Raw genomic sequence first — 193649 nt, 5'->3', positions numbered from 1 at the left:
GCGCCGACGCCGCAGGACTAGACGATGACTTCCGCGCCTCCCTTCGGTCGGCGCGGTGTCGGAACATTTTCGAAGGCGCCCAGCCGATCGCTCTCGTATGTCGGTCGCCGAGCGAACGCGGGAGGCGGTTCGTGCAGATCCAGCACTCTACGACGCGCTCCGGGCCGGCGTCGTCAACTACAGTGCGGCTGCGAGGTCGTTGGCGGTCGACGGCGACGTGGAGTCGATCGCGACGGCACTCAGACGGTACGCCGAGGAGCTCCCAACGGGTGAGCAGTCGGATCGCCGCGTCAGCGTCCGGCTCCATCGTGGGGTCGCACTCGACGAGGATGCGTTCGGCGGCGTCGATCTCGAGGCCGATGGAGACGCGACCGCGATTCAGGTCACTGGCGACGTGGATGCCCGGGCCTTCGAACGAGTCCTCGGTTCACTTCGAACCGCCGGCGTCGCCGTCACCGCCGGGGGTTTCAACGATGACGCGCTCGTGGTCGGCGTCGAACCGCGCACGGGGCCAGAGGCCCTTCGCGTCGTCGAACGAGCCCTGGAGTCCAGATAGTCGACCGAACGGCCCGTTTCAGAGATCGGAGCGTTGAAACGCCGGCCCGCTGAACGAAGTTCCATGACGCTGCGGCTTCACGACACGCTCTCGGGTGAGACGACCGATTTCGAGCCGATCGGCGACGCCGTCACCCTCTATCTCTGTGGTCTGACGACCTCTGATCCCGCCCACCTCGGCCACGCCCGCGTCTGGCTCCACACGGACGTCCTCCACCGCTGGCTCGAGTACTCCGGGTATGAGGTCCGCCACGTCGAGAACTTCACCGACGTCAACGAGAAGGTCCTCGCGCGGGTCGGGGAGGTCGGCGACAGCGAGGCCGATGTCGGTCGCCACTACGTCGCCGAATTCCTCGACGATATGCGCTCGCTCCGATTGAAGCGGGCGACCGTCTACCCCCGCGTCACCGAGCACGTCGAGGAGGTAGTCGCGATGGTCGAAACCCTCCTCGAGAAAGGGTACGCATACGAATCCAACGGCTCGGTGTACTTCGACGTCACCAGTTTCGAGGACTACGGCAAGCTATCGGGGCAGCAGATCGACGAACTCGAGGCCCAGGGGCCCGAAGATGAGCGATCCGAGAAGCGACATCCGGCCGACTTCGCGCTCTGGAAGGCCGACGGCGTCGGGCCCGAGGAGATCGTCGAGCACCAGCACGAGGAAGCAGCCGATCCCGAGGACGCATGCGAGACGGCGCTCACCTGGGACTCTCCGTGGGGCGAAGGCCGCCCCGGCTGGCACATCGAGTGCTCGGCGATGTCCACCACGCACCTCGCCAATACCTTCGATATCCACGTCGCTGGCGAGGACCTGGTCTTCCCCCACAACGAAAACGAGATCGCCCAGGCCGAAGCGGCGACGGGGCAGCCGCTCACGAACCACTGGCTCCACGTGGGACTCCTCGAGACTGGCGACGAGAAGATGTCCTCCAGTCTCGGGAACTTCTACACCGTCGAGGAAGGAATCGAGAAGTTCGGTGCGGACGTCGTCAGGACCTTCCTCCTCTCGGCGACGTATTCGGAGAAACAGGCCTACTCCGAAGCTGCGATCGAGGAGGCCCAGGAGCGCTTCGAGCGCCTCGAACGCGGATACGAACGGGCCGTCGCAGTCGCTGACTCACCGGATTCGAAGACGAAGGTCAGGGACGACTCGCTCCGAAGCGCCGTCGCCACCGCACGTGAGGAGTTCGGACGGGCGATGGACGACGACCTGAACACCAGGGAGGCGTTCGCGGCGCTCCTCGAACTCACGAGCGCCGTTCACGAGCACCTCGATTCGTACGACGACGCAGATTACCAGGGCCTCCGTTCCGCCATCGAAGCGTACGACAAACTTGGGGGTGGTGTGCTGGGGCTCCGGTTCGGAGCCACGGAGGCTGGCGACGTCACGATTGCCGAGGAGCTAGTCGAACTCGTGCTCGAAGTCCGCGAACAACAACGTGCTGCGGGCAACTACGAGCAGGCAGACGAACTACGGGCCGACCTCGAGTCGATCGGTGTCGAAGTACAGGACACGGACGAGGGGCCGGAGTTTCGATTGTAATCGGCCGCCAGCCCTTCGTCGCGGAATCCCACGAGCTCAGGAGGTTCGTGCGGGAGTTGCTGTCCTGCATTCGAGGCGCCACGATCGGCGTTCAGTCTCGCTCGACGTGAATCTCGGTTTCGGAGATATGGAGGTAGTAGAACGGAGCGTCACCGAGTTGCTCGTAGATGGAGATGTTCATTAGCTGGGGCACGACATCGAACTTGGTTCCGAAGTCGTAATCTTCGGCGACGAGGGCGCCGCTCAGGCTATGGTCGTTCCCCCTTCCGAGTAACACCTCTGCGTTCGGGGCGTAGATCAACGCGTGGACGTCCGTGTTCTGACCTTTGTGGCCGATCTGATCCACATCGGAGTGGAAGAAAATCCGCAGTTGGTCTTCCTTCCCGGGCTCACCCAGTTGTCCGCCTCCACCGCCGTTGCCGACGAGGTCGCCCGTCGAGTACACCGTGACGTTATTATTACCGATGATATCGTAATCCGCGCCTTCGTCAAACGAGGGACTCTGCTCGGTGGCGATGATGATATCGCCCCCTGTCGTATTGAAGTCCAAGTTGCCGTTCGAAAGGTTGCCGTCGTCGTAATAGAGGCCAGCATCGATCTCGGTGTCGGCAGGAAGTATCTCGCCGTTGTTTCTCGCGTCTTCCAAGTACGCCTCTACCAGTGGCGTCGCACTCGGTGCCTCGTCAGAGTTACCGAAATCGCTCGAATTGTCGATCCCGTCGAAATCGTTGGTCCTACCATTTCCACCGCCGATCATGACGCCGTTCTCGAGGCTGCCGAGGTCGAACGGCACGCTGAACTGGATCACGAGTTCACCCTCCTCGCCGTCGTCACAGTCCTCGGCTGCAGAGCCGTCGGTCCGTTCTTCGAAGTACTGCTCCCATCCCTGGCAGTACTCACTGTCGATTGTGATCAGAACGCTCCCATCCTGGAGGGGATTGTAGTGGCTCGGTCGGTCGGGATAGTGCCGTTCGGAGGTGTGGGCGACCATCTCGCCGACAGTGCTTCCCGACGTAGAGAAGTCGTCCCTCACCAGCACGACGGGGAAAGTAATCGTCGGATCTGGATCTTCGCGGTAGTGGAACTCTGGAGACCGTACCAGCGACGACCCACCGTCTGGGTCTTGCCGCCAGACGCCACCACCCTGGTAGGCGATTTCAGTCCCGTCTGATGCCTCGTAAATGACGGCCCCGAACGACCGCTCCATCGACAGAAGCTGCGTATTCGTGGAGCGATTCGTGACGGTGATGTTGATGGTGCCGAGGCTGCTATCTGCGCGCAGCTGTCCTTCCGTGGAGCCCTCGATGCTGAACGACGAACGGCGACTCTCACCGGCAGCGATACCGTTCCCGGATTCGGCGAGCTGGGCCATCGACTGTTCGGCCTGTTCGTGCTCTGCGGACGATTGCGTGGTGTCGGCCAGCGAGACGCCGACGACGAAGAGCCCCATCGACGCAATAGCCGTGATGCCGAGGAGCAGCACGAGACCGATAATGGGGGTCAGTCCCCGGCTGTTCATAGGTGATTGTAACGAGGTTCCTTATCATATATTTATCATATGCTATCGAATACAACCTCGGATAGTTCATCTCTTTCATGGATTAATAGCCGGATATTACTTAATAATACATCTCGGCACCCAATAATTTCCAGATAAAGACGTCTGTTTAGCCATAATGGATAAATCGTTTGGGGCCAACCTGACGTAAGTCCAAGGACGGAATAGTGAAATATCGATGCAGGTGACCCCGAGGGTCAATTTTCCACCTCGATCGTGGTCTCGGAGATGTGAAGGTAGTAGAACGGTGCGTCGCCGAGTTCTTCGTAGAAGCTCATATTCGCGAGTTCGGGGTCGAGATCGAAGACGGTGCTTCCGAAATCGACGTCCTCCGCGACCAGCGCCCCGCTGGCGTTGTTGTTTCCTCGGAAGAGGAGCACTTCGGAGTTCGGAGCGTACAGGAGTCCGTGGAAGTCGGAGTTCTGGCCCTTGTGGCCGACCTGGTCGACCTCGGAATGCACGAACACGCGGAGCTGGGAAGTATTCTCCGGATCACCGATTTGCTCGTTGCCGCCACCTTTATCGACGAGATTGCGGCTGATGTAGAGCGTGACGTTCCCATCTCCCTCGATCGAAACGTTGCCGTCGACGACCGGGTACTGGTCCGACGCGACCTCGATGTCACCGTCTGTGGTATCGAAGGTGACGTCGCCACTGGATAGATTGCCGTCGGCGTAGTATAGCCCGGCATCGTCGATCACCGCGTCGTCGGGGAGCACCTGCCCGCTCGAGCGCGCCTCTTCGAGCTTCGACTCGACCATCGGCGTCGCACTCGGTGCGTCGTCAGAATCACCGAACTCACTCGAGTCGTTGATCCCGCCGAAGTTGGAGGGATCCCCGGATCCTCCGTCAAGCATCGCACCGCTTCCGAGTCCATCTAACTGGAAGGGTACGCTGAACTGGATCACGAGCTGGTCCTCGGTACCGTCGTCACACCCTTCGGCTGGCGAGCCATCGGTGTAGTGATCGAAGTAGTTCTCCCACCCGCTACAGTACCTGCTATCGATCGTGATGAGGACGCTCCCGTCCTGGAGCGGATTGAAGTGGTTCGGCTGGTCGGGGTACCGGCGAATCGATTCCCGTGCTCGCAACTGGCCGTCGACGTCCCCCGACTGGGAGAACTCGCTGCGCATCAGCGTGATCGGGAAGGTGATCGTCGGGTCGGGACGCTCACGGTAGTGGAATTCTGGAGCGCGGACCAGCTGTGAGTACCCGTTGGGTGAACGTCGCCACACGCCGCCACCCTGGTACGCGATTTCTGTCCCGTCCCGGGTCTCGTAGACGACCGCACCGAGCGGTTCTTCGATCGTGAAAATCTGCTTGCCCGTCGACCGATTGGTCACAGTGACGTTGATCTGGCCCGCGTCGGGGATCCCACGAACCTGTGCCGTGTCTGCACCTCGAATCGCAAACGCCGAGCTCTCGGCCTCGCCGGACGCAATGTCGTCGGCGGACGCCGCGAGCTGTGCCATCGACTGCTCGGCTTGCTGATCCACCGCGCTCGATTGCGTGCTCTCGGCGAGCGTCATCCCAGCGAGAAACAGTGCCATCGACGCGATCGCTACGATACCCAGTAGTAACACGAGTCCGATCACTGGGGTAACGGCCCGCCGAGTCATAGACAATTTGTACACGCCTACCCATCATATAATTACTATATATCGACCGACAGCATCTTCATTAGTTTATCTAGCTAGCGTATTAACCTCCAAAGTGTGCTCAATATTCTCGTGATATCCTGCATAATATTCAGAGAACTGCCACTGTGTGGCCAAAAGAATTATATTTAATGTGCCTTCACTTTGAGTAAATTTTGGAACTCCTAACTCAACTAACCACATAATCGTTCTGGCCCCGTCGACCGCAGACTCTGGCGACGTCTCGAACCAGCCCCGATCCCCGCGGCCTCTCTGCAAAAGCTCCGGTGGCTTTACTGGACAGGCGACGTACGACCGAGTGCATGTCGGATCCGCTCGCTTCGTTGTCCGCTCTCGCCGATCGCGTGGATCGTGCGAGGGGGGACGGGTCGCTGGAATCGGAGCGAGCGGTCCAACTTCGAGCCGTCGAACCCCTGCTCGAAACGCTCGGATGGGATGTCCGTGGCAGAGAGGTCGTCCCCGACGCTTCCGTCGACGCGGTCTCGGTCGACTACCTCCTGGCGATCGACTCGACGCCCGCGTTGGTTGTAGAGACCGTCCCCCCGGGGACGGACGTGCGCGAATCCACGACGGCCCTCGCTCGTGTCATCGACGACGACACCGTCGATCGGGGGATCGTCACCGACGGCGAGTCGATCGTGCTTCTCGTCGATGGCGACGACGGCGTCCACCGCCGATCCCTTCCGTTCGATGCGCTTCAGGAACACGCCGACGCGCTGGGGCAGTATCATCGAAGCGTCGTGGAGCGCTCGATTTCGGCCGCGCAATCCGGCGAACGTGAAGCAGCGCGACGGCTCGCAGCAGAACGGGACGCCGTCGTCACGTCCGTGACCCAGTCGATCCTCGACGTGACCGGTGACGCCGTCGAACCCACCGTCGCAGCGGCGGCCGAATCGTTCGTCGATTCGCTCGCCGAGTCGCTCGAGTCGCCTGGGAGCGCCGATGGAACCACCGACGGGCCATCGCGGGAATCCGACGCGACCTCCTCGGTAACGACACCGCCACCGGAGCATTCGACTCCGGATACTCGAACTGAACACCCCGACGCAAACACAGAACGTGATGAGGTGACTGCCGTCGAGTCTGGCGCGTCGCCCGAATCCGAACCCGAGATCGACTCGCAGGACGCTGGCGGCGACGGTGAGTACGTCGTCCGCTTTTTCGGCGGGACGAGTTCGGTCGGTGCGGTCGGAACCGAGACGCCACGTGGGACGACGGTGGGTACGGTTCGGTACCTGCTCGAAAATCACGGCCTCCTGGGCTCGACGACGCTCCCCTGGCGGACAGACGACGGGACGGTCGTCCTCGCGGAGTCGCCCGGTGGTCCCAACTGGATCGCACTGGATAACGACGCGGGCAACGCTGTGTACGTTCGGCCGATACGGGAACCAGCGATGGCCCGGTCCTGCATCGAGGAACTCGCGACCGCGGCGGGGCTTCGCGTCATGTTTCAGGGCGACTGGTAGCACTCGGCGGCCAAGAGGAAGGTATCGGAACGAAAGCCGTCAGTTCAATCCGTCTGCGGGATAGCGACTGCAGCGACCGCGAACGCGAGGACGGCAAAGCCCGATAGCACCGCGAGATCGAACCAGGGAGACCCGCCACCGTACATCGCGCTCCGAGCGCCCCGGGCGAAGTACGTCAGTGGAGAGAGGTTCACGATCGGACCGAACCACCCCGGGAGCTGTGACGGCGGGACGAAGGTGTTCGACAGAAAGAGGAGCGGAAGACCGATCGTGTTGCTCGCTGCGACGGCACCGTCCCTGGAGTCGGTCACGCGACCGAGGATCGTCCCGATGCCACAGAATCCGACGATTCCGGGGACGAGAAACAGGGGAAGGAGCCAGACGTCGCCCAGCGGGGCTCCGGTCAACGCGACGACGAGTCCGAGGATCAACGCCGCTGCGAGCCCGACGATGGCGACGTTGACCGCGACGTGTGCGGCGAGCCACTCCGAGCGCTGGAGCGGCGTCGTCGCGAGCTTCTCGAAGCGGTTGCCCTCCCGGTGGCGAGCGACCTCGCTGGACATCCGGGACAACGGCGTGAAGAGGACCACGACCGCGACGTAACCAGGGACGTAGTAGGCGGGAGATTCTGCGAAGAGGCCACCGCTGCCCGGATCCGTCTGGACGAGCGCTCCGAAGATCACGACGAGAATCGTCGGGAACAGGAACGTGAAGAACACGGCCGTCCGACGACGCAGGAAAGAGCGCAGGGCGACGCCGAACTCCGCGTCGAGGCGTCCGAATCGGGTCATCTGCGATCACCTCCGACGGTCGGGCTGGATTGCTGGCCCGCAGTTGCAGTGGCTGCAATGCGTGACGCCTCGCCAGCAACTGCCAGATACGCGTCCTCGAGGGCGGGCCGGCGCCACTCGAGTCCTTCGTAGTCGACGCCGGCCGATCCGAGGACCTCGACAACCGACTCGATCGACTCGGGACGAACGTCGCGGACGACGACGCGGTCCCGCTCTCGCTCGACGTCGAGTCCGTCCCGTTCGAGCGCAGCAACCGCCGCGTCGATCGACGCTTCGTCGGCGAATTCGACGATCACGCGAGGCGCTCCGCCGTGTTCCTCGATCAGTTCCGACGGAGAGCCAGTCGCGCTAACGCGACCATCGGCCAGGAGGACGACCCGGTCCGCGATCCGCTCGGCTTCGTCCATGTCGTGGGTGGTCACGAGGATGGTCGCACCACCGTCGGCCAGTGATGCGATCTGGTCGCGAACGGTGCGACGGCCTTCCGGGTCGATACCGGTCGTTGGCTCGTCGAGTATCAGCACTGCGGGATCGTTGACGAGCGCCGCTCCGAGACAGACGCGGCGCTGCTGGCCACCGGAGAGGTTCTCGTAGCGCGTGTTCGCGGCGTCGGCCACCCCGACCGTCTCGAGGACCTCGTGCGGGTCCCGAGCGTCGTCGTAGAGGCCAGCGTAGTACCGGAGGAGTTCGATCGCACTGAGTCGACCCGGAGGTTCGAACGACTGGGGAAGGACGCCGAGGGGGTTACGATCGACGTCCTCCGGCACCGTCCCCAGCACGCGGATCGTGCCGCTGTCGGGCGTAATCGTGCCGGTGAGCGATCGCACGAGCGTCGTCTTGCCGGCCCCGTTCGGGCCGACGAGCGCGACGACCGCTCCCTCCTCGGCAGCCAGCGAGACCCCGTCGAGTGCGATGGTTTCGCCGTAGGTCTTCCGCACGTCCTCGGCGGCGAGCACCGGACACATATCCGTCCGTCGGCGCGGGATCGGGAAGGGCGTTCCGGGTTCGATTCGGCAGCACGGCGCCGCTGAACCACACGAGCGGCGTCGCAACTGGGAGGTCCAATCCTGCGATACGGTCGAAACGAGGGACGGTTCGACGCTACGAGTGAGGACCGTCCCCCATCACCGGACGGTAGTACAACAGCGCGACGGTCACGACGTAGAGCACCATTCCGCCCTCGTAGGCGATCGGCGCCACGGCAGAGAGCAAGGCCCCGCTCGACGCACCGATCGCGCCCGTAACGACTGCAGCGACGAGCGGCATCGTACAGCTAATACACGAGAAGAGGCCGACGATGCCGACGCCAGCGAGGCTGGCAGCGTCGAGCACCGTCGCGTAGACGAGGTAGGTCAGCGCGGCGAACCCGATCACGTACGGCGGGATCAGCGAGACGTGGAGGAACTCGCTGTTGAAGAGGAGGTACGGCGTCCACCCTGGAGGCTGGATGCCGTACATCACGAAGTCGAATCCCGTTGCTGGCGTGTCGCTGCCGAAGGCCGGCCCGAGCGCGAGCATGTTCCCCATGAAACCCAGCGCGAGGAAGTACAGCACTGAGAGGCCCGCAGCGACGCGTCTCCGCGAGGTCGACGCCGACGGTGGCTCGGTCCGTACCAGTGCCCAGAGGCCGACGTTGATCCACACGAACGGGAAGAGCAAGAACGCGAGGTCGTAGGACCGCTGGGTGATCGCGAGGTACGTGAGGACGAACAGCGCCTCGACGTTCACGAGGACGACGCCCCAGACGATCGTGCTCTTTCGAGGCCGCGGTACCCGCGCGTCGAGCGTCGACACGGCTTCGTGCATGACGGGATTACAGGGCGACGGTGTCCACGATGATGGCGAGCAGCACCAGGCCGAGATACGCGTTCGAGGCGTGGAAGGATCGAAGCGCGGCGGACTCGGTCTGCTCCCTGTGGAGGCGGATGGCGGCCCAGAGGAACGCACCGCCCGCGAGGACGCTCGTCAGCGCGAACAGCGGTCCGAGCGACGAGACGGTGCTCAGGACCGCCGCCGCGGCGAGCGTCGCTCCGAGGTACCAGATCACGTGACGACGAGCGGTCGCCTCGCCACGGACGACCGGTAGCATGGGGAATCCACCACGGGCGTAGTCCTCCTTGTACGCCAGCGCGAGGTTGTAGAAGTGTGCGGGCGTCCACAGGAAGATCACGCCGGCCAGCGCGAGCGCCGGAAGTCCGATCTCGTTGGTCACAGCTGCCCAGCCGATGAGCGCCGGGAGGGCCCCGGCGCCACCGCCGATCACGGTGTTCTGGACGGTGTTGGGCTTCAGTACGACGGTGTAGATCACGCTGTAGTACGCGATCGCGGTGAGCCCCAGGATCGCCGCGAGACGATTGATCGCGAGGAAGGCGGCCAGCGAACCTGCGGCGAGCATGAGGCCGAAGAGGATCGCGTTCCTGACCGGAACGAGATCCACCGCGAGCGGCCGGTCGGAAGTCCGGTTCATCCGTCGGTCGACGTCCCGTTCGAGGACGTTGTTGAACGTGCCACTCGCACCGATGGCGAGGACGCCGCCGAGCATCGTCAGCGCGAAGACCCGCGGGGAGACGCCAGCGCCCGCAGCGAGGGCCATCCCGGCTGCCGCCACGAGACAGAGCAGCCACATCAGCCGTGGCTTCGTCATACGGAAGTAGGCGAGTGCGACGAGTTTTGCACGGCCGAGGCCACTGGCGGGAATATCTCGTGGCTGGGCGTCAGCGTCGGCGGTCACCGGTTCGGGGGCCTCCAGGGGCTCGCGATCTGCCGCGCTCGCGGTCTGTGCGTCGAGCGACCAGGCGAGTGCAGCGAGGATACCGCCGAAGATCGCGAGGCCGAATCCGAGGTGGAGCACGCCGAGGAACCCGGCGGCCCCGCCAGATGTCGCAGCGACTGCACCGAGACCGACCTGGACTGGATAGAGACCGAGTGCGAGGAGCAAGGACGCCCGAACGCGGCGACTGGTGGGCCGTCGGAGGGCGAGCGCTGTGGCGGCGAGGACGAGACCGCCGACGAGGAGCGCTGCGGTCCGATGGCCGAGGGCGATCGCCACTTCGGGCTCCTCGAGTGCGCCCAGCGCGCCGTCGCAGACCGGCCACGTGGAGCAGGTCGTGGCTGCCTCGGAGACGGCGTTGGTCGCGCCGAGAATCACGAGGAGGTACGCGCCGATCGCCGTCACGGCAAGTAACGTCGCGAAGGAGTCGTCCTCTGGGGTGGTCTCGGCAGTCACGGCTGTTGAGAGAACCTTTGCCTGTTCGTATTTAGTCTCGGCGCTTCACCACGATTCCGATTGTTGATTCCTCGCGGGATTCGCACCGAACCCCCAGCATCGAGGGCCTGTGATCGGGGTCGCATCTCGTGTAATCAGGTCGCACCTCGAAGCGATCACATTCCCATGTCCGCAGCCTGCTCCGGGACCGGGAGCTCCGCGGGGGCGACGCCGAGCAACTCCGCGGCGTGATCCAGCGCCATGTCGAACCCGTAGTACCGTTCGAGTTCGTCGCCGTCGGCACTTGGGCGCACTTTGAGCATGGCGTAGCCCTCGACGTTCTGTGCGATTGCGGCAGTGCGCCCGTCCCGCTCGAACTCGAGAAGTCGCTCGGCCGGCGTCTCGCGGTACGTTGCGGTGATCGACCCCTCGGTCACGGAGGCCTCTGTCATTGTCCGTTCTGGGGGTCGGGATCCCACGTAGCTTCCGGTTCGTGCCGACCGTTCAGGACTCTCCAGCGGCGGATGCAGGATCGCAAGTATCCAGTGGGTCCGATACGGAGGGCCGCCCGTGACCAAGTGGCTCCAGAGCGGGCTTCGCCGAGACGTCTGCATCGTCCTCGCTGGGGAGGGCGAACTCCACGGCCAGCAACTCAAAGCGCGGATCGCAGCGCACTACGACGAGCGAATCGACCCGTCGACGTTCTACGGCGCCCTCGAGGCCCTCGTCGAGACGGGTCACCTCGAGGTTCACGAGGACGGCCTCCACGACGCCTACGCGCTGACCGATGCTGGACGATCGATGGTCGAGGAGCAGTTCGCGTGGATGCGATCGCACGTCGAATCCTGAGGCTCGCTGGAAGGCACCGACGCTCTCCGAACGTGGCGAGAATCGCCGCTCGCCTCCTCCCGGTTCGCCGGAGCAGAAACCGAACCTCAGTCGGAAAGCGCGAGCGGATTCCCGTACCGTCCGTGGGAGACGATTTCGTCCAGTGGTTCCCTGTCTTTCCGTCCGCGAAGGCTTTCCACGTCGAACGTGGGGTGGCCGAATCCGATGACTGCGGTTACCTCGAGATCCTCGGGGACGTCGAGACACTCGCGAGTGCCGGCCTCGTGAAACCCCGTGTAGATGCAGGAGCCGATGCCACGGTCCCAGGCGGCGAACTGCATGTGCGTGATCGTTCGCCCCGCGTCGATCTCGTGGTAGTGTCGCTCCGGATTCGTGACGATCACCACGGCAAAATCGGCGTCGGCGACCCACGAACCAGAGGTACTGAGTTCGGCTAGCCGAGCCAGATCGTCGGCGTCGTCGACGAGGATCGGTCGCCAGTGCTGACTGTTGTGGCCACTCTGGGAGAGGTGGCCGGCGTCGAGAATCGCTCGTTTGGTCTCCGTATCGACTGGTTCGTCCGTGAACTCGCGGACGGAAATCGCCGTCTGGATGACGTCCGTGACGTCCATGCCTCGGCCGACGCACGGAATCGGATTAAATGTGAGCGACGGATCGGGCGGTCGCCAGTGGCCGCCACCTCACTCCAGCAGCCCGTACTCCGTTCGAAGCGCGTTCCGTATCGATTCCCACGATCCATCGACGGTCGGGGCATCGAGCGTCTCCCCGTCCTTGAACCCACTCGAGGTCGCGAGACAGACGATCGGACCGTCGAGTGACCCGTCGAAGTCGGCGGCGGCCTCGCGGAGTCCTGCGACGCCGGCCGCTCCGGAGAATTCCTGCCAGCAGCCCCGGGCTGCGAGTAGCGCCTGTGCTTCAGCGATCGCGTCGTCGGTCACGCCGGTCGCGTCGCCGTCGCTCTCATCGATTGCAGTGACGCCGTGGTAGGTCGCCTGTGTCGCCTGGATCGAGTGGGCGTCGGTGTCGCCTGGCGCGACGCTCGGGAGCGCGGCTTCCGACTCGAGCGCTGCGACGTGCGGCGCACGAGCGGCGGGTTCGCACGCTATCATTCGTGGCGTCTCGGCGGTGACGCCGAGTGATTCGAGTTCCCGGAACCCCTTCCAGACGCCGTAGAGCACCTCGGCGTGGGCCGTCGGAACGAAGACCGTCCCCGGGACTCGACGATCGAGCTGGAGAAACAACTCGTAGGCGATCGTCTTGTACCCTTCCGGCCCCCAGGGGTGGCCCGTCGGTACCGCTGTGCGGCTACTCACCGGGTGGTATCCGGCCGTCGCTGCGAGCCGATCGACTGCCTCCTGTCGCGCGTGCCAGTCTGGAATCTGGAGGATCGCCGTGTCGTAGGCACCGACGAACTGCTGGACCGCGGCAGGCGTATCGGGCGACGTGAAGACGACGACCGACAGTCCCGCCCGAGCGCCGTAGGCTGCCGTCGCAGCGCCGTGATTCCCCGACGAGGAGACGACGATTCCGGGCGCGTCGACGCCGACGGACGCGCTGACGGTGAGCCTGGCGAGACGGTCCTTCTGGCTCCACGTCGGATTCCGGCTCTCGTCCTTGACGTACACCTCGGTTCCAGCACCTGCGCCGGCCCAGTCCGCGACGTCGGGGGCGGCCAGCAGCGGCGTGTTCCCTTCCCCAAGCGACGTACCCTCGGCGAGTGGCGGGAGCAGTGGCTGCCACTGGTCGATCCCGTGCTCGATCGGCCCCTCGAACAGTCCGTCGGGCACGGCCTCGTACTCGTAGGTGACCTCGACGGGATACTGGACTGCCTCGTCACTGGTCTCGGGACAGCCGCCCGTCTGTGGTGGCCACAGCGGGTACTCGATGGATCGATCCTTCAGCGAACGCTGGCCGGTCGCGAGCGACTCGTCGTCCGTGCCAGCGGAAGTGGCTGACCCGTCCATCGATCTGGCGTTCTTCGAGCAGTCACGTCAACGATTCGGCGCCGTGGTACGCAGTAGCAGGGTTCGGCGATCTTGCGCCGCGGGCCCGTCACTCCATCACGCGATCACCGATCGTGTTGCGGAGGATCTCGCTGGTCCCCTCGTAGATCTCGTTGAGCTTCGCGTCACGGTAGAACCGCTCGGCGGGAAAGTCCTTGACGTAGCCGTATCCGCCGTGGATCTGAATGCCCTCGTTGGCGACTTCCCGGGAGATCTCGGACGCGTAGAGTTTCGCCTGGGCAGCCTCCTTGACGTAGCTCTCGCCCCGGATCTTCCGGTCGGCAGCCTTGTGCATCAGGAGCTTCGCCGCCTGGACCTTCGTATCCATGTCCGCGAGTTTGTGCTTGATCGACTGGAACTCGCCGATCGGCTGGTCGAACTGCTCGCGCTCCGTCGCGTACTCGCTCGCTGCGTCGAGTGCCGCTCGAGCGATGCCGACCCCACGCGCGGCGATCGTGATCCGGCCCCCGTTGAGCGTCTTGAGCGCCTGGACGAACCCATCGCCTTCCTCGCCGAGTCTGCGGTCCTCCGGAATCCGGAGGTCGTCGAAGCGAAGTTCAGCTGTCGGGCAGCCCTTGTCACCGAGTTTGTCCTCGGTCCCCTCGACGTGGAACCCGTCGTCTTCGTCGGGACGGACGACGAACGACGAGATGCCGTTCCGCCCGGCGTCGGCGTCCGTCTTCGCGAAGACGGTCACGGTGTCGGCGACCGAGCCGTTCGAGATCCAGAGTTTTCCGCCGTCGACGACGTACTCTCCAGCGGCCTCGTCGTACGTTGCGGTCGTCTCCATGGCTGGAACGTCGCTCCCCGCACCCGGCTCCGAGAGGGCGAAAGCACCGACGTCGCCCCCTTCCGCGAGCGGGACGAGGTACTCCTGTTTCTGTTCCTCGTCGCCGAACTCGTAGAGCATGTTGCCGGCCAGCGACACGTGCGCGGCGACGACCGTTCCGAGGCCGCCACTTCCCCGAGAGATCTCTTCGAGTGCGATCGCATACGAGTGATAGTCGAGTCCTGCGCCGCCGTACTCCTCGGGGAACGGCGCGCCCATGATGCCCAGGTCGCCGATCTGGTCGACGAGATCGGCCGGGAACTCGTCCTCGGAATCGATCTCGCTCGCTCGCGGAACGACTTCCTCGTCGACGAACTCCGCGACGGCGTCACGGATCTGGCGTTGCTCCTGATTCAAACGAAAGTCCATACAGGTTCATAGGATGGGGGTCCCTTCAGTGTCTTCCTCTCCGAGCGGACCCAACGGACCAGCCGTTCACTCGCCCCCGACCAGCCGCTCCTTCTCCCGCTTCGACAGCGATTTGATCTCGTGCTCGCGGGAGAGCGCCGCCGATCGAGAGGCGTGTTCCTCGACGTAGACGAGTTCCACGGGCGTGCGGGACTGCGTGTACTTCGCGCCGTCGCCAGCGTCGTGTTCCGCGACGCGTCGCTCCGGATCCGTGGTGTAGCCGGTGTAGAGACTGTCGTCGGAACACCGCAGTACGTAGACGTAGTGGTCGGCCACGGCGGAGACGTGTCTCCCGGGGCGAGGAAGCTTACGGTTCGATCCGTTCACCGCGAAGATCGGGGCATGGCCGGGAGTTACTCTGTCGCGTGTCGCCGTCGCGACTGTTCGGCGATCCCGGCGTTCGCCGAACAGTTCGGGCACGCTTCGATCGATCCGTCGTCGGTCTCGAAGACGCGGGCGAAGCGTTCGGACACGTGGCCGTTGCAGTGGTCACACGATGGCATCGGTTGGTGGGCCGCTCGCGTGAGCGGTAGCCCCTCTAGACGTTCGAAGCCAATACTGTTGTCTACAAAGGGTCGAATAACCGGAAGCGCAAGACAGATGTTGGGAACGTGTGACAATCGGCAAATGGTGCCTGTACTGGTTCCCGGTTGCTCTCGGCTGCTACCGAACTACTCCCACGCTCCAGCCACGGCCCTGGCGATCAGCCCCGCCTGCGCACCGGCGACGAAGCCGGCGTCCACGTTCACGGCCGAGATGACGGTGCAGGACTGGAGCATCCCCGCGAGCGCCGCTTCACCCTCGCCGCCGAATCCGTAGCCACTCGAGACAGGCAACCCGATGACGGGAACGTGGACGAGTCCAGCGACGACCGTCGGCAGCGCGCCCTCGCGCCCCGCTGCCACGACCAGCACGTCCGATTCGCGGAGGCGTTCGAGTCGATCGAGGACCCGCGCGATCCCAGCTACGCCGACGTCCTCGATCAGATCGACGCGCGCCCCCATCTCGCCCGCGATCATCGCAGCCTCGCCCGCAGGCTCGGCGTCGGAAGTGCCACCAGTCACGATGCCGACGGTCGCGTCGAAGCGAGGTGGTTCGTACGACGGGGCGTGGGCGACCAGCATCTTGGCACGATCGTTCCAGCGGACAGTCGCCTCGGGTGCCTCTTCCGAGAGGATCGCCGCGACTGCGTTGGCTGCAGGGTCGTCGATACGCGTCACGATCGCCCTGCCTGCAGTGGCGACGGCGGTCGTTGCCAGTTCGGCAATCTCGGCGGCCGTCTTGCCGTCGGCGAGGATCGCCTCCGGGACGCCGCGGCGTTGCTCGCGTGCGGCGTCGAACCGACCGGCGTCGACGGAAGCGTAGCCAGTCAGTTCGGCCTCCGCCTCGGCGGGCGAGAGGTCGCCCGAAGCGACTGCGTCGAGAATGTCGCGCATGCTCGCTCCTCGAACCCCGGAACCAAGTGCCGTTCGTTCGGGACCGCTCGAGCGTCACGCCGACCGCCGGTCTCGGCGCTGGTCGCTCTCACTGCTGGATCAGAGGCGTTCCTGGAGGGTGCTCGCCGTCGTCGGTCCGACGCCCTCGACGTCGAGCAACTCGGATTCGGAGGCGTCGCGAACCGACTCGATGCTCCCGAATCGTCCGAGCAGCGCCTCGCGCGTCGTCGGGCCGACGCCGTCGATGGCGTCCAGTGCCGTCGTAACGTCGTCGCGGACGGTCTGGTGGTACTGCACCGCGAATCTGTGGGCCTCGTCGCGGACGCGCTGGCAGAGGCGCATCGCTTCGTCGGGCACGTCGATCGGACCGTCGGCTCCGAGGATGCGGTCGCCGTCGGCGTCGCGGTCGCCGCGTTCTCCCTTGGCGATTGCGACGAGGGGAACGTCCCAGCCCGCCTCCCCGATCGCTCGCGTCGCTGCGTCGAGTTGATCGTCGCCGCCGTCGATCAGCAGCAGGTCCGGATCGGGTCGGTCGTCTCGCCCCGCGACGGCGCGCTCTGCACGCCACCGCAACAGTTCGTACATGCTTCCGGGATCGTCGTTGCCTTCGGGGAGTTTCTTGCGGCGGTAGCCGTCCGTGTGCTCCGCGCCGTCGACGGCCAGGACGTTGCTCCCGACGGTCGCCTTGCCGCCGGCGTGGCTCACGTCGAACCCCTCGACGCGGTTCGCGGAATCGATCCCGAGCGCGTCGGCCAGCGCGACGCACGGGTCCCGTCCCGGGCCTGCCCGACGGGCGTTCTTCAGGGCGAGGTCGACGAGGCGCGCCTCGCGTCCAGCCCCGGGGACCCGGACGTCGACGTCTCTGTCTTCGAGCCACGCCCTGACCTCGGCGTCGGCGGGATCCTCCGGGAGCAAGAGCACGTCCGGAAGCCGCCGATCGGCGTAGTACTGTGGCACGAACGCGGCCAGCAGCGACGCGGGATCATCACGTGCGGATTCCGGCACGGCGAGCGGTGGCCGGTGTCTATCGACGAGTTTGCCGCCTTCGCTCTCGAGAACGGCGACGGTCGGTTCCCGTCCCTCGACTGCAGCGCCGAGGACGTGAGTCCGGACGCCGTGATCGCCGGATTGCTGGCCGGCGTGGGACACGACGTCCTCGCCCGCGCCGTGGAATCCTTCGACGGTTTCGAGCCGATCGCGGAGCGAGGCGGCGCGCTCGAAGGCTCGTTCCTGTGCCGCCGCACCCATTCGCTGGCGGAGCGGGTCGGCGAGCGCGCCGGTCTCGCCTTCGAAGAACCGTCTCGCCGCAAGGACGTCTTCCCCGTAGGCCTCGGGGGATATCTCGCCCGTGCACGGAGCCGTACACAATCCGATCTCGTAGTCGAGACAGGGGCGATCCCGTCCGCTGTACTTGTGATCCGAGCAGCCGCGCAGCCCGTAGAGTTCGCGGATCGCCTTGACGATCGTCTCGAGTTCGCCCCGGTCGGTGAACGGACCGTACACCGTCGCTCCCTCGTCGGGATCGCGAGTGATCTCGATCCGCGGCATCTCGTGCTCCGTGAACTGCACCAGCGGGTAGGACTTGTCGTCCGTCAGGCGAACGTTGTACCGCGGCTGGTGGCGCTTGATCAGGTTCGCCTCGAGCAGGAGTGCCTGCGTCTCCGTGTCCGTGACCGCAATCTCGACGTCGTCGGCCGCCGCGACCATGTTCGCGATGCGCTGGCCACGCGGGTCGGCGTATGACCGGACTCGATCGCGCAGGTCGACGGCCTTGCCGACGTAGAGGACTCGCTCGGGTCCGGTGCCGCCGTTTCCAGCCACTTCATCGGCTGTGGGCTCGCGAGAGCCGGTCGCACGGAACTGGTAGACGCCGGGCTGTCGGGGCAGGTCGGCAGCGAGTTCGCGGACCCCGGCAGCGTCCATCGGGAATGGCTACGCCGTCGGGCGTTGATGTGGGTTTCCCTGTCGACTCGGAACCGGGTCCTCGGAAGCAGTCGGTATGTGGACGTAATCCATCAGAACCTTGCAGACTACTGGGGCGCAGGGGCGTCGATTGCCTGCCGAAGATCGGCGAGTCTCGCGTCGTCCGCTCCCAGGGAGAGGAGCACGTCGTCTTCGCCGGCCACTTCGATCGCGAGCCGATCTTGTCGCGTTGCTACCTGGACGCCGACGAGCGCCGTTCCGAGAATCGCGAGTAGCGCGCCCAGCGCAATCGCGACCGTGTCGATCGCGTAGAACAGATCGAGCATCGAGTTCACCGGGCCGAGGATTCCGCCGGCAGCCTGGGCCGACGAGAGGTCGGGTCTGGGGAAGAGGGCCGCGGGATCGAGAACGACGCCGACCAGAACCAGCAACCCGCCCGCGACGCCGAGTTTCCCGGCCGTCGGCACGAGTTCGAGCGGTGAGACGCCGCGGCGCTCGACGCCGAGGACGTTCGGCCGATCGATCGCCCGGAACTGCTTCCCGTCACCCTCCGGCGTAAAGACTAGCACGCGCTGTCCAGTCACGACGACCGTTCCCGCACCGACCTGGACCGTCGTTTCGACGTGCTCGCCCTCGAACAGGAGCTGCTCGACCCGCTCGCTCCAGTCGACCATCGGGCGAAGATTCAGCGGCCCCCACAATAGCGTCTTTGGGCAGTCCGATCGGTCGGACGGTCGCGCCACCTTCTTTGCGACGGTCGTCCTGGCTCGACCATGAGCGAGGAGTCGGTTCGGTGCTGGCTGGTCGAGCGCGATTACTGGGACGAGGACGTCGTGACGCTCGTCTACGCCACACCGGACGGCGAACTGTTCCACCAGCGGCAGCTCGCCGCCAATCTCGTGTTCGGGCTCGACGTCACGGCGGCGAAGGAGTTCGACCGAGAAGACCTCGAGCCCACGCCCGAAGCGGACCGAGAGCGATACGCGGAGGAGGCTTCGAAGGTGCGCGAGCGGCACGACCCCGACGAAACGTTGTAACTGGCGGTCGGTGCCAATCGGCAGCCGTAACGGCGCTCAGTCACCGCTCGTGAGCCGTTCTTCGAAGGCCTCGCCGTCGAGTTCTGCCACGTCGTTCGCGTCCGCGTCCGCTCGTTTCGTCGTCCCGGGGTTCTCCCCGACGACCAGGAAGTCAGTGTTCGAGGAGACGCTCGACGTGACGTTACCGCCCTGGCGTTCGACCTGCTCGGTCGCTTCCTGGCGGGTCATCGACGGCAGCGACCCCGTGAAGACGATCGTCTCGCCCTCGAAGGGGCCACCACCGATCTCCACGTCCGGGGCCTGTGGATCAACGTGTTCGAGCAGGTCGTCGAGCACCCGCTGGTTGGCATCCGCCTCGAAGAAGTCCCGGATACGTTCTGCGACGATCGGACCGACGTCGTCGACGGCCTCCAGTTCGTCAGTCGTCGCGTTTCGGAGCGCGTCGAGACTCCCGAAGGTTCGAGCGAGGGTCCGTGCGGTCGTCCCACCGACCTCCGGAATGCCGAGCGCAGTGACGAAGTCCGAGAGGTCCGGCTCGCGGGCGTCCTGGATCGCGTCGACGAGCCTGGTCGCCGCACGCTCCCCGAACCCTTCGAGGTCGGCGAGGTCCTCCACGGTGAGTTCGTAGAGGTCGGCCGGCGTCTCGACAAGTCCTTCGTCGACGAGCAGGTCCACGGTCTCCTCACCGAGTCCCTCGATGTCGAGTGCGCCACGGCTCGCGTAATGCTGGATGGATCGACGGCGCTGGGCGGGACACTCGAGTCCGGCTGGACAGCGCGCGATCGGCCCGTCACGTTCGAGTTCGGTCCCGCAGGCTGGGCACTCGTCCGGGTACTTGAAGTGAACGTCCTCGTTCGCGCCGTCGAGCACCTCGACGACCTGGGGGATCACGTCGCCCGCTCGTTCGACGCGGACCCGGTCGCCGATGCTCACGCCGAGTTCTGCGATCTGTTCGGGGTTGTGTAGGCTCGCGCGGGAGACGGTGACGCCGCCGACGTCGACGGGATCCATGAGCGCGACGGGCGTCGCTCGGCCCGTTCGGCCCACCTGGAGCACGACGTCCCGAACCGTCGTCTCCTCCGAGCGCGGCGGGAACTTGTACGCGAACGCCCAGCGGGGGTGCCGACTCGTCGTGCCGAGGGTCTCCTGTTGCTCCCGATCGTTCACCTTGACGACCGCGCCGTCGACCTCGAAGTCGAGGTCGTCGCGCGTTGCGACCAGTTCGTCTCGATACGCGATGACCCCGTCGATTGAGTCGTGTCGCTCGACGCGATCGCTCACTGGCAACCCCAGTTCTGGAAGGGCGGTGTGTTCCGCCCACCGGCTCGGCCAGGGATCGGACGTGTCCAGAACCCCGAACGCGACGAACGCGAGCGGCCGTTCGGCGACGACGGAGGGGTCTTGCTGGCGGATCGTCCCGGCGGTCGCGTTCCTGGGGTTGGCGAAGGGCTCCTCACCGCGCTCGACCAGTTCCCGGTTGTAGGCCTGGAAGTCGTCACGGGGCATGTAGAGTTCCCCGCGAACGGTGAGATCGGACGGCGGGTCGCCGGAGAGGCGCTGCGGAATCGAGGGGACGGTCCGGGCGTTGTTCGTCACGCCGTCCCCTTCCACGCCGTCGCCGCGCGTGACGACCCGCTGGAGGTGCCCGTCCTGGTAGACGACCTCCAGGGACACGCCGTCGAACTTCGGCTCGCAGACGTAGGTGACCTCGCCGACTTCGCGCCGGACCCGATCGTCGAAGGCTCGAACCTCGGATTCCTCGCCGCTCTGATCGATCGAGAGCATCGGCGCGACGTGCTCGACCGTCGGGAACTCGTCGACGGGTTCGCCGCCGACGCGGTTCGTCGGGCTATCCGCCGTCTCGAGGTCGAAGGCTTCCTCGAGGTCGACGAGGCGATCGAAGAGCGCGTCGTAGGTCCGATCCGCGATCACAGGGTCGTGCTCGACGTAGTATCGTCGATCGTGTTCACGAATCGCCTCGCGGAGCAGTGCAGCCTGCTCGCTGGCCCGATCTTCGGAGAGGTCATCGGTGGGTTCGAAGTCGGTCGGCGGGTCCTCGAGATACGGATTGTCCGCGTCGGCCATTATCCGTCCTTGCCCCCCGATCGTGGATAAAGCTCACCTTCCCGACGGCACGGGGAGGCAGCCAGTTGGACAGGTTGGTGGTACGCCGCGAGAGTGAGATACGGAGTGTGGTCGCGCAACGGTGCACAGACGCTTTTTCAGTCACAATCGAAGCGAGACCAAAACCTGCATATCCCTCGGCCGTGACCCTTCTGGCAACAGGGATTCCCGTGACGAAGAAACAGGAGTACACCGGCGACTACGACGACAAGACGCTGTACATTCCGGGCCCGACGGAGGTCCGCGAGGACGTCATCGAGGAAATGGCTCAGCCGATGTTCGGCCACCGGATGGACCGGATGACTGATCTCTACACAACGATCGTCGAGGACACGAAGGAGTTCCTCGGCACGGACAACGAGGTCATCATTCTGACCGCCTCCGGCACCGAGTTCTGGGAGGCCTCGACGCTCAACCTCGTCGACGAGAACATCCTCGTCCCGACCTGCGGGAGTTTCAGTGAACGCCACGCCAACGTCGCCGAACGGCTCGGAAAGAACGTCGACCGTCTCGAGTACGACTGGGGCCAGGCGATCAAGCCCGAGGACATCCGCGCAGAACTCGAATCCAGCGAGAAGCACTACGACGTCGTCGCGACCGTGATGAACGAGTCCTCGACCGGCGTCCGGAACCCCATCGAGGAGATCGGCGACGTGGTCGCTGAGTACCCGGACACGTACTTCGTCGTCGACGCCGTCTCAGCGCTCGGCGGCGATTACGTCGACATCGACGAGCACGGGATCGACGTCATCTTCGCCTCGACCCAGAAGGCGTTCGCGATGCCGCCGGGGCTCGCGGTCTGCGTCGTCAGCGACGAGGCCTACGACCGCGAACTCGAGAAGGACTCCGCCTCCTGGTACGGCGGCTTCCAGCGCTGTCTCGACTACTACGATCGGAAGGGCCAGACCCACTCCACGCCAGCGATTCCGGTCATGCTGGCCTACCGGAAGCAGATGAAGTACATGCTCGAAGAGGGCCACCAGGAGCGCTCCGAGCGTCACGCGGAAATGACCGAGTACACCCACGAGTGGGCCAGGGAGCACTTCGACCTCTTCGCCGAGGAAGGCTACCGCTCCCAGACCGTCTCTTGCATCGAGAACACCCAGGGGATCGACGTCGCGGCGACGATCGACGCCGTCTCCGAGGAGTACGACATGGCCTTCTCGAACGGCTACGGCTCCGCGCTCGGCGAGAAGACGTTCCGCATCGGCCACATGGGCGAGCACGACGTCGAGAGCATCAGAGCGCTCACCGACGCCATTGAGGACGTCGCCGGCCTGTAACCAGCGGTGATCCTGCGGGACGCTACCGTATCGCCGTCAGTTCTAAGCAGCGCGTCGCCCGAGCATCGACTATGGACCAGTCGTCGTTCGAGGAGGCCGTCGATCCCGACGAAGCCTTCGCCGTGCTCTCCGACGACAACCGCATCGCGATCCTCCGAGCGCTCTGGGAACTCGACGAGTACAGCGCGTCCTTCTCCGACCTCCACGACTCCGTCGACGTCGCGGACTCTGGCCAGTTCAACTACCACCTCGGCAAGCTCACCGACCAGTTCGTCCGGAAGACCGAGGACGGCTACAAGCTGACAGCCGCTGGTATCCGCGTCGTCGGCGCGATCCTCGGTGGCGCCTACACGATGGCTGGCTCGATGGATCCCGTCGAACTCGACGAACCCTGTCCGAGCTGTGACGGTCGCTGGCAGTTCCGCTACGAGGACGAGTTCGCCCGCATGGAGTGTGAGTCCTGTTCGATGGCCATCCAGTATCCCGTACCGCCAGGGACCTTCGTCGGCGTCGCGCATGCGGAGATGCCCGCCCGAACCGAGCGCTATCTTCGAACGCTCCTCGAACAGCTTCGCAACGACGTCTGCCCGTACTGCGAGGGAGAAACCGAATCGCGGATCGTCGTCGTCGAAGAACCATCAGATGGCATTGAGGAGCTACAGTCAATTCCCCTCGTGCGCTACGACTGTACGCGGTGTGCGGGCGAACTGACGACCGACGTCGGTACGCCGCTGCTGGCGGATCCCACGATCGTCTCGTTTTTCCACGACAGAGGCGTCGACGTCCGCGAACGGTCGCTCTGGCAGTTCGCCGCGTTCGACGACGAGGACACGTCGATCGAGGCTTCGGATCCGTATCGCGTGACGGTCACCTTCGAGGCCGATGGAGAGGAACTCGTGGTCACGGTCGACGAATCGATGAACGTGCTCGACGTCGAGGGCCCCGGGCGGTCGACGGAAGGCGCGGAGTGACGCCGGATTATTCCGAGATCCCGTAGACGTCGCCCTCCCAGCCCCGCACCCGGTCGTCGTAGACTGCCTCGCCGCGATCGAGCGCGTCGATCCGTTCGAGATCCGCCTCGTCGATCGACCACTCGAAGAGGTCGAGGTTCGCCCGGACGTGCTCGGGACTGGTCGACTTCGGGAGCACCGTAACGCCGCGCTCGACGGCCCACCTGAGCGCGATCTGTGGGACGGATCGGCCGTAGTCGTCCGCGAGTTCCTGGAGGACCTCGTCCGCGAACAGCTCAGTTCGACCCAGCGGCGCGGCAGCCTCGACGGCCACGTCGTGTTCACGACAGAAATCGACGAGGTCCGGTCGCTGCAGCCACGGATGGAACTCGATCTGGTTGACCGAGATGTCCACCGGGGAGACGTGCAGCGCCGCGGAGAGCTGGTAGGTGTCGAAGTTCGAGACGCCGACGTTGCGCACGAGTCCTTCCCGTTTCAGGTGCGCCATCGCCGAGAGGGTCTCGCGGACGGAAATCGCGGGGTTCGGCCAGTGGATCAGGTAGAGGTCGAGGTAGTCGGTTCCGAGCTTCTCGAGGCTCTCCTTGCAAGACTGGATCACGGACTCGTAGCCGAGATTCTTCGGGAGCACCTTCGAAGTCAGAAAGAGGTCCTCCCGGTCGACGGATTCCTCCGCGAGCACCTCCCCGATCGTGGCTTCGTTGCGGTACCCTTCCGCGGTGTCGACGTGGGTGTACCCCGCGTCGAGGCCCGCTCGAAGCGAGTTCCGGAGGTCCTCGCCCTCGATGTTCCAGGTGCCGAGCCCGACCATCGGTAACTCGTCGCCGCCTCGTAGCGTCGTCGTTGGCGTCGTCATCGTTTGCTACCACGAACGAGGGGTTCCTAACGACTGGGGCTGCGGCACTTCGGGCCGGGGAGCGTTCCTCCCCGGCTGTGCCAACCGTTCACGACCCCGGATCGCCTTTATTGGCTCCTGTCCCGAATTCGATCGCATGCGGATTCGCGAAGCAGCGGCAGGCGACGGGGACGTCATCGGGTCGGTGCACGAGCGATCGGTTCGTCAGCTCGCTGCCGACGCCTACGACGATGCCGTCGTCGAGGCCTGGGTCACCCTGCCGGACGACGATTCCGGAGATACTGACGATCAAGCCGACGATGTTGACGACGAAGGCGAAGATACCGACGAAACTGACGGTGCTGACGACGCAGCCGACGAAAGTGACACCCACGCCGACGATTCGGTCGGCGTGCAGCCCGACGATGGGCGGTTATTCGTGGCGGAAGTGCCAGCGGACGACGGAGCAGGCGCGCGGATGATCGCCGGTTTCGGGGACGTTCGATTCGAACCGCCGGAGTATCTGGACGAACCGGCCGATGGCGGGATCCGGGCAGTGTACGTCGATCCAGACCACGCGGGCGAGGGCGTGGGATCGGCCCTCCTGCGGCGGCTCGAAGTCGAGGCCCGTGACGAGGGGCTGGACTCGCTGGGGTTCCTCGCCTCGGTCAACGCCCGCGGATTCTACGAACGACACGGCTACGAGGCCATCAGTGAGCGACGCTTCGACTTCGGCGACGGCGTCGAGGGCCCAGCAGTGGAGATGCGCCGCGAACTCGACGCGAACCGTGAGTGAGAGGACCGTCGGTGAGACCGGCGGTAGCTTCGCGAGACACCAAACTACACCATGACCGAGTGAGAACAAAGCTAGCGAGAGCCATGCAGGACCGATCACCCACTGTCCACGATCGGCTCCGCCAACGCGTTCTACGTAGCGGGGGTGGACCGTGAGACCGACGCCAGCGACCGGCCGCCACGTCGTGCTGGGCACCGGGCAGGTCGGGCAGCACGTCGCGGCGCAACTCGTCGACGCAGACGCCGACGTCCAGGTCGTCAACCGGTCCGGCGCCGCACCGGATGCGATCGCGGACGAGGTCTCGGTGCAGGCTGCTGATCTCTCCGTCCCCGACCAGGCTCGCGAGGCCTGTGCAGACGCCGCGGTGGTCTACTTCTGCGTGCAGCCACCCTATCACAGATGGCCAGAGCTGTTTCCGCCACTCGTGCGCGCAACACTCGACGCCGCGGACGCTGCGGATGCGACGTTCGTCATGGCTGACGATCTCTACATGTACGGTCCCGTCGAGGGACCGATCCACGAGGACCTGCCCTACGCTGCAGCGGGCTCGAAGGGCGAGGTCCGTGCCGAGATGGCCGAAACCGTCCTCGACGCCCACGAGAGCGGCCGCGTCCGCGCCACGATCGGGCGTGCGAGCGACTTCTACGGCCCAGGAGTCACCGGATCGATCGTCGGCGATCGGGTGTTCCCGAACGTACTCGATGGATCGACGGTCTGGTTCCCCGGCGATCCCGACGTTCCACACAGCTACACGTACATCGAGGACTTCGCGAGGGCCCTCGTGACGCTCGGTGCCAGCGACGCTGCGCTCGGCGAGGCCTGGCACGTTCCGAGCGACGAACCGATCACGACCCGTGAGTTCGTCGAGGTCGCCGGCGAGATTGTGGGAACCGAGCCGACCGTACGCGAACTGCCCGGCTGGATACTGCGCCTTGCCGGCCTCGCGATTCGGCCACTCGCCGAACTCGAGGAGACTCGGTATCAGATCACAGAACCGTTCGAGGTCTCCCACGAGAAGTTCGCCGCGAAGTTCGACGTCGAACCGACGGCATACCGCGAAGGGATCGAGCGCACGCTGGACTGGTACGAGTCGGAGTACTGAGCGTGAGTCGGCAGCCACGATACCGCATTCTGCAGGAAATGGCCGGTACGGCTCGGCGCACTGGGTGCGAATAGCCGGTTGGAGAGATAGCCCGACGATCGTTCACTCGTAGGCTTCGAACTCCTCGCCGAAGACGAGGAAGTACCCGGTGCCGAGCAGGCCGATCACCGCGGCGACCGTGAACGCGACCTCCGGGCTCACGAAGTCCCAGAGCGCGCCGCCGATGGCGGCGCTCGGAATCACGATGGTGTTCCTGAGGAGGTAGTAGGCGCCGGTCACTCGTCCGCCAGCGTCTGCCTGAGCGGGCCCGACGATCAGTGCCTTGTGTGAGGGAAGTCCGGCGAACCGGAGCCCCGAGAAGGCAAAGACCGCGACGAGCGCCTCCGGGTTCGCTGGGGCGAAGATCAGGACGATCGGGAAGATTGCGTAGACGGCGAACCCGGTCGCCACGACGGGTTTCAAGCCGACGCATTCTGCGAGTTTCGCCGCCGGTGCCATCACGAGCAGCGCGACCAGCATCTCGACGCCGAGCAGGTAACCGAAGAAGGCCGCGGGGGAGAGGTCGACGTTCAGCGTCGCGCCGCCGATCGAGATGGCGTCGACGCCGACGGCGAGGAAGTCCGTGACGACGAGCACGAAGAAGACGTACACCATCCCGTTGGCGAAGCGAACCAGCGTATCGCCGACGAGGAGCGGGCGGAGGGGCGCCGGCATGTTCGCGAGATCCTCGCGGATTTGCTGGATCCCCTCGAAGGAGTCGCCTATCGTGTCCTCGCTCGCATCGTAGAGGACGTGCTGGGCGATCGTACCGATCGCGCCGAAGGCGACGGCGACAGCGAGGACGTACTGGAAACTGACGGTGAAGGTGTCGTCGAGTCCGATGAGCACCGCCGCCAACACGGGCCCGATCAGAAACGCCGTCCGCCGGAAAGTCTCGGTACTCGCGAACCCGGCGGCGAGTCGCTCTGGATCGGTAGCCTGCTTGACGACAGCGAACGTCGCCCCGAGTCCGAACGACTTCCAGGCCTGTGCGAGGAGCAGCCCCACGAAGATCCAGAGCCACGGTTCGATCGCGACGCCGTCGATGGTGATCGGTTCGAGTCCCGGTGCGATCAGCCAGACGGCGAACCCGAACGTCGAGAGCAAGCCGAAGAGCGTCAGCGAGTAGCGGGAACCGATCCGATCCGAGAGTGCGCCGCCTGGATAGGGATAGACGGCGGAGATGACGTTCCCGACGGTGCCGAAGAGGCCGACCACGAAGCCGCTCGCTCCGAGCGCAACCAGATACTCGGGGAGGAACCGGCTGGTCATCTGGAAGCCGAGGCTGAAGGCGAACATCGCCAGCGAGAGCACGAGGACGTCCCGTTCGAGTGCGAAGAACGATCGGAAAGCGTCGATCGGTCCTGCTGCCTCGGCCGTGTCGGAGGCCATGGTGGTGCTTGCTCGGGGTCGGGACTAAGGTGTTGCCCCGACGGCGAATTCGTGGCAACCCCAAACGGCGCGCACCGCTTGAACCGAATCGCTCAAGGGGGTAGCGGTGTCCACCTTGGACAATGACGTCCCTCGGGTCGGCGACGGCCGCCCCCGGAGAGCTGGATACCGGGCGCCTCGTCGTCGGTGAGACGCGTGACGGTAGCGAGTTCGGCCTCCCGGTGGCAGTGATCAACGGTGCCGAGGACGGGGACACGCTCTACCTGCAGGCGGCCAGTGACGGCGACGAACTCAACGGCGTCGGCGTCCTCCAGCGCGTCGTCCCGCGGATCGATCCGGCGGAGCTACGGGGAACGATCCTGATCGTCGGAATCGTCAACTACCACGCCTTCCAGGTCGCCGAACACCGGAACCCCATCGACGACACGAAGATGAACCGGACGTATCCGGGCGACGCAGAAGGCACCTCCAGCGAGCGCATCGCGGCCGCCACCTTCGACGTCGCCAGTTCGGCCGACCTCGTCCTCGACCTCCACCAGGGCTCGACGAGTCGGATGATCGACGAGGTCCGGGTCAGGTGTGGTACTCGCCACCGGCTCCACGACCAGTGTCTGGAACTCGCCAAGGCCTTTGGCTGTGGTTACGTGCTCGATCAGAAAGGCCCGGACGGACAACTCGCACGAGAAGGGCCTGACGCCGGGGTTCCGACGGTCGATCCCGAACTCGGCGGCTGCGTCGGCTGGGACGAGCAGTCGATCCAGGCCGGCGTCGACGGCGTCTTCAACGTCCTGCGATACTACGACTTCCTCGAGGGATCCGTCCAGCCAGCACAGCAAACGCGTGCGAACAGCTTCGAGCAGTACGGAGCCCCATGCGGCGGCCTCGTCTCGATGGCGGTCGACCTCGGCGATCACGTCTCACAGGGCGACACCCTGTTCACGATCACCGACGTGTTCGGACAGACGAAAGAGACCGTGACCGCGAACGAGGACGGGATCTGCTGGCGAACCCGTCGGCTCCCGCAGGTCGCGACCGGCGAGTACGTCTGCTCCATCGGAACGGAGGTCGACACGTACTGATGGCGGTCGACGACCCGACCCCCACTGATCTCCAGTGTTCAGCGTGTGGGGCGACGTACGAGGCCGGCCCGGACGAGCCATGGCGGTGTTCGTGTGGCTCCCCGCTCGATTTCGCGGAGAACCCGGTTCCACAGGGTTCGCCGCCGCCGTTTTCCCGGCTCGACACCCGCCGTGGCCTCTGGGCCTTCTTCGAGTTCCTCCCGGTCACGCAGCAGGTGACGCTCGGCGAAGGGTTCACGCCGCTCGTCGGCGCGCCCGAGTGGAACGCGCAGTTCAAACTCGAGTACGTCTTCCCCACGGGGAGCTTCAAAGACCGGGGCGCGACGACGACGCTCTCCCGGGCGGCGGAACTCGGCGTCGACACGATCGTCGAGGACTCCTCCGGCAACGCCGGCGCCTCGATCGCGACCTACGCTGCCCGAGCAAACGTCGACGCCGAGATATACGTTCCCGGCGAACTCCCGCAGTCGAAGCTCATGGCGATTCAGCGTGCCGGAGCTCGGCCCGTTCGGATCGACGGCTCGCGGGAAGACGTGAGCGAGGCCTGCATCGAGGCAGTCGAAGACGGCGACGCGTGGTACGCGAGCCACGCGTGGAACCCGGCATTCCTCGCGGGAACGATGACGTTCGCGCTGGAGGTCGCTGCCCAGCGCGACTGGTCGATCCCCGACGCCGTCGTGCTACCGACCGGGAACGGCACGCTCTCGCTCGGGGCGTACCGCGGTTTCAAAGCGCTCGAGGACGCCGGGATGATCGACGACGTCCCGCGAATCATGGTTGCACAGGCTAGCGGCTACGCACCGATCGTCGACGCTCTCGACGGCGTCGAACCCGATCCAATCACCGAGGAACCGGACGACGTCCCCGACGTTCCGACGACGAGCGGTGGACTCGGCGTCTCCATCGGCGACGACGGTGACGACGACCGGCTCCCGGACAACGAGTTGGCCGACGGCATCCAGATCCGCGACCCACCCCGCAAGGACCAGATCGTCGCGGCCGTCCAGGAAACAGACGGCGCCGCGATCGAAATCGGCGAAAACCAGCTCGAGATCGCACTCGATCGATTACACCGGTCCGGTTTCTACGTCGAACCGACGTGCGCCGTCGGACCCGCTGCGCTCCGTGCGTTCAGAGACGAAGGCATCCTCGCCGACGACGCCGACGTCGTCGTGGCGCTCACTGGCAGCGGTCTCAAGACGCTCTGAAACGGGAACTCGGCGTAGCGGATCGCGACGTTGCCGACCGTCGCCTGGCCGTCACTGCCGTGCTCCATCGCCAGCTTGCGTCGCTTCGAGTGCCTCGTCGTGGATCTCCCCACTCGAAGCCACGATTCCTCGTGCGTCGTGGCGCCACCGCTCCCCCTCGACGTCGGTTACCCGTCCCCCGGCCTGTCGAACGACGTGCGCACCGGCGATCGTGTCCCACGGCGACGCGAAGACGTTCGCGATCGTCGCGTCGAGCGCCCCGTCCGCCACGAGCGCGAGTTCGTACTGCGCGGAGCCGATTCGACGGCAGTCGCCGAAGGACCGGACGACCGCGTCTGCGACCGCCCCGAACTCCTCGCGGCGGTCGCGCGACCACCAGAGCGTCGGGCAGACTGCAGCCTCCTGTGGGTCCGACCGGCTGGCGACCGAGATCCGATCACCGTTCCGCGTCGCGCCGTCTTCACCAGCGGCATAGAGGTCACCCAGTGCGGGGGCTGCAATGACGGCCGCGACGGGTTCGCCGTCCTCGACTGCGGCAACCGCCGTCGTCCAGCAGTGCATTCCCCGGACGTAGTTTGCCGTGCCGTCGATGGGGTCGATCACCCAGGCAGGTCCGGACTCGGGGACGCTGTTCGGCGTCTCGTCTTCCTCGCCCACGATCGGATCGTCGGGGAAGGAGTCGCGGATCGTCTCGACGACCGTTCGCTGTGCGGCCCTGTCGGCCTCGGTCACGTAGTCGGTCGGCCCCGACTTCGTCTCGACGGCGACGTCTCCCCGAAAGTCCTGTAGCGCACGCTCGCCACCGGCAGTCGCAGCCTCGCGAGCGACGGCGAGGCGCTCGGCGGGATCGGATGTCACGTCCACAACTCGCGGAGCCGTCCCTATCGTGGTTGCGATCCAGGCGGGGAGCGGGGTTCTGGGAGGCCGGTAGCGAGGATACTGACCCGACGGCCGGACGACCAGAGTGCAGTCCAGACTGGCAGGAGGGGTTCTGTCAGTGCTCGGGATGCGTGGGAGCGTCGAACCCACCGCGAATCAGCGGTTTGGCCACGTGCCGTCGGGCAACCGGCGGCACCTCGTACCAGCCCAGGTCCAGGTCGCGGTCGATCGGTCGCTCGACCGGGCCGGGTGCATCCGTGCCACAGTCTCGGCACCGATAGCCCTGGTTCGCACCGGCGCTCTCCATCGTCCGCTCGCAGTCGGGACAGACGGGCGTCGCCGTCTCCGTCTCGACGAGGTCGCGAACCGCGAACTTCTCCAGTTTGAGCGTTCCGTCGCTCACCTCGCCACAGACCGTGAGTTCGTCACCGGGCCGCAGGTTGCGGACGTGCTCCCGGAATCGCTTGGTCGGTTCGAACGCGACGCAGGGCAGTTCGATGCCCTCGTCGGGTGTCGGCGATCCGTTCCTACTGGTTCGGACGCTCACGAACACGTGGCCGCCCTCACGAGTCTCTGGCGACGACGTCACGGTTGCAGGCACGCGATAGGCCCGATCGTCTTCGAGCGTTCCGTCTGGATCGTTCTGCAAGTGTGCGTCGGTTCCCTGGTTCGTGACGAACGTGACCGCTCGATCGATCGGTTCACTGTCGATGGATTTGGCGACGGCCTCGACGGCGGCCGGATCGTCGCCCCGAATTCCAAACAGCACGGGACAGGGCGTTCGGGGGACGCAAACGGCCGTGTTCGTGCCCCGATCGACCGTGTCCCAGACGTCGGTACGGCCGCTCGCCGCGGCCTCGAAGACCGATTCCCGGTCCACCTCGCGTTCGGACCCCCAGCGAGCGGATTCCCGGTACGCGATTCGTTCGTAGGTCCAGTCCTCGTTCGCACGCCAGGCGCCGACGGCAGCGAGGGCACCGATTCGTCCACGACCATCGCCCCAGCCCGCGTGGCGATACTCGAACCGATCGGCGAGAGCGACGGCGTCCTCGATCGCGTGGTGGCCCTGGACGGCGGTCTCTGCGAACGCGGCGACCTCGTCTGGTACGGCCTCCGGGGAAGTGTCTGCGACGATCAGTCCGGGATTGGCGTCGGTATCTGCCGTCGCGGCGAGTTCGGAAATCGTCTCCCTCGCGACGTCGAAACAGCGCTGTCGGGCAGCCGAATCCGGAGTTTCCTCGGCGCCCCGGACGTGCAGCGCGAGGGCAGCGTTTCCCCGAGTCTTGTGCTCGACCGCGGGGTTACACCGAACCAGAAGATGGCGCTGGACGTCGAAGCCCGCCGCTGCGAGTCGCTCGCCGATCCGGACGGCGACGTACGTCGTGCACATCCCGCGTTCCCGCGAGTCCGTGTCGTCGAGGCCGACGACTGGCATCGATCGGTGGTAGCCGTCGCTGGGCATAAGCCGTTGGGATCGCACCATCCACGAGGACGAGGTCCCAGGGCCGAGCGCAAGTTCAACCAGTATAAAAGCGTTCCCCAGGGACAATCCTGCCATTCGCCCGACGTGGTCCCGTTCCCCTGCCACAACACTCTTAAGCCGCGAATCCCGTATAGTCCCCTATGTCACGGTCCGCACTGGTCGGAAACGTGATCGCGATGCTCGAGGACGCGGGCTTCGCGGTGAGCGACCGGTGTGCGATTCGGCCGCGGAGCTTCGATCTCGCGGCCCGCCGGGGAGAGGAACTGCTGCTCGTGAAGGTGCTCCGGAACGTCGATGCTTTCGACGCCGCGACCGGCGAAGAGATGCGCCGGATCGGCTCGTGGCTCGACGCGACCTCGCTCGTCATCGGCCTCCGAACGCGCGACGAGCCGCTCAAACCCGAGGTCGTCTACCTTCGCCACGGCGTCCCGGTACTCTCGCCCGACACCGCTCTCGACCTGTTCGTCGAGGGCGTGCCGCCGCTGATCTACGCCGCACCCGGTGGTCTCTACGTTAGCATCGACAGCGACGTGCTGGCCGACGAGCGCGAAGAGCGCGGCTGGTCGCTCGGTCGCCTCGCGAACGAACTCGGCGTCTCCCGACGCACGGTGTCCAAGTACGAGGACGGAATGGACGCGTCCATCGAGGTCGCGGCCCAGCTCGAGGAGCTCTTCGGCGGCGGGCTCACCAGCGCCGTCGACGTCATGGGCGGTGCCGAGCAGATCCGCGACGCCGAGCCCACGCCAGACGCCCCCGATGCAGATCCCGACGACCAGCCGATGGTCGCCGTCATGCACCGCACGGGGTACCGCGTCCACCCGACGATTCGCGCACCGTTCAAGGCCGTGAACGAGGACGACGACGGTGAGACCGAAATCATCCTCACTGGCCACTCCGAGTTCACGCAATCCGCAGAGAAGCGCGCCCGTATTATGGCCTCCGTCGGCGAGGTCGCGGAGACGCAGTCGGTCTACTTCGTCGACTCGACGAAGCGCGAGTCCGTCGGCGCGACCGCGCTCATCGAGCGCGAGGAAGCCGAGGACATCGAGGACGCCGACCGGCTTCGGGACCTGATTCGCGAGCGGTCGGACGCGGAGGCGGCCTGATCTTCGTCCCGGCGGTCAGATATCGGCTCGATAGTATTGCGAATCGGCTCGACGGCATAGCAATTCGGCTCGACAGGCTAGCGAGCAGCGGCGAGCGTCTCAGGCCGCCTCGCCGTAGGTCTTCTCCAGATAGGCTACGATGTCGTCGCTCTCGGGCATTCCCTCGACGCCGTGCTCGGGGTCGACGAGCACCGGGACGCCCGTCTGACCACTGATCTCCTGGACCTCCGTTCGCTGGCCGTGCGATCGAGGCACCTGTCGCGACTCGTAGTCCAGCCCGAGTTCGTCGAGTTTGGTCGTGACTTTCGCACAAAACGGGCAGCCCTCCAGTTCGTAGAGGACGAGTCCTGAGTCTGCCATCGCTGGCGAGTTGGGCGAGGGAACTCTTCAGGCCGGCGGTCGCGGGTACCAGCGACGCACGAGCGGCGAACTCACCAGCTTTCTACGAGCGGTCGGTTTCGCGATCCGACGTCTCAGGGTTCCTCCAGGTCGACGGAAGGCATGTCGAAGAAAGCAGTCTCGTAACCGTCGTGGCGGGCGAGCTGTGGCGGAGTTGCGACCTCGATCGTCGGCGCACTCTGCAGGGAGTCCGAGAGCACGACGCCGTAGTGGTGACCGAGCCCATCGTCGATGGTCTCGACGAGGTCGACGCTGGAACCATCGATCCGTGCGGCGAGCGAGCTACTCGCGAGCGCGATGCGGTTGTATGGCGTCCGCATCGAGACGGCGAGGTACTCCCCAGTTCCTTCGATTCCGGCCGGCGGCTCGTCGAGCAACCGGCCGACGATCGACGCGTCGGCGGACGACCCGGTCCCAAGGGGCGTCCCGGGAAGGTCACTGGCGGGCGGGACCTGGCCCGGCGGCGGTCCCATTCCGGTCATGGGCTCGGTTGCGGCTCTCGTGCCGCGCCGGTCCGCTGGGATCTCGTCGATGGACAGGTCGAGCACGTCGCTGCTGTCGAAGTCGATCTGGAAGGACGCGGATTCGGCCTGCTGATAGCGTCCCGCGAAGGCTCCAGCGGTTCGAACGCCGATCGGATCGAAATCGACGCGCACCTCGTACTCGCCCTCGCCCGGGAGCGAGACGTTGTTCCCGAAGTGATAGCCCATCCGCTGAGCGAGCATCGACCAGAGCTGGTAGCTCTCGACGGGGTCGCCGTCCGAGAGGAGCGTCCCAGCGGGCTGGCGCGGCAGAACGACGCCGGTAACGGGATCCCAGACGGAGACCATCAGGTGCATCGAGTCACTCTCAGCAACTTCCACGCGAGTCTTCGTCGAACCCGTGACCGTCCAGAAGCGGTGTGGGAAGGTGAAGTGGAGCGAACACCGCGAACCGTCGGCGAGGTCCCGCGTTCCGTAGCTGGCCATCTCCTCGACGGAGGCCGGGAGGTAGACGGCGTCGGGACGGTCCTCGACGAGCGGCGCGCCGCTCCAGACCGACTCCGTCTCGAAGTATCCGAAGCAGCCGGCGACGGCTGCGCTCAGGCCGGCGCCCACACCGCGGAGCACGCTCCGACGATTCATCGTCGTCGCTAGCCACCGGAGCGTGATTAGGGATTGCGTTTTCTGGATCCCCGCTCCCCTCATGTTACGGCGGTCGAAGCGGTCGAGGTCCGCTGCCGAATCACGAAACTCAGACCGGCGAAATCGTCGGGAGCGAGATGATCCAGAGACTCGCGATGGTGAACGCGACCATGACGAGGATGAACGGGTACTGGCTCCGGATCGCCTGCACGCGACCGGGGAACGTGTCGATCGCCGTGCCGTGAGCGAGCCAGACGGCGAGGACGTGCCCGACCAGGATGGCCAGGGCTTCGACGTGGCCGAACCACGACGGCAGGACGATCTGGGACGGATTCAGCGTCGAGAACGGTGCCTGCGCGACGGTGGTGAGCGTCGGGAAGAGGGAGAGCAAGAAGCCGCCGTAGTGTGCGAAGTGATACCCAGCGGCGATCGCGAGCAACGGTCCGGCGAAGCGGTAGCCGAGGTATCGGGTCGAGAGGAAGGTCTGGGCGCGCTCGCGCGAGTCACGGGCCGCGAGCAGGTACGCGCCGAAGAACAGCCCGAAGAGGCCTGGAAGGAAAAGTGCGTAGACGATCGCAGAGGGGATCCCGGCGTCGACGATCGACTGGACGACGTCGGAACCAGGTTCGGTCGCGATGACGCCGCTGAAGGTCAGTTCCGCGACGAGGAGGATCGCGAAGCCGACGCCGGAACGGTCCTCGAAGACGTCACCGTCGCGAAGGCGGGCACCGTACGGACGGAGCGCGACGCCGTCGGCCGTTCGCTGGAGCGGTGCGACGGCACCGTAGTATCGGTACCAGACGGAAATCGGGTCAGCGTGGCGGAACCAGTCGGTCTCTCCGAACGCGACAGCACCGGCGAGCGTGAACGCCGTGTATCCGAGCACGAGCGACGCGAGGAGTGCCGGTTCGCTCGTCACGGGAAGCACGACCTCGAGCCAGATGAGGACGAGCAGGACGCCGACGGCTGGCCAGGTACCGAAGCGCTCCGGGTACTCGCGATACCCGGTCGGCAGGACGCTCGCGATGTGTCGCCACGGGTCGATCGCGGGCCACGGGTTCCCGACGAGATACGCGACGATCGTCAGCCCAGCGCGACCGCCCACGAAGACGAGGAGCACCCCGGCGTTGACCTGGCCGATCTGTGGGCCCTGGAAACCGACGACGACGATGCCGATCAGGGCCAGCACGCCGATCACACCTCCCGCAAGGGAGACGAGGGCACCGAGTCCGTTCGGAACGCCGAACTCCACGCGCTTGCCGTGGAGCGAGTCCAGGAGTTCGCGATCCGTGACGAGCATCGACATGAGGCCCGACGCACCAATCACGCCACCGCCGGTGATCGCGTAGAGCCACGTCGGCACGGACACGTCGCCGCGACTCCCGAGCCCCGCGGAGACGTTGCTTGCCGCGACGACGTCGATCGACGCGAGCAACGCGACCGCCACCCCAGCCGAAAGGAGCGCACGGCGCAGGTGCCGTTTCATCGTCAGTGCGTACCCATGGTGGGCCCTACTACCTGTCGTTCTCCGATCTTTTCGTTCTCTCCCCAACCCCAGTATGATGGGGGCGGGGAGCCTCCACAGCCACGGCGAGGGCGCTGGCGCCACGCGATCTGGCGGCGTCGAAGTAAAGGGTTAAGTGCAGCCGGACGGGACACCTGGGTAGATGACGAGCGTCCGCTTCTATGCCGGGATCTACGTCCTGCTGGTCGCACTCGTGTCGATGAAGATCGTCTTCTTCGAGACGCTTTCCTACGACGTGGCGCTCGCGCTGACGATGCTATCGGCCGTCGCCGAGGCACTCGTGATCGCGGGCTACTACCAGCACCTCAGGTTCGAGCCTCGATCCCTGTCCTACCTCATGACGATGGGCGTGGCAGGCGTCCTCCTCGTGACGTTCGCTGCCGCGTTCTCGATCCTCTGATCGGAAGTTCGACTGGATCGACGATCGTTCCTCGCTCCGACCGTTCCTCGCTTCGGACCTTCTCGATAGCCGGTCGGCTGCCCGTTCCTCTCACTCGGCACTGCTCGGACGCTCCTGCACGCACGACAACGTCCGGAGGTCGGCGAACGTACCGGGATCGGATTCACGAGAGGGAAATCGAGCCCCCCGGCGAGCCTGCTCCCTGGAGTAGCTAGGAATCGCGTGCACGAACGACGCCATCGACAGTCCACGGATCGCCCGTGCCGAGTCACAACAGTCACGTCGCCGTTCGACTCGATACACGCGTTCCGAACACGAGGAAATACTCGATTCACGCGTCCCAACTGGCGGTGAATACTTGCTACACGCCTTCCGAACCGGACGCTACTGTTCGAATCGTGTTGATCGCAGACGAGCTGCCGGTACGGACCGCCGGAAAGTATCGTAGCCTCGGTGGATCAGCACGGGTTCCAGCAATCGACTCTCGATGGCTTCCCGTTTCGCGTTTCGTCGACTTCGAGTAGTCGTGGCTCAGTGAACTCCGAACCGAACGACGGTAAGGAATGGCGTCGACGAGAAGCTGCGATCAGGCGCCGGTGATGAGGTTCATCGCGACGACCGCGACGAGGATGACGGCGATCACGAGTGCAGTGACGAACGTCGCACCGGCGCTACCGATGCCAGCGTTCTCCCCCAGTGAGTAGCTCCCGAGCAGGACGCCGATTCCCAGAGCGACCACGGAGAGCAGCATGTACGGATCTTCGAACCCGTTGCCGTTGACGTAGAAGATCACGGTGCCGAACGCCCCGATCGTGAGCAACGCGAACGCTGCGAACAGCGCATCGGTGCTCGCCGCCCAGCTCTTGGTCTGCTGTCGTTGCGAGATGAACCCACTCCCGGCTGCCTCCTGCCCGAGCATCGATGGGTGACGGCGTCGCGTCAGCGTCAGCACCGCGAGGATCCCGAGGACGGCAAGTCCAGTCAGGACCGCGCTCGCGGCGAGTGAAGCCTCGACCATGTGCGAGGCGAGTGGACGACCGCTATTAAACCCTGATGGATCGCCGGCGTGCCGTCGGCAGAGGCCCGGACCGTCCCCCAGGGCTGGGGACGACTTCTACCGGACGATCGATCGTGCTCGACCGTGTGGGTTCCCACCACTGGACCGACAGAATGTTCCCGCTTCGGTGCCTCCCTCTGAACAATGGAAGCGCAGGAATCGCAGCCCCTCGACGTCGCCGCGATTCGGGAAGATTTCCCGATCCTCGAGCGACGCGTCGGCAGCGAGGTCACGCCCGGCACGATCGGCAAGGACGATCCCGACGGCCAGCAGATCGTCTACCTCGACAACGCGGCGACGACCCAGAAACCCCAGTCGGTCGTCGACGCCATCAGCGAGTACTACACGCGGTACAACGCAAACGTCCACCGGGGCCTCCACCACCTGAGTCAGGAAGCCTCGATCGCGTACGAACTCGCCCACGACCGCGTCGCGGAGTTCATTGGCGCCTCCGGCGAGCGAGAAGAGATCGTCTTCACGAGCAACACTACGGAGGCGGAGAACCTCGTCGCGTACGCCTGGGGACTCGACGAACTGGGGCCGGGTGACGAGATCGTGCTCTCGGAGATGGAGCACCACTCCTCGCTGGTCACCTGGCAGCAGATCGCGAAGAAGACCGGCGCGACCGTCCGGTACATTCGCGTCGGCGGCGACGGCCGGCTCGACATGGAGCACGCGAAGGAACTCATCGGCCCCGACACCGCGATGGTCTCGATCGTCCACGTCTCGAACACGCTCGGGACGATCAACCCAGTCTCGACGCTCGCGGACCTGGCCCACGAGCAGGACGCGCTGATCTTCGTGGACGGCGCTCAGGCGGTGCCGACGCGCCCGGTCGACGTGGAGGCCATCGACGCCGACTTCTACGCCTTCTCCGGGCACAAACTCCTGGGCCCGACCGGGATCGGCGTCCTCTACGGCAAGAAGCACCTCCTCGAGGAGATGGATCCGTTCCTGTTCGGTGGCGAGATGATCACGAAGGTCACGTTCGAGGACGCGACCTGGAACGACCTCCCGTGGAAGTTCGAGGCGGGGACGCCCCGGATCGCCCAGGGCATCGGCCTCGACGCAGCGATCGACTACCTCGACGACCTGGGGATGGAGAACGTACGCGAGCACGAGGAGTTGATCGCCGAGTACGCCTACGATCGCCTCGACGAGTTCGACGACGTTACGCTGTTCGGACCGGATCCAGGCCCCGACCGGGCGGGCCTCGTCGCCTTCGCGCTCGACGACGTCCACGCCCACGACGTCGCCTCGATCATGAACGACCACGCTGTGGCGATCCGTGCCGGCCACCACTGCACGCAGCCGCTCCACCAGAAGCTCGGCGTTCCGGCGACCGCCCGGGCGTCGTTCTACGTCTACAACACCCGCGAGGAGGTCGACGCGCTCGTCGACGCCATCGACGACGCTCGTCAGCTATTCGCCTGATTCCGTCCGCAGACCCTTTTTGACCCCGATTCGACCGCCCGAACCGTCAGCCGGGCACCGTGTGTACCTCGCTCGACAGGAACCACGCGACGACCTGGCGCTCCGCCCGCCGGAGTACGCCGCTGGCAGTCGAGGGATCGACGTCGAGGGTCGCCGCGAGGTCGGTCAGCGTCTGTTCCCGGGGAACGTCGTAGTAGCCGTTCTCGAACGCCGCCCGCAGCAGCTCCCGCTGTCGGTCGGTCAGGAGCCGTTCGGAGTCCGGTTCGGCGACGAGCGATCGTAGTTCGTACGAGACGGGAGCCGCCGTCAGCGTTCGATCGAGTTCGTCGATCCGGTCGCGCGACGCCGTGATCGAGCACTCGAGCCAGCCGTCTTCGACGACGAGGGGGAACTCCGGGGGCACCGAGATGCTGCGAAGAAAGTCGTAGAGCGTCAGATCCCCCGTCCGGTACCGGGAGAGCACGCGCTCGTCGCTGGCGTACAACGTCTCGTACTCGCCGATCGCAACGTGATCGCCGACGGCGGCAGCGGCTTCGACTGCGAGTTCGCCGTTGACCTCCCCGAGTTCGACCGCCTCGCCGCCGTCGACCTCGACGCCGGCCAGGAGTCGAAATCGAACATTGGGATAGCGCGTCGATAGCTCCTCCATCCAGGTCCCCGGTGGAATCTCGACGCGGATCTGGGCAGTCACCACGGATCGAGGGCACCTCGCGTTCGCGCTCGGGCAGACGCCAACATGTTGGGATAATCGTTACGTCGGTCCCACGATCACGTAAAGTCGATGCCCATGGACGCGGCGAGCGACCACAGATCGAATCGGCGGAGAGTGACCTGGTGGACCGAACGCGCGGTTCAAACGTCGACGGTGGGAACCGACGAGCGATGAGCGGAGCGACCGCACCCGTCATCGAGGTCGAGGACCTGCAGAAACGCTACGGGGACCTCACGGCCGTCGACGACGTGAGCTTCGCGATCCAGGCCGACGAAGTGTTCGCACTGGTGGGGCCGAACGGCGCCGGCAAGACGACGATCGTGGAGATCCTCGAGTGTCTCCGGACGCCCACCGCCGGCACCGCGACCGTTCTCGGACACGACGTGCGCAGCGACACGCAGGCGATCAAGGACGCGATCGGCGTCGTCCCGCAGTCCTTCCACACGTTCGATCGCCTCTCCGTCCGAGAGAACGTCGCGCTGACGCGACGCATGTACGACGACGGCCGCGACGTCGACGACGTACTCGACGAACTCGACCTGGACGACTACGCCGACACGCGCTTCGAATCGCTCTCCGGTGGGTACCAGCGCCGCACCGGAATCGCGATGGCGCTCGTGAGCGACCCGGAGGTGCTCTTCCTCGACGAACCCACGACGGGACTCGATCCCGCCGCGCGCCGCTCGACGTGGCGACAGATCGAATCCCTTGCAGCGGCCGGGACGACGGTCGTTCTCACGACGCACTACATGGAAGAGGTCGAGGAACTCGCCGATCGCGCGGCGCTGCTACTGGACGGCACCATCGAGGCTGTCGACACCGTCCAGAACCTGATCGCGACCTACGGTGGCGACGTCAAACTGGTCGTCGGCGCCGGCGCCGGCGAGGACGCAGCGATCGAATCGATCCTCGAGTCTACTGCGACCGAAGTCTATCGAAACGAGACCGACGACTTCGTCGCGCTCTACGAGGATCGCGCGGTCGCCCAGACTGCGTTCGGGGACGTGCTGGACGTCAACGGGGAGCGATCGATCGATCTGACGACGGCGGGCATGGACGACGTGTTCCTGCGGCTGGCCGGAGCGCCGGTCGAGGTCGTCGGTGACGGCACCGCGACCGGAGGTGACGACCGATGAGACGGGTCGGTGCGATCGTCGTCGCCCTCGGGAAGAACTGGCTTCGGAGTCGCGAGGCCGTCTTCTTCTCGCTGGTGTTCCCGATCGTCCTCCTGCTCATCTTCAGTTCCGTCTTCGCTGGCGGCGGGTCGGCGGAGTTCACCGTCTACCTCCAGAACAACGACGTCGAGGACGGCACGGCCACGAACCTCTCCGCGGCGTTCGTGGAGTCGCTCGAGGAATCGGACGCCCTGCGGGTGCGAACCATCGACGCCGACCGCGACCTGGACGAGTGGAGCGAGAGTAGTGACGCCGACGGGCCATCGAGAGTGCTGGTGATACACGACGGCTTCGCTGAGCGGGTCAGAGCCAGTGCCGGCCGGGCACAGGCCGACGTGACGATGGCGACGCTCGAACGCCTTGGACCCGGCCTCCCCGACGGGACCCAGCAGTCGGTCACCGAGGCGCTCCGGAACGGGTCGACGGCGGGCGCCGGAACGCCACCCGCGAACCTGACCCTACTGACCGCGCCCGACGACAACACTGCCGCGGCTATTCGCGGGATCGTCGGGAGTTACGTCGCCGCGTTCAACGAGCGCGCCGTCGGCGTCGAACAATCGCCGACGACGATCCGGTCCGGGGAGATCGGGGACGAGTCGCTCGGGGCGGTCGACTACTTCCTCCCGGCGCTGATCGCCGCCGTCATGCTGATCAATGGCGTCATCACGCTGACGGGATCGGTCGCCCGGTACAACACCGACGGAACCCTGAAACGACTGGCCTCGACGCCGCTCCGTCGGTGGGAGTGGATCGTCGGCCACCTCCTGCTCCAGGCGTTGCTGGCGATCGTCATTACGGCATTGATGGTCGGGGTCGCGCACCTGGTCTTCGACGTGACGGTGATCCCCGGCGTGGCGTCCATGGCGCTGATCCTGCTGGCCGCTATGGCCTTCTCGGCGATCGGGCTCACGCTCGGCGGGCTGGTGAGCGACCAGGACGCGGCGACGAGTCTGGGGAACGCGATCGCCTTCCCGGTACTCTTCCTCTCCGGCGTCTTCTGGGACGTCGAATTGATGCCTGAGTACCTCCAGCAGGTTGCGGAGCTACTGCCGCTGTATCACCTCCACCGTGCGCTTCGACAGCTGATGGTCGTCGGCGCAACGGAGGGCGTCCCGCTGGCCGTCGGCAGCCTCGGCCTCCTGACCGTCGTCTTCCTGGGGGCCGCGATCCGGATCACGCGCTGGCGTGACTTCCGGTAATCGGGTCGTACTTTTCTGCAGATCGACCGTTGGAACGCTTCGAGCGCTTCTCTCAATGAGCGAGCCCGATCCACGCGAGCGAGGCGTACCCTGGAACACGCGAACTGTTCGGGCAGTGCTCGCGAGCACCGCGCTCGCTCCGCTCGGGGTGCCGTTGATCGCGCCTGGCATCGCACCGATCCGAGACGAGTTCGCGATCAGTAACGCTCGTGCGAGCCTGCTGATCAGCGCCTACTTCGTCGTCGGGATCGTGCTCTCGCCGTTCATCGGTCTGCTCATCGATCGGATCGGTCGCCGGCGGATGCTCGCGGCAGGCCTCACCACGTTCGGCGCGTTCGGAACTGCGATGGCGTTCGCACCGTCCTTCGACGTCGTGCTCGCGTTGCGCGTCCTCCAGGGAACTGGCGCGGCGACGATCTTCATCTCGACGGTCACGATCATCACAGACACGTTCGAAGATGCCCAGCGGAACACAGTGCTGGGCGTCAACGTCGCCGTGCTCTCCGCCGCTGCTGCGATCTTTCCGGTGATCGGTGGACTGCTGGTCGAACTGGCCTGGAACGCCCCATTCCTGGCCTACGCCGCGGCGTTTCCAGTTGCAGCGTTCGTCCTGATCGGCGTCGACGAACCGGTCCGATCGGCCCCGGACCGGGGACTCGAGTACGTACGATCCGCGATCGACGTCGTCGTAGAGCCAGTCGTGCTTTCCCTGTTCGGGGCGACGATCCTCACCGAGTTTCTCGCCTTCGGCGTCGTGTTCACGACGGTGCCCATCGTCCTCGCTCGCTCGATCTCTCCGGTCTGGATCGGCGTGACGCTCTTCGGCGCGGAAACGGTCGCGACGCTCGTCGCCGCTGGGAGCGGTCGTCTCGCGCGCGGCCTCGCGAACCTGCACATCATCGCTCTCGGCTTCGCGTGCTACGCGCTCGGATTCTTCGGGATCTGGGCCGCACCGGCGCCGCTCTTCGTCGCCATGGCCCTCCTCGTCGTCGGCGCTGGACTCGGCCTACTGCTGCCGACCGTCGACGCGGCGATCGGTGCCAGAATCGACAGCGCGCATCGTGCTGGGGCGTTCAGCGTCCGCAACAGTGCGACCTTCTTCGGACGAGCCGCCGGGCCGATCACGTTCGTGGGACTGGCGGAGACGGATCTCGTCGGATTCGATCCGTTGCTCCTTGCAGCGGGAATCGTCGCGCTCGCCGCTGCAGTCCTGGCCTGGAGGGCGGCTGAATGACGGACAGCCTTCGGCACCGGCTCACGACGTGGACGGCGCCAATCCTCCCGAACGGGTGACAATCGTCCCGAACGGTTGGCTTTTTCATCGACTGCGCCGATTCCAGTCACGTGGCGAGCGGACGAATATTCGCAGCGTCGACCGTCCTTCTCGGCGGGGCTGCACTCGGACACGCCCTCTTCACCTGGCCCTGGGAAGTTACGGCGGCGCTCTTCCTCGGCGGTGCCCTAATCGCGTTCGTCGCCGAGGCCCTCGTCGTCTCCCTCGGCTGGTTAGACCACCACGTTTGGCCACAGTTTGCGGGAGTGCCGCTCTACGTTCTGGCCGGTTGGACGGCGGTGATTTACGTCGCGCTCAGGATTGCGCTCCTCGCGACGAGTGGAGTCGGTGCCATCGTGCTCACAGCCGCAATCGCGACGAGCTACGACGTGCTAACAGACAACGTCGGCGTCGAGAACGGCCACTGGACGTACACAGACGACGTCCCCGGCCCCCGACACGGCGAAGTGCCGTGGTGGAACTACGTGGGCTGGTTCGCGATCAGCGGCGTTACGGCGGCGCTCGCCGTGTCATTCCTCTGAGGGCAGGTGGTGGCGAGAGCTGGAGCTTGCATGACCCGATGCACCCGTGCCGAGCGAGCGGAGTCCTCGTGAGCGAAGCGAACGAGGGCTCGAGAGAGGAGCAGTGCGAGTCTCTCGGTGCAGGCGAGGCGCGGTCTTTTTTGGTCCAGATTTTTCGAGGAGCGGTGCCCGCAGGCCGCTCTCCGAGCGGCCGAGGACACCCGACGAGAAAAAAGGTGGTTTAGAGCCCCTTGCCCAGCAGTTCTCGGGCGATGATGTTCTTCTGGATCTCGGTCGTGCCCTCGTAGATCTGGGTGATCTTCGCATCGCGGTAGAGTCGCTCGACGTCGAAGTCGTTGACGTAGCCGGCGCCACCGTGGATCTGGACGGCCTCGTCGGCGACTTCGACTGCGGTTGCGGAGGCGAACTCTTTCGCCATGGAGGCGAGCGCGGTCAGCTGCTGGCCCTCGTTCTCGACACTCCAGGCAGACTTGTAGGTGAGCTGACGGGCGGCTTCAGTCCGGGTGTGCATCTCGGAGAGCTTGTGCTGGATCGCCTGGAACTCGCTGATGGGACGGTCGAACTGCTCGCGCTCCTGAGCGTACTCCAGGGCACGCTCGCAGGCACCTTTGGCGATGCCGACACCCTGAGCGGCGACCATCGTCCGCGTCTCGTCGAAGAACTGCATCAGCTGGAGGAAGCCAGCACCCTCGGTGCCGATGAGATTCTCCTCGGGGACCCGCACGTCGTCGAAGATGAGTTCGGCCGTGTCGGAGGCCCGGATGCCCAGTTTGCCGGTGATCTTCTCCGCGGTGAACCCGTCGCGGTCCGACTCGACGACGATCTGGGAGAAGCCGGAGTAGCGATCGTCCGTCTCGTCGGTCTTGCACATCACGACGAAGTAATCGCCAACGCTCCCGTTGGTGATCCACATCTTGTTGCCGTTGATCACCCACTCGTCGCCGTCCTTCTCGGCGGTCGTCGAAACGGACGAGACGTCGGAGCCGACGTCGGGCTCGCTGATCGCGGCGCCCATGACCGCGTCGCCCGCTGCGATCGGTTCGAGGTAGCGCTCTTTCTGGTCTTCCGTCCCGTTCGCCATGATCGAGTCGGCACCGAATGCGGCGCTCGTGATCGACAGGCCGGTGCCGGGGTCGACCGCGAATAGCTCCTCGGTGATGAGGGCCATCTCGAAGGGTGTGTAGCCTGCACCACCGTATTCGACGGGGATATGGGCGCCCGTGAGGCCCATCTTCGCGGCCTCGTCCATCACGTCGTGGGGGTACTTCTCGGCCTCGTCGAGTTCGGTCGCGACAGGTTCGATCTCGTTCTCTGCGAACTTGCGAACCTCGTCGCGGATCGCCTTCTGCTCCTCAGACAGTGCGAAGTCCATGGTCGTTCATGGGGCTGGATACCCAAGACGTTTTTACTCGGTAATGAACTCCTCAAGAGTTTTGAAACTTGGACAGGGGCAACGTTGAAGCGACCGGGTGCAGAACGATTGGATATGGAGTTCGAGGAAATCAACAGTATCGCCGTTCTCGGAGCAGGGAACATGGGCCACGGCATCGCCGAGGTCGCCGCGATGGCTGGCTACGAGGTCACCATGCGTGACATCGAGGAGGACCTCGTCCAGGACGGCTACGACAGCATCGAGTGGTCGCTGAACAAGCTCGCCGAGAAGGACCAGCTCACACAGGAAGAGGCCGACGCCGCCCTCGACCGCGTGACGCCGGTCGTCGACCTCGGTGAGGCCGTCGGCGACGTGGACGTCGTCATCGAGGCGGTGCCCGAGGTCATGGACATCAAGAAGGAGGTCTACGACGAGGTCGAGGCGCACGCGCCCGCCGACGCCATCTTCGCGACGAATACCTCATCGCTGTCGATCACGGAGCTTTCAGAAGTAACCGACCGCCCCGAGCAGTTCTGCGGGATGCACTTCTTCAATCCGCCGGTGCGGATGCAGCTCGTCGAGGTCATCTCCGGCGCGCACACGAGCGGCGAGACGCTCGATACGATCGAGGAACTCGCCGAAGACTTCGGCAAGACGCCGGTCCGCGTCCGCAAGGACTCGCCAGGGTTCATCGTCAACCGGATCGCCGTGCCGCAGATGAACGAGGCGGCCTGGCTCGTCCACGAGGGCGAGGCGACCATCGCCGAGGTCGACTCGACGACGAAGCACGACGTCGGGCTTCCGATGGGTGCGTTCGAACTATCGGACATGGTCGGGCTCGACGTGTCCTTCGACGTCCTCGAGTACGTCAACGGGGAGCTCGGGAAAGCGTACGAACCGTGCCCGATCCTCGAGGAGAAGGTCGAGGCGGGCGAACTCGGCCAGAAGACCGGGAAGGGGTTCTACGACTACGAGGACGGGGACGGCGTGCAGATCCCCCGCGACGAGGGCCGCGAGGACCTCGAAGCAATCCTCCTCGCCGTGGCCGCCAACGAGGCCGCGAAGCTGGTCGGCGAGGACGTCGCCGACCCCGCCGAAATCGACGAGGCCGTGATGCTCGGGCTCGGGTGGCCGAACGGGCCCGCGAAGCTCGCAGACGAGTACGGTGTCGACGAACTGGTCGATGCACTCGACGAGTGGCACGATCGCTACGACCACCCGCGATACGAGGCAGCAGATCCACTCCGTGAGATCGCCGAAGACGGTGGGTTCTACGGCGGGGACGACAGTAACGACGACGCGATGGAGTACGAGACGATCGCCGTGTCGGTCGAGGACGCCGTTGGCCACATCGAGATCGACCGTCCGCACCGCATGAACACGATCACCGTCGACATGCTCGACGAGATCGACGCGGCGATGAGCGAGCTGGAGACCCACGAAGACGTGCGAGCAGTACTCATCACCGGTGCCGGTGACCGCGCGTTCTCCGCCGGATTCGACGCCTCGACCGCTGCAGCAGGCAGTGGAATCCAGGCCCAGGAAATGTCCAGAAAGGGCCAGCAGGCCTTCGGCCGCTTCGAGGAGTCGCCGATGCCCGTCCTCGCCGCGATCGACGGCTACTGTCTCGGCGGCGGCATGGAACTCGCGACCGGTGCGGACCTGCGAATCGCCAGCGAGGGCGCACAGTTCGGCCAGCCAGAGCATAACCTCGGCCTGCTTCCTGGCTGGGGCGGCACGCAACGGCTTCGCGAGATCGTCGGCGAGGGGCGTGCGAAGGAGATCATCTTCACCGCCAGGGACGATTACTCGCCGGATACGATGTACGACTACGACTTCGTCAACGAGGTCGTCGCACCCGACGAGTTCGAGGACCGGGCGTGGGAGCTCGCCCGCGATCTCGCGAGCGGCCCGCCGATCGCCCAGAAGTTCACGAAGTTCGCGATGCACGCTGGCCGAGACGACACCGACGCCGGCCTCGAGGTCGAGAACTTCGCCTTCGGCCACCTCTTCACGACCGACGACATGTGGGAGGGCCTCGCGGCGTTCCAGGAGGATCGCGAACCGGAGTTCACTGGCGAATAAGCTGTCGCCCGCTGTACCCGATTTTTACTTACCTATCGCGGGAGCGGAGCGTGGTCGAGTGGCACACGTTCTACGCGAGCACTCGTGGGCGATGTGAGATCTCCGAGCGTCGTCCCCAGAATCGAGCGAGCGCCCCTCGATCGCGCTGAGGTGGAGCGGTGCCTGCTCACCTACGTTTTTGAACGAGCGGCCCCAATACAGCCCAGATGTCGCTCGACGACGTGATCGCGTCGGTCGAACGGAGTGAGCGGACGCTCACCGTGTTCAATCCGAGGGAGGAGGTCCGGGACGGCGACACCGAGGCCGGTGGATCGGGCGCCACCACCCGGGCGGATTCCGGATTCGTCGACGAACTCTCCGAACTCCTCGTGGATCGTAACGTGACGGTCCAGAGCACGACGACGACCTCGGGACGCCCCGTCAATTTCAGCGTCCTCGAGATGGACGGCGTCGTGCTCGCGACGTTCGACGTCGACGAACTCCACGAACGTCTCGCGGAACCGTCGTCGTCGGTGACCGGACTCGGCGTGGGGACCGACGATTCCGCGGACGTGCTGCGGCACCTGCAGGAAGCGACGTTCACGTCCTTCGATCGAGAGCGAATGCTCCAGGCGACCCGCGAAATCGAGGATCGGGCGTTCCGGATCGGAGAGGGTGATCTAAGAGCGGGGTTCCAGACAGTCGATCGGCTGCTGATCGAGCAGGAACGGTACGTCGAGCTCGGGAAGCGCGGCCTCGACGTGACGGTGTACGCGACACCAGACCGGGACGTGGACGGACTATCCCCGGTGACAGTTCGTGCAACGGATTCGGCGGAAATCGCCACCCACTGGTTCGTCGCATTCGACGGCGGCGGTGAACCGAGCCAGGAGTGCGCACTGCTAGCCGAGGAGCGCTCTGACGGATTTTACGGGTTCTGGACGTACGATCCGGACGTCGTGGACTGGATTCTCACCCATCTCGTCGACGCGTATCATTGATCGAACGCGACCGTCCCGGGGTCGCGATAGCCTCGAGATCGATCCACCCGTCAATGGCCGATGTCAGCATCGACGATCAGATCCGTGCCCCGACGCCAGCGTATTTCGTACCGCCCCACGTGATGATCCCGATCCCTACCAACGTGCCTCCGATGGCGCCGATGAACCGCTGCCACCCCGCTTCGTGCGCGAAACTCCCCTCTACAACCCCGGCGTGCGAAACGAGGACCACCGACGTCCCGAGCAGCACGGCGAACAGACCGAGCGTACGTCCCATCGAATGTTCACCCATTCGAGATGGCGGAGTACCATCCCGATACGGCATTAGTTATGAACGACATTAAATTATTATGTGATTATGACACATATATTGTGGTGGTTTTCTGCATCACTAGATTTCCACCACGAGACGAGTCAGCGTGAACGCGGATAGGCCACCGGCTTTATGAGACCGTACGACGAACACTGGGTAGGGACTTCCCGGGATCACATGTCTGAAGACGCACCCGAGATTCTGGTCGTGGACGACGAGGCGCGGCTAGCAGATCTCTTCGCCGCGTGGCTGCAAGCAGACTGGAGCGTGGACACGGCCTACGACGGCGAGGAGGCCCTCGAGAAAATGGGCGACTCCGTCGAGATCGTCCTCCTCGACCGCAGGATGCCGGGCCTCTCCGGCGACGAAGTGCTACAGCGTATTCGCGAGGATGGCTACGATAGCCGGGTGGTGATGGTCACCGCAGTCGATCCCGACTTCGACATCATCGAGATGGGCTTCGACGACTACCTGGTCAAGCCGGTCTCCAAGGACGACCTCGTCGACATCGTCGAGCGGATTCAGACCCGCTCGACCTACGAGGCCGACATTCAGGAGTACTACTCGCTGGTATCGAAGAAGTCGTTGCTCGAATCCGAGAAGTCCGAGCGCGAACTCGAAGACAACGCCGAGTATCAGGAGCTCGTCGAGCGCGTGGAGCAACTCGAGGACAAGGTCGACCACTCGGTCGGCCAGCTCAGCGATCACGACGACTTCGTCGGCGCCTTCCAGGATCTCCCGGGCAGCAACGACGCCTGAGGCTCGCTGCGTCTCGTTTCCCGCTCTCCGACGGTCTTTCAATCATCGGCCAGCCGTAGCCCCGTCCCGGCCCCGCGTGGAATCGTCATCGTCCCGTCCTCGACCGGTGCGGGATCGGGACCGAGATCGTTGGCGAGTCGATCCCCAGTCGCGAGGCCACAGGCGTCGATCGGCGCGAGTGCGCCAGCCACGTGCAGCGCGCCGAGTCTCGCGACGACGCCATCGATCGTCGTCGAGACGACCGGTCGTACGCCCGCTCGACGCCCCCGCCGTGCCAGCCCGATCGTCCTGTCCGGTCCGCCGAGGACCATCGGTTTGCAGACGATGACGTCGGCAGCGTCCACGTCGAGGACCCGATCGTGATTTGCGACCGCGAGCGTCTCGTCCAGCGCGACGTCGACGGACCCACCGCGAAGCTTCGCGTGCCCGATCAGGTCGTCCGCGTTCAGCGGTTGTTCGACGTAGGAGACGGACGCGTCCGCGAAGCGCTCGAAGGCGGCTTCGGCGGTCGCCCGATCCCAGGCCTCGTTCGCGTCGGCGCGCAGCGTCACGTCCGCTCCCACGGCCGATCGCACCGCTTCGAGACGCTCGGCGTCCTCGTCGAGCGATCGGGCACCGACCTTGAGCTTCAGGCAGTCGAAGCCGTCCGCGACCGCATGCTCGGCCGCTTCGACGGTGTCCGAGACGGACGCGTCGCCGATCGTCGCGTTGACCCGCAGGTGGCGGGATCGGGAGCCCCCACCGAGCTCCCGGAGGAGAGGAACGTCGATGCGCCGTGCTCTGAGATCGGCGATCGCGAGTGAGAGCCCGTGACGAGCGGCAGGAGCGTCGGCGAGTTCGTCCAGCGTGGCGTCGGGACCGCGGACCGAGAGGCGGTCCGCTGCCCGTTCGAGCGCATCCTCACAGGCGTCGTAGGATTCGGTCCACCCGGGGAGCGGCGTCGCCTCCCCCAGTCCTCGACGGTCCTCGGTCCGGACGCGAACGAGGAAGCCCCGTCGCGACTCGATCGTGCGATCCGCCGTTCGCAACGGCTCGACGAGGTCCAGTTCGAAGGGCTGTAGATCGAGATCCATCAGTCGCCCTCCACTCCGGATGCGGCCCCAGAATCGCGGCCCGTGCGCGTCGGTATCGGTGTCACGTAATCACCCTCACGCGATCACCCCGATCGCGAACGCGACGGCGTACGCGAAGAGCAGCTGACCGGTCCGCTCGAGAGCAGGGTTGAGCGCCTCACCGTCCGTGTGCGTCCAGACGGTTCGGGTGACGGCGATCCCGAGCGGGAGGGTTAGCAGGGGGAGGAGAACGCCGACGGAGTAGTCGAATCCGACGAAGAGGGCGATCGGCACGAAGTAGGCGAGTGCGAGCAGGCCAGCGAACTCGACCCGGCTCCACCGATAGCCGATCAGCACGGCGAGGGTTCGCTTTCCAGCCGCACGATCGGTCTCCAGATCCCGGACGTTGTTGACCACCAGGATCGCAGTCGAGAGGCCGGCCATCGCGAGACTCGCGACGACGGCAGCCGGGACGATCGCACCTGACGGCGGTGCGACGATCGGTGGCTCCGCGAGTTCGGCAGCCGCTTGTACGTACGTCGTGCCGGTAACGGCGACGAGCCCGAAGAAGACGAAGACGAACAGGTCGCCGAGCCCCTTCGAGCCGAGGGCTGGGCCACCGGCGTACGCGTACCCGCTGGCGACGCTGGCGAGGCCGACGATCACGATGGGGAGTCCGCCGACGTAGACGAGGTAGACGCCGAGCACGATCGCGAGGCTGAATGTTCCGAACGCCGCTAGCTTGACCTGTCGTGGCGGGATCAGGCCGGCGTTCGTCGCGCGGGTGAATCCCTCGCGGTCCTCGGAATCGACCCCGGAGACGGCGTCGTAGTAATCGTTCGCGAAGTTCGTCCCGATCTGGATCAGGAGCGCGCCGACGAGCGCCGCGAGCGCGGGCAGTGGAGCGAAGAGCTCCGCCTGGATCGCGACCGCTGTTCCGACGATCACTGGTGCGGCACCCGCAGGCAGCGTCTGTGGACGCGTCGCCAGTAGCCACGCTTTCGCACGCGACGGCTCGCCGCTCATTGGCGGTTGTGGGGTGCGGGATGGCCTTAAGCTTGGCATCTCGTCGGTGGATATACATCGTCTGGGGGAGGATATCCGAGTATGATCCGGTCCCTGCTCTCGACGTTCCGTGGTGACGATTCCAGCGGTTCCGAGCAGACGACCGACGGCGATCGTGATCGCGTCCCCGATTCGACGGGCTCGAACTCCGTCTGAGAACTCATCCCAGGCTGGCAGTACGATGGGCGCCACGTCGAATCGGGCGGCGTGACGCGTGGTGAACAGGAAGAAGCGCTCGGGGACGTCCAGCGACAGGCGGCAGAAATCGAGCGCGCCGACGCCGATTCCATCGAACGCGATCCCTGAACCGACCGATCAGTACCGCCAGGGATACTCGTCGAAGTCCGGCTCTCGCCCCTCGACGAACGCGTCCCGACCTTCCTGCGCCTCGTCGGTCATGTAGCCGAGTCGCGTCGCCTCGCCCGCGAAGACCTGCTGGCCGACGAGGCCGTCGGAGTCGAGATTGAACGCGTACTTGAGCATCCGCATCGCCGTCGGACTCTTCGAGGTCATTTCCTCGGCCCACTCGAGGGCGCGGGCTTCGAGTTCCTCGTGCGGGACCACCTCGTTCACCATCCCCATCTCGGCCGCTTCGGCCGCGTCGTACGTCTTGCCGAGGAAGAAAATCTCGCGCGCCTTCTTCTGTCCGACCTGCCGTGCGAGATACGCCGAGCCGAAGCCGCCGTCGAAGCTCGCGACGTCGGGATCGGTTTGCTTGAATTTCGCATGCTCGTCGCTGGCGATCGTCAGATCGCAGACGACGTGCAGGGAGTGGCCGCCGCCGACTGCCCACCCGGGAACCACTGCGACGACTGGCTTCGGGATGTGGCGGATCTGACGCTGGACCTCCAGGATGTGAAGCCGGCCGACATCTGCGCCCTCGGGAGGCTCGGCCGACGTATCGGACGGCGATTCCGCTCCGTTGGCCGCGTCGTCTTCGTCCTCCCGATATTCGTACCCGTCCGCACCCCGAATCCGCTGGTCGCCGCCGGAGGAGAATGCCCAGCCGCCGTCTTTCGACGACGGGCCGTTGCCGGTCAGGAGCACGCACCCGACGTCCGTCTGGCGTTTCGCGTGATCGAGCGCCGCGGACAGTTCGTCCACCGTCCGTGGCCGGAACGCGTTTCGAACGTCCGGGCGATCGAACGCGATCCGAACCGCGCCGACGTCCGTCGCTCGATGGTAGGTCACGTCCTGCAGATCGAGTTCCTCGATCGCTTCCCAGCGCGAGTCGTCCATGATCGCCGAGGGCATGCTCCCGGGTGGGGCCGGGCGGGTGAAAGCACTTTCCCGACGGGATGCCACGTCGTAGGGCGACCACCCGAACACGCCCGCTCCGGCGGTGTGATTTTTGGTACTGCGGGTCCACACTCAGCACAGTCCGCTGCCCTCCATGCCTACGACGTACTACGACGTGCTCGGGATCGAGTCCGACGCCACACAGGACGAGATTCGGGACGCGTACCGGGAGAAGGTCAAGGAGTACCACCCGGACGTGTCCGACCACCCCGACGCCGAGGAACGGTTCAAGCGGGTCAAACGAGCCGAAATCGTCCTAGCCGATCCCGAGGAACGCTCGACGTACGATCGCCTCGGTCACGACGCCTACGTCGACGGCGACGACCCTGCGCCGAACCAGCCGACCGAGAACGAGGTTCACTGGGCAGCAGCGAAGGCAGCCCAGGGCGAACACGACGCTGGCGGTGGTCGCAGTGCCGGCTGGCGCGATCGGGAATCTCGGGCCCATGCCTCGGGGCGTGCCGAGTGGTTCTGGAACGACGATTCGGATCGCGAATCGAACGACAATCCGTTCGACGGCCGTTCATCGCGCCGTGAATCGTCCGCAAACAGTGCCGGCCCATCCGGAGACCCTGGGTCGGCACCTGGCGGATCGAGTACTGCCACTGCACACGCCTCGGCGCACGTGGCTTCGCACACGGCTCCGGATGGGTGGGGAGACACGGACCCAGACGCTGGCGCTCACGCCGTCCACGAGTGGGGACCAGCGGAACGGACGATCGGAAACCCACGCCCGAGCTGGACTCAGGACGACGTCGTCCTCCTCCTCTCGTCGCTCCTCCTCTATCCGATTCTGCTCTTTCTCACCGTGACGCCAGCGTTCCCCATGGTCGCGCGGGTTGCGATCGGCATCTGTACGATCGCACTGGTGGCATTTCTCCTGCCGCGCCCGTCGTTCGGGCTGCCGGTGTTTGGCTCCTGGAGTATCCTCGTGCCCGCACTGCTCCTCGGATTCGGTATCTCGCCGCTGTCGGCGGCCGGCCTGGTCACGCTCGGCGGCGTCTGGCTGCCGCTCGTCTACTCGATAGCAGTCGCGATGGTACTCGTGCGCTGAGCCAGTGCAGATTCAAAACTGACGGCGCCAGGCTCGTCAGTCCGCTGCCCGTTCCGAGAGCCGCTGCGCGAGGCGCTCCTGGAGGGACTCTCGCGTGCGGTGACTCGTCTCGGCATCGAATCGACACTCGACGACGTCCACGCCGTCGGTCCCGACTGACCGGGCACATGCCGCAGCGAGCGCGTCGACCGACGCCACGCGGTCGTACTGCAGGTCGTAGAGGTCGCCAGTCGGCTCGAAGTCCAGCCCGTGTGGCGTCTTGAAGGCCTCCGTGAACGGCGGGTCGAACGACTCGATCGGCAGCGCGTGAAAGATGCCGCCGCCGTCGTTGTTGACGACGACGATCGTGGCGTCGACGCCACAGCGCTGGGCGGCGAGCAGTCCGTTCATGTCGTGGTAGAAGGCGAGGTCGCCGACGATAGCGACCAGTGGCTCCTCCCCGGCGCTCGCGACGCCGAGGGCCGTGGACAGGATGCCGTCGATACCACTCGCACCGCGGTTCGCGAAGGCCGAAATGGAGCGATCGTCCGGCTCTGCGAACCGATCGAGGTCCCGCACGGGCATGCTGTTCGACGCGAAGACGCTCGTTCGCTCCGGGAGCGCACCCAGGACGCTCGGCACGACTGCACCCTCGAAGGGTGTCTCGTCCCGGGCGTCGTCCACTAGCGACCAGTGCTCGGATTCGGCACTTGCGAACCGCTCGCGATAGGCAACTCGCTCGGGAGCCAGGGGATCGACCCCTCGTTCGCGGAGCGCACTCGTCAACGCCTCGAGCGCGCGTGGGGGGTCGGCACGAATCGTTGCCGCTGCCGTGAACTCCGCTTCCCGCCAGTCCGTCGTCGGGTCGATCAGGACCTGCCAGGCGTCCGTCCCGGCGAGATACTTTCGAAGCGGCTTCGAGGTGGGCGAGGCCCCAAACCGAACGACGACCTCCGGCTCGGGCCACGACGCCACCGGTTCGGTACCGACGTACGCGTCGTACCCGCCGCATATCAACACCGAATCTCCGGTTTCCGACCGCGACGATCCGAATCGAGCGTCCGAGAGCGGATCGGCGAGCAGGGGTGCGCCTGTTGTACTCGCGAGCGAACGGGCTTCGGCACCGGCGCCGAGCCCAGGATCGGCCGGTCCGGCGACGAGCAGCACGCGATCCACGTCGGCGACGCGTTCGGCCAGTTCGTCGATGGCGTCGGGCGAGGGCGCGAGCACGGCATCAGTTGCGTCGACGAACGACCCGTCCCGACCGGTGACGCCGAGGCCGTCTGGATTCGTTGGCTGGTCCTCGGGCACTTCGACCGGCTCGAGGGGTTTCCGAAACGGCACGTTGAGGTGGACCGGACCGGCGGGCGCGTCGGTCGCACTGGCGACCGCTCTCGCCGCGTCGACCCGCAGGCGTCGGAGCGTTCGATCGCTCGTATCCGGTTCCGGGAGGTCGCGGTACCAGCGAACGGCGTCGCCGTAGAGCTTCTCCTGGTCGATCGTCTGGTTAGCACCGCTGTCCCGGAGTTCCGGCGGTCGATCCGCAGTGAGCACCACGAGGGGCACCCTGGCCTGGTTCGCTTCGACGACGGCGGGGTGGAAGTTCGCCGCGGCAGTCCCGGAAGTGCAGATCAGGCCGACGGGTTCGGCGGTTCGCCGCGCCCGACCGAGCGCGAAGTAGCTCCCCGAACGTTCGTCGAGGTGGGAGAAGACGGTGAGGTCGTCGTGCTCGTACGCGGCGACGGTCAGGGGCGTTGAGCGACTCCCGGGGGAGATGCAGACCGACTCGAGTCCGCCCTCGTACAGTTCGTCGATCAGGATCTCGGCCCAGCGGGTGTTCCGGTTCGGCGCAGTCATTCCGACAGCGCCTCCAGCATCGGTCCGTACTTGAGCTGCACCTCGTCCCACTCGCGATCCGGCTCGCTGTCCGCCACGATGCCGGCGCCGGCGAAGAGGGATGCGGAGGAACCGTTCGCGACGGCCGACCGGATGGCGACCTCGAAGGTCCCGTCGCCGGCCGCGTCGAACCAGCCGACGGGTGCGGCGTACCACCCACGGTCGAAGGTCTCCGTCGAGCGAATCGTCTCCAGAGCGGCCTCCGGCGGCAATCCACCGACCGCAGGCGTGGGATGGAGCGCCTCGACGATCGAGAGGACGTGTTCCGCGTCGGCGAGTTCGGCAGCGATCGGCGTTTCGAGGTGCTGCACGGTCGAGAGCGTTCGAATGCGACGCTGCCCGGTCGTGACCGACGCGGCCACGGGATCCAGCTGGTCACGGATCGCATCGACGACGAGAGCGTGTTCGTGCTGGTCCTTCTGGCTCTTCTGGAGCTCTCGGGCGAGCCACTCGTCTTCCTCCTCGGTGTCGCCACGACCTGTCGAACCCGCCAGCGCCCAGGTCTCGACGGACCGTCCGGACAGCGAGACGAGTCGTTCTGGCGTCGCACCGAACAGCGTCGCTTCGGCAGTCGGACTGAGGGCGAACCTGGTGCAGTCCGGATACGGCTCCGCGAGGCGCGTCAGCGCGTCCGAAGGCGACAACGGCCCGCTGAGGGAGAGTTCCGTGGACTGTGCGAGGACGACCTTCCGGAGCGATCCGTCTTCGATCCGGTCGATCGCTGCCAGTACCTGCTCGTTCCACTGTTCGCGTGACGGATCGCGACGTCGATGCTCGAAGCCTGGGGGCGACGCTGGCGGTCCGGGATCCGGGAGCCGTTCGAGTTGCTCGGCGACCTCGTCGGCGCGTTCGCTGGCTGCGCCTTCGTCGACGTCGGTGAGCGTGACGGTCAGCCGCGTCTCCTCGCCGTCGCGCACGACGAGAATCTCGGGAAGCACGAAGTACGCACCGGGGAAGCCCGTCCACGGGTGGCCGGGTTCGTGGTCGCCGTGAAACGCGAACCCGCCGAACAGTCGCGGACGAGCGGCGCGTGGCGTGCTCTCCTCGAACGATCCGAAGAGGTCGTCGGCCTGGGAACGGATCTCGGCGAACCGATCGGCACCAGTGGCCGTCAGCGTCGCAGCCGATCCGCAGCCGACCAGCGACGGCTCGTCCGGCGTGCGCCAGCAGACCGTCGGCGGTCCGAACGCCTCGAGTACGGCCCGGAGTGCCACGTCCGGAATCGTCCGCGTGTGGGAAACGAGGGCGCCATCCCCTGCAACGACCGACACGGCTCCGCTCCCGTCCATTGACGTGGTCTCAGTGCCGTGGTCCCTTCAGGCTATCCCATTCGATGAATCGGCCCGTCACGAGACCCAGGCCGACGAATCGACGGGAATCGCGGGGTCAGGGGTCGCTTTGAACGCGGCTCCAGCAGGGTCAGAGAGCGGACGGGGCACGACGACGCTTCCATCTGTCGGTTTTGCTGTCGCACCGGTTGCACACCTCCCCGTCAAACTTAAATGGCCCTCTGCCGAACCGCCGCACGTCCGATGCCGAAAGTCGAGATAACGGTCCCGGAGCACCTCGAGATGCAGATCGCCCAGCTCGTCGAGAAAGGAGAGTTCGTCAACCGGGAGGAGGCCATCGAGGAACTCCTCTCGACCGGACTCAAGGCCTACAAGACGAGCGGTCCCATGGACGACGAGAACGAACCCGGTGGCCTGGAGGACGACGGCATGATGGGCCACGACGACGAGTACGTCTTCTGATCGGCGTCGTGGCGTCCACACGCATCGTTCGCCTCACCGCCCATCGATCCCCGCAGTTCCTGCGGTCCGTTGCTGTCTCTCGTTCGTGCAGCAGTTGGCAAGACGACCCATGACGGAGCCGCTGCACCGATTCGGTCCTGGCCCGCTCGTCGCGAGCGGTGGCTTCGCCGGCGCCATCGTCCGCTACGGCGTCGACGTTCTCGTCGGCGCCTCGCTCGAGTCGACGCTCCTCGTGAACGCTATCGGGAGCGTCGCTCTCGCGCTGGTCCTCGCCGGCTGGCTCGATCACGGGGGCAGCGATCGGCTCCGGCGATTCGCTGCGACCGGGTTCCTCTCGTCGTTTACGACCTACAGCGCGTTCGTCGTCGGAACGATCCAGAGTGACCCGCCGGTTGCAATCGGCTACGTGGTTGCCACGTACGCCGTCGGCTTTACGTGCGCCGGCCTCGGCCTCGCGATAGCCGAGCGTGGAGGTGGACGGTGGTGATCGAGGCCGCGTACTCGCACTCAGTGCTGTCGGGCGGCCTCTCGCCAGCGCTGCTCGTTGGCGTCGGTGGGGCAGCGGGTGCGCTGACGCGATTCGGAATCGGGGAACTCGTCGGCCTCGACCACTTTCCGATCTCGGTGATGGTGGTCAACGCCATCGGCACGTTTCTCGCGACGCTCCTCGTCCTGCTCGCACCTGGTCGTGACGCGGTTCTCGTCGCGAGCGTCGGGTTCTGTGGGTCGCTGACGACGTTCTCGACCTTCTCGGTTCGTACGGTGACGCTCTGGCGCGAGGACCGGCCACTGGCAGCGGGGACGTTCGCTCTCGGAACCCTGCTCGCGTCGCTGTTCGGGGTCGGTCTCGCGGTCGTTCTCGTCAAATTGGTCTAACGACAGTACAGTTCGAGTGCGACAGTGGATCGTTCGAGGAGAGAGTCCACGTGATTATCCGAGGAGTCCGGGAACGGCGTAGGCGACGACGATGCCGACGGCCGTCACCAGCGCGCCGATCATCGCTTGCCGCGTCGTGAACTCGCTCTGGGGCGCGGTCGATCGACCGGTCGTCGCGTCGTCGTGGTCGTGCGTGTCCGGCCCGTGACTGTGCTCCTCGTCGCTCCCGTGGTGACCGGTGTCAGCGTCGCCAGCGGCGGCGTCGCCGTGCGAGCCGTCGCCGTCCGCTGCGATCTTCTCGAGGTCGATGTCCGGACCCACGGAGTCGGACTCCTTCTCGTCGTCGCTCATGGACGCATCTCGCGTCGCTCTCTCCTTAAACGCAGCTATCCCGCGCGGTCGGGGACGGTCCGGTTCACGTCCCCGGTGGCGCCGCGGCGAATACTGCGATCGAACGCACGGTTTTTGCCCCGTCCGCGGCAACCACTACACGAATGGGACTCACGAAGCGGATCATCCCCTGTATCGACGTCGACGTCGACGACGAGGGGAACGCCGCGGTCTACACGGGCGTCAACTTCGAGGACCTCGAGTACACCGGCGACCCCGTCGAGATGGCGAAACGGTACAACGAGTCGGGCGCCGACGAGTTCGTCTTCCTCGACATCACCGCCTCTGCCGATGGCCGGGAGACGATGCTCGAGACCGTCTCCGCCGTCGCCGACGAGGTGTTCATCCCGCTGACCGTCGGCGGCGGGATCCGGACCAAGGCGGACGTCAAGGAGACGCTCCGGGCAGGTGCGGACAAGTGCTCGATCAACACCGGCGCGCTGGAGCGGCCCGAACTCATCGAGGAGGGCGCCGCCGCCTTCGGCTCCCAGTGCATCGTCATCTCCGTCGACGCCCGCCGGCGCTTCGACGAACAGGGCGAGTACTACGCCGAGGTCGACGGCGAGTCCTGCTGGTTCGAGTGCACCGTCAAAGGTGGTCGCGAAGGGACCGGCCAGGACGTCGTCGAGTGGTCGAAGGAGGCGGAATCGCGTGGCGCGGGCGAGCTATTCGTCAACTCCATCGACGCCGACGGAACGAAGGACGGCTACGACATTCCGCTGATGAACGCAGTCTGCGACGCTGTCAGTACACCCGTCATCGCCTCCTCCGGCTGTGGCGGTCCCGAGGACGCCTACGAAGTCTTCACGGAGGCAGACGCGGACGCCGCGCTCGCCGCGTCCATCTTCCACTTCGACGAGTACTCGATTCGCGAGGTGAAGGAGTACCTCGACGAGCGGGGCGTTCCAGTTCGATTGTAACCGGCTCCGATCGCTGTGCAACGAGTTCTGTCGGAGCGAACGCCTACTATCGAGAAATTACGCCGCCTTCACCGCGTCGCTCAGCGCCGTCGTCTTCTCCTTCACCTGACCAGCAGCGTCCTCCAGGGCCTCCAGCGGATCGACGCCGTCTGTCTTGACGGTGAGGATCGGGTCGGTCTGGCCGCCGGACTGCTCGGGGTTCATGTCGTAGGTCGCTGCCTCGACGCCGTCGGTCTCCAGCAGCGTGCCCTTGAGCACGTTCATGAACGTGTGATCCTCCCCGGCGATCTCGATAGAGAGCTCCTCGTCCGATAGGTCGATGACCCGCAGGTCCATGCGATGTGATACTTGCGAGGCGCGTTTGTAGCTTTCGAAGCGTTGCGCGGCCAGCAGGCGACCGAATAGCTCACAAGGCCGGTGGTCGTGGCTTTCCCCAATGGAACCCTCCCCGACGCAGATCGTCGTCGCACTCGCGTTACTGGTGGTCACCGCGGGCATCTGGTTCTACGAAGGACGTGGCCGGTGGCGGGCCAGACTCGAGGACAGGTTCGTCCTCGGCGTCCCGTGGGGAACCGTGCTCGTCGTCGGGTCCGTCGTCGCGTTCTACCTCTTCGCCCAGAGCGGCCTCACCCACTGGAGCGATCCGGTGGTCTACGCGTTCGTCTCCTGGTCGTACTTCTACCCACTGGGGCTCGTCACCGCCGGGTTCTCTCACGGCTCTCCGGCGCACCTGATCGGGAACATGACTGGCACGCTGGCCCTCGCGCCAATCGCCGAGTACGCCTGGAGTCACTATCCCCGATCCACGTACGATTCCGATGGCGACCCACAGTCTGGCGGGGCAGACGCCGAAACCGACGGGGGTGACGACGAGCCCTGGGATACCGACGACGAACTGCTCCCGGATCAACCAACCGGGAGCGCTGCCAGATCCTTCGTCGAACGACCGCTCGTCCGAGCACTGGTGCTCTTCCCTGGGGCGCTGTTCGCGATTGCACTCCTGACCTCCGTCTACTCGCTCGGCCCGGGTCTCGGATTTTCCGGTGCAGTCTACGGCATCATCGGATTCGCAGTCGTCTACTACCCCCTCAGGACTGTGGTCGGCGTGGTCGCTGCGAGCGCACTGGGCGTCGTCTGGAACGCGCTCGCGAATCCGATCGTCCGGGGCACCGTCTCGTCCGGGCCGCCGTCGCCGCCGTCCTGGGCCGGGATCGGGTTCCAGGCCCACGCGCTGGGCTTCCTCCTGGGCGCCTTCGCCGCACTCGCACTGTTGACGAAGCGAAACCGGATTCCCTCGACGCAGCGCGTGTTCTTCGGCCTCGTCGGTATCGGCCTCGCGATGTCGCTCTGGCTCGTCGTGTGGCCGGGCGGCGACGACGTCTTCTACCTCTATCGCGGGGCAGGCGTCGTTGCCCTTCTTGTCGTCACTGGACTCGTCACCGTCGCGGCGACGAGCACGCGGTCCTCCTCGTGGCTCACGAAGCGGAAGGGAGCGATCGGTGCGCTGGTCCTGCTAACCGTCCTCCTCGCCTTGCCCACCGTCCTGTTCGGGATCGTCGCCGTAGACGACGCTGGCATCGAGCAGTCCCAGGCGATCGAGATCCAGGACTACACGGTCGCGTACGCCAACAACACCACCAGCGGGCACGTCCCCGGCGTCGACCTCGGCGAAGGGACGGAAGAGATCTTCGCGAACGAAGTCTCCGGCGTGGTGCTCATTAGCGAGGATCGGGAGATCTGGACGAGGGTCGTTCGACCGGACGCCCTCGCGCACTCGGGGAACGAGACGGTCGTCGTCGGTGGGCCCGGTTGGCGGGAGACCGTTCGGGCCCAGCGCACCGGGTGGAACGTCGCGGGGAACGAGACGGCGTTCGTCGTGGACCTTCACCACGACGACGAGACCGTTCGGTCGTTCACCTCCGATCCCCTGACTGCCGGTGCGCGAATCGACGGCCACGCAGTCACCGTCGTTCCCACCCGAGACGCCTTCGAACTGCGCGTCTCGAACGCCGACGGCACGGCCGAAACCGTCGCGATCCCCGACGGGAACGGATCCACCACGCTCGGCGGGATCACGATCACCTCTGAAACGGAGGACGGCGTCCAGCACGTCTACATGGAGACCGACGATAGCCGGGCGCTCGTCGCGACCGAAGAGACGTACGCGTAGGACGGAGCGTCGTAAGTGAAGACCTGGCGTCAAACGTGAAGACGTAGCGTCGAGCGCGTAGGTACGTGCTACTGCGGTCGATCGAGAGCGGTCGATCGAGAGCGATCGATCGAGGCTACGCTGCGAGTGCCAGAGACCACACGACCTATACGAAGTGAGTGCTACGGATCCACTGATGCTCCCGTCGCCGTACGCCGTACTCATCGTCGCCACCTACGCCGTCGCACTCGCGATCGCGTGGTATCTCGGCGACGGAGATCGGTGGCGGAAGCGGCTCACCGATCGGTTCTGGTACGGCGTCCCCTGGGGGACGCTCGTCTCTATCGCGTTCGTCCTCGCCGTCTACCTCTTCGTGCAGGGCGGTATCGAACACTGGCACGATCCGACGGTGATCCCCTTCCGTGCCTGGTCCTACCTGTACCCAGTCGGACTCCTCACCGCGGGGTTCGCCCACAGTTCGTCGGGACACCTCGTCGGCAATCTGATGGGAACGATCGCGCTCGCACCGATCGCGGAGTACGCCTGGGGTCACTACCCGGGCGGTAGCCGATCCACGACGAGCGATCGATCGACGGACCAGGCTACTGATCGACTTGACGGCACGCCACGGCTCCGCGAACGACTGCAGACCTGGACCACGATCCCCTGGGTACGTGCCTTCGTTTGCTTCCCAGGCGCGGTCCTCGCACTCGGTCTCCTCACGGCCCTCTTCGCGGTCGGGCCCGTGATCGGCTTCTCGGGCGTCGTGTTCGCGTTCGCCGCCTTCGCCCTCGTCCGGTACCCGATCGCGACGCTGGTCGCGATCCTGCTCTCCGGCGTGCTCTCGACGACATACTACGCCATCCAGTATCCGGTGGTGTACGCCGAAATCTCCGGCAGCGCGCCGAGCGTTCCCTGGTGGGCGACGATCGCTGTGCAGGGCCACGCGCTCGGGATCCTCCTCGGCGTCGTTCTCGGTCTCGCGCTGATGCACCACCGAAGCGTCGCCCCGAACGTGAACCGCGTCTTCCTCGCGATGCTCGTCTACGGGATGAGCGAGGGACTCTGGGCGGTCTACTGGTTCGAGGGGAACGGCGTGTACGTCCTCTATCGAGGCCTCGGCGTCAGTCTCGTCGTCGGACTCGCCGTCCTCGTGGCACTCGCCGTAACGTCTAGCGATCGGCCCGTTACGGCCACACTTGCGAGGCTGCCGAGGTCACCGACGCCGAGCCAGGTCGCTATCGGGTTCCTCGCCCTCCTCGCCCTGGCGGTCACAGCTACCGGCGGGTACTCGATCGTCGCGGGCAAATCCTTCGTCGTGCTGGTGGTCGTCGGTTTGTTCGCACTGGTCCTCGCAGTCCCTGCGGTCGCCGTGCTCGCACCGGTCACGTTCGACGCAGCACCGACCGGCTTCCAGTCGACGTTCACCGTACTCGTCGTCGTATTGGTCCTCGTCGCGATTCCGGCAACGATCCCGAATCTCGTGACCGTCGGTGACGACCCCGTTCCCAGCGACCAGTCGATCGAGGTCGACGGGTACTCGATCACCTACGCCGAGGACGTACGAAATCAGATGATCCCCGCGATCGAGCTACCGGCCGTCGCGAACGAAACCGCCGTCCCCACGAGTGGCGTCATCGTCGTCAACGAGGAGCGCCACATCTGGACGACGGCGCTCTCCAAGCAGTACCTCGCCAGTGAAGGAGACGGATCGGTCACCGTCGGGGGTGTGGGCTGGCGGGAGACGGTCCACGCAGACCGGATCGGCTGGACCGTCACCGGGAACGACACTGCGTACGCGATCGACCTCAGCCACGGCAACGAATCGATCCGCGCGTACTCGAGTCCGGAGCAACGCGCACAGCCGGTGATCGAGAACCACACGGTCGGCCTCGTCCCGGCGCGCGATCGCTTCGAACTCCGCGTCTACCAGAACAACTCGACCGTCGGTCGGTCCCCGATTCCAGCGATCGGCAACGACACGCAGGTCGGGCCCATCACGTTCAGCACCGGCCAGTCCAACGACCTCGTGACAATCTTCGCGATTGCAGACGGAACGCGCGTGCAGATCGCCCAGCGGGAGACCTATCGACAGATCTGAACGGGCACGGAAGCGCCTACTCCCACTCGATGCGGAACACTTCGGCGTCGAGGATTCGCTGCTCGTCCTCGTGAAAGACGAACTGATTGTCGAGTTCGAACTCGGCCTCATATGCGTGGGTCACCTCGCCCCCGACGTCCGCTGCAAACGCCTCCACGAACTCCTGACTCCCTTCGTTGTGCACGGAATAGGAAACCGAAGCGATCGAGCGAGCCGTCTCGAGAAACGCCTTGTCGGCCCCACGGTTCCCGTGCTGTGCGCCGAATGGCGGATTCATCAGCACGGTCGTCCGGGACCGATCCGTAGCGAGCGGGGAACGGGTCGCGTCACCCTGCACCCAATCGATATCGGTCGTGGTCGCGACTTTTCGTTCGTTCTGGACGGCCGTCTCCAGCGGATCGCGGTCTAGCTCGACGCCGACGACGAGCCCTGCACCACGGAGGGCCGCCGCGAGGGCGAGCATCCCGGTGCCTGCACCGAGGTCGACGACGGTCCGATCAGCGAGGTCACCCTGCAGGTCTGCGACGTGAACGAGGTAGGCCGCCAGCTCCGGTGGCGTCGGATACTGCTCGAGGTCGACCCGCGGGTCGTCGAAGCCCGCGACCACGCCCAGCCGCTGCGCGAGCGATCGGCGCGTGCTCATCAGTCGTCGATCGTAACCGGTCCCTCGATCTCGAATCCGACGCCCTCCCTCCTCGCTCGCTCGGCACAGGCCCGCAGTGCAGTGTCCGCAGCGTCTGGCACGGACGCCGCGTCGATCCTGACGACGACCCGATTCGCACCGAGGAACGTCGCGGCTCGAATCAGGCCGCGAATTCGATCGGCTTCGGCTTCCGTATCGAGCGAAGAGTCGGCGTCGAAACGCGCCTCGACGGCGAGTTCGACGGGAGCGAGGCCCTCGCCGACGAGTCCCGCTCGACAGTCACGGAGGTACTCCGGCGACGTCGACTCCAGCGATTCGGCATCGAGGCGGACTGCAGTGACGTCCTGGACTGGTTCGTGGTCGACGGCCTGCCGCTGTGTGGTGCTCATGCTGTTCGGGGATACACTTGGCTAATACAAAAGCCTTGTTGAATGCCCCATAGTAATATCTCGATCGATCCAGACGCGTTCTTTTCTCACGTGACCGTCGGTGATTCTGGCCGGAGTGACCGTCAACGAGGCACTTGGACCGATTTGGGCGTGGGCAATCATTAAGGTCCAGCCGCGTGAGGATTCGTACATGGAGTGTCCACGTTGTGGCGGCGAGATCGAGACGTACTCGCTGGCCGGTCACGACGCCGATATCTGCGAAAGCTGTGGCTACGTCGGCGTCGCCGTCGAACACCAGAGCGAGCCGGAAGAGTTCGAATCCTGGACTGACGCCCTCGAGCGGTTCTACGAGGAGCAATCGGCCTGAAGACTGTCCGGCGTTTCCTGCTGTGCGTTCGATAGCCGTTGCTGTCGGCGATCGATAGTCTCCGATTCGATGGTGCGGCGGCTGGGAGGTCTCAAAAACGGAAGAATCGGGGAAGGGTTACTCGTCTGCAGCCGCGGCTTCGCCCTCTGCCTCTGCGTCCGCACTGCCTTCGGTTTCCTGCTCGTCGGAGCGGGCTGCGACGAGTGCACCCCGTGCGACGGAGTACAGCGGCTCGTCGGCGTGGGAGACGCCGCTGATCGAGAACGGAATGTTCGCGTCCTCGAGGTGGTCACGGAACAGGGCCTCGAAGCCGTCGGGGCTCGAGGTGCCGCCGGTGACGACAACGGGCACGTCGAGGCCTTCCTCGACGTCCTCCTCGTCGACTTCCTCCACGATGAGGTCGATCACGTAGTCGAGGAGGTTCTCGTAGTAGATCGAGAGCGCTCCTTCGACGCCGCCGACGTCCGTCTCGAAGTCGAGTTCGAAGTCCTCCTCCTTGATGGAAGTGACCTTGTCGACGGGCGTACCGGTCGCCTGTGCGGCCTGCTCGTCGATCCAGTCGCCACCACGGGCGACGGAGAACTTCATGACGGGCACTGCGTAGTAGGACAGGCAGACGTTCGTCATGCCGGCCCCGAAGCTGATCCCTAGACCGGTGAAGGAATTGTCCGCGAGTTCGCTGTAGATGACGGACATCCCCTCGTTGATCGGCTCGGCGTCGTACCCCATGTCGCCGAGGAACGACTCGATCGTCTTCTGGTGATACAGCGTCGAGAGGTCCGTGTCGATCGGGTCGGCCGGTGTCGAGAAGTACAGTTTCTCGCCGGGGCGGTCGGGTTCGCCGATGACCTGCTCGATGATGAGCTTCATCATCGGAATCGCGGACTTCTCGTCCGAGGAGAGGATGCCCGCCTGCATCGGGCGGCGCGTCTCTCGGTTGAAGATGTTCGCGAAGTTCAGGGCGTCGTCGCCGACGACGTACACCTTGTCGTCCTTGCGGATGTGGAGCACTTCGCTTCGCGAGAGCATCTGCTCGGCCATGTCCGAGTAGTCGATCTCCACGAAGGAGTTGCGCTGCTGAACGAATACCGTGTCGTTACCATCCTGCTGTGCCGACAGGATGTTCATGGTGCCGACGTCTAGGCCTTTCGCCATATCGTGACACACCGTACCCGGCGGTAATAAAACTATGTGAAATAATTTCGGACATTGCGATAGACAATTAATAAGACGGCGACGGGGTGTAAGTACCCCTTTAACTTAGCCCAAGTCGGTCCAGCAAACGGCCTAAGAAACTGCTACTTGCGGTCGGTGCGTTCGTCGGGACCTGATCTTCCTTCTTCTGCTGCTTCAGCTCGTTGAGGGCAGCTGTCTGGTTGTCGACCGTAGATTCGGAGGTAGCGGTCTTCGTCTCACCGCCCTTGAGGTTCCGGAGTCCCTGCACCTGGTCGTCGACGCCGCCGGACTCGACCGTCTTGTTCCCCTCGAGGCCGAGGCCGCCAGCCTGCAGTTCTGCGTCGGCGAAGTCAGTGTTTAGCTTGAGGCGTCGGTTCTCGGACTTCTCGACGCCGCCCCACGTCATCTCGACGTCGGCCATTGCCTCTTCGATGTCACGCTCGATCTCTTCGGTGGTGTACGTCTCTTCGTCTTCCTCTTCTTCCTGGGCTTTGATCTCGGACGGCGCAGGTGCCTTGGTGCGCTGGAGGTGATGGGCGACGAGCGCTGCACCGGTCGCCGCCGTCACGACCATCAGGCCCACCGCGTAGCCGCTGACGATGTAGAGCGTCTGCGTTCCCCCGTAGTCGAACCAGTTGTCGGGATAGACGACAGCGAAGCCGACGACGGCCGCGACCGTCACGGCGACGCCAGCCCCGGCGGCCATCGTCGCGCGCTGTTTCACTGGCAGCAAGACGACGATGGAGAACATCGCGAGGGGAACCGAGAGCATCCCGCTGGCGTAGGCCACGCGAGCGACCGCGAAGTAGCCGTCTTCACGAATGCCGTACGCCGCAACGCCCACGACGAAGAGGACGAGTGCGAGCAGCGCCAGGCCGATCGCAGTGAAGAAGAGACCAAAGCCGAGGTAGACGTCCGTCTCCGCCTCCGGTTCGCCGATGAATCGCTCGTACCACTCAAAGAGGACGTTGTCAGGTGAGTCGTCTGTCATTGCCAACGAGTTTCACCCCCATCCCCATCATTGTTCTGTTACTGATCATTTTCCCGAGGTTTGTCTTGCATTACCCGTTTTGCTGACAACCCCACCTCGCCCGTGAAGGGCTAGTGTTCGGTAGTTATCGGACGATCGGTCGGATGAGAAAACGCCACCACCGGACCTCGCGTATAGTCAAATCCCAGATAGTAACCACCGCAATCCGGGTGATTTCAGTATCGAAAGTCGAGGATCATTGGAGATCATATCCATTACCCGAAGCGCGTCGCGCATCGCGTGTTGACAAGAAAAGTGCCGGTCCGACGTGGCGGGCCGACGAGACGCCGGTGACTGAAACTGCGGGCGCTGCACGTCCGCTCGGTCCCGGCGTTGCCTTCACTGACACTGCAAGGGGTGAAGTGTTCGGGAGCCCCAGCAACGGGTATGCGCGTCGGCGTCATCTCGGACGTACACGCTAACCTCCCGGCACTGGAGGCGGTCCTCCGCGACATCGGACACGTCGACGCGATCCTCAACGCCGGCGACGTCGTCGGGTACAACCCCTGGCCGGCAGCGTGCGTCGAGGAAATGCGCACACGGGAGGTTCCGACAGTTCGAGGAAATCACGATCGGGCCGTCGTCGAGCAGACGACGTTCCGGTTCAACGAGATGGCTGCCGCCGGCGTGGACTACGCCAGCAGGCAGCTAGACGAGGCGCAGTTCGAGTGGCTCGCGTCGCTCCCCGAAGCGCTGTCCCGTTTCGACGGACGCGTTCGCGTCGTCCACGGGCATCCCGACGACCCCGATCGGTACACCTATCCCGAGGATTTCGCCGCGTCGATGCTGGGAGAGGAGGACGTACTCGTCCTGGGCCACACCCACGTCCAGCACGTCGAACAGTTCGACGACGGCATCGTCCTCAACCCCGGGAGCGTCGGGCAGCCACGCGACCGCGATCCGGCCGCTGCGTACGCGATTCTCGACCTCGACGCGATGGCCGTCGAACTGCGCCGCGTCGAGTACGACGTGGAGCGCGTGATTGAAGCAGTGAACGACGCGGGCCTCCCCGAGCGGATCGGCGAACGTCTCCGGGTCGGACGCTGAAACCGGTTCGATGCGCCTGCGCAGCCGCACCCGCGCCCCTTTTGTCGACGCGACGGGTACGACGGTGCAATGAGTGAACCAAGCCCGGAGGTCTACGAGGAGGGCCGCGGGATGGACGCACACAACCAGGTGATGCGTTCGATCCGCGCGGAGAAGGAGGCCGAGTACGACCCTCGGGAGCCCACGCGCGTCTGGATCGACGAGGACAACACCCCGAACGGCGTCCGCGAATCCCTCACGATCGTCCTCAACACCGGCGGCTGTCGCTGGGCGCGCGCCGGCGGCTGCACGATGTGTGGGTACGTCGCCGAATCAGTCGAGGGCGGCGAGGTCAGCCACGACGCCCTCATGGCCCAGGTCGACAGCGTGCTCGAGCACGAGGAGGCCAACGCCGACGGCCTCTGCGATCTCGTCAAGATCTACACCTCCGGATCCTTTCTCGACGAGCGCGAGGTCTCGGCCGAGTCGCGTCGGGCCATCGCCGACACCTTCGCCGACCGCGAACGGATCGTCGTCGAGTCGCTCCCGGACTTCGTCGACCGCGAGACGCTCGCGGATTTCACCGATCGCGGTCTCGACACCGACGTCGCGATCGGCCTCGAGACGACGAGCGATCGGATCCGTCGCGATTGCGTGAACAAGTACTTCGCGTTCTCGGACTTCGAGGAGGCGTGCGCGGAAGCGAGGGCCGCTGACGAAGCAGCCGGGACCGATGACTCGGATCCGGACGTCGGCGTGAAAGCCTACCTCCTCATGAAGCCCCCGTTCCTCTCCGAGCAGGAGGCCATCGACGACATGATTTCCTCGGTCTACGACTGCGCCGAGACCGAGGGCTGTCACACCGTCTCGATGAACCCCTGCAACGTCCAGCGCTACACGATGGTCGACGAACTGTACTTCCAGGGCGGGTATCGACCCCCGTGGCTCTGGAGCGTCGCGGACGTCCTCGAATCGACGGCCGACGCTGACGCCATCGTCATCTCCGATCCAGTTGGCCACGGCTCGGATCGGGGCCCGCACAATTGCAAGGAGTGCGACGATCGCGTCCAGCGCGCGATAAAGGACTTCGACCTGCGCCAGGATCCGTCCGTCTTCGACCAGATCGAGTGCGAGTGCGAAGCCACCTGGGAGGCCGTCTGCGAGCGCGAAGCGGGCTACAACCTCCCACTGGTACAGTAGCAGCCGCCGCCCACCGCCAACCGCGAGCTTTCACAGTCTGCAGGGGTCTCTCGCGACTTCGTTTACCGCCACTGGGTGGGAATGGAAGGGGCCGATCGCTCGTCGATCGTAACGACGTAAGCACTGGACCGAGCGACCGAAGGGAGCGAGGGAAGGGCGCAGCGAGTTTGGGTCGACGAGCGGGAGGGGGCTTCCGGGGCGTTTTCGTTGACGCAACAACGACATGCGGAAACGCCAACATTCAGCCGACCCCCACAATTAAGGACTCGTCAACCGACACCGAGAACGTGGTTTACAGCACCGGCAACACGACGGTCGACGAGGCGACCGAGCGCGTGCTCGCCGGGGAGCAACTCTCCCGGCGCGACGGCCTCGCGTTGATCGCCCAGCCCGTCGAGGACCTCGCGCCGGCGGCGGACTACGTCCGCTCGGAGTTCGGCGACGACACCGTCGACGCCTGCTCCATCGTCAACGCGAAAGCGGGCAACTGCGCGGAGGACTGTGGCTTCTGCGCCCAGTCGGTCCACTTCGACACGGGCATCGACACCTACGGCCTCCTCGACCCGGAGGAGATCCTCGCTGCAGCGAAACGCGCCGAGCGCGACGGCGCACAGCGGTTCGGTATCGTCGTCGCGGAGAAAGGCATCGACAGGGAGGCACGGCCCGAGGAGTGGGATCGTGTCCTCGAGGCCATCCGCCTCGTGCGCGACGAGACCGACGTCGAGGTCGACGGCTCGCTCGGCATCCTCACCGAGGAGGAGGCCGAGATACTCGTCGAGGAGGGGCTCAATCACTACAATCACAACATCGAGACGTCCCCGAACTTCTTCCCGGAGATCGTGGACACCCACAGCTTCGAGGATCGCGTTCGGACGCTCGAGATCGCCAAGGAGGCTGGCATGGACCTCTGTGCCGGCGTCATCCTCGGCATGGGCGAGTCGCCGACCGATCGCGTCGACGCCGCGATCGCGCTCCATGACGTCGGCGTCTCGTCGGTCCCGGTCAACGTACTGAATCCAGTCGCGGGCACCGAGCTGGGCGAGAAACTCGGTGACACCGCCGACATCTCGACGGAGGAAATCGTCAAGACCATCGCCGTCTATCGGTTCCTCCACCCAGACGCGCGGGTCCGCCTCACTGGCGGGCGCGAAGTCAATCTGGACGTAGACGAGCAACACCTCCCGTTCGAGGCAGGAGCGGACGGCATCCTCACCGGCGACTACCTGACGACGCACGGCAACGACGCCGCTGACGATCTCGACGTGATCGAGCGAGCCGGGATGGAGCCCAACATGGACGCGAACGAGTTCGACCCGGACGAAGTTCGTACGCGTGCGCGTTCGGACGAGCGCAGCGACGAAACCGACGGCGACGACGAGGCACTCGAGCCCGACACTGCCGTCGGCACGGCGACGAGCAAGGCCGGGGACCCTCGAAACGACCGCGGTGAAGCGACCAACGCGAGCGACTGATCCCAGATCGACGACACACTACGACTCATGGAATCCATCGACTTCGCGGTACTCGGCACGGGCGGTATCGGACGACGAACCCTGGAAGTGAGCCAGCACAAGGATGGACTCGACGCCGTCGCGGCGTGCGATCGCCACGGCGTCGCGATCGACCACGACGGCCTCGACGTCGAGGAGTTGCTCGACGCCACCGAGGGGAACATCGCGGGCGACGGCCGCGGCGATACGGATAGCGAGCCGCTGACCGATGGAGGCGTTCGGCACGACGACGAAACGGCTGCGAGCGCATCCGACGTCAAACAGCACGGCGAGGACGCGGGCGTCGTTGCGTCCAAGCAGGCCGAGCCGACCGACGCGCCGATCGACGACGTCGTCGCAGCCTCCGACGCGTTCGACGCCGTCCTCATCGCGCTCCCCAACCTCGAACACGACTTCATTCCGCGCATCGCGGATCGCTTCGCCGACGCGAACTACGAGGGCGTCCTCATCGACGTGCTCAAACGCTCTCGCGTGATCGACATGCTCGACGTCCGAGCGGATCGCTTCGAGGATTCCGGCATTACGTTCGTCTGTGGGGCCGGTGCGACGCCCGGCTTCCTGACCGGCGCGGCAGCCCTCGCTGCACAGTCCTTCGTCGAGGTCGAGAGCGTCGACATCTGGTGGGGCGTCGGTCTCAAGTCCGGCTACGAGGACAACCGTGGCACCGTCCGCGAGGACATCGCCCACCTCGACGGGTACGACGTGGAGACGGCGCGAGACCTCTCCGAGGAGGAAATCGAGGAGATCGTCGACGACCACAACGGCGTCCTCGAATTCCACGACATGGAGCACGCCGACGACGTGCTTTTAGAGCGTGCAGGGATCTGTGACGCCGAGGACGTCAGCGTCGGCGGCGTTCTCGACCTCCGGAACGACGAGAAGCCCACGACCACGACGGTCGAGGTGACCGGCACGACGTTCGACGGCGAGACCGGGACGAACACCTTCGAACTCGACGACGACACCTCGATGGCTGCGAACGTCAACGGGCCGGCGCTGGGCTACCTCCAGCGCGCAGTCGAGCGCAACCGCGCCGGCGATTACGGCGTCTACGGACCTGCAGAGCTGATGCCCGGCTTCTGAACGAGGAGGTCGTTTCCGATTCACCGACTGTGAGAGGATCGATTGACAGCAATGGAAACCGCGGTTCCTAAATCCCCCGCCGGCGAGCGCGAATACAATGTGTGAGCGAGGGTTCGATCTCGACGACCGTCTCCGGGAGCGACGATCTCGCACGCTCTACCGTGACCTCCAGCCTGCAGACGCCGTGGGGCACAGTGCTCGTTTCGCACCCGATCCGGGTGCGGACCTGCCGGTCATCGAGCCGGACCACCAGCTCGTCTTCGCGGCGAACAACTACCTCGGACTCGCCGGCGACGAACGCGTCGTCGAAGCCGCTCAGAACGCTGCGGACGTCGTCGGCACCGGCGCCGGTGCGAGCCGTCTCGTCACTGGGGACACCCTGGTTCACCGCGACCTCGAGTCCCGCATCGCGGATGCGAAGGGCACCGAGCGGGCGCTCGCCTTCTCCTCGGGCTATGCTGCAAACGTCGGGACGATCGCGGCACTCGATCCGGACGTCGTCTTCTCCGACGAACTGAATCACGCGAGCATCGTGGACGGCTGTCGGCTGGCCGACGCCGACGTGGTCGTCTACGATCACTGCGACCCGTCCGACCTCCGTGAGCGGATGAGCGAACGCCGGGCCGAGCCGGTCGCTGCCGGCGACGTGGCAGTTCCCAACGGCGGTGCCGACGAGTCCTGGCTCGTCGTGACCGACTCCGTCTTCAGCATGGACGGAACCATCGCACCGTTCGAAGCCCTCGCAGACCTGGCCGAGGAGTTCGGAGCGTGGTTGCTCGCCGACGAGGCGCACGCGACCGGCTGCTTCGTCGACGGTGGCGGGATCGTCCAGCGGGCGGGGCTCGAGGATCGCGTCCAGATTCAACTCGGTACGCTCTCAAAGGCCCTCGGGAGTCAGGGTGGGTACGTCGCCGGGTCCAGTGACTTGATCGAGTTCCTCGTCAACGAGGCGAGGTCCTTCGTCTACTCGACTGGGCTAGCACCGCCGGCTGCGGCAGCGGCGGGCGAAGCGCTCCACCTCGCCAGGACGACCGATCGGCGCGCCCGCCTCTGGCGAAACGTCGACAAGCTACGCGACGGCCTCGAGGACGTCGGCCTCGACGTGGGCGGCGAGACGCAGATTCTTCCGGTCCACGTCGGTGATCGCGAGGACGCACTCGCACTCGCCGCGGCGCTCCGCGACCGCGACGTCATCGCACCCGCGATCCGCCCCCCGACCGTTCCGGAGGGGACGAGTCGGATCCGCGTCGCGCCGATGGCGACGCACTCCGCCGCCGAACTGGAAACCTGCATCGACGCGTTCGCGGTCGCAGCGGACGAAGTCGGGGTGATCTGAGTGCCGTCGACGGACGAACCTGGGGCTGACAGCATCGAGAACGAACGCCCCGATATCCTGGGCGGCCGTCTCGAAGAGTTGCTCGATGGCCCAGGGATCTTCGTGGCAGGAACCGACACGGGCGTCGGGAAGACGATCGTTACCGCGGGACTCACCGGCGTGCTTCGCGAGCGGGGCGTCGAAGCAACCGCGATCAAACCGGCCCAGACCGGAGCCCCGGCGGATGACGACGCTGCACTCGTCGCGAACGCCTGCGACGATCCTGCCGCGAGTACCTGTCTCGAGCGACTCGACCCGGCACTCGCCCCACGCGTGGCTGCCGAGCGCGAGAACGTCGACCTCTCCTACGACGTCATCCGCGACGACTGCGAGGCCGCCGTCGACGCCTCGGGATTCCCCGTCGTCGAGGGGATCGGTGGCCTCCGAGTCCCACTCACGGACGACCGCGAGGTGATCGACCTGATCGTCGACCTTGGTCTCCCGACACTCGTCGTCGCTCGTTCCGGTCTCGGGACGCTCAATCACACCGCGCTGACCGTCGACGCACTCCGGGATCGCGGCGTGGCAGTTCCGTTCGTCGTGCTCAACGAGTACGATGGGGCGACCGTCGCCGAACGGACGAATCCAGCAGAACTTCGGCGGATGCTCGACGTGCCGATCGCCACGGTTCCGACCTTCGAGGCGAGCGATCCCGCGGCGATCGTACCCGCAGTTCGATCGGCCCTCGCTGGATCGGGAGGACAGGACGGCGACGCTGGAGAGTGAGTTTGGCCGGCGTCAGCAGGGAATCTCACTGCTTGGTACCTCGTACAGGCGATCGTACCCATCGGAAGTGCGCTCTGGGAGGGTCCGTCGCCAGCCGCGCCCGGGGAATCACTCGCGATAGTGACCGGTCAGGCGGAGTGGCGGTCCTCCCGAGCGCCGTCGCTGGAATCGACGAGGAGGTCCCTGAGGTCCCCTCTCGCGATGCCCGGGTGTCAGGTGGTCTCGTAGGTCTGAATCGGTCGCCGGGGCCCTGCAGACGGGACACGGGTAGTCTGCTGGCAGTACGATCGGGCGTTGGAGCTGAGATATATGAAAGATCGTGTTGTCGGAATGATATCACTATGGAGTTGAGTTTTCCATGGCTGCGCACGTATTGGGGACAGGGGTCCGAAATCGAAAAAGATGCGACGGACCGCGACCGCCGAGCATAGCTACGTCAGGGTCGGAGGGGTTGCTCGGGTTCCTGTTCGTTGTCGACGCCGTGGAGGACGTACGTCGCGAGGTCGCTCTTGCGATGCTGGACCATCAGATGGGTCCGAAAGCCGTCGGCTTCGTCTGTCTCGTGCTCACACCATGGGCACTGGAGGGAAGTTGAGGGGACCATCCTGTGTCGCCGATAGATACTCCACGAACGGTATTCAATCGTTCGTCCCTCGTCGTAGTGATACGACGACTATCAGAAGAATTCGTCGAGGCCGGATTGATCCTCTTGATCGTCCGCTCCGTTAGCGTCCGCGTCAGGTTCTGACGAGTTCCCTGCCGAATCCTCCTCAGCCGAATCGGTCCCGTCGTCGTTCGTCCCGGAGTCTGCCAGGGTGGACTGGCCGTCCGACTGGGCAGCCGTATTGCTCTCCGCCTGTCCGGATACCCCGTCCTCGTCGGAGCCGTCGGTCGTTCCGTCGTCGCGAGTCGCTCCCTCGAACGCGCCCTGTGACGCGTCGACGGCAGCGGACTCTTTGAGCGATGCCGCGTCCTCGACGATCGACTGGACCTTGTTGGTATCCTCGCCGCTCCCGGTGAGGAAGGACAGTTCGCCGGCGTCGAGGTCGTATGCGGCTGCGACGCTGACGGTGAGATCCCGGGGTTTGCAGTGGTGGGTCATCGCGGCGAGATACGGGACGACGCGTCGACGCGCCGTGCCGAGCGAACAGCCTTCGCGTTCGGCGATGCGCTGGGCGATGCCGTCTCGCGTGTTCCGCGTTCCTTTCGATCGGCCGAGTTTGGACCGGAAACTCGGTGGTCCGTAGCGAGTCCACCCGCCTTTCGGCTCCCGACGGGATGCGGCGACGCCGGCGACCATCGCGTCGCTCGCGTAGCGCCAGTACGTGTAGTTCTGGGTGGCTCGAACGCGCCCGAGCCAGCGGTCCGCGTTGGAGAGGTGGTCGTAGGCGTCGGCGAGTTCGGCGCCCTCGTAGTCTTTCGGGACGTTGTCCTCGATCCACTGGATCAGGTCGTCGGGCGTCTCCTCGACGTCGTAGGAACTCTTCAGCGCGTCCTCGGCACCCTGCTCTTTGATGACCAGGTCGAGAAAGTCGAAGATGCCGACGGATCCGTCGCGTTCGCCAGTGGACACGTCGGCTTCGGTGAGTCTGTCGCGGCCCTCCGCGATCGCCTGGAGGTCGTTGATCGCGGATCGGAGGTCGCCGCTCGTCCGTTCGGCGACCGCCTCGAGCGCAGCGTCCTCGAATTCGACCCCTTCCTTGCGGCAGATGTCGCGGAGCACCGGCACGATCGACCGTGCCGAAACGTCGCGGAACTCGATCTCCTGGCAGGCGTTCCGCAAGCCGCGAGACATGTCGTAGAACTCGTTGGCGACGAGGACGATCGGCTGGTTGGCGTCCTTGACGACGTCCGTCACCGCGCGAGAGCCGCCGTAGTCGGCGTTGCCGTGGAAGTTGTCGGCCTCGTCGAGGACGACCAGGCGCCGCGTTCCGCCGGTCAGCGTCGCCGACTTCGAGGCCTCGCCGGCGATCCGCTCGACCACGTCGCGAGTGCGATCGTCGCTGGCGTTGAGTTCCATCACGTCCCAGCCGAGGTCGTTCGCCAGCGCGTGGGCTGCGGACGTCTTCCCGACGCCGGGGCGACCGTGGACGATCGCCGCTTCGCGATGGTCCTCCCAGGACTCCGCCCACTCGCGTAGCTCATCCCGGGCAGCGTCGTTACCTCGCACCTCGGTGAGCGTACTCGGGCGGTACTTCTCCGTCCATTCCATCGAAATTCAGTTGGCAGGGTCGGGGGTTAGGACTTGCGGAGCGGCGGTGCGATGGCAACGGACGCAGCCGAAGCCGCTCACTCCAGCGGGCCGCCGAGATCCAGACTGTACTCCAGTGCGCGGTCGACGTCTAACAGCACGTCCTCGGGAAGCCGACCGAGCGTCTCCACGACGTCCCGCTTCACGTCGACGGTGTTCGGCTGGCTACACAGCGCGACCGCGTGTTCGGACAGTCCCGCGTCTCCAGCACGAACGAGGACCTCGTGCGGATAGCGTTCGTTCCCGAACGCGGTCGTCAGGGGGACGACGACCGTCGTCGAGGCGTGTTCGTTCCCCACGTCGTTCTGGACGACGACGCAGGGTCGAGTCGGCCGCGAGTCGCCCGTTTCGCTACGCCCGAACGCAACCAGCACCACGTCACCGCGATTGACGTCCATCCGGGATCACCACTCGGGAACGTCGTCCGGGTCGTCGCGGTCGGTCGCGTCGGCCGACGTTGTGCGTGCGACGGTCCGGTCGCGATCGTTCCACTCGCGGTAGCCCTCGGCTAGCCTGTCGTCGACGGTCCGCTGTGCGATGACGATCTTGTCCTCTTCGGCGCGGACGACGACCTCGTCGCCGCCGCGGATCCCGAACTGCTCGCGTAGATCTTTCGGAATCGTGATCTGTCCTCGTTCGCCGACGATCCGCGTGTCCCGGCCCATGCTATGCGTTCATACAGGGAATACTCGCAAAAGGATTGTGCGTGTAGGAGTGGCACACAGCAACGAGGCGCATGTGCTTCGCGCATGGGGCGCTCTTGCCCGATCTCACGTTGTGCGTCCCACCATCTTTCCTCCACGCATTTGAGGCGGTCGGAACTTTTCTCCTCGCGGTAGAGCCATCCAGTGATTTCCGATTCCCGATGGAGGCACCCGAATCTGCCGTAAGCGCTAACTATCGGCCACGTAACATCGGGGCTATGGGAGAGGGGCCGCGCGGCGAGCTTGCCGAGAAGATCGCCGGCGAAGTCGCGCTCAGCGACGATCCTGGTGCGACCTTACGAAAGTGGCGTACAGACTTCGACGTGACACAGACCGAACTCGCGGAGATACTCGACATCTCGTCGTCGGTCATCAGCGACTACGAGAGCGGTCGCCGGGACAGTCCCGGCATCGCGGTCGTCCGCCGCATCGTGACCGGGCTACTCGACATCGACGAGCGTCGGGGCGGTGACCGTATTCGACAGTACGGCCGCGTGCTCTCAGCAGGCTTCGAGAGCGACGTCGTGCTGGATCTCAGAGAGTACTCGGCCGCGATCTCGATCGACTCGGTGTTCGACGAGATCGGCGCCGAGGGGCTCGTCGACGGCGAACGCGATCGCATCACGGGACACACCGTCATCGACAGCGTCGAAGCGATCCAGCGGCTCTCCAGCGAGGAGATATTCAATCTCTACGGGCAGTCCACGAGCCGAGTGCTGATCTTCACTGGCCTCACGCGGGGCGAATCGCCGCTGGTCGCCCAGCGCGTCGTGTCACCGACGCCCAACGCCGTCGTGCTGCACGGCATCGACGAAGACGAGCTCTGGGAGCACGCACCCGATCTGGCACGCGTCGACGGGTTCGCCCTCGCTACCTGCACGACGCCGCTGGAGACGGTGCTCGACGGGCTCGAGTCGCTTCCCTGAACGAAGGCGCGCCACGTCCCCCGCCCGTCAGGGAAAAACAAGAACGTCGCCGGCTGTTACTCGACGTAGCTGTACTGCCGTTCACCCATCCGGCCCCAGCCGTCGAAGACGAACTCGTTCTCCGGCGTGGTGAGGGCCTCGATGTCGGTGTCGAGGTCGTGGTTGTGGGCGTCGTGGATCGTCTCGTACTCCTCGAAGGTGAGGTCGTAGCGCGAGTCGAGTTGTTCCTCGACGTTCATCGCCTCGATTTCCTCTCTCCAGCCCGACTGGACGTATTCGGCGTGAACCTCCGCCTGCGCGCCGCTGCCATACGATCCGACGCCGAGGGTCTTGCCCTCGAGGTCGACGTCGTTCTGGTAGGCGTGTCGAAGCGCACTCGCTCGTGCGATGTGGACGGAGCCGGTGTACCAGTTGCCGACCTCCCGAGAGATCGATAGCGTGGGTTCGACGACGGCCTCGTACCACGACTGGTAGGTCTCCGTTTCCGCAAGGGCGTCGGTGTACTCCCGAACGGCGTCTTCGTAGCTCTCGCGGTCCTCGAACTCGGACTCGCGGGGCTGCCGACCGATTTCCTCCGCGAGCGAGTCTTCGACGTCGGTGTCACGCGAGGTGTGTCGATAGGCGAGCAGTGCGGCCTTGCGCACCATCCCCGGGAACGGGGTGTGGAAGGGGATGTACGCGAAGGAGTCGGGGTGAATGTCCTCGGCGATCGCCTCGTAGTCCTCCAGGGCCTCCCGCATCCGGGCGAGATACACCTGCATCGAGCGCTTTCCGTCGACGCTCGGGAACTGCTGCTGGGGTTTGAGGAAGTCCGTCTCGTCGGCGCTCCCGAACCCCTGCTCGGTGGAGAGTTCGACGAGTGACGGATCCTCCGAGATCAACATCGCTACTGCCCCAGCGCCCTGCGTCGCCTCGCCGGGATCGTCGCGAGCGTAGAGTGCAGTGTCCGTCGCGATAACGAGTGCTGAGCGGCCGCGGCTCCGCCCCGACTTGATCCAGTTGAACGCGTCGTTGACGCTCTGGGTACCCGAGATGCACGCGAACTTCCGCTCGCCCTTGTTCGCGTGGTGGAAGTCCCCCTCGTAGACTTGCTCCAGGCAGCCCGCGATGTACGTCGAGACTGGCTTGGAGTTGTCGAAGGCACTCTCCGTCGCCACGTCGATGCGGCCGATGTCCTCGGGTTCGAGTCCCTTGCGGTCCATCAGCCGATGAGCCGCGTTCGCGCCCATCGTCACGATGTCTTCGTAGCTGTCCGGGAAGGAACTCGAGTGGAGCCCCAGACCCTTGGTGTACTTGCCCGGGTCCTCTCCCTGCGCCGGCGCGAACGTGCCCGGCAGGTCGAGTTCGAGGTTCCCCACCCAGATCTCCATGGCGTCGATCCCGACGGCTGTCATACTATCTGGTAGGCAGTCGGCGCGGGATAAGGGCTTGTCGATCGTCGGGTTCGACGATCGTCGATGTTCAGGCGTCGATTTCGATGATATTCAGGCGACTGTGACCGTTTGTGTACTCGTATAGGTTAATCCGTTGACCCTGTAAGTAAGGGTGATGGTGATCGATTCGCCCTGCATGTTTCTGGGGTTGCCGCCATTGTTCTGGAATTCCGTGAGGTAGAGAGTGAGTGAGCTGCTACTCGGGAATGGCGCGGTTGAACCATCCGCGGCGAGGCTCATATCCGCAGGAAGCGTGTATCCACTCGGTGCATCGGCGAAACCGACCTGGCCGTTATTGTCGTACAACTCGACTTCGGGATAGCCGAGCCGGGTCCCGTCAAGTTGGCTAACACGATTTGGCGTATCGTTGACTTTTACAGATACGATCGTCACCTCATCGTTGCGAATACTGGAAAGATCCTGTTGGACGACCGATTCGTACGTCGACCACGTGCTGGTTTGGCCAAATGAGATTCCACCACCTGAGGATATGGTCTTGTTCACCGTGTCCGTCGCCCCATCATCGTCAGTGACGGTCAAAGACACGTTGTATGTCCCTGGTGGACTGTAGGAATGACTCGTCGACGAGCCAGTACCGGTCGAACTGTCCCCAAAGTTCCAATCATACGAGACGATGGAACCGTCGGGGTCGTTCGACGAACTCCCATCGAACGAGCAGCTGCTGCCAGTGCAACTCCACGTAAAGTCGGCGCTGGGGCCAGTGTTCGCCGGCGTGTTACTACCGGCATAGCGAATGCTGATGTTAATCAGATCGCTTCCATCTCCAGATATCGCATAGACTCCGACGGTCCCATTCATCCCTTGTGCAGACAACGTAGCAGTATTGGTGCCGCTGGTGGTTTCCCCGTCTCCAGACACGTTCGCAATAGCCGATTCGTTGACAGCGAAATCCACGTCCACACCGTCGAGGGACGGAACCGTCTCCGCCGTGATGTTTAATTGAGAATCAGTGTCGGCAGAAACGTTCCACGTGCAGGCGTCCGCGTCACATGGTTCCTGCGTTCCAGTCTGTCCGGATGGGTCCCTCCAGTTTAACGAATAGCGCGAATCTCTAGAATCGGAACCATTGGAGGATGGAGAGTGTATAGCGTACCGGTCAGTTCCATTAACGCCACTGCCGACCCCTACGAGCGCCATCCGTAGCTGGTACTCCTTTCGGTCAAGCTGCACCGTAATTCGCTGCCCGTCGTAACCCGCGACGCGTGCATCGTCGTCACCGAACGTCGTCCCGAGCGTCTCATTCCAGACGCCCGGCGTTCGCGTCGGGAGGTACAGTTCGATCGGCCCGGAGGAAGCGTTCGTGATCGTGATGGGATCGGTGGGGCCACTCACAGTCGTCGGATCGAGTGATACGGACCCAGTTCCCTGTTCTGCGTAGTTCCCCTGGAGGACTGTCAGCGTCAACCGATCACCACTGACGATCCCCTGGCCCGTCATCGCGTTCGTCGCGTTGTTCTGGAAGACATTGAACGCGAGCGAGTGCTCAAGGATCGTCGTTCCGCCGTCGTCCAGTTCGAAGTACCTGGGAACATAGACGATACGGCTTGTAGAGTGGTTCCCGTTCACGAGGCCTGCCGCATTCCCGTCGTAGCTGCCCTCGACCTGCGCGTTACCGAAGGAAAGGTTCCCCACCGGCCTCGTCACGATTTGACCGTGGACTGGCGGCGGATTCACGAAAATCGTCCGGGGCGGATACTGTGTTCCGAGCTTCACAGACACGGATTCGGAGACTCCCTGTGAGCCCGCGTTCGATATCGCATTTCGAAGCTCCGTCAGGTCCTGTCGGACCTCCTCATTGTGATTGAACTCGACCTCGGCGTTCTGGTCCGCGACCACTTCTACTTGGTAGATCGTAATCGCAATGACGACGAACCCCAGCAGAATGGCTGCCCCGACCTGCACGGACTGGCCACGTTCGTCGTCGAGGAGCCGCATTTTACGGGAGATAGTCGTGATCGACGTAAAACCCTTGTTGCCCCACCAGGCTCCGGGGTAGGCCAATCATACTGGTACGGAAAGCGCAGTAGTTTGGGCCCCGCACCACTCTGGCAGGACCGTGGTAGATGCGTCGCTCACGGGTCGATTCTACCGACAGGCTGGCTGCGTGCGACGGAAAATTAGCGACTGGTCGTCCTCAGTCCTCGTCGTCTTCCTCGACGACCTCGGGATCGCTCATCGCGCTCTGGAGGCTGTCGAGGCCGTTGATCCACTCGGTGACGAGGCCGTACTCGAGGTCCTCCGCGACGCTCATGTCGAGTTCCTCGCCGTCGATGACGAGCGTACCAGCCTGGGCCGCGAAGCCGAGCGCGGCGTCGAGGTCTTCCTCGGCTTCGGCGTCGGCCGCGGCGCGGAGGTACTCTGCGACGTCTGCGTCCTCGGCGGGGCCGCCGACGATGTACTCCTCGGACGCGTAGAAGACGCACATCAGACTGGTCTGGACGCCGTCGACGAGAATCGCGGTCTCCTCGTCGTCGAGACCGGGATCGTCGAGCACGACGTCGCGGATGTCGGCGATCTCCTCCATGGCCTCGTCCTCGCCGAGCTGTTCGTCCTCGTACGCGGTGACTATCTTCGCGACCGCGAGCGCAGCGTCGTCCTGGAGATTCAGAAGGAGGCGTGCGGAGTCCTCGTCCTCGGGGTCGATGTCCTCGTTCGAGAGACGGTCGATCCAGTTCTGCCAACGATCCTCGGAGTAGAACTCCTGTGGCGGCTCGCTCATACCCGAGCAAACGGGTGTGCAGTGAAATGCCTTTCTCTGCGGCCCGGCGAGGGTTTTCGATTCGTAATCCCCTCCCAGCCCGGGGAATCACCTCCCTGAACGGCCTTTCCATCGGTGGAGTGCGCCGGGAAGAACGGCAACCTTTACACAGACTGCACGCCCGCGTTCAGCCATGAGCGAAACCGTGCTGCTGGTGGGCGGCGGCGGGCGCGAACACGCGATCGCGCGGGCAGTCGCCGACAGCGACGAGGACGTGGAACTGTACGCAGCAGCTTCGAACAAGAACCCCGGCATCGCCGAGCTTTCGTCGGGATTCGTCACGGTCGACGAGACCGACGCCGACGCGATCGTCGACTACGCGACGTCCGTCGGCGCGACGCTCGCGGTGATCGGTCCGGAGAGCGCTCTAGAGGCTGGCGTCGTGGACGCACTCGACGACGCCGGGATATACGCGTTCGGCCCCCGCGAGGCGGAGGCCCGCATCGAGACGGACAAGGCCTACCAGCGGGAGTTCATGCGCGAGAACGACATCCCGGGTACGCCGGACTTCCAGGTCTTCGACGACGCGGAGGAAGCAGCCGAAACGCTCCGCCGGTACGAGGGCGACATGGCGATCAAACCGCGTGGGCTCACCGGCGGGAAGGGCGTTCGCGTCACCGGCGACCAGCTCACCACGGAGGAGGGCGTCGAGTACATCCTCGAAAGCGACTACGAGGAGTTCGTCCTCGAAGAGCGCCTCGTCGGCGAGGAGTTGACAGTCCAGGCGTTCGTCGCGAACGGATCGGTGCTCATCACGCCAGCAGTCCAGGACCACAAGCGCGCCTACGAGGGCGACGAGGGACCGAACACCGGCGGAATGGGCTCCTACACCGACGCCTCGTTCCAGCTACCCTTCATGACCGAGGTCGACTCCGCGGAAGCGCTCACGATCCTCAAGGCCGTGATCGACGAGCTCCCGGCCTACAAGGGGATCCTCTACGGGCAGTTCATGCTCACCGAGGACGGCCTGAAGGTCGTCGAGTTCAACGCCCGCTTCGGCGATCCCGAGGCGATGAACACTCTGCCCGCACTCGAGACGGACTTCGTCGAGATCCTCCAGGCAGCGCGGGATCGCCAGCCGATGCCGGAAATCTCCTTCGCGGAGAAGGCAACCGTCGTCAAGTACGCCGTTCCCGAAGGCTATCCGACCGACCCCGAGGACGGCGCGACCGTCACGATCGACGACGAGGTCGTCGCCGACGTCAGCGACGCGTACGACGGCGAGGCGCTCCTCTTCTACGCGAGCGTCGACGACCGCGACGACGGCATCTACACGACGACCTCACGGTCCTACGCCGTCGTCGGCATCGCCGACACCATCGCCGAAGCCGAAGAGATCGCCGAGGCCGCACTCGAGCGGGCTGGTACCGAGGGTCTCCGCGTTCGCCACGACATCGGGAAGGCGGACCTCGTCCAGTCGCGGGTCGACCACGCCGAGGAACTCCGCGGCGACTGACCCTCGCGTTCTGCGAACGACTCCCCTCGCCGTCGGATGGCCAGACGCGTTCAGCGCGTTCTGTCCGCAGTGCCGACGCACTCGGAGAACGTCGTGAGTTCGATCCCCCTGTCTCGCGCGGCCTCGATCACGAACCGAACGCGCTCGGCGGGGACGGTGTCCCAGTCGCTGTGGCCAGCGAGGATACCGAACCCACCGTCCCTCGCCACGGCGTCGAGGTAGTCAGCGATCTCGACGCGGGTCAGCGCGTCCGTCTCGAGGTAGTACCTGCGGAGATTCCAGGCCGGCGTCCCGGACGGATTCGGGAGCGATCGGACGGCCGCGTTGGGGATCACGCCGTACTCCGAACGTGCGATGCGATGGGCCCGAACGTCCGCCGCGTCGTACGGGAACACGAATCCCGCCGGCTCGAAGCCGTGGTCTCGAAGGTCGGCGCCCGATCCCCGAATTTCGGCGTCGAGGAGCCGGTCGGGCAGCCGAAAGACCGTCTCCGAGGCCGACCACGAGTCGGCCACAGGCTCGGCGAGTTCGACGTACGGTGCAGCCTCGTCGGATCCCTTTCCAGCGACCGTCACTGTTTGGCGTCGATCCGCGTCGACGAGTTCGTACTCGTCACCGACGTGCACGCCGGATTCGTTCTCCGGGAAGACGTGGCTCTCGATCGGGATCCGGCGAGCGTCCGCAGCCACGTCGTCGGCCAGGTGGTGCGGTCGAAGCACTCGGTGATATCGACCGTGGGCGAGCACCTCCCCGCCGAGGTCGACGAGGTCCCGAAGCTGGTCGACGTCGAGGTGGCCGTCGCGGGCCACCCACTCGCTCACGATGGCGAACGACGCCGGCGCATCCCGGGCGTCGAGCACTGGACGAAGCTGCGCGAAATCCGATCGGTACCCATCGTCGAAGACCAGCGCGAGGCGACCGTTCTCGGTCATAGCCGTCCTCTCACTCGCCACTTGATAAATATCGGGGGGACGGCCGGCGTGCACACGCCTTAAGCCACAGGCCACCCCAGCAACGGCCATGCTCACCTTCGTCGGCCTGGGACTCTACGACGAGGACTCGATCACGCGTGCGGGGGAAGCGGCGATCGCCGACGCCGACGCCGTCTTCGCGGAGTTCTACACCAGCAAACTGCTCGGGGCGACGGTCGAGGACCTCGAATCCCACCACGACGTCGACATCGACGTCCGCGATCGGGCCGGCGTCGAGCAGGATCCAGAACCGATCCTGGAGGCGGCCGAGAGCGGTGACGCCGTCTTCCTCACCGCTGGAGATACGATGATCGCGACGACGCACGTGGATCTGCGGCTGCGGGCGGCATCCCGCGGCATCGAGACCCGGGTCGTCCACGGCGTGACGGCACAGTCCGCTGCGAGTTCGTTGACCGGGTTGCAGAACTACCGGTTCGGACCAGCGACGACGCTTCCGTTCCCCGACTCCCACGGAGCGGACGGCCTCCCGGCGAGCGTCACGGACACCATCGAGGACAATCGCGACCGGGGACTCCACACGCTCGTCTTTCTCGACATCAAGGCTGCGCAAGATCGGTTCATGACGGCGGACCGGGCGGCAGCCCTCCTCGCAGCCGCCTACGGAGACCTGCTCGGCGTCGTCGTCGCTCGCGCCGGGAGTCCGGAGCCCCTGGTCGTCGCGGATTCGATCGAGTCGCTTGCAGATCGGACGTTCGGCGAGCCGTTGCACCTCCTCGTCGTTCCCGGCGATCTGCACGCCATGGAAGCCGATGCGCTCGCCGAGTTCGGTGGCGCTCCGAACGCGCTCCTGCCGGATCGCTTTCGATAGTCACACCACCGGCGTCAGTGCATATCGTCGTCCGACGGTGGACACCCCTGTTCGGGACAGCACTTTACTCCCGGTGCCCGAAGCCTGCAGACGATGACGACGCACGGGGAGCCACTCGACTCGGTCCTCGACACGGTCGGAGAGACGCCGCTCGTGGCCGTCCACGCCGCGCCGGACGACGTGCCGATCTACGCCAAACTGGAGTCGTTCAATCCGGGCGCGAGCGTGAAAGACCGGATCGGGAAGTACATGCTCGAGGCGATGCTCGAGCGAGGAGACGTCGCACCGGGAGGCACCGTCGTGGAGCCGACGGCCGGCAACACCGGCATCGGCTTCGCGGTCGCGGCCGGCGAACTCGAACTCGACGCCGTGTTCGTCGTTCCCGAGCGGTTCAGCGTCGAGAAACAGCAGTTGATGGACGCACTCGGCGCGACCGTGGTGAACACGCCTACCGAGGACGGAATGCAGGGAGCGATCGATCGTGCCCACCAGCTCGCCGAGGAACTCGAGGACGCGGTCGTTCCCCAGCAGTTCTCCAATCCGCTCAACGCTCAGGCCCACGCAGCGACGACTGGACCGGAGATCATGCAGGCACTCGACGAGGAGGTCGGCGCGATCGTGGCTGGCTGTGGAACCGGAGGGACCCTCATGGGGATCACGAAGGCGGTCCGCGAGGAGATCCCCGACGTACACGTAGTCGCCGTCGAACCCGAGGGCTCGACGTTCGGGGAGCTGTTCGGTCGCGATCCGGACGAAGACGAGTACAAGACGGAGGGCATCGGCACGCACGACGTCGCGACGAACGACCTGTTCGAGCCCGACCTCGTCGACGACCTCCTGACGATCGACGATCGCTCGATCCACGCCGAGATGCGTCGCCTCGCGACGGAGGAGGGACACCTCGTCGCCTCCAGCGCAGCAGCGAACAGTCTCGCCGCCCAGCACGTCGCGGAGGGAATCGCCGACGGAACGATCGACGCGCCATACGACACCGTCGTCACGGTGTTCCCCGACTCGAGCGAGCGCTATCTCTCGAAGGGCGTCTATCGGTCGTTCGAGGAGTGGCAGGGGTAGGCTGCTCAGCCTGCTGCTGTCGGCATCGATCGGGGGTTACGCTGTCATAAGCTCCTGGTGTTCGACCTTCATGCAGCGATCCTGCACCACGATCATCCCTGCGTCGCGGGCCCGTCCCGCGGCGTCGTGATCGGAGATACCCAGTTGCGTCCAGATTACGTCGACGTCGTCCCGTTCGATCGCCGCGTCGACGATGTCCCCGACCTCCTCACTCGGTCGGAATACGTCCACCACGTCGATCGGGCCGGGGACGTCTGCGAGGGAGTCGTACGCTTCTCGTTCGAAGATTTCTTCGGCGAACGGGTTGACTGGCACGACGTCGTAGCCGTGTTCCAGGAGGTACTTCGGAATGTCGTGGGCGGCCTTTCCTGGGGACGTCGAGCATCCGACCACGGCGATCCGATCGAGGGAAAGCACTTCCCGGAGCTGGGCGTCGGTCGGCGGCATGGTCGAAGTCAGGAGGGGCGGGGCAATAAGCGAGTTGGACAGCGGCTGCAGCACTTGCTACGTACGAGCGAGAAGCATCGAGAACGTGCTACCGAACGACAGTTACGCCGACTGAATGCCGGCCGTCGAGATCGACTGCTCGCCGGCGTCGTCCTCGTCGACCTCGATCACGCCGTCGAAGAGCTGTTTGAGAGTGTTCATCGTCTGGTCGTCGTGGGCCGTCGAGTCGATGACGTAAAGACCGAGCGCGTCGGCGCTCTGGATTCGGCCGGTGAACACGTGGAGGAATCGAAACACCGTCTGGAGGTTCGAGTACATCAACAGCGTGGAGATCGAATGAAGCAAGATGCGATTTCGCTGGACGCCACGCCCGTCGTAGAACTCCTCGAGGAACTCGGAGAGTTTGATCCCGATACCGGTCATGTCGACGGGAGAGGAAGCGTATTTGACCCGTGCAGAATCCTCGACGTCGCCTGCGCCCTGTTGCTTCGTGACGCAGTCGACGACGCCGACCGGGGAGTCCTCGAGACCGCTGGCGAAACGGCCGTACTCGTCGAACACCTTCTCGGCGCCGTCCTTCGTCGAGACGACGATCACGCCCTCGCCATGATCGGTGCCCCGAGCCAGTATCTGAAACGCAACGCGTCGCTTGCCAGTCATTGGTGGCCCGGAGATCAAAAGGTTCGTTCCGGGGCCGATCTCGGCGTCAGGCAAGACGTCGTCCAGATCGTACATGCTATATCGAGACTCACTGCTCGACGGAGTCCAGTGCTACCGGAAAATGAGTGGATACCCATATAGTACTTGTGATTGGTACCCCCCGCTTTCCGGCGTTCCTCCGGTGAATCGAGTGGTGTCGAACGAGGAGCAGACCCGGCGAAAACGGCTGCGGTTCCCTCGTTCAGCCGCCGCAATCAGTCGCTCGTCCCGGCTCAGGAGAGCGGTACCGCGCGTCCGACGACGAACGCCAGGGTGGCTACCAACATCCCGTACTTCAGGAACGACTGGCCCCTGGTAGGGTCCTCGAAGCTACGATAGCTTGCGTAGACGAGGATCGCGAGTGCGGGAACCACGACGATCAGGTAGCTCACACCGAGGGCATCAACCAGGTAGGGTGCTGGGCTGACGAGGACGGCGACGAGTACGAGCAGCACGGCGAACTGGAGTGAGCGACGTTCGCCGATCGCGATCGGGAGCGTGTTGAGTCCTTCCGAGCGGTCCCCCTCGACGTCCTCGACGTCTTTGACGACCTCCCGCGCCAGTGTCGAGAGCGCGGCCAGCACGAACAGCACGAGCGCGGCAGCGTCGGGCGTCGCGACGGCCGCTGCCCCGAACAGGAACGTACTCCCACCCAGGTACGCGACCACCACGTTCCCGGCCCCGGGAAGGCCTTTGAACAGTTTGGTGTACGCGACGAGCGCCACGAGGTTGACGAGCGCGATCGCGATGGCCAGCGGAGGCAACGTCAATGCGAGTACCACTGCTCCAGCGAACAGCCCACCGCTGAAGAGGAGTGCACCCCTCGGTGACACCGCTCCTCGCGGTAGCGGCCGATCTGGTGCATTGATCGCGTCGATGTCGCGGTCGAAGTAGTCGTTGATCGAGTTCCCCGCAGCGACGCCGAAGATCGTGGCGACGACTGCAGCGGTCGCCGCCAGTGGCTCCTCGAACGCACCGCCAGTCACGTACGCTCCGACGAAGGTCAGGACGCCCGACGTGATCGCGTTCCCGGCCCGCGTCAGATCGAAGTACCCCCGAAGGGCCGTTCCCACGTCCATGCCCGATTCCTGCGATGGCCAGCGGATAAATGGCGCGGATCGTCGACAGTCGTCGATCGCCGTCCCGGGCTAATCAGACCGCCCCGAGGTGATCCGGCGATCGTCGGAGGCATAGCACCGGCTATCCCACAGGGTCGTGACTCATCGTGGTAGGCGTCGTTATCGGGATACTCGGGGCCGGTACATCTCCAGTGAGTAGCTCACTCGTCACCGCCTCCATCCGGTGGGTGAACGACGCGAACGTCGAATCGAGCGCCCCCGGCGGCCCCGTTCGTGGCGTCGATCGTCCATCCGTGAGCGTCGGCAATCTCACGGACGATCGAGAGACCGAATCCGGTCCCATCGGCTCTCGTCGTGAACCCGTGCTCGAATATCTCACTGGGATCGTCGCCTGGGATCCCCGGCCCGTCGTCCGTCACCGCGAACCCGTCAGCGGTATCCTGAACCGCGATCGCGACGTCGTCGCCGCCGTGCTCGACGGCGTTGCGAAAGAGATTCTCGAAGAGGGTCCTGATCCGCTCTGGATCGCCCTCCACCGTGCGAAGATCGCCGACGGTGAGTGTGCCACCAGCAGCGACGGTATCCCAGGCGTGCCGGGCCGGCAGTGCGAGATCGACTGGCTCGGGATCGTCCACGACCGATCCCTGGCGAGCAAGTTCGAGCATCTCACTGATCAGTTGGTCCATCCGATCGAGGGCCCACTCGACGTCCGCCACCGCTTCCGAGTCGCCCTCGAGTTCTCGGAGTCGTCCCTGCGCGATCGCCAGCGGATTGCGCAGGTCGTGACTCAGTGTGCTCGCGAATCGTTCGAGTCGCTCGTTCTGACGGGCGAGCGTACGTCGGTTTCGTTCGCGCTCGGAAACGTCGATCGTGACGCCGACGATCCCGCGGAGTCGGCCGGTCGAATCGTACCACGGCGCTTTCGTGGTCGAGACGTAGTAGTCCTCGTCACCGGACTCGGAGGCATCTTCGAGTTTGTCGACGATCGGTTCACCGGTCTTCATGATTCGCTCTTCGTCCGCTGCAGTCTCCACGCCGAGTTCCGGGCCATAGAGATCGAAATCGGTCATCCCGAGCGCGTCCGCCGGATGGTGGATGATCTTCTCGTCAGGCGTCTCCATGTACGGAGGCCCGATCAGTTTCGGGAAGTGTTCGGAGACGTGCAGGTGCCGGCCCATCGCGTCCTTGAAGTAGATCGACAGTGAGACCGGCACCGCGTCCGTCAAGGTACGGAGCATCCCCTCGGCGTCCCGCAGCGGATCGTCCCCGGCGGCGCAGGCGTCGTCCACCGCCGCCACGAGCGACTCGAGGCCAGCCGATCGGGGGACGTACGTATCGACGTCGAGTTCGATGGTCCGTGCCGCCAGTGCTTCGGAGCCGGCGTAAGGATAGCAGACCGTCGGTAGCAGCGCATCCGCCTCGTTGATCACAGACAGGACCGCAACGACGTCGACCCCGTCGCCCCCTGCAACCACGAGGCAATCGACGGCACGTTCGTTCGCGAGTTTGCGCGCGGATTCCACCTCGGTCGCCGCCCGTACCTCGTGCCCTCGCTCGGTGAGGGCGGTTTCGATCTCGGCAACACCCCCGTCCTCGGTTGCGATGAGGCCAACGATGCCGGGACGGTGGCTCATGCTAACTCGCGACTCGTTCGAGCCAGATAATACTACCCGCCACGGTGAATCGTCGGACTTAAACGCAATCCAGCGATACGTCAGCGCAGGGCGCTTAGCTCAGTCTGGATAGAGTGCTTGGCTTCGGACCAAGTTGTCGCGGGTTCAAATCCTGCAGCGCCCATATTTTCCCGAGATATAATCGCACGGCAGCGTCGAGGTGGCCCGCCAACCGAACGCAGCGCCGTTGCTTTCATTCGATGGTCGAACAGCGAGTGATTTCCACAGGGATTCGCGTACAGCCAAACTGGTGGCAATTCGGAAAATCAATCGCCGATTGATGAGCAATCGTGCTTGCGCCGAATCGGAGAACTCGGGTCAGAATCATCCCAGGTTTTGTCAGGAATTCCGTGCTGAATACAGAGGTTAAGTGCAGTACGATGACCTTATTTCTTTCGCACAGAAATATGTGGATTATACGTACACTTCACGTGCGAACAGAACACGGCCGGTCTGGAATTGACAAATGTATTATGGCTCCCCCTGAACAACGGAGACGGTTACCGTAATCAACTACTCATCGTCGTCATCTCTTCGGCGTCGATGATGATCGCCTCGTCCACGCCCCCGGGCGTCGTCGGGCCCGTGATCTGGCCCTCGACCACGACCGTCATCATCTGGCTCTCGACCACGCTCATCATCCCCATCGGTCTCTGGATCGTGATGTCGTTGGCGTCCTCGGGTGTTATCGTGGTGGTGAATAATCTCGTCGTTTTCGCGGATCAGCAATCGAGAGTCGGGTTGCATGTGGAGCTGTCCACCCTCATGCCAGATGTCGTCCATCTCGGTGAACTTGATGTCGATGTCTTGAACTTCCATCAATTGTCCCCGGATTTCACCCTCAGGATGTTCGACTGTGTGAACGTTCACATACGTTTCCTCATTTTGCATGGCGTCTACGAGTATCTGGAACGATTCACCCTCGAACGGCCCGAGAAGATCGTCCTCCGTGATCGTACCGGTTGCGTGAACGCCGTTGAAGGTAACTCCCCCCTCAATTTCCCCTGTGTAGACACCGTCCTCATCTCGCTGGCCAAACAGAAACGCGACGACATCACCGGTCTCTTCGCGCTCTCCGGCGTGAATATGTGCTTGAGTAACTCCCTCAAGTTCCGTATTGAGTAATACGTAGTGAAGTTCGGATGCATCCTGTGACAGACTGAAGACCGCAGCGCCGACACCGTCACTTTCGAGCGGCGGATTCTGTTGATCGCCGGTCATCGAACCGGCACTAAACAATGCGGCAGCGTCGAAATCCTCGTCGTCCTGTGCAAGTGCTATCGGCACCTGGGTGAGCGCCAGCGCGCCCGCCCCCGCTTGTAATAATTCACGTCGATCCATAGTTGAGCTGAACACTGCGTGCAGTGTTCCGCTCATACTGCAACAGCTACAAATATAACTACACTGACAGTTTGATAGCTGATATGTCTTCGTTTACTTGGCTGCTACTGATCGGTCACTACACATCACAGATTGGTTCTCAGTTTGTGCAACATTCGCGCCCTGTATCTCGCACAGCTATCGAAACATCTCTTTGAACTGTCTAAACTGCGGTGGTCAATACGCACGTTCTATTCAGCATGGTTTGGATACATGCTCAGAACCAGACATTCACCACTTCTCAAATGCCCGAATAAAGCAGCCTCACGCCGCAAAGGTCGATTCGTTCGATCATCGAACCAGAGCCTGCAGCGCCCACTCCCTTGGGAAGTTGTCGCGAACGCAGTGAGCGACTGCTCAAAGCGGCTTCGCCGCTTCGGTGGACGGATCTGAGGAGCGAGAAGTGTAGCGCGAAGGATTTGAACGAGACCAAACGCGCGCATCGAAACGAGCACGTCTGGGCGTACTTCACAACCCTGCAACGCCCAGAGGTGCGTCTTGATATGATCGCCAGCTAGCGCGGCCATTTCCGGCCGAACAGGCCGGTCCGCTGCGTTCGTTCGATGATCACGACAGTCGGATCGCTGCGAGCATCTTTTAAACGATTTTTGTAGGTGGAACGAGATGCACGACTATGGTCACACGAGAATCGAACAGCCGAAGCCTCCAGCCCCACCAATGGTAAACCTCGCACTCTCACTGGCGCAGGTCGTCGTTGCGCTGGTGCTCGTGGTACTCAACGGCTTCTTCGTCGCTGCAGAGTTCGCCTTCGTGCGGATACGAGGGACATCGGTCGAACAACTTGCAGAGGAGGGGCGCACCGGTGCGGGGACGTTCCAGGAGGTGATGGAGAATCTCGACGACTATCTCGCCACGACGCAACTCGGTATCACCATCGCTTCACTCGGATTGGGATGGGTCGGCGAACCAGCAGTGGCGGCACTCATCGAGCCCGTACTGGAATCGGTTCTCCCGGCGAGCCTCATCCATCTCGTCGCGTTCGCAATCGGTTTCAGTATCATCACGTTCCTTCACGTCGTCTTCGGTGAACTCGCGCCGAAGACGCTCGCAATCGCCCAGACAGAGCGACTCTCCCTGTTCCTCGCCCCGCCAATGAAGATCTTCTATTTCTTGCTCTATCCGGGGATCGTCGTGTTCAACGGTGCCGCCAACGCATTCACGCGATCACTCGGCGTCCCACCCGCTTCCGAAACGGACGAGACGCTCGGCGAACGGGAGCTTTTGCGGGTGCTCACTCGATCGGGTGAGGGGGGTGACATCGACGTCGCGGAAGTGACCATGATCGAGCGGGTCTTTGATCTCGACGATATCGTGGTGCGGGAGGTGATGGTTCCACGACCGGACGTGGTGAGCGTTCCGGCTGATAGCTCGCTCTCCGACCTTCATTCGATCGTCCTCGAGGAGGGGCATACGCGCTATCCAGTGCTCCAGGCCGACGACGGCGACCAGGTGGTCGGATTCGTTGACGTCAAGGACGTGCTACGCGCGGAGGTGGGAGGCGAGAACGCCGAAGTGGTCGGCGACATCGCACGCGAGATCATCATCGCCCCCGAGACGATGGCGCTAAGCGATCTGTTGCGACAGTTCAGGGAAGACCAACAGCAGATGGCCGCAGTGATCGACGAGTGGGGGGCACTAGAGGGGATTGCAACGGTCGAAGACGTCGTCGAGGCGCTCGTCGGAGACCTCCGGGATGAGTTTGACGTGGACGAGCGTGAGCCCTCGATTCGCCAGCGTGACGACGACGGGTACGACGTCGATGGCGGCGTCCCGCTGTCAACAATCAACGACGTGATCGAGGGAGACCTCACGAGCGAAGAGGTCGAAACGATCGGCGGACTTGTACTCGAACAACTCGACCGTGCCCCGGAACGTGGCGATCGCGTCGAGATTGACCGGCACGTCCTCGAGGTGACGGGCGTCGAGGGGACTCGAATTTCGACGATTCGGGTCCACGATCGTGCGGTGGATGATCCAGGGCCGGACTGAGAAGGGTGCGGAGTTGCTCGGTGGGATCCGCGTGAGTTCTCTCAGTCGACGGAGCTTTGACTGCTGACGCTCCATTCTATGGAGCCATCCAACTCTCGATTCGATGACTCCCGTATCCAGTGGCAGCACTCCTGTTGTCGAGACGAGTGGCAGAACCCCGTGCCAGATACGTGGATTCGATTCAGTACGGGATCGAATACGCGTGTAGAACTATCTAATGTTGCCACCTCGGACACACCCGAATCCAGTCCCGGCGTCGCAAAGATCTCCGTTTGACAGTCGAACCGGAGCCTGCAGCGCCCATGCTCCTGCGAGGAACGTCGTGACGAGCAGCGCTTGGTCCAACGGTTCGAACCCGGCCAGAGGCAGCCCGCGCAGTGGAAGTGAGCAGGAACCTCTGGCTCCGGTTCAACGCCTGCAGCGCCCACGACCACACTTCACGGTCGAGGGTACGGGACGACAGAAGGGGTATCTATCGCTTCAGTGCCCTGATTCGTGATTGCAACCCGTGCCGAGGCGCATCTGCTTCCGTCAGGCGTTCACAATTCGTCGACGGTCGTCCAGTCTATCACGCCGAACGGTTCAATTTCCAGTCAGTTACTGGACGGACGCCACGTAGCTTCCCCACCGCAATCGTTGTCACCGCGGAACACCAATTCAATCTGGTGGAGTGATGACCCTCCAGACAGCCCTCACTGAAGAGATGAGCGAGAGCATCGTCAGCGCCGTCCGAACGAGTCTCGGGGATACGCTCCGGAGCGTCGTGTATTTCACCCCATCGAATTTCGACGTCCTCTATACGAGGCAGGGACTCTACGAATCGACCCATACTGTGAGAGAGGCCAAGTCGCAACTTGTCGAGTTCGAACGAACCGGGTTCGCCGAGGGCCCAGTGCGTACGATGCTTGCCCAGCGCGAAGATGGCACGGACATCGGTGCCTACGAGTTTACCGTGAGATTCCACGAGGACGGTTTCGTCGTCCGAATCCTTCGAGGTGATGCGGGCGTTCTGTTCACCACCGATAGCATGGACGTCAATGCCTTCGAAGACGCGGCCAGTGCACTCACTGGACTGCTGGCGGAGGAGTGATCCCTCCCGATACCCCTCTCAATCGCGACGACGCTGCTTACGCGTCCGTGTTCCACCTGGAATCGGGTGCGGTGGAGACAGTATATTCGGTGACTCCAGAGTTTGGAGTCGGCAAACGAACCACGGCACGCGTATCGGTGACTACTGAAGAAGACGTTACCGTGAGGGGTTCTTCCCCTATCTCCGACCATGATCCGTTTAGTTCTCACCGTGCGTCTGGTGGTGCGATGCAACCGAACGCTCTCGGAGGCATTATCCGACGAAGGGGCTTCGAATAGTGTGTCGACCGACGCCACGTCGAGATGCAGGTTGCCGACGGCCACCGCAGAGTACGGCGACCGGCCTTCGAGGAGCGCTCGACAGTGGTGACGGCTGATCCGTCGACGTCCGCTGTCGCCGCTCGGATCTCGACAGGGTCGTCTCCGAGGAAAGGGCCACGTACTCCGGGGCGTTCTGGAAGGCTACGTCGTCGGTGGTCCTGTCGGGATTCCCGCGTTACAGCCGTAGGGGGATCACCCCCCAACTCGGAGCAGGTCCCGAACTCGGTGGCTCCTGTTCTCAGATGCACTCGCCTCCATCTGCACGGCGTAGACGTCGTCGAGGAACCGTGCCACCTCCGCCGTGAACGTCTCTGCATCGTCCATCGGGGCGTAGTGGTCGCCCTCGATCCATCGCAAATTCGCCTTGGCCCTCGCGGCGAGGGCACCCGCCTGCCCTGCAAGCAGTTCCGTATCGCCGTGGATAATCAGCGTCGGCCCGCCGTAGGCTTCGACGTCCTGCCAGGACTGTCGAAAGGTGATATCCCGGATGGCGCTGACGAAGCCCGTCCAGTACGGGTGCGTGTCCTCGTGCGGGGGCGGCAACTGCGTCTCGTCGTCGGGGACGTGCTTGAACCGCCGAGCCAGTCGGGGGAAGTGCGAGAGTCCCTCGAAGAGAGAGGACTGAAGACGTTGGGCGACACTCAGCGCCAGTCCCACGGGCGACCGCCAATACCAGTTGTAGGCGGCGCCTGCCAGGAGCAGTCCATCCACTCGTTCGGGATCGCCAGCCGCAGCACGAATCGCAACGTATCCCCCCAGCGAATGGCCGACGAGGGCTGCAGTACCGAACGAGTCGAGGACGCGATCGACGTCGGCGACGGCCCGCTCCATCGAGAATTCGGGAGCGGGATGGACGCCGTGTCCCGGCAAGTCGATTGTCACGACGCAGTACCTGTCGGCCAGCCGCTCTGCGTGGGGCGTCCACGCGTGGCGCGTCCACCCGGCTGGATGGAGCAGGACGACCGTCCGATCCGACTTCGCGCCGAAGGTCGAAACCCAATCTGGCATCTGAGGGGTGCGTGACGGAAGTCAGTCGTCGGCGGCCGGTACCGCCTCACTGATCTCTTCGGGATCAACGCCGAGTTGTCGAAAGAATCCGAGCGTATCCGGTTGTATCCACCATTCAGTGACCTTCCCGTCGTCCAGGTGGAGGAAGGCCGTGGTCTGTATCTCGTATTCTCTGCCGGTTGGTTCCATCCCCAAGAACTCGCCGTCGTGGGTGCCACGCTCCGTCATTCGGATGGCGACGGTGTCATCATCCGCGACGACGTCGTGAATCGTCTCCGTGGAGTCCGAAAATGCCTCGTTGTCGCTCTGGTACATCTCTTTGATCGCCTCACGACCACGGAACTCTCCCATCGGCGTGTGTACCACGACGTCCGCGGCGAAAATCTCGTCAACTGACTCGAGATCACCCTGCTCCTCGACTTCGTCACGGATCCGACGAACGATGCGCTTGTTCTCCTCGGCTGTCGTTGACATGGTATCCCACCTCGAACTTCGCTCACCACCACCAAAGTCGCGCTTTCGATTTCCATACCATCAATTACCTGATTGGTACCGCGTGATCGGTACCGAAGCGAAAACTCGGCTGGACGGCCGGACGAAATCGATTTCTCTTCTCGTGTCCCCGGCAAACGACGCGATCGGTGCAGTCGTCCTCTCCGTTGGAGCAAGAGACAGGTGAATGCGAGCACAACGTGGTCCCGATGGCGGACGTCCTGCTCGTCGTCGGCGCGACCTTGGCCGTCGCGCTCGTTTTCGGCGAGGTTCTCGAGCGCCTGGGGGAACCTGCACTCGTCGGTGAGATCGTGGCGGGCCTCGTCCTCGGGCCGTCCGTCGTCGGTCTCATCGACTACGACGGCACCTTCGCCGTGTTCGCAACCATCGGTGCGATGCTGCTCTTCTTCGACGTCGGCTACGAGCACCTCGACCTCACGGAACTTCTCGCGGTCGGTCCAGCAGCGATCAGCATCGGCCTCTGCGGGATGGTGGTGCCCGCAGCCACCGGCGTGGCACTGGGGCTCGCATTCGGCTACGGTGCGGTCGAGACGGCGTTCCTGGCGCTCGCGCTCTCGGTTACCTCAATCGCGGTCACCGCACGAACGCTGGTGGACCTCGAGCGACTCGAGTCGCGGATCGGACACCGCATCGTCGGCGCGGCAGTCGTGGACGACGTACTGGGACTGCTCGCGTTCGCCCTGCTGTTGACTACCGTCTCCGGAGAGGGGTTCCAGGCGGCCGTGACGACGCTTGGAAAGGTGATCGTGTTCTTCGCCGCCGTCGCGGTGGCACGATTCGGAATCGTCGCGTGGCTCTCCTCGCTCCTCGCACGATCACGTCAGATCGGGGTGGACGTCCTGGCACTCCTCAGCGCGGTGTTTCTCGGCAGTTACGGTGCAGAAGCGGCCGGTCTCGACGTCACCATCGGAGCGCTCGTCGTGGGGCTGCTCGTCGGTGAAAATGAGCGCTTCTCGCGACTGGAGGTCCGGGAGGGCATCGTCGGCATCGGGTACGGCGTGTTCATACCGATATTCTTCGCTGGCGTGGGCGCCCGAATCGACCTTCGGGTCCTGAGCACCCTCGACGCGTTCCTCATCGCCGTCGTAACCCTCGGGGTAGTGTCGAAGTTCGTCGGCGGACTCGTTGGCAACGCCATCGCGGGCGGTGACGTCGGCGAGTCGGTGGCCATCGGCGTCGGTATGGTACCCAAAGCGGGAGTCGGCCTGGCGATTGTCGGTACCGCACTCACGGAGGGATACGTAACGAGGCAGCTGTTCTCGGCGTTCGTCTTGCTCGTGCTCGTCTCGGTGCTGGTAACGCCGTCCCTGCTCCAGATTGCGATCCGACGCATGACCGCCTTCGAGTGACGACGGGGGCGAGAGGCGAAAACCGCTGGCGTCGAGAACCGCCGCTCAGTTCACTCGAGGTCGAACCGATCGGCCGTCATCACCTTCGTCCACGCGTCGACGAAGTCCTCCACGAACTTCTCCTCCGCGTCGTCGCTCGCGTAGACGTCCGCGATCGCTCGGAGCCGGGAGTGCGATCCGAAGATCAGGTCGACGCGGCTCCCCTTCCACTCGCGTTCGCCCGTTTCGCGGTCCCGGCCCTCGAACACGTTCTCGTCGTCCGAAACCGGCTCCCACTCGACGCTCATGTCGAGCAGGTTTACGAAGAAGTCGTTGGTCAGCGCCTCGGGCTGCTCGGTGAAGACGCCGAGTTCGGATCCCTGGTAGTTCGCGTTCAGCGCCCGCATGCCGCCCACGAGCACCGTCATTTCGGCTGGCGTCAGGTCCAGCAGATCTGCCTTGTCGATCAGGTGTTCCTCTGCGGGTCGGTCGGTCTCCTCGCCGAGGTAGTTCCGGAACCCGTCCGCCTTCGGTTCGAGAGCCTCGAAGGATTCGACGTCGGTCTGGTCCTGGGTGGCGTCGGTACGTCCGGGCTCGAACGGAACGGTGACGTCGTGGCCGGCGTTCGCGGCGGCCTGTTCGACGGCCGCGTGACCGCCGAGCACGATCAGATCTGCGAGGGAGACGCGCGTGTCGTCGGATCGTGACTCGTTGAACGAGGCCTGGATCTCCTCGTAGGTCTCCAGGACGGCGTCCAGCTCCTCCGGTTCGTTGACCGCCCAGCTCCGCTGGGGTTCGAGCCGGATGCGAGCGCCGTTTGCGCCACCGCGCTTGTCGCTGCTGCGGAAGGTGGAGGCGGACGCCCAGGCAGTCTTGACGAGCTGTGAGATGGAGAGATCGGACTCGAGCAGTTGCCCCTTCAGGTCGGCGGCCGCTGCGTCGTCGATCAGGTCGTAGTCCGCGACGGGAAGGGGGTCCTGCCAGATCATCTCCTCCTCGGGAACCTCCGGGCCGTGGAACCGCGACGGCGGCCCCATGTCGCGGTGGGTCAGCTTGTACCAGGCCTTCGCGAAGTTGATGCCGAACTCCATCGGGTTGTCCTGGAAGCGCTCGACGATCTCCCGGTAGTCGGGATCCTTCTTCAGGGCGATGTCCGTCGTGAGCATCATCGGAGTCGTCTGCTCCGACTCGTCGTGCGCGTCCGGGACAGAGTCCTCCAGTTCCTCGTCGACCGGCTTCCACTGCCACGCGCCGCCGGGGCCCTCGTGGGGCTCCCACTCGTAGTCGAGCAGATTGTCGAGGTACCCCAGGTCCCACTCGATAGGCGCCTGGGTCCACGGACCTTCGATCCCGCTCGTGATCGTATCACCGCCCTTGCCCGAGCCGTACTCGTTCTTCCAGCCGAGGCCCTGCTCTTCGATCGGCGCGGCCTCGGGTTCGGGGCCGAGGTGCTCGGACGAATCGGCACCGTGGACCTTCCCGAACGTGTGCCCGCCGGCAATAAGGGCGACCGTCTCCTCGTCGTTCATCGCCATGCGGTCGAAGGACTCCCGAATGTTCTCCGCGGACGCTTCGGGATCAGGCTGCCCGTCGGGGCCCTCCGGATTCACGTAAATGAGGCCCATGACGGTCGCGCCGAGGGGCTCCTCCAGCTCCCCGTCGTCGGTGAAGCGATCGGAGGCCTCCATCTCGTTTTCGGGGCCCCAGTAGACTGCCTCGTCCGGCGCGAACGCGTCCTCGCGGCCGCCGGCGAAGCCGAACGTCTCGCCGCCCATCGACTCGATGGCGACGTTCCCGGCCAGGATCAGCAGGTCGGCCCAGGAGAGCTTCCGTCCGTACTTCTGCTTGACCGGCTGGAGCAGTCGGCGTGCCTTGTCGAGGTTCGCGTTGTCGGGCCAGCTGTTGAGTGGCGCGAAGCGCTGTGCGCCCTCGGAGGCTCCGCCGCGACCGTCCGTGGTCCGGTAGGTCCCTGCACTGTGCCAGGCCATCCGAATAAAGAGCGGCCCGTAGTGACCGTAGTCGGCCGGCCACCAGTCCTGCGAGGTCGTCATCACGTCCTCGATGTCGGCTTTGACGGCGTCGAGGTCGAGGGACTCGAACGCCTCTGCGTAGTCGAACTCGTCGCCCCAGGGATCGACGTCGCGAGCGTTCTGGTCGAGAATAGCTACCTTCAACTGATTCGGCCACCAGTCCTGATCGGACCCGTTCATCAGCAGTTGATTATCGCTTTCACGTGATAAGATTGTCTGATTCGGAAGTCAAGTCCCGCTTTCAGCCAAATAATCTACCTAATATAGGAACATTGGTCATCGTTGCCCCTCACGTGCCCACACGTATCGGAATCGAGAACGAGTGGTCCAAAATCGGCGAGACCGATCGTCCGTGCGACGTGACGGGCACCGTCTCGGGCCGGTTCGAACGACGCCGATCGCGATGGGGATACGTTCGAGAACGGATTTCAAGGAGGCCGACCACGTCATGTCCCGATGGGGCTCCGAAGATCACGTTCGAGGGAACGAGATTCCTGGCCGTCGCGATTATCGCGCTTGTTCTTACTCGTTCAGGAGCCGCGCTGCAGTTGCCCGGACAGCGACTGGCCGGCCCGCCGTTACCCTGACAGTGACTGGCCGGCGCGCAGTTGCCCGGACAGCGACTGGCCAGCCCGCAGTTACCCGGACAGCAGTTTGACAGACAGCAGCTGGCCGCCCGTAGCCGCTTGACAGGAGGTGATTTAGCTCTGCTACCTCCGGCGTGCTGGCACACGTCGGACGATCGATGCCGACTCACTGCCGCTACGTTCCGGCACTCTGTGGAATGACGGGCCTAATCTGTGCTTGCAGCGCTTCGGCAGCGTGTCGAGTGGTAACACCCCGCCTCCGCGTAGAGCCCCGGATACTGTCCCAGACGGGGATAACTGCTCCATTACAAACTACACGTCAATTCTACTGAAATCGTACCATGAAAATCGCGCTCATCGGTGTGGGCAACGCCGGTGGCAAGATCGCCGACGAGCTATTCCGATATCAAAACGAGAGTGGTCGTGACCTCTGTCGAGCCGTCATGGCCGTCAACACGGCCGGCACCGATCTCGCGAAACTGGACACGATTCCGGAGGAGGATCGGCTGCTCCTCGGCCAGACGAACGGGCAGGTCAAGGGCCACGGCGTCGGTGCCGACCCGGACCTCGGTGCAACCGTGATCGAGGAGGACCTCCACGAGGTCGAACGAGCGCTCTCGGAGGTCCCGATTTACGACGTCGACGCGTTCATCGTCGTGGCGGGGCTCGGCGGCGGGACGGGGAGCGGAGGGGCGCCGGTGCTCGGCGAGATGCTCAACGAGACCTACGAGGAACCCGTGTTCGGCCTCGGCGTCCTCCCGAGTACCGAGGAAGGCGGACGGCCGTCCTACAATGCGGCCCGGGCGTTCCCCTCGTTCGTCGAGGCCACAGAGAACCTGATCGTCTTCGACAACGACGCCTGGCGCGGCAACGCCGACTCGATCGGCGGTGGGTACGAACGGACGAACCGCGAGATCGCCAAGCGCATCGAAACCCTGCTCTCGGCCGGGAACGTCGGTGAAGAGGTCTCCGAGAACGCGATGGACGCGAGCGACGTCCGTCGGACACTCGCGACCGGCGGCATCAGCACGATCGCGTACGCCGAGACCGGGATCGACCGGTCGACTTTCGAATCTCGTAGCTTCCTGAACCGGTTCCGCAAGAACGGCACCCAGGAGGACTCGGACAAGGCGAAGAAGATCAGCGGCCTCGTCCGGCAGGCCGTCCAGTCGCGGCTGACGCTCCCGGTGAACGTCGAGTCCGCGGAGCGATCGCTCATCGTGATCGCCGGCCCGCCCGAGGAGTTCTCGAGAAAGGGCCTCGAGAGTGCGCGGCGATGGGTCGAAGACCAGACGAACAGCATGGAGGTCCTCGCGGGCGACGCACCCATCCCCTCCGCAGACACGGTGTCTGCCGTCGTCATCCTCTCGAACGTGACCGACGTCGATCGCGTCGACGAACTCCAGTCGCAGGCCCTCGACGCCCGGGACAGCATCTCGGAGCAAAAGTCCGACCGCGAATCCGAGATCGAGGACCTGATCACGGACGACAACGACGAGATCAGTCCGGTCTGAGTCCGGGGAGCCTCCATCGTCGCCTCGATTGGCCGACCTGCGATCGAGCGCCAGACCGGCATTAGAACGACGGCAGCACTTCGTCGCGGTACGCGTCGACGAGTGCCGCCTGGTCGTCTCCGATCTGGTGGACGTAGACGTGGTCGTAGCCGGCGTCGATCGCCGTCTGGATCTGCTCGACGTGCGCGTCGAGATCCGGCCCGGTCAGGATCGAACTCTCGGCGACGTCCGCTCTCGAAACCATCTGGGTCGCCTGCTCGACGTGTCTTGGTGTCGGTAGGATCGAGTTGAGTTCCCCTTCGAGGCCCGTGATCGGCCACTGCTCGTAGGCCGTCTCGACGGCCTCGGCCTCCGTTTCCGCGACGCAGGCCTGTAGCTGGCAGACTCTCGGCCCGTCACCGCCTGCTTCCTCCCACGTCTCGACGACGTCCTGGGGCCCGACCGACCAGACCCGTCGCCGAACTCCGCCGCTGCCCGGGCCGCTCGCTCGCCGTAGGCAGAGACGCAGATGGGTGGCCGCTCTGCTGGGAGCGTGAAGAGTTGGGCGTTCTCGACGGTGTAGTGTTCGCCGTAGTGGCTGACTTCCTCGCCCGTCCAGAGCGCGTCGACGACCTCGACGGCCTCCTCGAGCATCTCCAATCGCACGGCGTGTTCTGGCCAGTGCTCGCCGACGACGTGTTCGTTGAGGTTCTCGCCGGTACCGACGCCCGCGTAGAACTGCCGACCGTCGAACATCGCCGCCGTCGTCGCCGCGGCTTGCGCGTAGATCGCCGGGTGGATGCGCTGGATCGGCGCCGAGACGCCAACGCCGACGTCGATCGATTCGGTCGCCGCCGAGACGCCACCGAGCGTCGACCAGACGAACGGCGAGTGACCCTGGGCGGTGGTCCAGGGGTGGTAGTGATCGGAGATGGAGAGAAAGTCGAAGCCCGCTGCCTCGGCCGTGCTGGCCTGCTCGACCAGATCCGTGGGACTGTGCTCCTCGCTCGAGAGCGTGTAGCCGATGTCGGTCATGGTGGGACTGAATTGCAGTCCCCGCTTCCCGTGCACAGTCCGGCCCAATCAGCCAAAAGGCACCGCCGGGACAGGGAGGACCATCGCCAGCAACGAGAGGGCCACCGCCAAAAAGGGAGGATCACCGCCAGCAAGGGGTGTGCCGTGCTAACAAGGGAGCACCGCCGAGAAGGGGAACCAGCGACGTGGCTCGGTCGTGACGAGCGGGTTCGATCGGAGGCTCCCAAATCGGTAAGTCACCCTGGTGCGAATCGCCGCTCGTGTCGATCGACGATCCGGACGACTCGGCCCAGGTCTACCTGACCGAGGCAGACGTCGCGATCCTCACGGGGATCGTCGGTCACCCGTACCGAATGCCCACGCTCCCGGAACTCTGCTGGGCGGCCGGGGAGCACGGTCGCGACCTGGTCAAGCGACGCCTCAACCGACTCGTCGAACAGGGACTCGTCGAAGAGGTCACGTTCGAGGACGGCGCGCCGTCGCCGAAGCTACCCGATCGCTTCTTCGCGACTACCGACTTCGGTTCGCACGTCCTCGACCGCCGACTCACCCCCGAGCGACAGCGTGCGCTCCAGGAGAGCTACGCCAAACTGGAGAAACCGGATCGGATCCTGCGCTACGAGCGGGCCCCTCGCCCGCCGCGGTGAGGCTGGTGCGAACCGCTCTCAGGCGAGTGCACTCCCGGCCCGAACGATCGTCTCCTCACCGAAAGCTGGACCCACGAACTGGATGCCGACCGGGAGGCCGTCCGTCTCGCCCGCAGGCACCGAGATCGCCGGAAGGTCGGCGAGGTTGACTGGCGTCGTGTTCGCGTCGGCGAGGTACATCGTCAGCGGATCGTCGAGCGATTCGCCGAGTTCGAATGGCGGGATCGGCATTGTCGGGGATGCCAGCACGTCGGCGTCATCGAGCGCCTCGTCGAAGTCCTGTTTGACCCACGCCCGGGCGTTCTGGGCCTGGTCGTAGTACTTCTCGTGGTAGCCCGCCGAGAGCGCGTACGTTCCGAGCAGAATGCGGCGGACGACCTCGTCGCCGAAGCCTTCGCGTCGCGCTTTCGCGAAGGTCTCGTTCCAGTTGCCGTCGTAGCCGCCGGAGTGTCCGTAGCGGACGCCGTCGAAGCGCGCGAGATTCGAGGAGGCCTCGGACATGGCGATCACGTAGTAGGCCTCGACGGCGTGCTCGAGGGAGGGCAGGGAGACCTCGTGAGTCGACGCGCCCTGGGCCTCGAGGTCGTCGATCGCGTCCCAGAAGGTCTCCACGACGCCGTCGTCCGCGCCGTCGAGCAGTTCGGTCGGGATGCCGACGTCGAGCCCCTCGACGTCGCCGTCCGCGGCATCGACGTAGTCGCTGTCCGCACCCTTCTCGCGCGTCGTCGCGTCGTTGGGGTCGGGGCCTGCGATCACGTCGAGGAGGGCTGCCGCTTCTTCGACGGTCGGCGCGATGGGGCCGATCTGTTCGAGGCTGTTGGCGTAGGCGACCAGCCCGTACCGGGAGACGAGACCGTAGGTCGGCTTGATGCCGACGACGCCACAGAAGGCCGCCGGACAGCGAACGGAGCCGCCGGTGTCCGTGCCGAGCGCGAGGTCGGCCTCACCGTCTGCGACGGCGGCCGCCGACCCGCCGGAGGAGCCACCTGGAACGTGGCCCGGTGCCGCCGGGTTGTCCGTCACGCCGAAGGCGGAGGTCTCGGTCGTCGTGCCCATGCCGAACTCGTCCATGTTCGTCTTGCCCACGACGGTCGCACCGGCGTCGAGGATCGACTCGACGACGGTGGCGTCGTAGGGCGGTTCGTACTCCGCGAGCATCGCGGAGCCACAGGTCGTCGGCACGCCCTGCGTGGAGATGTTGTCCTTGACGGCGACGGTGGCGCCGGCGAGTGGGCCATCGTCGGCCCCGGCGATCTCCATCTCGGTGATGAACGCGTCGTGGGCCATCTATGAGACGTTCGGCCCCTTGAAGAAGCCGTCCTCCGATTCGGGAGCGTTCGCGAGCGCTTCCTCCTGGTCGAGAGAGTCGCGTTCCTCGTCCGGTCGCATCACGTTCGTGAGATCTGCGTCGCGGTCGACCGCGGGGACCTCGTCGAGCGCATCGAAGGCCTCGAGAATGTCGGCGAACTGCTCGACGAACCGCTCGGCGTCCCCCTCGTCGAGATCCACGCGGGCGAGACTCGCCACGTGCTCGACCTCGTCTTCGTCGACGCGTTGCTCGCTCATGGCCGAATCCACTTGCGGACCGGGAGTAAGCGTTTCGAATGGCGGTCCGGTCACTCGACTGGCAGCTCCGGCGCTCGCCGCGATACAACCAGGCCGAGAAAACGCGTCGATTCCCGTCAATGGACCGACCGGTAGCCCCTCGAGCGGTCGCCTCGGTTGCGTCCCAGCGCTCGAACCGCTAAACGGCAGCGAGAACCGACGTATCGGCGCTTGCTGCCGGAATTGGGTCGAAATTGGGCAAAGACCTTAAGGTCTGTCCTGCGCAAGACATATAGGAGCGGTTTTCCCGAAAGGGAGTCCCACAATAATGTCAGACGGACGTAGAACCCGCGAACGGGAGCGTGACGAGACCGAGTCCGAAACAGAATCCGTCGACGAGACGGTCCAGTGTCCGGAGTGTGGCGGCAAGCTCGTCAACGACGAGGAACACGGCGAAACCGTCTGTCAGGATTGCGGACTGGTCGTCGAAACTGACGAGATCGACCGCGGCCCGGAGTGGCGCGCGTTCGACTCCCGCGAGAAGGACGAGAAGAGCCGCGTCGGCGCCCCCACGACGAAGATGATGCACGACGAGGGGCTCTCGACGAACATCGGCTGGCAGGACAAGGACGCCTACGGGCGCCAGCTCTCCAGCCGGCAGCGCGAAAAGATGCAGCGCCTGCGCACCTGGAACGAGCGCTTCCGCACGCGTGACTCGAAGGAGCGCAATCTCAAGCAGGCGCTCGGCGAGATCGACCGGATGGCGTCCGCGCTCGGTCTCCCCGAGAACGTCCGCGAGACCGCGAGTGTGATCTACCGGCGTGCGCTCGCCGAGGACCTCCTTCCAGGTCGGTCGATCGAGGGCGTCGCGACCGCGAGCCTGTACGCCGCTGCACGACAGGCCGGGACTCCCCGCAGCCTCGACGAAATCACGGCGGTCTCCCGCGTCGAGAAGGACGAGATCGCACGAACGTACCGCTACGTCGTCCGCGAACTTGGTCTAGAGATCAAACCCGCCGACCCGGAGCAGTACGTCCCGCGATTCGTTTCGGAACTCGGCCTCTCAGAAGAGGTCGAACGCCGTGCCAGGAAGCTCCTGAAGACGGCCAAGAGCGAGGGCATCCACAGCGGCAAGTCGCCGGTCGGCCTCGCCGCGGCGGCCGTCTACGCTGCATCGTTGCTCACCAACGAGAAGGTCACCCAGAACGAGGTTAGCCGGGTCGCGAACATCTCCGAGGTCACGATCCGGAACCGGTACCACGAGCTGCTCGAGGCGGAAGGCGCAATCGCGGGCTGAGGCGGAATCCGCCACGCCCGACTTCGGACGGACGGAGACCGTTTCTAAGAGAATACTGCTCCAAGAGATAGCACGGCGACTCGCTGACTGACGGTCGGATTGCGGTGTTCTACGACGCGGTTTCGTCGGCAGCGGTGGGCTCTGCATCTGAGTCGATTTCCCCGCGTCGCCGTCGCAGTTCGCGAGCACCGCTCACGCCGAGTGCTCCCAGCCCGAGTAACAAGGTCACGAACTGAACGAGTCCACCGACGTAGGGCAGTTGCGTGAGCACCCCGACGCCGACAAGTCCCACGCCCAGGCCGAGCCACGGCGAGTCGCGGCCGGCCCGCCTGACGAGCACGTACCCGACCGCGAACCGGCCGTACACGAGTCCGATCCAGCAGACGATCCCGAAGATGACCAGCCCCGCAATCGAGACGGGGATCCCCACGATCGTGAGCAACAGGAGCACGAGCACGATCGGGACGCCAACGAACACACCCAGCCCAGCAGCCCCGGTGACGAGTGGGTCGGATTCGATCCGATCCACCACGGACCTGCTGTACTCCGGGAACGCCAGGAGCAACACCGCGCCGAGTGCTGCGTGGGCGAGCATCGCGAAGACCGTCACGAACCAGCCCCAGAGCGGGGGCACGAGCACTGGGCCGATCTGGAGGGCGACCCGCTGGTCGACCGATCCGAGCACGCGCGACCCCTCGAGTCGCTCCAGATCGCCCGTGTACTCCAGATCGCCGAGGACGACGGATCGCTCGCCGAGCTGGGTCGTCCCGGAGGCCGAACGGACGTTGCCCCCGACGCTCCCGTCGATCGCCAGCGTCCCTGCGGCGACGGAGACGTCGCCGCGAACCGAGCCGTCGACGACCACAGTGCCGGCAGCCGCCTGCAGATTGCCCGAAATCGTCCCCTGGACCTGCACCGTACCAGCGAACGCCTGCACGTCGCCGTCGACGTCTCCCTGGATGATGACCGTCCCCGCGAACACCCGCACGTCGCCGTCGATCGGACCCTCGATGACGACGGTCCCGCCGGAGTAGGTGCCCCCCTCGTCGACGCGCGTCGTGTCCTGACCGGTGACGACGCCGACGGCGCCGACGACCGGGACGAGCACGAGCAGCGCGGCTGTGAGAAGGACGAAGATCCTGCGATCGGCGAACACGAATAGCTATACGGTAACAAGCGGCATAAACCTGCGCAACGGCCGGTCGAAACCGACGTGAGTGCCCGCCATGACGAAATCGATCGACGACCGCGTAGCCCTGCTCAATCCGAACTGGCGTTCTCCGCGTCAACCGAATCGGCAGATCCGACATCGGGTCTCGCGCCCGTCGATCGGCCGTCCTCGACCGGTGGCTGGTCGTAGAGGTGACACGCGACGGGGTGATCGGCGCCGTCCTGCAACACCGGCGTGACGGTCTCACAGATGCTCTCGTAGTCGTCAGCGAGCACCGCCGCAGCCTCGTCCCAGTCGCCGTAGCAGAGTTCGCGGAACGCCTCACGCACCGTACGGTCGTGCGGTGCGGACAGATCGACGTCCACGAGTCGCGTTTCCAGGCGGTCGACGAACGCGTCCACGTGCTGGTCGCGATAGTCGTCCGTCCCGTCGCCGGACCTGTCGAGGTACGACCTGATCGATCCGAACGACGACGGGGGCCCATCCGCGACGTAGTCCCAGACCGAATCCAGGTCGACGTCCTCGGATTCGATGCGCTCCCGGACGTCCATGATCTGTCGGTACTCCGCCTGTTCGACGTCGAGCGCGTCGGGTGGGATGACGTCGGGACACCGCGTCCTGAACCGGCAGCCGCTGGGCGGATTGCGCGGTGACGGGACGTCGCCGGATAGCGTTTCGACGTCGCGATCTCGCTCGTCCGTCGAGGCCCGCGGCACGCTCTCCAGCAGCGCCTGCGTGTAGGGGTGTCGTGGCGACTCGAAGATCTCACCGACCGGACCGACCTCCACAAGTTCGCCGAGATACATCACCGCGACGCGATCGCAGATGTGGCGAATAACGGAGAGGTCGTGGGAGATCAGCAGATAGGTGAGGTCGAACTCGTCCTGCAGGTCCGAGAGCAAGTTGAGGATCTGGGCCTGTACCGAGACGTCCAGCGCACTCGTCGGCTCGTCGAGCACGAGGAACTCCGGTTCGAGCGCGAGTGCTCGCGCGATTCCGATCCGCTGGCGCTGGCCACCGGAGAACTCGTGGGGGTAGCGGTCGTACTGGTCGGCGCTCAGGCCGACGCGCTCGAGCAGGTCGTGGACTCGCTCACGTTGCTCGGCCAGCGTTCCAACGCCGTGGACCTCCAGCGGTTGCCGGACGATCGCACCGACGGTCATCCGTGGATCCAGACTCGAGAACGGATCCTGGAACACCACCTGCGCGTTTCGGCGGAACGTCCGCATCCCGCTCCGAGAGAGCGAGAACACGTCGTCCCCGTCGAATCGCACGGTGCCGCCGGTGGGCTCCTGAAGCCCGAGCAGCGTCTCGCCGGTCGTGGACTTGCCACAGCCCGATTCGCCGACGAGACCGAGCGTTTCGCCCTCGTGGACGTCGAAGCTGATCCCGTCGACTGCTTTGATCGACACCGGATCCGACCCCATGATACGGTCGACGTAGGTGTCGCGCTCGAAGAAGTACTTCTCGAGGTCGCGAACTTCGAGCAGTGGTTCAGTCATCGGCTCCCACCTCGTCTGCGCGAACTTCGGAGGCGCGCGTTCCGTCTCCGCCGTCGCCATCACTGCCCGTCGCTCCATCTCCGTCCTCGAAGTACCCTTCCGGCAACGCCTGCTCCGGTTCGTAGGGATGGTCCGCGAGGTAGCACTTCGCGCGGTGATTCGCGGTGCCGGGCCCGTCGAATTCGGGGGGTTTCTCCAGACATTCCTCCATCGCTTTCGGACACCGGTCCGCGAAGTAACAGCGGTCCTCCATCTCGTGGTCGAGGAGACTCGGGACGTTGCCCTCGATGGGCTGGAGCCGTCCGCCGGCGGATTCGAGGTCGGGGATCGATCCCAGCAAGCCCCGCGTGTAGGGATGGATGGGATCGTCGAACACGTCCTCGAGGGTGCCCCGTTCGACGATTTCGCCGGCGTACATCACGCCGACGCGATCGCACATCCGCGCGATGACGCCGAGGTTGTGCGTGATGAGCAGGATGGTCATCCCGGTTTCCTCCTGCAGGTCCCGGAGGAGGTCGAGGATCTGTGCCTGGATCGTGACGTCGAGCGCGGTCGTCGGTTCGTCGGCGATCAACACGTTCGGTTCGCCAGCCAGGGCCTGCGCGATCATCGCCCGCTGGAGCATCCCGCCGGAGTACTCGTGGGGAAGCGCCTCGGCGCGCTCCGCCGGATCGGGAATCCCGACCATCTCGAGGAGTTCGATCGCCCGGGCCTTGCTCTCCTCGCTGAGATACCCGCGGCCGGGGACAGCCGCGCCGACGAGGAACTTGCCGAGTCCGTAGGACTGGGTCCGGGAGCGGGTCGATCGGGGGTTCGCGCTCGCGCGGCGCTGCACCTCGACGGCCTCCGCGATCTGCTCGCCGACCGGCAGTGACGGGTTGAGGCTGCTCGCTGGATCCTGGAAGATCGACGCGAAGTCGGGCCCTCGAAGCGCACGGCGGTGTCGGAGCGCCAACTGACGCACGTCGACGAAGTCGCCGTCGACGGCCGCGTCACCGCGGTCGCGAGCGGCGTCCGCGAGCGCCTCGTTGCGATACCAGATCTCACCGTCGGTGACGCGACCCGGGTCGTCGATCAGGTCGACCAGAGAGAGTGCCGTGACGCTCTTGCCAGAGCCCGATTCACCGACGATGCCCAGCACCTCGCCTTCGCGGACGTCGAAGGAGACGTCCTCGACGGCGTTGACCTGCCCCTCTTGCGTGAAGAAGCGGGTCGTCAGTCCGCGGACGCGGAGGAGGTCCTCGGGCATCAGACACCGCCCTCCCCCTGGTCGATGCCAGGGTCGAGTGCGTCGCGGAGCCAATCGCCGAGCAAGTTGATCCCCACGACGGCGATCACGATGGCGACGCCCGGCACGGTCGCGATCCACCACGAGGACGAGAGGTAGTTCCGCCCCTGCGATATGTCGATCCCCCACGAGAGGTTGGCCCCGGAGAACCCGAGGAACGACAGCGCGCTCTCGAGGAGGATGATCGCGGCGACCTGGATCGTCGCGAGAACGATGATCGGCGTGACGCTGTTGGGGAGGACGTGCTGGATGACGATTCCTCTCGGGAACGGGAGTCGTCGACCGAAGACGTAGACGGAGCCGATCTCGACGTCCCGCATTCCGCTGGCTCGCGCCGCCTTGATGTACTCCTCGTTGCGAACCCGCAGTGCCTCACCGCGCGCGACGCGCGCGAACCACACCCAGTTGACGAGGGCGACCACGATGATGACAGTGCCCGGTACCACGGTCGCTTCCGGCATGTCCGGAGTGATTCCGAGCGCGTGGAACGGGTCGGGTATCTCGTAGGACTGCTGTCCCCAGATGCCGACGAGCGCGATCGCGAGCACGAGCGATGGGAACGCCAGCATGATGTCGGCCGCCCGCATGAAGCCGTCGTCGACCCGTCCGCCGTAGTAGCCGGACACGAGGCCGACGCTCACGCCGAACAGTGCGGCGAGCGCTGTGCCGATGATGCCGACGACGAGGGACGTCCGCGCGCCGAAGAGGACTCGAGAGAGCACGTCCCGGCCGACGTGGTCGGTCCCGAGTGGATGCTCGCTCTTCGCGTTGACCTCGACCTTCTCCTCGACGATCTGAATCTCTCCGTCGACCATCTGCGACGTCGACTGGTTCTTCGTCTCACTGAAGCCGAGTGGCGGGAGATTGCTGTCCTCTGGATTCGTTTTGGTCGGGTCGTGCGGCGCGAGGACGGGCGCGAGGATCGCCGCCGTGACGATGAAGAGGACCAGCAGGACGCCGAGCTTCGCGAGGTGACTCCGACGCAACTCCGCTCGCAGGTTTCGCCAGGTTCGATCTGAGACCATTATTCGAATCCCACCTTCGGGTTCAGGTAGCCGTACAGCGCATCGACGACGATGTTGATGATGACGAAGCTCACGCCGATGACGATCAGCGACGCCTGGATCACCGGCCAGTCACGATCGTTGATCGCGTCGATCAGGAGCGATCCCAGCCCGGGCCAGGCGAAGACCTGTTCGGTGATGACCGCGCCGCCGATGAGCGTCCCGAGCTGCAGCCCGAGAACCGTGATGATCGGAATGAGGGTGTTCCTGAGGGCGTGCCGGTAGCGCACCAGCGTCTCCGGGAGCCCCTTCGCTCGCGAGGCAGTCACGTACTCCTTCCCAAGTTCGTCGAGCATTCCACTCCGGGTCAATCGCGTGATGAGCGCGGTGAAGTACGTGCCCAGGGTGATCGCCGGAAGTGCGATGTGCCAGAGCCACGTCCCCAGATCGTCGCCGAACGAACCGAGCTTCATCGGGAACGATACCGACGGATCGCCGGTGTGGATCACGATCAGGTTACTCCAGGCCTCGAGGAAGCCGATCGGTCGCTGGCTCGTCGGAAACAGGTCGAGCTGGACCGATAGGACGAGGATGAGCATGATCCCGAGCCAGAAGTTCGGCGTCGAGATTCCGAGAAGCGAGAACAGCGTCGCTCCGTAGTCGGCCGGGCTGTGTCGTCGAGTGGCGGCGACGACGCCGAGTGGAATCGAGAGCACGAACGCGACGACGCTCGCGGCGATTGCCAGTTCGACGGTCGCCGGTACCCGGAGCCAGACCACCTCGCTCGCAGGGAGGCCTCGCTGGAACGAGTAACCGAAATCGGCCTGTAGGACGCCAACGATGTAGTCGGCGTACTGGACGTGAATCGGCTGGTCGAGCCCGAGATCTGCGGCGATCCGCTCCTTGAGTTCGGGACTCGCGTCCAGTGGAGCGATAAACGTCACTGGGTCGCCTGGGGAGAGAAATCGAAGGAGGAAGACCACAGTAATCACTCCCCAGACCACCAGCAGGCCCTGCAACGTTCGTCTGACGAGGAACCGTCCCAACGACATCGATCGCTGGGCGATTACTGACTACCGGGCAGGCTCTGCGCCTCGTCGACGAGGGTGTCGAAGTCCTCGTTCTGCCACGAGGTCAGGGCCCCGTCACTGGTGAGCAGCGGGATGATCGTCTGGCTGGCGTCGAAGACCGCGTTCCCCCACCCGATCAGGTACCAGTCCGGACTCGTGGAGAGATCGCCGTCGGTGAGTTCACCCGCGAGCGAAGCGAACTCGCGCTGGTTGACGCTCGCACTGACGTTGCTGAGTTCGTCGACGTAGCCCGCGGTCGCCTGTGCGATTTCGAGGTCCTTCAAGTACCGGCCGACCGGGGTGTGGAGTTCGAGTTCCACACCGGCGTACCCCGACGCCTCGACGAGTTGCTCGGCCATCTCGGGATCGTACGGGTACGGATCCAGGTCCGGGTTGTAGCCGACGAAGCCCTCGAGCGTCGGTTGTGCCGTCTGGTCGGCGAAGGTCTGGAGCACGTTCTGCACGATCGACTCCAGGTCGATGGCGTAGTTCATCGCGCGACGGAATAGCGGGTCGTCGAAGGGTTCTGCGTTGTACTTCATCCCGTTGTAGATGATCCGCGTACTGGGAACGGGAGCCATCTCCGTCGAGGACTCGTCCTGGACGCGGGAGACCTCCTGGGGCGGGACGTTGACGACAATGTCGGTCTCTCCCTGGAGGAGCTGGTTGACCCGAGTGCTGTCTTCCGATGCAGCCCTGAACTCGAGCGTGTCGAACTCTGGCGCTCCGCGCCAGTGATCGTCGAAGGCTTCGTACACCACGCTCTCCCCCGATTCGTAGGACGAAAGCTGGAACGCTCCCGTGCCGTTCATGTCCGAGTTGATCTCGGAGGTGTCCCTGGACTCGATCCAGTCGCGCTGGACGATGTTACAGTAGGACGCGAACAGCGAGAAGATCACGGGGTTGATGCCATCGGAGAAGACGTCCACTGCGCGCTCCCCGTCGACGACCTCGGCCCCGGTGACCCCAGCAAGCTGGTCGTTCTGTGGGCTCTCCAGGCTCACTTCGGGATCGACGACCCGGTTGATGCTGAACGCAACGTCGTCCGGCGTCAGTTCGTCGCCGTTGTGGAACGTGACGCCCTCGCGAATCTGGAACCGAACGTGCCCCTCCTCGATGCGCTCCCAGTCCGACGCGAGCGCGCCTTCGATTTCGTCGTCGGGCGTTCGCATGAGCAGGCGATCGTACGCCTGCGTGACGATGTTGTCAGTCGGCGTCTCGCGGTGAGCGTGCGGGTCGAGCCCGGTGTCCATCTGGCCCTGGGTGACCGTAACCGAGTTCCCGTCCGGGCTCATCGGGTACGCCCAGATCAGTTCGTCGCTCCGCGCGGTCCACTCGAGGCTCGTTACCTTCCCGTAGTTACTGTACTGTCGGTTCAGGAAGATCCAGGGCGCCTCCTGGTGGGCCGCGAGATTCGCTCGCTGCAGGTACCCTTCGCGACTCGAGGGCTCCTCGAGGTCCTGCCAGTAGTCGTCCTGCATGATACCTTCAGGGACGTCGTCACCTCCACCGCCGTCGGTATCGTCGCCGTCGGTGTCACCGCCACCGCTATCGGTGCCACTGTCGTCGCCCCCGTCCCCGTCCCCGTCGTCGTCACCGTCACCGTCGCTCGTACATCCAGCGAGCGATATTCCCGCGATCGATGCACCTGCCACGGATCCGTGCTTGAGGAACGTCCGCCGATCGAACCAGTTGTCGTCCGCCATGTGGGATTCGATGTGGGAGGTCACCTAATAGTTCATGGTTAATGCAGAAAATTTGTAGTGGTAAATTTACCACCCGCGTAGATAAACGATAGCGGGAGAGGTACGGGTGCGACAATAGTGGTCCCTGGTGGACAGAATGTCGCATATATACGTAACCAAACTGGCTGTTACCGTCGCGGGCTACGCGTGAACAGTCGATGGGGCACGACGCGGCGCGAGTGCGGCTCCCAGAGCCGCCTTAGCCAGACCTGTCTGATGAGAGCTGGCCGGGCCTCCACTCGCCGTCGAAGTCCTCGTGGCGGAATGGTTTCGCGTCCGCGCCCGCGTATGTGCCCACGATTTGCCCGTCGCCCTCGAGGTAGTACTGGTACGTCGTCAGCCCCTCGAGACCGACTGGGCCCCGTGCGTGGATCTTCCCGGTGCTGATACCCACCTCTGCACCGAGTCCGTACCGGAACCCGTCTGCGAAGCGCGTCGACGCGTTGTGAAACACGCTCGCGGAGTCGAGACTCCGCATGAAGAAGCGCGCGTGGCCGGTGTCCTCCGTCACGATCGAATCCGTGTGCTTCGATCCGTACGTCGCAACGTGATCGACGGCGTCGTCGATGGAGTCGACGACCCGGATCGCGACGATCAGGTCGCCGTACTCGGTGTCCCAGTCTTCCTCGCTCGCAGCAGCCACGTCGACGATCGCTCGCGTCTGCTCGTCGCCACGGATCTCGACGTCAGCCTCCCGGTAGCGCTCCGCGATCTCGGGCAGGAATTCGTCGGCGACCGCCTCGTGGACGAGGACCGTCTCGACGGCGTTGCAGACCGCCGGATACTGGACCTTGGCGTCGAACGCGATGTCGCTCGCCATCGAGAGGTCCGCGGCGTCGTCGACGTAGACGTGACAGACGCCCTCGGTGTGGCCGAGGACGGGGATGTGCGTGTTCTGCTGGATGTACTCGACGAACTCGGAACTCCCCCGGGGCATCACGAGGTCGATCGCGTCGTCCATCTCGAGGACGGTGTCCACGTCCGCGCGAGCCTCGATGAGTTGGGCCCAGCCGTCGGGCAGTTCGTCGTCGGCTTCGTGGCGATCACCGGCGTCGTCTTCAGCGGTATCGTCGTCAGCGGCGTCGTCATCACCGGCATCCTCCTCGGCGGCGTGAGCACCGGCATCCTCGTCGCCGGTTTCTTCGTCGCCGTCGACCGCGAATCCGGCGGTCGCGTCCTCGATGAGTTCGTAGAGGACGCGATTCGAATGGCTCGCCTCGCTACCGCCTTTCAGGATCACGGCGTTCCCGGAGCGAAGGCAGAGCGCGGCGATCTGGACGAGGGCGTCGGGTCGGGACTCGAAGATGGTGCCGACGACGCCGATCGGCACGGAGACGCGATAGAGCTCAAGTCCGTCGTCGAGCGCTCGCGCGGTCTGCGTGTCGCCGAGGGGGTCGTCCTGCCCCGCGACGCTCCGGACCATCTCCTCGATGCTCTCAAGTTTGGACTCCGAGAGTTTCAGCCGGTCGACCAGCGCCTGCGTGTACTCGCCGGCCTCCAGGAGTTCCTCGGCCTCGGCGACGTCGCGCTCGTTCGCCGCCAGGATCTCGTCGTGATTCGCCGCGATGGCGTCGGCAATTTCGTGGAGGGCTGCCGATCGCATCCGATCGGAACACTTCGCGAGCGAGAGCGCCGCGCGCTCCGCGTCGGCGACCTTCTCCGCCGTCGGTTTTTCCAGTTGCTCACTCATCGGTCTCACCGTTCGTGGGAACGAACAGGGTGCCCACGGGTTTGCCTGTCACGATCTGTTCGAGGACGTCGGGCTCCGTCGACTTCGCGATGATCGCAGGGATCTCGTGCTCGCTCACCTCGCGTGCGCCGTGGACTTTCGTCTGGATGCCGCCGAACGTCGCCGAGGAACTCCGGTCGACGAGCTGTTGGACCTCGGCGTAGTTGTTGCCGACGACCTCGATTCGCTCGGCGGCGTCGTCCTCCTTCGGATTGGCGGTGTAGACCCCGCCAACGTCGGTCAGCGTCACGAGCAGATCCGCTCCGACCCCGATCGCGACCGAGGAGGAGAGCATGTCGTTGTCGCCGATCCGGATCTCCTCGGTGGCCACGGCGTCGTTCTCGTTGATGATCGGAACGACGTCCCACTCGAGGAGCGTCTCGACGGTGTTCGTGAAATTCGTGAACCGCTCGGTGTCCTCGAGGTCGTTCTCGGTGAGGAGAATCTGTGCGACCGTCCGGTCGTAGCGGTCGAAGCTGTCGGAGTACTCTGCCATCAACTGTGACTGGCCGACCGTCGAGAGCGCCTGAGACTCCTCCACCGTGTCGTTGGGGTAGTCGACGCGGCCCTTGCCTGCGCCGACCGCGCCCGAGGACACGAGCAGCACCTCTCTGTCGCGTTCGAGCAGGTCGTTGACGTCGTCGACGAGTTTGGCCACCTTCTCGACGTCGAGGTTCGACTCGTCGTCGGTCAGCGTGTTCGTCCCGGCCTTGACGACCACGCGCTCTGCGTCGGCGGCGAGTTTGCGGGCAGCGTCTGCCGTTTCGGCACTCACGGACTCGACCTCGTCGTCGGTTCCGACTGTGTCGCTCATTGAATCAGGCATCGCTGGACTCGGCGGCCAGTTCCCTGGAACGGCGCTCTGCGGCGGCGACTGCCGCGGCGAGTTCCTCGTCCACGTCGCTGTTCCAGAGGACGTCCATCCCCTCGATCGTGGTTCCGTTCGGCGAACAGACCGCGTCGATGAGGTCCTCGATTGGTTCGTCGGACCGCAGGACCGTCTCCGCGGCGCCCTTGAACGTCTGTGCGGCGAGTACCTGTGCGTCCTCGGTGTCGAGCCCCGCATCCTCGCCGGCCTGCTGCATCGCCTGGATGAGATAGAAGACGAAGGCCGGGCCGCTGCCGTTGACCGCCGTCGCGATGTCCATGTACTCCTCGTCGACCTCGACGAACACGCCGGCCTCTTCGAGCAGCGCCTCGATTTCGGGAGTTAGCTCGCCCCCGGTGACGGCGGCGGCCATGTTCCCCGTCGCAGCAGCGAGATTCGGCATGACGCGGAGCACCGTCGCGTCGGTGAGCGGTTCGATGACGTCCGTCGAGACACCGGCGGCGAAGGAGACCAGGGTCTGGTCAGCATCGAGATCGAGTTCCTCGACGACGCCAGGGGCGATGTCCGGCTTGACCACGACGAAGACGATGTCGGATGCCGTCGCGACGTCGAGGTCGGTCGTCGTCTCCGTGCTGTACTCCGACACCGACGCGAGTGCCTCCTCGTCGACGTCGTAGGCGATCACCGTGTGATCGCCGGACTGGGCGAGGCCCCGCACGAGGGCACTGCCCATGTTACCGCAGCCGATAACGCTAGCTCGTGCCATTCTATGCCCCTTCTCGTACAGAGAGGGACATAGCGCCTGTGATTTTCGCACGCGACGAACCCGTACGCGACGAACGCGGGATCGGCCCTCGACCGTCCCGTCGGCACCGACGTCCGATCAGTGAACGGTGCTGTCGGACTCGATGTCGACGTCCTCCCGGGGCTCCTGGTTCCCCTGAAGAGACGTCCCCGGGTTCGCGACGGGCGCAGCCCACTCTACGGCGTTCGCGAGCACGTCGCGCACGTCTTCACGGTGATAGATCGGGTAGGTCTCGTGGCCGGGACGGAAGTAGAAGATCCGACCGTTCCCGCGGCGGTAGCAACAGCCCGAGCGGAACACCTCACCGCCCTGGAACCAGGACGTGAATACGAGTTCGTCGGGGGCCGGTACGTCGAAGCGCTCGCCGTACGTCTCGGCCGCGTCGATTTCGATGCAATCGTCGACGCCCTGTGCGATCGGGTGGCCAGGCTCGATCACCCAGATTCGCTCGCGGTCGTCTGCTTCCCGCCACTTCAACGAGCAGGAGGTCCCCATCAGCCGCTTGAACGGTTTGGAGTAGTGCCCCGAGTGGAGCACGATCAGTCCCATCCCGTCGCGCACTCGCTCGGTTATCCGCTCCACGACCTCCTCCTCGACCTCGTCGTGGGCGGTGTGCCCCCACCAGGTGAGGACGTCGGTCTCCTCAAGGACTGCTTCGGTCAGTCCGTGTTCGGGCTCCTGGAGCGTCGCGGTTCGCGTCTCGTATCCGCGGTCCTCGAGCCCAGTGGCGATCGCGTCGTGGATTCCGTCGGGGTACACCTCGGCGACCGCGTCGTTCTCGCGCTCGTGGACGAACTCATTCCAGACGGTGACCTGCTGCGAAGCCATGCTCGGGGGAACATCGAGGAGTGACAAGCGGATTCGCCAACCGGCAAGGCTACGGCAGTGCTCGGGTGTCGGCCGGTACGCGTGGCTGTCCGCCAGGCAACGGATCCGTCTGCCGAGCAGTCAGATCGGCACCGACGGTGATCCGACCGATTCCCGAGCGTCGGTGAGCAGTCTCTGGACGTTCCAGGATGTCACTACCCGGAGGGCATCCGTGGCGAGTGAAGGCACGGGCGAGTCCTGCCAACCCCGCCAAATCGGCGTATTGCGGCGCGCTATAGCGGCATTCGTACTGCGGGATCGTCCGAACCGTTGAGTATAGCGATATATGATATATTCGTTCGGCCTGGACCATGCAGTATCAGGTAGCAATACATAGCTAATATTCGATAGGTTGCGCAGAGTCGCGAAATCGGACAACCACGAAACAGGGGTGCGAGTGAGGTCAACTTCGTAGACCTCCGGGGAGGAGCTCGGTCGTCGAACCTCGAACTGGCCTACACCAGGGAGTAGACGTTCGCTTCGTACACTCCCCGCACCCGACCGCCCCAGTTGTGGGTGTACGTGTCGATGATGTCCTCGGCGACGTCCCCTCGAAGATACTTGACGACGCCCCGATCCCCGATTCTGTCCCGGAGGTGGGTGGTGAAGAAGTGCCGAAAGTAGTGAGGAGTGACGTTCTCGCCGGCACCTGCGCCGGATTCGTACCATCCCCACTGCTCGGCGTACTGGCGAACGATGCGACGGACGGCGTGTGGTTCGATGCGGTCTCCCCAGTCGCCGTCCGTCGGCGAAAATAGCGGGGCGGGATCGCTCCTGGCATCGGGTCTGATCGCAAGCCAACGAACGAGCGTGGACTGCAATTCGTCGTCGACGGGGACGATCGTCGATCGCTGTCGTTTGTTCGCAGCAGACCGGTCGCCGTCGAGTTCCGTGCCAGCAGCCACGTAGATGGCATTCGGACGGCCGTCGAGCGCGGCCCGCGTCGGCGTTGCTGACTCCGCCCGGAGTTCGTGGTGGATCGCCACGTCGCGGAGATCCAGATTACAGAGTTCCCCGACCCGCATCCCGGTCTTGAGTAGCGTGACCACCAGCGCACGGTGGAGCGGATGCTCGATCGAACCGACGAAGGCTCGCATGTCCGCGACGCTGAGGTCCCGGCGCGTCGGATTCTTCTCGATGCGCTCGTCCATTTCCTCGCGGACCAGGGCCATCGGATTCGAATCGAACTCCTCGACGCGGACCATGTACCCGTAGAATCGGTGGACGTAGGCTGCGTACGACGCGATGGTGCTCCGGGCGTACTCCCCGCGAAGTTCGTGGATCCACGCCATGCACTCTCTGCGCGTCGCCTCGGCTGGAGTGGTCGGAGCCGTCGGGACCCGTTCCGGATCAGCGAGGAACGCCTCGAAGCGACGAAGCACACGTTCGTAGGCGTCGAGCGTTCGTTGACTCTTGCCGTGGTACCGCTGCTCTTCGAGGAAGTGCGCGATCGGATCGTCCGTTGCGGCTTCGGGGGTGACCGTCTTAGCCATCGTCGGTCACCCGGTAGCCGCCGTCGAGCCGATCGTGCTCGACGCGATCCTCCTCCTCGAGGCGCCCGAGCGCTTCGTCGACGTCTCGCCGGAAATCCTCGGCCACGACGTCGACCAATTCGTCGAATTCGAGCGGCCCATTTTCCAGGGCATCGAGGACGGTGGTTTCCAGGTCCTGACCCCCAGGGGTAGCGTCGCCAGAACCACCTTTCTCGCGATCGCGAGATTCGGCCGCTGGCTGGCCCCCCTCGAATCCACGCTTCCCCGCCTGGACCATCGTCCGAACGAACTCGCTGAGGCTCATCTCGAGTTCGTTTGCACGCGTCGCCCACTCCTCCTTCTGGTAGGCTGGGACGTAGGTGCGAACGCTGGTGCGTTCGGGATCCTGTTCGGTCATACCTGGCCATCGAGTGGCCGCCACATCAATCTATCCGTACATCACTGGATAAGGACTCTTATCGTCGATTGTAGTCCCGTATTTTCCCGGATTTTGGGCCGAATACGGGGCATACTAATTGGCTGATTGACAATTCTTTCCAGTGTGTCCACAATCCACGACCCAATATATGCTGGAGGGATCAGAAACTGGGGTAGCCAACGGTCCAGTAAAGTACCTCACGTCCAACCCACGACCGACTTCCTCGAGGATGCAGCCCGTTTGCCGTTTGATCAGCGCCGCCCGAGTATTCTCGATCTCATCGATTCGAGCCTCGCGATTCCCGAGCTCTCGATCTGACGCCTGTGACTCACCGGAGGGGTCGCGCAGTTCGACGACGGCAAACGACGAAATGACGCTACTGCTGTGATTCCAGCGCCCTTAGCATCGAGACGGTCAGCCTACGTAGGGTTTGGCTAACACACCGATATAATCGCAAGCAGGCACCGAGTAATAGTACTCATAAGTTATACCGATTCTATGCTTGGCCTTTAGAGGATTGACTGATGATATACTACTCGCATACCGGCGGAACACTTATGATATACCCAGTACTATCATAGAGTATATTATGACTGGATACTACGACCTCATTCTGGCACTCATCCCGATTGCGCTCCTCGGGATCGGGGGTGCGCTCCTCGTCGCCGGCGTCCCACAGTCCGTCGCCGTATCGCTCGCGGGAACCACTGCATTCGGTATGATGGGTCACGCTATCTTCGTCAACGGCCCAGTCGAGACGGCCGCCTCCACCGCAGCCTCCACGTCGCAGACGCAGTCCTCGGGCAGCACTGCAATCCAGGCCGACTGAACAGAACTTTCCCGTCTCCGACGCTTCCTCCTTCCTATGCAGCCAGTCTTCCTCGCCAGTGACGACCTCCGTGGACTCGCAGAGCCAGTAGCCTTCGTCGACGCCGTCCGGAGCGGATACCGACAACGTGGCAACGGCGCTCCCGCGAAGCCACGGACGACGCTCGGGTCGTCCGATCCGCCAGGAATGCTCACCGGCTACACCGCCATACTGCCCGAGACGGGTGCGATGGGCGGGTACACGTACTCGGCCGGGTTCGAAGCAGGTGACGCCTGGTTCGTCACGCCGCTGTTCGACGCCGAGTCCGGCGAACCACTCGCCATCCTCGACGGCGCCTGGATGAACCCGTTCAAGACGGGTGCTGCAGGCGCCGTTGCGGTCGATGCGCTGGCACGACACGACGCCAATACCGTCGCTGTCATTGGATCCGGACCACAGGCGCGCGGTCAACTCAGGGCAATCGCCACGGTTCGCGACCTCTCCGAGGTTCGGGTCTACTCGCCGACGACGGCCCATCGCGAATCGTTCGCATCGGAGTTCGACGAACGGTTGGAGGCGGCGGTAAGGGCGGTTCCGGACAGTGCGAGTGCCATCGACGGGGCCGACGTCGTCGTCACAGCCACGAACGCCAGCGAACCGGTCTTCGACGGGGAGCAACTCGATCCAGGGACACACGTCACCGCGATGGGCCAGTACCACCCCGAGAAGCGGGAACTCGACCACCCAACGATCCAGCGTTCCAGGTACGTTCCCGACCTTCGCGACCGCGTCGAACAGGACGCGGGCTCCTTTCTGGACGCGCTCGAAGCCGGCGTCGTCGACGAATCACACGTCCACGCTGAACTCGGCGACGTCGTCGCCGGAACTGCACCCGGTCGAACGAGCGATGAGCAAATCACCGTGTTCGACAGCGGTGGGACAGGCATCGAGACCGTCGCCGCCGCACACTTGCTCTACGAGCGAGCGATCGAACGAGGGCTGGGCACAGAACTGGAGCTCTCCGCCGCGAGCGAGGCGCTCACGGGGCACTGAGCGGGCGAACGCAGCGACCTCGAACGCTTTCAGAGCGGGAGGCCGAGGGCCTCGACGACGCCGATACCGCTCGCGAGCGCCCCGATCAGATAGCCTGCGATCGCTCCCCCGTTGAGCATCGGTAGCCCAGCGTGGGGCCTGCCCTTCAGAACCATCGCAAGCAGCGCACCGAGGCCGACGAGCGTCCCGAGCAACGCCGTAAGGGCAGGGAGATTGATCGCGAGGATCGGAACGTCGTACAGCGGGGCCGAGTCACGCAGGAAGTACGCGGCGCTCACGACGAGAATCGTCGGCATGACGGCGTCACCGAGGCCGATGTAGATCGCGTTTCGACCGCCGCCGTCGTTCGCAGCGGGATAATCGTCCTCGCTAGCAGCCTGCTCGACCCCTGGGCCGTCTCCGCCCTGCGGGGCTTCGACGGTCGTTTCCGCCGGTTCTGCTCCCGTGGATTCGGTGGCAGACTCACCAGTCGCAGTCTCGTCCCCGTCGAGTGACGACGGGCCAGTATCGGTGAGCAACGAGAACGATCCCGTCGTCGGCACGACCAGCATGACGGGCACGTTCAGGTCGGAGACGCCCTCTGCGAGGGTCAGCATGTGTTCCGTACCGTACACGCTGATGGCGTCGTAGACAGCCAGCAAGACCAGAAAGACGATGGTGAGTTGCGGGGTGAACGCGAGTCCGAACAGACCCGCTGCGCCGGCGCCGAGCAACACGCCTGCGACGTCGATGACGTACCACTCCGGGTGTACGAAGAGGGCCACGACGAGCGTCGCAGCCACTGCGAACGGTACGATGAACGCGAGCGCTTCGATTGCCGTGCTCGCAGTGCCCGTCCCCACCGAATCAGCCCCAAGCGACGCCAGGATCGTATCCAGTACGATCCAGCTAATCCACCCGCAGGACAACAGTACGAACCCCCGGATCAGTCGCTCGAGGCCGAACTTGATCGCAGCCAGCATGCCGGCCGTAGCGACCAGTATCACACCGAAGAAGTACGCGACGTTGGATGCGTTGGACGGATCGTCGACAGGCTGGGCGTCAGCGGCGACGTAGGGATCGAGCAGTGCGAGCGCGCCGAGCTGGACGCACAGAAAGAGCCCGATCGTCCCTGCGACCGCTACCATCGATCGCGTCCGGTCGTCCATGGTGACAGCCTCGGGGGGTCCGGCCTTCCCGGTTACGCTTCGGACGCAGTGACCCAGGAGGTGTCCATGTGAGACGACGTACGATCGTGAGCGAAGCAGCTACTTGTCGAGTCGATGGTTTCCGGTACAACCAACCGTCGTCCTGCGGTCACCGGAGATACAGGGGCTGCCCGATGAGCGGTGCCAGGGATCGATCAGAGCGCGGCGAGACGGCGGCGTACGGCTCGCTGACGGGACCGAAGACGTCGACGACGCTCCCGACCTCGTCGAGCTGGTCGTCGACGACCTCCGTTCCGATGTCGGGGACGTCGTCGACTTTCACGATCGCGAGGCCCTGTGCGATCCGGTGGGTCGTTCCGAGTCGTTCCATCTGAATCGCTCAGTTTCGAAGCGCAGTCACGTAGGCACCGACGGCCTGAATCAGGTCTGCTTTCCCGGTGTCAGTCGCGTCGTGGACGACGATCCGTCCGCGCTTCTGGTAGTGTTCCCGCGGGTAGGCGACGTCTCGCTCGACGGTGGCGTCGTAGCCGACCTGCCCGACGGCTTCGGCGATCTCTTCGACGGTCGGGTCCTCCACCGCGAGATCGGAAGGGACCCGTCGCCCGTCGGAACGCGAGAGATCGGCGTCGAAGTAGGCAGGCCAGAGGACGTTCTCGACCATGCCTGAACTGCGAGTGGATTCGGTATAATCCCTGTGCTCGGGCGCCGTCAGGCTCTCGCCCCCATCCGGTGCTGTACGGTGATCGGCGCGGCGTTCCACTTCGACGCGTCGCGTCGCGTGATCGTTCAGACGGACGAATGGTGGCGAATCATACCAGTCATCGGTCACATCAGGATATATAGTATTCGGCGAACGCAGGACTCGTATATCACATATCGCTATACAGAACCAGATCGTCCGGAAGTTGAGACTACAGCGGGTATAGCGGGCCTGTAATGCGCGGCATCGCCCGAATCGATAAGCGGAATCTGCGTCAGATCGCTTTCTGAACAGCTGCTCTTTTTCTGTAGGCAACTATTCCAGCGGATTTCCGAGACTCTGGATAGTGTTGCCACTCAGACGCCGCGCTATCGCGGAGAGAGTCTCGTTACTATCCGATTCCGGTGTCCTTCTTCACCAGTGTCAGCGTATTGTCGGCTGTTACGATCGGCGAGTGTTCGTATTCACCGGTCAACTGTACCTCCACGAGTAAATCGACCGCCCGCCAGACCGAGTACAGCAGACTCGCGAACGCGAAATAGAAGAACCGCAGGCCGAAGTGCTTCGACGTTGTGGCGGCCATAAACCGCTTGATCGACTTGTAGCCGCTCTCGATCTCCCACCGATACCCGTACTCCGTGAGGTGTCCACTCCCCCGATTCGTCATGAACACCGAATACTGCTGATGATCGGTGTGTTCGGAGTTCTCCTTCCGACGATAGATGAGCGTCGTCTCGTGCCACTCGTTGTTCCCGAGGTGGAGCTTCCGGTCGGTTTCACACCGCTCCTGATCACACACTGGAGCAACCGGTTCGCCTGCGCTTTCTCGCTGGTCTGAATCCGCTTGGGAACGACGTAGGAGAGCCCACGCTGGCTGATCATCTTTAGAATGTGCTGGCTGTCGAACTCCCGATCCATCAGCACGTCATCGACGCGAACGAGACCTTCAGCCGAATCGACCAAGTCCTCGACGACCTCTTTTCGCGACTCGCCTTTCCGCACGGGGCGAGCGTCGAGCACGAATGGGACAGCGTTACCGACCAACTGTACCGTCGCCCACTGATAGGCGTATTCGTCGGTCTTCTATTTCGTCCCGATAATCTCGTCTTCGTAGCCCGTTCTATCGCCGGTGAACGGGTCAGCTTCGGTAATGTCGATTGCAACGATCCCTGCTCGAAAGAACTGCTCTGTCTCCGCAACTTCGTTCAGGAGCCGAGTGATGGCCTGTCGGTACATCTCTCGCACTTGGTCAATCGAGAGATCACGGATGTGTTTGCGAGGGGCGTGTCCCAGTGGGGTCCGATCCCGAGTGGATTCATGTACGAAACTGCGAGCCCCTTCGTTCGCAGCCAGTCTCTCACGGAGTCCGAGATACGTCTGTAAGTCCCAGTAGGCGTTCTCGTGGATCTCACAGCCCTCGCCACGGTCCAGCGAGAACGCCGGAAAGACGACACGGCTGACGTGGTCAGTGATCTTCGCTGTTTCTTCCAAAACAGTCTGTTCGTCCGGATCGGTCGCACTAGACTCGTCGTTGTGGTACTGGAGCTTCGGTTCCGGTTCACGAGGAATCGCAACACCGGAATTCTGTGCGTTGATGAGAATCGTCCGCGCCGTCCTCTCGAGTGGTCTCACGGAGGTCAGCACTGAAGCGCTGGTTCCAACTGCGCCAGAGTGTCGACTGGTCGGGCACGGAGTCGAACCCGAGCGAGTGACGGGGTCCTGGGTGCTGCCGGAGATACTCGACAAGCGCGGTATCGTGGCTCCAGCCGTGTATCTCTTTCAGCACGAACGCCCTGAAGAGCTGTGGCATCTCGTATCGAGTCGGACCAGAGTACTGGTCGTGGGGATTGAACTCCACGTAGGATAGTGGATACTGACAGACGAACCCCTCAACCGAGTTGTGGGCGCTGTGTTCGAACCAGATCCCCGAGACGGTCCGATATCCTCTGTGAGCGCTGTCAGTGAACTTTGGTCGTACAGTGACGTCGAGTCGTAGGCCGGCCAATCGACGTGTGGGCGTTGAGCGATTCGTCGAAAGACATCACGGCGGGAAGTGTTAGTCGGGACGACTAGAACTCCATACCCCTGACTCGTGTACGGACTCATCTCCATCGAAAGATGTGCGGCACTGTCCGGAACGGGCCAATTCCAACTTTGCCGTCATTCCTCTACTATCAGGCTGAGTCGAGACCACGGGAAGGTCAGTCACCGATTGCGGTGATAATGTGGAGGACGAGGACGATAGCAGTGACAACAGTCAGCAAGACGTGTACTCGTCGCCATCGTGAAAAGAGAGTCTCTTTGGTGACGGTCAGCACACGGCCAACGACTGACGGTGTCTCATCTCCTCGTCCAAGCTGGACGACGTGTCGATGTAGATATCGACCGTACAGGCCACTCGCCACCTCTACACCGAGTAAGACAGCAACTGCGAGACCGAGGCCTTCCCACTCTTCGACAGCAATGAAGTGTGGCAGCGTGAGTGCCGTTCCGATGAGAACGATCCACTGGTGTGTTTGTAACTGATATCGACGGTATTGCACCGGCAGCAATCGCTTTCGCTTTGCAAGACTGTACCCGAGGACACCGACGACGAGAAAGACAATGCCCGCTTCAACCACACCAATGTACGGGGCCTCACTCACTTCGCCACCAAGGCCCCACCAATCTCCAATCAGACTAGCGCCTGTCTCATCTTCGTCCGAATCCTCTGCATCTTCACCTTCCTCTTCCTCACCATCCAATTCATCCACGTCCGCAACAGGAGGGAGTGACTGTTCTGTTGCGTCGAGATTTTTCACAACTGCATGATCACCACCTACTGACAATGCCCCCGCTTGAATAGTGCCGACTCCACTAACGACTAGCAAGAGTACAACGACCAGACTTGCTCGCTGTAAACGAGTCTGCATAGAAACACGTAGACACAACGCCGAAAAGTTCGTTCGCGTCCATCTATCGAATCCTCGTACAACCGCCGAATCATTCCGTACGCAGAGCAAACAGGGGATCGCCAGTAGTGCCAGCCGCTCGATAATGAAGTCACATCCATATTCAGAATCCACCTCGCGCTCTGAACCGATTCGATAGCTGTACGAAAATTCGATGGTTGGACGCGAACGCCTTACTAAGGCTGTCTGAACCCTCTATCTGCAATGGCAGAACGCAACGACCGATACGTCGAAGATAGTGGTTCTGAACCGAGGGGTAGCTAATTATGCGCGTTCCTGTCCCGAAGAACAAACTCGTCGCATTCACTCTCATCGGTGCGCTCCTCACAGCTGGTGTCGCTGGGGCCCTTGCTCTGCCCGGCGGCGGCCTCGCACAGGCTGGCGAGCAACCTGACTCACCCGGTTCAACGGCGTCGGAAGCATCACAACAGGCCGCTTCGGATGCGCCGACGCCGAATCAGGACTTCACGCCGGCAGTCCAGACCCAGTCCGGCTACGAGGAAGAAGAACACGAGGAGTATGAAGAGGACGACGAGGAAGAATACGAAGAGGAACACGAGGACGAAGAACACGAAGAGGACGAGTGACCGAGATGATGGGATCGCTCGCATCGGTCTACGAACGATTCGGGGACACCCAACGCGAGTTCGAGTGTTGTGACACAGCGTTTCGGATTCAGGCGACGGGCGTTCGGGCTGAGGCTGGGGCTACTGCGGCCCGAAAAACGGCTGAATCACTCGAATCCCAGCTGAACGCCTTCGATGCGGCGAGTGCCGTCAGCCAGCTCAACCGTGATGGAGAAGTCAGGAACGAACACGTTGCCCGAATCGTTCGCCGTGGAATCGAATACAACGACCGAACCGGTGGTGTGTTCGATATTCACCAGGGCCGCGTCGAACACACCCTCAAAACATTCCTGCGTGGTGACAGTGAAACACTACCAACAGAGTTTGAGACTGGAACTGTCCAAACCAGCGGCTCTCACATCACGACCGATGTCGAACTCGACCTGAATGGCCTCGCCAAGGGGTACATCGTGGATCGAACCGCCGAGACGCTTACGGGACTCGGCCGATGTGGGTTCGTCAGTGGTGGGGGGGATATGTCTCCACCGACGGGACCGGTCGCCATCGAGAGCCCGTACGGTGACGACACACCGCTGAAGATCCTCGACACGGACTGGTACGTCGCAACATCCGGCGGATACCGACGGTCGCGAAACGGCACTAACCACGTCTACGATCCGACCACCGAATCGCTCGGCTCTCGTCATGAATCGGTCACCGTCTTGGCGCGCCGAGACTGTATGGAAGCCGACGCCCTGGCGACGACCCTCGCGGCACTTCCACTTGTCAAGGCACGCGAATTAGCATCGGAATGGGAGGGTCTAGAGGCACTCATTATCCACGATGGCGTCTTCCATACGACAGATGGCTTTGAGACACATGTCTTGGACACATAAGCAACGAGTCACCGTCGTGGCGATGGTCGTCTTAGTGGTGGCTGTCCCTGCTCTTTGGCAGATCGGAGACGTGCGTGCCGCCCAAGCGACTGAACAAAAACAAAGCGACCTCGTCGACCAGACCGTTTCGACGCGACAGGCCCCCACCGATTACGATGGTGATGGTATCAACGACACTGCGGATACGTGTCCGACACGACCGGAAACGAACAACGGGTTCCGGGACGTGGACGGCTGTCCCGATGTCGTCGAAACGACGGGGGCATCGTGATGTCACAGCTCGTCTGGCTCCTCGACCGAGGTGCCGCACTCGTGACGTATCCGGCGTTGTATCTGGCAGTTCTCACGGGAATCCTCTACAACACGGAGTCGTTTGGAATGCTCCACGAGGCCGCTCAACGAATCCATATCGAACTATCCGTGTTCGCGATGATCGTCACGTTGCTACATGCGGTACTCGGTGTCCTTGATGCGTGGTTCGTCGTCACCGGACAGGTTCCAGCGCCGGCATACTCGATGCCGTACTTTCTCGGCGGCATCACCGTAGGTGCGGGGGCACTGCTCATGCTCGTCGTCGCGGTGCTTGGCTTTACTGACGCAAAACGCTTCCAGCGCCCTTGGGGCCCACGCGTCGTCCACTCATTCGCATATGCTGGGTTCGCGTTCGGGACAATCCATGCTGCAGCGATCGGGACTGACCTGACGGGACTCATCCGTCCTCTGCTGGGACCCTCAGTGGCGTTTCTCGTGTACGTACTCCTGTTGCGTCTGTTGGTGCTTCGAGAGATTCCGTCGAACGCGACCCCGGGTTAGTAGCTGTCCCAGAGGCCCAGGATACGGTCGACGACTTTGTCTGTGAACGAGCGCCGGTGAAGCGTGTAGAGGTACTTGACGCGATCGGGATCGCTGACCTCGTAGACCACGCTTCGGCCGTCGCGTTCTTTCGTGACGAGGTCGGCCTCGGCGAGCTTCGAAAGATGCCACGAGACGGTCGATTGTGCCTTGTCGAGGCGGTCGCTGAGTTCGGTTGTCGAGAGCGGACCGTCCGTGAGAAGATGTGCGAGGATGCGGCGACTGTATTCCCGGCGCAGCGCGTTCATCACTGTCCGATCGACTTCGTCAAACTCGGCAGCCGGATAGTACCGCGTGTACTTGCCGTCGTCCGAGACGTCGATCAGGTCCTCATCGGCGAGCCACCTGAGCTGGTATTGGAGCGTCCCTTGTGCGTACTCAAGATCGGCGAGGAGCGCGCGAAAGTGAATACCGGGCGTATCGGCTATCCGCTGGTAGATTTCCCGCCGAGAGGCCAATTCGAGATCCGGATCCGCCATTGCTCAGTCCCGCGTCAAAGCGACAAAAAACGCTAGGAGGCCACCGAGGATCAGGATTGCACTCCCGTGTTCGAGTAATTCCAGCGTCGCGTACGGGAAGTACGGGAGCAGCGGGTACTCGAGAAACACGATGAGTCCGTAGACGGCAAACATCGCGTACCCGAGCGTAACGATCCACATACGACGATCACGTTCCCGCCGCCACGCGAGGAAGCTGAGTACACTCAGGCCTGCAGCGAGGATGAAGATACCCAGACTAACGTATTGTTCGAGGAGTTGAGCGAGTGGCATACGTTGTATCTGTACACACAGCCGGAGCGACGTGCTCGGCGATCGATACAATTCAGTCGAAGGGGGTAGCGGGGAAAACGATTGGCGTTCAACCGTCGAATCCAATCTTATGCATTGAGACGACCAGTCTCAACTACTGCGATTGTCGTATTCTGGACGAAGTCCACGCTGAAACCCCTGGCGGGAACGGGCCACGGGGCAGAGGAGATGGTGTACTACCTCTCCGGGGCGCCAATCGTTTTGCCCCGGCCGACTAAACACGATGGTATGGCAGGCGAATCGATCGACCGACTCGAGACCGGTGACAGCGCACCGTCCTTCGAACTGCCGGGAACGGACGGAAGGACGTATTCACTCGATTCCTTCGACGACGCGACGGCGGTCCTCGTCGTATTCACGTGTAACCACTGCCCGTACGCCCAGGCGAAGCACCCACTCCTGAACGACCTGGCAGCGGAGTACGACGACGTGTCCGTGGTCGGGATCAACCCGAACGACCCCGACGCCTACCCCGAGGATTCGTTCGAATCGATGCAGGAAGCCGTCGAGAGTGGAGAGGTTGCCTACGACGCCTACCTCTTCGACGAGTCCCAATCTGTCGCAGCGTCGTACGGTGCGGTCTGTACGCCGGATCCGTTCCTGTTCGACAACGGGGACGGGGAGTTCCAGTTAGCGTACCACGCCCAGCTCGACGACGCCCTGAATCCAGACGACGAAGCAACGAGAGTGCACATCCGGGAAGCGATCGACGCCGTCCGGGGAGGCGACCCTGTAGACGTCGACGGGCAGCCCTCGCGCGGGTGCACGATCAAGTGGCGGGACGGGAACGAACCGGAGTACTGGGATCAGATCTAACCGAGAATACCGTCACGGCACTGCCCCAGGGTGCAGCGTCAACTGCTACGTTCGATCTGCGCAAACTCGAAGCGTGCACCGCCTTCCGAACCGACACACGCCGTTGCGGTCCAGTCGTGTGCGTCCGCAACCTCGCTCACGACCCACAGTCCGATCCCATTGCCACGTTCGGACGTCGTGAACTGCGACTCGAAGACGTGATCCCGTACGTCGGGCGGAATTCCGGGACCGTTGTCTTCGACGTAGAGACCGACAGTGTCCGGATCGGTAGTTTCGAGGACACCCACCGTCACGGTGACGTCCTCGCCCCCGTGTTCGATCGCGTTTCGAAACAGGTTCTCGAAGAGGCGTAACAGTCGGGAGTCGGCGGCCTCGATTTTCACGTCGGCACTGACGTCGAGGGACGCGCCCCTCGTGTCGACGTTCGACCAGGCGGACCGTACGGCCGTCGAGAGGTGAACGGGCGACGTATCGGTCACGGTCTCGCCACCGCGTGCCAGTGCGAGGACGTCGTCGATCAACTCGTTCATCCGATCGAGTGATTCCTCGACGCGCGCGACGGATTCCTGATCCGCTGTCGATTCTGCGACGTGCTCGAGGTACCCCTGGGCGACGCTCAGGGGATTCCGGAGGTCGTGCGAGACGATCGACGCGAACGCGTCGAGTCGTTCGTTCTGTCGATGGAGCGCCCGTTCGCGTTCTTTTCGCTCCGTGATATCCCGGAGCACCCCCACCGTCCCTCTCGGTACGCCGTCCTCGTCACTCGGGAGCAACCCCACCTTGTTCTCACAGGGGAAGGTATCGCAGTGCTTGGTCTCGACTGTGAGTTCCAGCGATCGAGATTCACCCGCCGTCCCTTGCAGCGACTCGACTGCCTCACTCCAGGATCGGGCGGCATCCGCGTCGAGGATGGTGTCGATGTGCTCGCCGAGGAGTCCTTCACGTGCGTACCCGGTCATGGCACACAGCGCGTCGTTGACCGTCATGAAGTGGCCCTCGGCGTCGAGCGCGTACATCCCGTCACCGACCGTCTCGACCAGCCGTTCGTACCGACGGAGGATCCGTTCCTGCTGGTCGATCCGCCCACGGATCGCCATCCCCTCGAGGACGCGAGCGGTCGTGTCTGCAACCTCGACGAGTGCTTCTTGCTCCGGGACGTCAACTCCCTCCGGATCGGTAGAATAGACGCCGAGCACGCCGAATAGCTCTTCCTCGGTCTGGAGCGGCACGAAGACGAGCGACTCGCAGTCCCGCTCGAGTGAGGCTTCACGCCAGGGAACTGGCGGGCCGTATCCCTCGACGTCGTCGACGACGGTCGGCCGACGCGTTCGCAACACCTCGGCGACGACGCCGTCGACGTCGTCGCCAGCGGGGAAGGTCCGAGACCGCGGCCAGTCACCGTCGGCAGCAGCCGTGCCCCAGGGGACGACCTGTCCCTCGCCGCGATCGAACTCGCCGATCCACGCGAACGCGTACTGGTCCGCGAGGACCAGTCGCTCGCAGACTGCACTCTCGACGTCACCTGGCCGAGTAGCGTCGACGAGTTCCCGCTTGATACCGGCGACGACGGTGTCGAGTTGCGAGGCTGCGCCCGGAACGGGTGCATCGCCGTCGTCGACCACGGAATTGGCGACCCAGTCGGCGAGTGCGCCGTCGTCCGCCGACCCGACGCCGTCCAGAAAGTCGACGACTTCCGCGACGGCAGTACGATGCTCCCCACCGGTCTCGTACGTCGAGAGGACCAGCAGTGAAAGCTCCGGACGACGAGAGCGGACTGCCTCCAGGAGGGCAGGCGCCGCGGCGATCGTCGCTGCGTCGGTCACGACGGCGTCGACGTGCTCGGTTCGAACGACCTCCACTCCTTCGGCGACGTCGTCGACGCTCAGTACGCTCACCTCCGGATAGGAGTACTCCAGGGGCGCACTGATCCGCGAAGCAAAGGCTGCGTCGTCACTGAGACAGAGGACGCGACTCGTCACGGCAGGGTCACCCCCCTACGATCGGCTGACAGCAGGAGTCCGTACACTTCCTAAACAGTACAGCGCATCGAACTTTAATGCTTCCTGCCAACGAGTGGCGGTGTGGACGGCGATCGTGGAACGCAACACCGGCGGCCGATCGACGGATCGATCCCATCGCCCTCACTCGCCAGACTGCCGGTAGACCAGATTGCGCTGGATCTCGTTCGCACCCTCGTAGATGACCGGAATGCGAACGTCCCGGTACACCCTTGCGATGCGACGATCCGAGAGGATCGACCGGCCACCGTGGAACTGCATCCCCCGCTCCGCACAGTTCGTCGCCGCCTCCGTGGCGACGGTCTTCGCCATCGCCGCCCAGAACCCTGGCCGCTCCCCGGCCTCGACCTTTGCAGCGGCACGCCACGTGAGTGCACGAGCGCTCTCGAAGTCCATTCGCATGTCCGCCAGACCGTGCTGCACCGACTGGAAGTCGCTGATCGACCGGCCGAACTCCTCGCGATCGTGGGTGAACGACCACGCCTCCTCGATCGCTGCAGCCGCGAGGCCGAGTCCGTGGCCGGCAACGACGATCCGGCCGTGATTGAAGAACTCCGCGAGCATCCAGAAGCCAGCGCCCTCGGTGCCGATCACGTTGTCGGCGGGAATCCGGCAGTCGTCGAAGACGACGTGGGCCTGCTTCGAGGCACGCATCCCCATCTTCTCGGGAATGTGTTCGGCGTGGTAGCCGTCGGCGTCGGTCGGGACGACGAAGCAGGTGTGGTTGCCGTAGCGATTCGTCTCGTCGTCGCCTGTGCGTGCGTACACGGTGAGCCAATCCGCTTCGACGCCGTTGCCGATCCAGTACTTCTCACCGTTCAGCACCCATTCGCCCTCGCCGTCCGCTCCGTCGTCATCGAATTCTGCGCGGGTCTGCATGCCGGCGAGGTCGCTCCCGGTCTCCGGCTCCGACACCGCGAGCCCCGTTAGCTGGTCGCCCTCCGCGACGGGGCGGAGGTACGTCTCCTTTTGCTCCTCACTTCCGTACTCCATCACGAGTTCGGCGCCGAAGCTCGCGAGCTGGAGCGTCAGTGCGATTCCCGCGTCGGCACGGAAAAACTCTTCCGCGATGGCGAGCACCTCCGTCAGCGAGAGTCCCCGGCCGCCGTACTCCTCGGGAATATCCTGTGCGATCAGGTTCGCGTCGCGTGCGGCTTCGAGGACGTCCCACGGGTACTCGGCCTCGCGAAAGCACACCTCGGCGTTCGGTTCGACGTGTTCCTCGGCAAAGCTCCGCGCTTCCTGCTTGACGGGGCGGGCGTGCTCGGGGACGATCGACTCCTCGAGGAGGTCCATACGGAGTTAACGGGCGCAGCGGCCAAATATCCAGTGCGCAGTGAGTCCGGGGCAGTGAGCGTACGCCATGGTCGGCACTGATCGACCGGTGTCAATCCGTCAGACCCACGCCTCTCCTGACGAGAAGTACGTCGATAGTCAGTACGGCGCTCGTCACGCCGACCAGCACGACGACGGAGACGGCAGGCGTGAGATCCGAGTAGCCCAGCAGCCCGTACCGGATCGTATCCACCATGTAGACCATCGGGTTGAGCAACGAGACCGTTCGCCAGAGGTCGGGTAGCACGTCGAGCGAGTAGAAGACGGCCCCGAAGAACACGAGCGGCCGGAGAATGAACTGGTTCATGACCGTGAGGTCGTCGAAGTCCCGTGCGAACAGCCCACCGATCATCCCGAGGCCTGCGAAGAGCACGCAGATGACGACCATGGTCACCACGAGCACCGCACCGTGGCGTACCGAGATCGGAGCGAACAGTCGACCGACGCCGGCAATGATGATGCCGACGAGCAATCCGCGGAGCGCGCTCGCACCGACGTACGCCGCGACGATTTCGGTGTAGGACAGCGGCGACGTGAGTGGCTCGTCGATGTACTCGTTCCACCGGCCGTGGAAGATCGAGAAGGAGGCGTTCTCGAAGGCGTTCGAGATGGCCCCGAGCACGATCAGACCTGGCAGGATGAACTGGATGTAGGGAAAGCCAGCGATCTCGTCGATCCGACCGCCGAGTACCACCCCGAACACCGCGAAGTAGAGCACATTCGTGATTGCCGGCGGCATGAAAGTGTTCTTGGGCCGGCGCACGAACCGCTGGACCTCCCGCTTGAACAGCGTGCGACCGCCGACGGACCACATCAGCGATCACCCCCGACGCCGGAGCCGACGGTGCACACTCCAGCGTGCAGCTCCATCAGGCGACACCTCCAGTCCGTTCCGTGAGATCGACGAACACGTCTTCGAGAGACGTACGGGCGATTTCGAGATCCACCACGTCGTGGCCCGCAGCGTGCAAGTCTCGGAGCAACCGCGGTGCCGTGCCGCCGCCATCCCGCACTTGCACGGCGAGGCGGCCAGCGTCGATCCACGAGTCGATCACGTACCCGTCGAGTGCGGGTGGCGCGTCGGGTTCGGCATCGAGCGTGACGTAAATCGTGTCCGTGCCGCGATCCATCAGTTGCTCGGGCGTCTCCACCGTCACGACGGAGCCGTGGTCCAGGATCGCGACTCGATCGCAGAGGCGCTCGGCCTCCTCGATGTAGTGCGTGGTGAGCAGGACGGTGGTCCCCGCGTCGTTGAGATCGCTCACGATCTCCCAGAGGTCGTGGCGGAGTTCGACGTCGACGCCGGCCGTCGGCTCGTCGAGAATCAGCAGATCCGGATCGGTGACGAGCGCGCGAGCCAGGAGGAGGCGGCGCTTCATCCCACCGGAGAGCCAGTCGAAGCGCTGGTCGCGCTTCTCGTAGATGCCCACGGTCCGGAGCACTTCCTCGGCACGGCGTTCGGCCGCGTCGTGCGGGATGCCGTGGTAGCCGGCCTTGTGCATGAGCACCTCCTTGATCGGAAAGAACCGGTCGACGTTGAACTCCTGGGGTGCGATTCCGATCGCGTCCCTGGCCTCGCGATAGTCGTCGACGACGTCGTGCCCGAACACGCGAGCGGACCCACCGCTCAATCGGACGAGGCCCACGAGAATGCTGATAAAGGTCGTCTTCCCCGCGCCGTTGGGGCCGAGCAAGCCGAAGAACTCGCCGTCCTCGACGCGCAGAGAGACTTCGTCGAGCGCCCGGAGGTCGCCGTACTGCTTTACCAGGCGCTCGGTTTCGATAGCGGGCGGCATGGGAGGGAGTCGATCGGTCGCCGAGAAAAGGCTGTCCGTCGCGGAGAGGCAGGGCAACAGAAGGGTGCAGAAGTGCACGGAAGAGGACGGGTGGCGGAGTGAGTTCGCCCACAACACATAGGACGGCGAGCGTCCACGACCAACGTACGCGTGGCTCCACCAGAACGCGACGGCGATCCCGAAGTGCTCCCCGTCGGCGACGTGGAGCCGTTCGCGGTCGTGGAAGTCCAGCAGGCGATCGAACGGACGTTCGACCTCACCATGACCCAGCGACAGCCCCTGGAACTCCCCGTCGCGGACGCTGGTGGAATTCGCGAACAGTACGACGTGGAGAGCCTGCTCGACGAAATCGACGACGTAGCGACAGCCGGGCCCACGGTCGCCGTCACCGACGCCGACCTCCTCGCCGACGGCCGCGAGCACATCCTCGGCGTCAATCGGCTGCCAGGCTCGACGCTCGTCCTCTCGACGAACCGCCTCGAGACGCGTGATCGGCAACGATTCCGGGAGCGCCTCCGCAAAGAGGCACTCCACCTCGTCGCGACGATGTACCTCGTGGACCACTGTGTCGGCGATCCGACCGACTGGAGCGACTGCGTGCATCAGTACACCCCGAGCGTGTCGGAACTCGACGAGACGTCGGAGTCCTTCTGTCCCGCCTGTCGGGAGGCACTCGACGAGTATCTGCTCTGAGAGCGGCAGACCGACCGGATCGACCCTGTGTAGTTACTCGCGGATCGAGCGAGGCGAGGATTGGGATTACTGCTCGCGGTGACTCACCGAGAGCCCCTCGCCGAGCGGCAGGACCGTGGTCTCGAAGGCGGGATCGTCGCGGACGGTGTGCAGGTACTCGTCGATGCCCCGCGTCATCTCGTCGTCGCTCGCCAGCGGCTCCTCGCCGTGCCACGCCTCGAGCAGCGCGTCGAAGTCGATCGTGCCGCCCGTCATGACGTTGTCGGCGACGACGATGCCGCCTGGAGCCACCTTGTCGCGGACGGCCTCGAACGCCTCGGCGTAGCGGTGCTTCTGGTGGTCGATGAGGACGACGTCGAAGGGCCCGTCGTAGCGATCGACGATCTCGACGGCGTCGCCGTGCTCGTAGGAAACGACGTCTCCAAAGCCGCCGCGAGCGAGGTACTCCCGGCCCATCTCGATCTCGTCCTCGTCGATCTCGGTGCAGACGATCCGCCCGTCGTCGGGCAGTGCTCGCGCGAACCAGTACGCGGAGTAGCCGTAGCCGGACCCGAACTCGAAGACGTGCTCGGCGTCGACCATCCGGGCGAGGAACTGGAGCCACCCACCCAGGGCCGACCCGACGTGGGGAAAGCCGTGTTCCTCGGCGTACTCGTCCATCTCCTCGAGCACGTCGTCTGGCTCCGGACCGGTTGCGCGGACGAAGCGTGCGATGTCGTCTGATAGAAGCGTCATGCGAACAGGTGCGGTCGACGGTCACCTAAGCGTTCCTCCGTCTCTGGAGCATCCACCGGTGACGGAACCACTGTGGAAAGTCACGTCAAACGGATAACAGTGCTCGTCGTGCTGAAGCCGTGGCCCGAGCAATCCGCCGGAACAGGAACCCGAGGAGCGTCGCAGAGCGACGTCAGTCCGTTCGCGGTGCGTTCGCTTCGGTCGTATCGGACGCGTAGATGTCCTCGATCAGCGACTCGAACCGCTCCTGGATCGTGGACCGGCGCTTCTTCAGCGTCGGCGTCATGAGGCCGTTCTCCTCGGTGAACTCCGTCGGAACGAGCCGGAAGTCGCCGATCTGCTCGTGTGGTTCGAACCCCTCGTTGATCCGATCCACCTCCTCCTGCACGCGCTCCCTGGCGACGTCGTGCTGGCAGAGTGCCTGATCGTCGGCGGGGAGGTCTTCTCCGTTGCTCTCTGCCCAACTTCGAATCGCGTCGAGGTTCGGTACCAGCAACGCACCGACGTACTTGCGATCGTCGCCGACGACCATCGCCTGCTCGACGATCTGACTGTCGACGAACGCGTCCTCGATCGGTGCGGGAGCGACGTTCTTCCCGGTGCGGAGCACGAGCAACTGCTTGCTCCGCTCGTGGAAGGTGAGGTAGTCGTCCGGTCGCTTGGTGACAATGTCGCCCGTCCGAAGGTACCCGTCGTCGGTGAACGCTCGCTCCGTCGCATCGGGCATGTTCCAGTAACCGTCTGTGACGTTCGGGCCCTTGATGAGCAACTCCCCGGTCTCGCCGAAGACGTCGGTCACCTCCGCGTCGAGCACGACGGACGTGTCGATCTTCACGTCGACGTCGACGAGTGGTGGGCCGATCGTCCCGATCTTGACCTCTTCGGCCGGGTTGGAGGTGACGACCGGTGCTGCCTCCGTCAGCCCGTACCCCTCCAGGATCGGCAGCCCCATCCCGTGATAGAGCGTGCAGAGTTCCTCGGAGAGCGTGCCACCACCGCTGACCAGCATCTCGACGTTGCCGCCGAGCGCGTCACGGACGTCGGAGAAGACGAGTTTGTCCGCGAGCCAGTAGCGGCCACGAGTGGTGAGGCCCGGGCGATCGGCCTCGTGATACTCGCGGGCCACGCCCGTGGCCCAGTCGAAAATCCGCTTCTTCGCCGCGGACTCTGAGGCCTGCTCGCGGATCGCGTCGTACATCTTCTCGTAGACGCGGGGCACGCTCGTCGCAGTCGTCGGCTCGAAGAGGCCAAAGTCGTCCCGCAGCGTGTCCGGGCTCTCGGCGTAACAGACCGTCCCCCCGACGGCGAAGATTTCGAAGTGCCCAGCGAGCCGTTCGAACACGTGTGCAAGCGGGAGGTAGGAAACCGTGCGCGTCGTCCGGTCGATGACCGGGACCGAGTAATGCTTGTCCGATCGCTTGCCCTGCCGACGGTGGACCTGGTTCACGTTCGCCCGGAAGTTCCGGTGGGAAAGGCGGACGCCCTTCGGTTGCCCGGTCGTTCCCGAGGTGTAGACGAGACTCGCCAGGTCGTCAGGATCGCGTTCGTCGAGCCAGGACTGGTAGGTGGCCTCGTCGAACGCCTCACGACAGCGCTCGAACACGTCGACGAGTTCGTAGACGTCGTCTCGCTCGTCGTACCGGTCGTCGAGTTCGTCCATCGATACGATCCACTCGAGGGCCAGGTCGTCCTCGACCTCGAGGACTCGCTCCAGGAGCTGCTGGTTCTCGACGACGACGCCGGATGCACCGGGATCGTCGAGGAGGTAGCGGACCTGGTCCGGCGACGAACTCTCGTAGACAGTCGTGACGACGCCGCCCGCAGCGAGAATTGCGAAGTCGGACTGGGCCCACTCCAGGCGCGTATCGGCGAAGATGCCGACGCGATCGTCCGGTGCAAGTCCGAGTGATCGAAAGCCTGCAGCGAGTCGCCGGACGACCTGTCGCATCTCGTCGTAGGTCAGGGTCTCGTAGTCGTCGGGCGGCGGCGCAGAGATGGCGGTTGGTGCGAGCGAGCGGTCGTAGATCCCACCCTTGTAGCCCTGCGCCTGGCGATCCGAATACTCGTCGGCGGTGTTCTCCAGCATCACCGGGAGGGTCGTCATCGTCGTGATGCGATCGCTCACCGATCGTTCGGTCTCCAGCCGGTCCATACCTGTTGTCCAGCCAACCGAATGATAATAAATGATGTGGCAGAATACCCGAAATCGGCCGATCTGAAACTATTAGCAACGAATTTCCGGTTTTACTCGACCTATCCTCACCGGCCAGTGCCGCCGGTCGAAGTCCGTACGATCGGGTGGGTCCTGCGCCGGCGACTCGGGGTCGTCACTAGCTGGCCCGCGTTCCGACGTACCGGCGTCGCAACGCGTCGGTTAATTCAAAAGCCGACGTTTGACGTGGACCCGGGCACGTCGTCGCCGTCGTCATCGTCCTCGGCGCCCTCGTGCAGAAACGTGTACCCGTCGTCGACCAGGACGACGTCGCCGTCCTCGCACGCGACCTCCACGCTCGGAAGGGTGGTGTCCTTCGCGTCGCCGTTGTCGCAGAATCCCGAACACGTGCCGAACGTCGACCCGTGTTTCGCACAGACGATCTCCCCCTCGCGATAGATCACGCCGAACCCGCGGTCGAGTTTGAAGTCCTCGTGGGTGCAGCGGTTGTGCCAGGCTTCCACGCCGTCCTCACAGGGAACGAGGATGACCTCCTGTGTGACGCCGTAGTCGTCGGCGACGGTGAACAGGAAGGAGCCCTCCTCGTGAACGTGGTCGACCGTCGTCAAGGTCGGTTCCGCGGCCATGTGTGCCGGCTGTACCGATGAGGTACTAAGACTGACGACCTCCGCTGGAGGGTACCCGAAAAGGCGGTGTCGAATCGGGCCTCAGTTGCCCTCAGAATGCCACCCCACGACTTGACAACCCAGGGAGTCAATCGACCGACTCGGGGGCGGCCGTCGGAAGCTGGATCTGGATCGTGTTTCCGCCGGAGTCACACTGGGAGAACTCGATCTCGCCGTCGGAGAGGTCGACGACCCAGTAGACGAGCCAGAGGCCCAGGCCCGAGGTGTGATAGACGTCGTCCATGATCCAGTCGCCCGTGAGAACGCGGTACTCGACCTCCGGGATCGGTGGGCACTCGTCCGTGACGACGACCACGACGTCATCGTCAGTTCGCTCGGCCGTCACGCTGATCGTGGGATCGTCGTTCGGGACGTGCTCGATGGCGTTCTCGACGAGTTCGGCGAAGGCGAGCCGGAGCTCGCCGAGCGCCTCCACTGCGAGTCCCGCAGGTACGTCGGCGTCGACCGTCACGCCCGGATGGCGTTTCGCGACGAGTTCGGTCCCAGCCGCTACGGTCTCCGCCAGGTCGAGGGCCGTGGGCACGGCAGGGGTCGTGAGGAGTTCGATGATCTCGCGTTGCTTCTCCGCACTTTCGACGAGTTCCCGGCCCTGCGTGCGGATGATCTCCGCGCGTTCGGCCGAGGTATCGTCACCCTCCGTCGATATCATCTCGGCGTTACCAACGATCACCGACATGTCGTTGCGGAGATTGTGTCGCAGGAGATTGTCCATGACCGCTAGCTGGCGCTCCCGACGGCGCCGATCCGTCACGTCGCGAGCGAAGCCGACGATCCTGACGACGTCACCGTGTTTCAGGATGGGCTCGCCCTGGACCCAGACCCAGCGATCGTACTCTCGCTCCCGGTTGACCCGGTACTCGATTTCGACCGATTCACCGTCGCTCATCCGTTCCATCGCCGCTCGAACACGATCCCGGTCCTCGGGGTGGATCGCCTTCAGGAACGTCGAGGGATCGTTCATCACCGTTTCAGTCGGCGCCCCGTAGACGTCCTCGTACGCAGGGTTGACGAAGAGCAGTTCCGTCCAGTCGTCGTCGAACATCCACAGGACGTCGCCAACGGTTCCGGCGATCTCGGTGAGTCGATCCTCGGCAGCCTTGCGTTCGCGTTCGGTCTCGATCTGTTCGGTGACGTCACGCGAGCTAATGACGTACCCGCCGATGGCGTCGTCGGTGACGTTCGAAAAGCGGCTCTCGAGCCAGACGATCGAATCGTCCGCAGCGCGGACGCGGTAGCGGTGCGTCTCCGTCGTCGGCTCCGGGGCCTCGATGACACTGTCGAATATCTCGCGGGTTTCCTCGAGGTCGGCGGGGTGAACGAGGTCGAACGCGTTGGTCCCGACGAGCACGTCCGGATCGTATCCGAGGATACGTTCGGCAGCCTCGTTCGCGTAGCGGAGCCGCCCGTCCTCGTCCACCACGATGACCTTGTCCTGCGAGTACTCGAGGAGGACGGACTCGAGGGCATGCTCCATAATGAAGTTCCTACCAACTATGTTCGGAATCACCATAAAATCGATCCCTATTGACCCCCAGCAGTATTCGTACCGGGCCGCAAGCCAGCAGCTGACGTCCCTGACCCCCGTCCCCGGCGATCTCGAATAAATGCTGATCACCCTCGCCGTGTTAGCAGTCCTGGTCCACTACGACACCGTGTTAATCGTCGCTACGGGCGTCTGACTCGCAGGCTACGACCCGGTCGGGGACTCCGTCGTGCTGACAGCGTCGTTGCTCGTCGTCCCTGCGCTGCTCGGTGGCGTTTCTTCGCTGGAGTAGCCGCCGAAGGATCGTCGAACGACGACACCGACGAAGACGCGGCAGGAATCCAGTAGTCGCTACACCCGGGAACGTCGAAGCCGACGGGATTGCACATTCGACGGGGAAGATCCATCGTGTAACGACGTCCCCGATGGTCGCGCTCGCCCAGCGACGTCACAGATCAGCGCGCACGAACCGTCGGTGCCCGAGTAGCAGGGGAACGACGATCCAGGCGAGCAACACCATCACCCCACCAGCGGGGGAAACGAACCACTCGGTCCCGATCTCTGTGGCAGGTGGGCCGCCACCGGCACCGAGTACGTCACCGACGAGGTAGGTGTACGTGACGCGCGGATTGGCGAACGTCGCAAACTCCGCCCACGTGGGTGGATCGGCGAGGGCGCGAGGTCTGAAGCGCCACAGGACGACGACGAGGAGGTCGACGACCTGATTCCAGAACATGACCAGGAGGACGTACGCCCCGAAGGCGCCACCTGTCACTCGTCGCGACGACCTCGTCGTCATCGAGAGGCCGGTCGCGATCGAGAGGAAGGTGACACCGTAAGCGAGCGTTGCTAGCACGAAGAGCGCGTACCGGAGCGGTTCGAAGGTCGGATAGCGGACGAGCACGACCACTGCAGCGGCGACGAGACCGAGCACGATCGGTCCGGCGACGACCAGACTCCGTCCGACGACTTTGCCGATCGTCACGTCGTGGCGGGCGTGGGGCAGCGACAGGAGGAGTGCGACGGTCCCGGATTCCCGTTCGCCGACGATGGCTTTGTAGCCCGTGGCGATCCCCGCGAACGGAACGAGTACTACGACGACACTAGCACTGAGTTCGAGAAACACCTCGAATTCGGGCTCTCCGAGCCGGGGGATCGCAAACGCAACGCCAACGAACGTGACGAGGAACACGCCGGCCAGGATCCAGATGCTCTTCGATCGGGCGGCGTCGAAGACGTCCTTCCGAGCGATCGCGATCCAGGTCACGGACCGTCACCCCGTCGGTCTTCGCGAGAGGCTCCCAGCGAGCACTCGCTGGGACTCCGGAGCCAGAGCGCTGCCGGGCTCGAACACGGGGCCATGAGCCACGATAGACCCTTCACAGGTCGGACCCCCGGAAACGAACGTACCCCATCGTGACGGGCAGAATCACCCACGCGACGAGCGCGACCAACGCTACCTCCTCGCCGAGATACCATGGAGCGTCGGGGTGGAGGTACATCCCAGTGGTGGAGTGTTCGACGAATCCACCGACGACTCGTTCGTAGCAAGCACTCGGCTCGAGACCGTGTACGAACAGTGCCCAGGCCGGGAGTTCGTCACTCCCCATCCCGAGAGAGTCGAGGCCGAGTCGGAAGAGGATCCGCAGCTCCGACCAGACCACGACGAAGAGGAAGAAGACCCCGAAGGCGACGGCGGTAGCGATCGAACTCGATTCGGTGAACGCCGATATTGCCAGGGCGATACTGAGAAACGCCAACCCGAGGAGGATCGTCGCGCCGAGATACACCAGAAAGTCCACTGGCTGGAACGATCCGAAGGGGTAGGCGACCAGCGCTGTCGCGACGGCGACGCCCGCGACCAGCGTCCCGACGAGCACGAGAGCGCGGCCGACGAACGTGCCAACGAGGACGTCGCGGCGGCTATGCGGCAAACTCAACAGGAGTACGAGCCGTCCCGAGGCTCGCTCGTCGACGATCGCCTTGTATCCGAGGAGTATAGCGGTCAGGGGCACGAGCAGGGTCACGGCTGTCGAGACGTACCTCGGTAAATCGGCCGTGGCCGGCGAATCGATCACGGTCGGCACGAGGTACCCGCCGACGAGGTAGGCGAAGACGACGAACCCGAGCACGTAGCGGAACAGTCGCGAGTCACCGACCGCACGAACGTCTTTCTTCGCGATCGTCTGCCAGGTCATCAATCGTGTCCACCAGTGTACTCGACGAAGAGATCCTCGAGCGACGGTTCCTCCGTCTCGAAGTTGACGACGTCGACTCCGACGTCGTCTAGCGCCACGAGGACGTCCATCTTCGCGTCGTTCGAACAGGTCACGTCGACGCGGTCCTCGGCGGCCTCGAGCCAGGCAGATTCGACGCCTTCGATCCCTTCGACGACGCCCAGGTCCACGACATCGAGGTCAGCGACGGTAATCGATAGCTTCGTGCCGCCGCCTGCCGACGATCGGAGCCCCTCGACAGTGTCGATCGCGACGAGTGCTCCCTCGTGGAGAATGCCGACCCTGTCACAGACTGCTTCGACTTGCTCGAGAATGTGACTGGAGAAGAACACAGTCGTGCCGCGCTCGTTCTCCTCGCGGATGATCTCACGGAGTGTGACCGCGCCGTTCGGGTCGAGACCGCTCGTTGGCTCGTCGAGGAGCAGCAAGTCCGGGTCGCCGACGAGCGCCATCCCCAGGACCAGGCGTTGTGCCATCCCCTTCGAGAATCCGCCGGCCTGGCGGTCCGCAGCGTCTGCAATTCCGACGCGATCGAGAAGTTCCATCGGGTCTCCATCAGCATCTTTCGACTCCATCGCGAAGCGAATGTGCTGGCGAGCGGTGAGTCGATCGTACACGTCGTATCCCTCCGGCAAGACGCCCATCCGGCGTCGCGCAGACACGCTCTCTCGGTGGCAATCGTGGCCGAAGATTTCGACCTGGCCCTGCGTGGGTCGGACGAAGTCGAGCAGGATATTGATCATCGTCGACTTCCCGGCGCCGTTCTGCCCCAGGAAGCCGAATATCTCTCCCGCTTCGACGGTGAGATCGACTCGATCGAGCGCCGTGACCGAACCGTACCGCTTGGACACGGTTTCGGCGCGAATGGCTGTCACGGATCACCTGTGGTAGGGACGGGATAAAGACCTTCAGCACGATTGCAGGCACAGCAACAGCCCCGACCTCCGTGGGACGCAGTCAGCTTCGAATCACCCATGCCAGTTATCCGCGAGCAGTGACTTCCCTACGGCATGCCCGCAGAGGCGCTGAGCGAGGACGAAAACTTCCGGACGCTCCTGGACCACCTCGAGGGGGTGGCGATCTGGATCATCTCCGAACCGCCGGAATTCGAGTACGTCAGCGCTGGCATCGAGGACATCTGGGGCGTGCCGGCCGCAGAACTGGAATCGAGCGTCCTCCGCATGATCGAGTACATCCACGAGGACGACCAGGAGCAGCTCCTCGAGTTGCTCGACAGTCCGGATGCGGAGCTAGAGGAGATGACAGTGCAACACCGCGTCGTCCGACCGGACGACGAGGTGCGGTGGGTCCAGGGCAGGCTGTTCCCGATCGAGGAGCAGGGCGTCGTGAAGGTCGTCGGCGCGTCGACGGACATCACCGAGCAGAAGCGGCGGGAGCGCCAGCTCGAGGCACTCAATCGGGTCGTCCGACACGACATCCGCAACGACATGGCCATCATGCTAGGCTGGGCGGAGATGCTCGACGAACACCTCGATCCAGCCGGCCGGGAGCACCTCGAGAAGATCCTGACCTCCGGCGACCACGTCGTGGAACTCACCAAGATCGCCAGGGACTACATCGAGACGCTGACCTCGGACGAGGAGTTGCCCGTCTCGGCCACCGCGTTGCAGCCAGTGCTCGAACGGGAAGTGACGCTCTGCCGGCAGTCCTACCCCGACGCGGAGGTCGCGGTCGGCGACGTGCCCGACGTCGAGGTGACGGGAAACGCGATGTTGCAGTCCGTCTTTCGCAATCTGTTGAACAACGCCGTCCAGCACAACGATCGCGCCACCCCGTCGGTCGAGGTCACCGCAGTCGAGCACGAGGAAACGGTCGCAATCGCCATCGCCGACGACGGCCCCGGCATTCCAGACCAACTGCGATCGTCCCTGTTCGACAAGGGTTGGAAGGACGTCGGGAGCCAGGGAAGCGGCATCGGGCTCTATCTCGTGGACCTGCTCGTCGACCAGTTCGGCGGCGACGTTCGCGTCGAGGACCGTGACCCGCGTGGAACGATCTTCACCGTCGAACTCCCGCTGGCACCGCGATTGTAGCCGGCTGCTCTGGGCCGAACGTACGGCTGCTGATCAGAAACCGGAAACGGGAGACGCGGATGTCCTGTCAGTAGCCGATCGACGTTCGGGGACGTCGCCGCGGCAGTGGTGATCGACCGTCCGGAGGACGCTGCAGCGTGCGAGGCGGGACGCACTCGAACGCTCGACCGTGGCCAGCGAAGGCGCCTATGGCGTTTGTGAGACCAACTGCGACGCTGCAGGCTGTGCCCCTCAATCGCCCGCTAGATCGGCGTCCTCTTTCGGGATCCTCCCGTCGCGACCCGCCGACGGCGTCGTGAAGCGCTCGCCGATCCAGCGGTCCAGCGAGTACGGTCCCGCACCCGTCACGAGCAAGGTCGAAGCGAGCCCGAACAGCGAGATGTGCGCGAGCACCGGATCGTCCGGCAGTGCGAACAGCGTGAGCGTGAACATCAGGAGTGCGACCAGCGAGCCCGCCCGGGTGAACGCGCCGACGATCAGCACGATCCCCAGCGCGATCTCGACGAGCCCGGCCCCGACCACCCAGAGGCCTGGATCGACCGGCACGACGGCGGTCAGGTCGTACTTGTCGACGACGGCGAGCGCCTGCCCGGGCGTCAGCAGCTTCTCGATCAGGCCGAGGTAGGCGAAGTTGAGGCCGATACCGACCCGGATCACCGTCGGGACGAAGCGCTGGTACGGACCGACGCGAGCGCGGACGGATCCCGTCAGCCGATGCACGGGGTCGATCCGGCCGTAGACGGTTCCCTCCGCGGAGGCGACGACCTCCAGCACTTCGTCGGCACTCGGTCGGCCGCTCCCGAGGAGCACGATCGCGACGAAGCCGGGGACGTACTCGAAAGCGAGCAGGAGCTGGGGCTCGAAGACCGTCGCGACGGCGTAGGTCGCCAGTCCGATCGCCGCGACGACGCGCGTTCCGAGTCCGAACAGCAGTGCGAAGCCGAGGCCGATCTGGAACAGCCGGGCCGCCGCGGGGAGGACCGATCCGGCCGGTTCGACAGCGGGGCTGACGAAGTAGCCCGCGAACCCGGCGCCGACCAGCGGCAGCCCGAAGCTCAATCGGAGCAGCCAGGGGAGGAGGTCCCGGTACTCCGCGACCGCCTCGCGGAAGACCGAAATATCGCGCCGGAACGGGAGGAATCGGAGGTAGGCGAGTGCCGCTATCCCGACGGCCAGCGCGCCCCCGCCGAGGAGCGCCGCGTTGAAGGGATCGGTGACGACGTTCACGAAGAGTTCGGCCGGCGACACGGACCCGTTGCTCGGCGCCGTGTAGCGAACGTGGGCGGCCACCGGCGTGCTCGCGAGGAAGATTGCGATGGCCGTGGTCAGCGCAGTCGTTCCCGTCCGGAGGGTCGATCGCATCGACGGAAATAGGGGCGACAACCGGAACCGTGTTTCGACGGCATCGGATCGGACCGGCGATTGAAGGCGAACGAACGCCGACGGAAAGCGGCGAATGAAAGCGGCGGCGGAAGACGGCAGCGGAGGAAGCGAGACGACGGGAGCGGCGAGCGGTCGCGGCCGACGCTACTCCATCGGCAGGTCGACCAGGCCGAGTTGCCGCAGCATGCCCATCGTGTCCAGCACCAGCCATCGCTCCGCGATCAACCCGTCCTCGATCCGCGTGACGACGTTGTTCGGGACTTCGAACGTGTTCCCGGTCGGTTCCATGCCCCAGAGCTCTCCTTCGTGCGTCCCGCGGAGGGTCACTCGCATCGAGACGAGGTCGTCCTCGGCGAAGATCTCCTCGACGGTCGCCGAAAAGTCCGGGAACGCCTCGATCATCTCCGCGATCTCGGCTTTCAGCTCGTCGCGGCCCTCGGCGTCACCCATCGGCGTGTGATCGACGACGTCCTCGGTCGTGATCTCGTCGATGACGTCGAGCTTGTGTTCTGTCGCTACGTCCTCCGGAACGCGGCGAGCGAGTTGCTTGTGCTTGTCTGTCGGTGATTGTGTGGTTGCCATGGTGTGTGCACCCGTTGCCAGCGGCTCTCAGATTGACGGCAGCGAGTCGTGGAGGGCGCTAGGAGTAAAGAAGGGCCGACGGACGTTAATTGTTAGCGCGGCACGTGGAGGGGAGGTGGCGAGAGTCGGTGTAGCACGTGGGAAGTCCCGGGGGACGAGAAGTCGGTCACTGGATCCAGCGAAGATAGGGCCACCCGATCAGCAGGCCGAGTACCATTCCCCACAGGTGGGCGTGATTCGCAGTGGTGAGCCCAGTCAGCGATCCGAGCACGAATTCCGCAGCGACGGCGAACGGAAGCGCGACGGCAATCGCGAATCGGAATGCTTCCCACCGATCCGTCGCCTCACCAGTCCACTCCCGTGAGAGAAAATACACGCTGTAGAGGCCGCCCCAGCCCAGGATCGCGCCGCTCGCGCCAGCGCCCGTGGTGCCTGTGAGGTTGGCGTGCAGGAGTCCGCTTCCCAACCCAGTGGCGATGAAGACCAGGAACAGATGCGTTCTCGGGATTCGCTCCTCCAGATACGAGCCCAGCAAGAGGAGCGCGCCCACGTTCACGAACAGATGCGCCGGCGAGACGTGGGCGAAGAGGGAGAGAATCCAGGACGGTTCCGGGGTCAGCCCTGGGGAGAATATGAACCAGTACGCGACAGTGTCGATGCCCCAGAGCACGATCGAGAGGAGAATGAAGGGGTAGAGGGCCAGGCAGAGAACGAACATCGCCGTCGTGAGGGGATGTCTTCTATAGAAGTCCGACTCCCCGATCATCTAATTCAGTGGTCGAATCGGTGGCGAGTAATCCCTTTTGGCTGGTTGACATCTGGGAAAGGTCCCTGTGATCCCGTCCGCAAATGCCCGAGAGTCGTCCGAATCTGAGGAGCTGAGCTACTCATCGACGGTGCACGTTACTCATCCAACACATGGATAGAGAAACGACGTGAAGAAGGCGATCACCGAATCGAATAAATCCTCAATAAGGAGTCTCGTCGCGAGGGAACGTCTCAATATCGGGCTTCCCGTCAGTGATCTCATACCAAGTCTGCACCGGGATTCCGCATTGCTCCCGAACGGCGTCCCGAGCAAGACGCCAATAATTGATCCCAGCCTCAACTCGGAGCACTCGCTCTATGGATTGCGAGGAATGGTGTGGGCCTCGTTCGTACACCTCTGCCGAACAACTGTCAGAGGTGTTGTTCAGCTGAGTCCACGCTACACGTTCAACCGCTGGGAATGCATTGAGCAGCGTCTCGGCCAATTCCCTCGCATCAGGGCCGACCAGATCGGTTAGCAGAAAGGATACGGCACAGTTTGCTTGACGGACGTGGTCGATCCACGTTAGATTGTCTGCCGGCCAACTGGCAGCCACCTCGTGCGCTGATAGATCGGTTACGAGCGTGGCCGTTTCGTTCGTGCCCATATCCATGCAGACAGCAGTAGCATCGAAAACGTGTCGCCACTCGAACCATCTTCGAATGCCTGACCGGTAAGGGCGTGAAGTCGGACGGAATCCGCCTCGATCACGCCGCCCATCACACCCAAACGCCCATCTACGGGACCGAAGCTGACCGGGAAACGGGCTTCCCGGATAGCATGAATCTCCGAGAACACGACAACCGTGACGACATGAAGGTCTGGCTCAGCCAGGCCGACGTTGCACAGCTCCTCGATCGCGCTGACTGCCCCAACAGCGTCTTGCGTTCGCGCTCGGTGCGCGCTGTGGGCTCCGCTCCCACGAGGTCCTTGACGTAGCGCCCGAGCACGTCGTTGACACCGACGCCGGCACTGTTTTGCGAGTCTGACACGGGAACGGTGATCAGTTCCGCGAGACGCCCGTTCCGCGCGATCTCGCGACGACAATCCGGACCGTCGCTGACGTGCGTGATGCGCCTGCGAGCAGCTCGCTCCTCGCGGTCACCAGCACTCGATCACTCCGGCGGTGGCTTTAATCGGCTACCGAGGAACTGGCCGATGACACTGGGGAGGCCGACTGCAGCCCCCTCGCGTTTCACGATCTCCGCCGCACGTGGGCTACGCCGCTCTCTGCATCGGACGTTGATCCGCTCCTGGTCTGTGATAGGGGTGGCTGGAACGATCTTGAAACCTTCCTCGACATTACAGAGGTACGTACTCTCCGGAGGCTCAGCGACGTGAGCGAGAGAAAGTAGACTGGTTATAGCATCAACTCATCCCCTCTGAAGCCGATTAAAGTCTTATACAATCATGGATGTACAACCGGAACAATGGCGGACGACATCAACCAGTTGCTCCCTGAGGAAAGCGATATCATCATCTGGAATGTGGAAAATCTACCCAACCACCATGTCGCAATCGATTCTGGCGATCTAGCCACTGTAATCGAAAAGGCGGTATCAGCGGGAGCATCTGAGATATACCATTGCACGGAGCCAGAAGCGGGCTATCCAGGAATTGCATGGCGGGTCAATGATCTAACTCACGTCTACCACACTGGCGATTACGTTGAACCAGAGCTCCCCGAAGACGAGATTGAGGATTCGCAGTCCGACGAGGACCGTCGTATAGACGAACTCGCTGATGAGATATTAGACAATTATCGCGAACTCCTTGGAGACGACGAGATTTACCGGTTCGAGGAAAACCGCGAGATACTGCGGGTTGAAAATTTGCTACGGAAACGAGAGGAGATAGAGGAAGAAGCTAGAGCAGACCCAGAAACCGAGAAAGCAGCTGCTGAGTGGCTTGCTGAACACGAGAAGTTCAATTTGAACTCCTCTACAGTAGATGCGGAATTGCTGATCGAAGAGAGTGAATTCGATATGGATGAGGTCCGGGTAGAACCTGTACGTAAACGGGCCAGAGCGATCCTGAATACACAATAAATTCTCTTCTCTATAGATCCTCCTCCAACGTCAGCTCCCACTCGCTGGAATCCTGCCGATCAATGTGGACGTGGTGCTCGCCCTCCAGGTCGCCGGCGTCGTCGAGCAGTCCGTCGAGGCGCAGGTCGACCTTCGGGATCGTCACGCCGATTGTGTCCGAATCGAGCTGCCAGAGTTTGTTCAACGCTATGGGACTACCTGCAAGTAGAAATACCGGGATTTGAACCAGAGTAGACGGTCCTGCTCGGCCCGTCGGGTCTGCCGGGCTGCGACTACTCTGGTTCAAATCCTCCTCTGCTCACTTCTGTCTCCTCACGTCCGTTCGTCGCCAGAAGATGGGGTCGGAGGGCACGGCTCTCCCCGACTGCGCGATACGCTGACGGCTCTACGCTGTCGATCTGAATGGATCTGATCACTCATTGGTGTCCTCTATGTCAAGTTTCAGTGTCGTGTCCGCTCGCAGCTCCTCGAACTCCTCGTGCAAACCGGCCTTGTAGTAGTGCCGGCGGATCGTCGCCGGTTGCGCATTCACACGCTTGGCGACGGTCTCGATATCGAGGCCCTGGAGAAGCTGCCAGGTGATGCTGCCAGTCCGCACCGCGTGGAGAGCCCGGCTGCTCGGGCACTTACTCGAGAAGTTCCGGCGGGTGTAGTCGCAGGTCTCCCGACGGTTCCCGTGGGGGCACTGCTCCACCAGGCACGGCTGCGTTCCCATGTAGCTCCAGGCGCGGAACGTGGAGTCGGACGGGCGGCCTTGCCGGGCGCAAAACAGCGGCTCGCGCCCCTGGTCGTCGCGCTTGTCCACCCGCTCTCGGGCGATGTAGGTCTCCAGCGCGGCGACCACCTGCTCGGAGATCCCGACGACGCGCTCACCGGCCTCCTTGTTCTTCAGCCGAGTGTGCGGCGGTCGGTGACGGAATTCGAGCGTCTGCGCGTCGGGGTCGTAGTCGCGGAGATCGAGGGCTCGCAGGCCGCTCATTCGGCAGCCCACGTGCCACGCGACTTCGAGCACCGCGTGCTCCGGTCGACCCTTCCAGGTTCGGTCCCGCCGGTAAAACTCGATCAACTCCTCGGCGTCCTCGTGCGCGAGTTGTTGGTCGCTCGACTCCTCGGAGCGATCCAGGGTTGGCGGGTTGACCTTCTCGGCGAGACCGTCCTCGACGATCCCGAGATCCTCGCAGTAGTCGAGGAGCTGCTTCACTGCGACGAGCGAACCGCGGAGGGTCGTCGGGGAGATCTCGTCCGCTTCCCGGTCAGCCCGGTACTCGTCGAGATCCCAACCCGACAGCCTGCTCATCGACTCGATGCCGTTCTCCTCACAGAACTCGACGAACGCTGTGAGGCGGTTGTCGTAGGTCCGGACGGTCCGCTCCGTGTTCTCCGCGCGGCGGCGATCGAGGAAACGCTCGCGCGCCTCGCGGGGACCCAGGTCCCGCTTCCCCCTCACGCCGTGCCACCGTAGCACTTCGACCACCCGCACTCGGGACAGTACGGGCAGCTGGAGGACTCGCGGACGCGGGCCGCGCCACAGTCGGGGCAGGTCATCGCGCCACCTCGGGCCCACAGCCCACGGCGACACGCTCCGCCTCGAAGGGATCCGCCACGCTCACGGGGACCACCGCGGCGTGAACCGCCTGCTGTACCTCTGGGATGCGTCGTTGTGTGTCGAATACATCCGCTCGGAGAGTAAGCGCGGTCCGTTGAGTAGGAAATCCTGAAGCTCGGTGAAAGTGGACGTGTTGCTACGCACCATCGCTGTGCGCGTGCTCGATGCCAGCCGTCGTGCGGGGCACTTTTGCCCCGCGGCGTCGGATTCGTACATGCCTTCGTGCCTGATCCACGGAGGCCACGCGGGCCGGCGTTCCAGCGCCGGGTCCGCATCTTACTGAGGAACCCGGCCGAACAGCGGCGGGTCCCGTGTGGGCTCCGTTGATACTCCCCTGAAGCTGCTGCCATATAAATCTAAGCTTAGCTTATATGCTCTAGAGAAATTGTTGCTCAAACATAAGCTGTAGATCTCAAACGTGAAGGGACAGATAGGTATATCAATCCAGCGTCGAACTTCCGGGCTATATGCGAAGATCAAGGGCTGAATGGATGACTCCAGCCGACGATCAGATTCTGGAGGTGCTTGCCGAGGAAGGTGCTGGTACACCTAGCTCGTTGGCAAAGACCCTTGATTACAACAACAACTACCTCACAACCCGATGCACGAAGATGACTGAGTACGGTTTACTGGAGAAACCCGCCCGAGGCCTCTATCGCATTACAGATGCCGGAGAATCATACCTTGCTGGCAATCTGAATGCCGAAGAGCTGGAGTCGGAGGCAGAATAACTCCAGATTGACCACTCATTTCGCTAGAACCGCACCGAAGACAATTTTCCTAAAATTCCCAAGCTTCAACAGTAACCTCCGCTCCATTATTTCCTTCGACATTCTTAGCTAAGACTACGAGAACATGGTTTCCTTCTGTAGAAAACCGCTCTTCCAAATTAACGCTAGTTCCCCAACTTGTTTGACTTTCATACCAATAATCCGTCCCCTCCTCAAAGAATTCAAATTCATCTTCTTCTACTACAACGAGGCGAATGTGTTCTCCAGTCCTTGAGATTGCCCGGGCCTTGATCCGGCTGTGAGTGTCGGAGTCAATATTCCATGAATCGTATGAATCCCCACCCGGATTGTGATCGAGCTCTACCGTTTCCTTCACCAGGAAATCATCATCACTCTCAGGCTCGTTCTCATAGGGCTGATTAGTTCCCATGCAGGAAGATGATGCCCATGTGACTAATAAATTGTTGTAAAGTTACAGCAGAACACACGAACCAACATCTCCATCAGAGCACGTCAACCGGGTATCCCTGAAATTTTCTGAGCAGACGCTCATTGATCAAGCGGAAGGTTTTGAGTGCGCCGATTAATCCACGGGCCAGGTTCTTCCGACTAACACTCAAAGCCGGACGGATTCCGGGCCGGTCACGCCGCCCACCGCACCCAAACGCCTATCTACGGGACCGAAGCTGACCGGGAAACGGGCTACCCGGACATGAATCTCCGCGAGCACGACAACCGAGACGATATGAAGGTCTGGCTCAGCCAGGCCGACGTTGCAGAGCTCCTCGATCGCGCCGACGGCACACACCAGCGCCTCGCATTCGCGTTAGGTTCGCGCTGTGGACTCCGATCCCACGAGGTCCTCGACGTAGCGCCCGAGCACGTCGTCGAGACCGACGCCGGCACTGTCCTGCGAGTCTGGCACGGAAAGGGCGATCAATTCCGTGAGACGCCCGTACCGCGCGATCTCGCGACGACCATTCGGACCGTCGCCGACGTGCGCGACGCGCCGGCGAGCAGCTCGCTCCTCAACGTCACCAGCACGCGATCACTCCGGCGGTGGCTCCGATCGTCCGCTGAGGAGCTGGCCGAGAACACTGGAGAGGCCGGCTGGAATCACCTCGCGTTTCACGATCTCCGGCGCACGTGGGCTACTTCGCTTGCCGCCTCGGACGTGGATCCGCTATTGGTCTGTGACTGGGGCGGATGGAACGACCTGGAGACTTTCCTCGATCACTACCGCGGAACGTACTCCCCGGAAGCACAGCGACGGGAACGGGAGAAAGTTGACTGGTTGTGAGAAAGTGAGGTACGGTCAGAGGGCTGGATAAGACTCTCTACTGTTTCGTTCTTCGAACACACAGTGGAAAACTTCTTGTTAAATTGGCTTGTAGAATGGTAGCAAGGTAATGAACCCCATTGCCCCCTTCAAACGACTTTGGAGCGGAGCGGTCAAATTGAAAAATTGGATTCGTAACCCGATGAACGGGAATGATCCAGTAACCCCCTTCAAACGACAGTACATCTCTACAGGAGCAGCATTCCTCGTGATCATCCTCTACAACGTAGGTTCGGCCCTCTATAATATCGGATGCGCCATCATTCTGGACGGTGGGGCCCACGTATTCAACGCTGTCCGGGCGATTGCGAGCGATCTCTGGCATGCTCGGCCCTCCTTCACTCGGTGGGCACTCCGGGGCGTGGAGAAAACAGCAAAGTTTAGCGCAAGTTTGATCGTAGCAACAGCTGCATTCCTGATAGAAATTCTTCGCTGAGAGCCTTCAATTCGGCTGTTAACCTCATATCCTCAAAGCCGCTTCGTAGGAAGAGCCAGCAACTGGAAGTTGCACTGGAACATTCACTTTCTATAAATCCTCGACGAGCGTCAGCTCCCACTCGCCCGAATCCTGCCGATCGATGTGGACGTGGTGCTCGCCCTCCAGGTCCCCCGCGTCGTCAAGGAGGCCATCGAGGCGGAGGTCGTCCTTCGGGATCGTTACGCCGATCGTGTCCGAATCGAGCTGGCGGAGTTTGTTCAATGCCATGGCTCTACCTGCGTCCCGGTACCCGTGATAAAACTCGGGGTTGGACCGCCGGAACCCCAAGGCCGTACCCAGGTTTTCCGCACTATCTTGTCGGTCGCCGAAACCGGCCAAGCCGCTGTTATGGCACGAAACCAGGTCGATACGATCGACGTAGGCGCGCTGACTATCGTCCCGATCGCCGCCGCGATGGTGCTCGGGGTGTTCGCTCTCAACATTTCGGTCTTCGGCATCGGCTCGCTGAGCCAGCCGATCGTCGGCTCCGGAACCTCGGCGATCACCATTCCTCTGGTGCTGTATCTCGGCGGCCTCGGCTGGATCGTCGGCACGAACGAACTCGACGGCAGCGACTACGAGGACTACGAGCTCGCACTCATCGGCTTCGCGTTCCTCTCCGTGCCGATGTACGTCTTCGTCCCCGTATTCGCCGATCTCGTCGGCATCTCCGACGTGATCCGCCTGCTGCTCGCGCTCGGCATCTCGGCCGCCGCCGTCCTCATCAGCTACGTGGAGTAGAGCAAATGGTACTGAACAACCCGGACCGCACGGCGGCACTCCAGCTGCTCGCGGTCCTCCTCATGGCCGTCGCGCTCGTCGGTTCCCTCATCGTCGTCGGGGCCGCGAGCGCGCAGGAACAGGTCGGTAACTCGACGGTGCCCGGCGTCGATGCGGGCGAGAATCGGACGGTGACCGTCGAGATTCATTGGAACGCATCCGCTGACGCTGCGAACGACTCCGCGAGCGTCGCCATCGAGCACGTCACCAGTGACGGCACGGTGAACGCGACGACCACGGACGCGGTCCCGGCCGATCCGGGCACCTGGACGTACAACCAGACCACCGTCTCCCCCGCCGTCGACGTCGACCACTTCGACGTGAACGTGACTGCCACGAATGCGAGCGTCGTCGACGACGTCCAGATATCCGACGACGCCGCTGCCGGCGGTGGCGCAGTGTCAGGTAGCGACGACGGGAGCACCGGCATCCTCGGCGGGATCATTCTGCTGGCCGTCCTCGTCGGGGGTGCACTCTACGTGAGGGACGCATGACCGAGGCGAGCCCACAGCCCACGGTCTCGCGCCGTACACTCCTCCGCTCCGGTGCGGTCGCGGCCGGCGGCGCGATGGGCATGGGCGCAGCTACTGAGTACGGCGCGATCGGCAACGTCCGCGCCTGTCCGCTCTGTATCGGCGCGGCGATCGTCGGAGCCGGCATGGTCGGGTACGCGCTCGGTCGCGAATCCGCTCCGGAGCCCGATCGGAGCGCCGAGCAGGCCGAGGCCGACTGGGAGAACTGGGTCACGTTCTACAACCGGGCCCGCCAGATCGGCACCCACGACAAGACGCAGCTGGAGCAGGCCCGCCGCGACGCCAACGGCATGGCGAACCTCGCACGCCGGGACGCAATCCTCGCGATCTACAACGAGGCGGTCGGTGGATCGAGCAAGAGTCAATCGCGAACGGCCGCCGAGGATGCCGTCAACGCGGCGTTCACGGAGACGCTGAAGGGCGTTCTGAACCACCACACGAGCCGCATCACGGAGCTCGAAGGTGACATGCAGCTCATCAACAGCTCCGACTTCACTACCCAGGCAAGCAAGGTGATCGAGGCCTACGAATCCACCGGCGATAGATGGGTCACGCCGACCCACTCCGTGCCGGAGTCGGGCACCTCCGGCGGCTCCCAGAACAACATCTTTCCACCGTCCTCGGACGGGTTCGCCAACTCCGACATCACCCTCCCGAACGGCGATACCGTCTCCGCACCCGTCAAGAAGTCCATCAACTCGAAGGTCTGGCTCGATGGCGATTACAAGGACGCCGTTGCCACGATGCTCACGCCGTGGCCCGAGCATCTCGCCGTGCAGGCGTACAACAATCCGTCGGTGCTGAAAGACACTTCCTCGCAGACGCTGAAGTACTTCGACCTGCTCACGAATCCACGGATTCGCGAACCCAACCCCGACGAGTACGACTCGGTGAACGAGTCGGAAGTCGATACGTCGGACTTCGACGGGCATCAGGTATACCTCCACGAGACGAAATTCGTCGAGGTCGTCGAGGAGATCGAGACGATCCGCCAGAACGTCCTGGAGGAGGTGGACCTGCTCGTCGATACCCACTACGACGCTGCAAAGAACGGCGACATTTCCCTTCCCGAAATGACCGCCAGCCAGGGACTCCTGGAGGCAGCGCGGAACGCGGATTCGTTCCGCGAGGTCGCACTGGCCTTTCGCACGATGGGCTGGGCCGTCGCTGACACCGCGACGGTGATTCGCTTCCAGGACTCTCAGGGTAACGTCCGAGAGGTCGACAGCAAGCTCGCGTGGGCGCGGCAGGACCAGCCCGATTCGCTGGAGGTCGGCCTCGAGTACGACGCCGGCCAGTTGCCCGGGACGCTGTACATCGCGTACAACTACACCGACCAGAACGGCGAGACCGCCGCGACCTACGGCGCGCTCGGCGGGAAGTTCACCATCGTCGCCACCGAGTCCGGGAGTTCCACAGTCGGCTTCGAGCATCGCGGTGTCGTCGAGACCAGCGACTCGCCGACCGACGTACAAGACGAGTTTCGCGACACGAACGACGCCGAACAGGACGCCGAGGAGGCCCGCCAGGACATCAACGTGACTTCCGGCGGGTTCACCCTCTTCGGCGGGAACGGCGGCCTCGGCGGTGGGCTTGGGCGGATCGTCGGCGGCGCGATCGTCGTGATTGGCGCGCTGTTCGGCATCAACCTCGTCACCTCAGGCTGACCCATGCAACGCACTTCTTTCGTGCTCGGTCTGCTGCTAGCCGCGCTACTCGCGACGGCTGCCGTACCGAGCCCGGCGCTCGCACAGGCACAGAATCAGACGGCCGCACAGGACGCGCCAGAGGGCTACGAGGAGCGCGTCGACGAGTGGGTCATACTCACCGACTGGCGGTACGACAGCTCCGAGAACCGCTTTCTGCTCACCTTCGAGAGCGAGCGCACCGTCCGGGTGACAATCTCCGAAGTGGTGAGCAAGAAAGAGGCCGAGTCGGGGACGTACTCGGTGCAGCAACGGACCATCGAGAACGGTACCACGACCGTCGAGATGCCGGCCGACACCGGACCGAGCGGCGAGGCCGCGGTCTCGATCACCACGGCGCGATCCCTCCAGGAAGGCCGCGGCGTGTTTGTCTCGACCGGCCAGCAGTCGAGCAATCCGTTCGGCGCGTTCGGTGGGACGCAGGGCCTGTTCATCGGCATTCTGCTCGCCTGCGCCTTCGCACTGCTCGCGGCGCTCGTCACGCTCTGGCGGGAAAATGATGGTGTGGAGGTGGCAGCGTGAGCGACCTGTCGCCCACGTTCGGGAGCTGGCGGGATCGCCTTACGTATCTCGTCGCCGAGGCCCAGCTGCTCGTCGCCGGTCTCCTGATCTCGCTCGGGATCATGGTGCTGTGGTTCCAGCCCAAGCTACCCGGCGTGCCCGGTTGGGTGTACGGTGCGATCGCCGCGACGCTCCTCATCGGGCCGATCCTCTTCGGCTTCTTCATGTCGTTCATCGGCTGGCTCCGAACCCGCCACTGGGTCACCGTCCACCACATCAACGGAGTAACCGACACCCGCGAGAAGTACAAAGTATCGCCGGAAGTCTGGGCCGAAAAGACCGTCGAGGGGCCGTCGCCCTACAGAGTCAACGACGGCGATGCATTCGAGGTGCGCGAATTCGACTACTACGACGACCAGGACGAACTCATCGTCACGGGGGCGTACTTCAGCAAACTCGCCGACTCGAAGCTCATCACGGTGCAGGCGATGCTGGAGGACATTCACGGCCAGCTCATCGAGACGGCGATCGCCTATAACAAACTCCGCGGCCGGATCAGCCGGATGGGCGTGGAGATCGAGCGCGACGTGGTGAACTTCCAGGCCGAGGCCGACGAGCGTGGGCTGATGGGCCGGAAGACCGCCGTGAAGGAACGGTTCGAAGCTGCCGAGGAGGAAGCCCAGGAGTGGGACACGGACGAGATCAAAGACCTCGGCGACTACGAACTCGACTACGACCCGGTAGAGAACCCGCGCGGTGAGCCCCTCGAACCGAGCGATCGGCCGGCGGCAACCGACGGAGGGACCGACCAATGAGCGGCGACGGCACGGACCCGCACGCGCTACATGTCACCGCGGAGGCTCGCGAGCACCAGGAAGGCTACTCGGCGCGGGAGAACCGCGAGATAGCCGACCACGGCGGTGTGATCCGCGACGAGCAAATCAGCCGCGCGCTGGCCGTTCGGGCGATTCACTACGATCCGACCAACGCGGAGCGGCCCGGCGCGATGCCTGGCGAGTCGAAGGACCTCCAAAAGCACCGCGAGATTCGGAAGATCGAGGGCACCGAGACCTTTCGGCGGGCGATGGAGAACGGCGATACGCCGTCGGTGAAACACCTCGTCGGCGACACCAGCCACCAGCCCGACATCAGCGGCATCAAGGCCATCGGTGCCGTCGACGAGTTGATCGAAGGCCCCGCGCCGGTGATCGTGGTGCTCGGCGAGCCCGGCGCTGGAAAGACCGACTTCGCCTGCCTGCTCGCGCAACGCTGGCGGGCGCTCCAGAATGAGCAGAGCCTCGTCGGGACGAACATCCAGACGCTCCAGGAGGCAAACGAGTGGGTTGACGAGACCGGCGATGTACGGGACGGCTGGATTCCCAACCACCCGACGCTCGTCGAGTGGGTCAAACAGGACGGCAGTCCACTGGAGCACAGCCAGCGACCGAAGCTGTTCATCGGCGACGAGTTCTCGAGTGCGGCCAGCGGGAGCGGCGAGCAGGGCCAGAAGGTCCGCAAGAAGATGGGGCCGACGGTGTTCAAGATCCGCAAGTACGGCGGCGCACTCATCTATATCGGGCACGACGAGTCCTCGATTCACCCGATGCTGTGGCGACTCGGGAAGATCGTCAAGAAGGTGAGCAAGAAGAAGGCCGTCGTCGCGGATCGAATCAGCGGCGGCCAGCTGAAGGACGTCGAGACCACCATCGAGGGCGTCCCGCCGACTGACTGGCGGTACAACACGAAGGAAGAGAGCGACTGGCACTGGTCCCGGCCGAGCGGTGCCGGCCAGGAAAACGGCCTCGACGAGGAACAAGCCGTCAAGCCGGTCTCGATGTGGACTATGGTCCAGTGCCGCGAGCAGGGCATGTCGCCCCGCGCAACCGCCGAGTTCGTGCCCTACAGCCACGAGACCGTCCGAAACTGGCTCAAGGAGTACGACAACGACGGCGAGAAGCGTGATTGGGTTGACAACGTGGAGGCTGCGATCGCATGACGGCGAATCGATGTCAAGCTGTCAAGCGCAGGCGATCCCCCTTTAGTCTACGCGGGTTGCTCTCCTTCGTCGACAATACCCGCGGCCCATCGCGGCGCGTGTCGCGGGCGAGCCGGCCGGAGGAGGAAGAAAGAAAGACGCGCGACGGGCGTGCGTAGCGATGCCGAGCCACCGCGCGAACCACTACGGAACCGCTTGCGAGAAGCGGATGGCCGCGAAACGACGATTCGACCTGGAGCGATCGAGCTGGCACGACGCGACCTTCCAGAACGGCACGCCCGTCGAGATCAAATCCACGCGGATCGAGCACTCAGACGGCCAGCCGGGGAACTTCAAGTTCTATCGAGCGTATCACGAGAAGCTCCGGCGGCACGACGGCTGGTACTGCTTTGTGGTGTACCGGCCGACGCGATCGGGATTGACGGTGGTGAACGATCGGATGCGCCGGGGCGTCGACCTGCCGTGTCTGCGCTGGCATGGCGGCGGCGATCACCGTGGGACAGAGCAGGCAAAACTCGCTATTAGTGACGTGTTCTGAATCCGCTTCTGTCAGTTTAGAGTCAAACTGAAATGTATCGAGCACCAACCTGGGATATGCAAGGTTCCTTGCTTTGCGATGATGAGGCCCAGGAACTTCTCAAAGAACGTGATATAGACATAACCAGCGGACAGAAGCATGATCTCCAGGATATCCGAAACGACGCCCAGACTCTCAATTACAAGTTATACGAGTTAGAAAGCCTGGGGATAGCCGATACTCAAGTTAAACTACTCGCATCTGACGCGTTTGAAAACCTCCGGAAAGGAGAGAGGGAGATCCTCCAAACGGAGAAGAAGCCGTTTTGGCGTCCCCTTCTTGCGATAGGTCTGAAGATTCTATTGGTTTTTGAGAAGATATTGCGTCTGTTGGGCCTCCTCGAACGCTAGCATTTTCGCACTCCGATGGGGGGACGTTTCGACTGCATAGCCAACTTCTGTGTGGACTATTTTGGATCTGTGATCTTAGTCACAGCCGGCGGTCGCTGATGCTTCACGGTTTACCGGAAACGCCGGACCGGCGCCGAAGAGCTCATGACGACCTCGATATCCGCTGGAGGGCTGTCGAGATTCCGGTGGCACGGTGGCGATGAGCACCGCGCACCGAGCAAGCCGAGATCAGATATTGGCCTCGTCATGATCTCTTTCCGGGCTAGTAGAATTAAGTAGAATCAGTTGGAGTGTTGGCTATGGGAAGCAATCAGGAGGGCATCGCGGGTTTGGCCATCCTTTTTACCATGATTCTAATTGTGGTGGCGTTCTACCAGATTCTCATCAGTGGCGCTGATTCCCAAGACACGGTGCTTGTCTGGTTCGCAAATCGGCCAAACCTATTCTTGGTAATTCTTCTCGTCTTGCTCGTGTTTGGGGCCGCACTAACCGCTATGCAATCACAGCGATGACTGGGGAAAATATCGCTAAAGAGGTTTCGTCAAATGACATTGAACCTGATGTTGCTCGTAGCATTATTGACCACCAAGTCACACTTCTGATTCAGTTGAATGATGAACTCCTTCGAACGATCAGGGTTCATGCAATATTTGGAGGAGTGATCATAACGGGGATTTCTTTCCTGGGGGACAGTGCACTGTCCATTCACAATTCATCTGGTCAAATCAAAGTGGGGTCAGCGATGTGGGCTTCATTTGCTGTTCTGTTTGGATTTCTTTGGCTAATCCGTTTAGCTTGGTCGAGAATCAGCTACACAGACCTCAGACTCTCATCCAATCCCGACGGCGAAGGGAAACCAAGAAACTCCGATCTCAATCTAAGCTTTTTCGCGGCTCTGAGAGTCACCTTTATTCCGATCAAACCTTCTTGGATAGAAACTAAGTTTGAGAAAGAGAATGTTAGGAGAGAGGTATTCGGATCAGACTTTGCTGATTGTATTGAACACAATAACTGGATCTTGAAAACACGAGAGGGCTATGTAAACTCTGTGCAGATGGGCCTCAATACATCATTTGTCTTGACGGTGCTTTGCCTAATAGGGATAGCAGTCAACTGAATCAAGAATGGTGCTGTACACAATTGCCTCCCAGGACGGCAGTAGTTTTACGTGCTTGAACACTGCCGACTCCTCATATGGGACAGGAGCCACCAGACTGGGACCCAGAACTATCCGGGTCAGCGGCTGTTAAAGGGATCAACGGGGATGAAACAACACTACACGCCGTCACTACAAGATATGACACTGGTGAACCCAAGCTATACACCGTCTGTGGTCTGCCAATTCAGGACCAATCAGATGCTCCAAAGCAGGATTACAACACATCTGTCCTCGATCTATGCCCGGATTGCTGGCACGAGTCGGTAAGAGATTCACAAGACCCGTCGTAAGCAAGGTTGTCAATCCCGTTTCTCAGGGTCTCACCTCCTACGAGTCCCGCCTACCTCGCTTGATACGGCGATATTGTAGCCTAGACGTCAAGCCCGCGCGGCGCGCGCTCTGCGCGCCGCGCAATTCCTTCTCCCCCTTAGGGGCACCTACCGTAGGGGCCCCTGCCAATCCCAGTGCGGAGCGGAACCGCTGCAGCGGTCGAATTCGGGCACCTCGAACCCGCTACTGATCGGTCTCGAATTCCTTCCGTAGCGGGAAACTGGCTCGATCTTGGCCGGTGCCGGCCGTTTACACCCCGATGAAAGTGGAATTCGCCCCGTTTTGCGAAAATATTGAGAGTAATGTGTCTCCGATCGGAGCGGAAATCGCCGAAAACGACCGCGAGAAACAGTGCTGCAGCTATCCGTCGGCGCGATCACGACGGGGAGCCGGGCCTACCGGAGTCGACTCGGCAGCTCGTCGACGCGCACTCTCACGTCCTGGTCGCCAAGCTCGTCGCGATCGTACTCGAGGACCACATCCGAAAGAGTGGCGCTGAGGCTCGCGAGGTACTCGAAGCCGATGCGATCTGCCTCCTCGCCGCCCACAGGCCCACGGTCGGGCTCGTCGTCGCCCTCGGTAGCATCTTGCTCGCGTAGCTCCTCGCGGCGCTCACGGCGCTCCTCGGCGCGCTCGTTCATGTCCTCGGCCAGATCGTCCGGGCGCACCTCGCGAACGATCTCGCGGGCTTGCTCCAGGACGACGCGGCTCACGAACGCCACGAGCACCGGATTGCCGAGGCGCTTCACAACGCCGGCCTCTGCAAGCCTCGCGACGTGGTAGCGGACCGTCGACCGGGCGAGTCCGGTGCGGTCCTCAAGGGTGTCGTAGGTCGCTCCGGTCTCCTCGGCGACGACGCGCAGGATATCGTAGACGGCCGTAGTGGACTCCTTGAGGGCCTCCCGGTAGATCTCCGTAGCGAGGTCCTCGTACCGTCGCTGGAGCATCGAGCGGCGGCCAGTCGGCCGCTCGTAGTCAAAGGGCGGCGCAGTGTCGCCGTCGAAGAAGTCGTCTGCCACAAGGTCGCCGCGCTCGATGCCGGCCCATCGCCCATGCGTCGCGACGACGGTGCGGAGGTGCCCCAGAACCTCGTCCCACTCCTCGACGTGGGGCAACTCACCGCGATCCACGCCGGCGTATGAGGCCTCCATCTTCGGGTGGTGCAGCGGGTCTGAACGGGGCCGCTTCGACCACTGCGACGCCTGGTAGACCTTGAGCTCCGTACTGTACTCCTGGGGCTCGAAACCGAGCATGTGCCATCGATCGCTCTCCAGCTTGGACTCCAGCCAACCCTCCTGCTGGCGGCGCTGGTGAGCCTCGATCTCGGCTTCGCCGCCCCAGTCGATGAGCTGGCGCGTTTGATCGATCGTCTCGACCGCGGCGGCCTTCTTCTCAATATCGAACCGGATATGCGCCTCGGCCTTCGCGATCCGTCGCGAATCGTGTACCCTGTCGTCGAGGTCGATCGCGTCGCGACCGTAGACCGCCCGGAGCGCATCGTACATCCGGCGCTCGATCTCGAAGGCTGATTCGGCGTAGGTGCTCCAGCCGATGAGTCGGGTCCCTTCACCGTGCGGGCACTCCAGCGGATCGCCGGACTTGTAGACCATATCCCGGAACTGGGGCATGATCTCGACGTGGAGCGCGACGGGTGGCTTTCGCAGTACCTCCTCGCCGTCGGCGTTCTGCGCCCATCGCCGGAGCTTCAGATGCTGCTCGTAGTAGGCGCTGTAGTTGTCTCCGCGACCGGTGCCAGCCTTCCAGCGCGACGACGTGAGCACTAGCGCATACTCACCTTCCGGGAGCCAGTCGGCCTCGAACTCCTCCACCGCGACGTGGGGCTCGCGTTCGTGGTCACCGACGTGCTCGCGCCAGTAGGTGAGGGCGCGGTCGTAGAGCGTGCCGCGTTCCGCTATCGGGTCGCTCCGATCGGCGTGGAGGTCCGCCAGTTGATTCATGACGCTCGCGCCGTGAGCCCTCGGACGCGGGAAGGTGTCTCGCTCCGAGCCCGTCACCTGGTCAAAGTCAGCGGGCTCGGGGGCGGCATCGACGCTCACAGTGGACCCTCCTGCGCAGTCCGATGTTCGTCCCGACAGTCGCCACACAGCCAGCGCGGGCCGAGGCGCTGCACGCCTTCCGTCGATCCGCACCACCAGCAGGGGTCGGGCTCGACGATCCGGCTGCTCATGCGGTTCCCACCTCCGCTTGAGGAACTGGAACCGGACGTGAGCGGCCGTCGGCCAGGTCGATCTCCACCGACGCCCACCCATCGGGAAGCTCGTTCGGGTGGCTCGGCAGGACGACCCAGCTCGGGTGTCGGTTGCACCGGTAGCCGTGCGTCACCAGCTCGTCGGCCTCCAGGTCGTCACGGATCGTCGGGTGCGCAATCCGCTGAGTGCCGAGCGTGCCGCCAATCGGAGCGCCACACTCCGGGCAGATTTTCAATCCGTCGGCGTCGGTCGTCGGTGCTCGCACCACGGTCGGAGCCTCGACGCCGTACCGGGACAGGCCGGTGCTCACGCCGACCACCTCCCACCGGAGCGACAGGGATGGTCCTGTGGGTCCGGCGTCTCGGCGTCGAGGCCGGCGGCCGATCCTTCGGCGATCCGCGGCCAGGAGTCGCAGTCCGGGCAGCGGTGGGCTCGACCATCGTCGTCACCGTAGACGCGGCGGAACCGCTCACTCACGTGGGCGTCGCAGAACAGGCATGAAGCCGTGCCAGCGGGCCCCGATAGGACCGCTCCACTCACGCCGACCACCCGCAACGCGAGAAGTGTCGAAATCGAGAGTTACAACCGCTCTCGATTTTTATTTCAAATGGGGTCGGAGGGATTTGAACCCCCGATCGACTGATATCTCCGATCCGCCTCGGAACTCCAGAGCGTCGTCGTCACGCCCGGTGATCAACCCGGCCGTTCCGTATATCAGGTAGTTCGTCAGAGGCGGGCTCTCTGGAGTCAGTCGCCCTGCCGGACTGGGCCACGACCCCGCGATACGATCCTTCCGCTGGCCGTTGTTTAGGGGTTTCGATTCACCCGACGCCGAACGGATCCCGCTGTGGGCCGGCTCTCATGGCTCGGTGGCCGTACCACAGTCTGCACAGACCGAGACAGGCTCCTCGTGATGCCCGAGGGCTGCGTACAGGTCCTCGCCGCCGCAAGCCGGGCACGTCGCCGGCTCCTCGAATCCGCAGTCCGGACATATCAGGGCGGGCCCGGAATCGAGGAGTGCGGGCTCCCGGTACTCGTAGTCGCAGTCCGGGCAGCTGAGGGGAATTCGCACGTCCTCGCTCTCGGGCGGGGCGCCGATCGCCAGCAGGGCGAGTTCCCGCGCGGCGTCGTTCGTCACGGACTGGTACTCCCCAGGTTCGAATCGGATCGCCTCGTCGGCGTCGAGTTCGACCTCGCCGTCGAGCGTCTCGATCGTTGCGGTGCCGTCGAGAACGAGGAAGCACTCCTCCTGGTCGCCGTGGGCGTGGAGCCCGCTGATCCGCTCGCCAGGTGCGACGACGTAGTGGTTGATCGCGACGTGCCGGCTGACGAGCGCCTCGGAGAGGTCGTGGCGGGCAGCAGTGCCGGCGGTCGGGCCAGACTCCAGATCGTCGATCGCGACGCGATTCATGGTCCGCAGTTCACGGGGTGCTGGAAAAAACACTGCGGCGACGATGGACCGGCGGCTGCCGATTCAGTCTCCGTCGAGCCGATCGATTGCCGTCTCGGTCACCGAACGAGCCCGACTGAGGTGGTCGTCGGCCGCGTCGTCGCCGGTGGTCTCGACCTCGGAAAGCAAGGATCGAACGTGGCCGAGTCGCTCGCGAACGACCGGCGCATCGAGGTCGGCCGTCGCCAGATCCGCGGCGACCGCTTCGGCTTCGCCGATCCAGCGAGACGGCGTTCGCTCGACCGGGAGCTCCTGGGTCGCAGCGAGGTGCTCGTGGATCGCCTCGAGGGACTCGTCGAGGTCGGCAGTATCGTCGTCCGCTGGAGGCGGATCTGGAGTCACTGGGAACCTACTCGCGGTCGGTTTCGGCCCAGTCGCACTCTTGACACTTGTACCCGGTCACGAACTCCGTCACGGTCGGCATGTACCCGACGGCGAGGACGTCGCCGCCACACTCCGGGCACTCGCGGTCGGCGTCCTCGATCGCTTCGGCGTCGATCACGCCTTCGCCTTCCACGATTTCGGCGAGCGAGACGGGCGTGACCATCCGGCCCTGGACGACGCGGTTCTCGGACATGCGTCACCGTCGTGGCTCCCCCGTCGTAAGGGTTGCTAGGAGCGGTGGCGAGCGCGGCCCGGTGCCGGACCGGTAGCGGAACCACTGCGGGAAAGGCCCATACAAGTGAAGGAGCCAGTGTTTCGAATATAGTGCTGGATTGGGCTACACCAAGGGCGGGCGGCTGTAGTTAACGCGGGCGGCTATAGGTAGGGCGGACGACTATAGCCAGGGCGGCCGTTCGCTGGTGGACTCCTCCTCTCTGATCCCGGCGCGGCGGTCCGTCGAGGCAGCGTCGTCCGTAGACGCGGCATTCGCGGACTGTTCCGCGTCGACGGACAACTCGGATTCGCCGCCGTCGCCGATCACCGTGTCTCGGACGCGAGACCGCTCGTCGGGGATGCGCGTCCAGCGACCGAGGTCGCCGTCGGGATCGAACGCGAACAGCGCGGAGAGCGCGAGCACCACGAGGGGAGCGAGGTCGGAGATGAACCCGATCTCCTGGGCACCGGGAAGCAGCCCGACGCCGAGCAGTCCCAGTGCCACCGCACTGCCGAACCGGAAGCGATCGAGGTCCACCACGCGGCGGAGCGTCGGACTCGTGACGGCCAGCAGGAACGCGAAGCCGACACCGACGAGGGCTGCGGCCATCGCGCGGACGACGAGCGCCGGTTCAGCCGTCGCGGCGAGGTTCGCGTTCGAGGGATCGACGCTCGCGACGAGGCCAAGGACGATGACGATCGCGGGGCGTGGAACGTACTCCGCGATGCGCGCGCTCGCGGTGGAGGCCGCGACGGCGATGACGACCAGTGCAGCGAAGCGGTGGAAGACGATCATGTCGAGCGCACCGGCGATGGCCGGGGCGAACGCCGCCTCGATCGCTGCGAGTGCTAGCAACGGAACGGCGACGAGTGCCACGGTCTTCGCACCTTCGCGAGCGCTGCCATCGAAGTCCGCGAGGATCACCGCGACGGTAGCACTCCCGCCGAAGATCAGGAGCCCGACCTGGACGATTCCCGCGACGGTATCGAGCGCGCCGGCGACGATGAGCGCCGGGAAGATGCCGTCGACGAGCGGAAGACACATCACGGTCGCGAGCAGCGCCGCTCGTCGACCTACCAGTGCCTCGATCCGCAGTGCGATCGGGTGCCGTGAGACGCTCATCGACTATCTATGTGCGCCCTCACCCAGGGCCATCGGGGAGTGGTGCCCGTGTGGGCCGACGGAACGATCGCCGATGACCTCGAAGAATTTTGTCGCCATATTCTGCCACTCGAATCGGGCTGCCGAACGGGGGCGGCCCTGCGGCTGCGCAGCGGTGCCGGCTCGGAGTGGACTGGCGACGTCCATATATCATTAACGTTCAGGTTGGAGCATAAGGATTGCGTGAGGCACGGCCACACGGTCCACGTCGATTTCCTTTCATGCGTCCACGATCGGATGCACAGGTGCGGAGAAATCGAACGATCGACGAATCCGTGCTGTTCGTGGCCGCGGTATCGGATCGGGGGCGGAAGACCGCTCAGCCAGATTGCTGGCGGGCGGACGCCGAACCCCCGAGAGGGAGAGTCCAGCCAACGAGCGGACCAGGCGGTATCCATTTACGCTTCGATTGCCTACGCGACAGTATGTCCCGTGCTCTGAAGGTCATCGCCCTCGTCGCCCTCGTCGTCATCGCGTACAAACTCCTCTCCAGCGATTCGGCCGTCGAGGTCGAGTACGAAGCGGAGTAGTCCCGAACGCACTCGCCCGATCGACCGGCAGACTCCTCCACCCTCCGACGACTCGTTCGAACGGCCAGAGAAGGACGAACCCGGTCTGTGAGCGGCGCGTTTAACAGGCTCCTGGATCCTACCCCCCGTATGTACGGCGTCGTCACGCGCAACGAGCCAGAGACGGAGTGGGCCGAGTTCGACCACGCGTTCTACGAGGTCAAGGACGTCACCGGTCGCGGCGCCGAACCGATCGAGTCCGCCGTGAACATGGTTTCCTGCTTCGGGGACACCGCTGCAGTCGAAGCAGAGCCGGACCTCGCGGCCGTCGACGCGGACGGGACGCCGGCCACGCGCGACCAGCAGTACTTTGACTGGTCCTACGTCTGTCCCACGCGCGAAGACTACCGGGCCGGAGTGCTGGCAACGATCGAGGATTGCGTAGCGGTCCAGCCGGACGTTCGCCTCGACGACGTCGGGTTCCCGCGCGCCGGCTACTGTCGCTGTGAAACCTGTCGGGATCAGTTCGCCCAGAGCGACCACGACGAGTGGCAGGACTGGCGTGCGGCGGTCATTAGCGATTTCGTCGCGGATGCGGTGGACCGGATCCCCGGCCGCACCTACCTGACGCTCTATCCCGATCCCTATCCCGGACATCTCTTCGAACGCTCCGGGATCGACGTCGAAGCGCTCGAGCCACTCGTCGACGAGTTCGTCGTGCCGCTGTACGACACGGCCTACGGCACGACCTACTGGCTCGAAGCGATCGCGAACGGCTTCGCGGATCGGATCTCGGACGCCGACCTCGCGATCGAACTCTACGCCGTCGACGTCGAGATCGACCCGCTCATCCACGCCACCGAGGTCGCTCAGGCCGCCGCTGACGCCGTCTACTTCGGGTACGACGCTTCGAACGCACGAGCGGCGATTCGGCGACTGGAAGCCGACGCCAGGGACGGCGTCGCTCACGGGGAGAATGCGGGCCAGTGAACTGACGGATCGAGATTCCTCGTCCGTCGTCTGACGAGCGCACGACGACCACAGATCCAACCGTAATTCTCACTGAAAATAACGCTGACCGAGACGACGCTCGTTCAATACACGCCGCATTCATTGTTTTAGTTCGTGATTTGATCCGAATTTGGGTCCGAGTGTTATTCATTCCTAATTACTTACTGAAAATCAAAATAAATCGCCGGATGTCGAAAACGGTATATGCCAACCCTCGGTACAAGGCGATATGCCCCAGCTCGACGACACGGACCTGGAGATTCTCCGGCTCCTCGTCGCCAACGCTCGGCGCCCGTACAGTGAGATCGCTGACAAAGTAGGTGTCTCACCACCGACCGTTTCGGACCGAATCGACCGTCTCGAGCAACTCGGCGTCATCCGCCGGTTCACGCTCGACATCGACCGATCCACGATCGACGCGGGGATTCAGGTCCTCATCGACGTCGATACGGAACCTGGTGCCACAGAGACCGTCGCAGCCGACCTCGCCGACCAGAACGTCGTGGAGCACGTGTACGCGACGGCGGACGGCTCCGTCGTCGCCCACGCGACCGTTCCGGAAGACTCCGTCCACGACGTTCTCGCGGAGAGCGTCGCGATGGACGACGTGAAGTCCATCGACGTCCGTCTCCTCACCGAAGAGGAGTGGACTCCAGAGGTCTCTGGTACCGCATTCGCGCTCAACTGTGCAGTCTGTGGCGACGAAGTGACCAGTCAGGGCGAGTCCGCACGAATCGACGGGGAACTCGTGACCTTCTGCTCGGCGACCTGTCGCGAAGCCTACGCCGAGGAGGAACAGCTCGCCGCCGAATCGATCTGAGCGCGTCGACCTTTTTCGAGTTCCCCTCCCGTAGCTGGTAGTTCCCTCTAGGGCGATACGATATCCCCGGCCCGGACCGAATCGTTCTCCCACGACCCGAGTCGTCCCACCGCGAAACGAGTTCCGTCACCTCGAAGTGAAAGTGATCTCGGGGCCAGGCGGAGGAGCGCAGCCGTGCGGTTTCCACAGGAACCAGCAGTTCGACGATCCACGACGTTTCGGCAAGGCTTGACGATACACCCCTCGTCGGCAACCGGGCGATCGGGAGAGATGGATAAAGAGACAGAGAGATGGAGAAGAGGGACAGACAGGCAAAGAGAGATGAATAGAGAGAACCCGGGGAATCAGAAGCGAGCGAACTGTCGACGACAGCACCGTCGGAAATGGGGAACTGCGAGGAAGGGGCGGCCAAACGGACGAGTGCGGACGGGCGTGAGCGATCGCTAGTGCGTCAGTACGCCGCCGGTTCCTTGTCGAGGCCAGCAGCTTCGATATCCTCGCCATCGACCGAGGTGCGGAGTGCGTCCATGCCGTCGTCGCGATCGATGGCGAAATTCTCGGCGTAGAGATCCTGGACGCGTTCGTACTCCTCGTCGCTGAGCGGGGGCACCTCCGACGCCGCGGCCCAGGCTTCGACGTCCTCCGCGGAGCGGAAGGTCGGCGTGACGCTCGCGACGGCGTCGTGGTAGAGGAGCCACTGGATCGAGGCCTGCGCGAGCGTCCGATCGCCGTCTCGTTCGAGGAACCTGATCTGCTCGACCTTCTCCCAGCCGGTCTCGTACCACTCGTCGGGTCGGTGCGCCCGGTGGTCGCCCTCGCCGAGTTCGGTGTCGGGGGTGACCTGCTCGTTGAGGAGGCCCGAGGAGTGTGGGACCCGCGGCAGGAGGCTGGTCGAGGCGTCGTGGGCGTCGATCTGTTCGAGGAAGTGCTGGCCGGGTTCCTGTTCGAAGAGGTTGAAGACCGTCTGGAGTGCGTCGACGTCGGCCTCCGCGGCGGCCTCACCTTCCGCCAGCCAGCCGATCGAGGGGCCGAGCGCCCAGCCGACGGACTCCACGCGGCCGGACTCCTGGAGTCGGTCGAGCGTCTCGAGGACGTCGGCATCGACCTCGTCGGCGTTCGCGTTGTGAAGCATCAGCAGGTCGACGTACTCGAAGTCGAGTCGCTCGAGCGAGCGATCGAGTGCGGTCTCGACCCAGTCAGGTTCGATCTTCTTCGGCAGTTCGCCGTGCCCGGCCTGCGGATTGTTGTAGAAGTCGTAGCCGACCTTCGTGGAGACGACGACGTCGTCGCGGTGGTCGGCGAGCGCCTCGCCGACGATCGCTTCGCTGTCGCCGTGCCCGTACACGTCGCCGGTGTCGAAGAAGTTGATTCCCGCGTCGAGGGCCGTCTCGATCAGGTCGAGGTCGTCCTGGTGCGTTCGGTCGCCCCACCAGTCGGTTCCCACTACCCAGGCGCCGAATGCGACCTCGCTGACCTCGAGGCCGGTGTCGCCGAGTTCCCGGTATCGCATAGGTGGTCATTGGCGTCCGCGTACTTAGGCCACGCGAAAGGCACGGTCGCGCACCCCTGCGATTGGGGGACCTTGGAGTGAGTCTTCGAATCGTCGGCTGGCGGAACTCACGCTGAGGCTGGCCATGGGGCAAATCCATGGGGCGAATCGTTCGGGGTGAATCCGACCTGCTATCGCGGCGACGGCGGGCAATTCCTCGACGGAAACCCATATGAACAGGCCCGCGCAATCTAACGGACATGACGAAACGTCACGTCAGCCTCCCGGCCGACGCGGAGGCGGGCGTCAGGGCGTTCATCGACGAGGTCGACGAGCGACTCGCGTCCGACGAGGACACGTGTCGCGTCGTCACCGACGTCCTCGTCGACCTCTTCGGCGATCGGGAGGCCTACGAGCGGTGGCAGGACGGCGGAGACGTTTCGCCAGCGGAGCGCGTGCGGCTCCAGAGCTACGATCCGTGCAACGCGACGCTCGAGAGCGAGTACTACGCGGAGAAGGACGAGGAGACGTTCCGGGAATCGAAGTACCTCCAGTGGCTCTGGCGGCAGTTCGACGCGACGCCGCTCGCGGACAACGTCGAGTTCGCGCTCCGCTTTCGAAGCATGCTCGCGCAACACCTGTTCGCGGAGTGTGGCGACGACTGCCGGTTCTTCAAGAACATCACCTTCACCTACGGCCACAACATCGAGGTCGGTGACAACGTCGTCGTTCACGACGACGTCCACCTCGACGACCGCGGCAAACTGACGATCGGCGACCGGGTCTCGATCTCCGACAACGCCCACGTCTACAGCCACGATCACGACGTGGTCGACCAGACCGAGATCACGAACTACCACACGATCGTCGAGGACGACGTACGTCTCACCTACGACACGATGGTCCGGGCCGGCTGCAAGATCGGAGAGAACGCACTCGTCGGTGCGAAGTCCTCGGTCACGTCGGACATTCCGGCCCACCACATCGCGGTCGGATCACCGGCCAAGAGCGTTCGCGTCAAACCCGGGTGGGAGCCCGTCGCAGCGCCCCTGGAGGATTCGCAAGAGACCGATCGCGAGGACCGGATCATCGAGCACGACGTGTCCGACGATCGGCCGATATTCGACGAATTCGAGCGCGACCTGCAGCCCCCTGGTGCCTGATTCCCAGTAGCCTGCTTCCCTCCTTCCGCTGGTCAAGCGATCCGCAGGACTGGGCTACGGCCGGCAATTTCGGAGCCACCCCATCCCGTCAGGAATAAAGGGGCAGTCCGCGCACCCTCCAGTAATGGCCTCGAGCGTCTCCGTCGTCCTCGCTGCGCTCGTCGCGAACGGAGCGATTGCTGCACTGAAGTTCGGGGGATTCCTGCTCACCGGGAGTCCGTCGATGCTCGCCGAGACGTATCACTCCATCTCCGATACGGGCAACCAGGTCTTCCTCCTAGTCGGTATCTTCTACGGCCGGAAGGAAGCAGACGAGCAGCACCCCTTTGGCTACGGAAAGGCGGAGTTCTTCTACTCCTTCCTCGTCTCCGTCTTCCTGTTCGGCATCGCCGGGTGGGAGAGCGCCAAGCACGGCTACGAAGCGATTCGACACGGCGAGACCAGCGTCGTCGAGGGCACTCAGACCATCCCGTTGATCGATCTCACCCTCCAGGGCGTCTACGTGAACTACGGAATCCTGCTGGCAGCGATGGTCTTCGAGGGCTACGCGCTCATGAAAGCCCGCGCGGGCATGAAGAATGAGATGGAGAGGCATGGATACGACGGGTACGTCGAGGCGTTCCGCAAGACCTCCCAGACGACGATTCTGACGGCGCTGACCGAGGACACGATCGCCTTGAGTGGACTCGCGCTCGCACTGCTGGGGATCTTCCTCTCGCGGTTCACTGGGAACCCGGTGTACGACGCCGCGACGGCGTTGCTCATCGGGCTCATGCTGATGGGCTTCGCGATCGCACTCGCCTGGGAGAACAAGCGGCTCCTCATCGGCGAGAGCCTGCAGCCCGACGACGAGGACGAACTCCGGAAGATCGTCCGCGAAACCGACGGAATCGCCGACATCACCGACTTCCGGACGGTTTACTTCGGCCCTGGCAACGTGATCGTGACGGGTGACGTGGCCTTCGAGCGTGGCCTCGCGACGGCCGAAATCGACGACCGCATGGAAGCGATTCGGACGGCGATCGAAGAGGCGAACCCTGCCGTGTCGCGGACCTACCTCGAGGTCGAGACGACCCCAGACGCGGACGGTTCTGCAGCCTGATCCTCTACGCAGGGACGGACCCTCGACGATCCCGATCAGTCTCGGAAGTACGCCTCGTCCTCGAAGGACTCTTCCTCGCCCTCGACGGCCAACACGTCGAGCGCGGTAACGGTGATCGGAACGTCGAGCAGTCCGGCGAGACTCGGTTCGGTCCGTCCCTCGTCTCCGCTGATCAGCTCTTTGACGTAGAGGCCGCCCTCGCCGTGTATTTCGACGGTCCCGGTCCGTTCGATCGCGTCGAGATCGAGTTCGTCCTCGTACCGACTGGCGATCACGGCGTCCGGAGCGACGGCCCCACCGTCGCTCCCAGCGGAATCGTGTAACTCGCCGTCGATCTCGTAGACGGTTCGGGTCCTCGTCGTGCTCGCGCGGCGGTGGTCGACGCGTTCGGGCGTGTACTGCTCGACGGTCTCGCCGTCGAGTTCGGCCAGGGCGTCGGCGAAGCTCGCATCGTCGAGTGGCGCTTCGGTTGCGACGTACGCCCGGTATCGCTTACTGGCGTCGAGTTCCTTCACGCGCTCGACCATCTCGTACGTCGCGAGACGGAGGCCCTCGACCTCCACACGTCCCGCGGCCGCGTCGTTGATTTCGGCTTCGAGCGCTTCGACGTCTGGGGAGCGACGGTGGGGTCGTTTTACTTCGACGACGAACGGCCGTCCGGTCCCGAGCATCAACGCGTCGACGTCTTCACGCCCCGCACCGTGGAAGAGCGCCTCCTCGCCCTCCATCGCGTCGCGAACGAGAGGAGCGATCTCCTGCTCGACGCTCGTCGGGTACATGTATCCGGTCCCGTCGCAGTACTCGCAGTCTTCCTCCCCGTCCTCACCGAGCTGCTTGCCGGAACCACCGCACTCCCTGCAGGGCCACTCCGTCTGTGGCACGTCGCGTTCGAGTTTCCGGTAGCGGCCGTAGACGAACGCGGGATTGACTTGCACGTCGACGTCGCCCCGTTCGAGGTTGAGTAGCGCGAGAACGTCCGGCCGGTCGAAGTCGACTTCCGCGCCAGCTTCCCTCCCGAATCGCTTCCCGACCTCGCGGTTGAACGCGGATTTGAACGCTTCGCCAGCGTCGGGGTCGAGGCCAGCCTCCTCCCGCAGGAGCCGATCGTTCTCCTCGATCAGCGGCGGCGTTCGGGTCCCGACCTGATACGTGTCGAAGTCGTAGTCGGCGGCCGCGTCGACGACCCGCTCGGCCCACGCGTCGTGCTCGGCGCAGTGTCCTTCACAGACCCAGCAGTCCGCTGTGGGCCCGGATTCGAAGTCCGCGTCGTCGGCGAGCGCAACGGCGGTGCGCAGCGATCGGCCACGCTGCTCGTTCGTGAGCCCGAAGCTCCGATCCGCAAACGGGCGTCCGAGACAGGAATCGCAAACCGGCCCGCTCTCGAGCAATCGACGGGCCGCGGCGACGACGTCCATAGTTCTGGGAGCGCCGTCGTCGCGGTAGTACCTTGCGGAACGGCAGCCCGGGGAGCGGGTGGATACTGACGGACATCGTCGATTCGACGGGGCTTTGAGCACTCCGCCGCTCGCGTCTGCTATGCGTCAGTTCGTCGTCGTCGGTCACGAGGTCACGACCGACGCCGAGATATCGCTCGACGACCTCCCGGGCGCCGGCCGGTTCGACGTGCTCTGCCGGGCCGTCACTGCTACACTCCTGACATCACACGGCATCCGCGAGGACACTCGCGTGCACGTCGTGATCGACGACGAGGTGACGATCACCGTCGACGGCGCTCACGTGCGGCGACTCAATCCCGACGAGCGCTCGACCGCGGCCCTGCTGCGTGGCGCCCTCGAAGAACGGGCGGAAGCGATCGGCCACCAGCCAGTCGAATCTTCGCCCGGCGTCGAACTCCGCCGGCGGGGATTCCAGGCCACGCTCGATGCGATCGTCCCCGACGGCGCCCTCGTCGTGCTCGAGGCCGACGGCGAGGCCGCAGGCGCCGCTGATACCCCCGAACGTCCCGTCTTCGTCCTCTCGGACCACAACGACTTCACGGAAGACGAACGGGGGATCCTCGAAGACCGAAACGCGAAGCGGCTCTCGCTCGGACCGATCGCCCTCCACGGCGATCAGGCGATCACGGTCGCCCACAACTGGCTCGACACCGACGGGTTCCAGCGGTATTGACCGCTGCCGAACAGGGCGGTCGCCGCCGCACTCCGGAATCGTTAAAGGCCGACGACTGCTTCGTCCACGTGCGGGCCGGTGGGGTAGCTTGGTATCCTTCGGCCTTCGGGTGGCCGTAACCGCGATTCAAATTCGCGCCGGCCCACTTCCCGCATCTCTCACCGCTGAGCGACGGCCTTCGGGTGGCCGTAACCGCGTCCTCGTGAGCGAAGCGAACGAGGGGTCGCGGAGCTTCGCTCCGGGGCGATACAAGTTCACGCCGTCTACGCGAGCGTAGCGAGGAGAGGCTCGGAGGACGAAGTCCTCCGGTGGCCCACTTCTCCAGCAACGAACCGCGACGACACACCGAGGAGTCCGCGCTGGGGCTACGACTGGTCCTCGTCTCGTGCCCCGTAAATCTGCGTGACGTGCGAGAACGTCACCAGCCCGAGTCCCCCGACGAGGTTCCCCGCCGTGACGACTGCCGTCATGTACGCGAGTCTGCCGAGACCGATCTCGGCTCCGAAGAGCAGCCCGAAGAAGACGTGGAGGACCGTGACCACGACGTGGTCGAACGGACCGAGCGCGAGGAAGAACCCCACGACGTACGCGAGCGCGATCCGGCTGCCGGCGGTATCGACGGCCAACAGCAGGTACGACAGGAGGGTGATGAGTGCTCCACCGGCGATCCCCCGGGCAAACCACGTCTCTGCGCCTCGTGCTGCGGTTTCCGTCGCGAACTGGGTGAGCGTCTCGGCTGCCCCGGGTGGGAGAGCGCCGTCGACTGCGAAGATGAGAGCGATCAGGCACCCACCTGCGAGATTGAACACGAAGGTGAGCGTCCACAATCGGAGCAGTGGCCGGACCAGCCAGCCACTGGCGTCGTCGACTGCTGCGGCGGTCGGATCGAAGAAGTTCTCGTTGAACAGTTCCGTTCGACCGACGACCACAAAGACCAGGCCGGGGCCGAAGGCGAGCGCGCCGGCGAGCTTCGCGAGGTCGCCGAACTCGGGCTCGACGATCCCCTCGACGATGCCCAGCGCGACGATTCCGAAGACGATGGTGAACCCGGCGATGAAGCTCGTGGAGGCGAGTTCCAGCAGCGACTGCTCCAGGCGGCGGTTGCCCTCGTCGACTGCGTCGTCGAAGACGTCGGCTGGAGACGGAACGTCGGTCACGTACGCAACGACGACGGACAGACTGAAAAGTAAGCAGACGACTACTCCGTCGTTCGACGTTCGAACGAACGCTCGCCGCAGCCGAGGCAAGTGATAGGTTCTTCGAGGTAGGTTCGATCACACGCCGTGCAGTGATAGAGCGGCGCAGACAAGGTGACCACGCCGCCATCTGTCGTCGGAGATGGCCCCGTTTGCGCCGATGAGCGCTCGTCGGATTCCGCATCCGACTCCGCGTCGTCGCGGACGGCTGCGAGCAGACGGCGCCGTTCGGCCCCGCGATCGGTGCCACTCACGTCGATCCCCTCCACGTGGCCAGTGATCGCCGCTCCTCCCACGTACTCCCCCAGTACTGGCGGCCACCCGACCGCCCTCGTTCCCCGCGCCGGTGCATAGTGACCACGTACCATACTACCCTTCATAATAATTCCGCTTTCGATTCGTCTGAAGCATTTTACCACTGCAGTAGTCACCAGTTTCCGTCACGGTGAGAACGGGAGTACTCGTTGCTCTCCTTCTCTCTATCTTTCTCTCCTTCTCTCTATCTTTCTCTCCTTCTCTCTATCTTTCTCTCCTTCTCTCGCCTTCCGTACCTGCCACGGCTGGCGACCTTCCGGCTGCCGAAGGGTTTTGCTGGCGGCCAGGGAAGTACAGCCTATGAGAGCAGCAGTTCTACACGAACCGGATCGGATCGAACTCGAGGACCGCGAAGCGCCTGCGCCTGGCCCCGACGAGGTCGTCGTCGACGTCGGCGCGATCGGCATCTGTGGCTCGGACCTGCACTACTACGAACACGGTCGCATCGGCGACTACGTCGTGGAGTCCCCGCTCGTCCTCGGCCACGAATCTGCAGGGGTCGTCGCTGCCGTTGGGAGCGACGTCGAGAGCCACAGCGTTGGGGATCGCGTCGCGCTAGAGCCTGGCGTCCCCTGCCGTCGGTGCGAGTACTGCCGATCGGGTCGCTACAATCTCTGTCCGGACGTGACCTTCATGGCCACGCCGCCGGACGACGGGGCGTTCGTGGAGTCCGTCGCCTGGCCAGCCGACTACGCCTTCACGCTCCCTGACGCGGTCAGTCTTACAGAGGGCGCGCTCGCGGAGCCCGTGAGCGTCGGCGTCCACGCTTGCCGCCGGGGCGACGTCGGCGCGGGAGACAGCGTGCTCGTGACCGGCGCGGGGCCGATCGGCCTCCTCGCCGCGGACGTGGCCGAGGCCTTCGGCGCGACGGAGGTCACGATCTCCGAGCCAGTCGATCGCAAGCGGGAGATCGCCGCCGATCGCGGCGCGACGAGAACGGTCGATCCCGTCGCCGACGACGTCCAGTCGGCAGTCGGTGGAACCGGCGACGGCGGCCCCGACGTCGCGATCGAGGCGACCGGCGACCCGGCAGCCCTGCAGGACTGCATCGATTCCGTCCGACGAGGCGGCACCGTCGTCTGCGTGGGATTGGGCGCCGAGTCGGAGCTCTCCCTCGACGTGGTCGACCTCGTCGACGACGAACTGACGCTCGCCGGCTGTTTCCGCTACGCCAACACGTACCCGACGGCGATCTCGCTGCTCGCCGACGGCCAGATCGACGCCGCAGGCCTCGTTGACTTCGAAGCGCCACTCGAGGAGACCGCCGACGCCATGGAGCGAGCGCTCGATCCGACGCTGGTCAAGGGGATGATCGAAATCGACGAGGCGGACGCCTGATCGGGATCGGTACGAAGCCGCGAGACGCTACAGGTCGCGGAACTTGGTGAACTCGGTCGCACCGCAATGCTCGCAGCGATCCGGTCGTTCGTCGTATCGCGCCTTGCAGCCAGTGCACCGCCAGACGTACTCGTGCGTCCGAGGGGCGTCGTCGACCGCATCGGTCGGCACGTCCGCCTGACCGGCAGAATCGTTCTGGTCGTCCGCGTCGTCAGTGTCGTCTGTCATAGCCAGGGATCGATCTCCTCGAGCGTCTGTTGGGCGTCCAGGTGGTTGAACCACTCGCGGTGCGACATCTGCCAGTCGTACACGTAGTCGTTCAGTGGCTCGGGCGGCGCCTCCCCGCGTGACTCACGCGCGACTGCCCCGTTCGTCATCCCCACGAATCGGCCGTCGAGGTCGAACACCGGTGCCCCGCCCGTGCCCGGGAGGCCGTGGACGTTGCTCCAGTGCTCGTCGATGTAATCGGGGTTTGCGTCGAACGTCTGGGTCCGGAGGTAATCGCCGACCGTCGCGACCCAGTGGCCGTACTCGTCGTGGTGGCCGATCTGCACGAGCGGTTCGTTGGGCTCGGGTGGCGACTCCGCCACGACCGACCGATCGATCGGCGAGCCCGGGACGTCGAGTTCCAGTAGTGCGAGGTCCTCCACGCCCTGGTGGCGTTCGACGACCGCAGCTTCGTGTGCCTCACCGTCGGCGGTGTGAACGGTCACGCGTTCGAGCGGGCCTCGCTGCGAAGCGAGCTTCTGTTTGACCGTTACGACCCGGTTCTCCGCGACGAACCAGCCCGTTGCGAGTCGGTGGGGGACGGGCTCGGGCCGCAGATCGACGAACACGACGCTGTCCGTGTGTTGCTGGCGAACGGCCTCGGCGCGATCCAGGACCGACTGGTCGTACGCTCCCTCGAACTCCTTGAGGATCGCCCGCAACTCGATCGCGCGTTGCTCGGGGTCGATGGGGTCTCGGTCGTCACCGTCCGAGCTTCCAGTGTCGTCGCCGTCGTCCCCGCCAGAGCCGTCACCGTCGGTGCCGTCGGCATCTCCGCCACCGTCGTCCTGTCCGTCGCCGTCACCCCCGTCGTCACCGTCCCCACCGACGCAACCCGCGACGGATGCGATCCCGGCGGCACCGCCGAGTCTCGCCAGGAGTCCACGCGAGTGCGATACGGGATCGTCCTCGGGACGGTCGCGATTTCGGGATCCCTCCCCAGCCGCGTGGTCGCTCGCGTCGGACTCGCCGCTTTCGGATCGAGTACCGTCGACGTCGTGCTGATCGGTCACGTCAGGTCCACGCCTCCATGCGATCCAGCGCCGATTCGATCGGCACGTGGTAGGTGGTAATCACGGGTCTCACGGGTTCGTGCAGGACGGTCTCGTTTCGAACCGGCGCTCCCCAGGCCGCCTCCTGCTCGGGGCTGATCGTCGCGTAACTCGAGATTCCCACGACCATCCCGTCGAGTCCGAGGACGGGCGAGCCGCTATTGCCGATCAGGATCGGCACCTCGGAGGCGAACGAGTGCTGTTGCTCGTGGTGCAGATAGGGACCCGCCGCCAGCACCCAGTACCCGAAGTTGCCGGGGTGACCGACCTGAACGAGTGGGTCCTCTGGGTCGAGCGCCTCAGACATCCCCGTTTCGAGCGGGGAGAGCGTCCGCTCCGTTTCGAGCAGTCCCACGTCCGGCCGTCGATCCTCGACCAGGTCGACGACGGTCGCCGAGAACTGCTCGCCATCTAGCGTCCAGCAGTCGACCTCCTGATCGGCGGACTGGACGGTGTGCGCGACGGTGAGCAGGTGCGATTCGTCGACAGCCCACGCGGTTCCGAGACTCGCAGGCGAGGCCTTGAGGACGTAGACGCCCGACCGCGCCTGAATTCCAACGTCCTGTGCGGTCTCCTTCGCCGCTTCTGGCATCGTCGAGAGTCGCTCGCGGCGTTCCTGACGGCGCTGCTCGAGTTCGTCCTCGAGCCGTTCCACCGCCGCAGCCGGATCCTCGTCCTGCTCTTGCACCGCTGGGGGTGAACTGGCGACGGACTGAACCGAAACGCTGGCAGATGCGTCACGGTCGTCGGCAGCGACCGAGGATGCGGACCCAACGGCCCCGGCACCGGCGAGCGCGCAGATTTTGACGAATCGACGACGGCTCGACTGCGGCGTCACGGACCTGGGTTTGCAGTCAGCAGTATAGAGTGTTGGGACTGAACAACTACGTGGAACCACGCAACGGTTTCTCGAAGCCACCCGCCGCGAGGTACCGGGCCCGCCTGGCAGCAAGCCACCACGAATCGAGCGGGCACGCCCCGATCTGCCGTAAGTGCTAACGGCGGTCGCTCCGAACGGCTGCCATGGCTCGGGTCCCCTTCGGCGTCTCGCGGCTGGATTCGATGATCGGCGGTGGCGCACCCACCGGGAGCACGGTGTTGCTCGCGAGCGAGGTCGGTGCCGGGGGTCGCGAATTCCTTTACACCACGGCCGCGATGAGCGGCCTCGCCCACGCTGACGAGGAGCTGTTCGACCTGTACTACGGCGACCTCGAGGGGACGGCTCGGCTTCCAGATTCGGTGCAGTACCTTTCCTTCACCGACGATCGCAACGCCATCGTCGAGGAGATGGAGTACACGATGGACGCGGAACTGGTAGACGCAGCCACCGACGCGATCTCCTTCGAGGACCTCTCGGAAGAGTACTTCCAGCTCAGTCAAGTGCCCAGTGACTGGTACGCTGGTACGACGCCCGACATCACCGCACTCGGCGACCGACACGATCGGCGGGACGTCCTCGACGCCATCGGCGAGTACCTCACTCGTGAGGGCGAGGGGAGTCTCGTCGTCATCGACTCGGTCACCGACCTGATCAGCGTCGCGAGCGGCGAGATGGACTGGACCGACATCACGCTCCTGATCAAGGGCCTGACCAAGGCCGCGAAGAAGTGGGGCGGGATGGTCGTGCTGCTCGTCACGCTCGAAACGCTCGAGGACACCGAACTGGGGCGGTTGATGGAGGCCACCGATGGGACACTCCTCTTCGAGTGGGAGACCGGTGGGAGCGAACGCGCCAGGACGATGGTCGTGAAACAGTTCCGGGGCGTGCTCTCGCGGCTCGAGGAAGAGGAGATCATCCGCTTCGAAACGGAGATTCACGACGGCGGGTTCGACATCAGCGACGTCCGGAAGATCCGCTGAAACGGCAGGACGACCGGCAATCTGCCCTCCGACGGGCCACCGGATACTTATGGCTCGCAGTCGGATTCACAACCAGATGGCGAGTGAAGACACCGGGGACCTCGGCGGGCTGGCGGTGTCCGAGGACGTCCGGCGCTGGCTCCAGCGAACGGCCGACGAGCACGGCGTCGACGTCGAGCACTTCGTTCGCGAACTACTCGCCGCACACCATGCGCTCGACAGCGACGGAACCAATCTCGACGCGGTGGAGGAGTCCATCGATCGAGGCGAACTGGACTCCGTCCGTGAGGAGTTTACGGAGCTCCTCGAGGACGTCAGGTCTCGCGTGATTCAGGTCAAACGCGAAACCGACGCGAAAGCCCCCGCAGACCACGACCACGAGTCCATCGAGTCCGACCTCGAAGCACTGCAGAGCGCCATCGACGACCTCGACGGCGACCTCGAGGCCCACCAGGAACGCGTCGAATCGCTGGGATCCGCGATCGACGACGGATTCGAGAACTTCGAGGAGGTGCTCGAGTACCTCCTCGAGACGACCGACGACCTCGCGGAGCGGACCGACCGACTGGCCCGAGCGACCATCGGCACTCGAGAGCGCGTGCAGGAGTTCGCGGGCACGATCGAGGAACGAGCCGCCGCCGACCGATTGAAGCGGGACGCGGCACTCGAGGGGATCGGCAGTGCGGACTGTGCCGAGTGCGGGCAGTCGGTGCGTGCTGCGCTCCTGACGGCGCCGGAGTGTCCCTTCTGCGCCGCCGAGTTCGTCGATCTCGAGCCCAAGCGCGGGCTGTTCGGATCGGCGACGTTCCAGACCGGGGCCCGCCCGGCGCTCACTGGAGCCGACGAGGATCCCGTCGCTGACGAACTCCGATCCGACGTGGAGCGAGACCGACCCGATCCAGCCGACGTCGACTGGGACGCCGCGGGTGACGACGGGCCATGAGCGGAGACGACGGCGGCGAGGAAGACGTGGAGGAAGCAGGCGACGACGGAACGGAACAGCCAGGCGAGGAATCGCCGATGGACGAGTTCGGACTCCGCGGTGGCGACCTGACCGATCGCGCCGGCGACCCGACTGCTGAACCCGACGACCCGGAAGGGGACGGATCGGCATCCGGAGCCGCCTCCGACGACCCGCCCGGTTCCGGCGGTGCAGACGCGGACGCACCGCTCAGTTCGCTCGCTGCCTCGGTCGACGAGCGTCGCGATCGTGCGGTCGACCCGGCCGAGGACGAACTCTTCGACGAGGAGGACGTGCCGGAGATCGACACGGAGGTCGTCTGGGACCGACTCGACGAGGACGAGCCGCCCGAACTCCCCGAGGAAACTCAACAGGACGTCCGCGTCGTCGAGAAACGGAGCTACTGCGAGCAGTGCCCGTTCTTCTCGGCGCCACCGGATGTTCGTTGCACGCACGACGGGACGGAGATCCTCGAACTCGTGGACATGGAGCGGTTCCGGGTCGTCGATTGTCCGAAGGTCCGAGAGGACGAACGGCTGGAACGGCTCTGAATTCCGCGATCGCTCGGGGAGCAGCCCCATCGATTATCACCCTGGCAGCCGCCGGCTCCGATATGGACGAACTCCGCGCCCTCGCTCGCGACCTCGTTGCGACGCCGAGCCACGATGATCCCGACGCAGCAGGCGATCTGATCGAGGACTGGCTCCGTGAGGAGACGACCGCGACCGTCGAACGCGACGCCGTCGGAAACGTCCTCGCCTGGCACCCTGCCGGCGACGATCACCTCGCGGACGGCGACGGATCACTGGCACTCGTCGGCCACCACGACGTGGTGCCACCGGACGACGAGCAGGTCACCGACGATGGCGAGTACGTCGTCGAGGAGCGGGACGGGAGACTGTACGGTCGCGGCAGTGCCGACATGAAAGGCGCCGTCGCCGCCGCGATGCTCGCGTTCCGCGATGCCGAAGAGGCGCAACCGGAGCCGGATGGCAATGCGCGCCCGACCATTCAGTTCGCGAGTTTCGTCGGCGAGGAGATCGGTGGCGAAGGCGCTCGCCACGCGATCGACGAGGGGTTCGCTCCGGATCTCGCGATCGTCGGGGAGGGATCGACCGGCTACTCGGGCCCCGGCGTCACCGACGTCGCGATCGCCCATAAGGGTCGTCGAGCGAGCACGATCGTCGCGCACGGTGAGAGCGTCCACGCGAGCGCCCACGAGGAGGGAACCAACGCCATCTATCGCGCCTGCGACGCCGTGTCCACGCTCCGAGACCTCTCGGTGCCGGAGGTCGAGGTCGCGGGCGAGGCGCTGTCAGGCAGCATCGTCGCGACCGAAATCGAAGGGGGAAGCGCGTGGAACGTCGTTCCCGATCGCTGTACCGTGACGGTCGACGAGCGAACGGTGCCCGGTGAACGAGCCGCGCTCGACGAACTCGCGACGGCAGATGGAATCGAGTGGGTCGTGGAACAGGATCTCCCGCCGATGCGCTGTGAGGACTCGGCATTCGCGGACCTCGTGCTCGACGCCGCGCGATCGAACGTCGACGACGCCGCGGCGGGCACGGCGCAACACGTCGTCAAACCCCACGCGACCGACGCCGGCTGGCTCTCCGAGGCCGGGACGGACTGCGTGATCTGTGGTCCTGCAGAGTCTGGAGAGGCCCACACCGCGACGGAGAGCGTCTCGATAGCGGTGCTCGATCGCTGCCGATCCATCTATCGAGACGCCCTGGAGGCACACCTGCAGCAGTAAGCCCCTGGATAATATCCATGGGCTCAGATCGCCCCTTCGTGCCGTCCGTCCCGCTGTGCATGGGGCAGCGCTACCGGGATCCACGGATTCTTCACGTCGCCACTGCAACGGACAATCATGTCGGATTCAGCTACGACTGCGTCCCCCGACGAGACCTACGAGGAGTTCCTCGATCGCGTCAAGCGACGGTACAACGTCAATGCCGCTGCCGGCGTGCTGCGATGGGACCAGGAGGTGATGATGCCCGAAGGTGGAACGACCGCCCGTTCGGGGCAACTCTCCGCTCTTTCGGCGATCGGACACGAACTCCTGACAGACGAGGAGATGGGCGAGTGGATGACGACGCTTCGCGACGCCGACCTCGACGACGACCAGCAGCCGGTCGTTCGCGAGGTCGGCCGCGAGTACGATCGTGCCACGAGCGTCCCGACCGATCTGGTCGAGGAGATCTCCGCGGCTACCAGCGAAGCCCACCCCGAGTGGACCGAAGCGAAGGAAAATTCGGAGTTCGAGACGTTCGCCCCGTCGCTCAAACGACTCGTCGAACTCAATCGCGAGTACGCCGAGCACATCGACCCCGACCGGCCGGCCTACGAGGTGCTCTTCGAGGAGTACGAGCCGTACCTCGGACTCGAAACGGCCGATCGCGTCCTGACCGAGCTCCGCGAGGGACTGGTCCCGCTGATCGAGGACGTTAGGGAGAGCGACGTCGAACTCGCGACGCCCTTCGACGGCGAGTATCCCGAGGACGCACAGGAGGAACTCGCGCGGACGGTGCTGGACGAACTGGGCTACGACTGGGAGCACGGACGGCTCGATACGGCCCCGCATCCCTTCTCCTCGGGGACGCAGTTCGACGCCCGCGTGACGACCAGGTTCGACGAGTCCGAACCGCTCGGCGCTCTCCTGAGTACGATCCACGAGTTCGGGCACGCCCGCTACACGCAGGGACTCCCGAAGGACCAGTACGGGACACCGCTCGGGAACTCGCGCGACCTCACCGTGCACGAGTCCCAGTCGCGCTTCTGGGAGAACCACGTCGGACGGACGACGCAGTTCTGTGAACGTCTTGTGCCACTCGTTCAGGAACACCTCCCGGGCGCTGAAGACCTGACGGCCCAGGAGCTGTTCGAGGCGCTGAACGAGGTGTACGAGGACAACCTCATCCGCGTCGAGGCGGACGAACTCACCTACCACCTCCACATCGTCGCACGGTACGAGATCGAACGCGAGATGATCTCGGGCGACCTGGCGATCGAGGACGTCCCCGAGGTCTGGGACGACACCTACGAGGAGTACCTCGGCATCCGACCCGAGAACGACGCCGAGGGCTGCCTCCAGGACATCCACTGGAGCCACGGCTCGTTCGGCTACTTCCCGACGTACTCACTGGGCAGCGTGCTCGCCGCCCAGATCGACGCTGCGATGCGCGAGGACCTCGACGTCGACGGCCTGGTCGCCGACGGCGAGTTCGAACCGATCGCCGACTGGCTCGAGACCGAGATCCACCAGCACGGGTCCCGGTACACTACGAACGAGTTGATCGAGAAGGCGACCGGCGAGCCGCTCACGGCAGAGTACTTCCTCGACTACGTCGAAGAGAAGTACGGCGAGCTGTACGACATCTGAGGACGGCGGAGCGTTTACCGGGCCTCGATCGTGGCGAGCAGGCGGCGCGTAGTGGATCCGTCCCGACGGCGCGCCGCGCACCAGCCTGGACCGACGGGCGGAGACGGTCAGTTCACGCGCGGCACTCGCCGCGGTATTCTACTTGAATCTGGGGTGGAGAGACGCATCCACCATCCGTCGAACGCCGAAAGTTCTTGCTCGGCGGGCGAGAATCGGCTCCCATGCACGTCGTCACGCTCCTCCCCTCTGCGACGGAGATCGTCGCCGCACTCGGCGTGGACCCGGTCGGCACCTCCCACGAGTGCGACCACCCACCCGGCGTCGCCGACGGCCCCGACATCACGTCGACGCGCATCGACGCAGCGGCGTCGAGCGAGTCGATCGACCAGCAGGTCGCACAGGCGGACTCCGGCGACGGCGTCTACGAGATCGACGCCGACCTCCTCGAGCGCCTCGATCCGGACCTGATCGTCACGCAAGGCATCTGTGACGTGTGCGCGGTGGACACGGTGCTCGTGGAGCGGGTCGTGGAGGAGCTAGATCTCGACGCCGAGGTACTGACGACCGATCCCCACCACCTCGAGGATCTGTACGAAGACGTCGAGCGGATCGGCGCTGCGCTCGGCCGGGACGAGGCGGCCGACGAACTGATCGCCGAATTTCGAGATCGCGTCTCGGCGGTCGAAGCCGCCGTCGGACCGATCGAGGAGCGTCCGTCCGTCGCGATCCTCGACTGGATGGATCCCGTCATGGTCGCCGGCCACTGGATGCCGGAACTCGTCGAGATCGCGGGCGGGCAGTATCCCCTGGCCGAGCCCGGAGATCGTTCGACGCCGCGCGAATGGGACCTCGTCCTGGAAGCGGATCCGGACGTCCTCGTGGCAGCGCCGTGTGGGTTCGACCTCGACCAGACGAGGTCGAACTTGGGGGATCTCGCCGATCGCGACGGCTGGTCGGGCCTCCGGGCCGTCCGTGCAGGAAGATCCTACGCCATGGACGGTCACCACTACGTCAATCGGCCTGGGCCGCGACTGATCGACACCCTCGAACACCTCGCCGCAACGCTCCATCCAGGGCGGTTCGACGTCCCACCAGCCGACGTCGTGCGTCCAATGTCGGAACTGATCGCCCCGAACCGGCTCTAACATCGAATCGGCTCTAACATCGAATCGGCTCTAACATCGAATCGGCTCTAGCCCTCCACCCCTCGCGAGAACGAGACCCGCACGCTTTTCGGCAGGGCACGCGTCGCCCCGTGCATGGGAGATACGACTGCAATCCTGCACACGAACCGCGGCGACATCGAGGTCGAACTCTACGAGGACAAGGTGCCGAACACGGTCGAGAACTTCGTCGGCCTCGCGACTGGCCAGAAGGAGTGGGAGGACCCGGAAACTGGCGAGACGATCGACGGCGAGCCCTACTACGAGGACGTCCCCTTCCACCGCGTGATCGCCGACTTCATGATCCAGACCGGCGACCGCACCGGGACCGGTCGCGGCGGCCCCGGCTACACCTTCGACGACGAGTTCCACGACGACCTGAGCCACGACGGGCCGGGCGTGCTCTCGATGGCCAACAGCGGCCCGAACACGAACGGCTCGCAGTTCTTCATCACGCTGGCAGCCCAGCCCCACCTCGACGGCAAGCACGCCGTCTTCGGCGAGGTCATCGACGGCATGGACGTCGTCGAGGAGATCGGCAACCTGCCCACGGACCGCAGCGACGAGCCCCAGGAGGAGGCGACGCTCGAGTCCGTCACCGTATACCGATAACGCGCCACCTACGAACCGACTACTCACCGGTCGCACCGCGAACACCGTCTTTTAGGTCCGGCACGCCGAATCACGCGCTATGACTGACGAGCGGGTCGTGATCGCGGGGGCCGGCCCGGCCGGACTCGTCGCCGCTCGGCACCTCGCCGACGCTGGCGTCGACGTGACAGTGTTCGAAGCCGACGAGACCGTCGGCGGCCGGGTCGCGAGCAGGGCGGTCGAGGGCTACACCCTCGATCGCGGGTTCCAGGTCCTCTTCACCGGCTACCCGACGGTCCAGCGGGAACTCGACCTCGACGTGCTCGAACTTCGGACGTTCAAACCCGGTGCCGTCATCTGCCGGCCGAACGGCCGCTCCGTGGTCGGCGATCCGCTACGGGATCCGGGGTCGATATCGCAAACCCTGCTCAACCGAGAAATCACGACACGCGACGGCTATCGCCTCTGGAAACTCCGGCGAGAACTCCGGGGCGAATCCCGTGGCGCAATCTTCTCCGGTGCCGACCGAACGATCCGCGAGGAACTCGAGCGCCGCGGCTTCTCCGAGGGGTTCGTGGAAGCGTTCGCGGCACCCTTCCTCGGTGGGATCACCCTCGATCGCTCGCTCGAAACGAGCAAGCGGGTCTTCGAGTACGTGATGAAGGTGCTGGCGGCGGGCAAGACCGTCGTCCCAGCGGCAGGGATGGGCGCGATGACCGAACAACTGGCCGCGAACGCTCGCGATGCAGGTGCGAGGATCGAAACGGGGTCGGCGGTCGAAGCGGTGACGGCCGACGGCACTGGGGGCGACTTCGACCTCGGCAACGAGACCGTGGACGGCCACGCGGCGATCGTCGCGACCGACGCGCCCACAGCACGAGACCTGACCGGCGTCGACGCGATTCCGACGGATGGTCACGCGGTCGCGACGCAGTACTACACCGTGCCAGAGCACTCGGCCCCGCCGGGCAAGCGCCTCCACCTCAACGCCGAGAGCGAGCAGCCGAACACCCTCGTCACGCTTTCCAACGTCGCGCCGGAGTACGCAGGCGAGAACGACCGCGCGCTCATCTCCGCGACGTTCCTCGGTGATCCGGACGCCACGAACGCGAAGCTCGACGACAAGACGCGGCGTACGCTGCAGTCGTGGTACCCCGAGCGGCAGTTCGGCGACCTCCAGCTACTCGAAACGGATCGAATCGACTTCGCGCAGTTCGCCCAGCCGCCGGGCTGTCACGACGACCTGCCCGGCGTCGCTGCGCCCGAGGGTCGATGCTACCTCGCCGGCGAGTACACGCAGTGGTCCTCGATCGACGGCGCGCTGCAGAGCGGGCGGGACGCAGCCCAGCGCGTGCTAGCGGATCTCTCTTGAGTGGAGCGCCGATCCAGCCTGCCGGGGCGTGAAAGATCGAACGCCTACTGTGTGAACAGGTGTCCCTCGCTGGGGACGTCGAGGACGCCGACTCGCGCGCCGGCGTCGAGCCAGCCGTGGCCGTAGGAGAAGGCCGCGAGCGCGTCGGGGAGGTCGTCGGTCTCACGGAAGTGCCGACCGTCTCGCAGGTACGCCTCGGCCATCTCGAGACACTGCTCGGCAGCGTCTCGCTGGCTCTCGGGGAGGTCCTCGGCGACAGTCGCGACCGCGAGTGCTTCGGCGAGCAGCGCCTCGTACTGGCCGGTCTTCTCGCGGAAGCCGGCTTCGAGATCGTCTGTGTCGTCGGAGTTGCCGGTCATGGCGTGCGAATGGAAATCAGTCTGCACCGGCTGGATTGCCCGTCGTTACGAACGCAGAGAGGTCGGCGTCGACGCCGAGGTCGGCAACGGAGTCGTAAGGTCGATTCACCACGATGTCACCAGCCCGCTGCTTTCCGATCCCGGGAAGCGCAGCGAGTTCCGTCATCGAGGCCGCGTTGAGGTCGAGTGGGAAGGGAACGCCGGTGACCGACCGATAGCCGTGGTCCACGATCGCGACGTCAATGGTCTGGCCGAGGTCGCGCTCGCCCGGGACGCCGACCAGCAGCGGGTAGGTGCCGAGTTGGCGGCCGAACGTGGTCCCGTCCTGGTGGTACTCCAAGGTGACGTCGGGGAGGACGGTGCCGGGCGGGGCGAGTCGCTGGAGCATCGGATTGTCGATCTGCTCCCGGACGCGCGACTTGTACTGCTTGAACAGCTTCTTGTGGTCGTTGGCGATCTGGGCCCCGGTCTCGTCCATGTCGGTGCCGGGGAACGCCATGACCTGACGGATGTTCACGCGACGGAGCATCAGGCCCTCGTCGTAGACGCGCTGGAGGAACTGCTCGTTGTGCTCGAAGGTTTCCTCGCGCTCGGCCTTGAGCCCGTGGAGGAGGTTGATGCCCGGCAGGAGCTTCGGGAGCCGCCGGGGTGCGCCGTCGCCGAACGTGGGCGCTTCGACGTCGGCGTCTCGATCCCCGGGCGGCTCGCCGGGTGCGCCGGAATCGAACGGCGGCTGGTCGTCCTCGGGCCGCCAGCCAGCGACCTCGTTGACGATCTTCACCGCCTCGAACGCCTCGTCGGCAGTGACGTTCAGGTTGTTCGCCTCCTGGACGACCGGATCGGCGGATTCCAGCCCGAACGCGGCGGTATCGCCGGGCGTGTTGTGGCGGGCGATGACGCCGAGGCCCTCCCGAGAGAGCTCGGGCCACTTCACGATCGTGATCGGATTGACGTTGTCGAGGTGGAGCGTCTCGAGATCGGGGACGGCCTCCCGGATGCCGCCGTAGAGTTCCCGGAGCGAGTCGGGATCAGGCTTCTCGCCGTCCCCACCGTAGGCGAGGATGTCGGCCTGTCGACCGAGCCGGAAGTTCCGGACGCCGTGATCGGCGAGGGCCTCCACCTCGCCGACGACGGTCTCCGGCGGGCGGAAGGTCGCGTCGCCGTACAGCGGCTCCGTGCAGAACGAACAGCGATACGGACAGCCGCGGCCGGTCTCCATCTCGCAGATGAGGTACTCTGGATGGTTCGGGTGCTCCTCGACGACGAACGCACCCTTCTGGGCCCAGCGCGTGACCTCCTCGACGTCGCGATACCGGCCGTTGAATCCCTCGAGGCCGCTCTCGACGATATCGTGTGCCGCAGCCTCGACGTCGCCCATCGCGAGGAAGTCGAAGTCGAGGTCGTCGCGCTCCGTCTCGATACCGCCCGCGTTCTCCTCGCCGACGCCGAACTTCGCGGGGCCGCCCATCACGCTGACACCCTCTGCCGTCCACGCGAGTTCCCGGACTTCGTCGGGTTCGGCCGGCGTGCCACCGACATACTTTCCGGGGACGGTCATGCCGCCGATGTAGAGCATGAGGTCGGCGTTCGCGACGTCGGCCCAGCGGTTCCGCTCGTCGCGGAGTTCGTCGATCGTGTGGTAGGTGATCCGCTCCTCCGGCACGCCAGCGTCGACCATTGCGCCAGCGGCGTAGCGAGGGTAGGTCGAGATGTACGGGGGAACCCCGAAGTGTGCCGGTTCGTCGACGTACCCGTCCACGATGGTAACGTCGATAGCGGCGGGGTCCGCGGTCATGGACAGTCATTGCCGGCCGAACGGTATAACGCGTGTGGATCGGGTGCTCGGATCTCACGGATCCCCTCGCCGTCGGTCGAGCGCGATCGATCGCCGAAGCTACGGGGAAGTGCGTCGGCCCGGCTAGCTCGAACGACCGCGATTCGGTA

At 64.4% G+C, this 193649-nt stretch carries 186 protein-coding genes, 3 tRNA genes and 3 pseudogenes; 83 read left to right on the top strand and 109 right to left on the bottom strand.

Annotation, left to right across the window (positions count from 1 at the left end; genetic code table 11):
* Positions 1-97 precede the first annotated feature (97 nt).
* Both L593_RS15175 and cysS read left to right on the top strand, forming a co-directional pair.
* Positions 98-556 carry a hypothetical protein gene (locus L593_RS15175; protein WP_020447862.1) on the top strand — a complete coding sequence of 153 codons (459 nt, stop codon included), beginning with the start codon at positions 98-100 and terminating at the stop codon, positions 554-556.
* 63 nt (positions 557-619) lie between these two features.
* Positions 620-2098 carry a cysteine--tRNA ligase gene (cysS, locus tag L593_RS15170; protein WP_020447861.1) on the top strand — a complete coding sequence of 493 codons (1479 nt, stop codon included), beginning with the start codon at positions 620-622 and terminating at the stop codon, positions 2096-2098.
* 91 nt (positions 2099-2189) lie between these two features.
* On the opposite strand, the gene L593_RS15165 is transcribed toward cysS, so the two are convergent.
* Both L593_RS15165 and L593_RS15160 read right to left on the bottom strand, forming a co-directional pair.
* Positions 2190-3617, bottom strand: coding sequence for a hypothetical protein (locus L593_RS15165; protein ID WP_020447860.1), 1428 nt, complete (start codon positions 3615-3617; stop codon positions 2190-2192).
* Between the two features lie 236 nt (positions 3618-3853).
* Positions 3854-5275 carry a type IV pilin N-terminal domain-containing protein gene (locus L593_RS15160; RefSeq protein ID WP_144060786.1) on the bottom strand — a complete coding sequence of 474 codons (1422 nt, stop codon included), beginning with the start codon at positions 5273-5275 and terminating at the stop codon, positions 3854-3856.
* Positions 5276-5616: 341 nt separating this feature from the next.
* Here L593_RS15160 and L593_RS15155 point away from each other — a divergent pair, with 341 nt between their 5' ends.
* Positions 5617-6780 carry a hypothetical protein gene (locus L593_RS15155; RefSeq protein WP_020447858.1) on the top strand — a complete coding sequence of 388 codons (1164 nt, stop codon included), beginning with the start codon at positions 5617-5619 and terminating at the stop codon, positions 6778-6780.
* A gap of 44 nt (positions 6781-6824) precedes the next feature.
* Here L593_RS15155 and L593_RS15150 read toward each other — a convergent pair whose 3' ends face one another.
* The 5 genes from L593_RS15150 to L593_RS15130 all read right to left on the bottom strand — a co-directional run bounded on the left by L593_RS15150 (position 6825) and on the right by L593_RS15130 (position 11228).
* Positions 6825-7571: an ABC transporter permease gene (locus L593_RS15150; RefSeq protein WP_020447857.1), complete on the bottom strand. Its 747-nt coding sequence runs from the start codon at positions 7569-7571 to the stop codon at positions 6825-6827.
* Entirely contained in the window at positions 7568-8536 is a 969-nt protein-coding gene (locus L593_RS15145) for an ABC transporter ATP-binding protein (RefSeq protein WP_020447856.1), read from the bottom strand. Before L593_RS15145 ends, L593_RS15150 begins: the two co-directional genes overlap by 4 nt.
* Positions 8537-8672: 136 nt before the next feature.
* Positions 8673-9377, bottom strand: coding sequence for a hypothetical protein (locus L593_RS15140; RefSeq protein WP_020447855.1), 705 nt, complete (start codon positions 9375-9377; stop codon positions 8673-8675).
* A gap of 7 nt (positions 9378-9384) precedes the next feature.
* Entirely contained in the window at positions 9385-10797 is a 1413-nt protein-coding gene (locus tag L593_RS15135) for a heme o synthase (RefSeq protein ID WP_020447854.1), read from the bottom strand.
* Positions 10798-10952: 155 nt separating this feature from the next.
* On the bottom strand, positions 10953-11228 hold the full coding sequence (locus L593_RS15130) for a hypothetical protein (RefSeq protein WP_020447853.1): 276 nt from the start codon (positions 11226-11228) through the stop codon (positions 10953-10955).
* Between the two features lie 118 nt (positions 11229-11346).
* Between L593_RS15130 and L593_RS15125 the strand changes: the two genes are divergently transcribed.
* Positions 11347-11625 carry a PadR family transcriptional regulator gene (locus L593_RS15125; protein ID WP_020447852.1) on the top strand — a complete coding sequence of 93 codons (279 nt, stop codon included), beginning with the start codon at positions 11347-11349 and terminating at the stop codon, positions 11623-11625.
* Between the two features lie 86 nt (positions 11626-11711).
* Here L593_RS15125 and L593_RS15120 read toward each other — a convergent pair whose 3' ends face one another.
* The 8 genes from L593_RS15120 to L593_RS15090 all read right to left on the bottom strand — a co-directional run bounded on the left by L593_RS15120 (position 11712) and on the right by L593_RS15090 (position 18898).
* On the bottom strand, positions 11712-12236 hold the full coding sequence (locus L593_RS15120; RefSeq protein ID WP_020447851.1) for a nitroreductase family protein: 525 nt from the start codon (positions 12234-12236) through the stop codon (positions 11712-11714).
* A 69-nt stretch (positions 12237-12305) separates the two neighbouring features.
* On the bottom strand, positions 12306-13589 hold the full coding sequence (locus tag L593_RS15115) for a pyridoxal-phosphate dependent enzyme (RefSeq protein WP_020447850.1): 1284 nt from the start codon (positions 13587-13589) through the stop codon (positions 12306-12308).
* Positions 13590-13677: 88 nt separating this feature from the next.
* On the bottom strand, positions 13678-14826 hold the full coding sequence (locus L593_RS15110; protein WP_020447849.1) for an acyl-CoA dehydrogenase family protein: 1149 nt from the start codon (positions 14824-14826) through the stop codon (positions 13678-13680).
* A 66-nt stretch (positions 14827-14892) separates the two neighbouring features.
* A complete protein-coding gene (locus tag L593_RS15105; RefSeq protein ID WP_020447848.1) occupies positions 14893-15141 on the bottom strand; it encodes a GIY-YIG nuclease family protein in 249 nt (82 codons plus the stop codon).
* Positions 15142-15218: 77 nt separating this feature from the next.
* Positions 15219-15368 carry a hypothetical protein gene (locus L593_RS16130; protein ID WP_020447847.1) on the bottom strand — a complete coding sequence of 50 codons (150 nt, stop codon included), beginning with the start codon at positions 15366-15368 and terminating at the stop codon, positions 15219-15221.
* A 168-nt stretch (positions 15369-15536) separates the two neighbouring features.
* The gene (larB, locus tag L593_RS15100) at positions 15537-16301 is read right to left on the bottom strand and encodes a nickel pincer cofactor biosynthesis protein LarB (protein WP_020447846.1); all 765 of its coding nucleotides are present in this window, start codon (positions 16299-16301) and stop codon (positions 15537-15539) included.
* 99 nt (positions 16302-16400) lie between these two features.
* A complete protein-coding gene (locus L593_RS15095) occupies positions 16401-18224 on the bottom strand; it encodes an excinuclease ABC subunit C (protein ID WP_020447845.1) in 1824 nt (607 codons plus the stop codon).
* A gap of 107 nt (positions 18225-18331) precedes the next feature.
* Positions 18332-18898 (bottom strand): hypothetical protein, encoded by a 567-nt coding sequence (locus L593_RS15090; protein WP_020447844.1) that lies wholly within the window; start codon positions 18896-18898, stop codon positions 18332-18334.
* 99 nt (positions 18899-18997) lie between these two features.
* On the opposite strand from L593_RS15090, the gene L593_RS15085 reads away from it, so the two are divergent.
* A complete protein-coding gene (locus tag L593_RS15085) occupies positions 18998-19261 on the top strand; it encodes a hypothetical protein (RefSeq protein ID WP_020447843.1) in 264 nt (87 codons plus the stop codon).
* 36 nt (positions 19262-19297) lie between these two features.
* Here L593_RS15085 and ligA read toward each other — a convergent pair whose 3' ends face one another.
* The gene (ligA, locus tag L593_RS15080; RefSeq protein WP_020447842.1) at positions 19298-21346 is read right to left on the bottom strand and encodes an NAD-dependent DNA ligase LigA; all 2049 of its coding nucleotides are present in this window, start codon (positions 21344-21346) and stop codon (positions 19298-19300) included.
* 209 nt (positions 21347-21555) lie between these two features.
* Here ligA and L593_RS15075 point away from each other — a divergent pair, with 209 nt between their 5' ends.
* Both L593_RS15075 and L593_RS15070 read left to right on the top strand, forming a co-directional pair.
* Positions 21556-22668 (top strand): alanine--glyoxylate aminotransferase family protein, encoded by a 1113-nt coding sequence (locus L593_RS15075; protein WP_020447841.1) that lies wholly within the window; start codon positions 21556-21558, stop codon positions 22666-22668.
* 71 nt (positions 22669-22739) lie between these two features.
* The gene (locus L593_RS15070) at positions 22740-23639 is read left to right on the top strand and encodes a helix-turn-helix transcriptional regulator (protein ID WP_020447840.1); all 900 of its coding nucleotides are present in this window, start codon (positions 22740-22742) and stop codon (positions 23637-23639) included.
* A gap of 7 nt (positions 23640-23646) precedes the next feature.
* On the opposite strand, the gene L593_RS15065 is transcribed toward L593_RS15070, so the two are convergent.
* A complete protein-coding gene (locus L593_RS15065) occupies positions 23647-24492 on the bottom strand; it encodes an aldo/keto reductase (protein ID WP_020447839.1) in 846 nt (281 codons plus the stop codon).
* A 136-nt stretch (positions 24493-24628) separates the two neighbouring features.
* Between L593_RS15065 and L593_RS15060 the strand changes: the two genes are divergently transcribed.
* Both L593_RS15060 and L593_RS15055 read left to right on the top strand, forming a co-directional pair.
* Positions 24629-25267, top strand: coding sequence for a GNAT family N-acetyltransferase (locus L593_RS15060; protein ID WP_020447838.1), 639 nt, complete (start codon positions 24629-24631; stop codon positions 25265-25267).
* Positions 25268-25418: 151 nt separating this feature from the next.
* On the top strand, positions 25419-26369 hold the full coding sequence (locus L593_RS15055; RefSeq protein ID WP_020447837.1) for an NAD-dependent epimerase/dehydratase family protein: 951 nt from the start codon (positions 25419-25421) through the stop codon (positions 26367-26369).
* A gap of 102 nt (positions 26370-26471) precedes the next feature.
* Here L593_RS15055 and L593_RS15050 read toward each other — a convergent pair whose 3' ends face one another.
* Positions 26472-27800, bottom strand: coding sequence for an MFS transporter (locus L593_RS15050; RefSeq protein WP_020447836.1), 1329 nt, complete (start codon positions 27798-27800; stop codon positions 26472-26474).
* A gap of 122 nt (positions 27801-27922) precedes the next feature.
* On the opposite strand from L593_RS15050, the gene L593_RS15045 reads away from it, so the two are divergent.
* Both L593_RS15045 and L593_RS15040 read left to right on the top strand, forming a co-directional pair.
* The gene (locus tag L593_RS15045) at positions 27923-28879 is read left to right on the top strand and encodes a succinylglutamate desuccinylase/aspartoacylase family protein (RefSeq protein WP_020447835.1); all 957 of its coding nucleotides are present in this window, start codon (positions 27923-27925) and stop codon (positions 28877-28879) included.
* A complete protein-coding gene (locus L593_RS15040) occupies positions 28879-30087 on the top strand; it encodes a threonine synthase (protein ID WP_020447834.1) in 1209 nt (402 codons plus the stop codon). The genes L593_RS15045 and L593_RS15040 overlap by 1 nt, the downstream gene beginning before the upstream one ends.
* A 51-nt stretch (positions 30088-30138) precedes the next feature.
* Here L593_RS15040 and L593_RS15035 read toward each other — a convergent pair whose 3' ends face one another.
* Together L593_RS15035 and L593_RS15030 are read right to left on the bottom strand one after the other, a co-directional pair.
* Positions 30139-30945, bottom strand: coding sequence for an inositol monophosphatase (locus L593_RS15035; RefSeq protein ID WP_081638786.1), 807 nt, complete (start codon positions 30943-30945; stop codon positions 30139-30141).
* A 136-nt stretch (positions 30946-31081) separates the two neighbouring features.
* The gene (locus L593_RS15030; RefSeq protein ID WP_049894547.1) at positions 31082-32401 is read right to left on the bottom strand and encodes a tRNA(Ile)(2)-agmatinylcytidine synthase; all 1320 of its coding nucleotides are present in this window, start codon (positions 32399-32401) and stop codon (positions 31082-31084) included.
* A 188-nt stretch (positions 32402-32589) separates the two neighbouring features.
* Between L593_RS15030 and L593_RS15025 the strand changes: the two genes are divergently transcribed.
* Entirely contained in the window at positions 32590-33555 is a 966-nt protein-coding gene (locus L593_RS15025) for a transcriptional regulator (protein WP_020447831.1), read from the top strand.
* Positions 33556-33654: 99 nt separating this feature from the next.
* On the opposite strand, the gene L593_RS15020 is transcribed toward L593_RS15025, so the two are convergent.
* The 3 genes from L593_RS15020 to L593_RS15010 form a co-directional block, all read right to left on the bottom strand.
* A complete protein-coding gene (locus tag L593_RS15020) occupies positions 33655-33915 on the bottom strand; it encodes a glutathione S-transferase N-terminal domain-containing protein (protein ID WP_020447830.1) in 261 nt (86 codons plus the stop codon).
* 113 nt (positions 33916-34028) lie between these two features.
* On the bottom strand, positions 34029-35078 hold the full coding sequence (locus tag L593_RS15015) for a hypothetical protein (protein WP_020447829.1): 1050 nt from the start codon (positions 35076-35078) through the stop codon (positions 34029-34031).
* A 109-nt stretch (positions 35079-35187) separates the two neighbouring features.
* The gene (locus tag L593_RS15010) at positions 35188-36564 is read right to left on the bottom strand and encodes a hypothetical protein (RefSeq protein ID WP_144060785.1); all 1377 of its coding nucleotides are present in this window, start codon (positions 36562-36564) and stop codon (positions 35188-35190) included.
* 181 nt (positions 36565-36745) lie between these two features.
* Here L593_RS15010 and L593_RS15005 point away from each other — a divergent pair, with 181 nt between their 5' ends.
* Positions 36746-37003: a cytochrome C oxidase subunit IV family protein gene (locus L593_RS15005; RefSeq protein WP_020447827.1), complete on the top strand. Its 258-nt coding sequence runs from the start codon at positions 36746-36748 to the stop codon at positions 37001-37003.
* A gap of 586 nt (positions 37004-37589) precedes the next feature.
* On the opposite strand, the gene L593_RS15000 is transcribed toward L593_RS15005, so the two are convergent.
* Positions 37590-38021, bottom strand: coding sequence for a hypothetical protein (locus L593_RS15000; protein ID WP_020447826.1), 432 nt, complete (start codon positions 38019-38021; stop codon positions 37590-37592).
* 183 nt (positions 38022-38204) lie between these two features.
* Here L593_RS15000 and L593_RS14995 point away from each other — a divergent pair, with 183 nt between their 5' ends.
* Positions 38205-39494: an aminotransferase class V-fold PLP-dependent enzyme gene (locus L593_RS14995; RefSeq protein WP_020447825.1), complete on the top strand. Its 1290-nt coding sequence runs from the start codon at positions 38205-38207 to the stop codon at positions 39492-39494.
* Positions 39495-39540: 46 nt separating this feature from the next.
* Here the strand turns inward: L593_RS14995 and L593_RS14990 are convergent, their stop codons facing one another.
* The gene (locus L593_RS14990; RefSeq protein WP_049894211.1) at positions 39541-40185 is read right to left on the bottom strand and encodes a helix-turn-helix domain-containing protein; all 645 of its coding nucleotides are present in this window, start codon (positions 40183-40185) and stop codon (positions 39541-39543) included.
* A 191-nt stretch (positions 40186-40376) separates the two neighbouring features.
* Between L593_RS14990 and L593_RS14985 the strand changes: the two genes are divergently transcribed.
* From L593_RS14985 to L593_RS14970, 4 genes are all read left to right on the top strand, one after another.
* The gene (locus L593_RS14985) at positions 40377-41342 is read left to right on the top strand and encodes an ABC transporter ATP-binding protein (RefSeq protein ID WP_049894543.1); all 966 of its coding nucleotides are present in this window, start codon (positions 40377-40379) and stop codon (positions 41340-41342) included.
* On the top strand, positions 41339-42580 hold the full coding sequence (locus L593_RS14980) for an ABC transporter permease (RefSeq protein WP_020447822.1): 1242 nt from the start codon (positions 41339-41341) through the stop codon (positions 42578-42580). The genes L593_RS14985 and L593_RS14980 overlap by 4 nt, the downstream gene beginning before the upstream one ends.
* Before the next feature lie 55 nt (positions 42581-42635).
* Positions 42636-43814, top strand: coding sequence for an MFS transporter (locus tag L593_RS14975; protein ID WP_020447821.1), 1179 nt, complete (start codon positions 42636-42638; stop codon positions 43812-43814).
* A gap of 110 nt (positions 43815-43924) precedes the next feature.
* Positions 43925-44395, top strand: a complete 471-nt coding sequence (locus tag L593_RS14970; protein ID WP_020447820.1) for a carotenoid biosynthesis protein — start codon at positions 43925-43927, stop codon at positions 44393-44395.
* Positions 44396-44615: 220 nt separating this feature from the next.
* Here the strand turns inward: L593_RS14970 and L593_RS14965 are convergent, their stop codons facing one another.
* Positions 44616-45767, bottom strand: a complete 1152-nt coding sequence (locus L593_RS14965; protein WP_020447819.1) for an acyl-CoA dehydrogenase family protein — start codon at positions 45765-45767, stop codon at positions 44616-44618.
* Positions 45768-45881: 114 nt separating this feature from the next.
* Here L593_RS14965 and L593_RS14960 point away from each other — a divergent pair, with 114 nt between their 5' ends.
* The 3 genes from L593_RS14960 (at position 45882) to L593_RS14945 (ending at position 49904) form a co-directional block, all read left to right on the top strand.
* Complete coding sequence (locus tag L593_RS14960; protein WP_020447818.1) at positions 45882-47852, top strand: 3-hydroxyacyl-CoA dehydrogenase/enoyl-CoA hydratase family protein; 1971 nt, start codon at positions 45882-45884, stop codon at positions 47850-47852.
* 206 nt (positions 47853-48058) lie between these two features.
* Entirely contained in the window at positions 48059-48832 is a 774-nt protein-coding gene (locus L593_RS14955; protein ID WP_020447817.1) for a DICT sensory domain-containing protein, read from the top strand.
* A 490-nt stretch (positions 48833-49322) separates the two neighbouring features.
* The gene (locus L593_RS14945) at positions 49323-49904 is read left to right on the top strand and encodes a HalX domain-containing protein (protein WP_020447815.1); all 582 of its coding nucleotides are present in this window, start codon (positions 49323-49325) and stop codon (positions 49902-49904) included.
* Between the two features lie 38 nt (positions 49905-49942).
* On the opposite strand, the gene L593_RS14940 is transcribed toward L593_RS14945, so the two are convergent.
* From L593_RS14940 to L593_RS14930, 3 genes are all read right to left on the bottom strand, one after another.
* A complete protein-coding gene (locus L593_RS14940) occupies positions 49943-50977 on the bottom strand; it encodes a mandelate racemase/muconate lactonizing enzyme family protein (protein ID WP_020447814.1) in 1035 nt (344 codons plus the stop codon).
* A gap of 75 nt (positions 50978-51052) precedes the next feature.
* Positions 51053-51982 (bottom strand): 1,4-dihydroxy-2-naphthoate polyprenyltransferase, encoded by a 930-nt coding sequence (locus L593_RS14935; RefSeq protein ID WP_049894208.1) that lies wholly within the window; start codon positions 51980-51982, stop codon positions 51053-51055.
* A gap of 354 nt (positions 51983-52336) precedes the next feature.
* Positions 52337-53275: a 1,4-dihydroxy-2-naphthoyl-CoA synthase gene (locus L593_RS14930; protein WP_020447812.1), complete on the bottom strand. Its 939-nt coding sequence runs from the start codon at positions 53273-53275 to the stop codon at positions 52337-52339.
* A gap of 139 nt (positions 53276-53414) precedes the next feature.
* Between L593_RS14930 and L593_RS14925 the strand changes: the two genes are divergently transcribed.
* Complete coding sequence (locus L593_RS14925; RefSeq protein WP_020447811.1) at positions 53415-54374, top strand: DnaJ domain-containing protein; 960 nt, start codon at positions 53415-53417, stop codon at positions 54372-54374.
* A 36-nt stretch (positions 54375-54410) separates the two neighbouring features.
* Here the strand turns inward: L593_RS14925 and menD are convergent, their stop codons facing one another.
* The gene (gene menD, locus L593_RS14920) at positions 54411-56210 is read right to left on the bottom strand and encodes a 2-succinyl-5-enolpyruvyl-6-hydroxy-3-cyclohexene-1-carboxylic-acid synthase (protein WP_020447810.1); all 1800 of its coding nucleotides are present in this window, start codon (positions 56208-56210) and stop codon (positions 54411-54413) included.
* Complete coding sequence (locus L593_RS14915) at positions 56207-57538, bottom strand: isochorismate synthase MenF (RefSeq protein ID WP_020447809.1); 1332 nt, start codon at positions 57536-57538, stop codon at positions 56207-56209. The genes menD and L593_RS14915 overlap by 4 nt, the downstream gene beginning before the upstream one ends.
* A gap of 243 nt (positions 57539-57781) precedes the next feature.
* Here L593_RS14915 and L593_RS14910 point away from each other — a divergent pair, with 243 nt between their 5' ends.
* The 3 genes from L593_RS14910 (at position 57782) to L593_RS14900 (ending at position 58876) form a co-directional block, all read left to right on the top strand.
* On the top strand, positions 57782-58000 hold the full coding sequence (locus L593_RS14910; RefSeq protein ID WP_020447808.1) for a surface glycoprotein: 219 nt from the start codon (positions 57782-57784) through the stop codon (positions 57998-58000).
* Between the two features lie 109 nt (positions 58001-58109).
* Positions 58110-58487, top strand: a complete 378-nt coding sequence (locus L593_RS14905; protein WP_020447807.1) for a CrcB family protein — start codon at positions 58110-58112, stop codon at positions 58485-58487.
* Positions 58484-58876, top strand: coding sequence for a CrcB family protein (locus tag L593_RS14900; RefSeq protein WP_049894207.1), 393 nt, complete (start codon positions 58484-58486; stop codon positions 58874-58876). The genes L593_RS14905 and L593_RS14900 overlap by 4 nt, the downstream gene beginning before the upstream one ends.
* Positions 58877-58930: 54 nt before the next feature.
* Here L593_RS14900 and L593_RS14895 read toward each other — a convergent pair whose 3' ends face one another.
* Entirely contained in the window at positions 58931-59227 is a 297-nt protein-coding gene (locus L593_RS14895) for a hypothetical protein (protein WP_020447805.1), read from the bottom strand.
* Between the two features lie 143 nt (positions 59228-59370).
* Between L593_RS14895 and hisF the strand changes: the two genes are divergently transcribed.
* On the top strand, positions 59371-60186 hold the full coding sequence (hisF, locus tag L593_RS14890) for an imidazole glycerol phosphate synthase subunit HisF (RefSeq protein WP_020447804.1): 816 nt from the start codon (positions 59371-59373) through the stop codon (positions 60184-60186).
* A gap of 57 nt (positions 60187-60243) precedes the next feature.
* Here hisF and L593_RS14885 read toward each other — a convergent pair whose 3' ends face one another.
* Complete coding sequence (locus L593_RS14885) at positions 60244-60522, bottom strand: DNA-directed RNA polymerase subunit L (protein WP_020447803.1); 279 nt, start codon at positions 60520-60522, stop codon at positions 60244-60246.
* 100 nt (positions 60523-60622) lie between these two features.
* Here L593_RS14885 and L593_RS14880 point away from each other — a divergent pair, with 100 nt between their 5' ends.
* Both L593_RS14880 and L593_RS14875 read left to right on the top strand, forming a co-directional pair.
* The gene (locus tag L593_RS14880) at positions 60623-62356 is read left to right on the top strand and encodes a rhomboid family intramembrane serine protease (protein ID WP_020447802.1); all 1734 of its coding nucleotides are present in this window, start codon (positions 60623-60625) and stop codon (positions 62354-62356) included.
* Between the two features lie 175 nt (positions 62357-62531).
* A complete protein-coding gene (locus L593_RS14875) occupies positions 62532-64436 on the top strand; it encodes a hypothetical protein (protein WP_020447801.1) in 1905 nt (634 codons plus the stop codon).
* Positions 64437-64452: 16 nt separating this feature from the next.
* Here L593_RS14875 and L593_RS14870 read toward each other — a convergent pair whose 3' ends face one another.
* Positions 64453-65079 (bottom strand): METTL5 family protein, encoded by a 627-nt coding sequence (locus L593_RS14870; protein ID WP_020447800.1) that lies wholly within the window; start codon positions 65077-65079, stop codon positions 64453-64455.
* Entirely contained in the window at positions 65079-65468 is a 390-nt protein-coding gene (locus L593_RS14865) for a hypothetical protein (protein ID WP_020447799.1), read from the bottom strand. The genes L593_RS14870 and L593_RS14865 overlap by 1 nt, the downstream gene beginning before the upstream one ends.
* 190 nt (positions 65469-65658) lie before the next feature.
* Between L593_RS14865 and L593_RS15450 the strand changes: the two genes are divergently transcribed.
* A complete protein-coding gene (locus tag L593_RS15450) occupies positions 65659-65835 on the top strand; it encodes a zf-TFIIB domain-containing protein (protein ID WP_020447798.1) in 177 nt (58 codons plus the stop codon).
* 117 nt (positions 65836-65952) lie between these two features.
* Here the strand turns inward: L593_RS15450 and L593_RS14860 are convergent, their stop codons facing one another.
* Complete coding sequence (locus L593_RS14860) at positions 65953-66990, bottom strand: hypothetical protein (protein WP_020447797.1); 1038 nt, start codon at positions 66988-66990, stop codon at positions 65953-65955.
* A 100-nt stretch (positions 66991-67090) separates the two neighbouring features.
* A complete protein-coding gene (locus L593_RS14855) occupies positions 67091-68002 on the bottom strand; it encodes a hypothetical protein (protein ID WP_020447796.1) in 912 nt (303 codons plus the stop codon).
* A gap of 426 nt (positions 68003-68428) precedes the next feature.
* Between L593_RS14855 and L593_RS14850 the strand changes: the two genes are divergently transcribed.
* From L593_RS14850 to bioD, 6 genes are all read left to right on the top strand, one after another.
* Positions 68429-69088: a metallophosphoesterase gene (locus L593_RS14850; RefSeq protein ID WP_020447795.1), complete on the top strand. Its 660-nt coding sequence runs from the start codon at positions 68429-68431 to the stop codon at positions 69086-69088.
* 69 nt (positions 69089-69157) lie between these two features.
* Complete coding sequence (locus L593_RS14845; RefSeq protein WP_020447794.1) at positions 69158-70267, top strand: archaeosine biosynthesis radical SAM protein RaSEA; 1110 nt, start codon at positions 69158-69160, stop codon at positions 70265-70267.
* A gap of 287 nt (positions 70268-70554) precedes the next feature.
* Entirely contained in the window at positions 70555-71739 is a 1185-nt protein-coding gene (gene bioB, locus L593_RS14840; protein ID WP_020447793.1) for a biotin synthase BioB, read from the top strand.
* 27 nt (positions 71740-71766) lie between these two features.
* Positions 71767-72861, top strand: a complete 1095-nt coding sequence (locus L593_RS14835; protein WP_020447792.1) for a hypothetical protein — start codon at positions 71767-71769, stop codon at positions 72859-72861.
* A 97-nt stretch (positions 72862-72958) separates the two neighbouring features.
* Entirely contained in the window at positions 72959-74197 is a 1239-nt protein-coding gene (locus L593_RS14830; protein WP_020447791.1) for an 8-amino-7-oxononanoate synthase, read from the top strand.
* 78 nt (positions 74198-74275) lie between these two features.
* Positions 74276-74962, top strand: coding sequence for a dethiobiotin synthase (gene bioD, locus L593_RS14825; RefSeq protein ID WP_236608616.1), 687 nt, complete (start codon positions 74276-74278; stop codon positions 74960-74962).
* A 436-nt stretch (positions 74963-75398) separates the two neighbouring features.
* Here bioD and L593_RS16125 read toward each other — a convergent pair whose 3' ends face one another.
* From L593_RS16125 to L593_RS14810, 4 genes are all read right to left on the bottom strand, one after another.
* Positions 75399-75566 carry a hypothetical protein gene (locus tag L593_RS16125; protein ID WP_187292628.1) on the bottom strand — a complete coding sequence of 56 codons (168 nt, stop codon included), beginning with the start codon at positions 75564-75566 and terminating at the stop codon, positions 75399-75401.
* Positions 75567-75638: 72 nt separating this feature from the next.
* The gene (locus tag L593_RS14820; protein ID WP_020447789.1) at positions 75639-77174 is read right to left on the bottom strand and encodes a replication factor C large subunit; all 1536 of its coding nucleotides are present in this window, start codon (positions 77172-77174) and stop codon (positions 75639-75641) included.
* A 77-nt stretch (positions 77175-77251) separates the two neighbouring features.
* A complete protein-coding gene (locus L593_RS14815) occupies positions 77252-77611 on the bottom strand; it encodes a type II toxin-antitoxin system PemK/MazF family toxin (RefSeq protein WP_020447788.1) in 360 nt (119 codons plus the stop codon).
* Between the two features lie 6 nt (positions 77612-77617).
* Positions 77618-77878 (bottom strand): AbrB/MazE/SpoVT family DNA-binding domain-containing protein, encoded by a 261-nt coding sequence (locus tag L593_RS14810; RefSeq protein ID WP_020447787.1) that lies wholly within the window; start codon positions 77876-77878, stop codon positions 77618-77620.
* A gap of 257 nt (positions 77879-78135) precedes the next feature.
* Between L593_RS14810 and L593_RS14805 the strand changes: the two genes are divergently transcribed.
* The gene (locus L593_RS14805) at positions 78136-78843 is read left to right on the top strand and encodes a helix-turn-helix domain-containing protein (protein WP_020447786.1); all 708 of its coding nucleotides are present in this window, start codon (positions 78136-78138) and stop codon (positions 78841-78843) included.
* Between the two features lie 56 nt (positions 78844-78899).
* Here the strand turns inward: L593_RS14805 and hmgB are convergent, their stop codons facing one another.
* From hmgB to L593_RS14790, 3 genes are all read right to left on the bottom strand, one after another.
* The gene (hmgB, locus tag L593_RS14800) at positions 78900-80237 is read right to left on the bottom strand and encodes a hydroxymethylglutaryl-CoA synthase (protein ID WP_020447785.1); all 1338 of its coding nucleotides are present in this window, start codon (positions 80235-80237) and stop codon (positions 78900-78902) included.
* A gap of 90 nt (positions 80238-80327) precedes the next feature.
* Positions 80328-82232, bottom strand: coding sequence for a PKD domain-containing protein (locus tag L593_RS14795; RefSeq protein WP_020447784.1), 1905 nt, complete (start codon positions 82230-82232; stop codon positions 80328-80330).
* 199 nt (positions 82233-82431) lie between these two features.
* Positions 82432-83016, bottom strand: coding sequence for a DUF2150 family protein (locus L593_RS14790; protein WP_020447783.1), 585 nt, complete (start codon positions 83014-83016; stop codon positions 82432-82434).
* Positions 83017-83188: 172 nt separating this feature from the next.
* Between L593_RS14790 and purD the strand changes: the two genes are divergently transcribed.
* On the top strand, positions 83189-84511 hold the full coding sequence (gene purD / locus L593_RS14785) for a phosphoribosylamine--glycine ligase (protein WP_020447782.1): 1323 nt from the start codon (positions 83189-83191) through the stop codon (positions 84509-84511).
* Positions 84512-84561: 50 nt separating this feature from the next.
* On the opposite strand, the gene L593_RS14780 is transcribed toward purD, so the two are convergent.
* Positions 84562-85443 carry a polysaccharide deacetylase family protein gene (locus L593_RS14780; RefSeq protein ID WP_020447781.1) on the bottom strand — a complete coding sequence of 294 codons (882 nt, stop codon included), beginning with the start codon at positions 85441-85443 and terminating at the stop codon, positions 84562-84564.
* 88 nt (positions 85444-85531) lie between these two features.
* Here L593_RS14780 and dph5 point away from each other — a divergent pair, with 88 nt between their 5' ends.
* Positions 85532-86311 (top strand): diphthine synthase, encoded by a 780-nt coding sequence (gene dph5, locus L593_RS14775; RefSeq protein WP_020447780.1) that lies wholly within the window; start codon positions 85532-85534, stop codon positions 86309-86311.
* A 93-nt stretch (positions 86312-86404) separates the two neighbouring features.
* On the top strand, positions 86405-87385 hold the full coding sequence (locus L593_RS14770; RefSeq protein ID WP_020447779.1) for a PLP-dependent cysteine synthase family protein: 981 nt from the start codon (positions 86405-86407) through the stop codon (positions 87383-87385).
* 36 nt (positions 87386-87421) lie between these two features.
* Here the strand turns inward: L593_RS14770 and L593_RS14765 are convergent, their stop codons facing one another.
* From L593_RS14765 to L593_RS14750, 4 genes are all read right to left on the bottom strand, one after another.
* On the bottom strand, positions 87422-87832 hold the full coding sequence (locus tag L593_RS14765) for a CoA-binding protein (protein ID WP_020447778.1): 411 nt from the start codon (positions 87830-87832) through the stop codon (positions 87422-87424).
* Positions 87833-87934: 102 nt separating this feature from the next.
* Entirely contained in the window at positions 87935-88567 is a 633-nt protein-coding gene (locus L593_RS14760; RefSeq protein ID WP_020447777.1) for an ATPase domain-containing protein, read from the bottom strand.
* 197 nt (positions 88568-88764) lie between these two features.
* The gene (locus L593_RS14755) at positions 88765-89610 is read right to left on the bottom strand and encodes a geranylgeranylglycerol-phosphate geranylgeranyltransferase (RefSeq protein ID WP_020447776.1); all 846 of its coding nucleotides are present in this window, start codon (positions 89608-89610) and stop codon (positions 88765-88767) included.
* Between the two features lie 200 nt (positions 89611-89810).
* A complete protein-coding gene (locus L593_RS14750) occupies positions 89811-91244 on the bottom strand; it encodes an ATP-binding protein (RefSeq protein WP_020447775.1) in 1434 nt (477 codons plus the stop codon).
* Positions 91245-91332: 88 nt separating this feature from the next.
* Between L593_RS14750 and L593_RS14745 the strand changes: the two genes are divergently transcribed.
* Positions 91333-91407 (top strand) — tRNA-Arg (locus L593_RS14745).
* Positions 91408-91796: 389 nt separating this feature from the next.
* Here L593_RS14745 and L593_RS15445 read toward each other — a convergent pair.
* Entirely contained in the window at positions 91797-92660 is an 864-nt protein-coding gene (locus L593_RS15445; RefSeq protein WP_081638721.1) for a CHRD domain-containing protein, read from the bottom strand.
* Between the two features lie 681 nt (positions 92661-93341).
* On the opposite strand from L593_RS15445, the gene L593_RS14735 reads away from it, so the two are divergent.
* Together L593_RS14735 and L593_RS14730 are read left to right on the top strand one after the other, a co-directional pair.
* Entirely contained in the window at positions 93342-94673 is a 1332-nt protein-coding gene (locus L593_RS14735) for a hemolysin family protein (protein ID WP_020447773.1), read from the top strand.
* 673 nt (positions 94674-95346) lie between these two features.
* On the top strand, positions 95347-95763 hold the full coding sequence (locus L593_RS14730) for a hypothetical protein (protein ID WP_020447772.1): 417 nt from the start codon (positions 95347-95349) through the stop codon (positions 95761-95763).
* Between the two features lie 512 nt (positions 95764-96275).
* Here the strand turns inward: L593_RS14730 and L593_RS14725 are convergent.
* Together L593_RS14725 and L593_RS14720 are read right to left on the bottom strand one after the other, a co-directional pair.
* Positions 96276-97091: an alpha/beta fold hydrolase gene (locus L593_RS14725; RefSeq protein WP_020447771.1), complete on the bottom strand. Its 816-nt coding sequence runs from the start codon at positions 97089-97091 to the stop codon at positions 96276-96278.
* A gap of 21 nt (positions 97092-97112) precedes the next feature.
* Positions 97113-97565, bottom strand: coding sequence for an ester cyclase (locus tag L593_RS14720; protein WP_020447770.1), 453 nt, complete (start codon positions 97563-97565; stop codon positions 97113-97115).
* A 227-nt stretch (positions 97566-97792) separates the two neighbouring features.
* Here L593_RS14720 and L593_RS14715 point away from each other — a divergent pair, with 227 nt between their 5' ends.
* Positions 97793-98953, top strand: a complete 1161-nt coding sequence (locus L593_RS14715) for a cation:proton antiporter (protein ID WP_020447769.1) — start codon at positions 97793-97795, stop codon at positions 98951-98953.
* Positions 98954-99003: 50 nt separating this feature from the next.
* On the opposite strand, the gene katG is transcribed toward L593_RS14715, so the two are convergent.
* Positions 99004-101142: a catalase/peroxidase HPI gene (gene katG, locus L593_RS14710; RefSeq protein ID WP_020447768.1), complete on the bottom strand. Its 2139-nt coding sequence runs from the start codon at positions 101140-101142 to the stop codon at positions 99004-99006.
* 748 nt (positions 101143-101890) lie between these two features.
* Between katG and L593_RS14705 the strand changes: the two genes are divergently transcribed.
* A complete protein-coding gene (locus tag L593_RS14705) occupies positions 101891-103063 on the top strand; it encodes a tubulin/FtsZ family protein (RefSeq protein WP_020447767.1) in 1173 nt (390 codons plus the stop codon).
* 61 nt (positions 103064-103124) lie between these two features.
* Here the strand turns inward: L593_RS14705 and L593_RS14700 are convergent.
* A pseudogene (locus L593_RS14700) lies at positions 103125-104077 on the bottom strand (TIGR03557 family F420-dependent LLM class oxidoreductase).
* Between the two features lie 260 nt (positions 104078-104337).
* Between L593_RS14700 and L593_RS14695 the strand changes: the two are divergent.
* The gene (locus L593_RS14695; protein ID WP_020447766.1) at positions 104338-104724 is read left to right on the top strand and encodes a hypothetical protein; all 387 of its coding nucleotides are present in this window, start codon (positions 104338-104340) and stop codon (positions 104722-104724) included.
* An 18-nt stretch (positions 104725-104742) separates the two neighbouring features.
* On the opposite strand, the gene gatA is transcribed toward L593_RS14695, so the two are convergent.
* Together gatA and gatC are read right to left on the bottom strand one after the other, a co-directional pair.
* Complete coding sequence (gatA, locus tag L593_RS14690) at positions 104743-106011, bottom strand: Asp-tRNA(Asn)/Glu-tRNA(Gln) amidotransferase subunit GatA (protein WP_020447765.1); 1269 nt, start codon at positions 106009-106011, stop codon at positions 104743-104745.
* Positions 106012-106290, bottom strand: coding sequence for an Asp-tRNA(Asn)/Glu-tRNA(Gln) amidotransferase subunit GatC (gene gatC, locus L593_RS14685; protein WP_049894202.1), 279 nt, complete (start codon positions 106288-106290; stop codon positions 106012-106014). It lies immediately after the preceding gene.
* 307 nt (positions 106291-106597) lie between these two features.
* Between gatC and L593_RS14680 the strand changes: the two genes are divergently transcribed.
* Positions 106598-107566: a transcription initiation factor IIB family protein gene (locus L593_RS14680; RefSeq protein WP_020447763.1), complete on the top strand. Its 969-nt coding sequence runs from the start codon at positions 106598-106600 to the stop codon at positions 107564-107566.
* Positions 107567-107675: 109 nt separating this feature from the next.
* Here the strand turns inward: L593_RS14680 and L593_RS14675 are convergent, their stop codons facing one another.
* The 12 genes from L593_RS14675 to L593_RS14620 all read right to left on the bottom strand — a co-directional run bounded on the left by L593_RS14675 (position 107676) and on the right by L593_RS14620 (position 121466).
* Complete coding sequence (locus tag L593_RS14675; protein ID WP_020447762.1) at positions 107676-108722, bottom strand: polymer-forming cytoskeletal protein; 1047 nt, start codon at positions 108720-108722, stop codon at positions 107676-107678.
* A 104-nt stretch (positions 108723-108826) separates the two neighbouring features.
* Positions 108827-110239: an ABC transporter ATP-binding protein gene (locus tag L593_RS14670; protein WP_144060784.1), complete on the bottom strand. Its 1413-nt coding sequence runs from the start codon at positions 110237-110239 to the stop codon at positions 108827-108829.
* Positions 110232-111488 carry an ABC transporter ATP-binding protein gene (locus L593_RS14665; protein WP_020447760.1) on the bottom strand — a complete coding sequence of 419 codons (1257 nt, stop codon included), beginning with the start codon at positions 111486-111488 and terminating at the stop codon, positions 110232-110234. Before L593_RS14665 ends, L593_RS14670 begins: the two co-directional genes overlap by 8 nt.
* Positions 111488-112552, bottom strand: a complete 1065-nt coding sequence (locus L593_RS14660; protein ID WP_020447759.1) for an ABC transporter permease — start codon at positions 112550-112552, stop codon at positions 111488-111490. The genes L593_RS14665 and L593_RS14660 overlap by 1 nt, the downstream gene beginning before the upstream one ends.
* Positions 112552-113583 (bottom strand): ABC transporter permease, encoded by a 1032-nt coding sequence (locus L593_RS14655; protein WP_049894201.1) that lies wholly within the window; start codon positions 113581-113583, stop codon positions 112552-112554. Before L593_RS14655 ends, L593_RS14660 begins: the two co-directional genes overlap by 1 nt.
* Before the next feature lie 14 nt (positions 113584-113597).
* Positions 113598-115307 carry an ABC transporter substrate-binding protein gene (locus tag L593_RS14650; protein ID WP_020447757.1) on the bottom strand — a complete coding sequence of 570 codons (1710 nt, stop codon included), beginning with the start codon at positions 115305-115307 and terminating at the stop codon, positions 113598-113600.
* A gap of 238 nt (positions 115308-115545) precedes the next feature.
* Complete coding sequence (locus L593_RS14645; protein ID WP_020447756.1) at positions 115546-117036, bottom strand: glutamate-5-semialdehyde dehydrogenase; 1491 nt, start codon at positions 117034-117036, stop codon at positions 115546-115548.
* Entirely contained in the window at positions 117029-117889 is an 861-nt protein-coding gene (proB, locus tag L593_RS14640; RefSeq protein ID WP_020447755.1) for a glutamate 5-kinase, read from the bottom strand. Before proB ends, L593_RS14645 begins: the two co-directional genes overlap by 8 nt.
* 4 nt (positions 117890-117893) lie before the next feature.
* The gene (proC, locus tag L593_RS14635) at positions 117894-118670 is read right to left on the bottom strand and encodes a pyrroline-5-carboxylate reductase (RefSeq protein WP_049894199.1); all 777 of its coding nucleotides are present in this window, start codon (positions 118668-118670) and stop codon (positions 117894-117896) included.
* A gap of 117 nt (positions 118671-118787) precedes the next feature.
* Positions 118788-119537, bottom strand: a complete 750-nt coding sequence (locus tag L593_RS14630) for a ThuA domain-containing protein (RefSeq protein ID WP_020447753.1) — start codon at positions 119535-119537, stop codon at positions 118788-118790.
* 494 nt (positions 119538-120031) lie between these two features.
* Positions 120032-121069 carry a tyrosine-type recombinase/integrase gene (locus tag L593_RS14625; RefSeq protein WP_020447752.1) on the bottom strand — a complete coding sequence of 346 codons (1038 nt, stop codon included), beginning with the start codon at positions 121067-121069 and terminating at the stop codon, positions 120032-120034.
* Positions 121062-121466, bottom strand: a complete 405-nt coding sequence (locus L593_RS14620; RefSeq protein ID WP_020447751.1) for a DUF5805 domain-containing protein — start codon at positions 121464-121466, stop codon at positions 121062-121064. The genes L593_RS14625 and L593_RS14620 overlap by 8 nt, the downstream gene beginning before the upstream one ends.
* Before the next feature lie 610 nt (positions 121467-122076).
* On the opposite strand from L593_RS14620, the gene L593_RS14615 reads away from it, so the two are divergent.
* Together L593_RS14615 and L593_RS14610 are read left to right on the top strand one after the other, a co-directional pair.
* The gene (locus tag L593_RS14615) at positions 122077-122316 is read left to right on the top strand and encodes a hypothetical protein (RefSeq protein WP_020447750.1); all 240 of its coding nucleotides are present in this window, start codon (positions 122077-122079) and stop codon (positions 122314-122316) included.
* 36 nt (positions 122317-122352) lie between these two features.
* Complete coding sequence (locus L593_RS14610; RefSeq protein ID WP_020447749.1) at positions 122353-123348, top strand: ornithine cyclodeaminase family protein; 996 nt, start codon at positions 122353-122355, stop codon at positions 123346-123348.
* A 29-nt stretch (positions 123349-123377) separates the two neighbouring features.
* Here L593_RS14610 and L593_RS14605 read toward each other — a convergent pair whose 3' ends face one another.
* From L593_RS14605 to L593_RS15440, 5 genes and pseudogenes are all read right to left on the bottom strand, one after another.
* Entirely contained in the window at positions 123378-124496 is a 1119-nt protein-coding gene (locus L593_RS14605) for a presenilin family intramembrane aspartyl protease PSH (RefSeq protein WP_020447748.1), read from the bottom strand.
* A gap of 148 nt (positions 124497-124644) precedes the next feature.
* Positions 124645-124866, bottom strand: a complete 222-nt coding sequence (locus L593_RS14600) for an H/ACA ribonucleoprotein complex subunit GAR1 (protein ID WP_020447747.1) — start codon at positions 124864-124866, stop codon at positions 124645-124647.
* Between the two features lie 9 nt (positions 124867-124875).
* Positions 124876-125157, bottom strand: a complete 282-nt coding sequence (srp19, locus tag L593_RS14595; RefSeq protein WP_020447746.1) for a signal recognition particle subunit SRP19 — start codon at positions 125155-125157, stop codon at positions 124876-124878.
* 430 nt (positions 125158-125587) lie between these two features.
* Positions 125588-127302: pseudogene (locus tag L593_RS14590) on the bottom strand (transposase).
* A 95-nt stretch (positions 127303-127397) separates the two neighbouring features.
* Entirely contained in the window at positions 127398-127997 is a 600-nt protein-coding gene (locus L593_RS15440; RefSeq protein WP_201764631.1) for a hypothetical protein, read from the bottom strand.
* Positions 127998-128413: 416 nt separating this feature from the next.
* Here L593_RS15440 and L593_RS16120 point away from each other — a divergent pair, with 416 nt between their 5' ends.
* From L593_RS16120 to L593_RS14575, 4 genes are read left to right on the top strand one after another with little or no spacing between them, the layout of a single operon-like run.
* Entirely contained in the window at positions 128414-128734 is a 321-nt protein-coding gene (locus L593_RS16120; protein ID WP_020447744.1) for a hypothetical protein, read from the top strand.
* A 5-nt stretch (positions 128735-128739) separates the two neighbouring features.
* A complete protein-coding gene (locus L593_RS15435; protein WP_081638784.1) occupies positions 128740-129609 on the top strand; it encodes an FAD:protein FMN transferase in 870 nt (289 codons plus the stop codon).
* Positions 129593-129880: a thrombospondin type 3 repeat-containing protein gene (locus tag L593_RS15430; protein WP_020447742.1), complete on the top strand. Its 288-nt coding sequence runs from the start codon at positions 129593-129595 to the stop codon at positions 129878-129880. Before L593_RS15435 ends, L593_RS15430 begins: the two co-directional genes overlap by 17 nt.
* Positions 129880-130422: a hypothetical protein gene (locus tag L593_RS14575; protein ID WP_020447741.1), complete on the top strand. Its 543-nt coding sequence runs from the start codon at positions 129880-129882 to the stop codon at positions 130420-130422. Before L593_RS15430 ends, L593_RS14575 begins: the two co-directional genes overlap by 1 nt.
* Here the strand turns inward: L593_RS14575 and L593_RS14570 are convergent.
* Both L593_RS14570 and L593_RS16345 read right to left on the bottom strand, forming a co-directional pair.
* Positions 130419-130940, bottom strand: a complete 522-nt coding sequence (locus L593_RS14570; RefSeq protein ID WP_020447740.1) for a metalloregulator ArsR/SmtB family transcription factor — start codon at positions 130938-130940, stop codon at positions 130419-130421. The genes L593_RS14575 and L593_RS14570 overlap by 4 nt on opposite strands.
* A gap of 3 nt (positions 130941-130943) precedes the next feature.
* Positions 130944-131120: a hypothetical protein gene (locus L593_RS16345; RefSeq protein ID WP_236044526.1), complete on the bottom strand. Its 177-nt coding sequence runs from the start codon at positions 131118-131120 to the stop codon at positions 130944-130946.
* A 378-nt stretch (positions 131121-131498) separates the two neighbouring features.
* Here L593_RS16345 and L593_RS14560 point away from each other — a divergent pair, with 378 nt between their 5' ends.
* Positions 131499-132086 (top strand): thioredoxin family protein, encoded by a 588-nt coding sequence (locus L593_RS14560; protein WP_020447738.1) that lies wholly within the window; start codon positions 131499-131501, stop codon positions 132084-132086.
* 38 nt (positions 132087-132124) lie between these two features.
* On the opposite strand, the gene L593_RS14555 is transcribed toward L593_RS14560, so the two are convergent.
* The 4 genes and pseudogenes from L593_RS14555 to L593_RS14540 form a co-directional block, all read right to left on the bottom strand.
* Positions 132125-134065 carry a PAS domain S-box protein gene (locus tag L593_RS14555; RefSeq protein WP_020447737.1) on the bottom strand — a complete coding sequence of 647 codons (1941 nt, stop codon included), beginning with the start codon at positions 134063-134065 and terminating at the stop codon, positions 132125-132127.
* 162 nt (positions 134066-134227) lie between these two features.
* Complete coding sequence (locus tag L593_RS14550; RefSeq protein ID WP_020447736.1) at positions 134228-135400, bottom strand: acyl-CoA dehydrogenase family protein; 1173 nt, start codon at positions 135398-135400, stop codon at positions 134228-134230.
* A 91-nt stretch (positions 135401-135491) separates the two neighbouring features.
* Entirely contained in the window at positions 135492-136253 is a 762-nt protein-coding gene (locus L593_RS14545) for an ABC transporter permease (RefSeq protein WP_020447735.1), read from the bottom strand.
* Between the two features lie 79 nt (positions 136254-136332).
* Positions 136333-137235, bottom strand: a pseudogene (locus L593_RS14540) (ABC transporter ATP-binding protein); the annotation flags it as partial.
* Between the two features lie 150 nt (positions 137236-137385).
* On the opposite strand from L593_RS14540, the gene L593_RS14535 reads away from it, so the two are divergent.
* On the top strand, positions 137386-137928 hold the full coding sequence (locus L593_RS14535; protein ID WP_020447733.1) for an archemetzincin-like protein: 543 nt from the start codon (positions 137386-137388) through the stop codon (positions 137926-137928).
* Positions 137929-137994: 66 nt separating this feature from the next.
* Here the strand turns inward: L593_RS14535 and L593_RS14530 are convergent, their stop codons facing one another.
* From L593_RS14530 to L593_RS14500, 7 genes are all read right to left on the bottom strand, one after another.
* Entirely contained in the window at positions 137995-138663 is a 669-nt protein-coding gene (locus tag L593_RS14530; RefSeq protein ID WP_020447732.1) for an O-methyltransferase, read from the bottom strand.
* Positions 138664-138835: 172 nt separating this feature from the next.
* Entirely contained in the window at positions 138836-140815 is a 1980-nt protein-coding gene (locus tag L593_RS14525; RefSeq protein WP_020447731.1) for a long-chain fatty acid--CoA ligase, read from the bottom strand.
* Positions 140816-141042: 227 nt separating this feature from the next.
* Positions 141043-141462 carry a Rieske 2Fe-2S domain-containing protein gene (locus L593_RS14520; RefSeq protein ID WP_020447730.1) on the bottom strand — a complete coding sequence of 140 codons (420 nt, stop codon included), beginning with the start codon at positions 141460-141462 and terminating at the stop codon, positions 141043-141045.
* A 127-nt stretch (positions 141463-141589) separates the two neighbouring features.
* The gene (locus L593_RS14515; RefSeq protein WP_020447729.1) at positions 141590-142996 is read right to left on the bottom strand and encodes a PAS domain S-box protein; all 1407 of its coding nucleotides are present in this window, start codon (positions 142994-142996) and stop codon (positions 141590-141592) included.
* Positions 142997-143453: 457 nt separating this feature from the next.
* Entirely contained in the window at positions 143454-144272 is an 819-nt protein-coding gene (locus L593_RS14510; protein ID WP_020447728.1) for an ABC transporter permease subunit, read from the bottom strand.
* A 112-nt stretch (positions 144273-144384) separates the two neighbouring features.
* The gene (locus L593_RS14505; protein WP_020447727.1) at positions 144385-145203 is read right to left on the bottom strand and encodes an ABC transporter permease; all 819 of its coding nucleotides are present in this window, start codon (positions 145201-145203) and stop codon (positions 144385-144387) included.
* Complete coding sequence (locus tag L593_RS14500) at positions 145203-146117, bottom strand: ABC transporter ATP-binding protein (RefSeq protein ID WP_049894197.1); 915 nt, start codon at positions 146115-146117, stop codon at positions 145203-145205. The genes L593_RS14505 and L593_RS14500 overlap by 1 nt, the downstream gene beginning before the upstream one ends.
* Positions 146118-146252: 135 nt before the next feature.
* Between L593_RS14500 and L593_RS14495 the strand changes: the two genes are divergently transcribed.
* Positions 146253-147296 (top strand): PAS domain-containing sensor histidine kinase, encoded by a 1044-nt coding sequence (locus tag L593_RS14495; protein WP_020447725.1) that lies wholly within the window; start codon positions 146253-146255, stop codon positions 147294-147296.
* Positions 147297-147527: 231 nt separating this feature from the next.
* Here the strand turns inward: L593_RS14495 and L593_RS14490 are convergent, their stop codons facing one another.
* The 3 genes from L593_RS14490 to L593_RS14480 form a co-directional block, all read right to left on the bottom strand.
* Positions 147528-148658, bottom strand: coding sequence for a DoxX family protein (locus L593_RS14490; RefSeq protein ID WP_020447724.1), 1131 nt, complete (start codon positions 148656-148658; stop codon positions 147528-147530).
* Between the two features lie 165 nt (positions 148659-148823).
* Positions 148824-149261, bottom strand: coding sequence for an ester cyclase (locus L593_RS14485; protein ID WP_020447723.1), 438 nt, complete (start codon positions 149259-149261; stop codon positions 148824-148826).
* A 166-nt stretch (positions 149262-149427) separates the two neighbouring features.
* Positions 149428-150027: a rhomboid family intramembrane serine protease gene (locus L593_RS14480; protein ID WP_020447722.1), complete on the bottom strand. Its 600-nt coding sequence runs from the start codon at positions 150025-150027 to the stop codon at positions 149428-149430.
* 1472 nt (positions 150028-151499) lie between these two features.
* Here L593_RS14480 and L593_RS14470 point away from each other — a divergent pair.
* Positions 151500-152117, top strand: a complete 618-nt coding sequence (locus L593_RS14470) for a hypothetical protein (RefSeq protein ID WP_020447720.1) — start codon at positions 151500-151502, stop codon at positions 152115-152117.
* 10 nt (positions 152118-152127) lie between these two features.
* On the opposite strand, the gene L593_RS14465 is transcribed toward L593_RS14470, so the two are convergent.
* The 3 genes from L593_RS14465 to L593_RS15790 all read right to left on the bottom strand — a co-directional run bounded on the left by L593_RS14465 (position 152128) and on the right by L593_RS15790 (position 154884).
* Complete coding sequence (locus L593_RS14465) at positions 152128-152262, bottom strand: hypothetical protein (protein ID WP_259369963.1); 135 nt, start codon at positions 152260-152262, stop codon at positions 152128-152130.
* Positions 152263-152529: 267 nt separating this feature from the next.
* Positions 152530-153564, bottom strand: coding sequence for a site-specific integrase (locus tag L593_RS14460; RefSeq protein WP_020447718.1), 1035 nt, complete (start codon positions 153562-153564; stop codon positions 152530-152532).
* 939 nt (positions 153565-154503) lie between these two features.
* Positions 154504-154884, bottom strand: coding sequence for a hypothetical protein (locus L593_RS15790; RefSeq protein ID WP_144060783.1), 381 nt, complete (start codon positions 154882-154884; stop codon positions 154504-154506).
* 282 nt (positions 154885-155166) lie between these two features.
* On the opposite strand from L593_RS15790, the gene L593_RS14450 reads away from it, so the two are divergent.
* Positions 155167-155754, top strand: a complete 588-nt coding sequence (locus L593_RS14450) for a site-specific integrase (RefSeq protein WP_020447716.1) — start codon at positions 155167-155169, stop codon at positions 155752-155754.
* Positions 155755-155935: 181 nt separating this feature from the next.
* Positions 155936-156229, top strand: a complete 294-nt coding sequence (locus L593_RS15785; protein ID WP_144060782.1) for a hypothetical protein — start codon at positions 155936-155938, stop codon at positions 156227-156229.
* A 90-nt stretch (positions 156230-156319) separates the two neighbouring features.
* Here L593_RS15785 and L593_RS14445 read toward each other — a convergent pair whose 3' ends face one another.
* On the bottom strand, positions 156320-156499 hold the full coding sequence (locus tag L593_RS14445) for a hypothetical protein (RefSeq protein WP_020447715.1): 180 nt from the start codon (positions 156497-156499) through the stop codon (positions 156320-156322).
* A gap of 24 nt (positions 156500-156523) precedes the next feature.
* Here L593_RS14445 and L593_RS14440 point away from each other — a divergent pair, with 24 nt between their 5' ends.
* The 9 genes from L593_RS14440 (at position 156524) to L593_RS15780 (ending at position 163831) form a co-directional block, all read left to right on the top strand.
* Positions 156524-157012: a hypothetical protein gene (locus tag L593_RS14440; protein ID WP_187292627.1), complete on the top strand. Its 489-nt coding sequence runs from the start codon at positions 156524-156526 to the stop codon at positions 157010-157012.
* A 5-nt stretch (positions 157013-157017) separates the two neighbouring features.
* Positions 157018-157545: a hypothetical protein gene (locus tag L593_RS14435; RefSeq protein WP_020447713.1), complete on the top strand. Its 528-nt coding sequence runs from the start codon at positions 157018-157020 to the stop codon at positions 157543-157545.
* A complete protein-coding gene (locus L593_RS14430) occupies positions 157542-159251 on the top strand; it encodes a hypothetical protein (RefSeq protein WP_020447712.1) in 1710 nt (569 codons plus the stop codon). Before L593_RS14435 ends, L593_RS14430 begins: the two co-directional genes overlap by 4 nt.
* A gap of 3 nt (positions 159252-159254) precedes the next feature.
* Entirely contained in the window at positions 159255-159812 is a 558-nt protein-coding gene (locus L593_RS14425) for a hypothetical protein (RefSeq protein WP_144060781.1), read from the top strand.
* Positions 159809-160606, top strand: a complete 798-nt coding sequence (locus L593_RS14420; protein ID WP_020447710.1) for a hypothetical protein — start codon at positions 159809-159811, stop codon at positions 160604-160606. The genes L593_RS14425 and L593_RS14420 overlap by 4 nt, the downstream gene beginning before the upstream one ends.
* Positions 160603-161787 carry a helix-turn-helix domain-containing protein gene (locus tag L593_RS14415; RefSeq protein WP_020447709.1) on the top strand — a complete coding sequence of 395 codons (1185 nt, stop codon included), beginning with the start codon at positions 160603-160605 and terminating at the stop codon, positions 161785-161787. Before L593_RS14420 ends, L593_RS14415 begins: the two co-directional genes overlap by 4 nt.
* A gap of 160 nt (positions 161788-161947) precedes the next feature.
* Positions 161948-162325 (top strand): hypothetical protein, encoded by a 378-nt coding sequence (locus L593_RS14410; protein WP_020447708.1) that lies wholly within the window; start codon positions 161948-161950, stop codon positions 162323-162325.
* 56 nt (positions 162326-162381) lie between these two features.
* Entirely contained in the window at positions 162382-162714 is a 333-nt protein-coding gene (locus tag L593_RS14405) for a hypothetical protein (protein WP_020447707.1), read from the top strand.
* Between the two features lie 508 nt (positions 162715-163222).
* Positions 163223-163831 carry a hypothetical protein gene (locus L593_RS15780; RefSeq protein WP_144060780.1) on the top strand — a complete coding sequence of 203 codons (609 nt, stop codon included), beginning with the start codon at positions 163223-163225 and terminating at the stop codon, positions 163829-163831.
* A 767-nt stretch (positions 163832-164598) separates the two neighbouring features.
* On the opposite strand, the gene L593_RS14395 is transcribed toward L593_RS15780, so the two are convergent.
* The 3 genes from L593_RS14395 to L593_RS14390 are packed head-to-tail and all read right to left on the bottom strand — an operon-like array spanning position 164599 to position 166723.
* Positions 164599-166260, bottom strand: a complete 1662-nt coding sequence (locus L593_RS14395) for a helix-turn-helix domain-containing protein (protein WP_049894192.1) — start codon at positions 166258-166260, stop codon at positions 164599-164601.
* Positions 166257-166391 carry a hypothetical protein gene (locus L593_RS16420; RefSeq protein WP_255347053.1) on the bottom strand — a complete coding sequence of 45 codons (135 nt, stop codon included), beginning with the start codon at positions 166389-166391 and terminating at the stop codon, positions 166257-166259. The genes L593_RS14395 and L593_RS16420 overlap by 4 nt, the downstream gene beginning before the upstream one ends.
* Complete coding sequence (locus L593_RS14390; protein ID WP_081638783.1) at positions 166388-166723, bottom strand: hypothetical protein; 336 nt, start codon at positions 166721-166723, stop codon at positions 166388-166390. Before L593_RS14390 ends, L593_RS16420 begins: the two co-directional genes overlap by 4 nt.
* A 29-nt stretch (positions 166724-166752) precedes the next feature.
* On the opposite strand from L593_RS14390, the gene L593_RS16460 reads away from it, so the two are divergent.
* The gene (locus L593_RS16460; RefSeq protein WP_187292626.1) at positions 166753-166914 is read left to right on the top strand and encodes a hypothetical protein; all 162 of its coding nucleotides are present in this window, start codon (positions 166753-166755) and stop codon (positions 166912-166914) included.
* A gap of 107 nt (positions 166915-167021) precedes the next feature.
* Here the strand turns inward: L593_RS16460 and L593_RS15795 are convergent.
* The 5 genes from L593_RS15795 to L593_RS14370 form a co-directional block, all read right to left on the bottom strand.
* Positions 167022-167192, bottom strand: a tRNA-Trp gene (locus tag L593_RS15795).
* Between the two features lie 80 nt (positions 167193-167272).
* Positions 167273-167824 (bottom strand): cupin domain-containing protein, encoded by a 552-nt coding sequence (locus L593_RS14385; protein WP_020447703.1) that lies wholly within the window; start codon positions 167822-167824, stop codon positions 167273-167275.
* Positions 167825-167887: 63 nt separating this feature from the next.
* Positions 167888-168205 carry a hypothetical protein gene (locus tag L593_RS14380; RefSeq protein WP_020447702.1) on the bottom strand — a complete coding sequence of 106 codons (318 nt, stop codon included), beginning with the start codon at positions 168203-168205 and terminating at the stop codon, positions 167888-167890.
* A 7-nt stretch (positions 168206-168212) separates the two neighbouring features.
* Positions 168213-168440, bottom strand: a complete 228-nt coding sequence (locus L593_RS14375; RefSeq protein WP_020447701.1) for a DUF5795 family protein — start codon at positions 168438-168440, stop codon at positions 168213-168215.
* 201 nt (positions 168441-168641) lie between these two features.
* The gene (locus L593_RS14370; protein ID WP_020447700.1) at positions 168642-169583 is read right to left on the bottom strand and encodes a DUF5794 domain-containing protein; all 942 of its coding nucleotides are present in this window, start codon (positions 169581-169583) and stop codon (positions 168642-168644) included.
* A 698-nt stretch (positions 169584-170281) separates the two neighbouring features.
* On the opposite strand from L593_RS14370, the gene L593_RS14365 reads away from it, so the two are divergent.
* Positions 170282-171121, top strand: coding sequence for a hypothetical protein (locus L593_RS14365; RefSeq protein ID WP_020447699.1), 840 nt, complete (start codon positions 170282-170284; stop codon positions 171119-171121).
* 250 nt (positions 171122-171371) lie between these two features.
* On the top strand, positions 171372-171962 hold the full coding sequence (locus L593_RS14360; protein WP_020447698.1) for an Lrp/AsnC family transcriptional regulator: 591 nt from the start codon (positions 171372-171374) through the stop codon (positions 171960-171962).
* Positions 171963-172413: 451 nt separating this feature from the next.
* Here L593_RS14360 and L593_RS14355 read toward each other — a convergent pair whose 3' ends face one another.
* The gene (locus L593_RS14355; RefSeq protein WP_020447697.1) at positions 172414-173472 is read right to left on the bottom strand and encodes an aldo/keto reductase; all 1059 of its coding nucleotides are present in this window, start codon (positions 173470-173472) and stop codon (positions 172414-172416) included.
* A 239-nt stretch (positions 173473-173711) separates the two neighbouring features.
* Here L593_RS14355 and L593_RS14350 point away from each other — a divergent pair, with 239 nt between their 5' ends.
* Positions 173712-174614, top strand: a complete 903-nt coding sequence (locus tag L593_RS14350) for an acyltransferase (protein ID WP_020447696.1) — start codon at positions 173712-173714, stop codon at positions 174612-174614.
* A gap of 124 nt (positions 174615-174738) precedes the next feature.
* Positions 174739-175716 carry a cation diffusion facilitator family transporter gene (locus L593_RS14345; RefSeq protein WP_020447695.1) on the top strand — a complete coding sequence of 326 codons (978 nt, stop codon included), beginning with the start codon at positions 174739-174741 and terminating at the stop codon, positions 175714-175716.
* A gap of 35 nt (positions 175717-175751) precedes the next feature.
* On the opposite strand, the gene L593_RS14340 is transcribed toward L593_RS14345, so the two are convergent.
* Positions 175752-177131 carry a tRNA pseudouridine(54/55) synthase Pus10 gene (locus L593_RS14340; RefSeq protein ID WP_020447694.1) on the bottom strand — a complete coding sequence of 460 codons (1380 nt, stop codon included), beginning with the start codon at positions 177129-177131 and terminating at the stop codon, positions 175752-175754.
* A gap of 121 nt (positions 177132-177252) precedes the next feature.
* Between L593_RS14340 and trmY the strand changes: the two genes are divergently transcribed.
* Positions 177253-177846, top strand: a complete 594-nt coding sequence (gene trmY, locus L593_RS14335) for a tRNA (pseudouridine(54)-N(1))-methyltransferase TrmY (RefSeq protein WP_020447693.1) — start codon at positions 177253-177255, stop codon at positions 177844-177846.
* Positions 177847-177918: 72 nt separating this feature from the next.
* Positions 177919-177991 (top strand) — tRNA-Pro (locus tag L593_RS14330).
* Between the two features lie 220 nt (positions 177992-178211).
* On the opposite strand, the gene L593_RS14325 is transcribed toward L593_RS14330, so the two are convergent.
* Positions 178212-179003, bottom strand: coding sequence for a formate/nitrite transporter family protein (locus L593_RS14325; protein WP_020447692.1), 792 nt, complete (start codon positions 179001-179003; stop codon positions 178212-178214).
* 654 nt (positions 179004-179657) lie between these two features.
* Between L593_RS14325 and L593_RS14315 the strand changes: the two genes are divergently transcribed.
* The gene (locus L593_RS14315) at positions 179658-180695 is read left to right on the top strand and encodes an NAD(P)-dependent alcohol dehydrogenase (RefSeq protein WP_020447690.1); all 1038 of its coding nucleotides are present in this window, start codon (positions 179658-179660) and stop codon (positions 180693-180695) included.
* A 27-nt stretch (positions 180696-180722) separates the two neighbouring features.
* Here the strand turns inward: L593_RS14315 and L593_RS14310 are convergent, their stop codons facing one another.
* The 3 genes from L593_RS14310 to L593_RS14300 are packed head-to-tail and all read right to left on the bottom strand — an operon-like array spanning position 180723 to position 182702.
* Positions 180723-180923: a hypothetical protein gene (locus tag L593_RS14310; protein ID WP_020447689.1), complete on the bottom strand. Its 201-nt coding sequence runs from the start codon at positions 180921-180923 to the stop codon at positions 180723-180725.
* Complete coding sequence (locus tag L593_RS14305; RefSeq protein WP_020447688.1) at positions 180920-181975, bottom strand: serine protease; 1056 nt, start codon at positions 181973-181975, stop codon at positions 180920-180922. Before L593_RS14305 ends, L593_RS14310 begins: the two co-directional genes overlap by 4 nt.
* Position 181976: 1 nt before the next feature.
* Complete coding sequence (locus L593_RS14300; protein WP_020447687.1) at positions 181977-182702, bottom strand: serine protease; 726 nt, start codon at positions 182700-182702, stop codon at positions 181977-181979.
* Positions 182703-183037: 335 nt separating this feature from the next.
* Here L593_RS14300 and L593_RS14295 point away from each other — a divergent pair, with 335 nt between their 5' ends.
* The 8 genes from L593_RS14295 to L593_RS14260 all read left to right on the top strand — a co-directional run bounded on the left by L593_RS14295 (position 183038) and on the right by L593_RS14260 (position 191346).
* Positions 183038-183874: a RecA superfamily ATPase gene (locus tag L593_RS14295; RefSeq protein ID WP_020447686.1), complete on the top strand. Its 837-nt coding sequence runs from the start codon at positions 183038-183040 to the stop codon at positions 183872-183874.
* A gap of 76 nt (positions 183875-183950) precedes the next feature.
* Complete coding sequence (locus tag L593_RS14290) at positions 183951-184817, top strand: hypothetical protein (protein ID WP_020447685.1); 867 nt, start codon at positions 183951-183953, stop codon at positions 184815-184817.
* Positions 184814-185386, top strand: coding sequence for a hypothetical protein (locus L593_RS14285; protein WP_020447684.1), 573 nt, complete (start codon positions 184814-184816; stop codon positions 185384-185386). Before L593_RS14290 ends, L593_RS14285 begins: the two co-directional genes overlap by 4 nt.
* Before the next feature lie 62 nt (positions 185387-185448).
* On the top strand, positions 185449-186591 hold the full coding sequence (locus tag L593_RS14280; protein WP_020447683.1) for a M20 family metallopeptidase: 1143 nt from the start codon (positions 185449-185451) through the stop codon (positions 186589-186591).
* 117 nt (positions 186592-186708) lie between these two features.
* Positions 186709-188220 carry a carboxypeptidase M32 gene (locus tag L593_RS14275; protein ID WP_020447682.1) on the top strand — a complete coding sequence of 504 codons (1512 nt, stop codon included), beginning with the start codon at positions 186709-186711 and terminating at the stop codon, positions 188218-188220.
* 221 nt (positions 188221-188441) lie between these two features.
* On the top strand, positions 188442-189365 hold the full coding sequence (locus tag L593_RS14270; RefSeq protein WP_020447681.1) for an ABC transporter substrate-binding protein: 924 nt from the start codon (positions 188442-188444) through the stop codon (positions 189363-189365).
* A gap of 114 nt (positions 189366-189479) precedes the next feature.
* Positions 189480-189995, top strand: a complete 516-nt coding sequence (locus L593_RS14265) for a peptidylprolyl isomerase (protein ID WP_020447680.1) — start codon at positions 189480-189482, stop codon at positions 189993-189995.
* 79 nt (positions 189996-190074) lie between these two features.
* Positions 190075-191346: an NAD(P)/FAD-dependent oxidoreductase gene (locus tag L593_RS14260; protein ID WP_020447679.1), complete on the top strand. Its 1272-nt coding sequence runs from the start codon at positions 190075-190077 to the stop codon at positions 191344-191346.
* A gap of 44 nt (positions 191347-191390) precedes the next feature.
* Here L593_RS14260 and L593_RS14255 read toward each other — a convergent pair whose 3' ends face one another.
* Together L593_RS14255 and L593_RS14250 are read right to left on the bottom strand one after the other, a co-directional pair.
* Positions 191391-191705, bottom strand: a complete 315-nt coding sequence (locus L593_RS14255) for a DUF357 domain-containing protein (protein WP_020447678.1) — start codon at positions 191703-191705, stop codon at positions 191391-191393.
* A 16-nt stretch (positions 191706-191721) separates the two neighbouring features.
* Complete coding sequence (locus L593_RS14250; protein WP_020447677.1) at positions 191722-193500, bottom strand: radical SAM protein; 1779 nt, start codon at positions 193498-193500, stop codon at positions 191722-191724.
* Positions 193501-193649 lie beyond the last annotated feature (149 nt).

This window comes from Salinarchaeum sp. Harcht-Bsk1 (assembly GCF_000403645.1).
Taxonomy (GTDB): Archaea; Halobacteriota; Halobacteria; order Halobacteriales; family Salinarchaeaceae; genus Salinarchaeum.
The sequence above is the reverse complement of the archived record's forward strand: the minus strand, read 5'-3'. Positions and strand labels throughout refer to the sequence as shown.

Excerpts from the sequence above, each read along its gene's own strand:
- L593_RS15175 (WP_020447862.1), top strand. The coding sequence starts at position 98 with ATGTCGGTCGCCGAGCGAACGCGGGAGGCGGTTCGTGCAGATCCAGCA.
- cysS (WP_020447861.1), top strand. The coding sequence starts at position 620 with ATGACGCTGCGGCTTCACGACACGCTCTCGGGTGAGACGACCGATTTC.
- L593_RS15165 (WP_020447860.1), bottom strand. The coding sequence starts at position 3,617 with ATGAACAGCCGGGGACTGACCCCCATTATCGGTCTCGTGCTGCTCCTC.
- L593_RS15160 (WP_144060786.1), bottom strand. The coding sequence starts at position 5,275 with ATGACTCGGCGGGCCGTTACCCCAGTGATCGGACTCGTGTTACTACTG.
- L593_RS15155 (WP_020447858.1), top strand. The coding sequence starts at position 5,617 with ATGTCGGATCCGCTCGCTTCGTTGTCCGCTCTCGCCGATCGCGTGGAT.
- L593_RS15150 (WP_020447857.1), bottom strand. The coding sequence starts at position 7,571 with ATGACCCGATTCGGACGCCTCGACGCGGAGTTCGGCGTCGCCCTGCGC.
- L593_RS15145 (WP_020447856.1), bottom strand. The coding sequence starts at position 8,536 with ATGTGTCCGGTGCTCGCCGCCGAGGACGTGCGGAAGACCTACGGCGAA.
- L593_RS15140 (WP_020447855.1), bottom strand. The coding sequence starts at position 9,377 with ATGCACGAAGCCGTGTCGACGCTCGACGCGCGGGTACCGCGGCCTCGA.
- L593_RS15130 (WP_020447853.1), bottom strand. The coding sequence starts at position 11,228 with ATGACAGAGGCCTCCGTGACCGAGGGGTCGATCACCGCAACGTACCGC.
- L593_RS15120 (WP_020447851.1), bottom strand. The coding sequence starts at position 12,236 with ATGGACGTCACGGACGTCATCCAGACGGCGATTTCCGTCCGCGAGTTC.
- L593_RS15115 (WP_020447850.1), bottom strand. The coding sequence starts at position 13,589 with ATGGACGGGTCAGCCACTTCCGCTGGCACGGACGACGAGTCGCTCGCG.
- L593_RS15110 (WP_020447849.1), bottom strand. The coding sequence starts at position 14,826 with ATGGACTTTCGTTTGAATCAGGAGCAACGCCAGATCCGTGACGCCGTC.
- L593_RS16130 (WP_020447847.1), bottom strand. The coding sequence starts at position 15,368 with ATGCCATCGTGTGACCACTGCAACGGCCACGTGTCCGAACGCTTCGCC.
- larB (WP_020447846.1), bottom strand. The coding sequence starts at position 16,301 with ATGCGCGACATTCTCGACGCAGTCGCTTCGGGCGACCTCTCGCCCGCC.
- L593_RS15095 (WP_020447845.1), bottom strand. The coding sequence starts at position 18,224 with ATGGACGCTGCCGGGGTCCGCGAACTCGCTGCCGACCTGCCCCGACAG.
- L593_RS15090 (WP_020447844.1), bottom strand. The coding sequence starts at position 18,898 with ATGGTCGACTGGAGCGAGCGGGTCGAGCAGCTCCTGTTCGAGGGCGAG.
- L593_RS15085 (WP_020447843.1), top strand. The coding sequence starts at position 18,998 with ATGAGCGAGGAGTCGGTTCGGTGCTGGCTGGTCGAGCGCGATTACTGG.
- ligA (WP_020447842.1), bottom strand. The coding sequence starts at position 21,346 with ATGGCCGACGCGGACAATCCGTATCTCGAGGACCCGCCGACCGACTTC.
- L593_RS15070 (WP_020447840.1), top strand. The coding sequence starts at position 22,740 with ATGGACCAGTCGTCGTTCGAGGAGGCCGTCGATCCCGACGAAGCCTTC.
- L593_RS15065 (WP_020447839.1), bottom strand. The coding sequence starts at position 24,492 with ATGACGACGCCAACGACGACGCTACGAGGCGGCGACGAGTTACCGATG.
- L593_RS15060 (WP_020447838.1), top strand. The coding sequence starts at position 24,629 with ATGCGGATTCGCGAAGCAGCGGCAGGCGACGGGGACGTCATCGGGTCG.
- L593_RS15050 (WP_020447836.1), bottom strand. The coding sequence starts at position 27,800 with ATGGCCTCCGACACGGCCGAGGCAGCAGGACCGATCGACGCTTTCCGA.
- L593_RS15045 (WP_020447835.1), top strand. The coding sequence starts at position 27,923 with ATGACGTCCCTCGGGTCGGCGACGGCCGCCCCCGGAGAGCTGGATACC.
- L593_RS15040 (WP_020447834.1), top strand. The coding sequence starts at position 28,879 with ATGGCGGTCGACGACCCGACCCCCACTGATCTCCAGTGTTCAGCGTGT.
- L593_RS15030 (WP_049894547.1), bottom strand. The coding sequence starts at position 32,401 with ATGCCAGTCGTCGGCCTCGACGACACGGACTCGCGGGAACGCGGGATG.
- L593_RS15025 (WP_020447831.1), top strand. The coding sequence starts at position 32,590 with ATGTCACGGTCCGCACTGGTCGGAAACGTGATCGCGATGCTCGAGGAC.
- L593_RS15020 (WP_020447830.1), bottom strand. The coding sequence starts at position 33,915 with ATGGCAGACTCAGGACTCGTCCTCTACGAACTGGAGGGCTGCCCGTTT.
- L593_RS15015 (WP_020447829.1), bottom strand. The coding sequence starts at position 35,078 with ATGAATCGTCGGAGCGTGCTCCGCGGTGTGGGCGCCGGCCTGAGCGCA.
- L593_RS15010 (WP_144060785.1), bottom strand. The coding sequence starts at position 36,564 with ATGAAACGGCACCTGCGCCGTGCGCTCCTTTCGGCTGGGGTGGCGGTC.
- L593_RS15005 (WP_020447827.1), top strand. The coding sequence starts at position 36,746 with ATGACGAGCGTCCGCTTCTATGCCGGGATCTACGTCCTGCTGGTCGCA.
- L593_RS15000 (WP_020447826.1), bottom strand. The coding sequence starts at position 38,021 with ATGGTCGAGGCTTCACTCGCCGCGAGCGCGGTCCTGACTGGACTTGCC.
- L593_RS14995 (WP_020447825.1), top strand. The coding sequence starts at position 38,205 with ATGGAAGCGCAGGAATCGCAGCCCCTCGACGTCGCCGCGATTCGGGAA.
- L593_RS14985 (WP_049894543.1), top strand. The coding sequence starts at position 40,377 with ATGAGCGGAGCGACCGCACCCGTCATCGAGGTCGAGGACCTGCAGAAA.
- L593_RS14980 (WP_020447822.1), top strand. The coding sequence starts at position 41,339 with ATGAGACGGGTCGGTGCGATCGTCGTCGCCCTCGGGAAGAACTGGCTT.
- L593_RS14975 (WP_020447821.1), top strand. The coding sequence starts at position 42,636 with ATGAGCGAGCCCGATCCACGCGAGCGAGGCGTACCCTGGAACACGCGA.
- L593_RS14965 (WP_020447819.1), bottom strand. The coding sequence starts at position 45,767 with ATGGACTTCGCACTGTCTGAGGAGCAGAAGGCGATCCGCGACGAGGTT.
- L593_RS14960 (WP_020447818.1), top strand. The coding sequence starts at position 45,882 with ATGGAGTTCGAGGAAATCAACAGTATCGCCGTTCTCGGAGCAGGGAAC.
- L593_RS14955 (WP_020447817.1), top strand. The coding sequence starts at position 48,059 with ATGTCGCTCGACGACGTGATCGCGTCGGTCGAACGGAGTGAGCGGACG.
- L593_RS14945 (WP_020447815.1), top strand. The coding sequence starts at position 49,323 with ATGTCTGAAGACGCACCCGAGATTCTGGTCGTGGACGACGAGGCGCGG.
- L593_RS14940 (WP_020447814.1), bottom strand. The coding sequence starts at position 50,977 with ATGGATCTCGATCTACAGCCCTTCGAACTGGACCTCGTCGAGCCGTTG.
- L593_RS14935 (WP_049894208.1), bottom strand. The coding sequence starts at position 51,982 with ATGAGCGGCGAGCCGTCGCGTGCGAAAGCGTGGCTACTGGCGACGCGT.
- L593_RS14930 (WP_020447812.1), bottom strand. The coding sequence starts at position 53,275 with ATGCCCTCGGCGATCATGGACGACTCGCGCTGGGAAGCGATCGAGGAA.
- L593_RS14925 (WP_020447811.1), top strand. The coding sequence starts at position 53,415 with ATGCCTACGACGTACTACGACGTGCTCGGGATCGAGTCCGACGCCACA.
- menD (WP_020447810.1), bottom strand. The coding sequence starts at position 56,210 with ATGACTGCGCCGAACCGGAACACCCGCTGGGCCGAGATCCTGATCGAC.
- L593_RS14915 (WP_020447809.1), bottom strand. The coding sequence starts at position 57,538 with ATGGACGGGAGCGGAGCCGTGTCGGTCGTTGCAGGGGATGGCGCCCTC.
- L593_RS14910 (WP_020447808.1), top strand. The coding sequence starts at position 57,782 with ATGCCGAAAGTCGAGATAACGGTCCCGGAGCACCTCGAGATGCAGATC.
- L593_RS14905 (WP_020447807.1), top strand. The coding sequence starts at position 58,110 with ATGACGGAGCCGCTGCACCGATTCGGTCCTGGCCCGCTCGTCGCGAGC.
- L593_RS14895 (WP_020447805.1), bottom strand. The coding sequence starts at position 59,227 with ATGAGCGACGACGAGAAGGAGTCCGACTCCGTGGGTCCGGACATCGAC.
- hisF (WP_020447804.1), top strand. The coding sequence starts at position 59,371 with ATGGGACTCACGAAGCGGATCATCCCCTGTATCGACGTCGACGTCGAC.
- L593_RS14885 (WP_020447803.1), bottom strand. The coding sequence starts at position 60,522 with ATGGACCTGCGGGTCATCGACCTATCGGACGAGGAGCTCTCTATCGAG.
- L593_RS14880 (WP_020447802.1), top strand. The coding sequence starts at position 60,623 with ATGGAACCCTCCCCGACGCAGATCGTCGTCGCACTCGCGTTACTGGTG.
- L593_RS14875 (WP_020447801.1), top strand. The coding sequence starts at position 62,532 with ATGCTCCCGTCGCCGTACGCCGTACTCATCGTCGCCACCTACGCCGTC.
- L593_RS14870 (WP_020447800.1), bottom strand. The coding sequence starts at position 65,079 with ATGAGCACGCGCCGATCGCTCGCGCAGCGGCTGGGCGTGGTCGCGGGC.
- L593_RS14865 (WP_020447799.1), bottom strand. The coding sequence starts at position 65,468 with ATGAGCACCACACAGCGGCAGGCCGTCGACCACGAACCAGTCCAGGAC.
- L593_RS15450 (WP_020447798.1), top strand. The coding sequence starts at position 65,659 with ATGGAGTGTCCACGTTGTGGCGGCGAGATCGAGACGTACTCGCTGGCC.
- L593_RS14860 (WP_020447797.1), bottom strand. The coding sequence starts at position 66,990 with ATGGCGAAAGGCCTAGACGTCGGCACCATGAACATCCTGTCGGCACAG.
- L593_RS14855 (WP_020447796.1), bottom strand. The coding sequence starts at position 68,002 with ATGACAGACGACTCACCTGACAACGTCCTCTTTGAGTGGTACGAGCGA.
- L593_RS14850 (WP_020447795.1), top strand. The coding sequence starts at position 68,429 with ATGCGCGTCGGCGTCATCTCGGACGTACACGCTAACCTCCCGGCACTG.
- L593_RS14845 (WP_020447794.1), top strand. The coding sequence starts at position 69,158 with ATGAGTGAACCAAGCCCGGAGGTCTACGAGGAGGGCCGCGGGATGGAC.
- L593_RS14835 (WP_020447792.1), top strand. The coding sequence starts at position 71,767 with ATGGAATCCATCGACTTCGCGGTACTCGGCACGGGCGGTATCGGACGA.
- L593_RS14830 (WP_020447791.1), top strand. The coding sequence starts at position 72,959 with ATGTGTGAGCGAGGGTTCGATCTCGACGACCGTCTCCGGGAGCGACGA.
- L593_RS16125 (WP_187292628.1), bottom strand. The coding sequence starts at position 75,566 with ATGGTCCCCTCAACTTCCCTCCAGTGCCCATGGTGTGAGCACGAGACA.
- L593_RS14820 (WP_020447789.1), bottom strand. The coding sequence starts at position 77,174 with ATGGAATGGACGGAGAAGTACCGCCCGAGTACGCTCACCGAGGTGCGA.
- L593_RS14815 (WP_020447788.1), bottom strand. The coding sequence starts at position 77,611 with ATGGACGTCAATCGCGGTGACGTGGTGCTGGTTGCGTTCGGGCGTAGC.
- L593_RS14810 (WP_020447787.1), bottom strand. The coding sequence starts at position 77,878 with ATGGGCCGGGACACGCGGATCGTCGGCGAACGAGGACAGATCACGATT.
- L593_RS14805 (WP_020447786.1), top strand. The coding sequence starts at position 78,136 with ATGGGAGAGGGGCCGCGCGGCGAGCTTGCCGAGAAGATCGCCGGCGAA.
- hmgB (WP_020447785.1), bottom strand. The coding sequence starts at position 80,237 with ATGACAGCCGTCGGGATCGACGCCATGGAGATCTGGGTGGGGAACCTC.
- L593_RS14795 (WP_020447784.1), bottom strand. The coding sequence starts at position 82,232 with ATGCGGCTCCTCGACGACGAACGTGGCCAGTCCGTGCAGGTCGGGGCA.
- L593_RS14790 (WP_020447783.1), bottom strand. The coding sequence starts at position 83,016 with ATGAGCGAGCCGCCACAGGAGTTCTACTCCGAGGATCGTTGGCAGAAC.
- purD (WP_020447782.1), top strand. The coding sequence starts at position 83,189 with ATGAGCGAAACCGTGCTGCTGGTGGGCGGCGGCGGGCGCGAACACGCG.
- L593_RS14780 (WP_020447781.1), bottom strand. The coding sequence starts at position 85,443 with ATGACCGAGAACGGTCGCCTCGCGCTGGTCTTCGACGATGGGTACCGA.
- dph5 (WP_020447780.1), top strand. The coding sequence starts at position 85,532 with ATGCTCACCTTCGTCGGCCTGGGACTCTACGACGAGGACTCGATCACG.
- L593_RS14770 (WP_020447779.1), top strand. The coding sequence starts at position 86,405 with ATGACGACGCACGGGGAGCCACTCGACTCGGTCCTCGACACGGTCGGA.
- L593_RS14765 (WP_020447778.1), bottom strand. The coding sequence starts at position 87,832 with ATGCCGCCGACCGACGCCCAGCTCCGGGAAGTGCTTTCCCTCGATCGG.
- L593_RS14760 (WP_020447777.1), bottom strand. The coding sequence starts at position 88,567 with ATGTACGATCTGGACGACGTCTTGCCTGACGCCGAGATCGGCCCCGGA.
- L593_RS14755 (WP_020447776.1), bottom strand. The coding sequence starts at position 89,610 with ATGGACGTGGGAACGGCCCTTCGGGGGTACTTCGATCTGACGCGGGCC.
- L593_RS14750 (WP_020447775.1), bottom strand. The coding sequence starts at position 91,244 with ATGAGCCACCGTCCCGGCATCGTTGGCCTCATCGCAACCGAGGACGGG.
- L593_RS15445 (WP_081638721.1), bottom strand. The coding sequence starts at position 92,660 with ATGAGCGGAACACTGCACGCAGTGTTCAGCTCAACTATGGATCGACGT.
- L593_RS14735 (WP_020447773.1), top strand. The coding sequence starts at position 93,342 with ATGGTAAACCTCGCACTCTCACTGGCGCAGGTCGTCGTTGCGCTGGTG.
- L593_RS14730 (WP_020447772.1), top strand. The coding sequence starts at position 95,347 with ATGACCCTCCAGACAGCCCTCACTGAAGAGATGAGCGAGAGCATCGTC.
- L593_RS14725 (WP_020447771.1), bottom strand. The coding sequence starts at position 97,091 with ATGCCAGATTGGGTTTCGACCTTCGGCGCGAAGTCGGATCGGACGGTC.
- L593_RS14720 (WP_020447770.1), bottom strand. The coding sequence starts at position 97,565 with ATGTCAACGACAGCCGAGGAGAACAAGCGCATCGTTCGTCGGATCCGT.
- L593_RS14715 (WP_020447769.1), top strand. The coding sequence starts at position 97,793 with ATGGCGGACGTCCTGCTCGTCGTCGGCGCGACCTTGGCCGTCGCGCTC.
- katG (WP_020447768.1), bottom strand. The coding sequence starts at position 101,142 with ATGAACGGGTCCGATCAGGACTGGTGGCCGAATCAGTTGAAGGTAGCT.
- L593_RS14705 (WP_020447767.1), top strand. The coding sequence starts at position 101,891 with ATGAAAATCGCGCTCATCGGTGTGGGCAACGCCGGTGGCAAGATCGCC.
- gatA (WP_020447765.1), bottom strand. The coding sequence starts at position 106,011 with ATGGCCCACGACGCGTTCATCACCGAGATGGAGATCGCCGGGGCCGAC.
- gatC (WP_049894202.1), bottom strand. The coding sequence starts at position 106,290 with ATGAGCGAGCAACGCGTCGACGAAGACGAGGTCGAGCACGTGGCGAGT.
- L593_RS14680 (WP_020447763.1), top strand. The coding sequence starts at position 106,598 with ATGTCAGACGGACGTAGAACCCGCGAACGGGAGCGTGACGAGACCGAG.
- L593_RS14670 (WP_144060784.1), bottom strand. The coding sequence starts at position 110,239 with ATGACTGAACCACTGCTCGAAGTTCGCGACCTCGAGAAGTACTTCTTC.
- L593_RS14665 (WP_020447760.1), bottom strand. The coding sequence starts at position 111,488 with ATGCCCGAGGACCTCCTCCGCGTCCGCGGACTGACGACCCGCTTCTTC.
- L593_RS14660 (WP_020447759.1), bottom strand. The coding sequence starts at position 112,552 with ATGGTCTCAGATCGAACCTGGCGAAACCTGCGAGCGGAGTTGCGTCGG.
- L593_RS14655 (WP_049894201.1), bottom strand. The coding sequence starts at position 113,583 with ATGTCGTTGGGACGGTTCCTCGTCAGACGAACGTTGCAGGGCCTGCTG.
- L593_RS14650 (WP_020447757.1), bottom strand. The coding sequence starts at position 115,307 with ATGGCGGACGACAACTGGTTCGATCGGCGGACGTTCCTCAAGCACGGA.
- L593_RS14645 (WP_020447756.1), bottom strand. The coding sequence starts at position 117,036 with ATGAGTGAGCAACTGGAAAAACCGACGGCGGAGAAGGTCGCCGACGCG.
- proB (WP_020447755.1), bottom strand. The coding sequence starts at position 117,889 with ATGAGCGACACAGTCGGAACCGACGACGAGGTCGAGTCCGTGAGTGCC.
- proC (WP_049894199.1), bottom strand. The coding sequence starts at position 118,670 with ATGGCACGAGCTAGCGTTATCGGCTGCGGTAACATGGGCAGTGCCCTC.
- L593_RS14630 (WP_020447753.1), bottom strand. The coding sequence starts at position 119,537 with ATGGCTTCGCAGCAGGTCACCGTCTGGAATGAGTTCGTCCACGAGCGC.
- L593_RS14625 (WP_020447752.1), bottom strand. The coding sequence starts at position 121,069 with ATGGCTAAGACGGTCACCCCCGAAGCCGCAACGGACGATCCGATCGCG.
- L593_RS14620 (WP_020447751.1), bottom strand. The coding sequence starts at position 121,466 with ATGACCGAACAGGATCCCGAACGCACCAGCGTTCGCACCTACGTCCCA.
- L593_RS14615 (WP_020447750.1), top strand. The coding sequence starts at position 122,077 with ATGACTGGATACTACGACCTCATTCTGGCACTCATCCCGATTGCGCTC.
- L593_RS14610 (WP_020447749.1), top strand. The coding sequence starts at position 122,353 with ATGCAGCCAGTCTTCCTCGCCAGTGACGACCTCCGTGGACTCGCAGAG.
- L593_RS14605 (WP_020447748.1), bottom strand. The coding sequence starts at position 124,496 with ATGGACGACCGGACGCGATCGATGGTAGCGGTCGCAGGGACGATCGGG.
- L593_RS14600 (WP_020447747.1), bottom strand. The coding sequence starts at position 124,866 with ATGGAACGACTCGGAACGACCCACCGGATCGCACAGGGCCTCGCGATC.
- srp19 (WP_020447746.1), bottom strand. The coding sequence starts at position 125,157 with ATGGTCGAGAACGTCCTCTGGCCTGCCTACTTCGACGCCGATCTCTCG.
- L593_RS16120 (WP_020447744.1), top strand. The coding sequence starts at position 128,414 with ATGCGCGTTCCTGTCCCGAAGAACAAACTCGTCGCATTCACTCTCATC.
- L593_RS15435 (WP_081638784.1), top strand. The coding sequence starts at position 128,740 with ATGATGGGATCGCTCGCATCGGTCTACGAACGATTCGGGGACACCCAA.
- L593_RS15430 (WP_020447742.1), top strand. The coding sequence starts at position 129,593 with ATGTCTTGGACACATAAGCAACGAGTCACCGTCGTGGCGATGGTCGTC.
- L593_RS14575 (WP_020447741.1), top strand. The coding sequence starts at position 129,880 with ATGTCACAGCTCGTCTGGCTCCTCGACCGAGGTGCCGCACTCGTGACG.
- L593_RS14570 (WP_020447740.1), bottom strand. The coding sequence starts at position 130,940 with ATGGCGGATCCGGATCTCGAATTGGCCTCTCGGCGGGAAATCTACCAG.
- L593_RS16345 (WP_236044526.1), bottom strand. The coding sequence starts at position 131,120 with ATGTGGATCGTTACGCTCGGGTACGCGATGTTTGCCGTCTACGGACTC.
- L593_RS14560 (WP_020447738.1), top strand. The coding sequence starts at position 131,499 with ATGGCAGGCGAATCGATCGACCGACTCGAGACCGGTGACAGCGCACCG.
- L593_RS14550 (WP_020447736.1), bottom strand. The coding sequence starts at position 135,400 with ATGGACCTCCTCGAGGAGTCGATCGTCCCCGAGCACGCCCGCCCCGTC.
- L593_RS14545 (WP_020447735.1), bottom strand. The coding sequence starts at position 136,253 with ATGTGGTCCGTCGGCGGTCGCACGCTGTTCAAGCGGGAGGTCCAGCGG.
- L593_RS14530 (WP_020447732.1), bottom strand. The coding sequence starts at position 138,663 with ATGACGCTTCTATCAGACGACATCGCACGCTTCGTCCGCGCAACCGGT.
- L593_RS14525 (WP_020447731.1), bottom strand. The coding sequence starts at position 140,815 with ATGGACCGGCTGGAGACCGAACGATCGGTGAGCGATCGCATCACGACG.
- L593_RS14520 (WP_020447730.1), bottom strand. The coding sequence starts at position 141,462 with ATGGCCGCGGAACCGACCTTGACGACGGTCGACCACGTTCACGAGGAG.
- L593_RS14515 (WP_020447729.1), bottom strand. The coding sequence starts at position 142,996 with ATGGAGCATGCCCTCGAGTCCGTCCTCCTCGAGTACTCGCAGGACAAG.
- L593_RS14505 (WP_020447727.1), bottom strand. The coding sequence starts at position 145,203 with ATGACCTGGCAGACGATCGCGAAGAAAGACGTTCGTGCGGTCGGTGAC.
- L593_RS14495 (WP_020447725.1), top strand. The coding sequence starts at position 146,253 with ATGCCCGCAGAGGCGCTGAGCGAGGACGAAAACTTCCGGACGCTCCTG.
- L593_RS14490 (WP_020447724.1), bottom strand. The coding sequence starts at position 148,658 with ATGCGATCGACCCTCCGGACGGGAACGACTGCGCTGACCACGGCCATC.
- L593_RS14485 (WP_020447723.1), bottom strand. The coding sequence starts at position 149,261 with ATGGCAACCACACAATCACCGACAGACAAGCACAAGCAACTCGCTCGC.
- L593_RS14480 (WP_020447722.1), bottom strand. The coding sequence starts at position 150,027 with ATGATCGGGGAGTCGGACTTCTATAGAAGACATCCCCTCACGACGGCG.
- L593_RS14470 (WP_020447720.1), top strand. The coding sequence starts at position 151,500 with ATGGCGGACGACATCAACCAGTTGCTCCCTGAGGAAAGCGATATCATC.
- L593_RS15790 (WP_144060783.1), bottom strand. The coding sequence starts at position 154,884 with ATGGGAACTAATCAGCCCTATGAGAACGAGCCTGAGAGTGATGATGAT.
- L593_RS14450 (WP_020447716.1), top strand. The coding sequence starts at position 155,167 with ATGAATCTCCGCGAGCACGACAACCGAGACGATATGAAGGTCTGGCTC.
- L593_RS15785 (WP_144060782.1), top strand. The coding sequence starts at position 155,936 with ATGAACGGGAATGATCCAGTAACCCCCTTCAAACGACAGTACATCTCT.
- L593_RS14445 (WP_020447715.1), bottom strand. The coding sequence starts at position 156,499 with ATGGCATTGAACAAACTCCGCCAGCTCGATTCGGACACGATCGGCGTA.
- L593_RS14435 (WP_020447713.1), top strand. The coding sequence starts at position 157,018 with ATGGTACTGAACAACCCGGACCGCACGGCGGCACTCCAGCTGCTCGCG.
- L593_RS14430 (WP_020447712.1), top strand. The coding sequence starts at position 157,542 with ATGACCGAGGCGAGCCCACAGCCCACGGTCTCGCGCCGTACACTCCTC.
- L593_RS14425 (WP_144060781.1), top strand. The coding sequence starts at position 159,255 with ATGCAACGCACTTCTTTCGTGCTCGGTCTGCTGCTAGCCGCGCTACTC.
- L593_RS14415 (WP_020447709.1), top strand. The coding sequence starts at position 160,603 with ATGAGCGGCGACGGCACGGACCCGCACGCGCTACATGTCACCGCGGAG.
- L593_RS14410 (WP_020447708.1), top strand. The coding sequence starts at position 161,948 with ATGCCGAGCCACCGCGCGAACCACTACGGAACCGCTTGCGAGAAGCGG.
- L593_RS14405 (WP_020447707.1), top strand. The coding sequence starts at position 162,382 with ATGCAAGGTTCCTTGCTTTGCGATGATGAGGCCCAGGAACTTCTCAAA.
- L593_RS15780 (WP_144060780.1), top strand. The coding sequence starts at position 163,223 with ATGACTGGGGAAAATATCGCTAAAGAGGTTTCGTCAAATGACATTGAA.
- L593_RS16420 (WP_255347053.1), bottom strand. The coding sequence starts at position 166,391 with ATGAGCAGCCGGATCGTCGAGCCCGACCCCTGCTGGTGGTGCGGATCG.
- L593_RS16460 (WP_187292626.1), top strand. The coding sequence starts at position 166,753 with ATGGTCCTGTGGGTCCGGCGTCTCGGCGTCGAGGCCGGCGGCCGATCC.
- L593_RS14385 (WP_020447703.1), bottom strand. The coding sequence starts at position 167,824 with ATGAATCGCGTCGCGATCGACGATCTGGAGTCTGGCCCGACCGCCGGC.
- L593_RS14375 (WP_020447701.1), bottom strand. The coding sequence starts at position 168,440 with ATGTCCGAGAACCGCGTCGTCCAGGGCCGGATGGTCACGCCCGTCTCG.
- L593_RS14370 (WP_020447700.1), bottom strand. The coding sequence starts at position 169,583 with ATGAGCGTCTCACGGCACCCGATCGCACTGCGGATCGAGGCACTGGTA.
- L593_RS14365 (WP_020447699.1), top strand. The coding sequence starts at position 170,282 with ATGTACGGCGTCGTCACGCGCAACGAGCCAGAGACGGAGTGGGCCGAG.
- L593_RS14360 (WP_020447698.1), top strand. The coding sequence starts at position 171,372 with ATGCCCCAGCTCGACGACACGGACCTGGAGATTCTCCGGCTCCTCGTC.
- L593_RS14355 (WP_020447697.1), bottom strand. The coding sequence starts at position 173,472 with ATGCGATACCGGGAACTCGGCGACACCGGCCTCGAGGTCAGCGAGGTC.
- L593_RS14350 (WP_020447696.1), top strand. The coding sequence starts at position 173,712 with ATGACGAAACGTCACGTCAGCCTCCCGGCCGACGCGGAGGCGGGCGTC.
- L593_RS14345 (WP_020447695.1), top strand. The coding sequence starts at position 174,739 with ATGGCCTCGAGCGTCTCCGTCGTCCTCGCTGCGCTCGTCGCGAACGGA.
- L593_RS14340 (WP_020447694.1), bottom strand. The coding sequence starts at position 177,131 with ATGGACGTCGTCGCCGCGGCCCGTCGATTGCTCGAGAGCGGGCCGGTT.
- trmY (WP_020447693.1), top strand. The coding sequence starts at position 177,253 with ATGCGTCAGTTCGTCGTCGTCGGTCACGAGGTCACGACCGACGCCGAG.
- L593_RS14315 (WP_020447690.1), top strand. The coding sequence starts at position 179,658 with ATGAGAGCAGCAGTTCTACACGAACCGGATCGGATCGAACTCGAGGAC.
- L593_RS14310 (WP_020447689.1), bottom strand. The coding sequence starts at position 180,923 with ATGACAGACGACACTGACGACGCGGACGACCAGAACGATTCTGCCGGT.
- L593_RS14295 (WP_020447686.1), top strand. The coding sequence starts at position 183,038 with ATGGCTCGGGTCCCCTTCGGCGTCTCGCGGCTGGATTCGATGATCGGC.
- L593_RS14290 (WP_020447685.1), top strand. The coding sequence starts at position 183,951 with ATGGCGAGTGAAGACACCGGGGACCTCGGCGGGCTGGCGGTGTCCGAG.
- L593_RS14285 (WP_020447684.1), top strand. The coding sequence starts at position 184,814 with ATGAGCGGAGACGACGGCGGCGAGGAAGACGTGGAGGAAGCAGGCGAC.
- L593_RS14280 (WP_020447683.1), top strand. The coding sequence starts at position 185,449 with ATGGACGAACTCCGCGCCCTCGCTCGCGACCTCGTTGCGACGCCGAGC.
- L593_RS14275 (WP_020447682.1), top strand. The coding sequence starts at position 186,709 with ATGTCGGATTCAGCTACGACTGCGTCCCCCGACGAGACCTACGAGGAG.
- L593_RS14270 (WP_020447681.1), top strand. The coding sequence starts at position 188,442 with ATGCACGTCGTCACGCTCCTCCCCTCTGCGACGGAGATCGTCGCCGCA.
- L593_RS14265 (WP_020447680.1), top strand. The coding sequence starts at position 189,480 with ATGGGAGATACGACTGCAATCCTGCACACGAACCGCGGCGACATCGAG.
- L593_RS14260 (WP_020447679.1), top strand. The coding sequence starts at position 190,075 with ATGACTGACGAGCGGGTCGTGATCGCGGGGGCCGGCCCGGCCGGACTC.
- L593_RS14255 (WP_020447678.1), bottom strand. The coding sequence starts at position 191,705 with ATGACCGGCAACTCCGACGACACAGACGATCTCGAAGCCGGCTTCCGC.
- L593_RS14250 (WP_020447677.1), bottom strand. The coding sequence starts at position 193,500 with ATGACCGCGGACCCCGCCGCTATCGACGTTACCATCGTGGACGGGTAC.